Genomic DNA, 230686 nt, shown 5'->3' with positions numbered 1-230686 from the left:
ATCGCCCATTAAAATTTCAACGCCTACGGCATTTTGTTGGTTATAACGGCTTAATGAGTTGCTGTCTTCGGCAAATGAGTCGGTAACTGTTGCTACATCGCCTAACTTAATTTGCGTGCCTGATGCAGTGCTCAACAATACAATATTGGCAAAGTCGCGCTGCCAGTAAGCTTGGTCGGCGGCTTTCAAGCGTATAATTTTACTGCTATCGCGCAAACTAGTCGAAAGCGGGCTTGATGACTCATTATTAATGACCTCACTTACATCACTAATAGTTAAGCCATACGCTTGTAATTTACCTTCGTCGATTTCTATGGACATCATCGGGTCGAGCACACCCGATTGCGCTACGTCGCTAATGCCTGATTGCGCTAATAAATCGGCTTTAAGTTTTTCACCCAGGTTTTGTAATGTATGGCGATCGGCATCCCCAAAAAGTTGCAGCGTTAATGCATGATCTTGCCTACGGGCTTTATCAATAACAGGTTGCTCAGCATCTGCGGGAAAGTTATTAATAGCGTCAACTTGGTTTTTAACGTCAACAAGTAACTCATCGAGTGAGTAATCAGTACTTTTTTCAATGCTTACATGGCTGCCGCTAGCATCGGATGTAGAGGTAATACGTTTAATACCTAATACGGTTTCGAGCGCTTCTTCAATTTTTAACGCTATTCCTTCTTCGGCTTGCAATGCATCGCCACTGTCGTAAACCACCGATACCGAAATAGTATCTGGCTCTAAACTCGGAAATGCCTCTTTACGTAAAGTCGTAAGCGACATAATACCCATTACAATCACACTAACTAACAATAAGTTAGCGGCAACAGAGTTATTTGCAAACCAATTAATAATACCGTGCAGCGGGTTATTATTACTGGGTATTTGAGGTGGTTGATGAGGGCTCATTATTGTATCTCCTCAACTATTGGATTTACTTTCATGTCGTTTAAGTAACTAACAAGTGGGCGCGCCACCACTTTTAGATTTTTAGCACCATCTACTGGCGTAATATATACGTAATTCCCACGCTCAAATACTTTATTAGCGTGTGTGCTTACTAAGCTATTTTGATCATTGACGTACCAAATTAAGCCATCTTGAGATACCGCCGAAGCAGGCAGTTTTATTACGTTACTTAACTGCTTACCGGCAATTTCTACCGCTAAAAATGTGCCAGGCAGTAACGGCGTTGTTTGCTCAAACGGTTTATCTAAGGCAACAATTACGCTGCGTTGACGCGAGCTGTCATCAAGGTGTTGCTCAAAACGTGCAATATAACCGTTCCATTTAGTATTAGTGGTTACATCAGTTAAAATAACCTCGCCTGATTTATTATTTGCTAGGTTTTGCCACTGACTTAATGAAAGCGGTACCGTTATTTCTACTTTGTCAGTGCTGTTTAGCGTGGCAAGCGTATCGCCAATACTCACATAAGTACCTAAATCTATATCGCGCGATAAAATAACAGCGTCAAATGGTGCACTTAACTGGGTGTTATTTACATCACGCTGTGCGGTTTTAAGTGCATATTGTGCTTTATCGAGCGTAGCTTGCGCGGCTTCTAACTGCAGCGTTCTAAATACAAGCGGCGAGCTTGGCGCTTGTGTAACGCCTGAGCGATCCCATTCACGTTTTGCTTGATTACCTAAATCTTGTTCTTCTTGCAGTGCTAGTTTTGCATCAGCCAATGTCGCTTTTGCGCTAGCTAGAGCTTGTAAATATTCGGTGTCATCAATTTGTGCAAACACCTGCCCTTTAGTTATTAAGTTACCGGTCGCAAATTGCTCGCTCATACTGGTTACTTCGCCCTTAACTTGTGCTTTTAAGCTAAGTGACCAATGCGCTTTAGCTTCACCTTGGCCGCTAACATAAGCCTGATAAGTGCTCGGAGCTGCATTAATTACCGATACATTTGGGGCAATAGCTTTAATAGCGGCAGGTTGTGGACTATTTGCTTTTTCAGCCATTTTTTGACCGTTATACACAATAGCAAGCCCTATACAAACAATAGCAACAAGCGTTACAACAACCGGTGTTGGCGAAATTTTCATGACGATACTCCAAGGCCCAAAGCGAGGCCTAAATCTATGCGGTTAGTTAAAAGGGTGTAGTTTATTTGGCTAAGCTGGGCTTGCAGGTCGTATACTTTTTGTTGCACTGTTAGCAAATCTAAAATATCAACCAAACCTTGTTGATACTTACTTTGATAGTTACTAAAGCTGCGTTTAGCGCTAGCAAGTGCATTGCTAATTTGCAGTTGCTGCTCGGTTAATGATTGCTCCTGCCCGAGTGCATTTTCAACTTCGTTTACCGCACTTAGCAGCGTATCTTGGTACTGCCAAAACGCTTGCTCGGCATTTAATTTTGCAATATCAACTTGCGCACGCAGTGCTCCACCTTCAAATAAAGGGGCACTTAAACTGCCTAATAAACTCCACATTGGGCTGGTTAATAATGCTTGGCTTGGCGTGCTTGCTAAATCACTCAGTGATGCCGAAAGCGAAATACTAGGTAGTAGCTCTTTGTACGATACATCAACCAAGTAATGCTTTGCCTGAATGTTGTAATAGGCACTTTGTAAGTCAGGTCGGCGCGCTAAATCTTGCTCTGGTAATGTACTTAATGGCTCAATAACGTTTGGTAGTGTTAATGTATTTGGCAGGTTTTGAAGTTTATCAGTGCCTACAATTAGCATTAAAGCACGCTTTGCTTTTGCTATTTGCTCTTGATAGTCGGCAATGGTTGCGCGAGTAGATGCCGTGCTAGTACGGGCGGTATCAAGCGCTTCTAAATCACCTAACCCATATTGGTAGCGCTCTACAATACTTTGCTCATTATTTTGTAAAACAACTAAACGTTGCTTCTCTATATCGAGCAAATTTTGCTGCAAAATAATATTTAAATAAGTACGAATAACACTCGCTACTAATGTGTCTTTAGCGCCTTGATAGGTAGCTTGGTTACTGGCAATAGTCATATCTTGCGCGGCTACATTGTCAGCAATTTTTTGCCATATATCGGCTTCCCAGCTTATACCTACTGATGAGCTATATTGCGTGCCTTCGGTTTCACTGCGCTGCGCGTCAAATCCCGCATCTACACTAAACCACTGACTTGCAGCAGTTACATCACGCTGCGCATAAGCTAATTTTAATGCAACATGCACTTGATTAAACGATGGGTTATTAGTAACAGCTTGCTCAATAAGCGAATCAAGCCCTTCAATATCCACCAAATCGGTAATGTAATTTACTTGCTGTGCGTTATTTTGCGTGTACTGCCAGTTTGTATGTTGTTTTAGCGACTGCTCAGTACTATTACCTTGATAGCTTGGCTGACTACTACATGCAGCAAGCGTACAACTAAGTGCAAATAACAAACTGGTTGAGTGCTTTTTAAAATAAACCATTTAACTATGCCTAATTCGTACTATTACACATAGCTTATTAGGGCAAGGGTTAAGAGTGGGTTAAAAGGAGTTAACTTACTTTAGACAAATTAGTATTTGCCTCGCTTAGCCAAATTACGTAGCCTTTGGCAAAAATACTCATTCAAAACCCACATGCATAAATTAATTTTTACCCTTTTTTTAATACTCCCTACGTTATTGCAGGCTCAAGTCACTTTAAGCGATAAAACGCTTATTTATAGTGGTCAAATCAACAAACAAAATAACAATACAGCAGCTGAGCTGTTAAAAAACAATCCCACAATTAATACCTTTACTATTACCAGCGGCGGCGGAAACATAGCTTTAGGAATGGATTTAGCCGAGCTAATTTTGGCGCATAAATTAACCGTAAATATAAAGCAGTTTTGTTTTTCATCGTGTGCTAATTATGTGTTGCTTGCTGGGCACCCTACTACAATAGAACCTAATGCAATTATCGGTTGGCATGGCGATGCAGCCTCAGCAAAATGGTTAGACAGTGATATTGATGCCATGGTAAAGCATTTAGAAGAGCCGCAAAAAAGCCAAAAGTGGGAAGAATTACGTGCTCATTACGATGAGATAATTAATAAAGCAAGCCTGCGCGAAAAAGCCCTATACAAAAAATTAAACGTAAATCATGATTTACTCACTGTAGGGTTAAAACCCAATTTACGCAGCGCAGCTATAAAGCAACGTGCCCGTGGCTGGACTTATTCACCTAAAGTGCTTAACTATTTTGGAATTAGCAATATTAGCTATAATAATTGGCAACCTCGCTCAGCTAAAAACTTCCCCCTTCTTATTATTAACGATCTTAAATAATTAATTGGTACCCCTCCATTTAGTAACACTCTCTTATTTGCAATATAAACCCTGTTAAGAGCAGGGTTTTGCTTTTTAGGGACATTTTCAACCTCAATTGAATACTCAATATTTATAATACAAATACAGATTAAACTTTTAAATCTAATTGATATCAGTTATCATTCGCAACATCATTAACTTTTTATATTAACAACAATGAACAAGCTAATTAAGTTTACCCCAATATTATGCGCCCTTGCTTTAGCTGGCTGTGGTGGTGGCTCTGGCAACACAGCCCCGCAGTTTGCACAACCTAATTTAAGCTTTACTGTAAATGAAGACACTCCATTTACTGCTCAAGTAACAGCCACCGACGACGATACCCTTAGCTACACACTTGCTAATGCACCAAGTAACGGCACTATAGCAGTAGAAGCAAATGGTCAATTTACGTATACGCCTTTTAGTAATTATTATGGCGAAGATACCGCGACAATTAGCGCAAGCGATGGCAACTTAACAGCAAATGTTGTAGTACGTTTTAGCGTAGAAAATGTTAATGATGCACCACAGTTACTAACCACTAATGTGTTTGTTACCTCTTCAACCACCACACAAGGGATTATTACTACGCAAGATTTAGATGGTGACACCGTAACTATTAGCTTAATTACACCACCTAGTAATGGTGTAATGAGCATAAATAGCACCACGGGTGAATTTACCTATGAGGCACAAACTCTAAGCAGCATTGATGAGCAATTTGAAATTAGTTACACAGATGGCCTAATTAGCGAGCCATTAACTGCAATTATTTCGTTAAGCCCTTCTTATGTAACTAACGAAGACAAACTTAATTATTACTACAGTTCTAGACTATCTCATCTAAAACAAGCAGATGAACTAAGCGCAAATATTGCTGACGAACTGTCTCGTTACGATATATACGCAACCCAAGCTGCGGCCTATGCGCGTGCAGGATTTTTAGATACTGCTAACGACTATTTAGCACTTATAAACGAGCAAACGGCGCGTTCTTCGGCACTAAAAGATGTGGCGCAAGCACTTGATGAAATAGGCCAAACAGAGCAAGCAAACGATTACCGCGTCCAAGCGGTAGCGGCCTACAACCAATACTTAGCTGATAAAGGTTTCGATAACATTGCCTCATCAGACGCATCAGCACTTTACTCTTTAGTAAAAAGCTACCTAGACGCCGATCAAGTCTCGCAAGCAAGTAATTTGTTGAATACAATTTCGTTATACGCTGAGCAAGTACGCGAAGACGAATACACATCAAGCTATGGCTACTTTTTAAATAGCGTACGCTTATCAATAGATGATGCCCTACAAAGCTATGCACAAAGCCTAGATGAAAGCGATTTAACTCAAGCCAAATTACTTGCCAATAACTACGCGCAACTTGCGGTAAAAACGGGTTACAGACTTGTACGTAGCGGCGAATACGAAGGCCAACCATACGAGCAATACAAAACGTTGCACGGGGCTTGGGCTGCGCAATACCTTTATAGAGCTGGCGAATTTGAAACAGCGAAAGATTACACTAACCAAGTCCTTGCTATGTATGACTCTACCGGTTTTGATAGTAACTACGCCTACTCAGCGTCGCCATACAGCGCCGCTACATTAGATAACTACACTTACCCTATTCAATTTTTAGCGGGCTTAATTGAAGGCTTATACCAAAGCGACGAAAACCCAGCAATAACGCTGTCAGACAGCGAAACCGATATAAACAACGCGCAAGAGCAAGTATATGGCTTTAATATAGCTAACCGCCTACTTGCCGGTGAAGATATAACAAGTGCCGCAGCACAAGCTCGCAGCTTTTTTACTGAAAATGGCGATTACAACGAATTTTTTAGAGCACTTACCGAACTTGATAACGTCCCAGGCACAGGCCTAATTTTAAGTGAGGCCGGCAGAAACGACTTAGCACAGCAAGTATTTACCTATGCGGGCGACTTTTTAGCCTCTGATGAATACATTAGCAAAGAGTCATCAACCACGTTTTTAACGGGTTTTAAAGGCTGTAAGTCATTAGTAAGCTTAACAGCGCGAGTTGGTGGTGATACAGCAAGTGCGGCTAATAAATGTTTAACCATACTTAATACGCTTAACGATGGCGACATACGCACGCTAAGTAATAGCTCATCAATTACGGCGCATAATCAAGTAATAGTATCGCTAATTGAAGGCGGCTTAGCGGAGCAAGTAGCCGGTGTACACAATCAACTACTTAGCTATATTGCACTAGATGAAGATACCGAAGACAGATTTGAAGCCCGCCTAGAAACCTTAGGTTACTTAGTTAATGCAAACCAAACATCGCTTGCAAGCACCACTTTAAATGATGCAATTACAGAAATAACACCTGCGTTAAATGAGTTAACAAGCGATCAGCTAGAAACTATTTTAGCCGCTGTTAAAGCCGAAGTAATTGGTTTAGAAGAAGCTCAAACAGGTGAATTTTTACGTTATTCTATGCTTTCAAGTATGGGTTCAAACGCAGCGAACATTAGCGACTTTTCAGCAAATTATAGTAATGCAAAAACACAAGCTAGCATGCTTTTAAATACGCTTGAGCCTCTTATTTTGGGCTTTGCCGGTACAATTATTGCCGACAACATGGCAGACTTAGTTAACAGTTTTACGTTAATTAACAACATTAGCAAAGCACAAAGCTTAATTAGTAACGGGGTTAATGGCGAAGCCGATCAGCTTGAGCTTTACATAGGCATGACCAACTTAGTCGCCTCTCGCGATGACTTTAGAGGCATAGCGATAGCAAGCGTAGATACCGACCACGACGGCTTACCTAACTTCTTTTTACCTAACACCAGCGATGAAGACATAGCCTTAGCAGGATTAATTGCCGACCAAGATGCCGATAACGATGGCGTCATTGATAGCGAAGACACTACCCCACTAGGTATTTAAATAAGAGCCGTAATAAATGCAGACACCGACTACCCTCGCGTGTCTGCTTTTGCTTTCTCAGGGTGTATACGCCGCAGAGCAGCAACAGCAGACCGAACCAAAGCCACAGCCATGTAACGAACTTAAAGATGAGCAAAAAGAGCGCTGTGAAGCACTTGAGCATATTGAAGTAAAAGGCCAGTACATAGGCATAGAAGTACCCGAAGTTATTGGGCGTTCTTATTTAAACCGTGATTTTATAAACGCCACACCTAAAGGCAATGGCGATATAAATGAGCTAATTGCATTGCTCCCTGGCGTGCAGCTAAGTAACGAAGCGTACTCTATTGGTAGCTTAGCTGAGATCAGCGCGCCAGAAATATCAATCTCAGGGGCGCAGCCTTGGCAAACAGGGTTTTCGTTAGATGGGTTAAATTACAATAACCGCATAGACCCAGCAAGCAGCAGCCGATTAAGCTCTTCATCAGACGATGTGTCGGGTGGCGTACAAAGTATGAACGTGAGCTCCGATATAGTTGAATCAATCACAGTTTACGACCATAACATACCGGCTGAATTTGGTGGTTTTTCGGGTGGTATTGTTGATAGTAAAACCAAAAGCGTATTTGCAAACAACAGCTTTAGTTTTGGCGTGCGGGGGAATCAAAGTAGCTGGGGGAGTTATCATTTTATTGAGGCTGATCAAGACAGTTCACAGCAAAATGTTGACCAAAGTACTCTTGAAGAGCCTAAATACGAAAAAATTAGCTATAACCTGCGTGCTAATAAACAAATTAATGAGCGCCATGGATTAATGATGAGCGTTAATTACTTAACCAGCGACATCAGCGATTTATCGCTAGGGGAAGTAAAAACCCAAAGCAGAACAAACATAAATGCGATTGTGAAGTATGGCTACCGAAATAGCTGGGTAGATGCACTAGATTTAACACTAATGTATTCCCCCTACGAAGTTGATAACTTTATAACGGATGCCAAAGACAGTAACTTTCATTTAGAAGGCGGTGCTATTGGCGCCGTTGCGGCATTAACCGAGCATTTTGACTTTGCATCGTGGCACAGTAATCTTAATTTTAGTATGAGTGACAGCAGCCGAGAAGGCCCAGCTCACTTTTATAGCTGGCTACAAGCCAAAGGGAAAGATTGGGGGCAATACGCCGACCAAGGCGATGCGCAAACTCGTTACTCTCGCCAAGGGGGATATGGCGCCCTAGATAATACCCAATACACCACCAGCTGGAAAAACACCCTTGATTTTAAAACGCTGGAGTTTGCAGGCACTGAGCACCGCATTAAAGCCGGTATTGAACTTATTCGCCAAGAAGTAGAACGCGAACGCATACAAAATAGCTACAGCTACGACTCCCCTATTATATGGTCTAGCGCGAGTACGCCACTTAATTGCAGCGGTTACACACTTGATTGCCAAGCACTTCAAACCACTATTTCTATTGATGAGTTAGCAGCACAACTTGGTGGCGAAATTTATTTTAATAATCAATCGCACATTACTGCCTATACAAATAATGTAACCGCTACAGCGCAGTATTTTAATGGCCGTTTAGTCACCCCTGCCGAATACATTAACGTAACACTTAATCGTGCCTCGTTTTATGTAACCGATAGCATCACATTAGGGCAGCTAAACCTAAACTTAGGTATGCGCTACGAATATGATGACTTTTTAGCAAATCATAATATCGCGCCACGTATATCGCTGGGTTACGACGTATTTAACGACAACCGCACTATTATTAGTGCAGGCGTTAACCGCTATTACGACTCTGCCATTATTGGTTATAAAGTCAAAGAACAGCAGCGTTTTTCATATCGAGAATACCGCCCAATTGAAAACGGTTACCTGCAAGGGTGGCTACCTTCTAACTATACTGGCGCGTTTAAGTACCGCTTTGATGATGTAAACACCCCGTACGATGACGAACTCGCATTAGGTATTGCACATTCATTTGAAAAAGCAGGTAATGTATCGCTTAAATATGTCAAACGTAAAAAGCATCAGCAATTTTCTCAGGTTACCGATGAAGAAGCAGGTAGCGATGGCTATAAATATATTCGTATGACCAACGAAGGTGATGGTAGCTCAGAGCGCTATTCTATTTCGTGGAGCGCGCAGTTTGGTAGCCATTCATTATGGGCTAACGCCTCATACGCTGAAAACAAAGTCTCTAACGACGACTACAATGCCACTGCTGAAAATACCCCCCTTGACGAACTCGTTTACTACGAAAATGCAAGTGGCAGCGGCGAGCTTGTAACGCTTGGACAACTTGATCAAATTCGTACAAACTTTGGCACTCCGATTACCGGTGCGCTAGGTTGGAATGTTGATTGGAGCAATTCATTAAGCACAGGGCTTAACGTAACCTTCAGTGATAGCTACACCAGCGCAGTGAGTACCGGCGCAAGCGAAAGCATAGGCCTTGAACAGAGCTGTGCAAATTGTCCTGCAGAATCAACACTTGTTGATGTATACGAAGAACAAGAAATTCGTGCCAGAACCATGCTAGGCCTTAGCCTGCGCTATAGCCACAACCTAACAAAAACCCAGTCAGTTGAAATAAGAGCAGATATTTCTAACTTGTTGAATGCACGTACTTACACAGTAAACGAAGGCGCATCTGGTATTGAGCCTGGGCGTATGTTTTGGCTAGGAGTTAGCTATAACTATGATTAGGTTATTAAGCATTTTTTTTCTGTGCTCATTTAGCTTAAACGCCACACCAACAAGTAGCCACGATTTACGCTCACTGTATAGCAAAGGCCAAGCACACTGGCCTGCTATTCAAACCAGTGATGGCAGAAGTGTTGAGCCCATGTCGCTTTTGCCTGTAGCCTCGCCAAAACCTGAGCATGTTGCTTTAGGTGACAAGCTCTTTCATGATGTGCAGCTCTCGCGTAATAATACCGTTAGCTGCGCAACCTGCCATGAGCGCGACAAAGGCTTTCATGATGGCCGCACAACCGCAGTGGGTATTGATGGGAAAATAGGCACACGCAATACCCCTGCAATTTTTGGTATAGATCAGTGGCAAAGTTTTTTTTGGGATGGTCGCGCTAAAACAGCTGAGCAACAAGCACTTATGCCCATTAGCAACCCAATTGAAATGGACTTAGATCCACAAAAAGCTTTAATGCGGGTCAATAAAGATAAAAGCTATACGGCATTTAATAAAAGTGCTTTTAATTCAAATACGCTCTCTATGGCACAAATGGCAGAAGCCCTCGTTGCATTTGAGCGAACACTCATTGCACCTAATACTCGCTTTAAATCATTTATTAATGAGGTTCAGAGTAATCCAAAAAAAGCGCTGAGACGTTTATCCGATAATGAATTAAACGGATTACATTTATTTAGAACCAAAGCAAAATGTATGACTTGCCACAATGGCGCACTATTAAGTGACAACCAATTTCATGGCACTGGCCTTCATTACTACGGCCGTAGTTTTGAAGATAAAGGCCGGTTTAATTTTACAAATAATCCAAGTGATATAGGGTTATTTAGAACCCCTTCTCTACTTGGTTTAACTGAAACATTTCCTTGGATGCACAATGGGCTTTTTGATGACCTACTAGGCATAGTAAACATGTACAACCATGGTGGAGCAAGACCTAAGCCTAGGAAAAGCCAATTAAACGATCCACACTTTCCTAAAACGACGAAACTGTTAAAACCATTAAAACTCACCAAGCAAGAGCGTTTAGATCTTGTTGCATTTTTACGGATTTTATAAGTTTTGTAATTGCTCTATCAACCATTTATGAATAGGGCTTTTATTAGTACGCGGGTGCCATGCGGCTATTACTTTAAATGTAGGAGGCAGAGCTTCTATTTTTAGCTGTTTAACTTTGCTGTTTGGTAATAATCTTGATGGGTAAAACGCGAGCATATCGGTTGTATGTAAAATGTCGGGCACCGCAGAAAAACTTGGTACCGACATAACAATATTACGTTTTAGCCCTTGGCTTTCAAACCACTGATCGTGCGATCCGCGCAAATTTGCACGAGATGGCGACACCACTAGCTGTGGATACTTTGCAAATTGCGCCAAACTCAAAGGTTCAGTGTAAGTAGTGTTACCTATACCGGTAATACACAAATGCTGTTCTTCAAACAAAGTGATATAAGAAAGGTTGTCGGGTATAAATTCTGGAAAGCTTATCAGCAAATCAAGCTCGCCTGCCGTTATAAGTTGATTAACGTTATCTGATGCAAAGTCGCGCACAATCAGCTTTAAACCTGGCGCTTCGCGGCGAGTAATATTAAATAATTGCGGCAATAAGGCCTGCGTGGCGTAGTCGGTTGCGCTTATGGTAAACACACCTTTATAAGTTTGCGGGCTAAACTGCTCGGGCTCTAGTAACGACTCTAATTGCTTTAAAATATTATTAATAGGTGCCTTGAGCCCTTGCGCTTTAGGAGTAGCAACCATGTTATTGCCTTGGCGAATAAACAAGCGATCGTCAAATAAGTCTCGTAGTTTTCGTAGTTGCTCACTAATAGCTTGTTGCGTTAACCCCATTTTTTTGGCTACTTGTGAAAGATTTTGCAGTTCTAATAAGCTACTGAGTACTCTTAACTGTTTTATATCGAGCCGACTGATACCATTCATAATTGTATGCTGCACAAAAAAGTATTGTTTCAAATTGTATCTTTAAATCTCTATGCTGCCAATGTTGCTTAACCACTATTTAAGCCTTTGTTTGCTTTATAAGAGAATTTAAAATGAAATCAGAATTAGTTAATACCGCTCCTTTATTCTCATCAATTGAGCTTGGCCCTTTTACACTTAAAAACCGTATTGTGATGCCTCCTCTTACTCGCTCTCGCAGCACTCAGCCTGGCAATATTCCTAATAAATTAATGGCTGAGTATTACTCGCAGCGTGCATCGGCTGGTTTTATGGTTACCGAAGGCACACAAATAGAGCCTCGTGGGCAAGGTTACGCTTGGACCCCAGGTATTCACTCGCAAGCACAAATTGAAGGCTGGAAAAAAGTAACACAAGCAGTACACGCTAAAGGCGGTGTTATTTTTGCTCAGCTTTGGCATGTAGGGCGCGTATCGCACACCACGCTACAACCAAATTCAGGTAAACCGGTTGGCCCTTCAGATATTATTGCTGAAAACGTAAAAGTATTTATTGAAACCGCACCTGGTGAAGGCGTATTGGCTGACCCAAGTGAGCCCCGAGCATTAAGTACTACTGAGGTTGGCGAGCTAGTAAACATGTATGCGCAAGCTGCACGCAATGCTCTAGAAGCTGGCTTTGATGGTGTGGAGCTTCATTGTGCTAACGGGTATTTAGTTAATCAGTTTATTTCTGAGCATACTAATAACCGTGACGATCAATACGGTGGAACGCTTAGTAATCGCCTGCGATTTTTAAAAGAAATAGTTGAAGCGGTAAGTGACGTTGTAGGCGCAAACCGTTTAGGTGTTCGCTTTGCTCCTTTATTTGAAAGCACAGATGAAACACGAGTGTATTTAGGGCTTGTTGAATCAAACCCTCATCACACTTATATCCAAGCCGTTAAATTACTTGAGCAAGCGGGTATTGCTTACTTATCGATTGCTGAAGCTGATTGGGATAACGCTCCCGATTTACCACTAGAATTTTATAAAGCAGTACGAGCTGAATTTTCAGGTCGCATTATTTATGCAGGTAAATACACAGTAGAAAAAGCTGTACGTATTTTAGGTGAAGGTTACGGTGATTTATTTGCATTTGGTCGCCCATTTATAGCTAACCCTGATTTACCAGAGCGTATAGCAAATAATTGGACGTTTAACGAGGCCGATGCAGCCACTATGTATGGCGGCACCGAAGTAGGTTATAGCGATTATCCTTTTTATCAAAAGTAATTAACCTGCAAAGCCAAGGAAGGCTTAATTACTAATTTCATATCCATTTTTTGTGACACGACTAATCATTTTGATATATTAAAACGTTCCTAAAATCGTCAAAAACTAGAGATTATGTCAAGAACCGTCAGTAAAATGTAAAAAGCTGTAAGCATAACTCCGTTTGCTGTTGTATGTCAGTTAACATTCAGTTTGAGCCGCTAGTATTGAACCCAGTTATGTAAAAACATAAACGAGGCAATACTATGAAACTTACTTTTTTACTACCTGCCCTGCTCGCCATTGGCACAGTATCAGGCTCTGCGCTTGGAGCACAAAACGAGCGAGAGAATGATAAAAGCTTTAAACGTGACCACGAAAAACGTGTTGAATATAAACGCGATGAACGCCGCCATGAAAAAAGCAGCGTATTGAACATAAAAAAGAAAAACGAGAAGACCGTAAGCAAGAAAAACGTAAACTTGCTAAGTACAAACAGGAAAAGCGTGAACTACACCGCTACAACCAGCGAAAATATAACGACTTAACAAGCCATCACAATTCAGTCGCTTACAGACAAAATCGATTTATAAACCATTTACCACGCAATAGCGCATCAATCAGATTTAATGGTATTTCGTTTACGTTTAACGACGGCCTTTATTACCGTAAAGCTAAAAGAGGCTACCATGTTGTTAAACCACCTAGAGGCCTGCGTATAAATACGCTACCAAGAAATTACAGGCATTTTAAACACCATAATACGACTTACTACACTTATCAAAATGTGTACTACATTGCGGATAATGATGGTTATACGGTTGTTGATGAGCCATCAACTCGCCTTAATCAGGCAGTAAAAGTGGGTAATGTGAATGACTATAGCTTGGGCCAAACTTACGACTCACTGCCTCAGGCTGCACAGGCCGTAATCATTAACTCGCAGCAGTATTTTAAATACGGCGATATTTATTTTTTACCGCAAATAAGTGGTGACGACATAAAATACCTTGCCATTAAGCTAGGTTAAACTCGCTATAAATTAAAAGGCCTTACTGTAAATAGTAGGGTCTTTTTCATTCCCCTCCGTAGGTAGTAATTTACAGCAATAAAATCAATTCTCTCTAAACATTAACATGTCTTAGTATTTGTAAGCTTTTTTGTTAAACTAGCTCGCATATTAATAGTGAGAGTGTATTTATGTCGGGTGAGTTTCCACGTGCTGGTTTTTGGCGCCGTTTTGCGTCGTTGGTCTACGATACGTTAGCCATTATTGCGTTTGCGATGTTAACTGTAGTGCTGTATTTATTTGCAGTACAAGGGCTTATTTCTCTCGATGTAATTAGTTTAAATGGCGCAGAGGATGTATCTGCCTTTATTCAAAATTCAAATCTTCTTTCGGGTATTCGTACCGCTCTTTTAATTATTGTTAGCTTAGTATTTTTTGGCTACTTTTGGACTAAAAGCGGGCAAACCATTGGCATGCGTGCATGGCGTTTAAAAGTACAAACTCTTGAAGGTAATTTAATTAGCTGGCCGCAATCAATTATCCGCAGCGTTAGCGCTTTACTCGGTTTAGGTAATTTGGTGGTGTTAGTCGATTTTAAAAACAAAAAGGCACTACAAGATTACATCTCTAAAACAGAAGTTATTACACTTACTAAAGAAGAGAACAGGCGTATTTATAGTGAGCTTGATTAATACCAGCTTTCCAAAACTGGTAATTAAAAAGCAAAAAGGGTGACCAGTGGTCACCCTTTTTAATGCTTTGAATAGGTACTCTATACCCGTTTATTCATCAAATATGTCGCAAAGCCTATAAATATAATACTGGGTAATACCGCCCCTATAATGGCAGGTATTTGGTAAACCATAACTACAGGGCCAAATATTTCATTAGTTAAGTGAAACACGATCCCCGTTACAACACCCATAATAATACGTGCGCCCATAGTAACGGTACGCAGTGGGCCAAATATAAACGAGAGCGCCACCAGCAGCATTACCGCTACAGATACAGGCTGCATAAGCTTACGCCACAGAGCAAGCTCGTAGGTACTGGTGTCTTGTTCGTTTTGCTCTAAATAAGTTAAATACGACCAAAGCCCAGTAAATGAAAGTGACTCTGGTTTTACCGAAACAACCCCTAACTTTTCAGCAGTCAATTGTGAAGGGTAAAACTCTTCTGGTAGTTGCTCTGTTGTGGTTTTTTCGCTCGTAATAATAACCTTATTTACATCACGAAGTAGCCAGCCTTCTTTTCGGCTCAGTGCATCTTTTGCTTTAGTGATTTGGGTAAGCTCTAACGATTTGTCAAAGTGGTACATGTGTACCCCATTGAGCCTGCCGTTTTCGTCAACATCTTCAATATTAATAAAATTGCTGCCGTCTTTAGCCCATACACCTTTTTGTGTGTTAAATACATCGCCGCCATGTATTGCTTGGTTACGCATTTCTTTGGCGTGTAATTGCGCTTCAGGTGCACCCCATTCGCCAAGTGCCATCATGCATACAGCCATAAATATGGCCGTTTTCATCACAGAGCCAATTATTTGTAAGCGCGACATACCAGCCGCTTGCATCACTACCAGCTCACTGTTTGAGGCAAGTGCCCCCAACCCCGTTAAGCCACCAATTAGCGCAGCCATAGGGAAAAACACAACAAGATCACCAGGTATTGTATACAAAGTGTAAAGCATTGCGGTCATTAAATCGTAACTACCACGCCCTACCGACTTTAGCTGGTCGATAAACTTAATTAAGGTGCTAATACCAACAAGTACCAACAATGCAAAGCCGGTAGTTTGTAAAATACTGCGCCCTAAATACCAATCAAGTGTTTTCATCATGAGCCTAACTCCCGCTTAGTTACAACGGCTTTAAGCCAAGCGCCCAACGGTCGCCCTTTTATAATTAATAATCCACCTATAAACAAGGCACTTAGATGAATCCACCACAAGCCAATTGAAGGCGGAATTTTGCCATCTTCAACTGCAAATTTAGCGGCATTTAGTAAAATAAAATAGCCTAAGTACAAGCTTATAGCAGGCACTAGTTTTGCAAATTTACCTTGGCGAGGATTAACCACACTTAGCGGTACTGCCAGTAAAGTAAGTAGCGGAATTGATAACGGAATAGCGAGTCGCCACTGCCATTGAGCAATAGATTCTGGTGTATTAATGGCGAGTAATTGATTAGTAGGCACAGCCTCTAATTTACGGCGTTGGTGCTCTATTTCTTGTTCTCGTATTTGTACGCTGTAACCATCAAATTCTGTTAAGTTAAGTGCAGGCGTTGCGCCATCTGTTTCGTAACGTTTACCGTCTGTTAGTACGAGCTGTTGCTCACCATTTACGGCTTCAACCACAACACCTTGCTCTGCATATACTAAGCGCGCTAAGTTGCCTTTTTCGCTATCGGGTAACTGTGCAACAAATACCTTATTGAGCTCTTTGCCACCCTTTTCAATATTATGAATAAACACCACTGCTTTTTCGTTACCGGTTTCTTGGAACCGCCCAGCTCTGAGTGCAGATAACCCCGCATCGGCTTTGGCTTGCTCTTTTAATTGATACTCTTGCTCGCTTGCCCACGGAGCTATATACATAGTCAGTGCTGCGGCTAATATAGCAAGCCCTACACTTGATATAAGGGTTACGCGCACAACATACCATTCACTTACGCCACAGGCTTTAAGTACGGTCATTTCGCTATCGGCGTAAATACGGCTGTAGGCTAAAATAATGCCTAAAAATATACTCAGCGGAAGTATTAGCGAGGCTAGTTGTGGAAGTTTTAGTGCAATCATCGATAGCACTAATTTAGCAGGAATGCTGCCCTCAGAGGCATCACCTAAAATACCAACTAACTTTTGTGACAAAAATATTGTCATCAAAGTTAAAAATACGGCGACCTGCGATTTTAAAACCTCAGCGGTCAAATAACGGAAAATTAGCAATGCTCGCCCCTGTTAAACATGGAATTTCACTACGATAGTGAGAATTGAATAGTTAAATAGCTATTTTACCCAATTAATACCGGCAAATAGGCTATTATTATAAGCCATCAAAATTAATTATCCTACCTAAGTGCACGATATAATGTTGCATTAGTAGCCCTTAAGCATATAAAGTTCAATTACACAGTAAGAGTCTAGCAAAATCAGCTAAAATAAGAATTATCCTTACATAAGTTACGTAGATAAGACTAGAAAATACTTTTTTAGCCCCAACTTAGTAACTTAAACGACTCAAAACCAGGAGTAACAATGGAATTTAACGTAAAAAGTGGTAGCCCAGAAAAACAGCGCAGCGCATGTATTGTGGTTGGCGTTTACGAGCCACGTAGGTTATCCCCCATTGGTGAACAACTCGATAAAATTAGTGATGGTTATATCTCTAATTTACTTCGCCGTGGCGATTTAGAAGGTAAGCCAGGCCAAGTTTTATTATTGCATCATGTACCTAATGTATTAAGCGAGCGCATATTGCTTGTTGGTTGTGGTAAAGAGCGTGAGCTTGATGATAAGCAATATAAACAAATCATTTCTAAAACTATAAATACCTTAAACGAAACGGGCTCTATGGAAGCAGTCTGCTTTTTAACAGAGCAACACGTTAAAGGTCGCGACACCTACTGGAAAGTACGTCAGGCAGTTGAGACAACGCAAGACTGCCTATATACGTTTAACCAACTGAAAAGTAAAAAAGTAGACCCTCGTCGTCCACTTCGTAAAATGGTGTTTAACGTACCAACACGACGCGAACTAACTATTGGCGAAAGCGCTATTGAGCATGGTTTAGCCATTGCAGCAGGTAGTAAGCTATGTAAAGACGTAGCTAATATGCCACCAAATATTTGTAACCCTGTGTACTTAGGTGAACAAGCACAAGAGCTGGCAACTGATTTTGACAACATCACTGTTGATCTTATTGGCGAAAAGCAAATGGCAGAACTTGGTATGAATTCTTACCTAGCTGTTGGTCGAGGTAGTGATAACGAATCGATTATGTCGATTATTAACTACAAAGGCGCCGCTGACGACCAAGCCCCTATTGTACTTGTTGGTAAAGGTCTAACGTTTGATTCAGGCGGTATTTCATTAAAACCAGGCGAAGGCATGGACGAAATGAAATACGACATGGGCGGAGCAGCAGGCGTTATTGGCGCAATGCGTGCACTTGCACAAATGCAATTGCCGATTAACGTTATTGGTGTTTTAGCGGGTTGTGAAAACATGCCTGGCTCAAACGCGTATCGCCCGGGTGATATTTTAACAACAATGTCGGGGCAAACAGTTGAAGTGTTAAACACCGACGCTGAAGGTCGTTTAGTGTTGTGCGACGCACTAACGTACGTTGAACGTTTTAACCCGGATACTGTTATTGACGTAGCAACACTTACTGGCGCGTGTATTGTAGCCCTTGGCGCGCATGCGACTGGTTTACTATCAAACCATAACCCACTTGCACACGATTTATTAAAAGCGTCTGAGCAAAGTGGCGACCGTGCATGGCAGTTACCGTTATGGGATGACTATCAAGATCAGCTAGAAAGCCCATTTGCTGACTTTACAAACTTAGGTGGACGCTCTGCGGGTACTATTACTGCGGCATGTTTCTTATCTAAATTTACTAAAAAGTATAATTGGGCACATTTAGATGTTGCCGGTACAGCGTGGCGCAGTGGCGCTAAAAAAGGCGCAACGGGCCGTCCTGTTCCTATGCTTACTCAGTATTTATTAAACCGAGCGGGTGTAAGCGAAGCTACGCACGATTAATAATCTATTTAGCTATTTATAAGGCGCCATTTGGCGCCTTATTTATTTGTGTATTAATTGAAGCAAACCCCGTTATATGGCAAAATCTGCCTCTTAATTTGTGTATATCAATTTGGTATACATTCAATGTCATGGGAAACCCCGATACAATGAACATGAACGCTAAATTTTTCGTTCTAAAGCAACAAGATGAGTCTAAAGCGAAGGCTGACGATCATTTTGCATTGGCAGCTCAAATTGCAGCCGATCAGTATCGAAATGGGCAGCGTGTGTTTATTTGTGTTAACGATAACGAAGCAGCCTGTGCCATTGATGAAATAATTTGGGCATTCGATCCAGATAGTTTTGTGCCACATAATTTACAAGGTGAAGGCCCTAAAGGCGGCGCACCTGTAGAAATTGGTATTACGCCACCTGTTGGCAATCGTAAAGTTTTAATTAACTTGGCTACTCAGTTACCGGATTACATTCGTCGGTTTAACCAAGTTTTTGATTTTGTACCCGTAGAACCAGCTGCTAAGCAAGCAGCCCGCGAGCGTTTTAAAAAGCTACGCCAACTCGGTGCCAATCTCACCACGCAAGATATTAATAGCTAGCCAATTAGGCAAACTAACCAACTAATTTAAGTACTTATTTAAGGTTCTGTGTAATGGATAAAACCTACAATCCGCAAGATATTGAACAGTCTCTATATCAAGACTGGGAACAAAAAGGCTACTTTAAGCCATCTGGCCAAGGCGTACCATATTCAATTATGATCCCGCCGCCAAATGTCACTGGTAGCTTACACATGGGCCACGCCTTCCAAGATACAATAATGGATACCCTAACGCGTTTTAAACGTATGCAAGGTAACAACACATTATGGCAAGTAGGTACTGACCACGCAGGTATTGCAACGCAAATGTTGGTTGAGCGTAAACTGCATGCTGAGGAAGGCAAAACACGCCACGATTTAGGCCGCGAAGATTTTATTAATAAAATTTGGGAATGGAAAAAAGAATCTGGCGGCACTATCACTAAGCAACTTCGTCGCCTTGGCGCATCGGTTGATTGGGATCGTGAACGCTTTACCATGGACGATGGCCTATCTGAAGCCGTTAAAGAAGTGTTTGTACGCCTTCATAAAGAAAACCTAATTTACCGAGGCAAACGCCTAGTAAACTGGGATCCAAAATTACACACGGCTATTTCTGATCTTGAAGTTGAAAACAAAGACAAGCAAGGCCACATGTGGAACTTACGTTACCCACTGGCTGATGGCGTTACAACACAAGACGGAAAAGACTACATAGTAGTAGCAACAACACGTCCTGAAACCATGTTGGGTGACTCAGGTGTTGCAGTAAATCCTGATGACGAACGCTACACAGATTTAATCGGTAAAGAGATTTTATTACCCATCGTTAATCGTCGTATTAAAATTGTTGCTGACGAACACGCCGATAAAGATAAAGGCACGGGCTGTGTAAAAATAACCCCAGCGCACGACTTTAACGATAACGAAGTGGGCAAGCGTCATCAAATGCCTATGATCAACATTTTCGATAAAGACGCCGCTATTCTTACCCAAGGTGAAACATACACCTTTGACGGTAAAGAGCTTGAGTTTGATGCACCAATACCTGAGCGCTTGCACGGCCTTGATCGTTTTGCAGCACGTAAAGCAATTGTGGCAGAATTTGAAGAACTAGGTTTACTTGAAAAAATTGAAGACCATGGTTTAACGGTTCCTTACGGCGATCGCTCTGGTGTGGTAATTGAGCCACTGCTTACCGACCAATGGTATGTACGTGTTGCACCACTTGCTGAACCTGCAAAAGACGCTGTTAAAAACGGCGACATTCAATTTGTACCTAAGCAATACGAAAACATGTACTTCTCGTGGATGAACGACGTACAAGATTGGTGTATTTCACGCCAGCTTTGGTGGGGTCACCGCATTCCAGCTTGGTACGACAGTGAAGGCAATGTATTTGTTGGTCGCGACGAAGCCGAAGTTCGCCGTGAAAACAACATTGCAGATAACGTAACGCTAAGCCAAGACGAAGACGTACTTGATACATGGTTCTCATCAGCGCTTTGGACTTTCTCTACACAAGGTTGGCCAGAAAATACCGATGATTTAAAAACCTTCCACCCGTCTGACGTGCTGGTAACTGGTTTTGATATTATTTTCTTCTGGGTTGCGCGCATGATTATGATGACGCTGCACTTTGTAAAAGACGAAAATGGCAAACCACAAGTTCCGTTTAAAACCGTGTATGTAACTGGTTTAATACGTGACGATAATGGCGATAAAATGTCTAAGTCAAAAGGTAACGTACTTGACCCACTAGACATGATTGACGGCATTGAACTTGAAGACCTAGTACAAAAACGTACTGGTAACATGATGCAGCCAAAACTTGCCGCTAAAATCGAAAAAGATACGCGTAAAGTATTTGCAGGCGGTATTGAGGCACACGGCACCGACGCCCTTCGCTTTACACTTGCTGCAATGGCATCTACCGGTCGTGATATTAACTGGGACATGAACCGCCTTGAAGGTTACCGTAACTTCTGTAATAAATTATGGAACGCGAGCCGTTACGTATTAATGAATACAGAAGAGCAAGACTGTGGTTTTGCAAACGACGCACAAAAAGAGCTTTCATTAGCTGACCGCTGGATTTTAGGTCAATTTGAGTCAACAGTTAAAACATACACTGAGCACCTTGATAACTACCGCTTTGACTTAGCTGCTAACACGCTTTACGAATTCACTTGGAACCAGTTCTGTGATTGGTACTTAGAGCTAACTAAGCCGGTATTATTTAAAGGTAATGAAGCGCAGCAATGTGGTACACGTAATACACTTATTACCGTACTTGAAAGCTTACTGCGTTTAATGCACCCAATGATGCCGTACATCACTGAAACTATTTGGCAACGTGTTGCACCTCTTGCAGGCCTTGAAACAACAAACACCAGCATTATGGTTCAGCCGTTCCCTGTATATAATGAAGCAAGCGTTGATGCTAAAGCGATGGACGACTTAGAGTGGGTTAAACAATTCATTTTAGCTATTCGTAATATTCGTGGTGAAATGGATATTAGCCCAAGTAAACCGCTTAGCGTATTACTTGCTAATGCATCAAGCGACGACGTGCGCCGCATTGAAGAAAACAAATCATTTTTAGCATCACTTGCAAAAATTGAAGAGTTTACAATGCTTGAAAACAAAGACGGGGCACCTGCATGTGCGACTTCTTATGTTGGCAACCTTGAGATCATGATCCCAATGGCGGGCTTAATTGATGTAGAAGCCGAGCTTTCGCGTATTAATAAGCAACTCGAAAAAGCAGAAAAAGGCCTAGCACAAGTGCAAAACAAACTCGCTAACGAAAAGTTTGTTAATAACGCACCTGAAGCGGTACTTGCTAAAGAAAATGCAAAACTGGCTGAGTTTAGCGATGCTAAAACTAAGCTACTTGAGCAAAAAACTAAAATAGAAAGCTTATAAGCTTTCATAAAATGCCTATTAACACTATTTAATAGGCATTAAAAAAGCCGCTCACTTTAATTAAAGTGAGCGGCTTTTTTGTGCCCAGAGCCTAAGCTCTAAGCATTTATACAAATATTAGAATTTGTAGTTGTACTGAGCACCAATAAGTACTGCATTACCTTCTGACTCAAACTCAAATCCATCTTCTTTAAAGTTTTGAGTTTTACCGCGAATAATACTTACACCTAAATCAACATTTGATTGCTGGTCAATTGCGTAATTACCGCCAAATGAGAACCAAAAACGATCTGTATCTGGAATAGAGATAGATAAGTGATCTTGTGATACAGGTGATTCGTCGTAAGCAACACCTGCGCGTAACAATAAGTTTTCACTGTATTGATAATCAGAACCTATTGCGTAGCGCATAGAATCAGAAAAACTCTCATCTTTACTAAATCCAATAAATTTATCACCCGTCGGCGCAGTTACTTGCGCTTCTAATGATTCAAAACTGCTCCATCCTGTCCATAATACACTGTAATGTAGGCCTAGCTTATCATCTAACTGATGAGAACCAGAAAACTCTGCTATTGCAGGAAGCGTAATATCAACAGCTCCAGGATATTTCACCCCATTAGTACCACCTAAATTTGTTGGTAGAGCACTAGAGAAATCGCCATCAAATGTAATATCTGTTTCAGTACGGTAATTAAAACCAAAACGACTATTATCATCTAGCTGGTACATCAATCCCACATTTAAGCCGAAACCAGTATCATCACCTTTTAAATTTCTTGCTTCTGTTTGAGCTGGAAGAGGTAATGGAGTCTCACCTAAATGTCGAACAATTTCAGCTTCTGCATAAATCACATTCAAGCCAATACCATAGCTAAACTTTTCAGTAACTTTATAAGCAACGCTTGCATTTAAGTTAACAGTAAATATTTCTGTTTTACCCGCAATTTGACCTGCTGAGTAATCATCATCAAAGTCTGTTGATAAACCAAAGTTAGAAAATGCACCAAAACCAAGTGAGATTTTATCGCTGTAAGGCATAGTAAAGTAAGCTGCTGGTACCACTGCACTTGGTGCAATGCTATCGTCATCTAATGATGACTCATCAATACCTGCTGGGGCACTTTCACCTTCTAAGCTTACATCTGGAATTACGCCAATTGCTACAACGCTTAGTTGCTTCTCTTTAAATAAAGTCATTAGTGCAGGGTTACGTGCAACTACAGACGCGTCGTCTGCGATAGAAGCTTCACCAGCGTATGCACGGCCTAAACCCGATGCATTTTGCTCTGATAATTGAAACGCAGCTGCAAAGCTATCAGCTGAAACAAATGCAAGCGAAGCTGCAATAAGAGTTTTAGAAAATTTCATTGTTGAGTCCTTAACCAAACTGACTGTCTGGGTACTATGTGTGTTGTTATTAGGATTTAAAACGTGATTACACTACCTTAATTTTTTGTAAAAAACTCTATTAATACGTCAAAAGACAGTAAAAAACATGTTTTTTAACGACATTTTAACAACTATTTAAAACTCATCGGATGAGAAGTGTGGTATTAGAGCAAACACTCTAAATGTAATTAATTATCATTTAGATTGACTTGAAATTAGTAGCAACTTACACTCATTATAAAATCGCAATGGAAGTAAAACTGTGATCATTTTATTTATTATTACAGGGCTAATATTTTGTGGGGCGAGTGTGTTTTGCTTTTACAAAGCAAACTACTGTGCATGTACTCAAGCAGGACAATGCGATAACCCCGTAAACCATTATTGGCTAGGGGCAATGTTAAATGCGTTGATTTCTTTAGCGCTGTGTTGTTTTGCATTGCACGTAGAGCTAGGCACTTTGTTATGGTTAACACTGATGGGAAATTGCTTTTTGGGTGCGTTTATTTCTGCAAAACAAACTAAAAAAAGGCAATGCAGTAAGGCTAATTCAACAAATGCTCTTTTAGCAGGCGAGACAAATTAATCTGATAATCTAAGGGCTTAACACTTGATAGTATTTTAAGCTCTTGGGTGTGCTCACTTAAATCGATGTCTTTCGGTGTAACATGATGATTGTGCTTAGCATTATAAAATAGCTTAATTTTAGGTTTAATAGGATTTAATACGTTCCCTTCAAGCACTAAGGCTAAACGTTCATTCGTTAATTTTACAATAGTTCCTACCGGATGAACCCCTAAACACTTTATAAAACGCTGTACTAACTCACCATCAAACAATTGCTTATTGGCTAATAAGTACCGCAATGCGTTGATTGGTTCATCACCATCTTGATGCATTCTATCGGCAGTCATTGCATCGTACACATCTACAATTGCCATTATACGCGCTGGACGACTTAACTTCTCTGCCTGTAGGCCTCGCGGATAACCAGAGCCATCTAAGCGCTCATGATGATTCACTATCATATCAAGCATAAGGGGTGTTATACCCTTCTCGCCTTTAACTAAACCCAAACCTTGCGCTACATGCTTTTTAATCGCTAAGAGCTCATTATTAGTAACCTTAGTTGGCTTTGAAAATATACCCTGCGGTAATTTAGCTTGGCCTAAATCATGAAGTAACGCGCCCATGGCAAGCTCTTGCACAACAGCCATTTTGTACCCTAAGTATTTAGCAAATACAGCGGTAAAAATGGCGCAGTTGATCATATGCCGCCAGTTATAGCTGTGTTTATCTTTTATACGAGTAAGAATAGTCATGGCGTTGGCGTTACGAAAAACTGAGCTGACTATTTCGCTGGCTATTTCATCAAGCACTTTTATATTAACACTCAGGCCAGATGTTAAGTCACCGTATAACGACTGTAGCTTTCGGCCATGCTGATCGTAATTGACACTCGCTTTAGCAAATTCTTGTTCAATTGAGATTGCTATAGGTGTTTTTTCGGCTTTTTGCTGGCTATTAGATGTTTTAGGTTTGCTTTGAGGCTTATATTTGGCAGGAACTGGGGCATCACCTTTAGCAAAATCTATAAGCAGCTCAAGCACCCCTTCAGAGACTAAACGCTTAATAATAGATTTGTCGCGCACTAAGCCACTGGTCTTAATTTTTATGCTATTGATCCCTTCATGTTGCTTAGTAACGCTATCAACGTACATACCAGGAGTAAGCTCAGATACGGGCAAAGTAATTAGCATAAAGGCGGGATTTTTCTATTAAGGAATATGTACCTTAAATATCATTAATTAAGCCTAAAAGTCTAGTTTTTGAGTTGTAAGTAGTGATATATAACTACAAAGGATTACTTGCTGTATCACTCTTATTAGCTGTAGTGGGTAACCTTATTTTATGGATAATTAAAACCCTCTTCTATTTTCTTAATAACCTACAACCATTTAGCACTTAAAAGACTATTTGAGTATTATTTTTAAGCTTTTAAACAAACTTAATTAACCTAATTTGAACATAATGTGGTTTTTTCTCGGTCTAAATATACACAACAGCTATAAAAATTTAAGAGCATCAACGTATATGACAAAATTAAACCACCCCGTATCAAACCTAAGTGTGGCTGCAATAAACACAGCCTCGCCTTTGGGTCATATACTAAAAATAGCCGCTCCGCTGCTCGATAGCCTATTGGGCATCAATAAGCTACGTGATATATACCTCTGTAATAATTTATCGGGTTTAGATAAACAAGAGTTTAGTGAAAAGCTGTTAAATGTATTAGGTATTAATGTGCTTGGTGCACAAGATGTTATTAACAAAATACCAAAGCATGGTCCTTGCATAGTGGTATGTAATCACCCTTATGGCATGATTGAGGGCGTAATTATTGCAAATTTACTCACCCATTATCGTAGCGATACAAAAGTAATGGCTAACGTGGGTTTAAAAATATTTAAAGAAATTAAAGACTATTTTATTTTTGCTAACCCACTAAAACCAAAAGCAGCCATTAATACCAGCTCAATAAAACAGTGTTTTAGTCATGTTAAAATGATGGCTTACTTGTGGTTTTTCCTGCGGGAAGAGTGTCATTTTTTCAATCAGAAAAACAACGTGTAACTGACGGGCAATGGAATCGCTTAACCGCTCAACTAGCTTTAAAAACACAAGCTCCTTTATTGCCTGTATTTATTAGCGGTCAGAATAGCTCAACCTTTTATAACTTGGGGCGTGTTTACTACCGATTTAGATTATTAATGCTAATACGCGAATTACTTAAAATTCAAAAAAGCTCTATTAGCTTAAGCGCTGGTAATTTACTTACACCCAAATTATTAAATAAGTTTGAAAAAACTGACGACATAAACGCACTTGCGCGCTTGCTTTGCTATTTAAACGATGAACGCTTTGTAACACCTTGGCAAGAAGATGCCCAGTCAATGCAACTAAAAGCGATTATGCAGGATGTTGATAAAACAAAAATGAAAAATGAGCTTGCAAACTTGCCAAGCGAGCAGCATTTAGTCGACTTTAAAGGTTACTCAGTTTATTACGGCTACCAAGAGCAAATACCTAATTGCGTTACTGAAATAACACGCCTCAGAGAAATAACCTTTCGTACATTAAACGAAGGAAGCGGTGAGCCATGTGATACAGATAAGTTTGACGCAAGCTACATGCATTTATTTATTTTTGATCATAAAAATGAAGAGATCATTGTAGCTTATCGAATTGGACAAACTGATTTATTACAAAAAAATAGCGACGTGAGCGCCCTTTATTTATCGCAAATGTTTAATTTTGAACCCTCTTTTATTAATCAGCAACAGCCGTGCTTGGAAATGGGTCGCTCGTTTATAGTTCAAAAACATCAAGGCAGTTACCATGGCTTATTACTGCTATTTAAAGGGATCGGTGCGTTTATGGCGCAAAACCCACGTTATAGGACTTTATATGGCACGGTTTCATTAAGTAAGCTTTAAGACCCTCGTTCTGTCGCAATTATTGACCATGCTATGGTTAATAATAAACAAGGTGTTAGCGCAAATACGCCTTTTAATAATAAAATTCATCCAGAGTTTGAAGACTTCATTAGTGATCACACGTTAAACATAGATCATGTATCAACATTGGTTATGGGAATAGAAGAAGATAAAAAAGACATACCGATTTTATTAAAGCAATATCATAAGCTAGGCGCTCAATTTCATTGCATGGGCATTGATAGCAACTTTAATCACACCCCTGGATTACTTTTAAGTGTGCACCTACCAAGTGCGCCTGAAAAGCTACTTAGGCTCTACCTTGGTGATAAAAAGGATGATTATATAAATCACTCATAATTTTTACCTGCTGCTTAATATAGCAGGTAAAATACAGTTAACAAAAAAGTCGATGTAATTAATTACATCGACTTTTTTGTTTTTAATTATGTAATAGTTATGGCTATAAAAATATTTAGTTAAGCTGCAGCCACTTTTAAACAACCAATGCTACTAATGAGCTGAGACTGCTTATCAAAATAATTAAAGCGTATAGTGTTACCAACTTTAATATGACTAATACTGACCGTCATTGCATCTTCTCTTAGCATGTTTACGCCATATTGCCCTTGTTCGGCTTTACTGTAATGAAACGCTAAAAACTGCTCACTTTCAGGATGTCTTAAATCAATAAGTTGCTTAAATTGTTGTTTACGCTTTTGTGTCACCGTTTCAAGCTCAACACCTGATGACGTAGCAAGTGGTTCAACTTGGCAGTGGATCAACTGCTTTGCATCCCACCTAACAAAAACCACGTTATTGTTATTTATCGATAGTCCATCCGGAAAAATACACAACTTAAAAGGCGCGTAGCCCGATAAATCCATGTTTTGTAATTGGTACAATGCAGGGGCTTTATTGCTCAGTAAATGAGGGATTAACAGACCTCTACTATGCTTTACCGCAGTTATATCAAATACACTTTGGTAATCATTTAATAATGCGAGTGTTTGCCCAAAATGCGATACCCCAAGCCAAGTACCTCCTCCTTGCGGATCAATGGGGAAAATTGCATTGCCCTGGTGCTTACTTGGAGCGATTGCCGTTTCTCGTGTTTTTTGCTCATCGCGATTAAAAAATAGCTCGTAGCCATCATCAGTTAAAAAGTAGCTTAACGTGCACATTTTAATTTTGCATCGATTTTGGTTGTGCTGGCTGGCTATTTTCTCTTAAAAAAGTAGCTGTACTTGGTGCTAAACCAAAGCTTTGATCGAGCTGCGACTTTTGAGCAAAAGAAATTTGTGAAATCATCGCGTAATGGTGCACAGCGTGACTGCCTACAAAAATAAGCTCTCGCGCAAGTGATGTTGTTACTGTTTGTACATTTTTGCTTTTAATCGAAACTTCACTTGAAAGCGATAACGGTTTATTAAAATCATCTGGACTTAGCTGTTCAATCCACGTTGTTATTTCGGCAATTTTTTTTATTGCAGCAGTTGGAGAGTTTTCAATATCTCCTCCTCTTAAGCGGCAATCATAATCTACTTTTTGCGTCTAAAGCCGGTCATTAAAGATTGATAATGATCGATAATATGTCGCATATGAGCTCCTGCCGAGCTAATAAAGTTAGGAGTAATGACTTGGGAATAGTCCTCTTTAGTTACACCTTCAAGATAAGCGTGTCCTTGAGCTAGTATCTCTAATTGACTATTTAACATTGAATCGGTCTTCCTCATTTATCACTAAATCTTATATGTAAATAATTACAACATGATTTTTGGATGCTAATTTTGCATTGTATAAATAACTAGAAAGCTGTTTTTTAAAATTAACTTTCAAAGTTTTTGCAGTAAATGCACTTTTAAATATAAGAGTAATTAATAAGAAGCTAGGTAATATAAAGAGGATAATTGATACATATAAAAGCAAATGGCGCTCTCGGTAGGGATCGAACCTACAACTCAGCCTCCGGAGGGCCACGTGATATCCATTTCACCACGAGAGCACATTTGTTGCCGCCACACCAACTCGCGATATCAGTGCTTTAGCACTGGCAATGATAAAGAGATCTTTAAATAAATACCAGTAAGATCAGCTTATATGCTTATTAATTAAGCTGTTTTAAATAAAACACTTCACAAAGGCTTAAAAACACGCTATTTATTCTTATTAGATAAGAAACAGTAACGGTTTAGTAACATTAAAATTATGATTGTCGCTGTGAGGATTAGTTTAATACGAGGAAATAATAATGAGTTTAATGTCTACTGAGCAAACCGCTGAATTTTTAGGTGTAAAAGTTGAGCGTGTTAAGCGTCTTGCTCGCGAGAGTTTACTAATAGCTAAGTCAGAAGACGAAAACGGCGAGCCACAATTTGATGCGGCCGAAGTAACAAAGTACAAAGAGCTCGCTGAACGCTTTGGTGGTTTGTAACTTTTATAAAAAAGTATTAGTAACAAGTTTATTTAGCTGCGCACGTAACATTATAGATTTACTAGTTATGCTGCGCTCCTCATACCAAGCAATACATAACACCAAAAAAAACAGCTTATAGTAATTTAGCTTATCTATTGATGGGTAAAACGTGCTTGTTTTATCAACGCTATTTTTATAGTTGTTTAACAATGTACTTTCACTACTCTCATTAAGATTAAAGCTCACTGCAAGGGCTGCCAAATCAAAATATACATCGTTAGTTTGCGCGTACTCAAAATCAATTAAATACATGCCCGAAGCATTTACAATAATGTTATCTTTTACCAAGTCATTATGACAAAAGCCTTCATCAAATTGCATGGCTGCAACTACTTTGAGTGCCTGCTCTATTTGAGGTTTATATTGCGTATATACGCCGGTGCTTTGATAAAAATGCAGCTCTTTAGCTATATCCATTGGCGCAGTAGACACTTTGTAATTGTGCACTTGAGCAAGTTTATTAATAAAGCTAAGCGTTATATCCGATTGCGCTGTATTACCTTCAATATAATTAAATACCGCACGGCTATTCTTTTTATCGAGCCAAACAGGCGCAGGACATATATTAAGCTCACTTAAAAAACGCTGTGCTTCAAGCCCTATGGTTGGCCAATGGCTTTTATAACACTTTAATAAATACCCTTGTTGTTTGGTACGTATTAAAAAATTATCGTTACTAAAACCATTAAATAGTCGCTCGCTTGAAACAACGCTAGTAGGCTCTATAAACGCCCTACACATTTTTATTAGCTGGTTATACTCAATCATTAATTAAAGCTGTGCTAAAGGCTTAGCTTGGCTTTGTTCGTACTCTTCGTACCAGGTTTTAAAGCCCCACGCCGCCATAATGGTATAAAATATAAATAGTGCAAGCGTTGGGTAATAGCCTTTTTCATAATATAAATACATGGAAGCTGCATCTATTACAATCCAGTACAGCCAGTTTTCGAGGACTTTTTTAGCAACTAAGTAAGTAGTTACTACGGCAAAACACGTTGTAAAACTATCTAAATAAGCAAAATCGGCATGCGTATAGTTTTGCATAACGTAACCAATAGTTATTGCAGCTACGGTTGTTAAACTAATTAAAACAGCATGACGGTTCATCGACCACGAGGTAATATTTAGATTTTCAGCTTTGCCTTTTCGCCATACAACCCACCCAAATACAGCCATATACATATAATAAAAATTAAGTAACGACTCCATGAGCAATGCGCCATTCCAGTACATTATTGTATAAATGAGCGTGCTAAAAAATGCTGCTGGCCAACACCATAAGCTTTCTTTTATTGCCAATAATAAGTACGCCATCGACAACCCTACCGCAATGTATTCCCAATGCGACATTGCTGTAAAACCACTTAAGGTTTGTGTTAAAAAGTCCATATTATGCAGTTACCGTTTAGTTGTGCAGATTGTTATACCAATCTGCTTATATACGGGGTCTATTTAACGTTAAGAAAATTACACTAGAACTAGGCAAAAATTTTTGTATCTAGTTGTTCTAAATAAAAAATTTTTAACGACGTTATAGTGCAATTTAATTCATTAAATTGATCAAAGATTTATGCAGATTGGTATTATAGATTATTCAGGCGATAAGTCGCCAGAGAGAAACTTACATACAAAAATAGCTTTACCAAATTCTTCATATGAGCGCTTAATTTCGGTATTTAACACCTGCATTACTAAATCATAATCACCAAAAATTTGCGTTGATAGCGTATTAGTAATCACTTTTAAATCTTCGTATTCGTTTAAGCGGTCAATAAAGCCTTTAATAAACGGAATGTAATCTTGGTGAAGTGGATATTTACTGATCTCTACTGATAATTTCATTTTAAACTCTACTTTTTAATTATTTGATTTAAACAAATCATTCAATGCCAGTTCAATACAGTGTAAAATTATACTAACACTCAATTTAACTGAGCTTATTATGGCACGCAGAATAACGTATACATTTAAAAACCAACCGCGCGAAATTAACTTCGCAAAAGATAAATACCACGACATGTATCAAGCTATTGCTGCTGCCGAGGGTATTGATTTAACAAATTACTTAAACATGGTACGCCAAATAGAAATGACCTCAAAAGGGTCTGCTTCTGTTCGTAACTTTCGCGACCAAGAATTTGCCCGTATGGGCTTTAGCGACATTTACTTTATAAAAGAGTAATTATACCCAATTGGTGTACGCTAAAAACTAACTATGGCTGATACTCATAACTTACGCGTGGTGTAATATTACATAATAGCTCGTAAGGGATAGTATCAGCGCACAGTGCTATTTCTTCAACTGGAAGCTCAGGGCCCCACATAGTGACTCTGTCGCCAACTTTAATATTATGCTCATTAACCCCTATATCAACGCTGATCATGTCCATAGCTACGCTTCCTACAATACCATAACGCTGCTCACCAATTATTACCGGTGTCCCCTCTTTAGCATGCCGAGGATAACCATCGCCATAACCCATAGCTACAACAGCTAACTTGGTTGGTTTATCGCTTTTCCAACGACCACCATACCCAACAGCCTCATTAGCAGGCACATCTCGTACTGCAATTACGCGCGTAGTTAAGCGCATAACTGGTTTTAATTTGTGTTGCTGCCCAATACTATTTGCCATTGGCGATACACCATATAACATAAGCCCAGGACGTACCCAATCGCCATGACCGCTCGGCCAGGCAATAATACCAGCAGAATTTGATAAACAATGCGCTTGATCAATGCCATTCACTAAATTATCAAATAACGTAATTTGCTGAACCGTTTTAGCATTATCAACGTCATCAGCACACGAAAAGTGGGTCATTAAATTAACGGTATTTTTAGCGTTAGGTGTTTTTTGTAAGCGGTTATAAAACGCTTCAAACTGCTCTGGCGCAATACCTAATCGATGCATACCTGTATTTACTTTTAACCAGCATGTTATTGGTGCATCTAGCTTTGCTTTTTCAAGCGCCGCTAATTGGTACTCATCGTGAATAATAGTTTGAAAATTGTTGGCGAGCAGAATCGGTAAGTCGGCTTTGTTAAAAAAGCCTTCTAGTAAAACAATTGGCTTTGTTAAGCCCCCAGCTCGAAGGGCGAGCCCTTCATCTATACGTGCCACAGCAAATGCGTCAGCATTATTTAAATGCTGCGCAATCGTTACTAATCCATGCCCGTAAGCATTTGCTTTTAGCACCGCCATTACTTTGCTGTTAGGTGCAAAGCACTTAACTTGCGCTAAATTATGCGCAAGTGCCGTTAAGTTAATTTCAGCAGTGGCTAAGCGCATTAGTAATCGTCATCTACCGCTGGTCCCGCGTAATTATCAAAGCGAGAAAATTGACCTTGGAACGTTAAACGCACTTTACCAATTGGGCCGTTACGTTGTTTACCTATGATAATTTCAGCAATACCTTTATCGGTACTGTCTTCGTTGTAAACTTCGTCACGGTAAATAAACATAATTAAATCGGCATCCTGCTCTATCGACCCTGACTCACGTAAATCTGAGTTAATTGGGCGTTTATCGGCACGTTGCTCTAGCGTACGGTTTAGCTGCGAAAGCGCGACAACCGGACATTTTAGCTCTTTTGCTAGTGATTTAAGTGAACGCGAAATTTCAGCAATTTCAAGCGTTCGGTTATCAGCAAGGCTAGGTACGCGCATTAGCTGCAAGTAATCGACCATGATCATACTAATGCCGCCGTGGTCACGCGCAATACGACGCGCACGAGAGCGAACATCGGTAGGTGTTAAGCCCGAGGCATCATCCACATACATTTTGCCTTTTTCCATCAACAAGCCCATTGTTGATGAAAGTCGCGCCCAATCGTCATCATCTAACTGACCTGTACGTACCTTAGTTTGGTTAATACGGCCAAGAGACGCTAACATCCTCATCATAATTTGTTCTGAAGGCATCTCTAGCGAGTAAATTAGCACGGGTTTGTCTTGAGTCATTGCGGCATGTTCTGCAAGGTTCATCGCAAAGGTGGTTTTACCCATTGAAGGACGCGCTGCCACAATAATTAAGTCAGACGGCTGCAGGCCTGTCGTCATTTTATCAAGATCGGCATAACCTGTACTTACACCCGTTACACCATCTTGTGGCGATTGATAAAGCTCTTCTATTTTATCAACGGTTTTTTCGAGTATGTTATGAATACTTTGCGGGCCTTCCGTACTTTTTGTACGTTGCTCGGCAATTTTAAATACTTTGCTTTCGGCAAAGTCGAGTAAGTCGTGACTAGTACGCCCTTCGGTATTAAAACCCGCTTCGGCTATTTCATTTGCCACGCCAATCATTTCACGTACAACAGCACGCTCACGTACAATGTTTGCATAGGCATCAATGTTGGCTGCACTTGGCGTATTTTTAGCAATTTCGGCTAAGTAAGCAAAACCACCAATACCTGCAAGTTTATTATTTTTTTCTAAACTTTCAGAAATAGTGATTAAATCTATCGGATCGCCAATCTCAGCAAGTGCCGTCATCGCCTCAAAAATTAACTTGTGCGTGCGGGTATAAAAATCCTGTGATACAACAAGCTCAGCTACGCGGTCAAAAGCTTGGTTATCAAGCATTAAGCCACCTAAAACAGATTGTTCAGCTTCTATTGAATGGGGAGGAACTTTAAGAGTATCGACTTGCTTATCTGGTTTGGCCATAACTTCACAGTAGTAAAATTGAATGGCTCTATTCTATCGACTTGCAGGGGCTGTGCAAATAGAAAAGCAGGAAATCTTTCCTGCTTTTTGTAATCGTGATGGGGAATGAGTGTTATTTGGTACGAAGCTCTATTCGTCCACTTATGGTATCCATTTCGACATTTGCATTACCGCCATTAATACTAAACTCTAAATCACTGGCTGGGCCATATTTAGCTTTACTGACTTTGTCACTACTGACTTTGTTAATGATTTTACCATTAGCATGGGCTTTAATTTCAAACTTTGCTGATACACTTTGTGGGAAATAAAAGTCGGCATCACCACTTACTGATTCAAAACGTACATCACCGCCTTTTAAAAGCTCGTTAATCTGTACTTCTGCTTCGCCATTGACCGTATTAATACGTAGGTTTTTAATAGCCGATAGCGTAAATTCTATATCGCCATTTACGTTTTCAAGGCGTACATCATTAGCGCTTGAAGTTGATTTAATATCACCATTAACAGCGCTAAAACGCAACTCACCACTTGATTGCCTATCGTTAATTTCACCATTTACGGTTTCAAACTGAATATTCCCGTTTAAGTTCTCAGCGTTCACATCACCATTTACAGTGGTGAGCTTAATGTTGCCAGTAATATCATCTACCGTAATTTCGCCGTTAACCACATCAACTTCTGCGCCGTTTTTAAGCGCCTTTGCAGTCACCGATACATTAACGCCAGCAAACTCTAAACTACTGCTTTTAGGCATAAATATAGTTAGGTTTGAGCCGTCACCACTATTTCCCCAATTTGATTTACGGGGCATTTTTACAATAAACTGTGTTTTATCACCACTTGTTTTAAGCTCATAACCCTGTGCTTTATCATCAAGCTCGCCAGATACTTTAAATTCGTTTTTATCCCAGCCTGTAATATGTATATCACCGCGTTGGTTTTCAATAAAAATAGTGCCGCCACTTGGTACGTCTATTTGCTTATCTATTTTTTCACCCGCAAATGCCGCCAGTGGAAATAAGCTCAGTCCTAATAAAATCGCTTTCATATCGTACTCCTAAATGTGCTGCCAACGTGGCGCGTGCACCTTGTTAATTAAATCAAGTTGTTGTTGATATATTTGCGCTAACATTGTCAGTAGCGCTTGGTTTTGTGGTTCGTTTTCAAGAGCTTGCTTTATTGCTTGCTCAGCTTCTTCAAGTTCTTGTAGTTGCGTTTGCCAGTTAGTGGTTAATGCTTCTTTATTTTCGTATTCAACTAACAAACTATTTTTTTGAGCCGAAAAGTAATCACTTATAGCCACTACGGGCTGTGGTTCAGGTGCTATAACAAATATATTAACAGCAATTAAAGCAGCCACAGTACACGCTGCTATTGCCGTTAGTTTTGGCCAAATAATAGTGCTGTTTGGGTTCTGCTTATTATTAACAATTGCTCGCTCAATCCCCGCCCATAAATCTTTTTGTGGCGTAATTTCTTTATCAAGCGTGTTTAATGACTTATTTAAGTAGTCGTTAAAGTTTGGTTTACTCATTTTCATACCACTCTTGTAATAACTGCCTAGCACGATGATATTGTGACTTACTTGAACCAACAGCCAGACCTAATTGCTCCGCGATTTCCTCGTGCCTGTAACCTTCAATAGCAAATAATACAAATACCATACGTGCGCGCTCAGGAAGCCTTACTATTAACTTATCGAGGCCATTTAAGCCTTTGCAGTCGTTAGCTGATTGCTCATCCATACCGCTGTGTTCAATACTTACTACTTTTTGTAACCAGTTTTTTTGCTTGCGCAGGTAACTTATCGCTACATTACTGGCAACACTATATAGCCAAGTAGAAAACTGCGAACGCCCATCAAACAATGCTATTTTATGCCATACCTGTACAAATACCTCTTGGGCGGCGTCTTCGGCGTGTGCTTGGTCTGCTAATAAGCGTAAACATAAACCGTATACTCGTTTTATATGTAACTCATAAAGCGTTGTGTATGCGCCTTGATCACCCGATTTAACACGCTCAATGAGTGCAGCTTCGCACAAAGGCGTTGGTTCGGGTTTAACGTGTAACATCCGTGATGCCGCCTTTTAATTATTATTGTTGAGTTGCTATTTAAGTGTATTGATAAGTTAGACGTAATGACAGTTCGAAAAGGTTTAAAAGGAATGAAAAAATAATTGAATAAAAAGGGGCTTATGCGAGGTTGTATTAAATTGTGCCCTCAACTAATGAAGTTAGCCAAATTATAGGCACAAAAAAGCCGTGCTAATAGCACGGCTTTTTTAGCTTAATTAAAAATTAAGCTTCAGCGATTACGATTACTTTGATAGTAGCCGTTACGTCTGAGTGAACTGAAATTGATACGTCAAATTCACCAGTCTCACGGATAGTACCTAGAGGCAAACGAACTTCTGACTTAGCAACTTCAACACCAACAGCTGAGATAGCGTCAGCGATGTCACGAGTACCGATTGAACCGAATAACTTACCTTCGTCACCAGCTTTAGATACTAATGTAACTTCTGCTAATGCTTCTAGTTTTTCAGCGCGTGCTTGTGCAGCAACTAACTGTTCAGCGATTTTCGCTTCAAGTTCTGCACGACGAGCGTCAAACGTTTCAATGTTAGCTTTAGTCGCAGGAACTGCCTTACCTTGCGGGAAAAGGAAGTTACGTGCGAAACCAGATTTAACTACAACCTGTTCACCTAGGCTACCTAGGTTAGCGATCTTATCTAGTAGAATAACTTGCATGTTTCTACACCTTTTAAAAACTGTTAATCCGCTGCTTACTTATGTAAGTCAGTGTATGGAAGAAGGGCTAAGTAGCGAGCACGCTTAATAGCAGTTGCTAGCTGGCGCTGGTATTTAGCGCTAGTACCTGTGATACGGCTAGGTACGATTTTGCCACTTTCTGTAACATAGTTTCTAAGAGTAGCTAGATCTTTGTAATCGATTTGTTGTACGCCTTCCGCTTTAAAGCGGCAGAACTTACGACGTCTGAAATAACGTGCCATGAGATTAATTCCTCAAATAATTCTTTCTATATGCTGAGCATGCAAAACCAATTGGCTAAGGCCGTTACGACCTTCGTGGCGATTTAAAAAACCACTCACTTGCAATGCCTGCCCAACGTGCAAATGTTGAGTCTGTTGTTGCATTTGCTTTCCACTGGCAACTACCTGAAGCCTCACATAACTATTACGGTTAAGGTCTGCTTCGGTTTGCATCGATTTATGTTCTACAACAAAAATACAATGCGGGATGCCAGCAGGGCTTTGGCTAAACTTGGGAGTTTTACAAACTACCCCAGATATAACCAGCTGATTCATATATGGGCTAACCATTATAATAACTGCTGACTACATGCCATGCTAGGACTCAAAACAATTAAGCAGCTGGTGCTTCTTTCTTCTCTTCTCTTGCAAGAGGAGACGCTTCAGTTACAGCATTTTTAGTACGCATAACTAAGTTACGAAGCACTGCATCGTTGTAGCGGAAAGTAGTTTCTAGCTCGCTGATTACTTCAGTAGGTGCTTCAACGTTCATAAGAACATAATGAGCTTTATGAAGCTTGTTGATTGGGTAAGCCAGTTGACGGCGGCCCCAGTCTTCAAGACGGTGGATAGTACCACCAGCTTCAGTGATAGAACCAGTATAACGTTCGATCATACCAGTTACTTGCTCACTCTGATCAGGGTGAACCATGAATACGATTTCGTAATGACGCATGGATATTCCTTACGGTTAATAGAGCCTTCTACCGTTTCGGCCGGTCGGTTTAAGGCAAGGAATTAATAGTTTAAAAGCCGAAATGAGCGCGCATTTTACGCTTAGACGGATAATTAAGCAAGCAGGTTTTTTAAGCTTTTATAGATAAGAGTTCAAAGGCAATTATTGCGAGCTTCGCTCATCCCGTTAGCAAGCCGTAGGCCTAAAGGAAAAGCTAAACTCGCAGTTTAATATTTATCATATACGCCAAGCTTGCGCGCGTATAAAGCGCAGCTTTGAATTACTTAAGTCTAACACCTGCCTCAAAATATAAGTATTTACTCAAACTTAAAGCCGTGCAATTATTAAATGAGGATATTTATGAAGCTCTTACTATCGCTTGTATTAATACTTACTTTTAGTACACCATTTTTAAGCCACGCAAAAACCAATACAACCGACATAACCGTTGGTAAAAAAGTCATTCTGCAATCAAAAATACTTAACGAAGACAGACCCATTAAAATTTTCATACCTGACACTGTAAAAGACGAACAGCCGCTTTATGTTATTTATTTACTTGATGGTGTTGAGCACTTTCATACGGCGTCTGGTGTTATTAAATCCCTTGTTGATTACGAGCAGATACCTAATGCCATGCTCGTTGGTATTGATACAACTAACCGTGTTCGCGATTATTTACCAAAAGTAGAAGGTGAGCCTAAAACTGAGTTTCAAACCTTTGTTCAAAATAAATGGCCTGAAGCGGGGCAAACCGACAAGTTTTTAAAGTTTGTGTCTGATGAACTCATGCCTTATATAAACAGTAATTACTCAACTAACGGCTACAACACCTTAAATGGCCACTCTAATGCAGGTACTTTAGCGCTTTATACTTTAGTTAATCAGCCTGAGTTATTTAATAACTATATAGCTATAAGCCCAAACAGTTGGTGGAGTGATGAAGAATTAAAAAATAATATTATAAAATACACTAAAAATCCTAAAGGCGGTCAATCGTTATTTATTAGTGTAGCAAGTGAAGGGTCACGCTTTTATACAGGTGTATTAAATACTTTAGTAAATTTAGAACAACAAATGCCAACACAGCTAAAATGGGAATATAAGCATTACCCTGCCTTTAGTCATATGGGCACCATACTACCAGCCCTTAGCGATAGCCTAATTCACTTATTTGGCGACCTAATTTTTAACGTTACTGACGAGCACGGAAGATTTGCTGATGTATCGCTCATTACAGGTTACTACCAAGCACTGAGTGATAAGTACGGGTTTGAGCTTAAAATTCCACAAGATGTATATGTAGAATTTGCTCATAGCCAGCAAAAATTTGGTAACACAGCCAAAGCTATTACCACGCTTAAACACTTTACTACCCATTACCCAAATGCAGCCTATTCTCACATGCGTTTATCGCAAGGCTATACTGCAAATAAGCAGTTCAAAGAGGCCGTCACCAGTATGAAACACGCATTAGAACTTGCTAAGCAAAACTCGCGAGATCCAATGTTAATTGATGCGCTCAAGGATATGGTGAATGAAGCGCAAGAGAATTTGTAACTGATTTAACGCAAAGCACTTTTTAGCTAACGATAGTAATTACGAGCAACGCTCGTCGCGTCAGCAAGCTAAACGCCTACAGGTAAAATTAAGCTCAGTGTGAAACTTTGCATGTAGACGCCGAGCTTGCTCGCGTGAAAAGCGAAGCTTTTAATATATTTAAAACCACCATAAAACAAAAACCGATGTTTAAATTAAACATCAGTTTTTTAATCAAGCTCATCACTTTACTTTATGCGTTGGGTTTCGCTTCGCTCAACCCAACCTACTTATTTGCCTATCGCTTCTTTGGCGAACAGGTGTTTTATTGGGCCTAAATTATCAACTAATGATAGCCCTACTCCGCGGATAAGTTTTTTAACCGGGTTTGCACCTTCAAATAGCTCTTTTAACCCTTGCATCATGGCTATGTGCTTTTGTGCATCGAGCTTACGGGTACGTTCGTAATCGCGAAGTGTGCGCGTGCTTGCAAATTCTTTATTATTACTTGTTAAAAGCTCAATTAAATAAGCGGCGTCTTTTAGGCCTAGGTTCATCCCAAGCCCTGCAAGTGGATGGATTGTATGTGCAGCATCGCCAATGAGTACCACTTTGCCTGAAACCCATTGCTGAGCGTATCGCATTTTAAGTGGGAAAGCTGCGCGCGCACTTTGCACTTCACATAGCCCGCATTGGCCATCTATGGCTGCCATTACAGCTTTATTAAAGCTGCTGTCGTCCATTGCAAGCAGCTCATCGCAGTGGTTTGGGCTGGTAGACCATACTATTGAATGGGTATTTGCATCGCTCAGTGGTAAAAATGCCAGCGGCCCGGTTGGTAAAAACACTTGGCGTGCGGTATTCGCGTGCGGCTCTTTAGTTTTAACAGTCGCAACTAGCGCATGGTGATCGTAATCTTTAAAGCTAAGCGCCATATTAAATTGTTTACGTATAGCTGAGTTTGCCCCATCAGCGGCCACCAGCAGTTTTGCAATAATTGGCTCGCCGCTTTTAAGCGTTATAAATACATCTGATTCGCTTTGATGTATTTGCTGATACTGCGTATCAAACATTAGTGTTGCGCTGCTTTGTTGCTCTAGCTCTTTTATAAGCGCGTAGCGGATAATGTCGTTTTCAACAATGTGGCCTAAATGCTCAAGCTCAAGTTGTTCATTATTAAATGCTATTTTGCCAAAACTGGCGGCATCACGTACGTCCATATGCGTATAAGCGCACGCTCGCTGTGCGATAATTTCTGGCCATACATTTAATTGCTCAAGCAAGGTTTGACTTGCAATGCTTAGCGCACTTACGCGCAAACCATATTCGTCAGTTGGCAACACTTGTGTTGGTGCGCCGTCGAGTACAACGACGCTTATATCGGCTTTTGCCAATCCAAGTGCTAGTGTTAGCCCTACGCAGCCACCACCTACAATACAAACCTGTGCTTGCTTCATAAACGCCTACCTTGTTTAACTTGCCCCATTAACTGTTTGGCTAATGGCGCTTTTAATGCGGGAAATAAATCCATCGAAAACAACCCAATACTGCGCCCCAATGCGAGCACTCGCGATGAGTTTGAAAAAAGCCTAACAAGTGCATCGGTTAAGCTCGTTACGGTTTTTATATCATCACTGCGCCTTTTAGAATATTCACGTGTAAACGCATAGCGGCCTAAACCGTGTTGGCTGTTTGCTATTAAATTACTAAGTACTTGCACGTCGCGAAGGCCTAAATTAAAACCTTGTCCTGCAATAGGATGAATAGCATGTGCAGCATTACCAATGACCACTGTACGGTGCGCAGTCAAAGACTCGACTTGCCCGTAAACGAGCGGGTAACTCGTGCGCATGCCTACTTTAGTAAATTGACCACCGCGATAACCAAACGCACTTTGTAGGGCACTTATAAAGTCTTGTTCATTAAGTGCCATGTGCTGTTCAACCTGATCTTGGCTCATACACCACACCAACGAATAACGGTTATTGCTCATAGGTAATAACGCCATAGGCCCGCTTTGTGTAAAGCGCTCAAAGGCATGATTATTATGCCCACCAGCCACTTCTACATTAGCAATAATTGCGCCTTGTTCATAAGGCTGGGTATTAAAACCAAGCCCAAGTAAATTACGTGTGGGTGATTGTGCACCATCAGCAATAACCAATAGCGCTGCGTTTAATTGCTCGCCGCTTTGCAGGGTAAGTGTATTGCTATGCAATGTTTGCTCAATAGCAATTACGCTATCGGGGCAGTAAAGCGCAATGTTTGATTGCGTTAAACGCAGGTGGAGCGCTCGGCCAAAAGGGTTAACTTCTACTACGTAACCAAGTGAAGGCTTAGCAAATTCGTCGCAATTAATGCGCGCTTTGCCAAAGTGCCCTCTATCAGACACGCTCACTTTTTTGATTGCGGCGGTGTAAGGGGCATTTTGTTCAAATAAATTGAGGCTTTGTAAATACTCTACCGATTGCTGAGCAAGTGCAATGCTTCTGTCGTCAAAGCTTGGGTGGTAGTCGCCGGTAACTTGATTAGCTTCTACAACGGCAATATTTAACGCGGGATTAGTTTTAGCCACACTTAACGCGCAGCTTGCTCCCGCTAAGCCACCACCAATAACAACTACATCAAACTGCTTAGCCACTTTACTCTCCGAGCTTTATACGTTTTTAGCACTTTGCATAAGTGCTTCTATATCGCTAATTTTTTTAGGTACGCTTAGGGTCAAGTTTTCATGGCCGGTTTCGGTAACTAGCAAGTTATCTTCGATACGAATACCAATGCCTTTGTATTTTTGCGGTGCGCTTGAGTCTTCGCTGATATAAAGCCCAGGCTCTATGGTGAGTACCATACCCGGCTCAAATGCACGCTCAACGTTATTTACTTTGTAATCGCCAACATCATGTACATCTAAACCAAGCCAATGCCCAAGCCCGTGCATGTAATATTCTTTACATGCACCTTTTGCCATTAGCTCGTCAAAGTCGCCGGTTAAAATACCTAAATCAAGTAAACCTTGAGTCATTACTTCCATTGCTAGTTTATTAGCATGCGACATGTAACCACCTGGTTTTACTTCATCAAAGGCAACTTCTTGCGCTTTAAGTACAATATTATAAAGCGCGGCTTGCTCTTCGCTAAATTGTCCATTTACTGGAAAAGTACGGGTAATATCGGCGGCGTAACCTTGTAGCTCACAACCGGAGTCTATAAGTACCAGGTCGCCATTTTTTAATACATCGCTATTTTGCGTGTAATGTAAAATATTGGCGTTGTCGCCACTACCAACAATTGTGCCGTATGCAGGATGCGGCGCACCATTCATGGCATAATGATGATGCAGCTCAGCCTCTAGCTGAAATTCAGTAGCTCCGGGGTGTGAAAAACGCATAGCGCGCATATGCCCTCGCGCACTAATTTCACAGCCTTCTCGCATAACATTTACTTCGCTTGGCGATTTAAACAAACGCATTTCATGAATAAGGCCGCGTATTTCTTTTAAAGTACTCGGTGCTTTGAGGCCTTTTCGCGCACCACTTCTAAGTGTACCTAGTAACGTAAACACTTTGGTATCAAATGAAGGATAAGCACCTTGTGCAAAATAAATTGCATCTTTTTCAGTTAGTATAGTCAGTAGCTTATCGTTTAATTCACTTAGCGGGTAAGCTTCATCAAACAAGTAGTCGCTTTTAGCTTTATCAAAGCCGACTCTGCGGCCATGCCAAATTTCTGCAAGCTTGTCTTTATCTAGGCAAAATAAAGTACTAGGTGCATCGCTGTTGTTACATAGTACAAGTACAGCGTCGGGTTCGTTAAAGCCTGTTAAATAAAAAAAGTCGCTATCTTGTCTAAATGCATATTCGGTATCGCGGCTACGCGTCACTTCGCTCGCAGCGGGAATAATAGCAACGCTATTTTTATCCATTTGCGCAAGTAAACGCTCACGGCGTGCTTTAAATTCTGACTTTTGTACTTCAACCATTATCAACCAACCCGTTTAACTTTTTAAACTAATGAAGTGTTTTTTTAGTACTTTGCGTGTTTTGCTCTTTACCAAGCTCTGCAAAACAAAGTAGTGCTGATACGCGCACATATTCAATCACTTCGTGCAGCGCTTGGCTGTCTTCTTCGGTTTCTTCAAAAGTGGTATCTAGGCGAGTGATTTCGCTAAAGTCAGTAATAACCTCTTTAACATCGCTTGATAACTTACCGTAATCTTTTTGCTTTAAGCCAAAACCAAGCATAAAGCCTGCTACCCATGATACGAGGCCATTAGCCTGATCGATGAGTGTTTCGTCATCGTTTGGTAAAAATAAATCAAACTGAAATTCGTCATCATTAAAGCTCGCAACTACTTGCTTATAAATAGTGCCAAAAAACTGCTTTAAATCGTTACTAAATGATTCACCATCGTTAAACACATCGCTCAAAAGGCCTAAGTATTCTTTGTCGTCAATGGTTAAACCACACGCAAGTAAACCACTAATTACACCATGCGCTTCGGCAGGTGATACAAATATTTCGTTTTTTTCTAAAAGCAGTTGAGCTTTTTCGTAATCGGGTAAATCGTTCATAATCGAATCTTCGCTTTGCAAGTTAAGGCAATGCTACCACTCGATAAAAAGCAACTCCAATTAATTGTATGATCAAGCTCAAAAACCATGCGATAAAGTAAATGGCGAGTTAAAGGTGCGGGAAAACTAAGCGAACGGTTTAATTTTTTACGTTTGGGGTTTAAGGATTGGATTATGTCTTATATACTTAAATTGTTCCCTGGGGTACCGGAGCTTGGTTAAGTCCCTGAGCCGATAAATTTTATACCAGGATTTCTGTTCGTCTACTATTGTGCAAGCTCGGCATGTACCGAGAAGCCTACGGTAAACCGCAGATTTCCGCCCTGAAACCTTCTGGTTTCAGGACTGAAACCGGGTACCGTATCTTGGGGAACACCTTCTTATTTTAATACCCCCTCTTATTACTTATTCATTTTTTTGCTATACCTTCGTACATTATTTTTATAATTTTTGGCAAAAAAAAGCTGCAAGCAATTTCTTACTTACAGCTAAATTTTAAATGCTTACGCTTATTTACTTAAACCAACCTTGAAAGCGCTCCATCATCATGTAGTTTATTGGCACTAACAATAAAGTAATAAAGGTCGCAAAAATAATCCCAAACCCTAGACTTACCGCCATAGGTATTAAAAACTGCGCCTGAGTTGCTTTTTCAAATAATAACGGCATTAAGCCAATAAAGGTCGTTAAACTTGTTAGCATTACAGGGCGAAAACGCGATGCACCGGCAAGTTTAACTGCATCTAGTAATTTGCCGCCTTCACTGCGCTTTTTATTGATAAAATCAACTAGTACAAGGGAGTCATTTACTACCACCCCAGTTAGAGCGAGCATACCAAGCAAGCTCATAATGGTTAAATCCATGCCCATAATCCAATGCCCGACTACAGCACCTATCATGCCAAATGGAATTACACTCATTACTATAATTGGCTGTAAGTAAGATTTAAGCGGTATTGCTAATAGCGCATAAATTATGAAAAATACAAACACAAGCGCCCAAGCCAATGACCCAAACGACTCTCGCTGCTCTTTAGCCTCACCTTCTAGTTTATAATCTACTCCAGGGTATTGTTGCATTAACTCATCTAAATACTCCGTTAGGTCAGCCTGAAGTATGGTCATGTTGGTGTTATTTTTTTCGATATCCGCTGTTACATTTAAAGTACGGTAGCGGTCTATTCGGTTAATAGTTGACGGGCTTTGCCCTGCAGTAAGAGTTGCAACATGCAATAACGGCACCGAGCCACCAGTAGGTGTATTGATGAGTATATTTTGTAAATCGGCTACAGAGCGGCGCTCGTCTATGGGCAAGCGTACCATTACTCGTACATCATCACGCCCGCGCTGAATACGTTGGACTTGCGAGCCAAAGAACGAATTACGCACTTGACCTGCAACATTGACTCTATTTAATCCCAGCGCTAAGCCTTGCTGCGTAAGCTCTATTTGTAACTCTTCTTTACCATCAGACATGCTATCGGCAATATCAAATACCGTTGGGTAGGTCGATAAACGGGTTTTAATGTGATCAGCCACGTCTTGTAAAATAGTCAACGAAGTCCCGCTAAGCTGAACATCAATTGGGTCAGAACTTCGGCCAATTTCAGCTCTAAATGTTAAGCTTTCAGCACCTGGAATGACACCAATTAAATCGCGCCATTCGCTGGCAAGCTCTCTTGATCCTATGTCTGATTCACGCTTTTCAGCCGGTGTTATTTCAAAGCGTACAGAACCTGAATTAGATACACCACCGCGCCCACCTGTTGTGGCTAATATATTTAAAATAACGCTTTCACCTGTATCTGGGTCGCGGTATTTTTCTTGTAATTGCTGCGCCTTTTGCGACATATCAATTACGTATTTATTAGTGACTTCAAACGGCGTACCTGTTGGTAGTGTTAAGTTAACGCGGACTGTTTCGCTTGGTATACGCGGGAAAAATACAAACTTAGTCCAACCACTAGTGATCATGGTTAAAATTATTATAAACACACCAACAAACAAACTTACCGAAGCCAATTTATGGCGAAGTGCTAAATTTAAAGTTGGTTGGTAATATTTTAAAATCGCGTTTTCAAATCCATCTGCAAAACGCTGTTGAATAACATCAAACTTTGAAGGTTCGCCTTTTTCGTGGCGTAGTTTTATATATTTTAAATGTGCGGGTAGTACAAATTTAGATTCAATCAATGAAAACAATAATACCGGAATAACCACTACCGGTATTTGTGCAAACAAAGCACCGCGTGCCCCTTCAATAAAGGCCAAAGGTAGAAAGGCGGCAACGGTAGTTAATACACCAAATGTTACTGGTGTTGCAACTTCTTGAGTACCTAAAATTGCGGCCTGCTCCCCCGACTTAGCTGTTTTTAAATGGGTATAGACATTTTCGCCAGTAACTATGGCGTCATCAACAACAATCCCAAGTACTAATATAAAGCCAAATAAACTCATAATATTAAGGGTTACGCCAAATATAGGCATCGCTATAAACGCGCCCATAAACGATACCGGAATACCAATAAATACCCAAAATGCAATTGCAGGTCGTAAAAACAAAGTAAGTAAAGCAAGTACTAAAATACCGCCTTGTAGGGCATTGGTCGTTAGTGTGGCAATTCGACTTTTAACCAGCTCCGAATCATCATCCCAGTAACTTAGTTCAAATCCTTGTGGAAGGGAGCTTTGTTGCTCTTTTATGTAATTTTTAACTTCGTCAGCAACAGTAATCGCACTTTGTGGACCAATTCGATATACGTCGATAAATGCAGCCTGCTTACCATTAAAGCGAGTACGTACTGGGGTTTCTTCAAAATCGTCTTTAATTATTGCAATATCGCCTAAACGAATAATCGTGCCGTCAGCTTGGTTTTTAACAACAATATTGGCAAATTCATCTTTACGATATGCTTGCCCTTTAGAGCTTATAAGTACGTCCCCACCTTCAGTTTTTAAGTTACCAGCAGAAATATCAGAGCTTGAATTAGCAATGGCACTCGATATTTGTGCAAGGCTTAAATCGTACTGGCGAAGAACGTCTTGGCTTACTTCAATGGCAATTTCGTAATCACGAACACCACTTAGCTCTACCTGCGTCACATTTGGTAAACGTAAAATTTGATCGCGTACTGTTTCTGCGTATTCACGGGTTTCTTTTTCGCCGTAATCACTTGATACGGTAACCGCGATAACTTCGCGAATTCGTTCCGCAAGCGCGACTATTGGCTTTTCAGCATCCGCTGGAAAGGTATTAATTGCATCTACACGACTTTTAATATCAGCTAAAAGCTCACGCGGGTCGTAGCCCGTTTCAACTTCTATTGTTACAGAGCCTGAGCCTTCAGAAGAGCGGCTAAATATTTGCTTAATACCTTCTAAATCTTGTACGGCTTCTTCTATACGAATTGTTACGCCTTGCTCTACATCCTCTGGTGTTGAGCCGCGCAAACTTACGTTCACGCTTATCATGTCGGTTTCGAATGAAGGGAATACTTCAAGCGGTATTTTAGTCGATAAACTAAAAAGCCCCGACAGCAGCAACGTTACTAGCAATAAGTTAGCAGCAACATGGTTTTTGGCAAACCAAGCTATCATGGCTTATCTCCTTGCTTTGCTGGACGGCGTTTTTTTAACTCTTCAACACTAATACCAAGCTCTTTTGCTTTTTGTTCAAGTTGCTCAGCTGTAGGGCGCTTTCCTTTACCTTGCCCATTCGCTCCACGGCTTTTAGGTTGATCTGCGCTTTGTTCACCTAAAATACTTACTTGAGTTCCTGAACTTACTTGGCCAAGTGGAGTAATAACAAGTTTATCATTTGCGTTTAAACCGGTTTTTATCATCGCCTGAGTCGCATTTTGCCAAGCTAGTGTGATGTCTTTGCGCTTAAGTACGCCACCTTCAACAATGTAAACGTACGTTCCTTGATAAATTGTACTGTTAGGAATTATAAGTGCGTTAGATACTGTTCTGCCGGTAATTTGCGCTTTTATATACTGCCCAATTTTTATTGGGTACTGGTTATTTGCTGTTGCTTTATACGGGTCATTAATTTTAGCAACTACATAAAGCTGCTGTGCGCCTTCATCTATAGCACCTTCTGTGCGTGCTAATTGCCCTTGCCACGTTTGCTCACCTACTAAGTCAGAAGTAAATTTAACAATTGAACCCGCTTGGTTTTTAGCACCATCGCGATACTGCTCTGGTAAATTTACAAATGGGAGATCTTTATTTTTAATTGGTAGGCGAATCTCAACGCTATCGATTGCGTAAATGGTGGCTAGCTGTGTGTTGTTAGTAACAACTTGCCCTAAATCAACACTGCGGCTGAGTATACGCCCCGCATATGGCGCCGTTACTTTAGTGCGCTCTAAATCAAGCATCGCTTTTTCAAGTGCTGCCTGCGCCGATAAAACCTCAGCTTCAGCGGCTGCTAGTTGTGGCTCACGTAGTACTAAGCTGCTTGCCTGATTTGAGCCGCCAAGGCGCTTCCAATCGGTAATAGCTTGTTGCCCACGCGCCTTCTCTTCTAGCAAACCTTGCTCTGCGGTTAATAAATTGGCTTGAGCAGATTTAACTTCAGCCTGATGATCTCTGTCGTCTAGTTTTAAAAGTACATCGCCTTTTTCAAAAAAACCGCCTTCTCTAAAGTCATCACTTACTTCAATTATTTGTCCTGATGCCTGAGCCACTAACAAGCTTTGTGTACGTGGTTTTACAGTACCGTAGCTGTCTATCATCACTTGATAATTTTGTGGTTTTAGCTCAAGCGCAGCCACACTTATTGATGCCTTAGGAGGTGTCCCAAAGCGTTTAGCCTCAGGCGTGTTATTTTTAATAAACATAACAATTAAAATAGTGGCAACTATAACCACCGCTGGAATAATAATTTTTGCTGTTTTAGTTTTCATCGTTATTGCTCTTTAGTTCACTTGAGGGCTTTGCAAAATCACCACCAAGGGCAATGTGTAAGTTAATTCTATTGGCTATTAATTGGTTTTTAATATCGATTAAGGAGCTTTGCGCATCGAAAGAGCGATCTTGGGCATCAAGCACTGTCGTGTAAGTTACCAAGCCACTTTGATACTGCTCAAACGACAATTGCTCTGCAGCAAGTGCGTTTTCTTGCGCTTCAAGAGTACTGCTGTATTGCGCTTTAAGGGAGTGCTGCTGCGAAATTGCATTTTCAACATCACCAAATGCGTCATAAAGCGTTTGCAAATAAAGCTGCTCTTGCTTTTGAGTGTTAAGACGCGCTATTTCTTCGTTGGCTTTTAAGCGCCCACCTTCAAAAAGTGGCGCTGAAATACTACCTAACAAAGACCATGCAAGGCTTGATGGAGAAAACAAGTCGCTTACTCTGTCTGTACTATCACTTAATGAAGCTGTTAAATCTAAACTTGGAAAGCGTTGTTTGTGCGCATATGCCAATGATGCGTCGGCTGCTAAAAGCTCATACCAACTTGCACGTAGAGTAGGTTTTCGCGTTATAAGTTCAGAAGGTAATCCTAGAGGAATATCGGTATTAATAACAGGTAAGTCACTACTAGCAGTAATAGCGCCTTTTGGGTATTCACCAAGTAAACGCTCAAGTACACGTGCTGATGCCGATAAACTCGCTGTTTGAGTGGCAATGCGAGAGCGTTCATTATTAAGCTCATTACGCGCTAAATACACATCGAGCGCTTCGTTTATGCCTTGGCGATAGCCAGCTTCAATAATATCGAGATTTTGTTGTGAGTTGGCTTCGCGACGCTTAAATAAGTCCAGTAATTGCTGCGCCGTAACCACATCAAACCAACCTGTTACCACATCTGCAACGAGTTGCTGTTTAGCTTGCTCAAATCGTGCCTGCTGGGCTAAATAGTTAAGATTAGCTTCGCGCTTTGAATCCGAAAGCTTACCCCATAAATCAACCTCGTAAGTTAAGTTTAAACTAGCTGAGCTTGCGTTGGCGTAACTTACAGGGCGGTTGTCTTTACTACGGCTTGTACGTGTTGATAAATCGAGGCTTGGCCAAAGTGCAGCGCCCGAGACTATAAGTTGCTGCTTTTGAATTTCAACATCATAACTCGTTTGCAAAAGCTGTTGGTTGTTTTTAAGTGCTTGTTGTACAAATTTATTAAGCGTAGGATTTTGTAATTGTGTAAGCCATTGCTCTTGTATTTTTAATACTGAGCTTGATGCTTCTTGCTGCCATTGCTGAGGCATATTATTAGGGACTTGCATGCGCTGAGACGAGTTTAAATCACTCGCACAGCCGCTCAGCAGCATCACACTAATTGCCAGTAGGGTTGGCTTGCATTGCCAAATCATAATTAAACCTAAATTACTGCTATTTATGAACGTAATTCAAGCACTTTGGCAAATTTTGCTCAACTTACTTTACATAACATTACATAGCTAGCGATGAATTAACATAATAGCCAGTTATACGGTAAAAATGAGTAAATGATCAGCAATTTTTAATACTAAAATTAACTTTTTGTAATGTGTTTAAGAGATTAACTATACAAAAACAAAAAAGCCCCGCTATAAGCAAGGCTTTTAAATAAATGGTGCCGACTAACAAAGTCGAGCGGGTAACTTATACAGACTACAGATCACAAGTCAGTTGCTTCAAGTTACCTAAAATAAATGGTGCCGACTAACCGAGTCGAACGGTTGACCTACTGATTACAAGTCAGTTGCTCTACCAGCTGAGCTAAGTCGGCACACAAAACTGTGTGCTAAGGCACGTTCAATTTTAAAGATTGAGAACTTTTATAAAGCACTTAAAATAAAAAAACCTTGCATAAGCAAGGCTTTTCAATAAATGGTGCCTCGACGCGGAATCGAACCACGGACACGAGGATTTTCAATCCTCTGCTCTACCGACTGAGCTATCGAGGCACATAAACTGTGCTAGTTACCGATTAATAAAATTAACCTTTAACTTCATAAATGGTGCCGACTAACCGAGTCGACAGGTAATTTGAACAGACTACTGATTACAGTTTTTCTTTTCAAACTACTTTAAATAAATGGTGCCGACTAACCGAGTCGAACGGTTGACCTACTGATTACAAGTCAGTTGCTCTACCAGCTGAGCTAAGTCGGCACACAAAACTGTGTGCTAAGGCACGTTCAATTTTAAAGATTGAGAACTTAAAGTAAATGGTGCCTCGACGCGGAATCGAACCACGGACACGAGGATTTTCAATCCTCTGCTCTACCGACTGAGCTATCGAGGCACATAAACTGTGCTAATTAATTGTGATACTTTACAATTAACTTTATATAAATGGTGCCGACTAACCGAGTCGAACGGTTGACCTACTGATTACAAGTCAGTTGCTCTACCAGCTGAGCTAAGTCGGCACACAAAACTGTGTGCTAAGGCACGCGTAATAATGTTTAAACTGTTGATTAAACACCACTACTTTAATAAATGGTGCCTCGACCCGGAATCGAACCAGGGACACGAGGATTTTCAATCCTCTGCTCTACCAACTGAGCTATCGAGGCACTTAAACAGTGCTAATTAAAAATCTTAAAGTATTTTTAATGCAATTCCCACTCATCTCTACCGACTGAGCTATCTGGGCGTGCGGCGTATTAAACGAGTTTTGCCCTTACAAGTCAACTTTTTTTTTATTCTTTATAACTGTTTGAACGGTTTTCAGACAACTCAGTGTATTTTTTATTAATAACGTTCATTTTTACCACAAATCGAACTATAAATATAAATAAATCAGACTAAAACCGTAGTGAATTATTTTTTGTAAATGTTACGATTAGCTTAGATACGTACGATAGGGACTTATCGTAGTAAAATCACATCAATTGGAAACAATCAATGCAGAGTAAATTTTCATCGCCAGTCAAAGGCTTATTACCTCTTTTTTTAATCATAAATATTGCAGTAACAGCGCTTGCTATTATTGCCCACTCATTTTATTCACAAACTGAAGTTAAGACAGCCCAACCTGCATCATCTGTTAATATTGTAACGCTTGCCGATAGATTAGACTTACCTATGGTTGATGCATTAACTATGTATGGTCAAGGTAAAATAAGGCAGTTACTTGATTTAACGTCGTTATTAGATGATGACTTTGAATATACTCTATATCGCTTCAATCCAACATCAGGTACTCAATTGGTATATAGCAGTAGTAAACCTGCTATCGCTTCAATTAAAACTGAAAAGCATCTAGTAGAAGAAGGCATCCTACACCACTTACTGCTGTTAAACGATCAACCTATTGGCGAGCTTATTATTAAGCAAAACCTACCAACCGCTCCTTTAAGCGCTCAAAACTCTCAAGTTATTGCCTACATTATTGCTATAGCAAGCGTAGCTGCATTATTTATATTTACTTTAATGTTTAATATGTACATTAATAGTCGCTTACGAAAAAGTACTGACACTCTTACACAAGAGCTGCAGGCAATCACCGAAAATGCTAATTACAATAGTAGTGTTGATGAGCAGCTTGATATTGGTTTAGGTGTAGTGGCAAAAAACATTAACTTACTGCTACAAAAAGTACAGACTGCGATGAGTGAGAATGACGCCGCACAAAAAGAGCTTTATAAATTACAAAATGGCCTAGAAGCCGAAGTGCAAAATCGTACTATAGCGCTTGAGCAAGCCACATTAAAAGCAGAGCGAGCAAGCGAAACAAAAACGACCTTTTTAGCCACAATGAGCCACGAAATAAGAACACCGATGAATGGTGTTATAGGCACTATTGATTTACTGCGCCAGACAGAACTTGATGGCGCTCAACATCGTTTAAGTACAATTATTCGTGAATCAGCATTTTCGTTATTGAGCATTTTGGATGATATCTTAGATTTTTCTAAAATTGAGGCTGGAAAGCTAAATATTGACCCGATCCCATTTTCGGTAACCGATACCATTGAAGAAGTTGCTCGAGTGCTCTCATCAGTTGCTAAAAAACGTGAGCTTGATTTAGAACTAGCAATAGCACCAGATATTCCAGTCAATCTTACTGGTGATAGTGTGCGTGTACGTCAGGTGCTTTATAACCTATGTAGCAACGCAATTAAATTCACTAGCACTGATGAAAAAACCCAAGGCCATGTAAAAATATCAGCAGAGGTGGTTCATAATACGACTGATCACTTTACCTTACGCTTTTGCGTAACTGATAACGGTAAAGGCATGTCGCAGGCGCAACTTCGCGAAATATTTAATCCATTTATTCAAGCCGAAAACTCAATTACCCGAGAATATGGTGGCACCGGTTTAGGTCTTTCTATTTGTAAAAGCTTAACTGAGCTTATGCTAGGTACTATTCATGTAACTAGTCATACGGGAATTGGCAGTGAGTTTACAGTAGAGCTGCCCTTTAGCACATCGGGTAAAATTAAGTACGCACATAAAGGTGCATTAAATGGCAAGAAAATTGTTGTAGTTAGTAATCACCTAGAACGTGAAAAAACAATGTACCGTTATTTATCGTTCATGGGCGCTAAAATAATTTATGCACACACAGAAGAAGAAATTGAAGAGCACCAGCATTCACAAGATATTATTTGGGTGGCTGATGGCATAGACAATATGGATAAAACTAATGCGCTGCTAAGACGCTTATTTTATTCATTAGAGGATTATAACCAACAAGTTGTAGTACTAAGTAAGCTTGATGAAGCAGCTATAAATCATAAAAACATTTTTTATATTAATGCTTCTCCTCTATGTAAATCTAACTTTATGCTTTCTATATTGGTGGCTGCAGGGTTACATACACCTAAGCAAATTAAAAAAACCAAAACACTTAATAACTATTTAAATGTTGAGCAGGCACGTAATTCAAACAAATTGGTTTTACTTGTTGAAGATAACCTTCTAAACCAACAAGTCCTCACCAATCAACTACATATACTGGGCTTTGGCGTTGAAATAGCGAACAACGGTGAAGAAGGCCTAGATATGTGGAGAAAAGGTGATTACTCACTTATTTTAACCGACTTACACATGCCTAAAATGTCGGGTTACGATATGGTCGAAAAAATCCGTAATGAAGCAGAGCTATTAGAATCGATTGATGCACAACCTTACATTATTGCTGTAACAGCAAACGCACTTAAAGGCGAAAAAGAGCGCTGTTTAGCAGTAGGTATTAACGACTTCATTACCAAACCTATAGAGCTGAACGCGTTAGAAGAAACTCTAAAACGTTGGAGCGATAAACAAAGCCAAAACCCAAATGTAGTTATCCATCAAACTATGGCACTACCTATTGATATGGAAGCTGTTGCTAAATATGTAAACGGTGATGACGCTAAGCAAATTCGTTTTTTCAAAATGTATTTAGAACAAAGCCAAGGCTTAATTAAGAGTATTAATTCCGGCGTTATGGTTAACGATTTAAATGAGATTATTGAAGGGTGTCATCAATTAAAATCGATCTCCAAGACAATTGGTGCCCAAACGGTGGCAGAACTTTCAAGTGCATTTGAAGATAAATGTAAAGAAGGTGAACTCACAACCGATGAATTAATAGAGTTAAGAGATAAGCTGGAAATTGAATACTCTAAAGCTGCTCAATTTTTAAAGGAACAAATTAAAATATCTGAGCAAGAAGATGAGTTAAATGAATAAATAAACATAAAAAAGGGCTTAATAGCTAATGCCGTTCACTTAAGGTGAGCGGCTTTTTTATTTCTAGCGTACCGCTGTGGTCTTGGCTTGACTGCACGAGGAAAACCTCGATCCCTTCGAGGCTCTAGAATTAGGCTTTCTGCCATCGCATAAAAGTATTTTAATTGACGTGGTATGGCTCCAGGTGTTGAATAAGGTAATCCAACAAGCAACCTCATTATTTGAGCTAAACTACCATTGAAACTCAGTTGGTACGGTAAATAATCACCTTTTAATGTGTGGCACATTTTTACCATCTGATATCGCACCATATTATAAGTAAGCAACACTCCCCACAGCTCTTGCTTTACAAGCGCTGGTAAGCGACTTCTTAATGTTAATCGATTGCCCAGCATATATTGCTTTTGTTCCCGATAACCAAGCTCTATCTCCCAGCGGTGACTGTACAAATCACCTATATCGGCTGATAGATATCGCATCGGATCTGTCATAGATGTCATCACACTATATGATTTCCCCTTTATTTTTCGAGTCACTAACCTCGCGATTAAGGTGTTAGGCAGCGTTGGCCACATCTTTCTTGCTCTTGGGTTGCTGCTAAGTTGGACTAATTTATCATTACGCCCTAATGTTTGAATAACTTCATATTGCACATTTTTTTTCAGGGGGATTAGCCAATGGCGTTCACTGCCAGTTGTTTGCCATTTATGTAAAAGCCCTAAAGAATAGAAACCTTTGTCGAATAAAGTGAGACTGTTATCGGGTGTGGTTTCTATAAGCTTTTCAGCCAGCACCATTTCATTGACCTTGTAATCATCAAAAGCACTCCCCGTGATTAGGTGGCTGCTTAGCTCCATTTGACACACCATTCTGACCTGTGGGTATTGTGTATTAGTCGGTTTTGTAAAGGCTTCATTGTTTTGGGGTGAGTCATCCGTACGCCAAACGACACCATCGACACCAAGCAAGGTAAGCCCATTCCAATGAGGATGATTAGCGTCATTATTCCAATGCCTTTGGGTGCATTCAAATAAGGCTTTCATGGCGGCTTCACCTAGGTTTTTACGACGCTGAGTTAAAGCGCTTGGCGCAACAAATGGCTTACCATCGCGGTCAACAATGTCGAGCATATTAACGACATCGGCCATCGATTTGTCATTATAAATAACCATCCCGATCAACAACCAAGCCATCGATTCTAGGGTTAGTTTTCTTTTTCGTAGTGTAACGGTTTCGGTCAGTGCATAGGCTTCTTCGATAAGAGATAAAGGGAGTAAGTCTGCGAGTGTTTCAACGTCATTAGGTTTGATGTTGTTAATAATATCGAGAGCATTAGAAAGTTGCATAAAAAAATCCGAATTCTACAAAAGAATTCGGATTCTTACATACCTAGAAGATCGTTCAAGTGCTATTAACTAATTCTTAAATGATCGGCATTAGGGCTTAATAGCCCTTTTTTTATTTAAAACATTACTTTTCAGGCGGTCGATAACCTTCAATTTCTACATCTTTATTTTCAAACAAAAAACCAACCATTTGCTCTTCTAAAAATGTGCGGTGTTCTGGGTCCATCATATTTAAATGCTTTTCGTTAATAAGCATTGTTTGTTTATGTTGCCACTGAGCCCACGCTTCTTTAGAGATGTTATTAAAAATCTTTTCACCAATTTCACCAGGGTATAACTGAAAGCCAAGCCCTTCGGCTTCTTTTTGTAACTTTTGACAAAATACTGTACGTGCCATGATTGATTCTCTCTAACGCTAAATATGGGGCTATTCTATACTATTGCTGTAATTTGTTTAACCAACTTTTTAGTTGGTGCTGCTAGGCCAACCTCTATTGATTGATCAAGCGGATACCAGATTAATTGCTTATCGTTTACCACATCAGGAGTTTTCTTAACATTGAGCACATGCGGGTTAATCCTCAGCTCAAAATGTGAAAACACATGAATAAACGCTTCAAGCTCTACTAAACTAGCCTCTAGGCCTTGCTGAGCTAAAAATATTTGAAGCTCTTCGTACTCATTAAATTCAAAAAAGCCAAACAATCCGCCCCAAATACCGCTGTTAGGACGTTTTTCCATAAGCACTTTATCACCACACTGAATAATTAACTGATGACAACTCTTTTTAGGAACTGCTTTTTTAGGTTTTGAATGTGGAAACTCTTTTACTTTACCTGTATTAAAAGCACCACAGCCTGAGTTTAATGGGCAAGCCTCGCAATCAAACCGGCTGCGTGAGCAAACGCTAGACCCTAAATCCATCATAGCTTGATTAAACTCAGTAACATTATCTTTAGGCGTTAACTGCTCTGATAAATGCCAAAGCTGGTTTTCGACTTTTTTAACGCCGTACCAGCCCTCAATCATAAAATAGCGCGCTAAAACTCGCTTCACGTTCCCATCTAAAATAGGGTGATGCTGCCCAAGCGACAATGATAAAACAGCCCCTGCAGTAGAGCGCCCTATTCCAGGTAAATCCATTACTTCATCGAGTGTTTTCGGAAACTCACCTTGGTATTTGTCACGCACTATTTTAGCTGTTTTGTGTAAGTTACGCGCACGAGCGTAATACCCTAAGCCGGTCCAGTGATGCAGTACTAAATCTTCATCCGCATCAGCTAAAGCGATAATATCTGGAAAGCTTTGCATAAACTTTTCAAAGTATGGAATAACAGTAATAACTTGGGTTTGCTGCAACATCACTTCAGACACCCACACTTTATAAGGTGTTTTACCTAGCTGCCACGGGAGTGTTTTACGCCCATGAAGGTGATACCAATCAACAACTTGATTAGAAAACCAGTGTGACTGTTCTTTATTTAAATCCAACATTTTTAACTTTTACTGATGCCCAATGGCGGCTCAGTCTATTGCAGTTAACAAAAAGATCAAGCTATACGGGGTGTAAAACCAGCTAATACTTGTGATTGCGGCCTCGGTCAGGGATAATATGCAACCATTTTTAAACACATTGTTTTTGTCAGGCCAATAATATGAGTGAATCAAGCAACACTAACCTTGAGCAAGCTAAGCAAGAAGGTAAATACATCCGCACCATTCGCAGTTTTGTAAAACGCGAAGGTCGATTAACCAAAGGCCAAGCCGCTGCAATCGAAAAATGCTGGCCAACAATGGGCCTAGAGCATAAAAACGGTATGCTTGATTTAAGCGAAGTTTTTGGCAACAACAACGATGTAGTAGTAGAAATTGGTTTTGGTATGGGTAAGTCGCTTGTCGAAATGGCAACAAATGCCCCTCACCTAAACTTTATCGGTATTGAAGTACATCGCCCTGGCGTTGGTGCTTGTTTAATGGATGCCGATGAAGCAGGCATTACCAACTTACGTATTTTTGAACACGATGCAGTTGAAGTACTTGCAGATTGCATACCTAATGAAAGCTTAACAACACTACAACTATTTTTCCCTGACCCTTGGCATAAAAAGCGTCACCACAAACGCCGTATTGTACAAACTGAGTTTGTTGAAAAGCTAAGAGCCCAACTTAAAATGGGTGGCGTTTTTCATATGGCAACAGACTGGGAAAACTACGCAGAGCACATGCTCGAAGTAATGAATGTAGCTCCTGGTTTTAAAAACCAATCAGAAACAAATGATTATGTTCCACGTCCAGATTTACGCCCGCTTACTAAGTTTGAGCAGCGCGGACATCGCCTAGGTCATGGCGTGTGGGATTTAATGTTTGAGCGCACAGAATAATTAAATTTAATTATTCACTTTTACTTTTATAAAACTAAATATACTGTAAGGCAAAGCCATTTATGAGCGTACTAACCAACCCAAGTTTACTGTTACTTCGTAATAGCGAGGCACTAACGGGAAAATCTATCTTGGTGGTCAACTTTGTTCAAGATGGCTTTTTAACAGAGCTTAAAAGACTTAATCCGCAAAGCAAAGTAACTGCGTTTAGCTACAACCATGCTAACGGAGAGTTTGCTAAAAACACCAAAGATGTTGATGTTCATGTAAGCCACACAATACCTGGTAACGACTACGATTTAGTTATTCTTTACTACCCTAAATCAAAACCAGAGTTATTAATGGCACTTGATAATATTCGATCTGCTATTACTGATGATGCCGAACTATTAGTAGTAGGTGAAAACAAAAGTGGTGTTAAGTCAATTGAAAAGCAATTAGCTGGTAAGGCTGAGTTTAGTAACAAGATTGATTCAGCTAAGCACTGCGTTCTTTACTCATTTGCTGAAATTTCTAAGCATCCTCATTTTGATATTACGACCTACCATAAAAAGTTTGTTGTTAATGTTGCCGACACTGAATTTACAGCTATTAGTGTTCCAGGAGTGTTTAATCACGGTAGTTTAGATATAGGAACGAAGGTTCTACTTGAAAACGCACCGACAATTAAGCAAGGTAGGGTTCTCGACTTTGGTTGTGGCGCAGGTTTAATAGCAACCTTTTTGGGGCTTCATAATCCAGCACTTGAGTTTGTGTGTAGTGATGTAAGTGCGCTGGCAACTTACGCAACACAGCAAACCCTAAAGCTTAACAACATCAATGGCGAAGCGATATTAAGTGACGGCCTTAAAAGCATTAATGGCAAGTTTGATTTAATTATTAGCAATCCACCTTTTCATACTGGTATTGCAACCGACTACACAGTAGCAGAAACATTTTTAGCTAATGCAAAACAGCATTTAACTAAACTAGGGAAGCTAAATATTGTTGCTAACAGCTTTTTAAAATACCCCCCTATTTTAGAAACGCAATTTGAAAGCTATCAAACTGTATTTAAGAACAATAAATTTGCTGTATATAGTAGCTAATTTAAATTAGTAAAATGATTGAGCACAAACGTGCTCAAGCTAACTTTCGAATAAATATAAGAATTAATTTAGTTATTTTCCTTCATTTTTCCACGTCTTTGCTAAACTAAAATTCTAAATAATTAAAATTAACTCAGGCGATAATGAAATAATGCCTAAAAAAGTTCATCAAAGTAGCATTCGAAAAGCACTCATTAATTTGATCATGCTTATTACAGCTATTTGCTTATCATTATCTATTTCTATCTCTACGTATTTAAGCGTGAAAGAACAAAAGCAATTAATAGTTAATAAGCTTGTTATTCTTTCTGAAATTGTAGCTTTTGATGCTGGGCCATCGGTAATTGAAGATGATCGTAAAACAGAAGAAAAACGGCTCAAGTCATTTGAAAAGATCCCTCTTGTAAAAAACATACATATTTACTCAATAGAAAAAGCATCCCAAAAGCCTGTTTTCTTTATTAGCTTTAATGCTAAAAAAACACCTCCTGTGCCACTGAGAATAGACAGTGTAGAAGAGCTAAAAACACCACGAATTACGAGTGACCATATTGAGTTAACCCGCCCTATTTACGATAACGAAAAAATAGTAGGCTATGTTTATATGCGAGGAAGCCTCGAAAGTTTAGAGGTTTATATTGAGAGAAAAATATTAATAGACGTGCTATTAACATTATTGATTCTGGTGGTTGTTTACTTTATTGCTATTAAAGTTCAACGACGCATAGCTAAGCCAATAGAACAATTAAGCATGTTATTGCAAGATGTATCTAAAAATCATAACTACGATGCACGAGCTCCCGTAACTGATGTAAAAGAAATAAGTGCTCTTTCAAATAGTTTAAATATCATGCTTACGCGCACCAAAAAGCAACTTGAGCGCCACGAAAAAGATAAGCAAGAAATCAAACAATTGAACCTAAGCCTTGAAGAAAAAGTAAGTCAGCGAACAATCGCCCTTAGAGAAGCAAATCAAGAGCTTTTGTCAACTCTTGAGCGGATGCATCAATACCAAACACAAATTGTTGAAAACGAAAAAATGGCATCTTTAGGGCAAATGGTTGCAGGTGTTGCCCATGAAGTTAACACACCAATAGGGCTAGGTATTACAGGTTCTACGTTACTTAGAGATAAACTAGCAGACATACAGCAAAGCTTTGATGACAAAAAACTAACCTCAAGCCATCTAAAACGCTTTATAGATGAAGGTATTGAAAACTTAGATTTAATTTACCGCAACTTAAATCGTGCAGCTGACCTTATATCTAACTTTAAAAAGGTAGCGGTTATTCAAGATGACGGTGTAAATACCTATATTAATGTGCACAAATTAATAAGTGATGTTTTAACGTCGATTCAATCTGAATTATTGCCCAAAAAGCCTGTTGTAACTATCAACTGTCCGACCGACTTGGCTATTCATAGTAAGTCTGAACCTCTACAACAAGTTTTTCAGCAGTTACTTATGAACTCTGTAATTCATGGATTTATAGGTAAAGAAAACAATGAAATTCGCTTTGACGTAGAACTCGTCGGGAAAAAATTAACAATCGTTTATTCTGACAATGGTCAGGGCGTTGACAAAAACATTAAAAATAGAATTTTTGACCCATTTGTAACTTCAAAGCGCGGGCAAGGCGCAAGTGGCTTAGGCATGCACTTAGTTTATAACCTAGTAACACAAGCACTTGGCGGAAGAGTGATGTTTGATCTTGAAGAAAAACGCGGTGCTCGCTTTATAATTACTATTCCTTAAATAAAGATCATTAAAAAGTGCATATATTTAAAATTTATCCTTGAATTAGCATTTAATGACCTCATTAATGAGGCATGTGATAAGTGCGTAACATTATTTAATTGCTTTAAATAAATATTATCAAGCGATTTATGAACTTTTTTATCTTTGCTGTATCACATACATTGATGAAAGGTTAAAAAGTGATATAGTTTTGCTTTGAATTAGTCTGATTATTTTAAGTACCTTGTTTGATTGAATGATATGTCAATTATCAAAGGAAAATGGCTTCGACTTTATGATTCAAATAGCTACATCCATGTATATATCAATTAAACAGTAGTTTTTGCACTGCCCTTTTTAGTAGACTTTGGACACCCTACTGTTTTATTTTTATCCAATTTGTTTTTTCCTTGTTAACAAATGGGTATAATCCTATAATCTCTAGTAATCGGTTATAAATTAGTCACCGATTTTTTATAAATAATATATTCCAAAAGGTTAATTAATAATGCAAACGCCAGTCATTCTAATCGTAGAAGATGAAGACGTAACTCGACTGAACCTAGTTAGTTTATTTGAAGCTGAAGGGTACAAAGTTATTGAAGCCATTGATGGCGATGATATGCATGACAAGCTTACAAATAACGATGACGTTAATCTTGTAGTTATGGATATCAACCTTCCTGGTAAAAACGGTCTTATTTTAGCCCGTGAATTACGCCAAAAGCGTAAAGTAGGTCTTATATTCCTAACTGGTCGTGACAACGATGTTGACCGTATTTTAGGTCTTGAAATTGGCGCAGATGACTACGTTACTAAACCGTTCAACCCGCGTGAATTAACTATCAGAGCTCGCAACCTTATTACTCGTACTGCCTTAGGTGGTGAAGAGTCAGCACTAGAAACAAATGGTGTTATTACGTTTAATGGTTGGGAACTTGATGAAAACAGCCGTTGTCTTACTTCTCCAAATGGCGACGCTAAGCGTTTACCTAAAGGTGAGTACAGAGCACTTCGTTTAATGCTTGATTCTCCAGGTCGCATTTTCAGCCGTGAGCAATTAATTAAGCATATGACAGGCCGTGAGCTTCGCGCAAATGACCGTACTGTTGACGTTACTATTCGTCGCATTCGTAAGCATTTTGAAAGTGATAACTCAACGTCTGAGTTAATCAGCACCATCCATGGTGAAGGTTACCGTTTCATTGGTAAAATTGACGCTTAATTAGAGCTAATTAGTTTCACTCTAATTGCTGTAAAAATAAATGAAGGGCTTTTTGTCCTTCATTTATTTTATCTGCCAGAATATCTAACCACTGCTTTAACACCTCATCAGATTCATCAATCGCACCATGTTCCATTATTTTGGCATGAAGCTGCACATCATTAAGACCTACTGAGCCAGCCGCACCTTTGAGTTTATGCGCTACTGATTCATACTCTTCTCTATCACCAGTATTTAATGAAGTAAGTAACTCTTGCTGATATTGTGGACTTAGCTTTTCGAATAGCTGACTACTGCGTCTAAACACAACTAAGCCCATCGAATTGACAAAGTCTTCTATTGTTTCCATATCTAATAAGTGTGCATCAATGCCTTTAAGGGCTTCTTCACTTACTTTTAACAGCGGCTCTGTGCATTCACTTTGCTTAATTCCAAATAAATCAGCCAGCATTTTATCAAGCTTCACTGTGTTAATTGGTTTAGCAAGCGCCCCTTGTATTGATATGCCTTCAAGCTCTTCTTCAGCACTACGAACATTGGCCGTAAGTGCCACGATAGGTAATTTATCAAAGTGACTATCTGAGCGTATTTGCTTGGCAACTACGTCACCATTTATATCAGGCAATTGCATATCAAGTAATACTAAATCTAAGTCATCTTCAGTTTCGACAAACGAGAGTGCATCTTCACCGGTTTCAGCCCACAACACCTCATGCCCGCGTTGCTCTAATAAGTTTGTAGCAATTTCGGCGTTAAGAGGTACATCTTCTACTAGTAAAATATACAAACCACGACCAACATAACTTTGCTCTGTTGGTGCTACACATAGACTAAGCGGTATTTGAACTGTAAAGCAACTTCCTTCGCCCTCAGTACTATTTACTGTAATTATCCCTTTCATCGCACTTACAAGTGCCTTAGTTACAGCCAAACCAATACCGGAACCTATTGCGTTAGTCCCTTTTAAATCTGGCGCTTTGTAATACATATCAAATATATGAGCAAGCTGCTCTGGCGGAATACCTTGGCCGGTATCCGATACTTTCATAACTAACCATGGGCCTTCAACTCTGTTTTCTCGGCTACATTCAAGTGTTACCTTTCCTTGCTGTGTAAACTTAACGGCGTTATTAATTAAATTCCAAACAACTTGGCGTAAGCGAGTTGGGTCGAGCTGTGCGTAAATATCCAGCACCCCATTGCGCTTAATATCAAACTCTAGCTCTTTTTGCTCCGCGATTAAGCCCGCAAAGTTAACAACGTCATTTATAAAGTCTGACACATTAATAGAGTTAGTCACTATATCGAGCTGATCTCTATCTATTTTGTCTAAATCAATAATATCGTTAAAAATATTGCCGAGCGTTTCAGCGCTCGAAAATATAGTATTACCCCAACTACGCTGCTGTTTGTTTAAGTCAGTATCAAGCAGCATTCGTGTTAAACCAACAATACCATTGAGCGGTGTACGTAGTTCATGGCTTAATGTGGCAATAAACTTACCTTTGTCTTTATAGGCCGTTTCGAGCGCTTGAGCGGCCTCCTTACGACTTGTGATATCACGACCAAAACCCAGTAGACCAATGTAATCACCTTCATCATTTATAAAAGGTAATTTACGCAGCTCAAACCAACGCGTTTCGCCATTTACTTCATAACCGACATCAATGGTCAGTGCTTTATGGCTTTGCTCTACTTCTTTATCGGTTTTCAAAACTTCAGATAAAAAGTGACTAGGAAATATTTGCTCAACCGTTTTGCCAATTAGTTCGCTACTTGATTTGCCCATTACTTCTTCAAACATTTTATTACAACCAGCAAACACGCCATTGTTATCGCGGTAATAAAATAAGTCAGGAGATGAATCAACTATTGAGCGCTGCAGCATGCTTTGTTGAGCAAGTTCTTGTTGTGTTTTTTTACGCTCAGCAATTTCTCGTCGTAGTTCTTCGATAGCGCGGTGCTTGGCATGAAATGCCATTTTACGCTCATCAATTTCGATGTTTAGACGGTTAATGTTATCTTTTAGGGTTTGATTTAAAAGCTTTTCTTGTTTGGTGGCGCTATCTAAATAAGCATATGAGGCATCTAGTTGTCGAATTGAATTAAGCAACACACTTATAATTAAAGGAGAAACCACAGCCGTAAAAAATACAACGGCTAAAATATCAACCAGGTGTAATTCGCCTATCGCCACATAATAAAACATGCTCGATAAAATAAGAGATACAGTTAAAAATAAAGTGTAACAAATAGCAGCGGTTTTAAATTCACCAAATCGCGTTATTGAGCTGGAAAGTACCCGAGCCCAAGGGCTCAAAGAATAATCGGTCATACGTAATTTTATCTCTTAGCTGTGTACTTAATATAAAGAAGGCAATGCGTATGTATAAACATACCATTTTCCCAGATTTTAGCATTTTTCTCCTACCACTACTCACGTTGTGCGATAAAAACAGAATTTTTCATGTTTGATTTAGCTCATCTATTAAACTCATCATTTCAGCAATAAATTATTTAGTGTAAAATGCCCCGCTTTATTATCCCCAAAATACGAGTAGCGCACATGCAAACCAATATGCCAGATATAGCAGACACTGCACCCGCTTTACAAACAGGTAAATTAGACTGGGTTGGCATGGGCGAAATAGAACTGCCATTTATTTTTGAATCCCGAGACTTATCTCCAGTTACAGTAAACGCCAAAGCTCGTGCATTTGTAAATTTACATAAAGAAGATGCCAAAGGCATTCATATGTCACGTCTATTTTTGGCACTTGACCTGCTTTCAACCGAGCAGCAAGTCAATCCGCAAACAATAGCGCAGGCACTCGATACCTTTATAACTAGCCACGAAGGGTTGAGCGATAAAGCACAAATTGAATTTAAATTTGAATTACCGCTACGCCGTAAGTCACTATTAAGTGGCAAAGCGGGCTGGAAAAGCTACCCAGTTGTACTTACCAGTACAATTGAAAATAACGTTATTAGCTACGAGCTAACCGTAGATGTTACTTATTCTTCAACGTGCCCATGCTCTGCTGCACTTGCGCGCCAGCTTATACAAAACGCGTTTAACGAAAAGTTTAACCAAGAAACGTTGAGCCAAAAAGATGTGCACGAATGGCTAGGCACTACACAAGGTATTGTAGCGACTCCCCACTCGCAGCGCTCTATTGCCAACGTAAAAGTAAAGCTTGATAGCAACATTCAAGAATTTGACGTAGTTACGCTAATTAACACTCTTGAAGCTGAGCTTAAAACACCAGTACAAGCAGCAGTAAAACGTGAAGATGAGCAAGAATTTGCCCGTTTGAATGGTCAAAACCTTATGTTTTGTGAAGATGCAGCGCGTAAAATTAAAGCATTGCTAGAGGCAAACCATTACAGTGATTATTGGCTGCAAATAAACCACTATGAGTCACTGCATGCACACGATGCTGTAGCTATTGCAGTAAAAGGTATTAAAGGAGGCTACAAAGCTTAATCGCTGTGTAGCTATTGCTTGTAAACCAGCCGGTAATTATTTTATAACCCATACTTTTTAGGCACGTAAATTGCTTTGTTTGAGCAGTGTCAATTTGTTGTTATGGAGTTACCGTATGGAATTCGCTTTATTATTAATCCTAGTATTAGTTGTCGGGGCCTCTGTTGTTGCGTCAAAATTTAATGACGATGGCGGAAACCCGTATCCTTTTACTCGCAAGCAAACTGTTTTTACGCAGGTTGAAGGCGCTTTTTTAAATCTTCTAGAGCGTGCTGTTGGCGATCAATATAAAATTGTTAGTCGCGTTAAGTTAATCGACGTTATTGACTGTAAGCAAGGCCTTTCAGTAAAGTCTAAACGTGCTGCTTTAGCTAAAGCTAAAAATAAGCAACTCGACTTTGTATTAATCGATAAAGAAAAACTAACAATCATTGCTGCTGTTGACCTAGTTAACAATGCCAACAAAGATGGCCACAAAGCTCAACGCGACTGGTTTGTAAACGGTGCACTAGAGTCTGCGGGCATTCCACATATTCGTATGAAAGTTAAATCGGGCTACCGCCCTTCTGAAGTACGCGATGCAATTATGTTTAAACTTGGTAAGCCTGCAGCAACACAAACTCAGCGCCCTGTTCGTAACCGCTCACATAAGCCAGCGGTACTTTCACCTTCTCAGGCTAAAGCGCAAACCACCGCGTTAGCTGAAATTTAAAAAACGAATTAAATACTCTCCTAAAAAGTATTTAAAGCGAGCTCATAAACAAGCTCGCTTTTTTGTTTTTTATTGCTAACTTCACGTATAATCAAGTGATTCAAACTCAGGAATTAAACTTTATGAATGTTGGTATTATTGGCGCAATGGAGCCAGAAGTTAAAATTTTACGTGAAGCTATGCAAAACCCACAAATTTTAACTAAAGCAGGTTTCACTTTTTATACTGGCGAGTTGGCTGGTAACACGGTGACACTTGTTCAATCTGGTATTGGTAAAGTCGCATCAACTATTGCAACTACCTTACTGATCGATAACTTCAAACCTGATTGCATAATTAACACAGGCTCAGCCGGTGGATTCGATCCTTCTCTTAGTGTAGGCGATGTAGTAATTTCGTCAGAAGTACGTCACCACGATGTAGACGTAACTGCTTTTGGCTACGAAATTGGCCAAGTACCACAAATGCCGGCAGGCTTTGCAGCACACCCTAAATTAGTTGAAGCAGCACAGCAAACTATCGAACAAATCAGTGATGTTAAAACACTCGTTGGCTTAATTTGTACTGGTGACACATTTATGTGTGACCCTATACGCATTGATAAAGCACGTAGTGATTTTCCTACAATGCTTGCTGTTGAAATGGAAGGCGCTTCAATTGCACAAACGTGTTTTACGCTAAACACACCATTTGTTGTAATTCGCTCAATGTCTGATATTGCTGGTAAAGAGTCACCACAATCATTTGAAGAATACCTAGAAACAGCATCAATCAACTCATCTAAAATGGTTGTTGCACTTTTAGAAAAGCTTACAGCAGTATCTCTGTAAATGCTTAGCAATATTGTTCAAAATCACTTGGACTTTATTGCCTTTATACTAGCGCTCCTTGCTGAGCGCTTTATTCCCCTTATTAGCTGGTATCATCCTAATACGGCGTTAAATGCTGTTTTTAGTGCTATTGGCAAACGTATATACAAAAGCAAAGAACCTAAAAGCTATCAATATTTGGCAGCTATCCTCGCAAGCTCACTTATTTTAAGTGTTATTCTCATTATTGTAGTGTTACTACTCGAGTTTGCTTTTTATCCTGAATTACTCGCTGGCCTTATTTTATATTTATGCCTAGAAAGTAAGAGCATTGATAAAAAAGCACTTCGCATTGCAAAGCTAACTAAACAAAATCAAAAATCCACAGCACGCGAATTACTAAAACCACTGCTTGCCCGTGAAGTTAATAGACTTTCATCTGCTGGTATTATCAAAGCATTAATTGAGAGCTTAATACTGCGCACCGCTCGATACTATTTCGTAGTCATATTTATATTTTTAGCATTTGGTCCTATTGCTGCCCTTGCCTATCGGTTACTTACCTTAATACAACAAGCCTGGCGTAGTGATATCCCCCCAAATAGTTACTTTTTAAAACCGCTTAAAACACTCTTGTTTATTATTGAATATATTCCCATGCGCTTACTCGCTTTAACTATTGCAGCAAGTCGAGCAAGCAAACAAAGCATGCATTATATAAAGCATTATGGCAGGCATTTTTATCAAACAAATACAGGCTGGCTCTTAAGCACATGTTCTGCATCGCTTGGCGTGCAGCTGGGCGGACCAGCTGTTTATTTTGGAACTCGCTTTAATAAAATGCGTATTGGTACTGATAGACTACCTACACCCGAGGATGTACCTGTAATAATTAATAGGTTAAATCAGGCCCGTGTATTTTGGTTGTTAGTAATAGCCAGCATTGAAATATTAAAATTGATTTAAAGGGCTCAAAATACGAGCACAAAAAAAACCAGCCGAGGCTGGTTTTTTAGTTTTTAAACTGTGCTTAAGCTACAGTGATGTTTGCAAACTTACGTTTACCTACTTGGTAAATAGCCGTTGTGCCTTTTGCTATTTCAAGTTTGGTATCAGTGATTTTATCTTCACCGTTAAGTTTAACTGCACCTTGCTTAATCATACGCATTGCTTCTGATGTACTTACTACTAAATTTGCTTCTTTAAGCAAGTTAGCAATTAAAATAGTATCTTCTGCGATAGTGATTGTTAGCTCTGGGATTTCATCTGGTAACGCTTTTTTCTGAAAACGCTGAATAAAATCATCATGTGCACCTTGTGCATCAGCTTCACTATGAAAACGAGCAATTAGCTCTTTAGCTAGTTCAATTTTAATATCGCGCGGATTCGTACCTTGCTCAACACGTTCTTTTTGAGCTGCAATTTCTTCAATAGAAAGCGCACTTAATAAGTCGTAGTAACGCCACATTAGCACATCACTAATTGACATTATTTTGCCAAACATATCGTTAGGTGTATCAGTAATACCAATGTAGTTACCAAGCGACTTAGACATTTTTTGAACGCCGTCAGTACCTTCAAGTAATGGCATCATTAATACTGTTTGCGGCTTTTGACCTTCTACTTTTTGTAGCTCACGGCCCATTAACAAGTTAAAGCGCTGATCAGTACCACCTAGTTCAACATCTGACTCTAGTGCAACCGAATCCCAACCTTGTACCAGTGGATATAAAAACTCATGAATTGCAATTGGTTGGCCGCTTCCATAACGCTTTTTAAAGTCATCACGTTCAAGCATACGTGCTACGGTTTGGTTTGCAGCAAGTTTAATCATGCCTGCAGCGCCTAACTTTTCCATCCAAGTGGAGTTAAATGCAACAGTGGTTTTAGCAGGATCTAGAATTTTGAATACTTGTTCTTTATATGTTTCGGCATTGGCTAGTACGTCTTCACGAGTAAGTGGTTTACGCGTTACGTTTTTCCCCGTTGGGTCACCAATCATGCCGGTAAAGTCACCAATTAAGAAAATAACCTCATGACCTAAATCCTGAAAGGTTTTCATTTTATTAATTAGTACAGTGTGTCCTAAGTGTAAATCAGGCGCTGTAGGATCAAAGCCTGCTTTTATTTTTAGCTTCTTGCCCGACTTTAGTTTTTCAACTAGTTCGTCTTCAATTAATATTTCTTCTGCACCGCGTTTTATCTCTGCTAGAGCGGTTTGTAAATCCACTGTGTATTACTCCAAAATTCTGCCGACGAAGGGGCGACTAGTTACTTGCGTAGTCACGGTTTAATAAAGGTTTAAACCGAATAAATAGATGTAGCTAACATAACAAATTTCTACCTAATTAAAACAACTTTTTAAGTGATTCATGCAACTAAACTAAATCAATTGAGTCTTAGCTAGGTAGAGCGTTAAAAAAGGCTTTCTAAGCCCGATTTTAGCGTAGTTTAAGGTCAGTTTAAATCTACAAAACACTAGTATTCGTACATTATTAAGTATATCCTGCAATATTATGTATTTATTATCTTGACAGCAGAAAAAGGCACGTTATGGTTCACGTGGTTCACACGCTCCCCAAAAAACACAAATTGCTTATTCTAGGTTTGGTTTCTGCTATTGTTGGCTTAGCCTTTCTTCCTTCTGAAAAAGCCACTGCATCCAAAGACAATAGTGCAAATGCACTAGAAATTGGTAAGCGCTATGAGTTACAAGTTAAAGTTGATAACAACGAAAAATTAACTGAGCTAAATTCAGAGCAAGCAGCAGAAAAGTTACCAGAATACGACTTTGTCGATCATAAAGTTAAAAATGGCGACAATTTAGCAATTATCTTTAAGCGTGCTGGTTTTTCGGCTCAAACGCTTCATAAACTAATTAACACTAATGCGGAGACTCGCAAACTGACTAAAATTCACCCAGGTGAAATACTTAGTTTTGCGACAGCTGAAGATGGCTCCTTAGCTCAACTGCGCTATGTGATTTCAAAAACCGATACTTTATTTGTTACCTTAAACGAAGAAGGTAACTACGATACAGCTATTGATAGCAAAGAAATTGAAACGCTAACCAAAACCGCTGGCGGAGAAATATCTAACAATTTTTGGACTTCAGCAATTGCAGCAGGTTTAAGCGAACGCCAAATAATGAACTTTGCTGACATATTTGGTTGGGATGTTGATTTTGCAAACGACATTCGTAAAGGCGATGTTTTTGGCTTAATTTACGAGTCTCACTATGTTGATGGCGAGTTTATTGGTACTGGTAAAATTATTGCAGCTGAATTTGTAAACCAAGGTCAGCGCTTTGCAGCTATTCGCCATACTGACGGCAATTTTTATACGCCTGAAGGGCGTAGCATGAAAAAAGCATTTTTACGTGCGCCTGTAAGCTTTAAATATATTAGTTCGAGCTTTAATCCTCGCCGCTTACACCCTGTTACTGGGCAAGTTAGAGCCCACCGTGGTATCGACTTTGCTGCACGCACTGGCACACCTGTTGTTGCATCTGGTAACGGTAAAGTAATTAAAGCCGGTTACAGCAAGTACAACGGTAACTACGTATTTATTAGCCATGGCACGCAATATGTAACTAAGTACTTACACCTAAATAAGAAGCTAGTTAAAACGGGCCAAAAAGTTAAACAGGGCCAACAAATTGGTACTGTAGGTTCTACAGGTCGTGTTACTGGTGCACATTTACACTATGAATTTTTAGTAAATGGCGTTCACCGTAATCCTAAAACTGTAAAACTTCCTAAGTCAGAGCCATTACCTCGCTCAGAACTTGCCAAGTTTAAACCTATTGCTGATAACTTTATTGCCCAGCTTGAGCGCAATCGCGAGCTACAGTTAGCACTTAAATAAAGTTTATCAATAAACATTAAAAAAGCCTTTGCAGGTTTACCCTGCAAAGGCTTTTTTGTATACGCTATTAACCATTAGTACATCAGTACATAAATGAGCTGAATAACTAAAGACACCATCACTAATGGCCAAATATATTTACTGTATTTGGTTGCGCCGTTGAGCCCTATTTTACTTTGATACTTTTCAAGCAAGGGTATAAGTATCGCCAGCGCAACAAACAAACCAATTAAAATAACGAATATGTTCATATTAACGCCCTACTTATGGTAATTCGTGGCCTTTAGCGCTTACATAAAGTGCATACCAATGCTCACGAGTTAGCTCTACGTTTACAGCATCACAAGAGGCTTTAATCCGTTTAGCATTAGTTGTTCCAATAATTGGCTGAATAGATGCGGGATGGCGAAGCAACCATGCAAGTACAATTGCCTCAGCAGAGGTTTCATAAAGTGCAGCCAGCTTATTAACTAAAAGACTGGTGTTGATATCTGCCTGAGATGCGTTTGATAAATCACTACCACTGTACAAGCCTTGGCATAAACTACCCCAGCTTTGAATTTGGATTTCAAAATGGCGACAGTACTCAATACTACCTGGCGTAAAATTAAGATCTTTACCGTCACTGTTACCGGCATATACACCTTCATCAACAAACTGATGTTTTTGTAAACTAGCCTCAATTTGGTTAGCCACAATCGGCATATCAAGTGCATGTTGTAAAAAGTTCATTTGGTGCTGCTGCATATTAGACACTGCAAAATTGCGCACTTTACCGCTTTCTTTTAAGCAACTAAATATACGAGCAATCTCGTTAACTTCCATGAGTGGATCAGGACGATGCAGCATAAGTACGTCTAAATAGTCTGTATTTAATCGCTTCAAGGATGCTTCAACTGATTGCTCAATCCACTTTGATGAAAAATCATAGCGCTTTGGTCCTAAATCATCTTCAAAACGAATCCCACACTTAGATTGAATATACATATGCTCTCTAAGCTCTGGCCGCTCACTTAATGCTTTACCAAAAACCTGCTCTGCTTTACCAAAAGTATAAATATCAGCATGGTCAAAAAAATTAATACCACCTTCAATGGCGTTATCTATACATTCATGAGCTTGCTTAACATGTGCATCAGTGATTGCGTCTTTATTCCAACCGCCTCCCAGACCCATACATCCAAATACAAGTTTACTAACGTGAGGCAAGTGCTTTGCTAAAGGCGTGTGAAGCATGATAACTATCCTTAAAATGTTGAAGAGCTGTTACTGTAAACAAAAAGTGCTGAACAAGAAACCATTAAGAGGCGAAGAAATTAAGAACAAAAAAAAGCGCAGTAAACTGCGCTTAATGGTTAATCTATTTTAAATTACATTTTTAGCCAACAAGTGCTAATAAAATACCCGCAGCAACTGCACTACCAAGTACACCCGCTACGTTGGGTCCCATTGCATGCATAAGTAAAAAGTTATGTGGGTTACTTTCAAGGCCAACTTTATTAACTACTCGTGCCGCCATTGGCACAGCCGATACACCTGCCGCCCCAATTAATGGATTTATAGGCGTTTTAGATATTCGGTTAAGTCCTTTTGCCATAAATACGCCAGATGCCGTACCAATTGCAAAAGCCAGTGCGCCAAGCACTAAAATACCAATCGTCTCAACAGTTAAAAACTTATCTGCAGCAAGCTTTGAACCAACAGCTAAGCCTAAAAATATAGTTGTAACATTGATGATTTCGTTTTGAGCACTGTTACTTAATCTATCAACAACACCCGACTCCCGCATTAAGTTACCTAAACAAAACATACCTACAAGCGGTATAGCAGCCGGTAAAAACATTGCCGTTAAACTAAGTACCATAAGAGGAAAAATGATCTTTTCCTTTTTAGATACCTTACGTAATTCAGGCATCTTAATTTGGCGCTCTTCTGGTGTGGTTAGCGCACGCATAATTGGCGGCTGAATAATTGGCACAAGTGCCATGTATGAATATGCAGCTACTGCTATTGCGCCTAGTAAATCAGGTGCCAGTTTTGATGCTAAAAATATTGCTGTTGGCCCATCGGCACCACCTATAATGGCAATAGCCGATGCGTCCTGTAGAGTAAATTCAAAACCTGGCACATAGTTAAGTAATATAGCGCCAAACAATGTAGCAAAAATACCAAACTGTGCAGCCGCACCTAATAACAACATACGTGGGTTTGCAATAAGTGCGCTAAAGTCGGTCAGCGCCCCTACTCCCATAAATATCAACAGCGGAAAAATCCCCGTATCAATACCCACATAATAAACGTAGTACAAAAGCCCACCTGGGTCTGACAAACCTGCCACTGGTACATTTGTTAAAATTGCACCAAAACCAATAGGTAGTAATAATAGTGGTTCAAAGCCTTTAGCTATCGCTAAAAACAGTAATAAACACCCTACCGCAATCATTATTAACGATGGGATTGTAAAGTTAGCAATGCCTGTCGCATTCCAGAGGTTTAAAATACCTTCCATCCTCTATTTACTCCTAAGCTAATGCAATCATAGCGTCGCCGGTAGTTACAGCATCGCCTTCACTAACTAACACTTCAGCAATTGTTCCGGTATGCGTAGCGCGTATTTCAGTTTCCATTTTCATGGCTTCCATAATAATCACTACATCGCCTTCGTTAACAACTTGCCCAGCTTTTACTTTAATCTTAAAAATATTACCGGCTAGAGGCGCGTTAAGTGTTTCACCTGATGCAACCGAAGCAGATTGAGGAATGTGCTCAGAGTCTTTTAATGTTACTTCCTTAAGTTCACCACCTTGCGCTACGACTACGTCATAAACTTTACCATCTACTTTTACGCTGTATTGCTCAGCCTTCACTTTGTTACTATTTGAAGCTGATTTAGAAGGCGCTTTACTGCTTTTATCTTCAACAGAAGGTACTGGCTCAAATGCATCTGGGTTGTTGCGGTTTTTAATAAACTTCAAACCAACTTGTGGGAATAATGCATAAGTTAATACGTCATCAATTTGATCATCAGCAAGTGTTAAACCTTGCTCTTGTGCTTCTTTTAATAACTCAGCTTCAAGCGTTGCAAGCTCAGGTGCAATGTTATCAGCAGGGCGACAAGTAATAACTTCCGCTCCATCAAGTACGCGCTCTTGTAGCTCTTTATTCATTGGTGCTGGTGTTAAGCCATATTCACCTTTTAATACGCCAGCAGTTTCTTTAGTAATTGTTTTATAACGCTCACCCGTTAGCACATTAAGTACCGCTTGAGTGCCAACAATTTGCGACGTTGGTGTTACTAAAGGTAAAAAGCCAAGATCTTCACGTACACGTGGGATCTCAAGTAAAACCTCATTAAGCTTATCGGCTGCGCCTTGCTCTTTAAGTTGGTTTTCCATGTTTGTAAGCATGCCACCAGGTACTTGAGCTAATAAAATACGCCCATCAACCCCTTTTAAGCTACCTTCAAATGCCGCATATTTTTTACGTACATCTCTAAAGTAAGCAGCAATTTCTTCTAGGTGGTTTAAATCAAGCTCAGTATCACGCTCAGTCCCTTCAACTATCGATACAATAGTTTCAGTTGCAGAATGTCCATAAGTCATACTCATTGATGAAATAGCGGTATCGAGCATATCAATACCAGCATCAATTGCTTTTTGGTAAGTAGCAGTACTTAAACCTGTTGTAGCGTGGCACTGCATAGCAATTGGAATAGATACAGTTTCTTTAAGTGCTTTAATTAGTTTTTCAGCATCGTACGGCTTTAATAAACCCGCCATATCTTTAATACAAATTGAGTGACAACCCATATCTTCAAGCTGCTTTGCAAGAGTTAGCCACATATCAAGTGTATGAACTGGGCTAACTGTGTACGAAATAGTACCTTGAGCGTGAGCGCCTACTTTTACAGCCGCTTTAATAGCTGTTTCTAGATTGCGAACATCGTTCATTGCATCAAATATACGAAATACGTCAACGCCATTTTTATGTGCACGTTCTACAAATTTTTCAACTACGTCATCAGCGTAATGGCGGTAACCTAATAAGTTTTGACCGCGTAATAGCATTTGCTGTTTAGTATTAGGCATCGCTTTTTTAAGTGCACGAATACGCTCCCAAGGATCTTCGCCTAGATAACGAATACACGAGTCAAATGTAGCACCGCCCCACGATTCAATAGACCAATAACCCGCATCGTCTAATTTGCTAGCAATCGGTAGCATATCGTCTAGGCGCATACGCGTTGCTAATAATGATTGGTGAGCATCGCGTAATACCAATTCTGTTAATTTTAATTTAGCCATGTGTGTGCCCCTTATTTATTATTTGATTTGTACTGAGCAATGGCAGCACTAATAGCAGCGATGTGCTCATTAGGCACACCTTGAGATTTAAAAGATGGTGATTTAACTGGTGTCGCCACGTCAGGTTCGCTAAAGCGCGTCACCAAATTAGACATAAGCGTTACTGCACCAATTAATATCGACAGAAATACAAACACCCCAACCATGCCAGTAAGCATTAAGTTACCAGCCGTTGTGAGTAGAGCACCTATATCCATTTTTCTCCCCTTGAAACCCATATCGAAAATAAAAAATCGATTTAATTAAATATTTATTCACTGGATAATAACAAAACTAATCGCTTTGTCTACATCTTGTAAATTGGTAAAACCAATTAAACAATAAACAACATAACACTCAATTAATTTACATGCTATAACTCAGCAATCACGCGCTCTACAATACATACAAGAAATAACGACTATAGCTAATAGTTATATGGAAGTTGTTAATTAACTATCAAGCCAAGTAAAAATAAACACCAATTTTTAATATAAAATGCAAAGCCATAACCACTTGTTAATTGGTCTTACCAAATAAAGTCTGTTTAGTGAATATTTACCAGTTATTTGCAACAGTGTGAATAACTTACATAACAAAGCGTAAAAGTTACTAAGCAACTAATAACTAGAGTAACAGCAAAAAACCATAACCAATTGATATTTATAACAAATAAACTTTGGCATATAACTGGCATTAGTTATTATGAGCAAATTTGATAACCAAGGAGAAAACAATGTTACGCTGGACAATTACATTTTTAGTTATTGCTTTAATCGCTGCAGTGTTAGGTTTTGGTGGCATCGCAGGTGCCGCAGCTGGTATAGCAAAAATTATATTTTTTATCTTTTTAGTACTTTTAGTGATTTCATTAGTTTCAGGTGCACTACGTGGTAAATCACCCAGGTAGATAAAGCATTCAACTAACAAACACTAAAATTTAATTAATACTTACAAGGAATTACACTATGAACTCTACAACTTTAAAAGCAGCACTAATCGCAGTATTTGCAGGTTTTTTCATGATGGGTTGTGAAGACAACCATGCAGAAGATGCTGGCGAACGTATCGACGAAGCAGTAACTGATGTGCAAAACTCTGTTGAAGATGCATGTGAAAATGTTAAAGAAGGCGTGAACGCTGAAGAAACTAACTGTTAATTCTTCTTGTACCGCTAAAAAAAACGGCTTTCGAGCCGTTTTTTTGTGCCAGTAATAAAATCACTGACTATAAAGCTGCTCATTTAGCAGTTAGCTTGTTAAAATAAAAAAAACGATATTTAAAGCAAGGCAAAATGGCATTCACAACCACCTACACATTAGATAAACCCTACTTTTACGAGTGTTTTGATGAGTCACTCCCTTATAGTAAGCGTGCAAAACCTAAATACTTTTTACTTGTGTTGTTAGTTGCGCTTGGTTTATTTGGCATTTATGTTTTAGACGATCATTACTTAGGATCGTTTATGATCATGTTAGCGGTACTCGAGTGCGTCGCTTTTTACTATCGCAGACCATGGTGGGTAACCAGACAAATGCTCAGCAGAGCATCAGGCTCTGAGGTAACACTTACCTTTGATGAAGAAGGTATTAAATCTGCTAATCATTACAAAAGCTATCAATTAGAATGGCAAAATATAAGCGAAGTAATTGACACCCAGCAAGGTATTATTATTAAAAACAAAAGCGGCATGCAGTACATATCAAAACAAATACTTAGTCCTGAAACACTCGCTTTTATAAACAAAAAAGCCACTCAGTGAGTGGCTTTTAGTCTAGTTGAGTTAATTACTCAACTACGTATACGTGTTGATTAAGCATTGCCCGGATTAGGGTTCGACTTTTCAGCTTGTATGCGCATGTAAATCTCTTCACGATGCACTGATACGTCTTTTGGTGCATTAACACCGATTCGAACTTGATTTCCTTTAACACCTAGAACAGTAACTGTTACTTCGTCACCAATCATTAGGGTTTCACCTACTCTACGAGTTAGTATTAGCATTCTCTTGCTCCCATGTTCCAATAAAAATTATAAGATTCCGCTTAAACATACTAATGAAAATTAGACTGAAAAGTAAGTAAAAACTCGCAATCTATCCATTTTCTGTTAAAAATGCCTTGTGTAATGCACGAACAGCTAACTCTAAATACTTTTCATCTATTAAAACTGAAATTTTAATCTCTGAAGTCGAGACTAAAACCACATTAATATTTTCCTGCGCTAATGCATCAAAAAATAAACTAGCGACACCAGAATGTGATTTCATACCCATGCCAACAGCAGAAACTTTAGCTACTGCTTGCAATCCGCTTATATTTTGAGCACTGAGCTGAGCTTGATCTTCACTCAATAATTCAAGTGCTTGCAGATAATCATTCGAGTGCACAGTAAAAGCATAGTCTATTTTTTCAAAGTTATGATTAACTTGATTAATCATATCTATTTCGATGCCATTTTCGGCAAAAAGTTTCAATATTTTTGAAAGATATTGCGTGCCCGTTGGCACACCTTGTACCTTAATTAAACATTCGTCACGATTAAACGCAATCCCCGATACCACCTTGCTTGGCATATCGTTCTCCTCTAAACTTATTAATGTACCTTCATCGGGATTAAAGCTCGAAAGCACCCTAAGTGGCACATTATGTTTTCCTGCGGCTTCTACTGAGCGAATATGCAAAACTTTCGCCCCTAAACTTGCCAGCTCTAGCATTTCGGCAAAGGTAACTTGGCTCATTCTGCGCGCGTTAGGTTCAACACGAGGATCTGTAGTATATACGCCGTCAACGTCTGTATAGATCTGGCATTCGTCAGCTTTTATAGCCGCTGCTATTTCTACAGCCGATGTATCGGTGCCGCCGCGCCCAAGCGTTGTAATGTTGCCCTCAACATCACGCCCCTGAAACCCAGCAATAATAGCAATACGATTATGCTCAAGCTCATGCTTTAAACGCGTAGCAGCAACCTCTGCAATACGAGCTTTACCAAACATGTTATCGGTTAAAATATTGACTTGATCGGCTAATAGGCTCACAGCAGAGTGGCCACGTTTTATAATAGCCATAGCAAGTAGTGATACAGAAACCTGCTCTCCGGTGCTAATTAGTACATCTAGTTCACGGCTACTCGGGCGAGTATCAATTTGTTTGGCGAGATTAATTAAGCGGTTGGTTTCTCCCGACATAGCCGAGAGCACCACAACCACTTGATGTCCTTGTTGTCTGGTTTTTACAACAAGGTCGGCGACTGCTTCAATTCGCTCTATTGAGCCGACCGAAGTGCCACCGAATTTTTGAACAATAAGCGCCACTTAGGCTTAAGTACGCTCAGTTAACCAAGCTGTAACGCTATCTAGTGCAGCAGCAAGGTTTTGTGGCTCACTACCACCAGCTTGTGCCATATCTGGACGACCGCCACCTTTACCACCTACTTGGCCTGCCATGTGGTTAACTAACTCACCGGCTTTTACTTTGCCTGTTAAGTCTTTAGTAACACCAGCAATTAGGCTTACTTTGTCGCCACTGGCAACACCCAGTGCAATAACACCTGAGCCAATTTTGTTTTTAAGGTCATCAACCATACCGCGCAGTGCTTTAGATTCAGTACCTTCAACATTTGCTACAAGTAGCTTAACGCCGTTAATTTCAACAATCGAATCAAGTAAAGATGCACCCGCCGCACTTGCTAACTTATCGTTAAGCTGGGCAACTTGTTTTTCAAGCCCTTTCGACTTTTCAAGTAAGGCAGTTACTTTTTCAAGCACTGACGCATTGTCACCTTTTACAAGCGCTGCAACATCAGCTAATTGTTGCTCTTGCTCGCTTACATAAGCAATTGCCTCTGCACCTGTTACCGCTTCAATTCGACGAACACCAGCAGCAATACCGCTTTCAGATACAATTTTGAATAAACCAATGTCACCCGTACGCTCTACGTGTGTACCACCACAAAGCTCGATTGAGTAATCACCAATAGTCACAACGCGTACTTCGTCATCGTACTTTTCGCCAAACAGTGCCATTGCACCTTTGGCTTTAGCATCATCAATTGCCATTAGCTCAGTGTTAAGAGCAAAGTTACGACGAATTTCGTCATTCACTACGCGTTCAATTTCGCGCAGTTCTTGTTTGGTCACCGCTTCAAAATGTGAGAAGTCAAAACGCAGACGATCTGGCTGCACAAGTGAGCCTTTTTGCGATACGTGCTCGCCTAAAAGCTGACGCAGTGCTTCATGCAAAATATGCGTAGCGGTGTGGTTTTTCTTAATGCTATCGCGGCGTGCATCGTCAATAGTCGCATCCACTTTATCGTTAACACCAATACGTCCTTGAACTGTTCCATGATGAGCAAAAGCATTACCCAATTTAGTGGTATTCGTTACATTAAACTCACCACCGGCAACAGTAATTGTTCCGCTATCACCAATTTGGCCGCCTGATTCAGCGTAAAACGGAGTACGGTCTAAAACAATAATACCTTGTTGACCATCTTCAAGTAACGATACCGATTCGCCACCGGCAAAAATTTCTACCACAGTGCCACGGTAATGATTACTATCATAGCCTTTAAAATCAGTGTGCTTATCTGATTTTAATTGCTCATTATAATCTGCACCAAATTTGCCTGCTTGCTGTGCTGTTTTACGTTGCACTGCCATACATGCTTCAAAACCTTGATGGTCAATGGTCATTTGGCGCTCACGCGCTACATCGGCTGTTAAATCGGCAGGGAAACCATAGGTATCGTAAAGTTTAAATACTAAGTCACCTGGGATCACATCCCCGGTTAAATCACTCAAGCTTTCTTCTAAAATAGCTAAACCACGCTCAAGCGTTTTACCAAACTGCTCTTCTTCAATACGCAGTACTTTTTCAATAATTTCTTGTTGCTTAGCAAGTTCTGGGTACGCTTGACCCATTTGCTCAATAAGTGCAGCAACCAATTTATAGAAAAACGCGCCTTTAGCACCTAACTTATTACCGTGACGTACTGCACGACGAATAATACGACGCAATACATAACCACGGCCTTCATTTGAAGGCATAACCCCATCTGAAATTAAAAATGCACACGAACGAATATGATCGGCTACCACGCGAAGTGATTTATCATCCATATCTTGTGCATTGGTAACGCTTGCAGCGGCCGCAATTAAGCCTTGGAATAAGTCGATTTCGTAGTTTGAATGCACGCCCTGCAAAATAGCTGAAATACGCTCAAGGCCCATACCTGTATCAACAGATTGCTTAGGAAGTGGCTCCATAGTCCCGTCGCTTTGACGGTTGTATTGCATAAATACTAAGTTCCAAATTTCAATGAAACGGTCACCATCTTCTTCAGGTGTGCCCGGAGGACCGCCCCAAATATGCTCGCCGTGATCATAAAATATTTCAGAACATGGACCACAAGGACCGGTATCACCCATAGACCAAAAATTATCTGAAGTCGCAATACGAATAATGCGGTCTTCAGGTAAGCCTATATCGTTAGCCCAGTAGCCAAAGGCTTCTTCGTCATCATGGTAAATAGTTACTAACAGCTTTTCTTTTGGTAGTTTTACAACCTCAGTTAAAAACTCCCACGCAAATTTAATCGCGTCTTGCTTAAAGTAATCACCAAAGCTGAAATTACCTAACATTTCAAAAAATGTATGGTGGCGAGCAGTGTAGCCTACGTTTTCTAAATCGTTATGCTTACCGCCAGCACGTACACAGCGCTGCGAACTTGTCGCACGTGTATAAGGGCGGCTTTCTGCGCCTAAAAATACATCTTTAAATTGCACCATGCCGGCATTATTAAATAACAACGTGGCATCGTTACCCGGTATAAGCGAGCTAGAAGGTACTATTTGATGTTGCTTGCTGGCAAAAAAGTCTAAAAACTGTTGCCTAATTTGTGCGGTAGTCATGTGCTGCATTTGAAAGTCTCACCTGTATTTACTGTGCTTGCATTGCAAAATTAATTTCATCGTAGCTAAAACCCCGATACATTAAGTAGCGCACGCGCTTAGCTTTATCTTTGTAATCGAGATCTGGCGGTGTATTCGAATATTTTTTATTGTACGCATCCTGCGCAAGCTCAAACCAATCTATTTCAAGCTCTTCAACTACCATTTCAAGTAGCGAACGATCAATCCCTTTGCCCATAGCTTCGCTTTGTATTCGCTTAAGCCCGTGGCATTTAAATATGTGTTTTCTTACAAAGCCTTCACAGTATCGCTGCTCGTTAATAAAATTGTGCTTTTCGCACCAATCAAGCAGCGTTTCAATAAACTCTTCTGTCGCTTCTTTTTGCTGTAATTTGAGCGTTAACTCACGACGCGAATATTCTTGGCGCCCTAGTAACCAAAGTACATAGTTTTTTAGTTTTTGCTTTAATTTATCATCCATTAAGCGTCAAAACGTCCGCTTGTTTCACTGCTAAGTGGCTTAACATTAATGTCGTCACTTAATGGTACAACAGGCATAAAAATGGCTTGATAAGATACAAAAAAGCTAATGTAGCAAATCGGCATTAAAATCAACAGTGGTAAGAACGATAAGAACATCGAAAGCGCCATAAATAATGCGCAAATAAGGCCAAAAACGCCAAGTGGCAAAATGTTATGATAAAACACCATTAACGATTTTTTAAGCGCCGTTAAAATGCGTGTTTCTTTACTAAAATAAACAAGTGGCACAGCGTACGCAAATGCCGTTAAATAAATTAGCATTGCCATAAAAAATAAAATTACATTCGCGCCCGAAATACTCTCAAGCATTTGTTCTAGCGCCACGTTTGGATCAAGTCCTGGTTGGCTCATAACAGCCACTGCATCGGCAAATAAGCCATTAGCAAGTAACGCCATTAAAATACCCGCACCCATTTGGTAAAGTGCTAAGCGTAATAACCCTAAACGATTTCCTTTAGCCGTAAATGGCTTGAGAATATCGGCTAGCATAATTTTTCCGCCCTGTTGCTTACTAAGCACCGCTTGGTAAAACCCTGCGGTTAAAAATGGCGTAGCGAGTGCTGCTACTACTTGCAGCAGCGGTAAAAATAAAGACAGCAGCCCTACAATGCCAATAAATAAATGCATAAAAATAAAGGTTGCTGGCTGGGTTTTAAAAATAAGCCATCCGGCTTTTAACCACTTTAGCCCTGCATCGGCTTTAAAAATTCGTAATTGTGTAGACATACTTGCTCTTAATTTAAAACGAAACACGCCAAGTATAACTTGGCGTGAGGGGGGATTAATAGACGAAACGTAATTAAATGATTAAGGTTTTTTAATTTTCTTAATATCTAACATATGCGCGCCATGCTTAATTTTTGTTTCTAGGTACGATTTATTACCCGCAACACCCGCTTTTATGTGCGCATGTGTGCCCACAACCGAGTCAACATTAATACCGGCATCTTTTAATGCATTAAGCTTTTTAGGATTATTAGTCATTAATTTAACGTGACTTAAATTAAGCGCATTGAGCATTAATACCGCATCCGAAAAGTCACGCAAATCATCAGCAAAGCCTAAATGATTATTAGCTTCGTAGGTGTTCATACCTTGCGATTGCAATACGTAAGCGTCAATTTTGTTGTATAAACCAATGCCACGGCCTTCTTGGCGTAAATACAATAAAATACCGCCTTGCTCGTGCATCATTTCAATACATTCATTTAGCTGCTCACCACAATCACAACGAGATGAGTAAAATACATCGCCCGTTAGGCATTCTGAATGCATACGAATTAGCGGTACATCTTGCTCTGTATCGGCGTTGTTAAACACCATAGCAATATGTTCTTTACCATCTTTTAAATCAGTAAATGAGATTATTTCTGCAGGGATATCACTATTTCTGCCAACTTTAAGCTGGACTCTTGCTCTTACTTGCGCCACGACAAATCCAAATATTTAAATAACTACGACACGACAATAAAGTGATAGTATCACAAAATAGGATAAATACACCGTAGTACAAGACTGTTTATGGCAAATATATGGCGACGACAGGCGTTATTTTCAATGATTGTTAAGCAATAAATTAATACAAATAACCGCCAATATTATTTACGTTGATTTACCTTAATCAGTGACACCCGCAGGCACGTTTGGTATTTTGTATTTTAAACAACGATAGGGATTATTATGAAACGTCAGCAACTCGCTTTATTTATAGGTTTAAGTTTGTCTGCTTTAAGCGCAACAACTTTAAGCACTACAGCATTCGCCAGCCAAGCAAGCGATCCTCAAACGGTATTTAACCAAGCATACCAAAGCTATTTAGCAGCAGTTAAAGCAGACGAAAACGTACAACAAGCTGCCAAACTTGCTTACACATCAGGTAAAGCCGTTTACGGTAAAAGCGACGACAATACTGCTAACTTAGCTATTAACTACGCTAAAGCTATTAAAGGCTACGGCGATGAGCTATACGAACAACGTTTTGCACTTTATGATGAAGCACATACTATTTTAGCGGCTAATCACGGCAAACAATCAATAGAAACAGTTGATGCACTGCTCGGAAAAGCTAACTACACAACATCAGCTTACAAAGCAGCTAACTTTTTAGAAGAAGTAATAGGTATAGCTAAAACACAAAATAACCCTAAGTTTGTAGCCGACATGAAACTTGAAGCTGCAACGCTACTGGCTAAAAAGTTTAGTTCTAAAAAATATCGTGAGGCTAAAAACTACCTAGAAGAAGCCGACGAATACTACCAAGAAAACTTACCTGAAAACTCACTAGAGCGCATAAAAGCCGATTTTTTAATGGCCTCATTCGCAGAGGGTCGTAAAAGATACAACCAAGCGATTGAAAGGCTAAACCGTATAGTTACTGTATTCGATAGTAACTTAAACTTTGATCACAGTGCAGAGCTAACAGCTCATTCAAAGCTTGTAGGTCTGTACGAAAAACAAGGTAAAAGCGAAGAAGCAACTAAACATTGCCTAGCTATCGCTCAAATGGTGCCATGGAAAGAATCGCAAGAGCAAACGCCGCTTTACCGTGTTAATCCTAAATATCCAGTTAACAAAGCCAGATTTAGTACCGATGGTAGCGTTGTTATGGAGTTTGAGGTAGACGCAGCTGGCTTTGTAAAAAACCCAAAAGTACTTAGATCAGAAGGCGGCAGCGCATTTGAAAAATCAGCCAAAGCAGCGCTTGAGCAATGGCGTTACGCGCCAAAGTTTGAAAATGGCAAACCTGTTAGCGCTATTTCTCAGGTACAACTCGACTTTAAAATTAACCGCCACTAAAAGCGGCTCATTAAAAAAGGCGCTTTTAGCTGTCTCTTGATCACAAGTCTGACTCAAGAGATTTTGCTAAATCGTAGCCTTCCAGGATGGCTTGTAACTTAAGCCATCCTTTCCATAACACTTTCACAGATGCACGCCCTGTGCGCTTGGTATCTTTCCAGCCTCCTAACTTTGCCAGTTCCTGATACGCCCATGACATATTTGGAGCAGTTTCAGGCAATGGTGTTTTTATTCTCTTTAACCACAATAACTTCCATGCTTTGGGAGATAACAGTTGTTCACAACTTGGAGAATCAGGCTGCTCATTGGTGAACTTTAGTTGCAATATTCGCGTCGCAATAAAGCCATTAATCGTCACCAATCTTTCCATGTTATCTTGGCTTTGAAGGCGTAAACTTTCGATATCCGTACCATCACTTTTCCAGACTTTATGGTATTCCTCTACAAGCCAACGGTGCTCATAGTAGGTGATGATAGCTAAGGCGTCTTCTTTGCTGGTGACTGGTTCACTGGTTAATAGGTGCCAGCTTAAGCCGTTCTTAGCGTTTCCTCGCTCTGTACAGCCGACATAGTAAACTGGGAGGGAGTGTCCTTTCTTATTGTAAGGCGCTTTGAGTGTCACTGGCGCATAGGTGATATCCAGTGTTGCGCTTCGGGCTTTTCTTCCTCCTTTTTGTGCAATGTGGATGTGTTTGGTGCCTGCACTCATCAGCTCGCTTGCAAACGCATAGAGCTTATCCTCACCTTCTTCAATATGACGACTTTGCATCGAGCGTACGACGAATCGTTGCTGCTCGGTCAGTTTATACTGCAAGTATTCGTAGATGTCCGCTTCGCGGTCACACACCGATATCACGTTCGCCATTTGTCCTTGCAGCCGCTCTGCCATCGCTCGTGACGCTGACTCCCACTTGTAACTTTCTTTTTCTTCGTAAGAAGTCGTCGCGTGTTTTTCTCTTTTTCCAATCGTGTTGATATCACGACTCCAGCGAGACTGTTCAATTAATCCCACAACTTGCTTTGTGTCTGGCGCAAACAGTAATACGCTATGAGCTAACAAGCCTCGTTGTTTTGCTCCTCGTCCGACATGACCCAAATCATCTCGAATGGAGGAATGCTTATAAATTAGTGTGGTCGTGTCTTCTAATGCGAGCAATAAGTTATGACTTTTTGCTTGTTCAACCGTGGCTTTAAAGCCTGACTCTGCTATAGCCGTTGCGTCAATATTCTCGTTGCGAATAAAGCGGTAGGCACCTTCCATATCGGCGGGGGATTGAGTGATGTTCACAAGTGGTTTTCCTGGTTCATTTGCAAGCGTTGATGCTAACTTTACCAGACGCGCTGTTCTTCTTGGATCACCTAAGTCCGATTTACCGAATTGTTGTTTTGCCCAATGAGTATGTTCGTTAATCATAATGTGCCCTCAAACAAGATTTGAAGATCTGATCATGACATTGAGATTTAGTTCAAAAAAATCCCCGCTAATTTCTTAGCAGGGATTTGTGTATAAGAGACAGCTTTTAGCGCCTTTTTTAATACCAACTAATACAAATTCTACGTAGTTAAAATTCGTAACTTACGCTAATACCGCCATCGGCTCTTTTTTCATTGCTATCGCTTGCTTTACCGTAGCCCAAATCTAGCTCTAATCTAAAACCAGCGCTGTTCAATCCATTAAAGTTGTAGCTGTACGTAAGCCCTATGCCGTTTGTTGTTTCTTCATCAAAAATACCGCCAATTACACAACCTAGCGTATTAGCAAAGTCAGTTGCTACATCATTAGTTGAACTTTCGCACTCTTGGTCTGTATCTCTTGCACCAATAGCGCCCATAAGTACGCCAAAAGCATGTTTTTTATTATCGCTAACTGCTTGTTCAAAACCGGCAGAAAATCCATCATCAAGGCCTAGTTTATAATTTGCATACCAGCGTTGTGTGTCGTCGTTAGCCGATAAAGACACCTCAGGAATAACTAAGTAAGGATAACCACCCCCAATCGAAAAACTAACATCGTTAGCAAAAGTAGAACAAGAAGCAATAGATAAAGTGAGTAGTAAAACTTTTATTTTCATAAAGTTCCCTTTGAGCAAGTATAAAATGTACTTACTTTAGGGACGCTGTGCAATACGACTAAAAGCTCGTTAAATTTAGCTTTAGTAATAAAATAGGGATTAAATTTTAGCGAGTATTTTATCGCTAGCCGCTTCTATCAAATCGAGCACATTTTCAAAGCCATCATCGCCGCCGTAATAAGGATCGGGAATCGCGCTTTGGGCTTGCTCGCCATATTCTAAAAACAGCGCTAATTTGTACTGTAGATGCTCAGGGCACTGGGCTTTTAAATCAGCTAAGTTTTGCGTATCGGCCGCTAAAATTAAATCAAACTCAGTAAAGTCACTTGTACGCACTTTACGCGAATAAATACCTTTAAAGCTGTAACCGCGCTTCTCCCCTGCTGCCATTGAGCGACTATCAGGCGTTTTACCTTCGTGATAGCCAATAGTGCCCGCCGAATCAACGTTAACGTTTACACCTAGCTTTTTAGCGCGGGCTTTTAATACCGCCTCTGCGGTTGGCGAGCGGCAAATATTACCTAAACACACTATGAGTACTTTTTTCATTAAGGCTCCTCCAACTAATTTAAAAACCTAAGTTTTAAAACTGTTTTAAAATGCTTTCATCGTAATCTTCAACATTAAGCGTTACGTTATGTTGCACGGCAACAGATTCAAGCTCAGCTTGTTTAATGGCTAAATCGTCCATAGTGATTAGATTATCGTCTAGCTGCCACAATAACCGAGAGCCCGCGTAGCTATAATGAATCGCCAATAACGCATCAGCATTACCTTCACGGCCAGCGGCTTTTAACTTAGCCATTTTACGGGTTATTTTATTAAGTGCTTTTTTAAGCTCCCACACATAAACAACTTCAGTCATAAAGCTATGTGTACGGTATTTATTAAGTAACCACGCAAGCCCAACGCTTGTAATAGCAACGCCTATTAAGTTCCAATGAAAGTGGCTGCCACTTTCATCAGGAAATAAAGCAATCAGCGTTTGCGATATAGCCAAGCTGCCTACAGCCAAACCAATACCGCATCCTGCAATAACACGGTTTAAATGTTTACGATAACGCGCTTTTTTTATTTCAATGAGTTGCATAACAGCCTAAAAAGTTAATAAGTAAAAGAATGCGAATGGCTATTGTAACTAAACCCCACATTTTTTATAAAATTATTTCACCCCTTTTTGATTTGCCACCCGTTATAGCTTTGAAAACACTCTAATAGTAGTGGTCAATAAAATTTGGAGCGGCTTATGCACACACTTGAAGCACCTAACAACCCAGTATTTATTAAAACATCGACTGCGCAGCTGCTGGCTGTAATCTTGAAGTGCTAGTGCAAATAAAGCAGTCGCTGTTGAGTGATTTGAAAGGTAAACACGCGGTAGAAAGTAATATAAACACAGGTGATATGCTGGCTATGGCGCATAGCGGAAAAGGGCAGATTATTGCGCTTAAACATGCGGGTGCTGGGGTTAGGCAATGTGGGGTTTAGGTGGTTTGGTCCAGTTGAGGTTGGTGGTAATTTAGATAAATATTACCACCGAGAACACAGAGGCGCTTCGCGCTGCACAGAGATAGTTAACTATCGCCCATGTAATTTAATGGTGAGGAAAGCTCTATAAAATCACGATAGTGCTCTTTAGTAATTTTGTTATATGCATCTTTTATATAAATATACCTGAGCCACGATAGTGAAACTTGCTCGGAACCATCTCTTATATGAATAGTAAGGTCATCTTTTATATTTTCTAATTTTATTGGATTATCATTATTAGAAATAAAACCTTCATAAGGGTTTGTTTGTGAAAAGACTATATTGCAAAAAATTCCTCCAATAAATTTAGATACAGAAATAGAGTATGACTCTTGAGTTTTCAAACTTATTTCTTGAGGCAAGCATTCATGATAAAAATCATTAATAAAAAACTTTATTTTTGCTGAAGGATCTTCTTTCCATATTTCTTTTATTAAAAACTCGTGTAATCCCAATTCACGAGGCGGATTAATATCATCTGTAAATATCTTTTTAAATCGGCCACTTATTATCTCTTCATAAAGAGAATGATCTTTTTCATATATACAAAATAAAACAGCTAGCACGAGAACATCTACTTTTTTATCACTTTGTAAATGTACAATAATGGCCGTAATGCGCTCAGTAATTTGAATGGCTGTTCTTGCTGATACCTGAAACGCATCTAGAACAACTGAAATATTAGCTAAAGCTATCTCTGGTGTCTTTGTGTAGGGAAATATTTCAATATTTTTACTTTCTAAGTACGCAGATTCAAATTTAGTTGTATCACTATGTACTGATAAAAAATCCTTTAAAACAGGTCGTTTTAAGCTATAGCGGCTATTAAAAAAACGGCCTAGGTAAATCTTAGCATCAAAGCCTTCACCATAAACTGATTTGATTGTATGTTGAAGCTGTTCAGTATCTGTTGCTACAACAAACACGATACCTTTAACATCAAAAATATGTTTAATCGTCTCAAGCATTTCTACTGCATAACTTGGGCGGCAACGATCTAATTCATCAATAAAAATAAATATGGGTAACGACTTACCTTCCTGCTTCTCAAACTTACTGACCCAATCATCTAACTTAGACTTTATTACTTCAATGCTTTTGTTTTTAGCCTCATGATCTTTAATCAAGTTCTGCGCAAGCGCCTTTACTGCGGGCGAAAAGTCGCTGCTCGTCGGCTTATTAGAGTTTTGATTTTGGCCACTATCAATTTCTTCATCAGAAAATAGTAATGTGTGTAGTTCATCTAAATCGATACCAGATATCTTTTTAGTTAAACCTTGTGCAATAGCGGGTGCAACAGCCTTAAACATCGAAACGGCACTTTTAGGTATTGTTATATTAAACTTAGCCTGCAGTTGAAGCTGCTTTATAATACCTGCAATTACAGTTAAAAATGGGTCGTCTGAATAGTCTTGCTGCCATGCATCAATATATACAACAGGAAAATCTACTATTAATTCTCGTGACCAACGCTTAAGAAAATATGTTTTACCTGCCCCCCATTCAGCATTTAAGTTTAATACATAGTTTTTCTTTTGTTCATCAACAGGCCTGCTCTTGTCAAACCCCTCTTGAGCCAATAGCCTTGATAAGAACGTGGCGTAGCGAGCACGATCTAATTTATCTGCAGGGAAGTATTCACCCACTTTGCAATTAGTTGGCTTATCCCATTTAAAGTCTTTAACCTCAGTCATTTAATGTCCTTTTAAATAATGCTTTTTCACATAGTGTAATATCGAATTATCAACAGTTGTATTTATTTCGGGCTAACGCCCGACGCGCCAGCAAGCTAAGCTTGCCCACAATAAACACCACATATAACTAGCTTTGGGTGTGCTCATTGCATTGGCGATCCGTTGGGTTTCGTGTCACTCAACCCACCTACATACGCAATAAACGTGAGCCTAGCGCTAAATAAATCATTGTTAATGATTACTGCTTTAAAAGTCGCTTTTCTGGATTATTTAAATACTTTAAGCCAATGGTAACTATGCGTGTATGTACCATTGTTATAACGCGTATTTGCACATTACCAATAACAACAATAGCCCCTTTACTGACTTCTCCTGAAAGCTTTTGGTTAATTACTTCTTCCAAGCTTATGCCCTCTGGGGCGTCTATGTGCATGTGGTAAGAGTAAAATATATCACCTACCAACGTTACCCCTTTCACTTTAAGTTCGTTATGCGATAAGTGGCTATCTTGGTGGTTTGTTTTATCAGTTGCTGTAAAAACTAAATCAACAAAGGGTCTGTTATCTGGTTTTAAAACAACAAATAGGTGATCGTTTGGTTTTAACTTAGTTGAACCCCGTGGCGGTATGATTGACGGACCTCGTGTGATCATAGCAACAACTACACTTTCAGGAAGTGCAGCATGTGACAAGCTGCGCCCAGAAACCCGAGAAACGTCACTTAAAGTGTATTCTACAATTTCTATATCAATATCGTTTAGTGCTGTGATTTCGAGCGTTGCAGCAGCCAAATCAGGTGGCGGCTCTACTAAATTTAGTTTTTTAGCCATCCACGGCATTGTTGAGCCCTGTAACGTGGCTGAAATTAACACCACGAAAAAAACAACATTAAAAATAAGTTCAGCCCCTGAAAGGCCAAATAATAATGGGAATATAGCTAAAATAATGGGTACTGAGCCTCTAAGGCCAACCCAAGATACAAATAAGGTTTCGCGATTATTAAAGCCAAACAGTTTTAAAATAGGCGCTACCGCTAATGGGCGAGCAACAAAAATGAGTGCCAATGCAATAAGCAATCCTTCTAGCCATACATCAACCAACGACGAAGGGTTAATAAGAAGTCCTAATACAACAAACATGGTTATTTGCCCAAGCCATGCTAAGCCGTCATGAAACAGAAAAATACCGCGTTTATATACAAATTTACTGTTCCCTAAAATAACACCCGTTATAAATACAGCTAAAAATCCACTGCCGCCAAGCGTTGCAGAAAGGCCAAATGAAAGCAGTCCAAATGCGGTTACCATCACTAAATACAAACCCGATGCATTTAGTTTAATGCGATTAATAAACCAAACCGATATTTTACCAATTAAAAGACCACAAATAGCGCCAACACCCATTTGTTGAGCAAATAACTGTAGTAGACCCAGCCCTACTGGCATGTCATTAACGAGCATTTCGAGCAAACCAACCGTTAGAAAAATAGCCATTGGATCGTTCGAGGCACTTTCTATTTCAAGGGTAGATTTAAGCTTTTTGTTTAAGTGAATACCCGCACTTCGTAAAAGTGCAAACACGGCTGCGGCATCTGTAGAGCCAACAATGGCGCCCAGTAATACACCTTGTAATATGGGCAGGTCTAAAATATAAGTGGCCACAAGGCCTGTAATTACAGCGGTAAATAACACACCGATGGTTGCTAAAGCAGACGCGGGTTTCCACACTTGTTTAACTGAACTGGTGGGCGTTTGTAAGCCGCCATCAAATAGAATAATAGCAAGCGCGAGAGTACCCAGAGCATGTGCGGCCTCTGCGTTGTCGAATGAAATACCTGCAATACCATCTTCACCTGCGAGCATACCTACAAGTAAAAATAGCACCAGCACCGGTAAGCCAACGCGTGCAGATAACTTGCTCGAGATCACTCCAAGTAAAATTAAAATGGCACTAACGAGAATGATATTATCAATTACAAACATAGTGTGGGTTTACAGCCTTATATGAGTTAAAAAGTAAGAATTTATAGCTACCAAAAAGCCTAAAGCTCATGCTATACAATAACCTAAAAAATATAAATGCGGGTACTTAAGTCTATATTTAAATAGTTTATTTAATAGCTAGAGCGTCGTTAAGCTTGGTATTACTAGCCTCGGTCTTAATTTAAAAACAAAAAAGCCTGCAATAAGCAGGCTTATGACTATTTAAGCAATTGTATTTTACAAAACAATAATGCTTGTTACTAAGTACGCTAAAAACGTAAGGCCGCCACCAAATAAGGCATACGGTAGCTGCGTTTTAACGTGGGTGAGTAAGTCACACCCCGATGCAATAGCCGATACAGCGCTGGTGTCGGATATAGGCGAGCAGTGATCGCCAAATATACCACCACCTAAAATAGCACCTACCACAAGCGACGGTGGTAAACCTAGCGCTTGAATAAGTGGCACACCAATTGGGATTAATATAGCAAACGTGCCCCACGATGTACCCGTAGTAAACGACATAACTGCGCCGGTTAAAAACAGCACCGGTACTATTAAGTAAATAGGTAGGTAGTCGCCAACAAGCGATGCTACAAATACACCAGTACCCAACTCTTTTAAGCTTGCGCCAAGTGTAAGCGAAAGCAGTACAATGGCGACTAATGGCATTAATTCGCCCATACCTTTAAAACCGGTATCAACTAATTGGTGATGGGTAAATTTACGTGAGCCAATCATTAAAAAGTAAGCAACAACAATGGCTAAAACCGTTGCATATAATACCGATTTAGAACCGCTGCCCTCTGCTAATACACCATTACCGGTGTAGTACATAAAGCCAACCATGCTGGTAATAAGCGTAATAAGCGGGATTAACATGTAACGCGCTTTAGAGCCTTTTACTTCTTCTTTTAAGTCAGTTGTTTGAAGCTCTAGTTTTTGTTCGGCTTCTTTCATTGGGCCGTGCACTTTATCAAACGCGATGGTGTAAAAAACAATGGCAAGGGTAATTATGGCGTAAAAGTTATACCCAACGCTGCCCCACAACACCGATACAGCCGACTCACCTAGCTCGTAGTTACCTAACAAACCAAGTACAAATGCACCCCAGCCATTAAGTAGTATTAAAATACACACTGGCGCACTGGTGCTGTCAATAATGTACGCTAGGCGCGCTCGGCTCATTTTAAATTTGTCGAATAAGCCACGCGATAAAATACCTGAGGTGAGTACGCTCAAGTTAGATTCTATAAACACCGCAATGCCGGTAAACATGGTTAAAAAGCCCACTTGGCGCTTACTTTTTGCAATACCTTTGTTCATTAGCATATTAACAGTTGCTGCTACGCCGCCAGATTCGCGAATGTAGGCAAGCAAGGCACCAATTAAAATACTAAATATTAATATGCGTGTATTACCTGGCGAGCTGGCAACCGAAATAATACGTTCAATGGTATTTAAAAAAGTGTCAAACAAGCTATTACCTTCGCCCTGAAAGGCAAGTAAAAACTCAGAAGAAGCAACAGCAACAAGTAGCGCCATAATCACTTCTTTTCGCCAAAACACGATAGCAATCGCAATTAGCGGCGGTAAAATAGAATACCAATGCATAAAAAGTTAACCTTAATTATTAGCGAGCCACTCTCGCTTTGTACGCGTTTTATCGCTTATTTGTTAAGCCTAGCAGCATAAACTGACTTAGATTTGTAAACCGCTTAGCTTAATGGATTGCCTTACTCAAGTCACCTGTAAATAAATCACTTAGAGTAATGCTGTTAGTACGTTTTAACCTATACGATAGCTTATTGATTTAGTAGTGCTTCATAAATAAGCGACACAACCGATCCGTACTGTGCGGTTTCAAATTGTTTGCCTGTGAATTCGTAACGTTTTAGCGAGCCTTTAATGGCACTATGGCGAGCATTGGTAAGTAAAACAATAGCTAAGTCGTAAGCGGGATCAATTACGGTCACGGTCCCCGTCCAACCTGTGTGACCATAAGCTTGTGCGCTTGCATAAGGGCCAAAGTGCCAGCGCCTTGCTTGATTATTACCAGCAAGCCTAAAGCCAAGCCCGTAGGTCTCGTCGCTTGATTGCGGCGTTAAAAATTGCGCTAAGGCGCTTGCACTAAATAATTGTTGGTCGCCGTAGCCACCATTATTTAGTAATAGCTGGCAAAGCACCGCTAAGTCGTGAGAGTTACTAAATAATCCTGCATGCCCTGCTACGCCATCAAGTGAGTAGTAAGCGCGCTCATCATGCACTTGGCCTTGTAAAACACTGGTGCGAACATTATCAAACTTAATGCGCCCGTCTCGTGTGTTGCCGCTAAGCTCAGTGGCTGCAAATTGCTGCGGCTTAAAGCCTTTTTTAAGTGGATTAAATAACGTGTTAGTTAATTTTAGTGGTGCGTACACTTGCTGCTCTAGATATTCGTCAAGGGGCTGCCCAGTTATGCGCTCAATGAGTACGCCTAAAATCATGTAATCAATATCTGAGTAAACATGCTGCCCAGATGATTTACTACTAAAAGGGACGCTGGTAAGTAATAGCTGTTTGGTGGTTTTACTGTTTTGCGAATAAAACGCGTCGCCGTAGCTGCCATCTTTACGATGAAAGTCAAATACTGGCGGGTATCCGGCGCTGTGTGTGAGTAAGTCTTTTACTGTGCGCTTTGCTCGCCCTTCACCTTTATATTCGCTTAGGTAGCTTTGTACGGATTTATTAATATTTAATAACCCTTCGCTTACTAATTTCATAAGTGCAAAGTTTGTGGCAAATATTTTGGTGTTTGAGGCAAGATCAAACAAGGTATTAGTTTGCATGGGCTCTGGGCGAAGTAGCATTAAATCACTTTGCTGATATTGCTTTGCATCGCCATAGGCGGTTAACTTTATTAGCTCACCGTTTTTAACAACGGCCAATACAGCCCCAGGAAAACCTGCTTTAACATCGCGTTCAATTAATGTGTCTACTTCAGTAAAATCTATATGCTTTTTTGGTTCATCGCTTAAAGTAGGAAATGCAAAACGCAGCGTTAAACTCGCGCCAGCAGGGAGAATATTTTCAACTTTAAAGGTATTAACACCGTTGTGGGTATTTTTTGCCAAACTGTAATTGTATAAGGTGTTGGCGCTTAGTTGGTTAACGTCGAGCTTTTTATTATTAATGTAAATATCGGCGCTTTGTGCGTTGTGGTTTTGTATTAATAATTGCCCGCGCCCTTTGTAAGCTTTAAACGTTCCTCGGTTATTTACATAAAACCGGCTACTTGGATTTACCTCAGGAAACGTTACAACCACTTGTGCATTAGGCAGCTCTACAAGTTGGCTTTTTGTAAGTGGTAGCACCGAGCTAATAGGCTCAGGTGGTGTACTACAACCCACAATAATAAAGCTCAATGCCGCTATAAATGCTTGTTTGATATAACCACACCTTTGATATTTTACAGCAATAAACATGCTTAGCCCTTATTTATATAACAAGTAAGGCGCTCTTTGCGCTTTAAATTGCGCAAGCCCCGCCTGCCAGCTTTGTTTTATTTTCGCTTCTGATTGCCCTGCTTCAATAGCTAAGCGCAATTTATTAGTACCCGCTAGTTTATCCATAAAGTCAGCGCGCTCAAAAAACGAGATGTTGTTTTTACTAAGCTCCGCGTACGCATTTATCAAGTAAGTTAAATTTAAACCTGTGGTATTTGCTTGTCTTAAATCGAGCCCTTGTACGGTTTGGTTTTTAAATTTAGGGTTTAAAGCAGCGCCTTTAATTGCGCGCGGTGTAAAATTAAAATCACCTAATGCAACTGGCGAATAGCCAATTACTTGAAATGCAAAATCGGTGCCTCTACCAATGCTAATAGGCGTTGCTTCAAAAAAGCAAAGTGATGGGTAAAGCGCAATGGCTTGATCGTTAGGTAAGTTAGGGCTGGGTTTTACAGGCAAGCTGTAAGTACTTTTGCGAGTGTAATGATCAACAGGGATCACCGTTAATTTTAAATCGGCCGCTTTATTGATCCAGCCCTCGCCCTTGATCATTTTGGCAAGCTCGCCAACCGTCATGCCGTGTAAAACAGGAATTGAGTGCATGCCTACAAACGATTTAAATTCTGGCTCTAATATTGGCCCATCAACGTAGGCAATATTTGGGTTGGGCCTGTCGAGCACTAAAAATTCTATCCCCTGCTCTGCAGCGGCTTCCATCATGTAGTGCATAGAGCTTATGTAGGTATAAAAACGCACTCCCACATCTTGAATGTCAAAAATAATCACATCAACATCGGCTAAAGCAGCTTGGCTTGGTTTTTTATTTTTACCGTAAATAGAAATAAGTGGAATACCTGTTTTACCATCAACGGCATTTTTCACATGGGCGCCCGCATCGTGATCGCCACGAAAGCCATGCTCAGGTGCAAAAATTTTAGTTATATTAATATTTTTAGTCAGCAGCGCATCTACTAAGTGAGTTTGCCCCACCATTGATGTTTGATTAACGACTAGCCCTACACGTTTATTTTTTAACTGCGGTAAATATTTAGCATATTGTTGCGCACCTACTACAAGTGAGTTGTTAGCTTCGTTGGCTTGTGCGCTTGCAATAAAAATGGCGCTAAAAATAAAAAACAACGTAATAAATAGGGTTTTAAACATACTGCAATATCCTTTTAAACAAGGCGTTTAAAATAACATAGGTAATAATAAAGAGCAGCTTTAGAAAAGGGTTAAGTGGGCTTGAGTAGATATAGTGATTAGAAGCTGTCGCTTCTCACGCGAGCAAGCTCAGCGTCTACAACGGATGAATAAGCTCGGAGTTTAGATTTAAAGATTAGAGCTAGTTTTACTTGAAAATACCACCTCTCATTTTAAGCTTAAAGACCGTATTTAACCTTCTTAGAGCTAAACGCTTCTAGTTATTTAATTTCTTGGTCAATGAACCACTTAAAGATCTATTATACAAAGAGAAGCGAAAGAGAAGTAAATAAGAAGACATAAACTCGGGTTTATTATTTTAGCTTTATTACTACCTCTAAAAGCGCAGCGCCTCTTAACCTCTTTGTGAATAAATTACTTATTTCTGGCGTTGCAAACAAATAAAATCTTATAAATTATATTTTTGAGGGGGGAATAGAAGCTGTCGCTTCTCACGCGAGCAAGCTCTGCGGCTACAACGAATGAATAAGCTCGGAGTTTGGATTTAACGATTAGCACTGGTTTTACTTGTAGGCATACAGCTTGCTGACGCGACGAGCGAAGCTCGTAAATAAAGTATCAGTTATATCGGTGGTAAGTGATTAGAAGCTGGCGCTTCTCACGCGAGCAAGCTCAGCGTCTACAACGGATGAATAAGCTTGGAGTTTGGATTTAAGGATTAGCACTGGTTTTACTTGAAGGCGTACAGCTTGCTGACGCGACGAGCAACGATCGTATATAAAGTATCAGTTATATCGGTGGTAAGTAATTAGAAGCTGGCGCTTCTCACGCGAGCAAGCTCTGCGGCTACAGGAGTGGTAGTTTACATTTCACTTTATTTTAGGCACAAAAAAACCGACTTAATGTCGGCTTGTTTATGAAAGTGGTGGGCGCAGGAGGATTCGAACCTCCGACCGCTCGGTTCGTAGCCGAGTACTCTATCCAGCTGAGCTATGCACCCACTTTCATAGATTGCTTATTTAAACTCTAAGCAGAGCGTATTAATTCAGGAATAAAAAAAACCGATTTCCATCGGTTTATTTTTCTTACACTTAAAAGTGTATGAAAACATGAAAGTGGTGGGCGCAGGAGGATTCGAACCTCCGACCGCTCGGTTCGTAGCCGAGTACTCTATCCAGCTGAGCTATGCACCCACTTTCATTTTTACTATTACTTGTTTTTACTCTAAGTGAGAGTTTTACTTATTTATACTCTAAGTAGAGTTTATAAAGTGGTGGGCGCAGGAGGATTCGAACCTCCGACCGCTCGGTTCGTAGCCGAGTACTCTATCCAGCTGAGCTATGCACCCACTTTATAGTTTGCTTATTTAGACTCTAAGCGAGTTATTAAAGTATGGTGGGCGCAGGAGGATTCGAACCTCCGACCGCTCGGTTCGTAGCCGAGTACTCTATCCAGCTGAGCTATGCACCCATACTTTAAAATTTTACAAAAAACGCCATTAAAAGAAATGGTGGAGAGGGAGGGATTCGAACCCTCGATAGAGCTACAAACTCTATACTCCCTTAGCAGGGGAGCTCCTTCGGCCACTCGGACACCTCTCCGTCTTGTGGGGCGTATAATAAAGATTTCAGAAAATATGTCAAACACTTTTCTACCAAAAACGACTATATGGTTATAGATTGCACATATGCTTGGTTTAAAAGTGTAATTAGTTTGAAATTTAAGCGGGTTACGTATTTTTATTTGAAGGATTAACACCTAGCACGGGAACTAAGTCATCAGTTAACTGAGCCAAATACTGTTCTTGGTAACCTAATTGTTGAAATTCAGCGATACAAGCATGGTAGTAAGCGTTTCGTTCTTGCTCTGATGTGCATTCTTCTGATAAATCATCTACTCGTTTGTCTTTCATACTATTATTCTAAGTCCTTTAAGAATCTATATTTAACAGCTAAATACCAACAGTGTAAATTTCGTGCGTATTCTAGCTAAAACCTTTGTACAAACACAACATATGTTTAAAAAACAATCATACTAAAAAGTTATAGCACTGTTAGTTTTAATATTAAAAACTTCCAGTAACAATAAGTTAGTAAAGCTGAATTGCACATTAATCAGCACTAATAATTACCTTTAATTTTTAGTGTAGTACTTATTAATTAAAACACTAATTATAAGCAAAAAAAACGCCGCTATTAAGCTGTCTCTTATACACAAATCCCTGCTAAGAAATTAGCGGGGATTTTTTTGAACTAAATCTCAATGTCATGATCAGATCTTCAAATCTTGTTTGAGGGCACATTATGATTAACGAACATACTCATTGGGCAAAACAACAATTCGGTAAATCGGACTTAGGTGATCCAAGAAGAACAGCGCGTCTGGTAAAGTTAGCATCAACGCTTGCAAATGAACCAGGAAAACCACTTGTGAACATCACTCAATCCCCCGCCGATATGGAAGGTGCCTACCGCTTTATTCGCAACGAGAATATTGACGCAACGGCTATAGCAGAGTCAGGCTTTAAAGCCACGGTTGAACAAGCAAAAAGTCATAACTTATTGCTCGCATTAGAAGACACGACCACACTAATTTATAAGCATTCCTCCATTCGAGATGATTTGGGTCATGTCGGACGAGGAGCAAAACAACGAGGCTTGTTAGCTCATAGCGTATTACTGTTTGCGCCAGACACAAAGCAAGTTGTGGGATTAATTGAACAGTCTCGCTGGAGTCGTGATATCAACACGATTGGAAAAAGAGAAAAACACGCGACGACTTCTTACGAAGAAAAAGAAAGTTACAAGTGGGAGTCAGCGTCACGAGCGATGGCAGAGCGGCTGCAAGGACAAATGGCGAACGTGATATCGGTGTGTGACCGCGAAGCGGACATCTACGAATACTTGCAGTATAAACTGACCGAGCAGCAACGATTCGTCGTACGCTCGATGCAAAGTCGTCATATTGAAGAAGGTGAGGATAAGCTCTATGCGTTTGCAAGCGAGCTGATGAGTGCAGGCACCAAACACATCCACATTGCACAAAAAGGAGGAAGAAAAGCCCGAAGCGCAACACTGGATATCACCTATGCGCCAGTGACACTCAAAGCGCCTTACAATAAGAAAGGACACTCCCTCCCAGTTTACTATGTCGGCTGTACAGAGCGAGGAAACGCTAAGAACGGCTTAAGCTGGCACCTATTAACCAGTGAACCAGTCACCAGCAAAGAAGACGCCTTAGCTATCATCACCTACTATGAGCACCGTTGGCTTGTAGAGGAATACCATAAAGTCTGGAAAAGTGATGGTACGGATATCGAAAGTTTACGCCTTCAAAGCCAAGATAACATGGAAAGATTGGTGACGATTAATGGCTTTATTGCGACGCGAATATTGCAACTAAAGTTCACCAATGAGCAGCCTGATTCTCCAAGTTGTGAACAACTGTTATCTCCCAAAGCATGGAAGTTATTGTGGTTAAAGAGAATAAAAACACCATTGCCTGAAACTGCTCCAAATATGTCATGGGCGTATCAGGAACTGGCAAAGTTAGGAGGCTGGAAAGATACCAAGCGCACAGGGCGTGCATCTGTGAAAGTGTTATGGAAAGGATGGCTTAAGTTACAAGCCATCCTGGAAGGCTACGATTTAGCAAAATCTCTTGAGTCAGACTTGTGATCAAGAGACAGCTATTAAGCGGCGTTTATTAACTTACTTTGTTCTACTAAAGATTAGTCAGCTTGTGGACGCATATGCGGGAACAAAATAACGTCTTTAATTGTTGATGAATCAGTAAACAACATAACTAAACGGTCAATACCAATACCTTCACCAGCCGTTGGCGGTAAACCATACTCTAGTGCGCGTATGTAGTCTTCGTCGTAGTGCATTGCTTCATCATCGCCTGCGTCTTTCTCTTCAACTTGACGAGTAAAGCGCTCAGCTTGGTCCTGTGCATCGTTAAGCTCAGAGAAACCATTTGCAAGTTCACGACCGCCAACAAAAAACTCAAAACGGTCGGTAACAAATGGGTTTTCGTCGTTACGGCGTGCAAGTGGTGATACTTCCCACGGGTAACCAGTAATAAACGTAGGTTGAATAAGCATGTGCTCTGCTGTTTCTTCAAATATTTCACAAAGAAACTTACCTGGACCCCAAACACAGTTTTCAGGAATTTTAACGTGTACTTGTTTAGCGTACGCTTTTAACTCTTCAAAATGGTTTTCTGGGTCGTTAAATACCGCAGCATCAAACTCAGGGTTATATTTTAAGATAGCATCCGCCATACTTAAACGTGTAAACGGTTGGCCAAAGTCGTATTCAACTGAATCGATAACTTCGCCGTTTTCGTCCTTAGTTGTATTAACTACAATTGCACTACCTAGTACGTTTTCTGCAACAGTACGTAGCATGTCTTCGGTAATGTTCATCAGGTCGATGTAATCAGCGTATGCTTGGTAAAATTCAATCATTGTAAATTCTGGGTTGTGGCGTGTAGATAACCCTTCGTTACGGAAGTTACGGTTAATTTCAAATACACGATCAAAACCACCTACCACTAAGCGCTTTAAGTAAAGCTCTGGCGCTATACGTAGGTACATGTCGATATCAAGCGCGTTATGGTGAGTCACAAACGGACGCGCAGATGCACCACCAGGTATAACCTGTAGCATAGGTGTTTCTACTTCCATAAAGTCACGGTCTGCTAAAAAGCGACGAATACCTTCAACTACTTGTGAGCGAATGCGGAATGTTTCGCGCGTTGCTTCGTTAGTAATTAAGTCAACATAACGTTGGCGGTACTTTGTTTCTTGATCTGATAAGCCATGGAATTTTTCAGGTAACGGGCGAAGTGACTTAGTTAGTAATTGATACTCAGTCATTTCTACGTATAAATCGCCTTTACCCGATTTATTTAACGCGCCTTTAACACCTATAATATCGCCAGTGTCTAGCTGACCATATTTTTCTTTAAGGTCTTTTTGAACATCTTTAGATGCATACGCTTGTACGCGACCTTTCATGTCTTGAATTACAAAAAACGGTCCACGCTTTGCTAAAATACGTCCAGCAATAGACACAACTTCTTGTAGTTCAACTAATTCTTCTTTGCTCTTATCACCAAACTGGGCTTGCAAATCAGCCGTGTAATGCTCACGACGGAATTGGTTTGGATGACCGTTGGCTGGGCAATTTTCGCGTATCGCGTCTAACTTGCCACGACGCTCAGCGATTAACTTGTTTTCGTCTTGGATTTTATCAGTCATTTTTTAGCTCTTTATTAGCTTGGTGGTTATAGGCCAGATTTAAGGCTGGCTTCAATAAATTTATCTAAGTTACCGTCAAGTACCGATTGGGTATTGCGGTTTTCAACGCCTGTGCGTAAATCTTTAATACGTGCGTCATCAAGTACGTATGAACGTATTTGGCTACCCCAACCTATATCAGATTTAGCGTCTTCTTGCGTTTGTTTTTCAGCATTTTGCTGCTGTAGCTCAAGCTCAAATAATTTAGCTTTTAACTGCTTCATCGCTTGGGCTTTATTTTTATGCTGTGAACGCTCGTTTTGACACTGCACTACGGTATTTGTTGGTACGTGAGTAATACGAACCGCCGATTCGGTGGTATTAACGTGCTGACCACCCGCGCCTGATGCACGGTAAACGTCTATACGTAGATCTGACGGATTAATATCAATTTCAATATTATCGTCAATCTCTGGGTATACAAACGCAGAAGCAAATGAGGTATGACGACGACCACTTGAGTCAAACGGGCTTTTACGCACTAAACGGTGAACGCCTGTTTCTGTACGTAACCAACCGTAAGCGTATTCGCCAACAAAGCGAACTGTTGCGCCTTTAATACCGGCAACATCACCGTCGGTTGCTTCAACTAGCTCAACTTTAAAGCCTTTAGCCTCGCCCCAACGTAAATACATACGAAGTAGAATGTTACACCAGTCTTGTGCTTCAGTGCCGCCAGAACCCGATTGTAAATCAAGGTACGCATCGTTTGAGTCATGAGGACCTGAAAACATACGACGAAACTCTAAACCTTCTAACTGCTCGTTTAGATCGCTAAGTTCGCTTTGTGCTTCATCAAAGGTATCTTGATCTTCAGCTTCTACAGCAAGTTCAAGTAGACCTTCAACGTCGTCCGTACCGGCTACAAGGTTGTCGATTGTTTCAACAACAGCCTCTAATGCTGATTTTTCACGGCCAAGCGCTTGTGCGCGTTCAGGCTCATTCCATACGGCTGAATCTTCAAGTTCGGCGTTAACTTCTTCTAGGCGTTCTTGTTTAAGAGCGTAGTCAAAGGTACCCCCGAAGCAATTCAGTACGTTCGCGAATTTCCTTGATTTGGTTAATCACAGGATTCACTTCAAACATGTACATCACTCCAAAATGGCTAGGTAATTGCGCCCCTTTACATGGGATTTTCGCAACAAATTATCGTCAAATGATAAAAACGCCCGATTTTAACAAAAAACCGCGCGCTTTATTAGCCTTTTATGCATGATTTGTGCATATTTTTTAGTGCACTTTTTCAAGCTCTCTAACTATTAATTGCAGCGTAAATTTACCTCTAAACTCATTTATATCGAGTTGATAGGCTACTTTTACAAACTTCGCTTCTGTGTCGGGCCATTCTTTTACATCAATACCAAAGGCAATGGCATCAACTAATCGCCCTGATTGATGCTTTAATACAAGTTTTAAGTGCTTTTCGCCGACTATGCGCTGCTGTATTACTTCAAATGTGTGCTCAAACACCGGCTCAGGAAATTGCTGCCCCCACGGGCCCGATTGCTTTAATAGCTGAGCAAACTCCATCGTAAAGCAGTCGTTTGGCAGCTCACCGTCGGTAAATACAATACAGCGCTTACTTTCTTCACTCAGTTGCGCACTCACGGCAGCATCAAATGCCTTTTTAAAGTCGTTAAAGTGTTGCTCATTAATACTTAAACCAGCGGCCATTGCGTGGCCACCAAATTTATTAATTAAGTGTGGCTCAGCAGTATTAAGCCCTTCGAGTAAGTCGCGCATGTGCAACCCTTCTATAGAGCGGCACGAACCTTTTATTTCACCATTTTCGCCACCAGCAAATATAACGGTTGGTCGGTGGTACTTTTCTTTTAAGCGACCAGCCAAAATACCAATAACACCTTGGTGCCAATCGTCTTGAAACAAGCAGATTGCATCAGGGACGTTATCGTCGCTAAATGCGAGTCTATCAAGCACGGCTTGCGCCTCGGCTTGCATGCCTTGTTCTATTTCGCGCCTTGCAAAGTTTAAGCTATCGAGCTCGCTGGCAATACTACGTGCTTGGTTTATATCGGTGCTAAGTAAGCATGCTATACCCAAACTCATGTCGTCTAATCGCCCTGCAGCATTTAAACGCGGCGCAAGTGAAAAGCCAAAGTCGCTTGCGCTTAAGCGCGCAGCATTGCGGTTAGCCACTTCAATAAGCGCGGTAATGCCTGGGCGTGTTTTACCACTGCGAATACGTGCTAAACCTTGATGTACTAATGTGCGATTATTTGCGTCAAGTGCGACCACGTCAGCAACCGTACCAAGCGCTACAATGTCGAGCAAGTTAGCTAAATTAGGCGGCGGTTGCTGCTCAAAATAACCAAGGTCTCGCATTACGCTTCTCAGCGCTATTAATAAGTAAAAAGCAACGCCAACGCCTGCTATAGATTTAGACGGAAAATCACATTCATGTCTATTTGGATTTACTATTGCATCGGCATTTGGCAGCTGCTCACCTTGTAAGTGATGATCTGTTACGAGCACTTTAATACCAACCGCTTTTAAAATATCAATACCAGCAATACACGATATGCCATTATCTACGGTGATCACTAAATCAGGCTTTATTTGTACTATCTGCTCTGCAAGCGCGGGGCTTAAGCCATAACCTAAGCTAAACCGGTCCGGAATTAAGTAATCTAAATGCTTAAAACCAAACATCTCAAGGCCTTGCATTAAAGTGGCCGTACTCGTTGCGCCATCAGCATCAAAATCGCCGACTATTAATATTTGGCTTTGCGCCTTTAATGCCTCAATTAGTAAATCGCTGGCTTTGTCGATATCTTTAAACAATTTAAAGTCGTGAAGCGTAGCTACGCTGTTATTTAGCTCGTCGGCATTAAATACATTGCGGTTAGCATAAATTTGTTTAATTACAGGGTGTAAATTACTCGGTAGATGCGAGTCGTCAACGTTTTCACGCGCAATGATTAGTTTTTTCATGCAGAGTTTTAACTTATTGGGTCGTATTAAAAAGACAAAAAAAGGCCATTAAGGCCTTTTTATTAGCTATAAAACGTATTACGACGCTTTGTTAGCATCTAATGCTGCTTTTAGTGCTGCTGCTGGCTGGTAACCTGGGATCATAGTACCATCTTCTAAAATAATGGCAGGTGTGCCGCTAATACCAAAGCTTTGACCAAGCTGGTAATGCTCTGCAACCGGTGCGCTACAACCTGCAACTACTTTAGTGCTTGTGCCTGACTTAGCTTCTGTTAGTGCTTCTTGCTGATCGCGTGCACACCATACGTTCATTAAATCGGCGTAACCTGAACCTTGTAAGCCTCCACGTGGAAACGCAAGGTACTTAACGGTAATACCCGCATCAAGTAAATCGTCTAACTCGCGATGTAATTTACGACAGTAACCACAGCTAATGTCAGTAAATACGGTAATACTGTGTTTTTCGTTTGGTGCTTTGTACACAATCATCGAATCTTCGTATTCTTTAATGCCCTCAACACGCACGCCGTTTAATGCTTGCTCTGTTAAGTTGTTACGATTATTTAAATCAATTAACGTACCTTGCATTAAAAATTGACCATCTGGACTTGCGTAAAGCACGCCCTTATTAGTAATCAACTCTTTTAAACCCACTACTGGGCTTGGGTTAATTTGCTTTACAGTTACACCAAGCTCGGCAAATTTAGTAATAATAGGATCATTAGCATCTGGTGTTACAGCAACGCCATTTGCAAATGCACTAATACTTGTGCACAACATGGCACCCGCTAACATTAATTTTTTCATAACTTCTCTCTATCCTAAAAATACTTAATATATTGACCGGCTTAATAATATTTACTTTCAAACTTACGCTCGCGGATGATGCTCTGCGTGTACCGACTTTAACCGTTCATTGGCAACATGGGTATAAATTTGCGTCGTTGATAAATCGCTATGGCCCAACATCATTTGTACCACACGTAAATCTGCCCCATGATTTAATAGGTGCGTAGCAAAAGCATGGCGCATGGTATGGGGCGATAATGGAGACTCAACTGATGCCAAAATAGCATAGTGTTTAATTCTATGCCAAAAGGTTTGTCGCGTCATGCCTACTCCGCGCTTAGATGGGAACACAAAATCGGTGGCGTGTTTTATCATTTGTGCACGCCCACCATTTAAAAACTGCTCCAGCCAATACATGGCTTCTTCACCCAGTGGAACTAAGCGCTCTTTGTTACCCTTGCCTTTTACAAACACCACCGCTTGGCGCAAATTAATTTGCTCCATACGCAGCCCAACAAGCTCGCTTACACGCAAACCCGTTGCATAAAGTAGCTCTAGCATGGCTTTGTCGCGCAGTCCCATCGCTTCTTCTGTGTTGGGCGCATTTAATAATGCCTCAACTTCAGCTTCTGAGAGTGTTTTAGGTAACGACTGCCCTGCTTTTGGTTGAGCTATGTTTAGCATAGGCGAATCACTAATTATTTTTTCGCGCACAAAGTACTGATAAAAACGCTTTAGCGCACTAATGCTACGTGCTGTACTGCGTGGTTTTAGACCTAAATCAACTCGATGGGCTAAGTAGCTTTCTATGTCGAGCCCCGTTACCGTCATTAAATTTTCGCCCTTTAAAAATAGGCAAAACTTATCTAAATCACTGCGATAAGCGCTTAATGTATTTTCGCTTACGCCTTGTTCTAAGTACAGGCTATCTAAAAAGGTTTCTAGGTAGTCGCTATTACTGCTCATACTACTGTTATTTTCAAAAGAATCGTCAGATAGCGTTGTCACATTATGCTCTCATGCTTTGCTAAGGTATCAATTAAAAATACCTTACGGTAAACTTGAGCCTATCATATCAGGCAATTACACAGTGATAAATACGATGCAAATTGGTTTATTTTTTGGTTCTACTACGTGCTACACCGAAATGGCAGCAGAAAAGATTCGCGACATTATTGGTGCCGATATAGTTACCCTGCACAATATTAAAGACGAGCCACTAAAAAATGCAGAGCAGTACGACTTTATCATCTTTGGTATTTCAACATGGGATTTTGGTGAAATACAAGAAGACTGGGAGTCAAAGTGGGACGACATAGCCGACGTAAACCTAAATGGTAAAACCATTGCTTTATTTGGCATGGGCGATCAGCAAGGTTACGGGCAGTGGTTTCAAGATGCGCTAGGCATGCTACACGACGAAATAAATACGCAAACATTTACTCAACTTGGTTTTTGGCCAAACGACAGTAGTTACGAGTTTGAAGCTTCAAAAGCATTAACGCCTGATGGTAAACAGTTTGTAGGACTTGCGCTCGACGAAGACAGTCAATACGAGCTAAGCGACGACCGCATTGCAACATGGGTTGAACAGGTAATGACTGAATACGGCGAAACGCTTTAATTAATAAGCTAATAAATAAAAAGCAAAAAGCCCGCAACTAGTTTAGTTGCGGGCTTTTTAACTAGGGTCTGTTGATCTTTTAAGGTTAAATTTGCAGCAGTCTGTTTGGTATTTAGGCAAGGCAGAGCCTATGCAGTGTGGTTATTCCCCATAAATGGGCGATAACGTAGCATTAATGCCAAACAGGCGCTGCCCAAAGGGTTCTTCCTAGGGGCTACTTACTCTTTGTTGCTCGGTTTTTACTTAGCCCACTAGGTTACAAATCTCGCGCCGCGATTAAATAGCCCCCTAGTTTGAACAAATTTTAATCCGCAAAGTTCAACAGACCCTAATAATATGAGTAATTTATTGAAACGTCATAACATTGGTCGTTTGTGGGTAATATCCATCAGCCATCACAATGTACGGTAATAAATTACTTAACCATTTTTGTTGTACGCTTTGGCTGTAATTTAAGTAAAGCTTACCTTCGTGAATATAAAATGCTTCTGGGTCAATCCCTACAGCATTACCCTCATCAGCCATTGCATAAGCGCACCAGCCACCGTATTGCGGAGCATAACGCTTTGGGTTTTCTGCAAATGCCGTTTTGTTTTCTTCACTCGAAAAGTGCCAGTCGGCACCTAAATAACTAAACGTATATTTGTCGCTGCCTTTAACGGCTTTATTTTGGGTAAAATAAGCAACACTGTCGTACCCTTTAATAGCCGTGTTATTAAACCAACCCGTGTTTACAGCATCATCCTTTGCGTTTGCCGCACCGCTTATTAACAGTGTGCTAAGCATTATTAAAGCAACTATGTACTTAATCATATTTTACCCTTTTATTTACTCAAAATTTTATGCCAATTAAATATGGCAGGCTTAGTGAGTAAGAAAGGCAAAGTGCAAAAATGATTTCAGTTAATGCTTAATTATTTAACGTTTAGTAATTAAGTAAGTAGTAAAACTTACTCTACTCTTAGCCAATATTGGTTTCGGTAAAAAAAGCCAATGTAACCGCGCACTTCGAGCTTTTTACCTTCATCTTGCGGGGTTAATTGTAAGGTGTAGGTTTTACCATTTGTTGGATCGAGTATTTCTCCGTCTCCCCAGGTGCCATCATCTTGTGCTTTTACGTCTTTAATAATAGTCATGCCAAGAATAGGTTGGTCTTTTAATTCATCATCGCACTCGGTACATATATCGTTTTGTTTTGCAGGGTTAAGAATGGTTTCAACTTTGCCGCTTAATACACCATTGGTTTGGGTAATACGTACATACGACTTAGCTTGGTTTGTATCCTCATCAATGGTTTTCCAAAGGCCTACTGGGGTCATGGCTGCCAGTGCACTTTGGCTTGCAAAAATGGTGGCTGCTAACGTGCTAAGTAATGCTATTTTATTTAACTTTTTCATTGTGTTGTCTTTAAATCAAGTGACTAATGACTTAATCATAACAGGTGATTTATAAACACACTACCAAAGCGCCCCACCTAAAATAACAACAAACCTAAACTAATAATCATTAGTTTAGGTTTAAGGATCTGTAGCATAAAAAACAAAGCAACGTATTACCTTACTTTAAAAACAACATCCCCTATTTTTAGATTTGAATATTCAGGCTCAACTAAAGATAATTCGTTATTATCAATCATGCTTTTAAGGTATCTAATCTCTTCAGGATTTTCGACATTCATATACTTTGAGCGCCACTTACCCATGTCGAATAACCAGAAATATGCGGATATATTTTCATTACTTTCGTCAATCACTATAAAATCGAGTTCATCATCTTTGTTTAAATCCATGCCAATGAAATAGTAAGTATGTTCTTTTAAAGAGTTACGATCGTAAAAATGTTGTTCAGAAAATACTGCCTCTATTAAACCTTGAGGTATTAGCGCTTGTGATGGCCAAAATACACTGCGCTCAATAAAATCATCGACTGTGTGTTCAAGCGTTAAAGCAAACTCATTATTTACATACATCCTATCGATGATAGCGTATTGCTCTGGGTGACTCGTTTCAATTTTCTGTTTTAATAACTGCATAGCTAAATAACCTTGGCGACCTAAGCTGTGCTCAAAATAGTAATAGTCAAACTTTTCTATTGTTACTTTATCTGCATCTAAACGCGCTATTTGGCTGTTTGTAGATAAGCTTTGAAAATTTAATAAAGGGGAGTTAACAGCAAGCATACTAACGAGCACCACCCACCCCATCACAATATTTATTTTGCTAAGCGGCTCTAGCCAATTGTCTCGCTTTGTTATAATTCCAACAAGATAACTAAACGAAAAACACGCCAATAAAAACCAAATCAAAATGCCCCAACAACGATCTACTGTTAGCCCATGCTGCTCTACCCGTAAGTAAATTCCATAGGCAGAAATAACACTATAAACTGGAAGTAACGCAACGCTTATAAAAACGAGTCGGTGCAAGAGCATGTGATAAGGGCGAACTGATGAGTCATCTTTATAAACAGTGTTAACAAAAAACAACGTGAGCACCTGCAGCCACATTACTAATAAACTGCCACTTCCGGTCTCCCATAATTTATTGAGTCCGGTAAAAGGAAGTGTTGCTAAAAAACCGAGAGAAATAACTGATAAAACAGGCAATAAAAACTTAATTAAAGTTTGTAGTAAAAAAGCGATATTATCTTCAATGTTCAAAAGCTTTCTAAATATGACACTCGCAAAGGCAAATGCGAGCGTTAAGGTTGGGATCCAAAACCATTCATTTCTTAGTAGCTCAGAGAAAAATTCTATATCTAAAATATCAAATAAAGCCGCACCTAAATTTAGAATTCCCCAAAAAATAAGTACAAACAGCCAGCATTCTCCAAATATTATAAAATTACGCCAAGAGAGCTTAAATAAACGACTGTAACTAACATTTTCTGAGCTACCAAATTGTTGTATGTACATAAGGCCTTTAAAGCCAGCTATTAAACTAGTAAAAATAAAAACTGACATTAAAGTGTTATTACTTACGTACTCTTGAGGCTCTTGCTGAAAGCCAACATACGCCCCCAATAAAGATAACAACAAGGAAAAAGGAAGGATTAAAAGCAACGACGTTTTTATATTATTTTTATTAACGGTCATTAGCATTAATAAAGGAAAGCTCATAGAAAATGTAATAAGTGAGACTAACCATGTAGGGCTTGTTGCTGGCCACACATTATTTTCTATACTGCTATACAAAAGGGTAAGAGCAATAGCCTGTAATACGGCAAGTATAATTATAAAAGATTTTGGTAACTGACTATCCATATCTGTTCTCAACAATGGTTTTAGTCAGTTTGCGTTATTCGTTCCTATTTTACAATTGCTTCACATTTTCAAATAAAATGCTTTGCATAGGGCTATATAATCAGCAGTGTAGGTATTATCTAAGTTTCTAATACACAGGATTGATGATTCTATATCGCTTTTTACGTAGCTAAATGTCATTAAACTGCGGCTAATATCTTTGTTGGGCGTGGCTTTTACTTGGCAATGAGTATTTAAATAAAGCCCATTTTGAGTAGCAAGCTCAATAAATAATGCGCCTTCAACGCTTGGGAGTATTAAGCTAAAGCGGGAACCACTATGGCTTAAATGTTTAAACGCATTAATTAACTCTTCAAAACTTAGGCCGTCGGTATGGCGTGCGGTATTACGCGCAGCATTATCGCCTTTTAAACTGTGATTAAAATACGGTGGATTAGAGATAACAACATCAAATTTAACTTCACTACTAAAGCGTTGAATAGTTTGGTGCGTAATACTTATAGTTGGCCACGGGCTATTAGCTACATTTTGTAATGCTTGGGTATAGGCGCTTTCGTCAATTTCTACCGCAGTTATATCAAGCTCATTACTGCGCTGCTTACACATTAGTGCTAGTAAGCCGGTGCCGGTGCCTATATCAAGTAACGACTTTGCACCGCTTAAATTAGCCCATGCGCCAAGCAAAATGCCATCGGTAGAAACTTTCATTGCACAGTGGTCGTGTTCAACTTTAAATTGTTTAAATACAAAACCAGACATTTTTTCACCTTTTCATTCACCAAGCGCAGCATAGCGCGTATAATCAGGGTAATTGTCCCTTATTTTAGACACTCTATGCAATTTTCTGAATTTGATCTTGATAACAAGCTACTCGATGCCATTAATAAAATGGGCTACGAGACGCCAACCAGCATTCAACAACAAGCTATTCCTGAAGCACTACAGGGGCGCGATATTTTAGCATCTGCGCCTACTGGTACAGGTAAAACAGCGGCATTTTTAATTCCGGCTATTCAGTACTTACTGGATTTCCCACGTCGTGATCCTGGTTTTGCGCGCGTCCTCGTTATGACCCCGACTCGTGAGTTGGCTTATCAAATTCATGAACAATGTGAACTGCTAGCTAAACGCACACACCTAAAAATTGGTGTAGTAACAGGCGGTATTAACTACGGCACGCATAAAGAAATTTTCGAAAAAAATAACGATATTTTAATCGCCACACCAGGTCGATTAATGGAATACCTAGAAACCGAAAACTTTCATGCTGAACACGTAGAAATGCTTATTATCGATGAAGCAGATCGCATGTTAGATATGGGTTTCAAAAAAGAAATGAGCCGTATTTGTGACGAAGCTAAAAATCGTCGCCAATGTTTTTTATTCTCAGCAACACTCGAAGGTGACAGCGTAGAAAGGTTTGCTGAAAAAACATTAAACGACCCTGCACTGCTTGAAGCTGAATCGTCACGTAAAGAAAAAGCTAAAATTCACCAGTGGGTACATTTAGCCGATGACTATCATCATAAACTAGAGCTTTTAGTAAATACCTTAAATGGTCCAGATGTGACTAAAGCAATTGTGTTTGTTAAAACCCGTGAGCGTTTAGAAACACTGATTGGCGAGCTAACCAATAACGGCGTTAAAGCAGCTTGGTTACGCGGCGAAATGCCACAAGACAAACGTATGAAAGCCATGGAAAACTTCCACAGTGGCAAAACACGTATATTAATTGCGACCGATGTAGCCGCACGTGGTATTGACGTATCTGACATTAGCCACGTTATTAACTTTGATATGCCGCGCACTGCCGACGTATACGTACACCGTATTGGTCGTACTGGCCGTGCTGGTAAAAAAGGGATTGCAATATCATTAGTTGAAGCACACGACATTGGTATTTTGTATAAAGTAGAGCGCTACGTTGAACAAAAACTAAAACGCCGTGTAATTAAAGGTGTTGAGCCACAACATAAAGAAGCTAAGCCGCCGGCTAAAAAGCGTAAAGATCCAGTAAAAATGAAAGCTAAGAAAAAGGCTAAGGTTAAAAAGAAAAAGTAACCTAACATATTTTTATTCTAAGCCGACTTTTGTCGGCTTTTTTAATGCAAGCCTTACAGGCTCTGGTCTTTGTACCTGTTACATATGTAACCCAAGCATGTAACTCATACTCATTTAAATGTAATTTTTGCCCACCTTAATTCCCACTTAATAAAATTACCTTATATTTCATAGCGTTAATATTGGCACCGAAATTGTAACTACAAAGATAACCTAGCCGATGGAATTTCCATTTTGTGGCTGCACTATTCACCGTAATGTAAGGATTAAGTTATGAACCGCTTCAAGTTAACTATCGCTTTAGTATCATTTTGTTGTTTATTTTTATTAGCTTGCGCTACAAAGGTAAGTGCAGCAACCAACATGGCCGTAGTAAGCAGTGTAGCCACTCAACCTAACCTACAACAAACTATCACCAACACCCTACGAACTAACCCTAACCTAGCGTTAAGTGATATTCGTGTGCAGGTCAAAAATGGTGAAGTAGATTTATACGGTGAAGCACAAACTGGTTTTCAGCGCGCACTAGCTCAAAAGTTTTTAGAAAATATAGATGGGGTTAAAATCATTCGTAACAAAATTAGCGTTATTTAATACGCACCACAAAACCTATTTGTATAACTAATTCATAAGCGCGGCTTGTTATTCCAACACAAGCTGCGCTTTTTTATATTCTTTTTAAGGCAAGTTTTGCAGCTGTGAAAAAGATAAAATAAAGCCTAAGCAATACGATTATTCCTCCCTTTAAAACGATAGCTCACACTTATACTTATGAAGATAAATTTAGAATTGATGCTAGCGTGTTTGTCTTCGCTCTTTTAACCCTTAAGTTAACCCAATTGATACTGAAAAAGCTTACACACATTCTTTAGCCGACCTAACTGGCTTAAAAATGATGATTTATTTAGTTATTGAAATAGATGAGAACGTTATTTCAGAGTGTGCGGCAAGGCAGTAAAAAAATCGTTGGGTAAAACACTAATCTTACTTGTTAATACTCCCATGGCCAAACGCAACTAATTAGAATTGATATTCAATAAACACAAACTAGGTATTTAGACTTTTAGCTAATAATCCGTTTATAAAAAAAAGCGCAATTTTACTCTGTAAAAATGCGCTGTTGGTAAGTAACTATTTCCCAATGCTTTTGCCTAATGAGTTTTAACTAAATTACTCACTTTGGCTAGAGTCAGCACCGTCGCTACTGTCTTTATTGGATGACTGCTGGCTTATTTTATCGCTTATCATGGCATCAAGTTTTTCACCCCCTTTAATGCCAAAGTCGAGCGTACGAATTGGGAAAGGAATACTAATATCAGCTTCGTCTAATGCTTGCTTAACGGCAACAACACCTTTGTGGCGTACCGTCATAAAGTCAGGCTCGCCTGGGTATTTAATCCAAAACCACACCAGTAAGTTAATGCTACTGTCGCCAAAACCTTCAGCGTATACAGCGGTTTCGTCTTTGCGTATTACAAAGTCAAATTCGTTAATTTTTTCGACTATAACGTCTTTTGCTTTTTCTATGTCATCGCCGTACGAAATACCTACAGGTACTTCTATACGTCTTATACCTAGCGTGGTGTAATTTTTTAGTACATTTCTAAATAAGACTTTGTTTGGTACAAGTATTAGTTGCCCGTAAAAGCTCTCTATTAGCGTGTTACGTAGGTTTATAGAATGCACCGAACCAAACACATCATCGGTTTCTATGACATCACCTGTTTTAAATGGCTTACGTACACCCATTGCTATACCTGCAATTAGGTTTTCGGTCATGTCTTGAAACGCAAAACCAATGGCTAAACCCACAATACCCGCACCAGCAAGTAGCGAAGTAACGGTGCCTTTTAAGCCAACAAAATCGAGTGCAATAAATAAACCTATGCACAACACAATAACTTTAAATATTGACGCCATTAAATCGGCAATTTGCGTTGAGTCGAGAGAGCGGCGTAATACGTTTTTCATCAGCTTGCCAGCAAAGCGTGCCAATATTGAAAACACAATTGCGATCAGTATCGCAACTATAAAATTAGGGATATGACTTATTACAACATCAAACCACCCTCCGAGCTTTTCTTCTATTAGTTTTTCGGCTTCATCAATTGACGGAATGCTGATCATTTTATTTGCACCTATTTAATTAGTGTTCTCATTAATATTAGATGAGATAGCAAATATAACGCCAACATCAAAAAAGCCATGCAATGCATGGCTTTTAAATTTTTTATTTAAGCTTATAAACCTAATTTTGTTCGTCGCGCATAAATACCGGCTCAAGCTCTTTAACTGTTGCCTCTGGGCTAAAGTAGTAACCCGCCACAGTAAACTCTTTAAGCTGACTTAATTGCGTTACTTTATTTTCGATAATGTAGCGCGCCATCATGCCGCGTGCTTTTTTAGCGTAAAAGCTAATTACCTTGTATTGACCGTTTTTACAGTCTTTAAAGTGTGGGGTAATAATTTGTGCATTTAATGCTTTTTTATCTACCGCTTTAAAGTATTCGTTTGAAGCAAGGTTAACGAGGTATTGTGCGTCTTGTGCTTTTAATACTTCGTTTAGTTTGTTCGCTATTACGCTGCCCCAAAACTCGTATAAGTTTTTGCCACGCGAGTTTTCAAGCTTGGTGCCCATTTCAAGACGGTAAGCTTGCATTAAATCAAGTGGTTTTAATAAACCGTATAAACCCGAAAGTATACGTAAATGGTTTTGTGCGTAATCAAGCTCGCTAGCTTTAAGCGTGCTTGCATCTAAACCGCCGTATACATCGCCATTAAAGGCAAGCACTGCTTGTTTAGCGTTACTTTGAGTAAACGGCTGCGCCCACTCGCTAAAGCGTGCTGCGTTAAGCCCAGATAGCTTATCGCTAATTTTCATTAAACTGCCAATTTGCGCTGGTGTTAGTTCACGGCATACTTTCATGAGCTCTTCGCTGTGCTCTAGTAATTCAGGCTGAGTGAACTTGTCTGTTGCGGGTGGCGTTTCGTAATCAAGATTTTTTGCAGGTGAAATAACAGTGATCATAGTTAGCTATTGACTTGTAATTTATTTAGTGTCAATTTCAACATTAAATGAAACGAAAAGCACGTTTTGTTTAAATAAATCCTCTCTTAATAACCCATGCATTGCCGTTTTTCTATTGATAAGGACATAAGACCTATCAAGCATTGTCACACTGTTGCAGTATGGATTGTATATATTAAGAGTGATTAGATTTTTCTTTTAACTTGCTTGGAATGAGGAAAGCAAATGACTTCAGCTCTACAAAGGCTAAAACAACATTCATCTATCGTAGCCGACACTGGTGATATTGAAGCTATTAAAAAGCATCAACCAGAAGATGCAACTACAAACCCGTCGCTTTTATTAAAAGCGAGCGAGATTGAAGCATATAAGCCTTACCTAGATAAAGCTTGGAGCTATGCAAAAGAAACCGAGCAAGAGCCTGCTAAACAACTTGAACTAGCATGTGATTACTTTGCTGTATTACTTGGTAAAGAAATTAGCGAAATTGTACCTGGTTATATTTCAACTGAAGTAGATGCACGCCTTTCGTTTAATACGCAAGCGACTATTGATAAAGCACATACTCTACTTAGCCTTTACGAAAAAGAAGGTGTAAGCAAAGACAAAATTTTAATCAAAGTAGCGTCTACGTGGGAAGGTATTAAAGCCGCTGAGCAACTAGAAAAAGAAGGTACTAAATGTAACCTTACTTTATTATTTAGCGATGCCCAAGCTCGCGCATGTGCCGATGCAAACGTATTTCTAATTTCGCCATTTGTAGGGCGTATTTTAGATTGGCACGTTGCTAACGGTATGGAAAAACCAACCGATCCGCTACAAGATCCAGGTGTTCAGTCTGTACGCAGCATTTTTGAATTTTACAAACGCCATGACTACAAAACAGTTGTGATGGGTGCAAGTTTCCGTAATACAGGCGAAATTATTGCTCTTACTGGTTGCGACAAGCTAACTATTAGCCCTAATCTTTTAGAAGATTTAGGTAACCTTGAAGGCGCACAGGAATACTTGCTAGAAACAGATATTCCTAAAGAGCCAAAACCAGAGCCACTTACAGAAGCGCAGTTCCGTTGGTTACATAACCAAGATGCTATGGCTACTGAAAAACTGGCTGAAGGTATTCGCTCTTTTGCTGATGCACAAGAACAACTAGAAGCGCGTTTTAAAGCAATGTAATTTGCTATAATCGTGTTTTAAAAACGTCGCAATAGCGGCGTTTTTTTATGCCTAAAATAGGCTACTTCTCTATTTAGCCTTCATATAATCTTCGTATAAACCTTCATCAATTAATCACACTTATGTAACATAACTGTCACTTTTTTATTCTATTTTAACTAGGCCTGTGGTATAGGTATTCTTGAGGTCAATAAAATCAATAGGAGAAGTTCATGGATAGCCTAAACGATATATTAGAGATATTAGAAGGACCAGATACAACAAGGAAAACCTCTCAGAAAAATAAAAAAAGAAAATGGCGTGAAATAGAAGCAATAAAAGATAAACAGCGCCTACGTAAAGAACTACAAGAACTAGACTACTTTACAGACAGTATTGCAATTGATGAGCTCGATTTTTAATTCAATACGCCCCAACTAAACAAAAAGGCTTCCACTATATGGAAGCCTTTTTTAATGCACTAAAGATAGCTGCATGAGATAAATTTATTATTCAGAGCTCGGGTTATTTACACCTGCCAGTTAATCGGTTTTTCACTTTGGGCTTGTAATAGCTCATTCGTTTGTGAGAAATGCTGACAGCCAAAAAAGCCTCTATGCGCCGAAAGCGGCGATGGGTGCGGCCCTTTTAAAACATGATGGCGAGTGCTATCTATGCCTTTACCTTTTTTTTGTGCATGTGCACCCCATAAAATAAATACCACACCTTCGCAGTGCTTATTAATATGCGCAATTACATTATCGGTAAATTGCTCCCATCCTAAATGTTTGTGAGAATGCGCTTGACCTTGCTCAACGGTCAATACTGTATTGAGTAAAAACACGCCCTGATCTGCCCAGCTTTGCAGGTAACCATGCTCAGGAATAATAAATCCGCTGATATCGACAGCTAACTCTTTGTACATATTTTTAAGCGACGGTGGCAACTTTTTTACATCAGGCAATACCGAAAAACACAAGCCATGCGCTTGCCCTTCTCCGTGGTATGGGTCTTGTCCTAAAATTACAACGCGGATGTCATTTAGTGCGGTGGCATCAAAAGCACTAAATACTTGAGCTTCAGGCGGATAAACAGCAACACCTTCATTGCGGCGATTAGCCACATACTCTAACGTTTGCTGCATGTAAGGTTGTTGTAATTCACTTTCTAAAAATGTAGCCCAATTGCTCATTGTGTACTCTTAATCTGTTTACGTGATGCGTCTATTTTATCACACATATCCGCGAGCCCATCTAGCATGCGCGGAGTAAAACGATGTAATAAATCGGCATTTACGCTAATAAATTGATCATTTTTAACAGCGGGCACTTCTGGCCATTTTTGCCAATTAACAACCGGCTGTGGTGTTTTTGATTTTTCATCAGGGATAATAATAACTTGTGGCTTAGTAACAATGACATTTTCGATACTAATTTGCGGGTAATCTGTAACGCTCTGTGCAAATACATTGCTTACATGGCATGTTTCAATCAGTTGGCTTATCCACGTATTTTTACTTACTGTCATCATGGGCTCAGCCCATAACTGATAAAACCCGGTAATATTTTTTTTATCTTGCTGGCTTTTAACAATACCATTTAGCTTATGTTTAAATGCGCTTGCCGCTTGCTGGCTTTGCTTAATGTTCCCTGTAAATTCACCAAAAGTAAGTAACTCGTCGGCTACACCAGCGATTGTGGTGGGATTACTCAAATACACTTTTATACCCAGACGCTCTATTTGGGCTAAATCTTCGCTTTGATTTCCGCTTTTCCACGCAATAACTAAGTCGGGTTTAAGCGCCAATACTTTTTCAAGCGAGATGCCGTAATAACCCCCTATGCGCTCAATACTTTGGGCTTCACTTGGGTAGTCGGCGTAATCAACTGTGCCCACAATATTATCGCCCGCCCCTATGGCAAATAGGTTTTCGACTATATGTGGTGCAAGCGCGATTATTCGCAGTTTTTTAGAATCATTAACCTGCTCTGCAAGTGCACTGCCCGATACACTAAAAAGCAGTAGCCCAATAAAAAACGCTTTAAACATTAGTAATCAAACCCTTCGAGCGCTTTTATGCCTGAGTCGAATGCGTGTTTTACATTACGCACTTCGCTTACTGTGTCGGCAAGGTCTGTTAAGGTACGATGCGCTGCACGCCCTGTAATAATAACTGACTGCATTGGTGGGCGGTTATTAAGCGCTGTTACCACTTCATCTAAATCAACGTAGCCGTAGGTCACCATATACGTAAGCTCATCGAGTAATACTAAATCAATACTGCTATCTGCAAGCATGCGTTTTGACTCTTGCCATGTTGCTTGGGCGGCTGCAGTATCGGCTTCTTTATTTTGCGTATCCCAGGTAAAACCGGTGTTCATTACAACAAACTCAACGCCTGCACCTTGTAATAAATTACGCTCGCCACACTCCCACGTACCTTTAATATATTGGCAAACAGCTGCTTTTTTACCATGCCCTACGCAACGTGCTACAACGCCAAAGCCCGAGGTTGATTTACCTTTACCGTTACCGGTGATTACCTGAAAAATACCTTTTACATCTTGTGCGGCGGCAACACGTGCATCCACTTGTTCTTTTACTTTTTGTTGGCGCTGCTTATGCTTATCGTTGTTTTGTTCAGTCATTATTGTGCCCTTCATAAATCGAGATAATTTGCTGTATGTTTAAATGCGTTTCGCACATGGTTGCTAATCGTTCTAACTGCTGCTCGCGATGAGTGGCAATACTAATTGGGTTAATTGAGGCGCTTGGTTTTACCCATTTTAAAATTTGCGATGTAGCATCGGCTTCATCAAACAAGCCATGTAAATAAGTGCCCGCAATGGCGTTATCATCGCTAATAAAGCCATCAAACGTAAAGCCATGTGGGTGGCTTTCATCAAAGGTTAAAAATGGCTTATTAAGCGCTGCACCTTGGCTAATCCCTGCATGTATTTCGTAACCACTACAGGGTGTTTGTTGGTTATTTAAAAGCAGTGTAGCGGTTATTTTAGTTAATACTTTTTGTGCTTTCAGCGTGGTTTCAAAATCGCACAGGGCGAGTCCATTTACTTGTTTTAATGATGACTCAATACCCTCGGGATCGTTGATTGTATTGCCTAGCATTTGCATGCCGCCACAAATACCAAGTACTTTACCACCATAGCGTAAGTGGCGTTTAATTTGAGTGTCCCAGCCTTCATTTTTCAAAAAATTTAAATCGCCTAGCACATTTTTACTGCCAGGGAGAATTATCAGATCAACGTTTGGGATCGTTTGCGTATGGCGCACATAATTTATATTAATGTTTGGGTGCAAACGCAGTGCATCAAAATCGGTGTGGTTACTAATGTGGGGAACAAGTAGCACTGCAATATTAATTGTGGCGTTGGTTACGTTATTATCAATTGCGACGGCGTCCTCGGCATCAAGCGCAAGGTCGTGCAAATAAGGCAATACGCCAAGCACGGGTTTGTTTGTGTATTCTTCAAGCCAATCTAGCCCGCCTTGCAGCAAACCTATATCGCCTCTAAAGCGGTTTATAACAAAGCCTTTTACGCGCGCTTGTTCTGACTCGCTTAGCAAAGCAAGCGTACCTACCAAGTGTGCAAATACGCCGCCTTTATCAATATCAGCAATTATAATTACTGGGCAATCTACCTCTTCGGCGTAGCCCATATTGGCAATATCGTTTTCACGCAGGTTTATTTCAGCAGGGCTCCCAGCCCCTTCAACAAGGAGTAAATCAAAACGTTTAGCTAAACGGTTATGTGAGGTTATTACTGCATCCATCGCCACTTTTTTATAGTCGTGATATTTGCCCGCTTCCATATTGCTAATGGCTCTTCCGTGAATAATCACTTGTGCGCCCGTATCGCTATTAGGTTTAAGTAAAATAGGATTAAAGTCTATTTCTGGCTCTATTTTAGCTGCTATTGCTTGCAAAGCTTGCGCACGACCAATTTCGCCGCCATCTTTTGTTACTGCGCTATTAAGTGCCATATTTTGTGGTTTAAAAGGCGCAACCTTTACCCCTCGCTTAGCAAATACTCTGCAAAGGGCTGCAACTAGGGTACTTTTACCTGCGTCGGAAGTAGTGCCTTGCACCATTAAGGTTTTCATGGAATTACACCCTTCGCTTTCTAAAAAACAATAAACTCAAAAAGAACACGCTACCAATAGCAGCGGTTATAACACCTACGGGCAATTCTTGGTTTTTTAGCAATGAGCGCGAAAGTACATCAACCCACACCATAAATGTACCGCCCACTAAGCTGGTTACTAGCAATCCCGCGATGGTGCCTTGGGAGATAAAAAAGCGCACAATGTGCGGTACCATTAATCCTACAAACCCAATACCACCACACATAGCCACCAACACAGCGGTAATTAATGAGCTCAAAACCAGCATAAGTACTCTAAAACGCTGGACCCTAACACCTAATGTAATTGCGCTTTCATCGCCCAGTAACATAGCATTGAGCTGCCTTCTAAAGCTCAGCATTACAAACGTACACAATGTAATTACCAATAAAGGCAACCAAAGCGTTGCCCACTGCGCACGTGCAAAGCTGCCCAGTGTCCAAAATAAAATAGCGGCTACCGCCTGAGGGTCGCTCCAATAAAGCAACAAGCTGGTAAATGCACTAAATAAAAACGACAGAGCAACGCCAGCTAATAACATTGATTCTACCTGTGCACTTTGCTGCCTACCTGCAATAAGAATTAATAAACTCATAGCGAGTAAGCTACCTAATAACGCTGCTGCCGATAACATAAAACCTGCGCTAATGCCTGCTAATGCCATAAGTAACACCACCCCAAATGAGGCGCCCGACGATATACCAAATAAGTAAGGGTCGGCTAGGGGGTTGCGCGTTACCGTTTGTAAAATAAGCCCCGCAATTGCTAAGCCAGAGCCTGCTAAAAAGGCGAGTAATGTGCGTGGCATTCTTAGTTCAAAAATAATACGCGTATTAAAAGACGCCTCATTTGAGAGTAAAAAACTATTAAATACATCTTGAAGTGAGGTCTCTGCTGCACCAAAACTAAGTGCTGCAAATAAGCTAAATAAAGCAGCTGCAGCACTGATGAATAGCGCAAGTGAGTGGCGAGTATTAACTGCGCTCATATTATTCGTAACCATAAAAGTAAGTGATATGAGGGATGCTATTTCCCGACTTCGATATTTGCGGGTGATTATTTACTTGGGCGCAGACACCAAAAACGTCGCCTAGCATGTTTTCGGTTAATACCTCACTTGGCGTGCCTGAATGCGTAATTTCACCATTTTTAATAACCACTAGTTCATCGCACATTGCAGAAGCTAAGTTTAAATCGTGAAACGATGCAAACACCGTTACACCCAACGATTTAGCAAGCTCCATTACCTGTATTTGGTATTTAACATCTAAATGGCTAGTTGGTTCGTCCATTATTAACAACTGAGGTTGCTGGACTATGGCGCGGGCTATCAAGGCACGTTGCTTTTCACCACCCGAAAGTGACTCAAAGCTTTGATCGCTATGATCTGCCAACCCTACAGTGTTGATAGCTTGGGTAATTTTTTGTTTATCAATGTTAGTTACCGAGCTAAATAGCGATTTATGAGGCGTTAGCCCAAGCGCAATAACATCAAATACGCTTAAGTTAAATTGCGACGGGGTTTCTTGCAAAACAACCGCTACTTTTTTTGCGTACTCATCGCTTTTTAGCTGCCAAATATCGGTGTTGTTAAACTCTACAACGCCATCACTGGGTTTATTAAAACGATATAAACAACGCAATAAGCTCGATTTACCTGCGCCATTAGGTCCAATTAAACCAACAAATTTACCTGTGGTTATTTTAAGGTTTATTTTTTTGAGGATCGTTTTATTGCCAATACCCCACGATACGTTTTTAACGTTTAGTAATGGTATATTTAATGGCGTTTGAGTGTGCAATAGTCAGTCCTAGACGGGATTAAACTCACTAAAAATGCGATAAAAATACTAATGCACTACAAGAAAAAATGAGTAAACCCGCTCGTTAAAAGAATTCATACCAATTGTATTAAATTAGTGATTTATTATAGCGACAAATAAATAGCTTAATAACAAGGCGGAAATTATGACATATACTTTTTCTATATAAATAATTTTTAACGAAGTTAGTAAGTTATATAATTCGCTAGAAAGATCATGTTTTTAATAAAATTGGTATTATACCATTTGTATCTGACTTAAAGCTTTGCGCTAATTACAGTTGCGGGAACAGTCGAGGACTCGCACCTCATTCCAAATGAAGCTCTATTATGGGCGGCTAAGTAAATAATTTAAAGCAAAAAAAACCGCACTCAAAAGAGCGCGATTAAAAGGGAGTGTTTTAACTAATTTAGCGAATAGTTAAAACTTGTATTCCATACCTAAGCCTACGTAGTCTTGGTCAACGTTGTTGTCCATATCGAAGCTTGAGTAAAAGCCAAATACTTTAATGTTTTTATTTAATTTGTGATCAAGACCAACTGATATTGCTGACTTATCGTCGCTGTCGTCAAAGTCCATGTCTTGGTATTGTACTTTAAATGTGTTGTTACCCATGCTGTAAGCCGCATTTAATAGATAACCATCCGCTTCTGCGCTGCCGTCAACTTTTTCTTGTGTTTGGTACATTGCACCTAACTTAAAGTTTTCAACTTTACCTTGGATTGATGCGCGTACTACATCGTAGCCATTTACTTCACTATCGGCTGCGATAGAGGCATATACTGCGCTCTTTTTAAGTGCCACGTCACCGTAAGTAACCGCCATTGAGTAACCGTTATCAGCGTCTACATCATCTTCAGCTACAAAAGTAGCAAGTACTTTAAAACCTTCGTATGAGTTTGATGAATAACTAACAGTATTCCCTAAACGGTTTTCACCTTTAAATACATTTTTAATATCGCCTTCAAGGTCGTTAAACAAGTCTAACTTACCTTGAGATTGTTTAAGCGCAGTATCGTTACGACCAATAACCACTTGGCCAAACGCACCTTTTAAACCAACGTATTGGTTACGCGCAGAAATATTGTCGTCGTTATCGCCTTTTGAATCAGCATCAGACACATCAACTTGAAACTCAAACTTATATACCGCTTCTAAACTATCATTTATTTTTTCAGAACCTTTAACACCAAGACGAGATGCATTACTTTTTATCTCAGTAAAAGACCCTTCGCCGTCATCAGATGATTGCACTGTTACATTCGCTTTACCGTAAATGTCTACATCGGCAAGTGCATTAAAAGATAAACCACTTAATAGTGCTAAGCATAAGCTCGATTTTACAAATTTCATGTTATTTCCTTGGATAATCACAAAAGACTAATTTTTAAAACTGCTGCATTTTGTCACCACTAAATGACAGTAATATTACAATGGAAATATTAATGTCTTTTTTTATTAATAAAAATGCATTAAATTTGAAATCAAAATAACATGAAAGCCTAATAAACGGCCGAACTTACTTACTTTTCTTTAATGACAAGCTTGGGGTCATTTGCGATAGTAAATTAACTAAGGTTTCTATTAACTCTTTTTGCTCGTTGTCTCTGTGATACGCTATAAACACGTCTCGCGAGGTATTTTCTACATCTTTAACATGAAACAGTTCACCTTTTTCTAAATGCCCTTCTACCAATACTTGAGGTATAAATGCACTGCCGCCACATTGCAGTATTAAATCAAGTGCAATACGTCCTGTGCTGGTTCTAAAATAAGGCGGTGTTTTACCGGTAAACTGACGCGCATGCCAAAGTGAGAAAGTAGTTCCCCAATCAACATATACATACTGATTATCAAAAAAGTTTTCGTTCGTTGCAGTGTCGTATCCGCTTACGGGAATGATTGGCAACTCACAGATTCGCTCTACCACTAGCTCGTCTACTTTTGGTGGATCAAACAATATTGCCAAATCAAGCGTGCGTTCTAATAACAGCCGAGTGCTTTCTTGTTGTGCTTTAACTTCTGCGACTAATGACACGCCCGGCATCGCCGATACAATATTTGTTATACCAAACTGTAAAAAAGCATCCCAAATATTAGGCGTTCCTGCTAAGCTAATTTGCTTATGCATATTATCGGCAAGCGCAACATCCACTTTGGCGCGTTGCATGCCCGTAATAATCATTTGTGCATGGGGTAATAAGCGCTCGCCAGGTGCTGTAAGTTGAATGTTATTACGCTGGCGAATAAACAAATTAACACCAAGCCCTTGCTCTAATTGGCGAATTCTAAAGCTCACTGCAGACTGCGTAATATAAAGGTTTTCGGCCGCTTTACCAAAGTGACGCGTACGCACTACCTCAACGAATGTTTTTAATAAATCGATATCCAATTTTTTATCCTCACGATAAAAATAATTTGTTTAATAAATTGCCAAACTTGCATCATACTCCAGCTAATTACTAAGGTATGAGGATAAAGCTATGAGCAATAACATTTCATTACTACGCCAAGCATTTGTTAGCCAACGTCAATTTTATGATGATCAAAACTTTCCACGAGGCTTTAGCCGCAGCGGAAACTTCACCTTATTAGAAGCCAGCATACTTGAACAACACGGAGTTGTTTTAAAAGGCTTATACAGTAAAACAATTGAGCCGCAAAACGAACACCAAGAACAGTTTGTAGCAGTCGTAACTGGCTCACAAGAACCTACCAACCCAATCGAACGAGCTTGGGTAAAATACTTAAAACTAACGACCTGCAAAACTAAGTTTCATACTTTATTTGGACGCTCAAAAATGTCGAGCCCGGCACCGATTAGCCAAGAGTATTATTCAGAAGCGGATAATCTGTAAGTACTTAAGTTATTTGCTTTTTTGCGTTTTAACAGTTACAACTTGTATAAGCAAATATTTTTGCAAAATATATATAGGGTTGTTCCGTGACGCGAAAAATACTAATAGTTGAAGATACACCTGCCATGGCGCGAGTGCAAAAGCACATCGCGCTTAAGGCTGGTTATGAAGTTGATATAGCTGAGTCATTAGCGCAAACAAAAGAGCTTATAAGTAAAAATAGCTATTTTTGCGCTGTAGTTGACTTCATATTACCTGATGCCCCATCTGGTGAAGCTGTACCTTGTACTATTAATGCAGACATTCCAACTATTGTAATGACGGGCAATATTGATAAAAAAACTCGCGACACTGTAGAAAAATACCCAATCATCGATTACATCATTAAAGAAAATAAACAAGCTTATCAGTACCTCGAAAAACAGTTACAGCGCCTGCCTCGTAACGAAAATGTAAAAGTACTCGTTGTTGACGACTCTAAATCGACCCGACGATACATTTGTAGTTTATTAGTGCGCCATAAGTATCAAATTATTGAAGCGCAAGACGGACAAGAAGCGTTAAACCTCCTTGAAGCTTCACCTGATATTTCAGTTATTATTACTGATAATGAAATGCCCAACATGAATGGCGATGAACTATGTAGCGAGATTCGCCGCTTATATAGCAATGATGAAAAGGCTATTATTGGTATTTCGGGTTCTGACTCTGTAGGGCTTTCTAGCTTATTTTTAAAAAATGGCGCAAACGATTATTTGCATAAACCTTTTAATAGCGAAGAGTTTTACTGCAGGCTTAGTCAAAACGTCGATATGTTAGAACTTATAGCCACCATAAGGCGACAAGCCAACACGGATTATTTAACTAATTTACCAAATCGTCGTTACTTTTTTGAAGAAGCTGAAAAATCATTAAAGCAAATAAAACATACTAAAGGTGACGGTGCTTTAGCTATGCTTGATATTGATCACTTTAAATCAATTAACGATACATACGGGCACGATGTTGGCGACGAAGTATTAAAAGGGCTCTCTATTTGCTTCAGTAAATACTTTAAAAAGCACTTAGTAGCGCGCTTAGGTGGTGAAGAGTTTGCAGTTTATTTTATAGATGTAGATAAACAAGAAGCCCTTAAACGCCTTGAAGGCTTTAGGTATTTTATAGAAATGAATAGCCAAGAGTTTAGTAAAGCTAAAATAAAATTCACCATTTCTATTGGCTTTGCAAACGGGCCTGTTTATCAAATTGATGAACTTTTAAAACAGGCCGACTTAAAGCTTTACGACGCTAAAGAATCTGGTCGTAATAAAGTAGTTAGTTAACCATTTTATTAGTTAATTATACTTCTGCGGCTGTAATAGCCGCCCTTTTACGTTTGCGTGATTGATGGTAAGAGTCCCAACTAAAAATAGCCAGTGCACTCCAAATACATGCAAATGTTACTACACGCTCTGCATCAAACACTTCACCATAAAACACCACAGCTAGTATAAACATTAAGCTTGGCCCAATGTATTGAAAAAAGCCAAGTGTAGTATATTGCAAACGCTTAGCGGCGCCGGTAAAACAAAGCAGTGGTAATGTAGTTACAATACCTGCACTAATCAGTAGTACATTAGTATGCCAATCGTTAGCTGCTAAGCTTGAAGTCGGTGTTGGCACCATTAACCACCAATAAATAAGTGCGACAGGCAGTAATATAAGTGCTTCGAGTAAAATGCCAGGTAAGGCTTCAACGGGTAGTTTTTTACGTAATAAGCCATAAAGTGCAAATGATATAGCCAGTGAAAAGGCAACTACCGGAAACGAGCCAAAACTAATTAGCTGCAGCACTACACCGCTAAAGGCAAGGGCTACTGCTACGCCTTGGAACTTACGCAGGCGTTCGCCTAAAAAAAGCATACCCAGTAATACATTTAAAAGAGGATTTATGTAATAGCCCAAGCTTGCATCAAGCATGTGGTTATTATTTATAGCCCATATAAATAAACCCCAATTAAACCCAAGCAGTGCAGAGGTTATAACAAGCATAAGCAAAAGCTTAGGTTGAACGATAATGCGTTTAATTTTACCCCAATACCGTAAAACACTTACTACCAATACTAAAAACACAACCGACCAAATAACCCGATGCATTAAAATTTCAAAAGCAGAAACATGCTGAATCAACTTAAAGTATATTGGCGCAAGGCCCCACATTAGAAAAGCAAGACAAGCAAAAATAGCACCTTTACGCTGCTCAGTATCAATCGACATAATAAACACTTAGTGATTTAAAAGGCCGCTAGTTTACTTGCCATACGCGTTTTATCCAACTAAATACGTACCGGTTCCAAAAGCAATTTGAACAGACTGTTCGTTATGTAATTCCATTCTGCATACACATACTTTATTACCTGAACGAATAAGTGTTGCGCTGGCAGTAAAGCTCTCTCCTTTACCAGGGCGCAAATAATCAGTACGTAAGTCGATAGTCCCAAGCGTGGCTAATTTTGTTTGCACACTTGTGATATCTAAATCGGTGAGTTTATCAATTACACTTGCTGCAGCGAGCATACCGCCTACATTATCAAGTACGGCTGAAATAACACCACCATGGAGTATTTTTTGCGCAGGATTACCAATTAGTACATCCTGCCACGGGAACGTAATTTTGGCCTGTTCAGGGCTTAACGACTCAACCGATATTTGTAAAAACTGGTTAAACGGCATGCCATTTACAAATAACGCGCCCACTTGTTCAATTAACATTTCTTTATTCATTATTATTCTCTATGTCAAAACAGGTAAGATGAGTAAAACATACATAGTGTAAAACTACGAGACTCCACTTAAATAATTTATCAAGTAACTCAGCTAAAGACATCTCACTAAAAAACCACTAAAATACCCGCCAATGAATACATCAACTCCACCTTCTAGCACCCTTGTGCGTAAACCCGAAACTGTCCTCAAACAAGTGTTTGGCTACAGTGAATTTCGCGACGGTCAAAAAGCAGTTATTGATGCTGCTATTAACGGCCAAGACTCGCTTGTATTGCTTCCTACTGGCGGCGGAAAATCGGTGTGCTACCAAATCCCTGCTTTAGTACTCGAAGGCGTAACTATTGTTATATCTCCGCTTATATCGCTAATGCAAGATCAGGTAACGCAACTGCAAGCTCTTGGGGTAAAAGCCGCTTACGTTAATAACAGCTTAGCACGAGAAGAACAGCAATTGGTGTATCAACAGCTTCATCAGGGGCAAATTAAGCTCTTATATGTGGCGCCTGAAAAAGTATTACAACGCGAATTTTTAGAGCGCTTATCGCATTTAAATGTGAGTTTATTTGCCATTGACGAAGCGCACTGTGTGTCGCATTGGGGCCATGACTTTAGACCTCACTACTTTCGCTTAAACGAATTAAAGCAACGTTTTGCACATGTCCCAATGATGGCATTAACCGCCACCGCTGATAAAGCCACACGGTTTGATATAGTTGAGCAATTAAAACTACAACAGCCTTATATTCATACTGGCAGCTTTGATCGCCCCAATATTCGTTACACCATAGAAGAAAAATTTAAACCTATGGTGCAATTGCTTCGCTACCTAAAGGAGCAAAAAAGCCAAAGCGGTATTATTTATTGCACCAGCCGTAAACGCGTAGACGACATTGCTGAAAAGCTTGCAGATGCTGGACTAAACGCTGCAGCTTATCATGCTGGTATGAGTAACGAGCAACGGCAATTTGTACAAACCGGGTTTGCCCGTGACGATATACAAATAGTGGTCGCAACCGTTGCTTTTGGCATGGGCATAAACAAGCCTAATGTGCGTTTTGTACTGCATTACGATATTCCAAAAAGTATAGAGTCGTACTATCAAGAAACTGGTCGAGCTGGGCGAGATGGACTTGCCGCAGAAGCTATAATGTATTTTGACCCAGCTGATATAGGTCGCGTAAGGCGCTTTTTTGAAGACATAGACGACGAACAACGCCGCCGCGTAGAAGAACAACGCTTTAACGCAATGGCAAGCTTTGCCGAAGCGCAAACATGTCGTCGTCAAATATTACTTAACTATTTTAGTGAATATCAACGCGAACCTTGTGGCAACTGCGATATTTGCTTAAATCCGCCAAAAAGCTTTGATGGTACGTTAGTCGCCCAGCAAGCACTTTCGTGTGTGTACAGAGCGGGACAACGTTTTGGACTTGGTTATATTGTTGAATTACTTCGCGGTGCAAACACGAGCCGCATCCGCGATAATAATCATCATGAGTTAAGTACTTACGGCATAGGTAAAGATAAAAGCAGTGAGTTTTGGCTCAGTATTTTACGCCAACTTATTCATCAAGGCTTACTTAGCCAAGATATAACACAAGGTGCGTCACTTAGATTAACAGAAGCCGCGCGTGTAATTTTAAAAGGTGAATACGCACTGCAATTAGCCGAGCCACGCCTGCAAGCCAAACACGTTTATCAAGATAAGTTAGCGCAATTTAATTACGACAAAAAACTCTTTGCTCGCCTGCGCGCACTTCGTAAAGAACTTGCTGATGCCGACGATGTGCCACCTTACGTGGTATTTAATGATAAAACGTTAGCCGAAATGGCGCAGCTTATGCCAACAAACGACAGTGAATTTTTAAAGGTCTCTGGTGTTGGTTTTACTAAGTTAAATAAGTACGGCGGCGAATTTTTAACGGCAATTCGACATTACCTAGCTACTAATTAAGAGCATTATGACCCAAATAGAATATGACCATACACACAAATGTATTTTGATTAATCCCATTGAGCTACCAAACGATGAAGACTTTGAGCTGTGGAGTACATTATTTTTACACTCAGACGAAGTAACACTCAATGAGTACTCTGCAGGCGCCGATCGCCACCAAGTTCGCTTTACCTATAATCATCAAACCTTTAATTTAAACTATGAGCATTACAGCCAAAGCATCTGGATTAATGCCGAAGGTCATGAAGCTGAGCACTTATTAGCCGCTTTAGCATTTTATTTAAGCTAGCTTTTAATGCCTAGCGCATAGGTCGCTGTAAACCAGCTGGTTATTAACAAAAGTGAATATGAGTAACAATTAATTAATTTCAAAATCCATACCTTTTACTTACATTATAATAACAATGATGTAAGCTGATATTACGATAGTCATTTGCTACGTAGCAGTAAGAGGTTTAATGGTGAGCAAGAAATGGATAGCACAATGTTGTATTAGTTTAACGGTTTTAAGCTTTTATGTGCCTAATACGTTCGCACAACAATCTTCAATGAAAACTGATAACTGCCTTGTAGAACAGACAGATTTAAGCACAAATAAAAACCTACGCCGAGAAGTTCAAGACAAAACAACCCTCACGCACAGTAATAGTAACGCTAAAATAGCCTCAATAAAGCTCAAGCAACTTAATGTATTTAATACTGAGCTTGAAGAGGAAAATAATGCTTTATTCCGTTTTGCTAATCGCGCTCACATTCAAACAGAGCCCGATGTCATTAATAACCTTTTATTATTCTCCCCAGGTGACAAGTACGACGCTAAAAAGCTCGCAGAATCTGAGCGTTTACTTCGTAAAGAAAGCTACTTATATGATGCACAAATTAGTGCTACCGAAAACTGCGACGGCGACGTTAATGTAGAAGTGGTTACCCGTGATTTATGGACACTTTTACCTGAAGTGAACTTTAGTCGAAGCGGTGGAGAAAACAAATCGAGTATAGGCTTTAGAGAATCTAACCTGCTTGGGTGGGGTAAGCGCCTTTCTTTTTCGCGCACCACTGACAGCGATCGCAGCGGTTACTTATTTGTTTACGACGATCCTAATATTTTATCTACTCGCTACCGAGGCCGTTTAGAATACGCCGATAACAGCGACGGCAAGCGCCATTTGCTTGAGCTAACCTATCCATTTTACGCAATTGACACCCCCTTTAGTTACGGTATTTTAAGCTATTCTGAGCAGAGCGAAGAGTCACTATATAAACGCGGCGAAGAGTTTAGCGAATTTGATCAAACTACCGATTTAAACCGTGTATTTATAGGACACTCTAAAGCGCTTAATAATAATTGGACCCAGCGACTAACGTTAGGCTATACCGATGAGCAACATACCTTTGAAGCTATAGACACTACATTTGCACCACTTGCCGATGACAGAAGCTTAAGTTATCCCTTTATAAGCGGCCATTGGTTTGAAGATAACTACATAAAAGTACGCAATTTTGACAGTATATCTCGCACTGAGGATTTAAATTTAGGTTGGAATATTAAAAGCTTAATTGGCTATTCAGATGAGTCCTTAAGTAATGACGACAGCCGCGCGGTGTATTCTTTTAACTTTAAAAAAGCCCACTTTACTAACGATAATACCTTATGGCGTTTTAGTGCTGATATTGATGGCTATTGGAATAAAGAACAGAAAAAACTCGAAAACTTTATGGCCACCAGCCAAGTACAATATTATTTAAATACCAGTGAAGACCAATCTTGGTATGTTAAAGCCCGCGTGCAATACGCCAAAAACCTGACTGCTGATCAACAGCTTACTTTAGGTGGCGAAACAGGCCTGCGTGGTTACCCGATGGATTATCAACATGGCGATCGCAGCTTTTTAGTAAATCTAGAAAAGCGCTATTACTGGGAGTACGATTTACTACAACTATTTAAAGTGGGTGGCGCAGCTTTTGTAGATGTAGGCAGAGCATGGTTTAACGATGAAGATAACGGTGAAAATGCACATGTATTGAAAAATGTAGGCGTTGGTCTGCGTTTGGCACCGAGTCGCGCAAACTCAGGAACCATGATCCACATTGATATTGCCGCCCCTGTTGATAGCTACGACGATGTAGACTCAGTCCAGTGGCTAGTAAGCGTTAAAAACACTTTTTAAATAATACAAACACGTTAAACTAATACCAATTGCATTAAATTGTTATGAAAGTTCAGGACCTAATGTGGAAATAATAGAAGTTTTAGAATTGTTTGCATCACAATATAAGTTGGTTGTAACTATAATCGCTATTTTGGTTTTCCCTCTTCTATTAAAAATAACCAAAAAACTACTCGAAAAAGCGATTAAAGGCAAAGTAGATTTGCACCGAAAATACCGTGCAGAGCTTTTACTAAAAATTATACTCGCCTTTGTAGTACTGTGTTTGGTTTTAGTATTTTGGGGTATAGAGCTGCGTGGTTTATTGGTTTTAGGCTCTTCTTTATTTGCCATGTTAGGGGTAGCACTTTTTGCCGCTTGGTCATTATTGAGTAACCTCACCGCATTTTTACTGATGTTTATTCAAAACGATTGCCGCGTTGGTTATTGGGTACGAATTATTGATGGTGCGAATCATGTTGAAGGGCGCATTGTTGAAATGGGCTTAATGAATGTAGTACTTGAACATATTGATGGGCACCGTGTAATTTACCCTAACAATTTATTTGTGACCCGTCCTGTCATGGTTTTAAATAAAGAACCAAAGCCAACTAAAACCCCTGTTATAAAGCGTATTATTGGTCCTAAAAAAACATAGTTTAAAAAATTATATTCACAAAAAAGCCGCAGTAGTCAAAATACCTACTGCGGCTTTTTAATGCTTAACTAACCACAATTAAGACTAGGGCGTGTTGATCTTTGATGGTTGAATTTGCAGCAGTATGTTTGGTTTTTAGACAAGGCAGAGCCTATGAAGTGTGGTTACTCCCCATAAATAGGCGATAACGCAGCATAAATGCCAAACATGCGCTGCCCTTCGGGTTCTGCCTAGGGGCGATAAACTCTTTGTTACTCGGTTTTTACTTAGCCCACTAGGTTACAAACCTCGCGCCGCGATTTAATCTTCCTTGGATTGAACAAATTTCAATCCGCAAAGTTAAACACGCCCTAGCTATTAGTTATTTAGTTCAGCTGTTTTAAGCTCGTCATCTAAATCATTTATCTCATCAATAAAGTTCTCTAATTGCTGCTCTACTAAACTATTGTCATTTGCAAAGTAAGCAAGGTGGAATACCGCATCACCTTCATTTACCAATGGCATCGTTTGCTGACCAATAACAATACCGCCTTTAGGCGCTAAAAGCTCAAGCTCAGAATCCCCTAATGGGCTACTAATATAAGCAAGTACTTGCCCTTTAGTCACATGCTCACCTAGTGATACTTGTGCACGCACAATGCCATCAACCTCTGCACGTATCCAACTAGTCGAACCTGCAATAATAGGGTCTGGTAACTTTTTAGGGCGCTTGCCACGGATCATTTTTAAATGGCGCATAACATAATCAACGCCCTGCACACCTGCCGCAATAGCGATAGGGTCAAAGCGTAGCGCTTCGCCTGCTTCATAAGTAATAACAGGTATACCTAAATTTGCGGCTTCACTGCGTAATGAACCATTACGAAGGGATGCATTTATAACCGCCGGCGTACCAAATGCTTTAGCCATTTCAGCGGTTGCTTCATCTTCTAAATTAGCGCGAATTTGCGGTAAATTAGTACGATGAATAGCGCCAGTATGCAAATCAATAATATGAGTACAATGTACTGCCACTTGATTAAAAAACATATAAGCCATACGCCCAGCTAATGAACCACGTTCAGAACCTGGGAAACTGCGATTCATATCGCGTCTATCTGGTAAATAACGCGATTTGTGAATAAAGCCAAACACATTCACAATAGGCACAGCGATTATTGTTCCGCGCAGTTGGCTTGGATCTATTTTAGCAAGTAACTGACGCACAACTTCTACACCATTTAGCTCATCACCATGAATAGCCGCACACACCATAAGCACAGGACCTTCCATTACACCGTTAACCACTTCAATAGGAATATTAAGTGGTGAATGGGTGTAAAGCTTAGCTGCTTCTAAGGCAAGCGTTTTACGCTCGCCTACGCCTACATTTTCTCCTAATAAGGAAAAAGGACGGTTAATTTTAACCTTTGCCACGTGTTGCTGTTCCTTTACTTGAGGCATTTTTTTCGATGAAATCAATTACCATACCTGCAATATCTTTACCTGTTGCTATTTCAATCCCCTCTAAACCCGGTGATGAGTTAACTTCCATCACAAGTGGCCCACGAGATGAGCGAAGTAAATCAACTCCCGCTACATTTAAGCCCATTGATTTAGCCGCTGCTACTGCCGTTTTACGTTCCTCTGGAGTAATGCGAACTAATGTAGCGCTCCCACCACGGTGAAGGTTAGAGCGGAACTCACCTTCTTGTGCTTGGCGCTTCATTGCTGCGATTACTTTGTCGCCTAGTACAAAACAACGTATGTCTGCACCACCCGCTTCTTTAATATATTCTTGAACCATAATATTGGCTTTTAAGCCCATAAACGCTTCAATAACACTTTCAGCTGCTTTGCGTGTTTCAGCAAGTACAACACCAATGCCTTGTGTGCCTTCAAGTAATTTAATTACAACAGGTGCACCGCCTACCATTTCTAGTAAGTCTTTTACGTCATCGGGTTTGCTGGCAAAACCTGTTACTGGCATACCAACGCCTTTGCGCGAAAGTAACTGAAGTGAACGTAATTTATCGCGCGAACGAGAAATAGCGACTGATTCGTTTACAGGATAAACACCCATCATTTCAAACTGACGAAGTACCGAACAGCCATAAAATGTAACCGATGCACCAATACGCGGGACAATTGCGTCAAATTCTTTTAAGTTTTCACCGCGATAGTGAATTTCTGGTTGCTCAGAGTTGATATTCATATAACAACGCAATGCATCAATCACTTTAACTTCGTGGCCGCGTGCTTCTGCTGCCTCAATTAAGCGACGTGTTGAATATAGCTTTCTGTTACGAGATAAAATACCGATTTTCATAGTTAAACCTTACGACCTAATAGTTGAGATAAAGCCGGGTCAACGACTATACGATTTTCCATGGCTGTACGCCCTAATAACATTCTAAACTTCATTGTTGCACGGCTTGTTAAAGTAAGCTCGATAGGCCAGCTATGCTCGCCTGCATGTAATGTAGTTTCTATAAAGTAGCGTAGCTCTTTTTGCCCACTTGAGCTGGTTACGTACTTCATTTTTTTAACTTTTGCATTGCAAGTGACTTGCGTTTGCTCATCATCTTGCAGTGGTTGGGCCGTAAATTTAACCCATTTTTCTGAGTCAACTTCGTATTCTTCAATGTTAATTGCATGAATACATGAAGTGCGAGCGCCAGTATCAATTTTTGCTTTTATCTCGTTAATACCAAGCTCAGGTAAACTTAACCACTCACGCCAACCAACTGTGATCTTTGCTGTCATAAATGTGCCCTTAATAAAAAAGTGACTTATACGCTACAGGTCAAAAAACACCAACGAAATAAATTTATCTAGTCGATTAGTAAATTAAATTGATCTTTTTAAGCAACTGGTCACACAATGCACGCCTTGCTAAGCCGTACTTTAATGCCACTTTGCTCAACACAGAGGCTCTGCATATATTTTGCTATTTAAGCTTAACTTATTAAAAGTAAAGGTAAGCCTGTAAGCAACTAAGTAGATACACTATAGTTAACAGTATTAAAAATACACTATTATGAGAACTAATTATGATTAATGGTTTACTACATGCACTTGTACTTGATGGACAAGGCGGCGCTCGTCCTATTGGAAGCACTAATGAGCTAAATAGCTGGCAACCAAGCCAAGGTAAACTTTGGGTGCACATGGATTATAGCCAAAGTGAGGCAGTTGAATGGCTCAAGGCACAGCCTCATTTAAACGATTACGAACTAGAGTCTTTAATTGCTGACGAAACACGCCCACGTATTACGGCTACAACTAACGGGCACATGTTATTTTTACGTGGTGTAAATTTAAATCCTGCACAAAGCCCTGAAGACATGGTTTCAATTCGTTTATTTATTAGCGAAGACATTCTTATTACTACCCGTAAGCGCCGTTTATTATCGGTGCAAGATACGCTTGCGTGTTTAAATGAAAATAAAGGCCCATGCAATATTTCTGAATTAGTGTGCTCTATTACACAAAAATTAACCTCACGTATGCAAAGCGTTATTGACTCACTAGATGAAACACTCGACGAGTTTGAAGAAGAAATAGATGAACCAAGTAAAAAGTTTGACAACCAGGGCTTATCACAATTGCGACGCCAAACTATTGCCTTAAAACGTTATTTAAAACCGCAAAAAGAAGCCCTTAGTTCAATGGTAAATAACCACTACCTATGGTTATTAGATGACGATAAAGCAAAACTTAATGAAACCACCAACTTATTAATTCGTTATCTTGAAGAGCTAGATAGTTCGATTGAGCGTGCGCAAATTATTCAGCAAACAATCACTAACCAAGTTTCTGAGCAGTTAAACCAGCGAATGTATGTTATGTCTGTAGTGGCAGCACTTTTTTTACCGCTGGGCTTTTTAACGGGGCTTTTAGGTGTAAACGTAGGAGGCATTCCTGGTACAGAGAGCCCTTATGCGTTTAGTGCTTTTGTCATATTTTTAATTGTGCTTACTGGCGGTATTGGTGTGTATTTTAAAAATAAAAAATGGTTATAAATTAAAGCAATTTTAGTATGGCCACTCAATTGAGTGGCCATGATTGAGTAGCTAATTAGTTAGTTTCTCGGGTATAACTAACATTTGTCATCGTTACTTTAGATTCTGTAATCCCTAAATCTTCAAAGCACTCTTTGAAAGAATCCGAATTACCCGATTCCCCACACTCATCCAATGTATCAGGGTCTTGTGATTGTAGGTAATTACCAAATTTAAAGTATGACTCTGAGTCATCTTCTACAGGTATACCAAATGAGCGACCTAGTGCGCTAACATCAACATCGCCATAATTATTTTCAACACGTAGAGTAAACGAGCCACCACTAGTAATAGTACCAAGGGCAAATTTTTCTTCGTTACCGCTTGTATTTCGCAGACGAACATAAACGTCAAAAATGCCATTTCCAGCTACACTGTCATCAAATCCAGATTCATCTGTATCTGAAACATACACTTTAGAAATTGTCCCGGTATCGCTAGCATGGTGCTGAGAGATAATTGTTTTACCACCATCTGACATTTCAACTTTTACAGTTGCCTCAAAAACCTCATAGGTTTCGGTCATTGCAACACGTGCACTTTCTTTAACTTTATATTCATGACGCCAGCCATTCCCGTTTGGAGTGATATGACGCGCTTCTAAAGGAACAAACTCCAAAGTATCGCTATTTACTAATGGATGAGGATCATTACCTTCAAGATCAAAAATACTACCGTTGGTGATGTTACTCGCTATACCAGAGCCACTACCCGTATCACCGCCGCCAGTATCACCACCTGTGTCTCCACCGCCAGAAGAACTACCCTTAGTTAACGAAAAGTCATCAAAACGAACATCGCTTGAACTCTTATCATGCTTAGCAAATACTTGTAGTGAACCAGTGTTAGCCGTGGTGAAAGTTTTAGATACTTTTGTCCATGAAGAAACATTGAATTTCTCACTTTTAAACAAACCATTAAGATCATTGATCCCGATTTGCCCCTTACCGAGTACATAGGCACTTAACATGTACTGAGTATTTCGATCTACATCTACATTTTGATAAACACGCCCTGGGCTACCTTGTATTTTCAGTGATTTAGAGCCTTTATACGAATCTGAAGATAGCGCTGCAGGCTCTGTTTCATTCCAATTACTCCAGCCACCTTCAAAACCTGAATTTTCAATCGAGGCAGCGTGCGCAAAAGAAGTACTTGCAGCAACTGCAGAGCAAATAAGTAACTTTTTAAATTTAACCATTATTTTTATTCCTTTAAACCTGAATAATAAGCAACCTTACAGCTTAGCTTGGCGATAAAAACCAAACCTAGATCGCATCATGTAAACAGACTTTTAAACCCAAAAAAATTGGTAACAACAAAAAAAGAATTTTAAAAGAAAAAACCTTTAAATTGGCATTACCAAAACCATCACCTAACCGGCAAAACAAGGCTATATTTTTTATTACCAATATGTAAACAAGTTAATTGTTACCATGAAAACTATAAAACCTCTAAAGGGATATCTTTAAAATACAAAAAAACATTTTAAAAACAACACTTTAAAAACGTATTGATTTCTATTTACACTATGTAATAAATTTTAAATTTAAGAAAATAGTAATACCTAAAATAAAAACCACTATTACCAATATTTAACGCAAAACTTAATACCTTATGAATAAACACCGTTATTTCCTGATAAAATTGTTACCAAAACAGACTGGTAATACCTGTTAAATTTAATTTAACTTTAGTTATAAAGATAAATTTGCATGACTAAAATTTAAAAATACGCGCTTATATAATTTAAAATTTCAAAATATTAGTACAAATAAATAATTAAAAGTAAATTTTATATGTGAGATTAACCTTTCAAATTAATAGGTGATGATGAAATTGAAATGCTAAACAGGTACTAATTTTGAGATTTCTTTGGAGTGAGTAACACTTTGTTGTCTATATGGATACAGGTGAGGGGCGTGAGCAGAACGCGGAAGCTGCGCTCGGTTAACTTATTCTTACATGGATGTAAGCAAGTTTGAATCATGTAAAATTAGCACTCCCTAATTCGAGACACAAAAAAGCGAGTACTTTTACAATACTCGCTTTCAAATTAATAAATCTAAACCCTAGTTAGCTGCATTACTCTTGAAAGTAAGTGCCCCAACCGTCGTACTCAACTTCGCATTCTACGGCTAGTTGCGCTAGCTTATCAACGTCTTCCATAATTACGTCTACGTCTAGCTCAGCTTCTACTACTATGTCGAAGCTCCAAATTTTGCTGCCGTCTTCAAGCTCAAGCTCTGCTGGCTCTTCAACATCGTAGCCTAGTTTAAAAGCAGCCAACGCTGCTTGCTCTAGCTTAGGGAAGTCTTCACATACAAAATGGTGTTCTACTTCATAAAGTATTTCAGGATCTGATCCATCTTCAAGTAGTGAACTTACGATGTCTTCACTTATTTCACGCCAGTTTTCCATTATTTATCTCTCACTTGAGCATCTAATTCAGTTATTTTAGCAGCCATAATGCTATGCACGCTTTTAGCATGCTCACGCGCGCTAGTGTTTTTATCAAGCGATATAGGCGCTAACATTTCGATGTGAATTGTACCATTATCCCAACGATTTAGCTTAATGGTTTTATGTGTTGTATTCATACATACTGGAATCATGGGTACATCTGCGCTCATTGCGGTGTGAAACGCGCCAGTTTTAAACGGCAATAAACCTCTTCCGTAACTTCGTGTACCTTCAGGAAACATCCATACAGATAAGCCATTCTTCTTAATTTTTTCGGCTGCTTTTGAAATAGTTCCCGCCGCTTTGGAACGATTAGATCTGTCTATTAATATATTACCCGACAACCAGTAAAGCTGACCAAAAAACGGAATCCACTTTAAGCTTTTTTTACCTAAACTTACGCAATTTTTTGGCACCATTGCTGGCACTGTAAATAAGTCGTAGCTATTTTGATGATTAGCAACATAAACCGCAGGACCTGGATCAACGGCATCTTTATGACGTGTTAAAACTAACTTAACGCCAATCATTTTAGCCATTGAGCCAAACCAACCCGCTATTATATGTACATTATTAGGATGAAATGGTCTTACAATCGAAAGTAACAAACCAAAAATACAACTGAATAATATAAACAGCAGCATAATAAAAACGCGTATGACAGCTAGCAAATGGGCTTCTCCAAAAATCAATTATGATTATTATAGCGTTATTTTGTGACACAAACGAGTCAATAGCGCACAAGTGTACGCTGAAATATTTAAGCTGCTTGTTTTAATATTGCTTTAAAATGGTTTTAAAACAAAAACGGCCTGCAAATGCAGACCGTTTTTATTTGTACAAAAGAAGTCATTCGCTACTCTTCGCTAACAACTTCTTTTGGTTCATCATCTTGAGGTGTTAACTCAACAACTACTTCGTCAACACGCTGTAAGCCACGTGGTAGTTTATTACCCCTACGCCCTCGCTCACCATGATAATGCTCTAAATCACTTGGTTTAAGTGTTAGTTTACGCTTACCAGCATGAAGCGTAACACTGCTTCCTAGTGGCACAACAGCAAGCACTTTTACAAACTCTTCACGGGCTTGTACTTTAGCACCCGGTATAGAAATGATTTTATTACCTTTACCCTTACCTAATTTTGGTAAGTCACGTAGCGGGAATAAAAGCATTCGGCCTTCGTTAGAAATAGCCATACAGTAATCACTAGCAACATCGTTCACCCTAATAGGAGAAAGTAATATTCCACCCTTAGGGACACTTACCAGCGCTTTACCATTTTTATTTTTACTCACTAAGTCTTTAAAGTCAGTAATAAAGCCGTAACCTGCATCTGACGCCATAAGCAATACTTGCTCGTCTTCACTCATTACCACGTGCTCAAAATTAGCACCTGGTGTTAAGTTAAAACGACCTGTCATTGGTTCACCTTGGCTACGCGCCGAAGGCAGACTGTGCGCATCGGTTGCAAATGCCCGCCCTGCTGAATCTAAAAATACAGCAGGTTGATTGCTCTTACCCCGAGCCGAGGCTCTAAAGCCATCACCTGAACGGTAATTTAAGCCTTGTACATCTAAATCATGACCTTTACCAACGCGTGCCCAGCCTTTATCAGATAGCACAACAGTGACTGACTCTGATGGAATTAAATCTTTTTCGTTAAGTGCTTTCGCTTCTGAGCGCTCAATCACTGGCGAGCGACGATCGTCACCGTACATTTCAGCGGCTTCTTGAATTTCTTTTTTAAGCAGTGTCGACATACGACGTTCTGAGCCCAAAATTTGCGCTAATTTATCACGCTCTTTGGCTAGTTCATCTTGCTCACCGCGAATTTTAAACTCTTCAAGTTTTGCTAAATGACGAAGTTTTAATTCTAAAATAGCTTCTGCTTGCGTATCAGTTAAATCAAAGCGCTCCATTAATACAGGCTTTGGTTTGTCTTCGCTGCGGATGATTTCAATCACTTCATCGATATTTAAAAAGGCGGCTAATAAACCTTCTAAAATATGCAAACGTGCTAATACTTTATCTAAACGATACTGCAAACGACGACGCACTGTTTCGCGTCTAAATGTTAGCCACTCACTTAAAATACAGCGCAAGTCTTTAACTTGCGGGCGACCATCTAGGCCTAGCATGTTTAAGTTTACGCGGTAATTTTTTTCAAGATCGGTGGTTGCAAATAAGTGCGCCATTAATGGCTCAGCTTTAATGCGGTTTGAGCGCGGAATAATTACAATACGCGTTGGATTTTCGTGATCTGACTCGTCACGTAAATCAGCAATCATAGGTAATTTTTTAGCGTTCATTTGCGCTGCAATTTGCTCAAGTACTTTACCACCTGAACATTGATGCGGCAGCGCTGTAATAACAATATCGCCATGCTCTTCGGTGTAAACCGCACGCATTTTGATAGACCCACGACCGGTTTTATATATTTTATGAATATCGGCTTTTGGGGTAATTATTTCAGCATCTGTTGGGTAATCTGGTGCATGTACAAGCTCAAGTAATTCTTCAAGCTCTGTTTTTGGTTTATCAAGTAATAAACAACATGCGCTAGCCACTTCACGTACGTTATGTGGCGGAATATCTGTTGCCATACCTACGGCGATACCCGTTATACCATTGAGTAAAATATGCGGTAAACGAGAAGGCAATACTACAGGTTCATCCATGGTGCCATCAAAGTTTGGTGTCCAATCAACAGTGCCTTGGCCAAGCTCTTTGAGCAGTACTTCTGAAAACTTAGATAAACGCGCTTCGGTATAACGCATTGCTGCAAACGATTTAGGGTCATCTGCCGCACCCCAGTTTCCTTGTCCATCTACCAAAGGGTAGCGATAAGAAAACGGCTGCGCCATTAATACCATCGCTTCGTAACAGGCACTGTCGCCGTGTGGATGGTACTTACCGAGTACGTCACCCACTGTACGGGCTGATTTTTTGTACTTAGCGTTAGCCGACAAGCCCAATTCGCTCATCGCATAAATAATACGACGCTGCACTGGTTTTAAGCCATCACCTACATGCGGTAGGGCACGATCCATGATTACGTACATGGAATAATTTAAATAGGCGTCTTCGGTAAAACGCCCCATTGTTTGTTGCTCAATTCCTTGCATTAGCAAGGTATCTGTATCACTCATTAAAGCTTACCTAGTTTTTCTTATAGCTTACACGGTAGATTACATTGGCGTAATCATCGCTTACTAACAGACTGCCGTCACCTAATTCTGCAAATGCAACAGGGCGTCCAAATGTTGTTTCGTCTTTCATAAAGCCAGTAATAAATGGCGTATATTTAGTTACGCGACCTACTTCGATTGTTGCAAGGCCTACTTTATAGCCTGACTTTTTAGAACGGTTCCATGAGCCATGTTCAGCAACAAATAATTGTTGCTTATAACTTGCTGGAAATTGCTTACCGTTATAAAAATGAATACCTAGTGGCGCTACGTGCGCTGGAAGTGCAAGTGCTGGCGATGTGTAATCGGCAATGTTTTTACCTTCCCCAAACTCAGGGTCAATAATTGCGCCGGCATGAACATACGGAAAACCAAAATGCTCACCTTCTTGCGTTGCACGGTTTAACTCATCAGGCGGAATATCATCGCCCATCATGTCGCGACCGTTATCACTAAACCATAAAGCTTGAGTAGCAGGATGAAAATCAAAACCCACTGTGTTTCTAACGCCCTTGGCTATTGTTTTTATTTGTTTTGTTTCTACATTAAGCGCAAAAATACGGCCAAAACGTTCATCTTCAGCACAAATATTACACGGTACACCCACCGGAATGATTAGCTCACCCGTTGGTGCAAAACGCAGAAATTTCCAACCATGATGACGCTCGCTCGGTAGCTTGTTATAGACCACATCAAACTTTGGATCTTTTAATTGGGTATCAATGTTTTTAAAGCGAATAATACGATGTACTTCGCCTACATATAAATCGCCATCTTTAAGTGCTATGCCAGAGGGCATATTAAGGCCTTTAGCCACAACAATTTTTTTATCTGCTACACCATCGCTATTATGATCAATAAGTGCATATACGTTGCCCGCTTTACGAGAACCTACATACACAATCCCTTTTTTTGAAACGGCTATTTGACGTGCATTTTCTACATCATTTGCAAATAAGCTTATTTCAAATCCCGGTGCTACGGTGAGCTTATCGAGTATATTTTTAGCCATTACAGGAGCGGTAGTCAGCCCAAGTAACAGCAAACTTCCTAGTAGTTTTTTCATTCGCCTCTCCTAGTGTTAAGCACAGGTAATTAAACGAGTGCCTTGTTACCATGATCTTCTAACCATTGACGACGATCAGGCGATCGTTTCTTAGCAAGCAGCATATCCATCATTTCCATGGTCTCTACTTCTTCATCAAGCGTAAGCTGCACTAAACGTCGGGTATTTGGATCCATCGTAGTTTCACGAAGTTGTAACGGGTTCATTTCACCCAGACCTTTGAATCGTTGTACGTTTACTTTACCGCGTTTTTTCTCGGCTTCTATACGCGCCAAAATAGCGGTTTTTTCTTCTTCATCAAGTGCGTAATAAACTTCTTTACCAATATCTATTCTAAATAATGGCGGCATTGCTACATACACATGCCCTGTTTTTACTAACTCTGGAAAATGACGAACAAACAGTGCACATAATAACGTCGCGATGTGTAGTCCATCCGAGTCAGCATCGGCCAATATACAAATTTTATTGTAGCGCAGTCCCGACATATCCGTTGACTCGGGATCAATACCCAATGCCACTGAAATATCGTGCACTTCTTGTGATGCGAGTATTTGGCCTGACTCAACTTCCCAAGTATTTAAAATTTTACCACGTAGCGGCATAATTGCCTGAAATTCACGGTCTCGCGCTTGTTTAGCAGAGCCACCAGCAGAATCACCTTCCACTAAAAATAATTCGGTACGGTCGTTATCGGCCGCGCTACAATCTGTTAGTTTACCCGGTAAGGCAGGACCGGCAGTAACACGTTTACGCACTACTTTTTTAGCTGCACGCAAGCGAGTTTGCGCATTTGAAATACATAACTCAGCTAATAATTCTGCTGTATCTGTATGTTCATTTAACCATAAACTAAACGAGTCTTTTACAACCCCCGATACAAACGCAGAACATGAGCGTGATGATAGTTTTTCTTTTGTTTGACCGGCAAATTGAGGGTCTTGCATTTTAACCGACAATACGTAACTACAACGCTCCCAAATATCATCTGGTGTTAGCTTTACGCCACGAGGTAGTAAATTTCTAAACTCACAAAATTCACGCATTGCTTCAAGCAAGCCTTGGCGCAGACCATTTACATGTGTACCACCTTGCGCGGTAGGAATTAAGTTTACGTAGCTTTCCGCTATTGATTCGCCACCTTCAGGTAGCCATACAACAGCCCAATCAGCGCCTTCAATTGAGCTTTTAAATTCACCTACAAATGGGTCTTGCGGTAATGTTTCAAACCCTTTAACGGCTTCAATTAGGTAATCTTTTAAGCCAGTTTCGTAAAACCATTCTTTGGTTTCTTTCGTTTGCTTATTAACAAACTTAATACGCAGTCCTGGGCATAAAACCGCTTTGGCTTTTAATAAATGATTAAGCTTGGTAATTGAGTAGTTTGGTGAATCAAAGTAGCTAACATCAGCCCAAAAACGAACGGTGGTACCTGTATTGCGCTTACCAACAGTACCAATTACGCTCAAGTCTTCTACTTTGTCGCCGTTTTCAAAGGCCATTCTAAATTGTTGAGCGTCGCGCCTTACCGTTACTTCTACACGTGTAGATAACGCATTTACTACAGAAATACCTACACCGTGTAAACCACCCGAAAATTGGTAGTTTTTATTAGAAAACTTACCACCGGCGTGTAACTTAGTGAAGATTAGTTCAACCCCTGGGATACCTTCCTCTGGGTGAATATCAATAGGCATACCACGTCCGTCATCGCTCACTTCGAGCGAGTTATCTTCGTGGAGTATTACGTCGATACGAGTGGCATGACCCGCCATAGCTTCATCGACACTGTTATCGATAACCTCTTGGCCTAAATGGTTTGGGCGTACGGTATCGGTGTACATCCCTGGGCGTCGTTTTACCGGATCTAATCCATTAAGTACTTCAATGGCTTCGGCGTTATAATTTTGATCACTCATAGTTTTTGTCTTTATATCCGCTAAGGCTCTAATACGTTTACTAGTTTTATTGTTATATGCGCTAAAGCGTTAATATAGTAACTAACCTCAGTTCAGGCTAACTAGTTTTACGTGATTTTAAGAAAATCTACAATACTTGCAAAGGTGCGTTCAAATTTAACGTAGCTATGATCGCCACCAAACTCTATCAATTGCTTGCATTGCGAATAATATTTTACTGCGTGTTGAAAGTTCAACACTTCATCGCCTGTTTGCTGTAATAAATACAGTAACTCAGGATGTGCTAATTTATCTACAGTGAGTAATTTCAGCGCCTCAATATGACTGTTATTTAAATCGTAATGATAATCTTGATACGGATTATAATTAGGCCCAAGTAACGACTGTAATAAATTATAGGGTGCGACCGCGGGATTAATAACCACTGCAGGAATTTGATAACGCTGCGATAAATACGTGGCAAAAAAACCACCTAACGAGCTACCTAATAAAACGGTATCTGGCGTTAGCAATTGTTCAAGCTCAATTATAGCTTGTAGGGGCTCGTGGTTTAAGTTCGGTACACAATAATCAACGTCATAGTTTGCCATAAGCTCACCAAAGCGCACAGCTTTATATGATTTTTGTGAACTATTAAAGCCGTGAATATAAATTACGCGCTTAGCCATACCACTTCCGTTTTTACTTCAACTTTATCTTTTGTACTCTTTAGATTTAGCATTCTGTAAGCAGGCCCCGCATTTTTTTGCTCCCACTTTGGAGTGTATTTTACAAACTGTACTGAACTGGCAGGACTTGCATATATAGGCAAGCCTCTAAAATTTTGTTCATAGTCGTTGTGTACATGACCATGAAAAAGCGCAGATACATTATTACTATTAACTAAAATATTTAAAAGCTGTGGACCATTTTCTAATAAGTGCTTATCAAGATAGCCATTTATTGGCAGTGGATTATGATGACAAAAGATAACTTTACTATTATTCGAGTTGACTAAAGTATCAGTTATTTCATCTAAATGCGCGCCAGTAACCCATCCTGCGGGCGTGGGCCCTTTAGAATTAATAAGAAGCAGCTCAACCCCGTTAGCAATAATATGTTTAGCCGAATTTATTTGCCCGCCACTTATTCGGCTAAGCATTGCTAGTTCATCATGATTACCTGGCACCCAAAATACAGGGCAAGTGATGTCACTGGCATTTATAAGTTCACTAAATAATAAGTACGATTCAAAGCTATGATCTTGTGTTAAATCACCACCAAAAATTACGCAATCTACTGGCTGCTCAGCGATGTGTGCCAAAGCTTGTTCAAAATGAGCTGCAGTATTTGCATTAAAATATTCACCATTTTTATCTGCAAATAAATGGCTGTCGGTAATATGCGCAATGCACAAAGATGATTTATCAAATGTATATGTATCATCAAACCAAGCCATTATTTACATCCCAATTTAATGTTGCTTGCCCGTGCTCTACACAGGCCACTAACCAGTCGTATAAAAAAGCATTAAGTTGATACTTTTCATCTTTTTGATGCATTTTAGGATTGGGGTATCCGTACGATGGTTTTATGCGTTGATGATAATCGTGATGAATTATTTCAGCTACTTTCGCATCATGATACAAGCGAGCCGTTAAATACAGCGGCGCTATCCCTTTAACCATTCCTGTTAGCTGCTTAATTGAAATATCCATAGTGTATTTTGCGCTGCCATCAATTTTTGTAGCAAATTCACTGTTGCCAAGTTTTACTTCACGAATGCTTCCTATATTGCGCTCGCTCGGTAACAACTTTAATAGTCGCACATAGTTATGCTCACAAAGTGTTAAATACTTTGGGAGGTTTTGAATATATCGATTTGTTGCTAATTGTGCTGTCAAAGTTCCGCCATAATATTAGTAAGAGTTTATGCCCATTTACTTGCCATTTTTTCGCGATTTAGCGCAAGCCACTGCATACAAATAACCGTTGCCGCATTATCTATTTCACCGTTATTGAGGCGCATTAGCGCATCATCAACCGATAAAATATGAGTTTTTATATCCTCTCCTTCAGTTTCAAGACCATATACACCTGATTCTACTTGGCTTAAATCAGCACGTGCTAAATATAAGTGTAAGCGCTCAGTTGTTCCACCTGGGCTTGATAGGTATGAGAGCATAAATTCAAGCTCGGTTAATTCAAGCCCTGCTTCTTCATACGCTTCTTTTTTTACAACAGATTCGTAATCCGTACTGCCGTCTGTCATTCCGGCTATACATTCTAGTAGCCACGGCGAATGCTTACTTTTAATAGCGCCAATACGTATTTGCTCAATCAAAAGAACAGTATCTGATATTGGGTCGTAAGGCAGTACTGCAATGGCATCGCCACGTTCTAATATTTCGCGGCTAATTACTTTAGATTTTCCACCTGCGAAAAGAGCATGTTCAAACTGGTATAAATCAACCTGAAAAAAACCTTTATAAAGGTTTTTAATTGGCTTTAAATCCACATCTTTATGTGTAAATTGAACGAGCTTTTTATCAACCATGTACTTACTTCCTACTTATCTAAAGTTTTAAAATGCGTTAATATATTCTGTTACACTTGAACATACTGTTTTACTAATTATTTTTTTTGTTATGCAGTAAAACAGGTTAACATGCTTTTAGTACAAAAATTGTCTAAGGACCGAACCCCACATGAAAAAGAACATTCTTGCGGCGCTAGTTAGTTTATCATGCGCACTAGGTGCAACAGCAGTGAAAGCTGAAGATTTACTACAAGTTTTTGAAATAGCGACAGCTAACGATCCTACTGTTTTAAAAGCCAAAGCCCAAGCTGATGCACAGTCTTACCAAAGCGATTTGGCGATGAGTGCACTACTACCTCAAATTGGTTTAACCATGGGTTATACAAAAAGCGATGCAACGTCGTACCAAAGCGTTGGCGACTTATCTAACCAAGTTAAAGTTGAAAGTGACACAGACCAATTCTCTCGTGGTGTAAGTTTAAGCCAAACATTATTTGATTTAGGTGCCTGGAATACGTTAGATATTGCCGACAAGCAAGCACTTCAAGCAAGCGGCCTATACGATGCAGCTAAACAAAACTTAATTGTACGCGTTGCTGAGGGTTATTTTAACGTATTAAGTGCCAGCGATAACCTTGAATTTGTTGAAGCTGAAAAACGTGCAATTGAACGTCAGCTTGAGCAAACAAAACAACGTTATGCGGTAGGCTTAACAGCAATTACAGACGTACACGAAGCTCAAGCTCAGTTTGATAACTCGGTAGCTCAAGAAATTATTGCAGGTAATGCTGTAGAAACAGCACGCGAGCAGCTTCGTGAGATTACAGGTAAATACCACGAAAAATTAGATTTTTTAAATACAGATACTTTCTCAACAACTAAACCAACTAAGCGCTCAAGCGACTTTGTTAAAGTAGCTGAAGATAAAAACATAAATCTACAAGTGTCTAAAGTAACGGTTGATATTGCAAAAGATCAAATTGAATTAGCAAAAGCAGGCCATTATCCAAAACTAACTCTAAGTGCAAATTATGGTGACTCTCTTACAGACACTCAAATAAATGGCGCTAATTTTGATGATCAACCACGTTCAGACTCAAGCTCTGTTGGGCTTAACTTTAGCGTGCCTTTGTATTCAGGTGGTGCAACAGTTGCTGCAACAAACCAAGCCCGTGCGTTTTACGTATCAGCGAGCCAAGATTATGAAACAAATTACCGCGCAGTCACTCGCACAGTAATTACATCTTATAATCAAGTTGTTTCAGATATTGCGACTTATAAAGCGCTAGAGCAAGCGGTTGTTTCAGCTCAAAGTGCCCTTAAAGCAACTGAAGCTGGTTTTGAAGTAGGTACTCGTACCATTGTTGACGTACTCGTGAGTACGCAAAATTTATACGATGCAAAACGTAACCTTGCTGATGTGCGTTACCGTTATGTGTTATCTACCCTTCGCTTAAAACAAGCAGCGGGTACACTAACAAGTGAAGATTTAGTTGCTATAAACCAAGGTTTAAAATCAGCTTAACTTTTACAGCTAAACATAATATAAATTTATTCAAAGCCAGCATTTAGCTGGCTTTTTGTATTTCACAGCGCTTAGCGTTAAACTATCGTTTTTATTCTCAGAGAGATTTTTGTGGTCACTTCTTCTCCTTTTAAAGCATCTTTTTTAGGCCCTCGATACTGGTTAACGTGGGTTGGCGTTTTATTTTTATATTTGATTTCTTGGTTGCCACAAAAACTACAGTTGGCGATGGGAAAACAGCTTGGTCGCTTAGTTCATAAATTTATGAAACGCCGTCGCCATATTGCAGAAGTTAACATTAAATTATGTTTTCCTGATATGAGCGCAGCAGATCAAAAAGATCTTGTACTAAAAAATATGGAAAATACCGGCATTGCTATGGTTGAGACTGGTATGGCCTGGTGGTGGCCGCAGTGGCGAGTTGAAAGTGTATATGGTTCAATCAAAGGTCTAGAACACTTTGAGCGTGTACAAGCATCTGGTAAAGGTATTTTATTACTTGTCCCCCATATCTTGCATCTTGAAATGGCTAGTCGTGTGATGGGATTGAAATGCCAAGGCTTAGGCTTTTATCGCCCTCACAACAACGCACTAATGGAATACTTTACAACTAATGGCCGTCTTCGTTCTAACGAATACTTAATTGGCCGAAAAGATGTAAAAGGTTTGCTTAAATCATTAAAAAATAAAAAAGTATGCTATTACTTACCCGATCAAGATTACGGCCGTAACCGCTGTGAATTTGTCCCATTTTACGCAGTTCCCGACACTGCAACGACAACAGGTACTCTTATGTTTGCTGGCAGTAAAAACTGCGAAACTATGAGTTTAATCTCGCGCCGTGACGAAAATGGTAAGTACCATTTAGAGGTAGTACCTGAGCTTGAAAACTTCCCAAGTGGTGATGACAAGGCTGATGTAACACGGGTTAATCAACGCGTAGAGCTATGTATAAATGCAGCTCCAGAGCAATACATGTGGCTGCACCGTCGCTTTAAAACTCGACCGGATAAAAATACGCCTTCTTTTTACAAAAAGTAATGGTATAACAATAATAGGAACAAATAAGGTGGGTAATAATCATGTGGTTTTGGATTAGACATATATCATTTGCAGCCGTGCTAATAGCACTCGCCGTATACTTTTTAGTGGGTGATGGTTCTGTATTTGATATTAAAAAATCTAAAAATGCAGCCGCCGAAGGATTATCACGCTTTTACTCCTCCATTCGTAACCAAGTAAAAAGTAATAAAGAACGAGATCAATTTGTTTTAAAACTTAAAACACCAGAACAAACCTTGGATAGAGTATTGGCTGAACGTGCGCGAACAGTAGATCCAATGCCTACAAATTGGACTGGAGAGGTTGAACCTAGGCGCTTTGAAAATGGCACAACTCTTAAAGATGTACTTAATCAATATGCTAAAAACGAGGGGATTGAGCTTTACTGGTACTTAAGTAAAGATTACGTAGTTAAAGATCATTTTAGAGTAGACAGTAACTTTACTTCAGCACTGTACCAAATTGGACGCGCTATAAATGATGATTTTGAGCATGAGGTTTATACTTACTTTTGCTATAAACAAAGAGCAGCGGTTATTACCGAGTTACCATCAGAATTTGTACGTACAAACTGTTTAAAACTAAAGGTTTAAGGGTTTAAGGGTTTACACGTACATAGACCCAAGCAAGCGCTTGGGTTTTCAATTCAATTCAATTCAATTCAATTCAATTCAATTCAAAAATACTATTCCAAATATTAGTTACGTTAGTAATATCTTGTAAAAACGTTTCTCGCGGGATCAATTTGCCTTTTTGCTCCAAGCTCAACACGTGATAACACGAGCGATAATCAATATACGCTTTTATCAACTGCTGCTTTTGCTCTTTAGTAATACAACCTATATTTGCCGCATCCGTTAATATCCTTACGTTATCTGAGTAAACTGTAAGCTGTTCAAACTCGTTTGCGTGTTTAAGTACTAAATATTGCGTAATAAACTCAATATCAGCCATACCACCAACATCTTGTTTTAAATCAAATTGCTCAGTATTTCCTTTCGCTAAATGGTCGCGCATTTTTTCGCGCATTTTTATTACATCTGCTTTTAAGACTGTATGATCGCGCTGTTGGCAAAGTATATTTTTACGAATTTGTGAAAAACGATCTATGAGATCGTTTTGCCCCAAAATCAACCGTGCCCGCACAAGTGCTTGATGTTCCCACGTCCATGCTTGAGTTTGCTGATAGTGATTAAAGCTCTCTAGATTGATAGCCAGTAAACCTGATGCACCTTCAGGGCGTAATCGCGTATCAAGCTCATACAAAATCCCCGATGCAGTACGAGTATTAAATAAATGCATTAAGCGCTGAGCGAGTTTTAAATAAAACTGGCGAGAATCTATCGGTTTTTCACCATTGGTTTGGCTTGAGCCATCATGATTATGCACAAACACCAAATCTAAATCTGAGTCATACCCCACTTCCAAGCCGCCCGTTTTACCATATGCAATAACAGCAAAGCCTTTGTTTTCATCATCAGTGCCAGGTGGCATACCAAAACGCTTAACAGTGTTATGCCATGCAATATTAACGGCTTGGTCAACAATCACCTCTGCCAGTACGGTTAAATGATCGCTTACTTTCATTACGTCAAGAACACCGGTTGCATCGGCGGCAGCAATTCGTAATTGATGAGTTTGCTTAAATTGCCTAAGCGACTCCATTTGCAGTTCTAAATCGTCATGCTCTATTCGTAAAAAATACTGTCTTATTTCATCTTTATACGCTGTGAGCGGGGTCGGCTTATAAAGAACTGCGGGGTCTATTAGTTCATCAAGTAATATGGGGTAGCGAGAAATATGCTCCCCTATCCATTTGCTATGACAACACAGTAAAACAAGTTGCTTTAATGCACCTTGGTTTTCGTAAAGCAATTCTAAATAGGCAGTACGCGAAATTATCTTATTAAAAATTTGGCAAACCATTGTGAAAGCTGCTTCACCGGCATTAAAGTCATTTAATTGATTTAGTAAAACAGGCATTAACTTATCAAGAGTGTCACGCCCTCGGTTACCTATATTTACCTTAGACAGCCTTAATTTAAAATCGTTAAGGGGTGCTTGCCATTCATCTCTGGCCTCTTTTAAAAAGCTCACATCACCATGATCCCAAGCACTAATAAATGCGCCTTCACAGGTATCAAGTGGCACGGTTTCCTCGCCAATCACAAGTGCAAACTCACCGTTAACTTGTTTCATCACCTTTTCTATAGTGTTTAAAGTGGCAGAAAAATCAGCTTGTTCTAATAATAAATTTAAGCGCTGCTGATTCAATTCATCATCAGGGAGTGTTTGCGTTTGCTGATCGTCAAATATTTGAAGGTACTGCTCAACTTTACGTAAATAAAGGTAATTGCGCCTCAGCTCGCTTGCTTCTTGCTCATCTATAACTTGGTTAAGTGCCAACTCATTTAATGCTTTGAGTAAAGATTGGGTTTGTAAATTAGCCTCTCGCCCACCTCTTACCATTTGCAGGGCTTGCACTATAAATTCAACTTCACGAATACCACCAGCGCCTAGTTTTATATTATTAGTTAAGCGTTTACGGCGAACCTCTTGTGCAATCATTAACTTCATTTTACGCAAGGATTCAATCACCGAAAAATCAATATACCGGCGGTAAACAAACGGCTTTAAAAGCTTAATAAATTCATCCCAATACTTATTAGGAGTGCCAATTAAGCGCCCTTTTAACATGGCGTAGCGTTCCCAGTCGCGCCCTTGTTCTTGGTAGTAATCTTCAATGGCATTAAAGCTCATAACCAAAGGGCCGCTTTCGCCAAACGGGCGTAGGCGCATATCAACTCTAAATACTTGCCCATCACCGGTGGCTTGGTTAAGTGCTGCAATCAGTTTTTGTGCAACTTTGGTATAAAACACTTGGGCCTCAAGGCTTCTGCGGCCACCTTGGGTTTTTGTGCTGCGCGGATACGCAAAAATAAGATCAATATCAGAGGAATAATTTAGCTCCTGTCCGCCAAGCTTCCCCATCCCCAATACCATTAGCGGCATTGCTTGGTTTTGCTCATCAAGCGGTTCACCATTTACTTTTGCCACCTGTGCATGCGCCCATTGGTTGGCGCTATTAATTAGCATGTCAGCCAGTTGGCTTATATAATTAATACTATCGGCAATGGGGTTATTACAGCATAAATCTAAAAAGGCGACTTTAAGCCAGTACTTTTCACGATATTGACGAAGTACTTTATGGCACTGTGCTTCATCAAGGTCAGCTAAATTCAGGTTTTTAAAAGGAGAATCTATTACTCTATTTTGTATTTCGTCTTTGCATAATAGCCAGGTATTTAAATCAGGTTGTGACTCTAAACTGCGCCAAGCAAAGTCGCTTAATGCTAATAACCTTACAACTTCACTTTGTTTACTTTGCTGCGGGTATAACTGTTCAAAGCGCATCAAGCCAAGTTTTTGTAATTGAATAGGAAGTTGCTTTACGTTACTCATCAATCCTCTCTTTTATATCATCAATAACCGTACTAGAATGATTAAAACCTAGAAAGGTTAACTTAATTAGGATCACCATGTCATATTTGTCTTTATCTAACACTAGTTTTATTGCGATTGCCATTAGTTTTGCGGTTATTTGCATAACTATTTTTTGTTTACGAGTTGTCACTCAAATCAAAGCAAAACAAGCGCTTAAAGATGAGTTAGCGCAACACGACAACTTTGCCATGGGTATTAGTTTTGCATCTGAAATATCGGTTGTTATAGCCACTATAGCCTTTTTATTTGACGAAATAAGCGTAAGCACTGCACAGTCAAACCCGTTAAAAGTGTTAATTATTATTGTTCTCTTATTCACTTTTATAAAAGTGGGCCATTTAATTCACAGAAAATGGATACTCCACAGATTTAATGAAGAAGCTGCCATACTAAAACAAAATGTATGTGCTGCATTGGTAGACTCAGGAATGTTAATCGCTAACTGTATTATTGCTCTGGGCTTGTACACGTGGACGCACACGCAAGGGTTTAGCAACTTACTTATTGCTTGCGTTAGCTTTTTTACACTTCAGGGGATGTTTGCACTTGATAGTAAAATACGAGAATATCGTTTTGCCAAAGCAAACCAAGGCGCTTCGCTACAAAGTAACTTCAACTTAGAAAACACCTCTATAGGTATAAGATATGCTGGAAAATCAATCGGTTTAGCATTATCTGTGTACGCTGGTTTATCTAGCGCAGCATTTCAAAACGGTAAAATGGTTGAAAACATATTTACACTTGTAATGCATTGCGGTGTAATGTGGATACTACTTTACGGCTTAACGTATGTGATAAAAGTTATCTCTTTACCAAATATTGATACGGCTCTTGAAATAGACCATCAAGATAATATTGGGGTAGCATGCATAGAATTTGCTGTTTTTTGTGCTATTGGTTATTTACTTATTAGTATGTTTTCTCTTTAGACCTTTTTTACTGAAAATACAGCAATTAAAACGTCTGCATTTAAGTAATAATGGTAATTACTTAGATGCAACAAGGTCCTAGCTCTATGCCGCCTGAAATAACGAACTATTTGTTAATTGACATAGACAACGAATTTAGCCGCGCATTTGCCGAATACTATGTAAATAGTAATGGCATAACAAAAGCGAGTACACTTATTGCTGCAGGGAGTAATACCCGCCAATTAGTAAAAATGATGTTTGACGAGCTTATTAAAGACTATAGTTATTGCGATCTTGAAAACGAAATAAGCGTTTCTGAGTTAATTAATTATTTAAAAGATCATCACGATTTACACGGAGTCCTTTTCAATAGCACCGATTATTTACTCGCAAGTGATAAGCAGCGCTTTATTTATAACTCCTTACATGAAGAACGCTTTTTAATAAATCTTGATGATACAGGCTATACACTAAGCCGGGTTACCGACGAGACGTTAACGGAACCTTCGCAAAATCATCACGATATAGCACACACCCCACAAGATTTAATAGATCTCGCCGAACAACTTAATAAAAATAAATAATTGCGCACAGCCCCCAGCTTACTTACCATAGCAATATATATTTTACGCTATGTAGTAAGTGACGCCCTATGCGAGTTCCTCATATTTATCAAACATCGAGTATTGCCCTAAACACCCCTGTAACTTTAGATGACGATGCTGCAGGGCATATTGGCAGAGTGCTGCGCATGAAAGTAGGCGAGCATGTATCTATTTTTAATGGCGAAGGTGGCGAATACCTTAGTGAAATAATTGAGGTAACAAAAAAAACAGTCGTCGTAATGCCATTAGAACTTAACCCTCACGATGTAGAATCTCCACTTAAAATTCATTTAGGTCAGTGTGTATCCCGTGGTGATAAAATGGATTTTACAATTCAAAAGTCAGTTGAACTAGGTATTACCGAAATCACCCCTATTTTTAGTCAACGCTGTGGTGTGAAACTAATGGGCGATCGTCTTGAGAAAAAACACCAACAATGGCAAAAAATTGCAATTGCTGCGGCTGAGCAGTCAGGGCGTAATTTTGTGCCAATTATTCACCCACCTATAGATTTAAAACAATGGCTTGCACAACAAACCGATGCAATTAAGCTCACTCTTCACCCTCGTGCTGAGCACAGCATTAAAACTATTACGGTACCTAAAGATGGCGTACGCTTTTTAGTAGGCCCCGAAGGTGGCTTTACCGACGATGAAATGGCACTAACCAAACAACTAGAGTTTGTAGATATTCGCTTAGGCCCGCGCGTTTTAAGAACGGAAACAGCCGCTTTAACGGTCTTAAGTGCATTACAACTTCAATTTGGCGATTTAGCTAATTGAAATAACTAAAAGCACCCTCATATAAACAGTAACATTTATAGTAAGGCACAGCGCATGGCAATTAAGTTAGGTATTATTTCAGATCCTATTAGTGGATTTAACATCAAAAAAGACACCGGTTTTGCAATGATGATGCAAGCGCAAGAACGTGGCTACGAAATTTATTATATGGAGATGGACGATTTATCTCTTCGTAAAGGCAAGTCGTACGCTACAGCGTCTAAAGCGCAAGTGTTTAATAATGCAGAAAAATGGTATGAGCTTGAAGAAAAAGCCACTATAGCCCTTGCCGATCTTGACGTAATTTTAATGCGTAAAGACCCTCCTTTTGATACTGAATACATTTACGCGACGTATATTTTAGAGCGTGCTGAACAAGAAGGTACGTTAATAATTAACAAGCCACAAAGCCTTCGCGATGCTAACGAAAAGCTGTTTACAGCATGGTTTAGCGAGCATACGCCAGACACACTTGTTACACGTAGCCAAAAACAAATTCGTGAATTTTTAGCACAGCATAAAGACATTATTTTAAAGCCGCTTGATGGCATGGGTGGCGCATCTATCTTCCGCCTTAGAGAAGACGATGCCAACATTGGTGTAATTTGTGAAACGCTAACCGAGCACGGTAGCCGCTTTGCTATGGTGCAAAATTACATCCCAGAGATCAAACAAGGCGACAAGCGCGTATTGGTTATTGATGGCGAGGTTATTCCGTATTGTTTAGCGCGTATTCCACAAAATGGTGAGACACGCGGTAATTTAGCTGTTGGCGGTCGAGGCGAAGCGCGCCCACTTAGTGAATCTGATTTAAAAATTGCGCAAGCAGTTGCGCCAACGCTTAAAGAAAAAGGCTTAATATTTGTAGGTTTAGATATTATTGGCGATAAATTAACTGAAATTAACGTAACTGCACCAACGTGCGTACGCGAAATTGAAGCTGCTTATGATATTTCTATCACAGGTATTTTGTTCGATGCCATTGAAAGAAAGTTAGCTAAATAGGCACCTACCTGTCGTTATTAAAAAGTGCTTTCGTATTATAAATCTTAATATAATTGTTGATTATTAATTTTTAAACCGTATGAAAGTGCTTTTTTAGTTTTAAAAACAAAGGTATGTGCCATACTCAAAGTTCATTAACTAAAAAGGGTGAAATCTATGCAGTCATTAGAAAATCATTTTTTAATCGCGATGCCGTCGATGCAAGACCCTTTTTTTAAACGTGCTGTTACCTATATTTGTGAGCACAACGAAGATGGGGCTATGGGCTTGGTAATAAACCAACCTATTGATGTTACTGTTGGCGAACTTTTAGATAAAATAGAAATTGATAACGACAAAACTCAAAACGCAGCAAAAGTAACTGTGTTTGCAGGTGGACCCGTTAAAACTGACCGTGGTTTTGTACTGCACTCTCCCCAATCGGGTTATTCAGCAAGTCAAAAACTCAGTAGCGATATTATGATCACTACCTCAAAAGACGTTTTAGCAAACTTAACCACTGCACAAGCACCTGATCAATTTATTATTACACTTGGTTATTCAGGATGGGAGCAAGGACAACTCGAACAAGAGTTACTTGATAACAGCTGGTTGATCATAGAAGCCGATCCGAAGATCATTTTTGATACCCCCGTTGAAAAACGATGGGAAAAAGCAGTTTCAATGTTGGGCTTTGATATTAGCCAACTTAGCCCTGAAGCTGGTCACGCATAATAGTAACTTAACCTTAGCAAACTTAAACAAGATACACATGACAAAAAAATCGCTTAAGCCGCAAGGCGAACGCACTGTAATGGGCTTTGACTTTGGCACCAAAAGCATTGGTATTGCTATTGGGCAAGAGCTAACCGGCAGCGCGTCTAGCCTTAAGGCTGTAAAAGCACAAGATGGTATTCCTAATTGGGACCATATCGCCGTACAAGTAGCCGAGTGGCAGCCTGACTTAATGGTTGTTGGTTTACCACTAAATATGGATGGAACATCACAAGAGGTTACCTTTAAAGCAAAAAAGTTTGCCAACAGATTGCATAATCATTATGGCATTCCTGTGCAAACACAGGATGAGCGGTTAACAACAGCGGACGCTAAAGCGCGACTTTTTGAAAGTGGCGGCTATAAAAACTTAGGCAAAGGTAACGTAGATAATATGTCTGCGGTTATTATTTTAGAAAGCTTTTTTGAATCTAGTTACGGTGAATAAGCCTGCTATATAATACCAATCTGCTTATATATGGGGTCTATTTAACGTTAAGAAAATTACGCTAGAACTAGGCAAAAGTTTTTATATCTAGTTGTTCTAAATAAAAAATTTTTAACGACGTTATAGTGCAATTTTATTCGTTAAATTGATCAAAGATTTATGCAGGTTGGTATAAACAACCCTTTATACAAATAAAAAAAGCGCCAATTGGCGCTTTTTTATTGATTACTTTTAAATTATTGATCCCTATTTTTATCATCAAGGCCATCAATAGTAACACCCTGTAAAAAGCCTGCGCCTTGTTGTTCGTTATTACGCAGTTTAATCATCAAGCGTAAATCATTTGGCGAATCAGCATGATGAAGTGCATCGGCGTAGTTGATTCGTTGCTGCTTATACAACTCAAATAACGCTTGGTCAAAGGTTTGCATGCCCATTTCTTTCGACTTAGCCATTGCCTCTTTAATTCCGCCAATATCACCGTTTTTAATCAGTTCAGCAACCATTGGTGAGTTAAGCAATATTTCAATAGCTGCAACACGGCTTTCACCATCAGCAGTCGGTACTAATTGCTGAGCTACAATTGCACGTAAGTTAAGTGCTAAGTCGTACTTAAGCTTATCGTGTTTTTCTTTTGGAACTAAATGCATAATACGGTCAATCGCTTGGTTCGCATTATTAGCATGCAGTGTTGCAACACACAGGTGCCCGGTTTCAGCAAAGCTTAGGGCGTATTCCATGGTTTCTTGCGAGCGAATTTCACCAATCAAAATAACATCTGGAGCTTGGCGTAATGAGCTTTTAAGTGCCGACTCAAAGCTTTCTGTATCAAGCCCTACTTCGCGCTGAGTAATAATACTTTTACGATGCTCATGAACAAACTCAATCGGATCTTCAATGGTCAGTATATGACCTCGTTGGTTACGGTTTCGATAACCAATAAGTGCAGCTAGTGAGGTCGACTTACCCGTACCTGTACCACCTACAAACAAGACAAGACCGCGTTTAGACATAATTACATCTGTCAGCGTAGATGGCAGACCTAAATCACTTACATCAGGAATTTGCGTCACAATACGGCGAATAACCATACCCGCTCTATCGCGCTGCCAAAAAGCAGAAATACGAAAACGCCCTTCGTCGGTAGCAATCGCAAAGTTACATTCTTTCGTTGTATGAAACTCTGCTTTTTGCTTTTCGCTCATTGCAGATTCAACTAACTCAAGCGATTGCTCATCTGTAAGCCTATCGTCACTGAGGGCTGTTAGCTCGCCGTTTATTTTTGCACTTACAGGTAGCTGACTCGATACAAATAAGTCAGAACCTTTTTTCTCAATCATGATGAGTAAAAAGTCGTTTAAAGATAAAGCCATAATAGTTTCTTACCCACCAAATTGTGTTTTGTCTTGTGCTTTTTCTTTCGCTGCCGTATTTGTAACAATACCGTGATTAACTAAATTAGTTAAACACTGATCCATTGTTTGCATGCCCACAGACGCACCGGTTTGAATAGACGAATACATTTGTGCAATTTTATCTTCACGAATTAAGTTACGAATAGCAGGAACTGCAATCATAATTTCGTGTGCTGCAACTCGCCCACCACCAATTTTTTTAAGCAGCGTTTGTGAAATTACCGCACGTAAAGATTCAGATAACATTGAGCGCACCATAGCTTTTTCTTCACCTGGGAATACATCAATAATACGGTCAATAGTTTTTGGTGCAGATGTTGTATGTAGCGTGCCAAACACTAAGTGACCCGTTTCGGCAGCAGTCATTGCAAGACGAATTGTTTCTAAATCTCGTAACTCACCCACAAGTATTACATCAGGGTCTTCACGCAATGCACTACGTAGCGCGTTTGAAAAGCTATGTGTATCGCGGTGAACTTCACGTTGGTTAATTAAACTTAATTTATTATCGTGAACAAACTCGATTGGATCTTCTATTGTTAGAATATGGTGATGTTTATTTTGATTTATATAATCGACCATAGCGGCAAGTGTTGTTGATTTACCAGAACCCGTTGGCCCTGTTACTAACACGAGCCCACGTGGGGTATCAGAGATTGTTTTAAAAATATCTGGCGCACCTAAATCATCAAGCGTTAACACTTCACTTGGTATGGTACGAAATACCGCAGCAGGCCCGCGATTAGAGTTAAACGCATTCACACGAAAACGTGCTAAATTAGGCACTTCAAACGAAAAATCCACTTCGAGGTTTTGTTCGTAGTCCTTGCGTTGATTATCGTTCATAATATCGTAAACCAGACTGTTTACGTCTTTGTCTGCAAGGGCTGGTATATTAATGCGGCGAACATCACCGTCTACGCGTATCATAGGTGAAACACCCGACGATAAATGTAAATCGGATGCTTTGTGTTGCACACTAAACGCTAATAATTCGGTAATATCCATTTATGACTCCACAACTAACTGATAAATATATGGTTATAATAGCAGAACGACTCACATCCGCCTACGCTAGAATTGCAGACGCGGCAAAAAACACACAGCGAAACACTAACGAAGTTACTCTACTAGCAGTGTCTAAAACTAAACCAAGCGAAGATATTATTGCAGCTTATGAGCATGGTCAGCGCGAATTTGGTGAATCTTATGTTCAAGAGGCTATAGATAAAATAGCTCAACTACAGTCATATAGCGACATCATTTGGCATTTCATTGGCCCTATTCAATCAAATAAAAGTGCACTAGTAGCTGCTAACTTTGATTGGGTGCAAAGTGTTGATCGCATAAAAATAGCAAAGCGATTAGATTCCCAGCGCCCAGACGATAAACCACCTCTTAATATACTTATTCAAGTAAATATAAGTAATGAGGAAGCAAAGTCAGGTTGCCGCCGTGATGAAATAGATGAACTTGCCGATTATATTAACCAATGTGAGCACTTAACACTTCGAGGTTTAATGGCAATTCCCGCTAAAAGCGACAAACTGGATACGCAAATTCAATCTTTTGAGCAATTACAAACTTGCTTTGATAAACTAAAGACCCAATATCCTCAAGTAGATACTTTGTCGATGGGTATGAGTAACGATGTTGAAGCTGCCATTAGCGCAGGCTCAACCATGGTAAGGATCGGCACAGACATTTTTGGAACACGAACTTAAAAGGTGATAACAGATTTATGTCAGATAAAAAAATCGCATTTATAGGCACAGGTAATATGAGCTACGCCATTATTGGTGGCATGGTAAAAAACGGCTTTAACGCAAGTAACATAATTGCGACTAACCGCAACCAAGAAAAGCTTGAAAAGGTAGCATTTGATTTCAAGGTGCAAACCACCAGTGACAATAACGAAGCCCTGCGCGATGCTGATGTAATTGTTTTGTCTGTTAAACCACAAATGATGGGCGATTTATGTAAATCGTTTCAAGAGTCAGGCGTAGACTTTAGCGATAAACTGTTTATTTCTGTTGCTGCGGGCTTAACTGTAAAACGTTTGCGTGAAATGCTAGGCCAAGACGTTAAAATGGTACGTTGCATGCCAAACACGCCATCTTTATTAGGTCGCGGAGTATCAGGTTTATATGGTGCGGGCGAAACACCAAGCGAACACGAATTTGTACAACAAGTTTTTGAATGTACAGGCATTGTTGTATGGGTGGAAAAAGAGTCACAAATTAACGATATTATTGCTGTAACCGGCTCATCACCTGCTTACTTTTTCTTATTTATGGAAGCCATAGAAGAAAAAGCTAAAGCGCTGGGCTTTAACGATGAAGACGCTCGTCGCCTGGTACAACAAACAGCCCTTGGCGCTGCCGAAATGGCACTTAGCCAGCCTGATATTAGTATTTCGCAACTACGTTCAAACGTAACATCTAAAGGCGGCACTACTCACGCAGCTGTTGAGCACTTAAAAGATGAAGGCTTAACTAAAACCGTTGGCGATGCAATGGATGCGTGTATTGCGCGTGCAGAGCAAATGGAAAAAGAACTTTAAAACCACTTTTTATTGAAGGTTACACTATGAATGCCATGCAATTTTTAATCAGTACCCTGTTTGATTTGTTTTTAATGGTGGTATTACTGCGCTTTTGGCTGCAGTGGGCAAAAGCCGACTTTTACAATCCAATGAGCCAGTTTGTGGTTAAAGCCACGTCGTTTGCGGTAAAACCACTGCGTAAAATCATTCCGGGGTTTGGCGGACTTGATCTAGCATCTCTGTTGCTGGCATTTATAGTGGCTGTAGCCAAAATTAGTACTTTAATGCTTGTTATATATAATGCGTGGGCAATACAGCCTGTGCTTATTCAAGCACTTATAACGGTACTAAAAGAAGGCCTTAATTTAGTATTTTGGGTACTTATTATTCGCGCTATTTTAAGTTGGGTTAGCCAAGGCTATAACCCTATAGAAGCGGTTTTCCACCAGCTTACTGAACCAATGCTAAAACCAATTCGTAAAATATTGCCATCAATGGGTGGCTTAGATTTATCAGTTTTAGTGCTTATTATTGGTATTCAGTTTTTGCAAATGCTGCTTATGGATTTTTTAGTCTAATATGGATTTTTTAATTAGAGGCCCAAAGGCCTCTTTTTTATATGTTTCTAGGAGTTAATAATGAACCGTTTAATTAAGTTTTGTTTTATTGCTTGTTTAGCATTTGCATTTAACGCGCAAAGCGAAGAAATGCAGGGCGCACAATACAAGGAGCTTGGCCCTTGGCAAGTCCATTACATCGCCTTTCCTTCTACTTTTATTCAGCCAAAAATAGCAAAAGCATACAACCTTGAGCGCAGTGGCTACAAAGGGGTTGTAAACATTTCTATATTAAAAAATGATGCCGATAAAACAGCACAAACGGCAAAGCTTACAGGCACAGCTAAAAACCTACTTGGCAACAAACAAACGCTTACTTTTAAAGAAGTAAAAGAAGGTGAGTCAATTTATTACCTTGCCCAAGTTGATTACACCAACGAAGAGATTTTACGCTTTGAAATTGAAATACAGCAAAATAATCAATTTCAAAAATTACAGTTTCAGCAAAAATTTTACGTAGATTAATAACATGACCAAAACTTTAGTACTTGCTACAGGTAATCCTGGCAAAGTAAAAGAGCTCGCTAACATGCTAAGCTCTTTGAATATTAATGTAGTTCCACAGAGCGATTTTAACGTAGGTGAAGTTGCCGAAACCGGCACTACCTTTGTTGAAAATGCCATTATTAAAGCGCGCCATGCCGCTAAAATTACCGGCATGCCAGCTATTGCCGATGACTCAGGTTTGGAAGTTGATGGCTTAAATGGTGCGCCCGGTGTGTATTCAGCCCGCTTTGCAGGCACAGGTGCTAGCGATCAAGATAACATCGATAAGTTACTCGTTGATTTAGGTGATAACCCTATTCGCAGTGCACGCTTTTGGTGTGTACTGGTGTTAATGCGCCACGCAGACGACCCTACTCCGCTTATTTGTAGTGCTAGTTGGGAGGGCGAAATTACGCTCACTCAAAATGGCAACGGTGGATTTGGTTACGATCCTGTGTTTTTTGTAGCAGAGAAAAATTGTACGAGTGCTGAGCTTACAAAAGAGCAAAAAAATGCAGTGAGTCATCGCGGACAAGCGCTGCAAAAATTATTACTAGAACTACAGCAAAAAGGCGGCCTGTGAACCTTCCACCACTGAGCTTATATGTGCACGTGCCTTGGTGCGTGCAAAAATGCCCGTACTGCGATTTTAATAGCCACGGACAAAAAGGTGAAATACCTGAAGCTGAATATGTTCAACACTTAATTGATGACTTAAAAGCAGATTTGCACTTAGTGCAAGGACGTAAAATTCACAGCATTTTTATTGGTGGCGGCACGCCAAGCCTATTAACTGGTGCAGCTTATACCCGATTATTAAATGAAGTCGACAACCTAATTGGGCTTGAAGAACACTGCGAAATTACCCTTGAAGCCAACCCTGGTACAGTAGAAACAGGTCGCTTTAAAGATTACGTAAAAGCAGGCATTAACCGTATTTCTATCGGTGTGCAAAGCATGCAAAACGACAAGTTAAAAGCACTTGGTCGGATTCATGGCAGCGACGAGGCAAACTATGCTGCGCAACAAGCTAAAGAAGCCGGTTTAAATAGCTTTAATCTTGATTTAATGCATGGCTTACCTGGGCAAACCCTTGATGATGCTCTGAGTGATTTAAAACAAATAATAGCGCTCGATCCACCGCATATATCTTGGTATCAACTAACTATTGAACCCAATACTCAGTTTGCTTCAAAGCCCCCTACCTTGCCACAAGATGAAACACTGTGGGACATTCAAGAACAAGGGGTTGAGTTACTCGCGCAAGCAGGTTACGTGCAATACGAAATATCGGGCTATGCAAAACCGGGCTATCAATGCCAACATAACTTAAATTATTGGCGTTTTGGCGATTATCTCGGTATTGGTTGCGGCGCACATGGTAAGGTTACTGATGCAAATACAGGGCTTATAACGCGTACCGAAAAGGTTAAACATCCTCGCGGCTATATGGATTTAATTAAACCGTATATGTATAAAAGCTGGCATGTAGAGCAAGACGATTTAGCGTTTGAATTTTTTATGAATCGCTTTCGCCTTGTTGAGTCTTGCCCAATTAATGATTTTAATAAACTAACAACACTGCCGCTGCAAAGTCAGCAAAGTGCATTAAACCAAGCAATAAATAAAGGTTTATTGACTCAAACAGACAGCCATTGGCAGGTAACCTTAAAAGGTCATCGCTTTTTAAATGACCTGCTAGAATTGTTTGTGTAGCGCTAAGGCACTGCACAACAATATAAAACTAATAAATATAAATCACCCTAATGGGTTTCTAACAACAAAAGGGAAAACAATGCGTAAACTCACTTTTATTGCGGCCGCAGTAAGCGTTGCACTACTTGCTGGTTGCCAGCAAACAACACAACAATCTACTTCAGCCCCTATTGCACAAGCAGTTCAATCACAACAAAGTGAAATAGACAAAGCCAATGCATTTTTTGAAGATACATTTAACCGCGATGTAATGAGCAGCCCTGTATATCAAACATACATGGGGATTAAGCAAGATTACGATAAATGGGACGATGGCAGCGAAGAAAGAAAGCTTAAAGATTTAGCACAAACAAAAGCAGACTTAGTTACATTAAAAGCAATTAATCGTGATTTATTAGATGATGCAACAAAAGTTAGCTACGACTTAAAAAAACAGGATCTTGAAAGCTCAATTGCTGACTTTAAATGGCGCTACCATAATTACCCTGTGAACCAAATGTTTGGTACGCATTCTATGATCCCTGCGTTTTTAATTAATCAGCACTCAATTAGTAATGTAAAAGAAGCTAAAGACTACATTTCACGCCTAAATGGTGTAACTGGTGTTATTGATCAGCTTATCGTTGATTTAACTGTACGTGCAGAAAAAGGCATCATAGCCCCTAAATTTGTATTCCCGCATGTTATTGATTCAAGCAAAAACATTATTCACGGTGCACCGTTTGAAAAAGGCGATGATTCTACATTGCTTGCTGACTTTAAACGAAAAGTAACAGCGCTTGAAATTGGCCAAGGCGAAAAAGACTCGTTAATCAGCGATGCATCAGATGCATTAGAATCGGCTGTTAAACCATCTTACTCTAAGCTAATTAATTACCTAGCGCAGCTTGAGAAACGTGCTGATGATCGCGATGGCGCATGGAAATTACCAGATGGCGAAGCGTTTTATAACAACGCACTTAAGCGCACTACAACAACAGATTTAACGGCTAAAGAAATTCATGCAATTGGTTTATCTGAAGTGACACGTATTCATGATGAAATGCGTGAAATTAAAGATAAAGTAGGCTTTAAAGGCGACTTAAAAGCGTTTATGCAGTTTATGAAAACTGACAAACAATTTTACTACCCTAATGATGCACAAGGTAAGCAACGCTACCTTGATGAAGCCACTGGACTTATTGATACAATGAAAACACGCTTAGATGAGTTATTCATTGTTAAACCAAAAGCTGATTTAAAAGTAAAAGCAGTTGAAGCATTCCGTGAAAAAGCAGCGGGCAAAGCATTTTACCAACAGCCAGCTCCAGATGGTTCACGCCCAGGTATTTACTACGCGAACCTCTATGACATGGAAGCTATGCCAACATATCAAATGGAAGCACTTGCTTACCACGAAGGTATTCCGGGTCACCACATGCAAATCGCTATTTCGCAAGAGCTAGAAGGCGTTCCTAAGTTCCGTAAATTTGGTGGTTACACAGCATATATTGAAGGTTGGGGTTTATACTCAGAGTTCATTCCTAAAGAAATGGGCATGTACTCAGACCCTTACTCAGATTTTGGTCGTCTTTCAATGGAGCTATGGCGCGCATGTCGTCTAGTGGTTGATACGGGTATTCACGCGATGAAGTGGACTCGTCAAGAAGGTATTGATTACTACGTAAATAACACGCCTAATGCAACATCTGACGGTGTTAAAATGGTTGAGCGTCACATTGTAATGCCTTCACAAGCAACGGCTTATAAAGTGGGTATGCTTAAGATTTTAGAGCTTCGTGAAGACGCTAAAAAGCAACTGGGTGATAAGTTTGATATTCGCCAGTTCCACGACGTAGTACTTAAAAATGGTCCTGTACCACTAAATGTACTAGAGAACTTTGTTAATGAATGGGTAGCAAGCAAAAAAGCTTAAAACCAATTTAAACAATTGCTTTAAATATGAAAGGTCGCATTTGCGGCCTTTTTTGTTTTATAGTAGTAAAAAAGATTTTTGGAAATAATAATGGATTTAAGCATACAACTACTTAATGCGCGTATTTCAAAGCAACAGTTAAATGAGCTCGATAACGACTTTAAGCAGTTAAGCCCTGCTCAGCAAACTTTGCAGCTTAACCATTTATATGACAGCGCCCAACGGTTGAGTGTTAAGTATGACTTTATGCAAAACATAGCAATCCGTATATTAAGTACTAATACAGCACCTTCTCCATTTATTAATCAACTCACTAATATTGACGCATTGAGCTTTTTTACCCCAGCGCTCAAACTCAATAAAGGCTTTTTAGTACAAGATACACAAGGAAATAACGTACTGCACAATGTGTTTAAGCATGCCGATGCGACAAAGCTGCCATTTAACTATGTGCGCTCTTTGATGTTGTTTGAATCAAATGATGAGTTAGCTAAAGCGCTGGCGCAGCCCAACTCTCATGGCTTAACACCGGTTGCCTGCTACATAGCCTATGCAAATAAACCTAGCACACCGGTAAAGCATGAATTTTCAGCTTTGTTAGCATTAATGGAAATAGAGCAAAAACAAAATCCTAACGCTAAACAGCAGCTTGCCAACGTAATAAAAGAGCAAAAAGTTAACGAGACCACAATTTTACTGAGCGCCGCTTACTTGCAACGCTCAACGGCGCAAGTTGCTCACTTAATCAAGGCGCTTTAATTCACTCACAACTTCTGTACGCACACTGTCTATGGCATGTGTAATAGATTGTGCAGCACTTTGGTGATCAACCATATTTGGCCAATTTGTTTGCCAGACCTTTTGTAAGTCTTTTGTTTTTAAATGTACTTTATCAACGGCTAAGTAGCTTAAGTCATGAATTAAGTTAACTTTAACCCAGCCTTTTCTGGGGCTGCCATCTATTTTGTTATTATCGTAATGTGCCGCAAATACAATAAGCTCAAGCTCGGCTAGTTCTTGTAAGATTTGAAAGCTAGCAATGCGTGTATTGTTGTTATCTTCACTTGCCTCCATCCGCAATGCATTATAACTAAAGCCTATAAACGCAAATACTACGCTCGCTATAGCAGTGAAAAAATACGAACGGGGCGCCAGTACAAACTGGCCATATTTAGACTCTGACATATTATTTCCTAGGGCCTGTTTATCTTTCGAGGTTAAATTTGCAGCAGTATGTTTGGTATTTAGGCAAGGCAGAGCCTATGCAGTGTGGTTATTTCCCATAAATAGGCGGTAACGTGGAATAAATGCCAAACATGCGCTGCCGAAGGGTTCTGCCTAGGGGCAATTTACTCTTTGTTGCCTACATGGATGTCATAGGTAGGTACTTAAGAAAAACATTAAGTACAGCCTTAAAAATTTGGCTCTACCCCATACTGAAATACTCCTGTTTTTCGATCGCGTTTGGGGTGTGCCCTAGCTGCATTTTTCCTCAGAAAGTCAAATGCTCCATTAACTGCATTTAACAATCCTTTCCTATGCTTCCTAATAATCGCTGTTAATATGGCAATCCACCAAACACCCGTTGTTTTTGCTACTGTCATTGTAGACATTTCAGTTTTAAATATCTTTTCAATACAGCCAGTTAAAAATCTTTTAAGCGTGGTTACTATTAAACTTACATAAATTAGCGCCTCTTGTAAGGTTGCGTTTGATGTTTGAAAGCCGCGTAAATTATTATAAGACTTACACTCCTTAAAAAGTAATTCAACCTGCCAGCGTAACCTATATAATTTGCCTATTTCAGTCGCTGTAAATTCATCAATAGATAAATTAGTGACTAAAAATGTATATTGTTTTTCTTTTTTTGACCAATACCCAACGACTCTTGTTAGCTTGTTTTTTATGCTAACATTCATATCAATAAGATCATTTTTAGGTAATTCGGGAAGCAATTCACATAACTTTGGGGAATGACTTCCTGTTAATTCCTGTCCATTTTGCTTAAAAGCATTATGTACTCTGACTGCTTTTAATCCCTTCGCTCTTAATACGTAAAATCCTCCTGCTTTATCTAATTCATGAATATAACTACCTGAATAATATCCTCTATCAGCAAGTAACAACTGTCCTTTCAACTCTTTAAATGTTGGAAGTTCTTCACGTTCAGAGTAACTGTCTGGTGTTATACCTGCTTTTTCAAAGCAACCTTGCGTTAAATTTAAAGTAGCATGCAATTCAATGGCTGCTGGACACGTATTTGAAAATCGCCCAGGAAAAACATCTTTTAAAGAACGATGAAGCATAATAGAGCTACCGTCCTGAATTAAAATATTCTCAAACTTGAACAAATCTTTTTTAGTGTACTTAAGCGCATCATTTATCCAACAATTAAAAACTCTATTTGTTACCTCTCGCATTAGTTCAGCTAGTTCAGGTTTAACTAACTGGTTATGAAAAGGCTTATACTTAATAGACTGCCCTGTTAGCTGGTTATAAACTCTTAATATTTCGGATAAATAGATCGTTTTTTTATCCCCAAGCGCAGCAACAAGACTAACAACCATATGAAATGCGGTAATATTTCTTTCTCTTTTAGTAAATGCTACTTGTTTACCAAGTCGGTTCAGTTTTTTTTCACTTAGGATACTTTTTAACTTATTAATAAAAATGTTAGCATTCATTTGAAGCTCTTTTCTTGATTCTGTGGTTTGTGTGGTAACAACCATTTGATCATGAATTGAGCTTCAACTCAATTTCTTAAGATCTTACCTATGACATGGATGTAGGTAAGGGGCGTGAGCAGGACGCGGAAGCTTAGCTCGGTTTTTACTTAGCCCGCTAGGTTACAAACCTCACGCCGCGATTAAATCGCACCTAAATTGAACAAATTTTAATTCTGAAAGGTCAACAGGCCCTAGTCATTTAAGTAATATTCAACACTGGTTACCACTCTTATATTTTTTATTTGCGGTGTGTTTGAATCTCGATTACTGATACTAAATTGCCCTTGGCGAGCTGTTTTTATTTTGCCTAATTTTGAATTAGAGTCTTTAGCAAATTTATTAGCGACTTCACGCGCTTTTTCAGTTGCTTCTTGCACCATCGCAGGCTTTACATCATTGAGGCCAGTAAAGATGTATTCAACTTTTGTTTCGTAGCTATCTTGCACTATTGCGATATCTTGTTTAGCAAGCTGGCTTACTTTACTCAGCGCGTTTTGCACTTTATCTGGCGCAGCAGAATAAACAATAATATTTGAGCGCACTATGTATCTAAATTGTTGATTTTCATTACTGTATTCACGTGCTTGCTTATCAATAACTGACTGGCTACCTATTGTTATTTCATCGTTGTCAAAACCATGGAGTTTTAAAAAAGCAGTTACCGCATCATTTTTTTTCTCAACTCGGCTTACTAATTTTTCAAGGTTATTGTCGGCATCACTAAATTGCAGAGGCCAAATTACCGTATCGGCTATTACTTCTCGCTCGGCCAATCCCTTAACCTGCACAGTACGTTCCATCCCTTTCACACTCAAAGCGGTACTTTTTAAAATAAACCCTAAGCTAATTAAGCCTATACTTAAACAAATAGCCGCTATAACAATGTAAAAACCGGGGTTTTTATTCACAATAATCTCCTTGATTGATATCAATAATAAGCATCGAGACGCTCGAAATAACACAGTAAACAGGGTACATTGAAACTATAAATAACGCAAAATTTAATCAGCCTAGGAAAAACCATGAGCCTTAAGCGTATAACCCAATTTTTTAACCCAAGCTCAGTGGCCGTTATTGGCGCCTCTAACATATCAACTCGGGCTGGTTTTGTGGTTATGCGCAACTTACTTCAAGGTGGCTTTAAAGGGCCGATAATGCCTGTTACTCCAAGCCATAGCGCAGTACATGGCGTACTTGCTTACCCTTCTATTGCTGACTTACCAAAAGTACCTGACCTTGCTGTTATTTGTACTAACAAAAACACCTTAATTGATATTATTGAGCAGCTTGGAGAGCTTGGCTGTAAAACAGCTATTGTTATTGCCGATGGGCTGTCTGGGGAGCAAAAAAGCGCGCTTAAAGCATGCGCTCAAGCCAAGCAAGTTACTTTGCTTGGACCCAACTGTTTAGGCTTGCTGATCCCTCATATTGGGTTAAATGCGAGCTTTTCACATACCGTGGCAAGCCCAGGTAAAATAGCATTTGTATCGCAATCAGCAGCAGTATGTTCAACCATTTTAGATTGGGCTAAAAACAAAGAAATTGGCTTTTCATATTTTGTATCAGTAGGCGATTGCCTTGATATAAACTTCAATGAGCTACTCGACTTTTTAGGTCGTGATGCTAAAACAAAAGCTATTTTACTCTACATAGATAACATTGAAGATATTCGTGGCTTTATATCAGCAGCAAGAGCCGCGGCCTTTAGTAAACCTGTAATTGCGATTAAAACAGGTAAAACAACTGCCGGCGCACTTGCAGCCGAAATTCACACCGGTGGAAAGCAAAGCTCTGACGCTGTTTACGATGCGTTATTTCAACGAGCGGGTATGCTGCGTGTAAATGATTTACGAGAGCTATTTGCAGCGACACAAACACTCGCCATGCACCCCAAATTATTAAAAGTAGAACAACTGACAATTTTAACTAATGGTGGCGGCCCGGGTGTTATGGCTGTTGATGAGCTAATTCAAAGCTCCGGTAAATTAGCAGAACTAAGCATTGAAACCCGAAATGCGCTAAATAAAGTCATTCCGCAATCAGAAACCACCTCAAACCCTGTGGATATTTTTGGCGACTCAGCACCTGCGCGTTATAAGCAAGCATTAGAAATTTTACTGCACGCAAAAGAAGTTAAAAACTTACTGATTATCCATACTCCCTCAGCGCTTGCGCCCAGCGAAGACTACGCCAACATTATTGTAGAAACCTTACAAACATTACCTAAAATGGCGCGCCCTTACGTTATAACTAACTTTATGGGTGAGGACGCATCTTACGCCGCCAGAAAAGTGTGCTCAAACAACGCAATACCCACTTATAGAACACCAGAGGGTGCTGTAGGCGCGTTTATGCACTTGGTAACGTATCGTCGTAACCAAAAGCATTTAACGCAAACACCCGAGTCGAACACTGATGACGCTAAAATAAATAAGGTGGCAGCTAGAACCCTTATTAATGAGTTTTTAGATGATGGACAAAGCTACTTACCTACTCATCAAGCAAGCCAAGTATTGAACCACTATGGTATTAAATGCATTCAAACTGAGGTCGCTTACACCCCAACAGAAGCCAAAGAGCAAGCCATAGAGCTTGGTTTTCCAGTCGCATTAAAACTGATTAGTCCAAGTATTGCCTCAAAGTCTGAAGTAGGTGGGGTGGTGCTTAATTTAAACGACGCCAACGAGGTTGAACAAACTGCTTTTGCAATGCTTATCCGTATTAAAAATACGTATCCGGATGCTGTTATTGAAGGGTTTTCATTACAAAAAATGGCGCCGCGAGCAGGCGCAAATGAGCTGAGAATTGCGATTAAAACAGAGCCTAACTTTGGCCCGGTTATATTATTGGGTGAAGCAGGTACCGGGCTTGAATATGCACAAGCCGCCGTTGCTCTGCCTCCACTGAATATGAACTTAGCAAAATATTTAATTGCCGCAGCGCACGATAAAGGCGTATTAAAGGAGCGCATACTCCCCGAAAAAGTTGATAAGTATCGTTTATGTGCACTGCTAACGCGTATTTCTCAGTTAGTTATTGATCAACCCGATATAAGCTCAATGGAACTAAATCCTATACTTGCCAGCAATGGGCAGTTTTTAGTGCTCGATGCCACTATGACACTTAACCGCTATCAAGCTCAGAGCAATCGTAAGCGCTTATCTATTCGTCCCTACCCTATTGAACTTGTTGAAGTGGTAACGCTTAAAAACAACACTCAAGCTACGCTCAGACCGATAAAACCAGAAGATGAACAAGCTCATAAAGTATTTGACGAGTCACTTAACAAAGAAGACAGATATAAACGCTTTTTTGGCGAGCTTCCACAGTTTAACCACGATCAACTCGCTAAAATGACGCAAATTGATTACGACCGTGAAATGGCGTTTATTGTTTGCCAACGCTTTGAAGGTAAAACCCGAACACTGGGTGTGTCTCGCGTTATTATGGACCCCGATAACTTACATGCTGAGTTTGCCATTGTAGTGCGATCAGACTGCCAAGGTTTAGGGCTTGGTCGCATACTAATGAGCGCAGCAATTAACCACTGCAAACGCCAAGGTGTAGAGTCGGTTGAAGGTATTACTCTGCCAGAAAACACAGGTATGATTGAGCTTGCCAGAAAGCTGGGGTTTAAAATTAGTCGCGACTTTGAAGAAGGCAGTATTAATATGGTGCTTAAACTTAAATAATGAATAATCCGCAAACTTTTAGACAAAAAATGGCTTGCCTATTTGAAGGCACAGGAGAGTATCACCGTGCTGGGCATATTTTGGATATTATGCTTATTAGCTTAATTATGGCTAACGTTATAGCCATTGTTATTGAGTCTATTCCCAGTGTGGCGCTTAAATATTATGACGAATTTTTAGTTTTAGAAATTGTCTCTGTCGCTATTTTTGCTGTTGAATACTTAGCCAGACTTTGGGCCTGTATAGATAAAACACAATATGTAGCAATGGAAGGCTCAAACAGTAAACGCAGATTAAAATATTTTTTATCGCCACTGGCACTTATTGATTTAATTGCGATTTTACCTAGCTTAATGATGTTTTTATTCCCGCTCGATTTACGTTTTTTACGCGTACTTAGGTTATTAAGAGTATTTAAACTCACTCGTTACTCCCGTGCAATGCAGTTATTGTTACAAGCATTTATGGATGAAGGTAGCTCACTCCTAGCGGCATTTTTTATTATGGCCGTCGTGCTTATTTTAGCTTCATGCGGAATTTATTTAATTGAGCACGATATTCAACCCGATAAATTTGGCTCTATTCCTGCGGCAATGTGGTGGGCAATGGCAACGCTGACGACCGTTGGTTATGGCGATGTAGTACCTATAACGCCATTGGGTAAGTTTTTCGGCGGTGTTATCACACTACTGAGCATGGGAATGGTTGCAATACCTACAGGGTTATTGGCATCTAGTTTTTCAGAACAGATACGTAAACGCCGTCAGTTTTTTGAAGACGCTGTGCACGAGTCAATTCAAGGGGGCACACTTAATGACACTCAACAAATACACCTAGAAGAGCTACGTCATAAGTTAGGCTTGAGTAAGCTAGAAGCTAATAAGGCCATTAAAACGCAGTTAAATGAGCATAACAGCCATATGTTTTGCAGACACTGCGGTAAAAGGCCCTAAATCCGTGCGACTATTCTCAATTGAATATATCACTCCAATCGCGATTAATAAGCGCGAGTACGTCGGTATTAGGTACCGGTTTACTAAATAAATACCCTTGGAAATGCTTGCACCCTCTCGCCTTTAAAAAAGCAAGTTGATGCGAGCTTTCTACGCCTTCAGCTACACACTCTTTGCCTAAACTATCTGCAAGCGCGAGTGTTGATTGGATAATGGCCTCATCATCAGAGTCTATGCCTATGTCTTGTACAAAGCTTCTATCTATTTTGAGTACATCAATAGGAAAACGTTTTAAATAAGTAAGGGATGCGTAACCCGTGCCAAAATCATCCATGTACAATCTACAACCCAACTTTTTAAGTTGTTCCATGCTGTGCAGAGCTTGGTGAGAGTCGCGCATAAGTACAGACTCTGTTATTTCAAAAACAATAGCCTCAGATGATACACCTGAATTATTTAACGCTTTTTTAATTTCAGGTACGAGTTCTTTAAACTCAAAATCTAGTGCTGATAAGTTAATAGATAAATACAGGTTAGGTGAGGCTTTTCGCCACTCTTTTAACTCCAATAAAGCGCGCGCAAAAGTCTGCAGCATAATTTTTGTAATTAAGCCTATCCCCTCTGCAGCCAGCGAAAACTCTTGAGTTTGTACTAGTTTATTTTCGGGCCAACGAAGAAGTACTTCAAAGCCTTCTGTTTTTTGACTTTTAGCATTTATAATAGGCTGATAGTAATTGCAAAATTTTTCTTCTCGATACGCTCTAGTAAGCTGAGATTCAAGATGTAGTGCTCTTTGAACATGCTGATTCATCTCTTGCTTATAAAACTGGTAGCGCCCTTCTAAAGAGTCTTTTGCATGATATAACGCTATGCTCGCAGCTTTTAAAAGAGCAGGGCCTTGCTCTGCGTCATCTGGCGATATCGACACACCAATACTTAAATTAACGTTTACAACTTGGCCATTAATCGCAATATTTTGATTCACGCAATCCATCAACTTAGTACATATTATAAGTACTTGCTCTATCTGATGAATATCTTCTACTAGCACAACAAACTCATCGCCACCAAATCGCGCAACACTATCCGATGGTCGCAAAGAGCACTTTAAGCGCTCAGCAACTTCTTTAATTAGCTCATCAGCCGCTTCGTGCCCTAATGAGTCATTAAAGTATTTAAAACGTTTAATATTGATATGTAACAAAGCCACTTTGCATCCATGCAGTTTTGCTTGTTCAAGGGCGTGTTCAACGCGGTCATTAAATAATGTACGATTTGGCAGCCCAGTTAAGGCATCGTAGTTGGCCAATAAGTGCAGCTCATTTTCAGCTGATTTTTGTGCGTTTATATCGGTTAAAATAATGACATAACTATTAAGGCGCTGCTCGTTATCGGCCACTGCACTTATTTTCACAAGTACATGACGCGATTCACCATTAGCTAAAACCACACTGTCTTCGCACGAAAAATGCTCCCCAACAGATAGCTTTTGCATAATGCGTAAATAATCAAAACGATTGCTGCGCGATATACCTAAATTTAAAGTCCGGCTAGATAACGACTCAGCGGAGAAGTTAAAGGCGGTTTGCAGTGATTTATTAGAAGCCCGAATATTTAAGTTTTTATCGAGTATAAACACCCAATCACGTGTTTGCTCAAATGCTGCCGTAAATAGTAAAGCGTGTTCTTCAAACACCATCTCACGGGTCATATTTGTATAAGTACCCGCTACTTTTTGTGGAGTTTTATCATCCCACTCAACTACTTTTCCAAAGTCCTTATACCAGCGCCAATAGCCTTTTGCATGGCGCAGGCGGTAGGTACAATTAAAGTAACCTTTATCGGTAGATAAAAACTCAAGCCACTCTAAGCGAAATAGCTGTTTGTCCTGCGGATGAATTTTAGATAAATATTCATCAAGGCTTACGGTTTCATTTTCGTAGCCTAACTCACTCGCTAAGCGAGGTTGGTAAATACTTGGATTGCTTGATTCCCAATCCCAAACACCCGATTCGCTGCCTTCAAGCGCTAGCTTTAGACGGGCTTCGCTTTCTTTACTTTCTTTATTTGCTGCCAATAAAATACGTTGAATTTTATTACGGCGCATAACCCACATAGCAACAAAACCAATAAACAGCATGGCGTAAAGCACCATAAAATAAGGTGCACGCCAAAGCGGATACTTTACTTTTATTTTTAAAATAGCAGGCGAGGTATATTCGCCAGTCAGGGGGTCTTTAGCCCAAACTTTTAATTGGTAATTACCTGGATTCAATTTTGGAAACAATACGCGGTTGTTATTTCGAGTATAACTTTTTTGTCCGTTATCGAGTTGATACTCATAAATAATGCGTTCTTGATTACTAAATGCCATGGCAGAAAATGCCACTTCAAGCCCAATATCATCATGATTTAACACAACTTCGTTGAGCGGCTGTTTTAAATCAAGCGATAGATCTCGTGACATTAAATCAACTCGCGTAATATTTACGTGATCAATAAGTGACTGGTAATTTTGGTTTTCCATTGGGTGAAAATAAGTAAAACCTTTTAAGCTACCGTACGCAATATGGCCATCTTTAAGCTGTGCCATGGCGTTACTATTAAACTCAGCAGAGAGTAGCCCTTCAGATGTAGAAAATTGTTGAAAATGAAGTGTTTCTGGGTTTAATCGCCAAATGCCTTTATGGCTACTCATCCAGATCATGCCATCATCATCTAGCACCATATCGTAAAGCAATGTGCCTAATTTATTCTTCTCTAGATCGATTGTATGTACTAATTGATAAGTAGACGCGTCAAGGCCTATCAAGCCAAAATTAGAAAGTGATATCCACAATATATTGTTGTTATCAATTAAATAAGAAAGCACGCTAATGGCTACGTTTTCGTGCTGCTTTGGCACTTTGTAAATCATTTTAAGTGCTAAATCACTTGGGTTTACTTGATATAAAATTCCAGCATTAAAAAATAGTGGCGAGTCTGGCTTATTGCTCAACGCGGGTAAAAAGCCATGAGCTAAAAAGGGTTCAAACTGGTCGAGCTGGCCACCCAGACGCGTTATTACTTGAGAATCTATATTGTATATAAATACCCCATGATCTGAGTGCACAAAGTATAGATCTCCATTTGGCATTAGTGTAACGCCATGCACTCTACCAGTAATCAACTCTTGATCAGCAGGGTTATGCACTTTAGGTTCGCTAACTTGATGCGTTACAGGGTCAAAAATAAATAAACCACGGTTTGTATAAAGCCATAAATTATCTTTATAGGGCATTATTTCATATACGGTAAACTCAGTGTTGAGTAAGTCGACTTTGTAGTCTTTTAAATAAGCTTTACCAATATTTGTTTTTAAATCAACCTCGGTAATACCGTTATGCGTTGCAAGCCAAAGCTTATCTTTATATTCGGTAATCCCCCAGATAGAGTGATGTGATAAACCATCCCCCCCGAGCAAAGTGCCATCGACATTATTAAAATGATAGCTGTCGTGAGATAAGTAAAACGCTCCATCAGTCTTAGTCGCAACCCATGTACCACCCGATTTATCTTTAGCCATATCAATAATACTGGTATCGGCAAGTGTGTACTTACTTTTGGCTATTCGAGTATTTTTAATCATCTCTTTTGTGTTTAAATCAAATTTAAACAAGCCTTTGTCGGTAGCTAAATCTATTGTTCCGTGTTCGTTTACTATGCTCCAAACATTTAAGTCACTTAGTAATACTTTACTTTTAAAAGGTAAATCTGGGCGTTCAAACATTTTTGATAAGTTACTAATATCAACTTCGTATAAGCCTTGTACCGCCCCTACTAACAACTGTTTATTTTCACCTAATGCGAACGACTTAACATTATTTTGGTAAATATGTTCAGCTTCACCTTTTAAGTGCTGTAGGGGTCTAACTTGCTCTGTTGCAATATCAAATACGTATGCACCATGGCTTGTACCTATAAATATATAACCATTGTAGGCAAACAGCTTTCTCACAAGGGTATTTTTATATTTAGCAGGCAGCTCAAAAATAGTTGTTATTTTTCCGGTTGCTATATCAAGCTTTGCAAAATCGCGGCCTCGCCCAATCCAAAGTGTTTTTTTATCAACGGCCACCATACTAAAAACAGACTGATTGATAATTTCTTCTTCACTGGTAGGTTTTTCTAGAAATTGCTGATATGAATCTGTTACGGGGTCGTATCTAAATAGGCCTGCAAGTAAAGAGGCTATCCAAATATGCCCTTGAGGGTCTTGGTAAATACGATCGATGATCGCCTCTTCTAACTCACCATTAGGGCCGTTTATTGGAATAACTTGATAGCCATCATAACGATTAAGCCCAGCCTCTGTCGAAAGCCAAAGGTAACCGTTAGTGTCTATAAGCATTGTATTAACGTAGCTTTGCGATAAGCCTTCGCTTGGAGATAAACGTTTTACTTGTGCCCCTACTTGGCAACTTAGAATAGTTATTAAAACTACAAAGCAACTAATGATCCCATTAACGCATTTACTCATGCTTATTCCATATTATTATTTATTATTATGGGTACTCTAGAGCGACTATATTTCGATGTTTGTAAGTATCAAAAAGTACTTGTAAAGCAAGAGTATATGTTAACACCTGGTTAAAACCAATAGCACAATATAAATCAGCTACGTTTTCATATGCGAAGGTCTTTATCTCTCTATTTTGCGACTTTAAGAGTGTTGAAAGCAATTGTTTTGCAATCCCTTTACCGCGATGTTCCAGCGCAACAAACATGGTAGATAAAAATAAAAACTCTGTTTTATCTTGTAACCTACATGCTGCCACTATTTCATTATTATAGTAAGTTACCCATACCTTATCTTGTTTATTAGCACGCCCTCTTACGCTGTGCTTTTTGTAAAATTTATTCACAAGTGGGGTTTTTAGTTCATTTAACACTTCAACTTTATACATTTTTATATCGATATTTAGCTAAGCATTAGCGCTAAATACTGTTCAAATTTTTGTTTCAAAACCATTTGCTCTGCCACTGGGCGGCTGTGGATTGTGTTGTAAACTTGCTCTCTCGTTTTTTTATTACGCTTAATTTGATACGCCCAAAAAGACGCTTCATAATCTAACTGAATTTGATATTTTTCTTCACGTGGTAATAGACATAAATTAAAACTCACAATACTTCCTCATTCGTTTTTAAGATTATTTGATTCCCCCTCTAAACTGGGCAAGAGGTAATCTACTTGTTATTATACGCGTCTTATTTTATTTATTTCTGTAGTAATTGGAACCGATAATGAACAGACGTTTTAGTATCTTGTTATTATTGGTAAATTTATTTTTTATTGCACCTTGTTTTAGCCATCAATACAACCTTACTTTTAACCGTCCGCAAAGCACACCTCAAGCTGATTATGCCTTAGAGCTTTTAAAATTAGCATACGCAGATATAGGTTTTAAAATAAATATAATCGATTTTAACCATCAAAATGCTTTGCTCGCTGCAAATAATGGCGTACTTGATGGGCAGTTAGGGAGAGACGCAAGCATTGAAGAAAATTACGAAAACTTAATTAGAGTTGATTATGAGCTATTTAAGTTTGACTTAGTATTATATAAAAACTGTTTGCCTAGCCGTTTAGAGCAGCTCGATAGTGTCGCAATTATTGGCGGTTACCCTGTGCAAGAACATTATTTAGCAAACACACAGTTTGCAGGAAATATTATTAAAGTTAAAAGCATTAATACCCAACTCAATTTGCTTGCTCAGCAGAAAGTACAAGGGGCTTTAATGATTAACTTTATAATGCAAAACAATGACCTCCCGTCACCTCAAGGCTGTTTTGTAAAAGAAGTGTTGAGTACTCATCCGCTTTATCATTATTTAAATAAGCGTAATGAAAACTTAGTAGAAAAGCTTAAAATGTCATTAATTAACTTAACTAACAATGGCACTGTGTACGCACTAAGAGCCAAATATGGATTGAGCTTTTAAAAGTCGAACCCTTGCTGCTGCGCCTGCGTGCTTGGCACTGCATTTTGCTGTTTTTTTTGTAGATAGCGCTTGTAGCGCTGCTGGCACAAACTAAGCACCTTCTTTTTTTGGTCGTTCGATAAGGTATTCCACGAAAAGCGTTCATCCCGACTACGATAACACCCTTTGCAATACCCTCTGTTATTAACTAAGCAAATACTTTTGCAAGGGCTTGGAATATCAAATATTTCAATTTGTTGCATGTATAAGTACCGCCCAGTTGAAGAGGAGGTATTAGTATAGCGTTATTTTTGAGCAAAAAAAAAGCAGCAATTTAATTGCTGCTTAGTTTTGTTGAGCTGGGATTATTAATGCTCACAGCTATTGGTATTTATCTCTGTTTTGCGGTGAAATGGCTTAGCGTACATGGCCAGCACTAAAGGTTTTAACTCTTCTGGTACACAGGCTAAACGCTTCTCAAACGTCGCTGTATCTGGAGAGTCTATTACCGCCTCTTTACAGCCACCAGCAATGTAATTACCTGGATGCAAATAAAACGAATCTACAATTTGCCTATCAATTGTTTTAGCCAACTCTTCAGCACTATCACATTTAGATTCGATTGGTTGTCCAAATGCTAAATGCACATGCCCTTTAGCTGAACTAAAACCTTCAACAATACTGGCAATATCTTCACCCGCTGACTTAATATATTCACCATGATGCTGTTTATGATAAAGCTCTTTAGCCTTAGCAATTGCACACGGTTCATATTGATAAGAAATAGAAACAGGCACTATTTTTAACTCTTTAATATAATCGCCAAATTCTTTCTTTTGTTTACGTCCATTTAATTGCAACATTTTTAAAAGGGCAGGATCTGTTTGATCAAAACCGTCTTTTGCACGCCCTTCTTTTTGTGCAATCCAAATAGAATTTCCACCGATTAAAGAGTCATAGATATATGACGATAACTGGGTTAATGCTTTTAACATTTCTTTTGGTGCTTTAGCAGAGCGCTTAACAATGAAGCTTTTATTTAAACGCATAAGCTCCGTAATGTAAGGTATTTGCAATAAATTATCGCCAATAGCAATACGCACTGTTTTCATTTTATGCTGATATAAACCCCAATTAACTAATGCAGGATCAAGCACTATGTCTCTGTGGTTTGAAATAAATAAATAAGCCTGATTAGCGTCTAACTGATCTAGCCCAGAAAAGGTAACTTTTGATGTGGTGCGCTTCACTAGTTTATCTAAGTATTGCGCCACTTCATTTTGCACATCTTCAACGGTGCTTACTTTGCCCCATTTTTTGCGTAACTGACTTCTTACCATTGGACGCGCAATAAAAGGCACTGCCGATAAAAAGCGCGGTAAATTATACTTTGCTATTACATCAATAAACGCATCATCGTTAATCAAACGTGTAAGCGACGCCGCAACTTCGTCGTCGTTGTATGGGCGTATATCTGCGTATTTATCTTCTAATTCACTCATTACTACATCTACAATGTTAAAAAACGGTACGCTAAAGCGCACCGTTTATGTCTATATCCGATTATAACTCAGCCAATCTAAAATGCGAAATAACCAAAAAAACGATTTTTTATTTTAGCAACTTGCTTTAAAGCCGAGTTTAATTACCTTCTATGACCATGAGCTTGCTTAAAAGTGCAAAAAACTGATCAGTTGATCAAAATACCATGTTCTTAATCAACTAGTGGGCAGACCACTAATACTAAACCCTTTAATTACATGCCCTCTAATCATTTGGTAGTAATACCATTAACAAAGCCTTTTTTTCGTAGTACCTTAAGCCCATATTTTAGATTTTTGATGGATCGTAAGCCTCTTTTTTACGATTTTAACTCTTTCAGATCCACTTATTTTAGGGCTCATAATGAACATTACTATTCTTGATAACGCAACGTTAGCTAAAACATCTCTTTCGTGTATAGAACAACTTGGTAAATTAACGACTTATGAACTTACCAGCCCAGAGCAAGTTATTGAGCATTGCCAAGGCGCTGATGTATTAATCACTAATAAAGCAGTTTTGAATCGCGATACAATTAGTCAGCTAACACAGCTGAAATTAATTTGCGTAAGTGCAACCGGTACTAATAATGTTGATTTAGAAGCCGCTAAAGAATTTGGTATTGCCGTCACTAATGTAGCTGGCTACTCAACACCTTCTGTTGTTCAACATACATTTTCTTTAATTACTAACTTACTGGGTAACACCCACCGCTATCAGGCAGATTGCCAGCAGGGCGCGTGGCAAAAAAGTGAAATGTTTTGCATACTCGATTACAGCTTTAACGACTTACAGGGTAAAACATTTGCCATTATAGGCGGCGGTACACTAGGCAAAGGCGTTGCTAAAGTGGCTGAGGCATTTGGCGCTAATGTCATTGTTGCAGAGCGTAAAGGGGTTAAATGTCGTGATGGTCGTACGCCTTTTGAAGACGTCATTAAAACAGCCGATATAATCAGCATACACTGCCCGCTTACAGATGAAACACGTGATTTAATTGCACTTAATGAGCTTAAAATGATGAAGCCAAGCGCTATAATTATTAATACGGCACGTGGTGGTATTATTAACGAAGCCGACTTAGCAACAGCGCTTGAGCAAAACCTAATTGCCGGTGCGGGCGTTGATGTACTCACTAAAGAACCTGCTGAAGCTTCAAACCCACTTGCTAGTTACACAGGCAATAACTTATTGCTTACTCCACATATTGCATGGGCAAGTACTGAATCTATTGTGCGTCTAATTAATGAAGTAAGTTTAAATATTGCTGCATTTACTAAAGGTGAATCACGCAACCGCTTGGTTTAATCATTTTATTGTAGTAATCAAATAAGCTAAAAAATGGCTGTTTTTACTAATATATTTAATATTTTATTAGATAAAAACAGCTTAACTCACTTAACAAACTGATTCATAACAACTTATCAATATGGTCTACTCTTTGCTTTAATACAGTTAATAACCAATTAAAAATCTTATTAAGGTAAATAAAAATGAAAAAATCACTTTTAGCAGCCGCTTTAATCGCTCCATTTTTAACAGGCTGTGTTATTGCCGTATCAGATGGCGAAGCTGAGACTCATTGGGCAGGGAAAAACTCATCAAGCTGGCAAGCACAGCATAAAAATAATCGTGAAGTTATATCGGAGCTAAAAATGGATAGCAGCTACCAGTCTGTTTTAACGCAATTAAAAACGCCTAATTTCACTGAGCTATTAAAAAAAGATGACGATGTATACCATGTACTTTTTTATGTAACGCATAGCAAGCATTCAGATTCAAAAACAACAAAAGATGAATGTACGCCACTTGTATTTAAAAATGATAAGTTAGTGGGCATTGGTGAAACCGCTTTAGGTATGATCACGCAGTAACCAATAAAAAGTAGTTCGATACAAAAACGCCAATATATAAATATTGGCGTTTTTTGTATATTAAGTTTTTAGCGTGCGACTATTCTATCTCGCCCTGCATCTTTAGCGGCATATAAGCCTAAATCGGCCTCTTCTAACAATGCTTGCTCAGCATACTCCTTACCACTTTGTGTAGTGGCAATACCTATACTTATAGTGATGTGGTCTGCATTTAATGAAGCTTTATGTTCTATATTCAAAGCATTTACAGCATTGCGTAATTTATTAGCAAACTCCATTGCCTCATGCTTATCAATTCCTGGTAGCACAGCAGCAAATTCTTCTCCGCCATAACGAGCAATAAAGTCACTGCCACGTTCACATTGAGCTGCAAGTGCTTGCGCAACATTCTTTAAACACTCATCGCCAGCACGGTGTCCGTAGCAATCGTTGTAACGTTTAAAGTGGTCTATATCCATAAGTAACACCGATAGCGGTGTTCCACTTCGCTTGCTGCGGCGCCATTCTCGAGATAAGTTTTCATCAAGGTAGCGTCTATTTGGTATTTCAGTTAAGCCATCTATCGAAGCTAGCATTTCTAGCAAATCATTTTTTTGCTTTATGAGGAGTTGGTTGCGCACTCTAACGCGAACAATAGAAGGACTAAATGGCTTGGTTATGTAGTCCATTGCACCGAGCTCTAAGCCCTTTGCTTCATCATCATGGCTACGATTGGCTGATATAAATATAATAGGAATAGACTGAGTTATTGGGTTTTCTTTAAGCTCCACAAGTACTTGATAGCCGTCAATTCCAGGCATAATTACATCAAGGATTATTAAATCAACTTGCGCTGTTTTTACAAAGGTCAGTGCTTTTTCGCCACTTTCAACTAAGAACACGTCATGTTCTGCTTTGAGTGTTTTTTCAAGTACTAATCTATTGATTGGATCATCATCCACAATAAGTACTTTAGCTCTTTTCGACATCCCTAACCCCTAGCCCTTTTATAAAAACAATTACCTGTTCTAGCTGTATGATAAGCTCTTGTAGTGTAATCTCAATAGGCTTATTAGTTGTTTTAAGCGTTCTTTCACACAATAAAGCACAATGTGATAATCGTCTAAAACCTAAATTACCTGCTACACCCTTGATACTATGCACTAAACGTACCAAATCATCCTTATTGGTTGTTTCTTCTAGTTGCGATAACTGGGTTTCACACAAGCTAGCAAACTTATCAATCATTGTATTAAGTAGCTTTTCATCCATACTAAACTGCGTTAAAGCAAATGATTTTTCAAAAAAGCTTGGTTTAACTAAGTTTAAATCAGCAATTGCATCAATAAGTACTTTAGCAACAACCGGTTTAGTTAAATGTTTATTCATGCCGCACTTTAAAGAACGTTCAACATCAGCAGGTTCACAATGAGCCGTTAAAGCAAAAATAGGCAGTTGTTTTGCGTCAAACTGTTGACGAATCAAAGCGGTTGCTTGACAACCATCTATTTTCGGCATTTGCACATCCATCAATATTAAGTCAGGCTTCAAAACTTGCAATAATTCCATACCAATTGATGCGCTTAAAGCCGTAACAACATTTACGTTTGCTTGGCGCAGAACACTGCTAATTATTTCTAAGTTAAGCTGATTATCATCAATGGCTAATACAAGTAGACCCGATATATCAGCTTTACTTTCAGTTGCACTGTGTACTGCGGCACTTGTATTAACTATAGGCTTTTGCTGAGAGTTCAAACTAAATAGCCTTTGCCCTAATGCCGATGCTTTAACGTGATGCGCAGCTAAGTGCTCGCTTGTCGGTAAATTAAGTGTGTGCTGATGATTAATAATAATTACCGATGTTTCTTTAGCTGATAACGAATCATTAATCGCTTCAACATTTAAAAGTGCAGGTAAGTCAGCTGCATCAATTATTATTTTTTGAGTATTAGAGAGCTTAATTGGGTATTTTAGTACCTCATCTAAATTAATATTAGCAAGTTCGTTATATGCATTTGTCACCTGCTTAAGCTCTTTACTTTGATCAGATAAAATAGCCAATGTATTAGTCGGTAACACTGTGTTTTTAGTGGTATCAACTAAAAAGCGAATACTGAAATAAAATTCGCTGCCGTGGCCTTTTTTACTCTTTAAAGCAATCTCCCCACCCATTAACGATACTGCATGTTTAACAATAGCTAAACCTAGCCCAACCCCTTGGTGTATGCGGGTTGAAGATTCATCACCTTGAGTAAAAGCGTCGAATAAGCGACTTTGATCGGCTTCATCTATACCCATGCCAGTATCAATTACTTTAAAGCAAATATGCTGTTGCTCTAGGCTATCGCTTTCAATAAGTTCCATTTTTAAAGTAATGGAACCTGTTTTTGTAAACTTAACGGCATTAGTTAATAAGTTACCTAATATTTGCTGCAAACGTATACTGTCGCATATCAAATCAGGTGCTATTAGCGGGTCAATATCAATAAAAAATTCAATACCTTTTCCTTCGCACAATGGAGCCGTTAAGCTTTCACAAATATCTACCAGCTCAACCATGCTAAAAGATGCTTGTTTTAAATCGGTTTGCGAACCTTCAATACGTGCAAAATCAAGCATTCTATTAAGCATTAATAACAAGCTTTGTGCTGCATGCTTAGCTTGATCCGTTTGTTGTAATTGCTTTTGCGTTAAGCCTTGCTCAATTAACATATCAAGCAACCCTAAAACAGCGTTCAAAGGGGTACGTATTTCATGACTTAAATTGGCTATAAAGCGGCTTTTAGCTAAGGTTGCTCGTTCAGCATCTAGTTTTGATTTAGTTAAGGCACTTACATCCTGAATGTGTATAACATAATAAGCTGGATCGCGGTTTTCATCCCAGACAAGCGATACACTTAGTTGCAACCAGCTTGTTAAACCTCCTTGAGCAAGCGTTAAATGGTATACGCGTTTTTTGTCATCTAGCAATTGCGCTAAAGTGCTTTTTATTTGCTGCCATTGGGAGTCATCAAATAATGCTTTCAACTGCTCCCCAACTAGTACTGGCTGATCAGAAAACTGCTTTCTTGCTGCTTTATTAACTTGTAATATTGTGTGTTCAAGCGAGAGTAAAACCACGCAGTTAGCCGCAAATTCAATTGCACTTCTAAATTTAGATTCAGATGATTTTAAGGCCAATAATGTTTGTTGCTGCTCGGTAATATCGCGGCCAATACCCATGGTTCCTAACAGGTGTTGGTGCTCGTTATAAAAAGGTGCAATAGTAAGTTGATACGATTTTGTATCGGTTTCTATTCGCTGTTCAACACTATTTCTATTTTGTAATACTTGTTTTTCAAGCGCATTTATTTGCTGATCATTGTCACCTAAATCATCTACATATTTACCAACTAATGCAGTTTGATCTTTACCGATATACGCCTCAAATGCTTTATTGCATCCTAAGAATGAACCATCAATACTTTTAAAGTAAATAAGGTCTGGCACACTGTTAAGCATAGTGTTGAGCAAAGCTAAGTGGCGCTCTTTCGCTTCGTAACTGCGGCTTAGTTTTTCTGATTGCAGCTGAACTTGGTCGTCCAGAGCTTTATTTGCACTTTTTAATGAATCAACTAACTGTTTGTTTTTAGTAAATACCCGCTTCACTTTAGAAAACCAAGGTTGCCAGCTCAGTGGTACTTTGTAATTTAGCTGCTCTTGGGGTTGTGTACCGTTACTCTCAAGGTATGACATTAAGTGAGTCATCGGCTTTATAAAAATGCGCTGACTTAACCAAAAAAACACGCCAAACATAATACTTAAAAATAGCGTTAAAAAAGTAAACTCTAGTAATATCTCATACTTAATTGAGCTTATTAATTGGGGTTTGTGCTCGTAAAATGCGGCGTGAATAGGTAACTCATCCATAGGCTGCATAAAATAATTACTATCACTAGTTAATACTGTTTTTTGACTCTGATGATCGGCCAAGTCTGGCCAATAATTTTTTAACGCAGTCGCTTGCTCTATTATCTGTTTAGAGCTGGCGATAATTTGATGCGATTGGTTCATAAAAACGTATTCACCACTGTTCGGTGACACCTTTTTTAACCATCCAGAAATTGCTTGAACATCATAAATTAAAATAATGTACTCGGCTGAGCCTGTGCTTCGTTGTCGACCAATAGCAAAATACGAATTGTCATTCACTTTAACAATAGGACTTGAAGTAAGTTTGTTTTGCGAAAATTTTGGCTTAAATTTTCCATTTAGAATTTCAGTAAGCATTAAACTTTGGCTTTTGTTGTGCCTGCTTACATAAGCAAAACCATTATCATCAACATACGCTACAGCAGATAACGACTGCATCAACGCAAGCGTTGTATTAAACGAAGGCCCTAATGTAATAGCCTGCTGCCACTGCATTAATGCCTTAGCTGATAACGCAAACTCACCTTTACCTACAATTTCCGTACTTTGATCAATAAAATGACGATAATAGTAACCATCATATTGATTTATGCCTTCGAGCAAATCTTGGTTTATTTTGGGATAAGTCGCTTGCTCGTATAAGTTAAACATGGTGGTAAGTAGATTACTCACCGAGTCCATCCCGTGAGTAACCTGTGCTGAAATATTTGTAAAATCAGCTTGGCGTTTTTCAACCGTCCGCTCAAGCTTTATATTATATAAGTGCAAGCACAGTAAAAAAGCGACAATCAATGGCACTAACAGCGCAATAAATAATGAACGATAATAATGCTTCAGAGGTAAAAAAATCAATGTACTGCCTGCCATTTGGCTCGAAAATCAATCGATAGACTATCGAGCCAATTTGTTAAGCGCAAGTTATAAATTTTCTTCTGCAAATGATGCTAAGCGGCTACGTACAACACCGTTGAGATTTATTGTTGCGCTGCCTTCAAAGTTTTTAAAGCGCTCTACTATGTAGGTTAAGCCTGATGTTACTGGCGTTAAATAATTACTATCTATTTGCGCCAAGTTACCTGTACAAATTAATTTAGTACCTTCGCCGCAGCGAGTAATAATCGTTTTAAGTTGAGATGCCGTTAAATTTTGGCTCTCATCTAAAATCACCCCCGAATTGATATAATACTATCATACCCTCAATAAACTTGAACAAAAAAGTTTTTACACACATACTCTAGCTAAGAATCAAAGGTGAACGAAAATGATACTTCGAAATACAACAAAAACTAAAATAATTAAAACATCAGTCAACTTTGGAAAAGGAATGTCTTTTCACCTCGATAAATCAGGGCAACCTATTAAGACTGAAAAAGGCATCAGAACTCACTCATATAGGCACGATAAAATAGAACCTAATTTTCCAGTGCTATATCACCCGACTCGCTTCACCGAATGCCAAGAAATGAACTTATTTTTAATGCACCGCTTTGAAGGTCATTTCAGTCTCAAAAAGAATCAAATAGACAATGAGGCTTTTAGTGACGCTTATCATGCCAGCCAACCGGGAAAGCCATTAGATGTTAAGTCTGTTCGCAGTATAGCTAAGCACTTAAAAGCTTTCTTAGATTGGTTGGATAAAGATGATGCATCCTATTTTGAAGTAATAGCTGCACCACTTTCAAAACAATCTGTAGATGATGATATTTCTAGGTTACCTGTGTGGAGATATCACAAACATTTATGTGAAAGAGTCGAAACCAAAGATAAGTCTAAACGCATAAGCTTTAACAGCGCTCAAGAACGAATTAGAGCTGTTAAAGCATTCTATATATGGAGCCATAAGCGCGGAGCTATAGATAGCCTCCCCTTCTCACTTGAATACAAACAGGTACGTATTAAATCGAAAGCTAAATCAGGTGTCAGTTCGTTGTTTCAATTACCTACCAGCAACAATCGTTCTGGGGGCTTATGGAAATGGGTCAGTAATTTGAGCATTCCAAATACATTGAAACAAAAAGAAGACTCACCAGACAAAGGTCTACAACCATATTCTCCAAAAGAACTTAAACAGTTACTGGAGACGAATACAGCTCAAAAAGAGACTTATAAACTTTATTTGCAGTGTGCCTTGTTAGGTGGACTTCGATCTTTTGAAATTTCGGCCATCGACCAGAAAGACCTCTTTAACCCTGATGAAAAAGAAAACGAGAAACGTATTCCAAAATTGAACATTGTACGAAAAGGACATAAGCCAGTGAGATTAACAATAGCGCGAGTTCTAATGAAGCTTTTGTACAATCACACTTTGACAATTCAAAATATGAAGCGACGTACCAAACATGAGACTAATCATGGTATGGACAATAGCGAACATCCGCTTCCTTTGTTTATGAATAGTTCAGGATCGCGGATAAGCGAAGATACACCGGGGAATACTATTTCCATAGTTAGAAAAGAACAAAGGAAGCAGGGATTAGAAATACTATTACGCACATTCCATGACTTACGCGCTACCTTTGCTACTTATGTCGCTAAATACCTAATTGACAAAGGTGAATCAGAAAGTTCCATCCGACAAACACTAATGACTTTGATGAGTCACGAAAGCTTTAAAACAACCAAACGTTACATCGACTTTGCCAAAAGTGTATCAGTGGATGCATACGGAGCGATGTCAGAGTGGGTAAAAGATATCTACGGTGATGTTAACGAATTGCTTATGCGTGAGGCTGAAGATGCTACAGCAAGTTAAAACGCGGAAGTCCAATCGTATTCCTGCTAGATTTAAACCTCATTCAATTGTTCTAGCCGAACAGTTAGACGTTTTATTTAACAGGGCATATGACAAAGAAAGCAATATTAGCACAGGTGACGACACTGCTATTTCAATGAGTCGCTTGCGGAATGCTTGTGTCAGTTTACAGCACATTCTTCCTCTAGCCCTTAATAAGGTTAGTGCAGATACTGCGACATCAATTCAAACTTCGGGATTAAATGCTCTATCAGACTTTGAAATTTGGCAAGAACTGGAATACTTTTGCATTAATGAAATAAATGATGTCAAGCTACCTAGTTATGCTACTCGTATAGAAGAAGCTTTAGAAAACATAGCTAAGTTTCATTTTTATGATAACGCTATCAACGCTCCTTTTAGGCTAGTAAATGGGGCTACTTCAATCGACATAACTAAATTATTCGAACTTGAATTCCATCAAGTAAAAGAGACTCGTAAATTACTAAAAAAATATCTGGACTATCTCGTCCTTCCAGAATTAAGCCTCAAAGATTCTTCTATTAGAGACAACATCCTCAAAACTGCGACTGCTATTATAAATATTTGTCTACATGATACTTTTAAGAATACTGAACGCGTCAAACTGCCATTATTGGCAACATTAAAGGATAGGGAATTCGTTTCATCATTTATATGCAATCACAACTTCCGTACTTTTTTAAAATTTATACTACCCGATGTGTGGGGTAAAGCTAGAGTCAATCAATTTAAAACTGAAGCCGAAGTGATAGGGTATGCACAAAGCATATCATCCAAATTTGGCAATGAAGTTGATGCTTTTTTGAAAAATCAGATAGCAAGCGCTTCGGAAGCTAATACAACAAGAGTTAGATCCTCAACTTTATCATTTCCAAGGTGGTTGAATAGTGCTGGTAGCGTAGCATCACCAATAATTAAGCTGCTTAGTGAGCGTGGAATTCAAGGGTTTGCAGAAAATGGCCTTCAGGGATTTAAATACCTTTATAAGCATTACCAAGAAGAAACTCAAAATAACCAGCAGTTTTTACTGCTACTAAACGCTGCATTGGACCTTTACCACTTTGTTACGGGTGAAAAAATCGCAAAGGAAAGTTTATTACCCTACTCATTGGGCTATTACCTTAAAGAAAGTGACACTACCGAATGGCAGAAGCATGAGTGGGTATATGACAATGCCTATAAATTTTATCAAAACCTAGTCGAATACCATAAAGTTTTTACAAAGCGAATTGATGGCGAGAGCATAGGCATCGTCACTCTCAAAGGTTACATAGGTAGTATGGCTAGAGCATTGAAAGAAAATGCATCATCATTAACAGATGAACAAATGAAGCTTATTGCCAATCATGGGGTTCATGCTTTTGTTGAAAATAACTGTGAGATACTAAAGGCTATAAGAGAGGCAATTCAACTAAAATCAAAACAAGGCGATTTGTCGGTTTTTGTTGGTAATCAATATCAGAGCGCTATCGACAAATTACTATCGTTTTATGGTCTAGATACTATTAAAAGCTTTCCGGTCAACACCGAATTAACTGCACAACATCAAGAGCAACTCTCTCAGAATCAAGATAAGCTCTACTCATATAGAGAAGTAGTAGAATTAGCATATTACATAGAAAAAGGGCTTTCTGAGACCTTACTCACAATTAAAGACAAAGTTACACTTTATGCAGCAAAAGTCATATTGAAAACTGGTTGGAATTCAACTCCTACGCTAGAGCTTGATACTGACGACTTATTTTTCTTTAACACGCCATTACATTCAAGTAAAACTCCTGCTCTTCGTTTATTTAAACGCCGAGCTAATTATCAAACACAATGGCATAAATTTGAAATTAAAGCCGAAGATCTAGAAAAAGAAGGCGTCTTATACGGCGACGTTGTCGAACCAGTAATATTTGATATTAAGGCTGCGACTAAACTTACGTCTATTTACCGCCCTTCTATTGAGAACCTATCAAAAAGAATTTTTGTTTTTCCCAAAGTAAATAGTATTGGAGAAGTAAAGATTCAATTATTAACAGCATCACGTTTCAAGACCACTATAGATAGGATATTGACTGAGCTTGGGTGTGATATCGTATTTAATTCGCAAAAGATCAGAAAATCAGGGCTTAACTACATTTACCGAAAAGTTGCCAAAGAATTTAAGTGGTATCAAAAAGCTGGCAAGCACTCTTATGAAACGTTCTTGCGTCATTATTTAATGCAAGATAACAAAGATGTTGCAATGACAATCAACAGAGCGACAAAAACAATGGCAGACTATTTTGTTCGCGATGTTACCGACAAAGTAATCATTTTGCAGACTCCACCAGAAGACGGTAAAAAAGTCCCGAATGGCACATGCATTAACTCAAAAGATAAATCCGCAGTAGTGGCATTCGAATCACAAAACAGGAAATTATTAGACCAGCGAGATACAAACGAGCATGCATGTGCCGACTTTAACGCATGCTTGTGGTGTCCGTTCTATCGCTGTGTTGCTGACGCATTGCATGTTTGGAAACTTTTGTCATACCGGGATTTTGTTGTTGCTGATATGGAAAACTCAGCCGCAACATTTGACTCTATAACAGAGCAACTGGAAAACATAGAGCAGTTGAAAAATAGGGTTAACGAAATATTAGCTGATATTGCCAAGCTTAATGCTCAAGCTGTGACTGATGGAAAAGAACTATTGAGAACAGAGGGTATTCATCCTCATTGGAAAAACACAGGTTTGCTATGACCAAAGAGATAACTAAAACAAAACTACTTGATATCGCTGTTGTAAAAACACATACAGGTCAAATCACTATAAAACCTTTGGTTCAGGTGTTAGAAGATTTTAAAGTTGATGATACTAGCGCTTTTAATTCGATTGCTTTGTGGGAAAACAGAGCATTGAATATTGCTAAACATGGCACTATTCACTTTGGCGATGACACTTGGATAAGCTATGAAGAAACGCAAAGAAATGTGAATTTTAAAGGTGTTGATGAATTAGCATATCAAATTCGAATTTATTCACTAATTAAACTCACACATGGTGATGTTGTAGGCGGTAAACCTCTAAAAATCTCTACACTTCAAAATGATGTAACGTATCTAAATTTATTTGCAGCCTTCTTAAGACAAAGAGGTTATCACTCATTTCATGAGTTGGAGTTCAAATCTGACTTAGTTATTAGGAATCTCATAAAAGACTATTTATATGAAGTCAGGAAAATAGCTATTTACAGACAATCACACTCATTTACTAAACTATTTGACGTGCAGCGCAGCTTTCGTCTTTTTGGCCCTAAGGTGTGTAGTGTTTTTATTGATGTACTTAACCAACTAAACGAGTTACACCATCCGAGACCAGTCACTTATTCGCACCCTGTCATTCCTACTAAAGTAATGAAAAAAATTCTGAAGTTTGCAGAAAAAATAGTTGAAAACTCTAAGGATAAGATAGAACGATGGCTAGAATTAAATGCACGCTTAATAGATAGTTTAAATGAAGGCTCCGTTGAACCACCGCCCAAAATTAGTACAGGTGAGCTAATAGCAAAACATGTAAGAAACTTACCCGATGAAGTGGAATTCATTCAATTATCCGAAGAATTAGAAGATTTAAAATTAGCCACATACATTAATATCTTGGCCTATACAGGCATGAGATATAACGAAGTACTTACATGCAAGGTTGGCTGTGCCAATTACAAAGATGATATTTATTACATTACGGCAATCATGACCAAAACCGACAACAGTAAGGTTGAGATGGAATGGTTTTCAAACGCTGAAGTACATGAGTGTGTTGGTATTTACGAAAAATATGTGTTCGGTATGCAAGAAAGGGCAAAAGCTGTACTTTCTTCATGCAGAGCCAATATAACAAGTAGTCAAGCACACAACTTGAAAGAAGGGTTAGAAAGAAACCGTCTTTTCGGGGTTTCACATAGTAGCTGTAGTGTTAGTTTTAGCGATGCTGGGCGATTCACAAAATTTGAGGTTAAAAACAGTGAAAACATTGAGCTTTTTGACTTAACTCTAGACGATGATGATATAGCAGAGCTTGAACGCCTTGAATCTAACTACAAAGAAGTTAGAGGAGAGAATAGAGGTGTCCCATACGAAGAAGGCGATACGTTTAGATTAACCGCTCACATGTTTCGACATACGTTGGCCTACTTTGTCATTGCCAATAAATTAGGTGAGCTTGATGATATTAGATATCAATTTAAACATTTAACCAGCCTAATGACGTTTGTTTATACTCGAAGAGCATTTTTGGCCTCAACAACTTTAATTAAAACTACTGAAGAGTTTAATGAGATTTTAATTGACCGTGTTGCAGAAGAGTTAATAGATGAAGCCGAGTCACAATCACTTAAAGGTGGTGCTGGTGAGCAAATTAATAAAACATCTAAAGATCTGATAATAGGTATTACTGATAGTCAAAGTAAAGATTCGACTGTGATTAAGCAGATCCATTTCAGTTCAATTGAAGAACTGAAAAAATTTCTCGTCAAAAATATTAAAAACATACGTGGCTTGCCTACGGGGTACTGCACTGCGGGAGAAGCTTGCAAGATAAAAGGAGCAGGAATCCCTAGTGGCTGTGTGTATTGTGGTAGTAAAATCATTACCAAACGCCACAAGGTCAATTGGCAAGTGATAAAAAAAGATGCGACCCAGAAACTAGAGGCATATGCAGCATCAACCACAGAAGAGCAAGAAGATTACGAGCTATTTGCTATTCACTGGAAAAATAATATAGCAGCAGCTGACTATGTATTAGATGAAGGCAAAGCGCATACAAACCAAGGAGAACAAGCATGAGTAGCGCATATGATGATATAAAACGTGCTTTTGAAGAGATGAAATCTGATGGCAGCAAGATAACCAAAAATGCAGTAGCAACGAGAGCTAAAAGAAATATTGCGAATCTATCTAAAGAAGAAGAAAAATGGGTAAAGTTACGAGAAAGTATTGAAAAAGCTCAATTAACTTGGGAAGAAAAAAATAAAGATAATTTAATAAAACAACTCAGAACAAAGGTAGCCGAACTAAAAAGCAAGCTTGCTAAAGAAAAGCAAAAAAATAATATCGGCACTAAGGAAATCGATAATAAAGATACAAAGTTATTAGTGTTGTTGAGTGAAATGTACGCAGAAATAGATAAGCTCAAACTGATTAATGCCGATTTACAAAATCAACTTCAGCATTCAGGGCAACATACAGAAATAAGAGTGGATACGTCTACTGGTGAAATTATTGAATTAGTTTCAACGAAACAATAGATTAGATGTAGTAGCTCATATCTCAACTTACAGTTTTGTTGATTAGGCTTAGACTTCACCTGACAGGCAGCAAGAGCGAACAAGAGACGGTCAGAGTGATCTGGATATGTGAACTTAATTCTACAAAGAGGACGCTTAGCGACCCCGTTCATGCAATAAAATTGAGTTTAGGCAATCCGCATTAATTGTATAATGATATTTCTGCTTCTAAAGAGTATGTTTATGAGAACCATTGGAAAACTGGCAAAAGATTTAGATATCAATGTTGAAACAATCCGTTTCTATGAGCGCCAAGGTCTGATAGAGCAACCTTTAAAACCAGAGTCTGGTTACAGAATGTATGGCGATGCCCTTACCAGTCAACTCAAATTTATTCTGAAAGCTAAAGCATTAGGGTTTACGCTGAAAGAAATTGAATCGCTTATGTCACTAAGTGACAGTTGCGCTGATATTGAGTCGATGGGGTTGCAAAAACTTAATCTCATTCGTAATAAAATTGCTGATTTACAGCGATTAGAGAAAGTAATTCAAGATATGACAGATTCTTGCAAGGCCAATCAAGACCCTCAATCCTGCCCGGTAATAAATTCACTTAAATAGCTATTGACCCCGTACTTATGTACGGAGTTTATACTACCTTAAAAATTGAGGTAGATAGTTATGATCAATAAAATTCTAGATAAAGTAGGTTCTGGTGGCGTTTGGCTAGCCGCCCTTAGCTGCACAGCATGTTTTCCTGCACTCGGCTCATTGGCATCTGCTCTTGGGTTAGGTTTTCTTTCACATTTTGAAGGGATAGCGGTGAACACCTTATTGCCATTATTTGCTTCACTAGCGTTGTTAGTTAATTTCTATAATTGGTATCAACATCGAGATTCATTGAGAGGCGTTTTAAGTGTCATTGGCCCAATTGCAGTATTGCTGACCCTTTATCCTTTATGGCAATACGACTGGAGCACTTACTTATTTTACTTTGGGATCATTTGGATGGTCGTAATGTCTATTTTAGATATTGTTAAGCCCATTAAGGAACCAGTATGCAAGGTATAGAACTAGAATCTAAAATCACTTGCCCTGAATGTGGATTTAGCAAAGTTGAAACCATGCCTACAAACGCTTGCCAATGGTATTACGAATGCGAAAGCTGTAAAGCACTACTTAAACCGTTAAAAGGTGATTGTTGCGTTTATTGCTCTTATGGAACAGTTAAGTGTCCTCCTATTCAAGAAGGCAATGCATGTTGCTCAGGTAAGTAGCCTAGTATTCGGTGGTTCTGTGTCAACCAAGTAATATCTTAAATGCGATTGCGATTAACACTAAACCACCAAATAGTTCAGCTTTAGATTCCAGCCATACGCCACTTCTTTCGCCGATATTCACACCAATCCAGCTAAAGGCAAACGTCGTGACGCCTATTATCAAGCAAGCTACGGCTATATCTACCTCAAGCAATGTGATTGCATAACCTGCCGCCATTGCATCAATACTGGTGGCAATAGCAAGAACAAATAGCACACGATGAGTAACATTAGCAATATCTTCTTCAATTCCTTCAGATTGGGACTCATAAATCATTTTGCCACCGATAAATACTAGCAAAATAAAAGCTATCCAAGGTGCATAATCTTCAATCCAAGATGATAAACCTTTACCGCTGTAATAGCCTAAAAGAGGCATAAAGCCTTGGAAAAAACCAAAATAAGCAGCGGCTTTAATAAAGAGCTTTTCAGCATTTACTACTTTTTTAGAACCTAAGCCTATGGATACTGCAAACGCGTCCATACTGAGTGCTATAGCTAATACAAATACTTCAAACAAACCGATTAAACCTGAATAAAATTGTTATAAGATTACGTGACGTATAATTAGTTACTTGATTGATGTTAAACACCTAAGATTTACTGACAATTTTTCTATTATCAAAGCCTTATTTTTACACCAAATTTCAGCCAGATATTCAGTAACAGTGCCAACACTTGAAGGAAACAGAATATTCCCCGCCACTTTGGCGAAAGGTCCATCAGTTTCGAGTAGAACTCTATCTTGAGGTATCCACGATATTACTTTTTTAGCTCTGGCTGAAGTTAGCATGGCTGGCCCAATAGAGAAGAAACAGCCTAGCTCGACGGCTTCTAGAACTTGCTTCTTAGTACCTAAAAACCAATGAAGAATAGAAGTACCAGCATTGGGATGTAACTTAAGTTGTTCAAGAACTTCACCAGTCGCGTTAAGACTATGGATAGTTAGTATTTTGTCATCAAAGCCTTCACATTTTTTTAGAATATGCGTGAAAACCTCTAATTGATCATCAAAGTAATCAGCGTAACCTTTTGAGCCATCCAGTCCAATTTCTCCAATATATCTAGTTCTATCAACTAGCTTATCGAATAGTGCTAATTCATTTTTTCTTAGATGAGCAAGTTGAGGGTGAAGCCCCAAGGCCGTCTTACAGTGTTTTATGCCACTTGTTAACTGGACAGTACCTTCAAAAGCTGAAGGCACCGTAGTTACTGATAGCACGTAATAATTACTGCTTTTTATGTCGTTCAATACCTCTTGATGATCTGGATATAAATCAACGTGGCAATGAAGATCCATCATGACGATTTATCCGCTTGGAGAAATAATTCAACCTCTGCCAATCCTCGCTTAATAGTTGATTCTAATTTTTCTCGTATATCTTTTTCTTGTGGTATTGGCCCTGAACTTCGAAGCCAAGAACGATAGTTATCGGATTGTTTCAATCTAATAATGGCAGTTTGAACCGCTTGGAGATCATCGCGAGTATCTTTTTCTTTGATAAGATCTCTCAACCGCTTTGTCTTGTATGGCGCATCTTGTGTAAAACCAGCATGAAAAACTGACGCTCTTCGAATAAGGCAAGGTACACAATGCCCACACTGTTTATGTTCTCTGTGCCAATGACTGCATGAAACACTTAGGGGAACTGCTTTTCTAATTGCGTCTTGATCAACACATTCCGCTAACATTTCACCTTTAGTTTTGAATTGATAGGGGTTTACAAATTTGACATGAAACCCAGTGTCTCTAAGCAAAGATTCAAGCCTGCTTAGAAAATTAGGATGAGTAGTTCTAGTGCTATGGCTACCAATCCGTCTTCTGGTAAGCGGCGGATTTATAGAAATATAGCCATTCTCTGGGACGACAATAGTTTCAATACTGCTATCGCAATTAGCATTTCTTAAGGCTGATATACCAAGTACCGCCATAGCTAGGAAGTTAAAGCTTCTTCCCCTCATACTAATGTCAGTTTTACCTTCTAAGTGCTTAATAATATGGGGAGACATTGAATAGGACAATTCGCCGAATGGCGGGGATAATAATTGCTTAATGTCTTCTTGCTTAGCGCCATCACCACGATAAGCGTGACTAACCAAGAGAGGCTTTAAATCTGATTCTCCGTTCAAAATATCAATTGCACCAACTGCGCTATCAAGACCACCAGAAAAAAGGCAAACAGAGTTGAGTCCAATTAATGATTTTGCTTTTGCTTTCGCTTGCTCACTTGTTTTAGGAGTCGGCATCGGCATAGTTGTTTTTTCAAAAGTAAACAGCCATTGATCGCCTGTAAGAAAGTTGAGCAAAGAACTCAGTTCAGGTTCTACAAAATTCCACATATCCTCATCAGTTACAGGAACATGCAAATGCATTTTTCTAGCCCATGCATTTTCTGCATTATCCCTTAATTCAAATGTATCAGCAGCGGTAACGGCGGTAGCAATTGTTATCAGATCTATTGAATCAGCATCTACATTCAATCCTAAATCACGAACTGTTTGTAGTAGTTGTTTTGACACCAAGCTGTGCTTAGTGATGTCATTTTGATGCGTATGAAACATTTGGACAGGATGACAATCATCAGAAAAGTCAGGCAAGTTAGCAGGGTCATGGTTAAAGTAAAAATTAGTCATTAAAGCTCTCCCATTCATCAACCGTCATAGCAATAGCATCGGCTTGAATTTTAGTAATATTTTCTTTGCTAATAGTACTGGGGTTGCCATTAGTTACTTTGTCTAACTGCTCTTGTGTAATCACTTTTATTAGTTCCCTTAATTCAACTTCCATTTGATGATGCTTGCTTGCTGGCTCAACATGAAACCAAGCTCTGCCCATGCCTTCAACCACATCCTGAAAAATAAGGTCTGTTAAATAACAGCCTATGGCTTCTTGGATAACTTCGTCAGTAAAACTGTTTGGGTCAAATTCTTCTGTATCGGGGAGTGCTTCTTCTAGTGCGTAATCCAACGCAACTCTTACAGCATCCGAATCGGCATTATCAGGCGCTAAATGGCTAGCAATTTTGTCGATTGCTTGATCAGTCGATAGCCCAGTTAGATCACCTAATGATAAGCTTTGATTATTAACCGTTACGGTGTCGCCACGCATGACACCAAGCAATCCAGAACCAGCAGTTATGCCGCTTGATAGTCTCCTGCTTGTGCTTTTACCTCCGCCAGAGCCTTTTCTAGAGTAACTTTTTAATGAACGCCTTAGATCTGAGGTTGAGCCACCTGTTTGCGCATATTTACCAAATGCTCTTCTGGCACTGGCAAACCTATTTGGAGGCGGTGTTGCTGTAGGTGAACCACCGATTTCTTGTTGAACCTTGTCATTGTCAATATCATTGCTATTGTCATTCTGATCATCAGCTTGATTATTATCAGAGCCAGCTTGCTCATCCCCATCAGTACCTGATGCAGGTTCTATTGTGACAGGATCTCCTTGCTCTGCCCAAGATGGAATAAGTGGACTCTTATTATTTGGTCCTGTTGACGATGCGGACGTACCCATATTACTTAGTTCCCTCTAGTTCTTTTAAAATTGGATTAAGCCATCTTTGGCGGGGCAAGCTTTTTAAAAATGTAAGAAGACTTAAGCTACATTTATCATCCTGCTTGGCAAGTAACACAGCCCCATAAATGCCTGTTGGTCTTTCGGTCCAATCACCAATCAACTTAAAGTTTTCAATCAAACCATCCATGACTGACATGTATTCTTCCTTCGGAGTTGTGGTAATCGCAGTAGAGTTAACGCCACTGACCCTTACCTTTTGCTTCATTAATTCTTCTACGAGTTTTTGAGCGGCTCCAGACATTACCGAATTAACAGCCCCCATTGGAATGCTTTCTCTGCTCAGATATGCCGCTGGTGTCAAATCCATTTCAGTGAACATGGGAGGTAATTTCGACCATTTATCAATAAAAGCTAGGTCGAGTTTCCACTCTTCAGGTAAATTAATTTCGTCAAATTCGACTTCTGAATTTTCAAGATCCGCTAATACTTTTGGATATCCGTTTTCCTTATCAATTAATTCATAAAGCTTGTTGGTAGCCTGAGTGCCTAAGCACCTCTCAAAAATTACCAGCTTAGTGATAGTTTTTTCATCAAGCTGCATTCCTCTGCGATGAGCGGTTTTCTTTCTCATCTTAACCTGATTGAGTAATCGCTTAACTATGCGAGGGTTGCCGTTAATGTTTGTGGATTCAGCTAATAGTGGAGCTAACTGTTCAGCAACCACAAATTTACTTCTGAGTTCGGAATGCTTTTCAATCTCGTGATCTTGAAGTAGCTCGTCAACGGTAATTTGTGGTTGTTTCCACGACAGCCTTAATGACTCTTCAAGGGCACATCTTATCGTTTCTAATTGCGCATCGGTAACGCCGTGATCTTGAGCAGTAAGCATCATTAAATATGCCCTTATCTCCAGAACGCCGGGTCTTGGTACATGCACAGGAATTTGAATAAGCTTGTCTAAATAATCAGTTTGATGTCGTTGAGATGCACCTTTGTGATACTCAGGCACTGCCAAGCGGATCATGTCCTCATCGGCGGCAATAACAAATGCAGTATTGGGTAAAAATAGAAATAACCTGATCGCCTCAAGGGTCGAAATAGCATTAAATGGAGAGCAGCGATCTAAATTATCGACATAGACAATAAGTGGCTTATCAAACTCCTTTAACAGATCAGAATATGCTTTTCGGAATTCTTTAATTTCTTTAGGAGGTGAAAATGATTTATTATCTTTGATCAAACCTTTGTTTTTCTTCGCGACATCCTTAGCGCCATCGACAGCACCTTTTACATCATCAACATCCAGTTCACCATCGTCACCACCACTGAATAGTCCCATGATCTTCTGTATACCACCCATAGTTGGTATACCAGCTAATGCTGCACCACCATCCATTAGCAATCCCATCAGTCTGATCTTATCTATTCGTCCAGCAAACTCTTTTGCTTTTGCACTGAGATTTTTATCGTCTGCTGCTTTTTTAACTAAAGTAGATGCAATTGTTTCTAGTAACGCCGCTTTAGCGTCATCATACCCTTGGAAAGTCCATGCATCGAAATGTACTTGGATATATTCTTGTTCATCACTTTCCAGAGAAGCCTTAGTAAGTTCAAGAATCGTCGATTTTCCAGCGCCCCAATCACCAAAAACGCCTATACTAATAGGCATTAACTCCTTTTCTGTTATAAGATCTTTTATTGACTCAGCCGTTTCATTAAAATTTAAGAAATCAATTTTTGATTCTTTATCAGACCACATAACGTCTCCTTTTATTTATTATTTCTTTTGTTCCATTCTTTCAATAATTCGGTGAACCGTGGGGCGGCTAACAGAATATTTCTTCGCTAATGCAGAGATCGATTCACCATTTAATTTATCTTTATATAATTCTTTCGCTTGTTTGTCTGATAAAGCAGGCAATCTGCCCATGTGTTTGCCTTTAGCTTTAGCCTCTTCACGACCTTCTGTGGTTCTGGCTTTTATAAGATCCCGCTCAAGTTGAGCGAATATGTGGCTACGCATAATGTTTGAGATTATTTCTCATCAAGCCAGATTGGGTGAGTACTAGGAAATCTTCGTCAGATTTGAGCCTGAAGCAGTCGTAAACGATGGTACAAAATTACTTCAGCTAAAATTCACTTTGATACGAAACCGGACATTAGGCTTAGCGTATCTCATGACAAGTGTTCCAACAATATAGTCGTTGCTCTTACTTTTAAATTTAAATCTTGTTTTAGATCCTCTGTACAATTAGTAACACACCAACGCGACTTTAATGTGGAATTAGGATCATCGGTTAATTTATTCTATCTAGATAGCTCTTCTATTTTTTATCTTTGATAAACATCGGTATAAAACGGGCAGTCCAAATAATGTTAGCAGTGTTTGCTGTCACTACCCCCCAACAATTATTTTCTTGGAATAGCTATTTGAGTTACTTCCCAATCTTTTCAAATTAAATAACTTTTTATTTGACTCTATAGCCACTATAGATTTTATACTTATTTTAATATTGTTTCGGAATGTTAAATATGTCAGAAAAATGTAGTGGTCAGTGTCAATCATCTCCTACCAACGAAGACGTAAAAATTGATACACAATTAGATAACTATAGTGGCGCGTTTGTCAGTACATATAAAGTGCCTCAAATGGACTGTCCTTCAGAAGAGAGATTGATCAGATTAGCACTTGACTCAATTCAGCCTTCAGTTGGATTGCAGTTTGATATTCCTAATCGCTTAGTCAAAGTTTTTCATGATGAAAATTTAGATGAGATAACAAAAAAGTTACAACAACTTAAACTCGGTGCAGAGTTAGAGTCAACTAAACAAAGTTGCAGTACAGAAGCTGCAAAAGCAAAAGACTTAGCCCAAAAAAATGAGATGAAAGAAGCATCAACCCTAAAATGGTTGTTAGCCATTAATGGAGTCATGTTTTTTATAGAAGTAATTGCTGGGATTATTGCACAGTCTGCTGGCCTAATTGCAGACTCATTAGATATGTTTGCTGATGCTGCTGTGTATGGTTTAGCTATTTATGCCGTAGGTAAAAGTATTAGCATGAAACTTAGAGCAGCACATATATCTGGTGTGCTTCAAGTTATTCTAGCGCTAGGTGCTTTGAGCGAAGTCGTAAGACGCTTTGTTTACGGTAGTGAACCGATCTCTTCTTTAATGATGATATTTGGTGGAATAGCACTAATCGCTAACGTTGCTTGTCTGTTTTTGATATTTGGCAACAAAGAAGACGGCGCTCATATGAAAGCGAGTTGGATTTTTTCCGCAAATGACGTTATCGCAAACGTTGGTGTAATTTTAGCTGGCTTATTAGTTACAGCAACAAGCAGTCGTTATCCAGATTTAGTGATTGGTTTGATAATTGCTCTTGTCGTTTTAAACGGTGCTCGCCGCATCTTACAGCTAAAGTATTAAGCAGAGAAATGAAAATAATGCACTCATCGTATATCAAATCAAATATATCATACGTGATAATGATTTTAATCGCGGTGCAGTCTGTGTTTTTTTCGCTAGAAGAGCTTGAAATAAACTTAAGTGAAAGTTCTTTTAGTTCATCACTAACTAAGTCTATTACCCCGCTAAAAGCTCCAGAAGACTCCAATATGCTTGAGGTGAATAATAGCAACTCTTCAATTGATAATTGTAATTTTTGTTGCTGTTGTCACTTATTTTTAAATGCTGATTCTTCCTGTAACATTTTCCAAGCAATAGAATATTTCCTTACCTACGCCTTAGTTTCTCCTGAGCTAAAAGGCTATATCTCGGTGCCATTCCGCCCACCTAAATACGCCTAAATTTTATAGAAAATTATGAAAGGTCAAATGTTAATGACCGAAAAAAACATATAAATTTATAGGAAAGTATACATGGCACTTAATACCTGTGTGCATCGCAAGATAGCAATTTTGAGGTGTGTAACACCTCGGCTTAAATATATCGCGTTTCTCGCGTTGTCACTTTTTACATTTAATGTTTATGCCTTTGAAAAGCAGTTAAATCTTCAAGAGGCAATTCAGTGGACGCTTAAACAAAATCCTGAACTCAAAATATTTGATTTCAAACAAACCGCATTAACAGGACAAGAACAAACAGCAAGTTTAAATCCTGCTTATGAACTAGAAGTTGAAGCTGAGAACTTTGCAGGCTCAGGTGAATTTAATGCATTCGACAGTGCTGAATTAACAGTCGCTCTATCTTCGGTTATCGAAATGGGAGATAAACGCTCAGCGCGGATTGGACTTGTTTCAAAATCAAGAGCACTACTCAATGCTGAGAAAGAAGTCTCTGCGCTTAATTTAATGGCTCAAGTCACTGAGAAGTACGTGGAAGTACTTGCAGCCCAACAAAGAGTTATATTGGCAGAAAATGCTTTGAGCTTAGCACAAGAAACGTTAGAGATTGTATCTCAGCGTAACCGCGCAGGTGCTACTCCTGAGGCTGAAGTGAAACGCTCAAAAGCAGTTATTGCTCAGGCTAACCTCACCCTTCAATCTGAACAAAAGCGCTTGGAATATTTGAAGCTCTCATTAGCAGCCTACTGGGGGGAAAACTCTGTAACCTTCTCTGAAGTACAAGGGGATCTTTTTCAGTTTGGCAATGATAGTGACTTTAACAGCCTTTTTGCGAAGTTAGAGAAGAACCCTGCTATTCAAATCTATGCAAGTGAACAGCGACTAAAAGAGGCTGAAATACAGTTAGCTAAAACAGAGTCAACGGCCAATATCAAATGGTCTGTTGGTGTTAGGCGCTCTCAAGAAGCCAATGATACGGCACTGGTCGCTGGCTTTAGCTTACCTTTGTTTGCTGAAAAGCGAAATTCTGGTGCAATCGCTAGTGCGCTAGCAGAGCGTGACCAAGTTGCCATAGAGAAAGAGGCGACTAAGTTGAGGTTTAGAAATCACTTACTACGAGCATACTCCAATAGAAAACAAGCCATATTAACAGCTAATTCATTAAAGCAGTCGGTTATCCCAATGCTTGAAGATGCACTGGAAGATACTCAAGACGCCTATCAAAAAGGTCGATATGGATATCTTGATTATGTATCGGCTAGACAAGAGCTGTTAAATGCTCGGCGAACCCTCATTGATGCGGCATCTGCTGCCCTAATTTATGGCGCAGAGATAGAAAAACTAACAAACGAAGCGCTGTCACTCTAAAAAAAGCATCACTTTAAGCTTAATAACAATTTATTGATTCAGTTATTAACTGAATCGTTTAGGAATTAAAAATGAAAAACTATTTACTCGCACTATTGATTTTTATTGGGTATTTGTCACCCATTCAAAGTGTTTTCGCTAGTGAAGATGAACATGAAGGCGAAGAAGGCATAAGCAAAATCGACAATAACATGGCAAAAAAGGTTGGTGTTGAAACAGCCTATTTAGCTTCAAAAACGTTGAACCAAACTATCCCTGTATACGGCTCTACGACGATAGGCGCTGAACAATTATTTCAAGTTGGCGCTAGATATAACGGCGTTATAAAGACAATAAACTCCACTGTTGGTGATACGGTAAAAAAAGGCGATCTATTAGCCGTTATTGAATCTAATGAGAGCTTAAATACTTATAAAATAACATCGCCTGTTTCTGGGACTGTTTTACAGCGAAATGGAAATATTGGCGGTATCACGCAAAACACTAGCTTGTTTGAAATCGTCAATTTTGACACCTTGTGGGCTGAATTTAAGGTGTTTACCAGCCAATATAATCAAATTAAAGTCGGTCAACCTGTTGATATTGAGCATGGTGAACAGGCATTCAACTCAACCATCACCAATATAATTCCAGCTAAAGATCAGTCTTATGTTTTAGCACGTGTACGTTTAAACAACACTGAGTTAAAGCTAACGTCAGGTCAATTATTAAAAGGCAACGTCAAAATAAATCAATTCAAGGTGGATTTAGCCGTTGAGAAAGTTGCTATCCAAGAACTGGGGGGACAATTAGGTGTATTTGTTAAAGAAGATGAAGAGTACGAATTTGCACCGCTTGTATTAGGACGTTCAGATAAGAACTATATCGAGGTTATTGGTGGCCTCAGTAAAGACACTGAATATGTAAACAAAAACAGTTATCTGATAAAAGCAGATATATTGAAATCTGAAGTAGAAGACGACGATTAGGAGACGCAATATGATTGAATCAATTTTGCGTCTTGCAATAAATAGGCGCTACTTAGTATTAAGCTTGCTGATGGTAATCATCGGCGTTGGTATGTGGAGTTATCAAAAACTTCCCATTGATGCTGTTCCAGATATAACAAACGTGCAGGTACAAATAAACACTTCTGCCCCCGGTTATTCACCTTTGGAAGCGGAACAAAGGGTGACCTTTCCTGTAGAAACAGCCTTAGCCGGATTGCCAAAGCTGTCTCACACCCGCTCCCTGTCAAGATATGGATTATCTCAAGTAACCGTTATCTTTGAAGAGGGAACCGATATTTATTTTGCTCGCAACTTAATCAATGCAAGATTAGCTGCGATAAAAGGCGTTATTCCCTCTGGCTTAGAGCCAGAAATGGGTCCTATTTCGACAGGGCTTGGCGAAATATTTATGTATACCGTACAAGCTTCTCCTGATGCTAAAATGCCTAATGGAGAGCCTTATACCGCTATTGCCTTAAGAGAAATACAAGACTGGATCATTAAACCGCAATTGGCTCAAGTTAAAGGCGTCATTGAGGTCAACAGTATCGGCGGCTACAACAAGCAATATCACATAACACCGAAACCTGAAAAATTACTTTTTTATCGTGTGAGCTTTGAAGAAATATCTGATGCATTACGTAAAAATAATGATAACCGTGGCGCGGGTTATATCGAGCAAAACGGACAGCAAGTTTTAGTACGCTCCATTGGGCAACTAGCGACAATAGATGAGATCCTCAATGTCATCATCAAAAAGAACGATGGTATTCCTGTAAAAATAAGTGATGTTGCCAATGTTGCTATAGGCAAAGAACTTAGAACAGGGGCTGCTACTCGTAATGGCATTGAGACAGTGCTTGGTACAACCATGATGCTGATTGGTGAGAATTCTCGCACCGTTGCTTTAGAAGTGGAACATAAGCTCAGCGAAATACAAAAATCTCTGCCAAAGGGCATTACCGCAGAGCCTGTTTACGACAGAACAACGTTAGTAGATAAAGCGATTGCAACCGTTACCAAAAACCTCGTTGAAGGTGCGCTTTTAGTTATTGTTGTGTTATTTATTCTACTTGGAAATTTACGTGCAGCTCTCATTACCGCTGCTGTTATCCCTATTTCCATGTTAATGACAATCACAGGTATGGTGCAAGCAGGAGTATCTGCCAATTTAATGAGTCTCGGCGCATTGGACTTTGGCTTGATAGTGGACGGGGCTGTCATCATCGTTGAAAACTCTGTCCGTAGGTTAGCACAGGCCCAACACAACGGTCATAGGCAAGACTTAAGAGAACGCCTAAATACCGTTTTTGAAGCCACTTCAGAAGTGATACGTCCAAGCTTGTTTGGTGTGGCAATTATCACTGTTGTTTACATCCCCATTTTCACGCTAACTGGCGTTGAAGGGAAAATGTTCCACCCTATGGCGGCAACTGTCGTTATGGCGTTAATTTCCGCAATGATCCTTTCAGTTACACTGGTTCCTGCTGCTGTAGCTGTTTTTATGAAAGGTAAAATCAGCGAAAAAGAAAGTGTTGTTATTCGTTCAACCAAGTCTATTTATGAACCATTGCTAAAAATGGCGTTGAAATTTCGTTGGGTTATCGTTTCATTTTCGACGCTCTTAATGGGGTATAGCCTTTGGTTAGCAACAACGCTGGGTAGTGAATTTGTTCCACAGCTAAATGAAGGGGATATAACAGTCCAAGCGCTAAGAATACCTTCTACCGGCCTAGAGCAATCAGTAGAAATGCAAGAAGTACTTGAGCAACGTATTAAAGCGTTTCCTGAAGTTGATAAAGTATTCTCGCGCATCGGCACACCAGAAGTAGCAACTGATCCAATGCCACCGAGTATTGCTGATATCTTTGTTATTTTAAAACCACGTAAAGAATGGGCCGAACCTTCAAAGCCAAAGAGTGAATTAGTTGAAGAAATGGAAGAAGTACTGAAAAACATTCCGGGCAACAACTATGAATTCACTCAGCCTATTCAAATGCGTTTCAATGAATTGATTTCTGGCGTTAGAGCTGATGTGGGCATCAAAGTATTTGGCGATGACTTAGATCGATTATTACTTACCGCAAAAGATATTCTAAATATTGTGAAAACCGTGGACGGTGCTGCTGATGCCCGAATGGAACAGGTCACAGGTGTTCCATCTTTATCAGTAATTCCTAAACGAGAAGCGCTTGGTCGATACGGTTTGAGCGTTTCAGAACTGCAAGACTGGGTTGCTACTGCAATTGGTGGAGAATCTGCGGGGATCATTTATGAAGGTGACAGACGATTTGAGTTAGTTGTTCGCCTACCAGAGCAAACAAGAACAGATATCAATGGCTTGAAGCACCTGCCGCTTCCACTTGAGGGTGGTAACTATGTGCCACTTGAAGAAGTTGCAGAGCTTAAATCAGAGTCTTTACCTGCTCAAATTAGCCGTGAGAACGGAAAAAGAAGAGTTGTGGTTACCGTCAATGTTCGTGGCAGAGATTTAGGCGGCTTTGTAAAAGAAGTGAAAGCTAAAATTAATCAGGAAGGAGAAATCCCAGCAGGATACTGGCTTGATTATGGTGGAACGTTTGAACAACTAGAGTCAGCGAGTAAAAGATTAAGCTTAGTTGTACCGATCACATTAGTTGTAATCTTAGGTATTTTGGTTATCGCATTTGGTTCATTAAAAGATGCATTAATCATTTTCAGTGGCGTGCCTTTAGCATTAACTGGGGGCGTATTTTCACTTTATTTAAGAGACATGCCCTTATCAATTTCGGCAGGTGTCGGCTTCATAGCATTGTCAGGTGTCGCCGTATTAAATGGCTTGGTTATGTTGGCTTTTATTCGAGATCTTTGGCATGAAAAAGGCGACCTTTACGTAGCGATCATTGAAGGTGCCATCATTCGTTTAAGACCTATTTTAATGACGGCACTGGTTGCTAGTTTAGGTTTTATTCCAATGGCGCTAAACACTGGAATTGGTGCAGAAGTACAACGACCACTAGCAACAGTCGTTATCGGCGGTATTGTATCTTCTACCATTTTAACTTTGTTTGTATTACCTGTTTTATATCAATGGGCGCATGGCTCTGAGAGTAACAAACAGTAATCTGACGAAATTTAAAGCCCAAAAAGCAGCTTAATTAATAGGTTATGCCTAATTAAGCTGCTTTTTATATTGTATGCCCAACATTTTATTGATAAAGCTTACTGCGCTTCATCCCGACAATTTTCATTTAAAAACTCAAACTCTATCGTTGTATGCGATAAATGATAGGAAGATAATTTAGCTGCAACTTCTTGTTTAAGCCTAATTAATTCTTTAACGTCAAAGTTGTCACTCAGCTCAAGGTGCGCTGTTAAAACGTGACTTTCACCATCTAGTGACCAAAAGTGCATGTGGTGGATACCATTAACTTCAGGAAATTCCATTAGTGATAGTTTAATACGCTTTTGAGTCTCTTTATCGGGTGCAGCTTGAAGAAATAAAACGAGTGTTGATTTCAGGTTTTTGAAAACATTAAACAAGATGAACAGCGTGAACCCTATTGATAAAAGGGGATCTAATATCGGCAGTTCAGCGAACAACAGTACGATAGAGACTATAAGAACGGCAACCCATCCAAGTACATCTTCAAGAAGGTGCCATGTCAGCACTTTCTCATTTAATGTTTCACCCGCTTTTAATTTTAATACCGCATATCCGTTAACGGCAACGCCGAGTATCGCTAGCCCTAACATCCCCTCGACTACAGGCATTTCAGGATTGGACAGCCTTGGAATTGCTTCAAATAAAATCCAAATTGAGCCAATGATTAAAACAATACTGTTTATCAATGCGCCAAAGAGAGTAAGTCTACGATAACCATAACTAAACTTATCTGATGCTTCTTTATCTGAAAAACGACTTAAAATCCACGCAAAACCTATTGAAAGACTATCACCAAGATCGTGAACTGCATCTGCCATTATCGCAGTACTGTTAGTGAGCCAACCACCTATAAATTCGATAATAGTAAATGTCACATTCAGAAAAAATGCCCAACCAATACGATCATCTTTAGAATGCTGATGACTGTGACTATGGTTGTGCATTTTGTACCTCCAGTGCTTTTGTATTTCTAATTTTTGATACATTCATATTAATCAAATGGCGAATCACACCTTGATACATCCAACGTTTTACTCCCGACAAATTAGTACCCTTTTCAAGATAAAACTCATCAGGGGAATCATAAAGCCCAAAGTCGTCATGAATACCTTCTTTTTGAATATAGGTATCTTGGCCGCACCAATTTGTGTTTGGTGAAGAGAAACACTTTGTTGCAACACCATAGACACAAAAGTCATCTTTTGCTTGGCTAAATTTCTGCTGTAGTGAGCTTAAGTATTGCTCATCCAATATAAAGCCCTCTAAGTTTATCCAGCGTCCATCGAAATAAACTTCTACCCAACTATGAATGATGTATTTAGGTGCTAACCAAAATACATAGCTAGGTATAGCCCCTTTTTGTAATTGCTGATCAATGGTAAAACCATGGAAACGACACTGGATACCTAGTCCACGCAATAGCGCCATTAACAGATTACCCTTAGTATTACATTGCCCATAACCATCTGCTAGTACATCGCTTGCTGCTATATCATCACTCTTGTTATAGCCAAACATTATTTCATCTTTCACAAATTGGTATGCTGCTCCAATTTTGTTGAAATCGTCTAAGCTTTGCCATCCTCGCTGATCGATCAGGGATTGGATATCTTTGTGTTCAAAATTAACGATATTCGTATTGTTTAAATATTTCTCGGTCATTTTTTATATATCCTTTTCGTTGCATACTTATACTACAGACTCTATAGTAACTATAGAATCAAATGTCTGGGGGAAATTGATGAAAATAGGCGAATTGTCTAAAAAATCGGGCTGTTCTATACAAACAATTAGATATTATGAAAGAGAAGGATTACTGTTAAATCCAAACCGTTCAGAAGGTAATTTCAGGCTGTATGATAGTAAAGCACTTAAACAATTGGAGTTCGTAAAACATTGTCGCAGCCTAGATATATCACTCAATGATATTAAACGTCTTATCGAATTAAAAAATAAGCCAGAAGAAAGCTGCTCTAGCGTTAATGCATTAATTGATCAGCAACTTGCACTAGTGAATAAACGCATGAAAGAATTAAGGGCGCTTAAAGCTGAATTACAACAGATGGCTAGTGCTTGTGGTTCGAACAATACTATTGAAGCATGCGGGATCATTAAGTCACTAGATAGTTAACTCTGTTAGAGGCATACGGGCAGAATATAGAACATTAATCGACTACTGCATGTCCTAAATGTGGACAGATAAAAACGGAAGAAATGCTGACAAATTCATGTCAGCGGTATCACAAGTATGAGTCACACAAGGTTTTGCCAAACTATTGAATGGTGACTGGTGTGTTTACTTCTCATATGGAACAGCAAAATTCCGCCAATTCTAGAACGACAAAATTAGTTGCAGCCGTTAATGCACTAGAGTGTTTAAATTGAAGTTTATTATTGACTCTTCAACGTCTGCTTTACACTCTGAATTTTCGTTAATAACTCAAAAGCTAACTTCCGCTTTTGGCTAAGTGAAGTCATAAGGTATTCATTGATGCTAATGTCCGCAATGTCGGAGGAGCTGCCGTTAGCAAATAGCATCAAATTATCGTAATATAACTGATTGAGTCTCAGATATTATGATTAAAAAATCATACTTTCATAAAAAGAGAGATTGGCGGCATCCCTTTAAAACCTTTCAGTCTAAAATGAGATCAATCTCAATCATTATGCACAGTCACAAATACTCCACATAGGTTGATCATGGCAGTGGCAAACGGATTATCATTTTTGGTATTGAGAGAGCCGTCGATAATATTCAAACAAGCACCTTTCTTATGGATGCTTTCAATTGCCTCAAGAATAGATTTTAACGACCGTCCCAAACGGTCGAGGCGAGTAACAATAACTTCATCACCTTCCCTGATAAAGTCGATGAGTTCCTAAAGCTTTTCTTCATTTCGAATCGAAGCACCAGACTGTTTGCCTTGGAATATTTTTTCACAGCCCTGAGCGTCCAACTTGGACAGTTGAACATTTAAATCTTGTTCTTTAGTTGAAACTCTTGCAAAACCAACTTTCATATATACGAAACCTGTAACTTTCGCACACCTTAACAATTAAATGAACGAAAGTATATTAAATAAATTTCGTACATGAACGTAATAAAAAATAGAAATTCGTACACTACGGATAGAAAATGAATGACAATTCTAACTATAAAGTGACTTAATTATTTCACACGCTTCACTTGTACACGAGCTTGCCATTTGTTGAAGCTCAGCTTGTAGTGCTTTGAGTTCTCCCATTAGATTGTTAACTAAAGCCAATTTAGCCTGTGTCTATCATAAGTTCAAAACTTAAACTTTAGATATAAGCTGAAATTGAGTCAATCGTATTACAAATACTCTTATTGATACTGGCTCATTACTTGCACTTTTTCGAGAACATGACCACATGTAGAGAATAATAGGCTAACAGTGGGAAATATTTACACTATCAATGTAAGGATTACTTATGAAATACTCAAGATTTGCTGCAATGATCATCACCTCAACCATTGCTATGTTTGTCATGATGTATCTCAACACTTACGCAGTATCACATATATGGTTTAGTGAAACGCGTATCTATATGGCGTTGTATATGGGAGCAGGTATGGCAATGATCATGCTGGCCTTTATGCTTGGCATGTACAGTAACAAGAAGCTCAACATGGCTATTTTTCTATTGGCGACAATACTGTTTGCCATATGTCTTTATCTTGTTCGCTCTCAAAGCACAATTTCTGACACTGCTTACATGAAAGCGATGATTCCTCATCACTCCATTGCTATTCTTACTAGTGAGCATTCAACTTTGGAGGATGTACGCGTGCGTGAATTGGCAAATGGTATTATTAAAGCCCAACGAAAAGAAATAAAAGAAATGGAATGGCTGATTAAAGATATTTCTGAAAATGGAAAGGTCAGCTCACAAGCTCAGGCTGAGCAACGACCGCTCCCAAAGTTTGAAGGCACACTGAACAAAGGAGACTAAGATGACTAAGACAGCTACCCTGTACAGAATGGTCACTGACGAACATATCTGCCCCTATGGTTTAAGGTCGAAAGATTTGCTGGAGAGGCAAGGGTATGATGTAGAAGATCATAAGCTCACGTCAAGACAACAAGCTGATGACTTCAAAGCTAAGCATGATGTCAAAACTACGCCACAAACCTTTATTGAAGGAAAGCGTGTCGGAGGATACGATGACTTAAGAGAGTATTTTGGTAAAGATGAAGCAGGTCAAACTGGCACAACCTACACGCCCGTTGTAGCCATTTTCTCGATAGCTGCACTTCTTGCTGTCGCATCTCAACATTTTGCTTCCGGCTCATTTATCTCCATCAGAACACTGATGCTATTTATAGCTTTTTCAATGACGCTCTTAGCGGTGCAAAAACTGAAAGACCTATACAGTTTCACAAATTCGTTTATTACTTATGATTTACTAGCGATGAGATGGATAAGATATGGTTATATTTATCCCTTCATTGAAGCATATGCAGGTATTGGTATGGTTGCCCAACTACAGCCTCTCGCAGTGGCACCATTTTCATTGTTTATCGGCACAGTTGGAGCAATTTCAGTTTTCAAAGCCGTTTACATCGACAAACGCCAGTTAAAGTGTGCCTGTGTAGGCGGCGATAGCAGTGTGCCACTTGGATTTGTATCGCTATCTGAAAACTTATTTATGATCGCGGGAGCATTGATTATGCTGCTGATGTAAAGGTATAGCTCTATTCGGCGGCCCCTTAACTGTTAAGATTAGACCTAGGATGCCAGCCCACACCTTTCTAATTCATATGTAACATTTTTTCTGTCGTACTGGCATCAAGATAACCAGAACTGAGCAAACAATCTCAAAGGTTGTACAAAATAACACTAAAGTTTTTTCATTAAGTTTTATTGTTATGCTCTTGTGGTGGCTTTCGCCACCACTTTATTAGTTTTCAAGTTCCACCATATCTTTCGCTGCAATGTCACCAGACACTAGCTTTACAGTTGCGAAATGATCATTCACAATTTTAGTAATTTGTACCGTTCCTACCTTTTCGATAGTGTAGGGATCTTCACCTTCACTCAATACTATTCTTTCATGGAATCTAATAACACTGTATTTTTGCCCAACCTCTGCGCCATGCTTAGCACCAATACAGATTAGAGTTCGATTATCAGAACTTTCTACTACCTGACCTCTCATCATGTATTTATGATAAGAAGTGGTATTGGAACAACCCACTAAATATAAACCGAATGTAAGCAATAAAAGAGCTTTTATATAGGGTGTTTTCATCACTGTTACCTCATTTGACTAACTAATTATCTATACACTTTTTTATGAATTCATTTGTTTTTCCGGCCAGCCCCCGAAGGTGCTTGATGACAACTCCAAGGCTTATGAACAGAGTTATCTTTGATGTTCTGATCAACAAATTTATAGTAACTTTCTTTAGTATGTGTCCACCAATCATCATGAACATCTGCGCCATACTTACGGATTACCTCCTCAATCCCATCAAGGCTTACGTTTGCGGCATCATAGGCAAGGTGTATTTCACCTTCTTTGATGTTGTAACTAACTTCATCTATACCAAAAAGCTGATCTATTTCTTTTACTAACTCGTCACAGCTTTCTTCTGTGACATTGCTAAGCTTTAGGTTTCGAACAACTAAATTTTGCTCTTTAACGCCAACTCTATGATTTAAATCGCTCATAATTTTTCTCCTAATGTTTGTGTGAATGCTGTTGATTGCTATCTTTCATTTCTTCCATTTTACGGTTCATCTGCGGCATCATGTTCCCCATCATTTCTAAATGATGTTCAGCCATCTTGATTTGTTGATGCATTGGCATTTCTTCCATGTTTTTGTGCATGGATTGCATCATCTTCATCATTGAACGGTGATGTTCAACCATCATCTGCTGTTGCTTTTCAGGATCTTTTTCAGTTTTAATGGCATGGACTTCCTTTTTCATTTCCATCATCTTTTTGTGCATTTCTCCCATGTTCTCATGTGGTATTGCCATGCCTTGATGCATATCAGCTTTGTTCGCACCTTCATGCTTATGCTCATTGTTTTGGGCAAATGAGCTAGTGGTTATCAGTAGTGAACTAATAAATAAAATTGATTTAGTTAACGTTTTCATGATTTTTACCTTCTACACTTTTATTAAAATTTGGGATCCAACTTGGTGTCGATTCCATATACCTGTGGTACTCCGAACCAAACTCAGCAATCGCTTGTGCTTCTTCGCGTTTCGCTAGCTTGACGTAAACAACGACTAAGATCGGAAACATCGCAAGTGTTGGGATTGTCGGCCACTGCAATAAAAAGCCGAACATGATTAGAATGAAAGCTACATACTGTGGGTGGCGACACCTTGCATACCATCCAGTTGTAGCCAATTGATGATGTTTTTGCGCGTGATGCAATACATTCCATGCTGAAGACAACATAAAGAAACCTGCAACAATTAACACCATACTCACTATATGAAATGGGTCCCAATGGGCATCACCTTGAAATCCAAAGAAAGTATGTAATAAATGCCCATTTTCATGCGCAAAGAAATTTACTTCTGGATAGGTCTCCGTCAGCCACCCCGACAGAAAATAGATAGTTAAAGGAAAGCCATACATTTCAGTAAATAGGGCAACAATAAAGGCAGAGAACGCGCTTAGACTTCTCCAATCAGTTGATGTTTTTGGTTTGACAAAACTAAAGGCAAAAAAGATAAAAATTGCTGAGTTCAGTATCACCATTGACCATAAGCCATAATCATATGTTTCATTCATCACTGCTCTCCTTTTTATGTGATTCCTTACGTGCCTTTTCTAACCCTTGTATGTAGCCATCGCGATAGGCTGCATTTTTATCCGTGAGTTCTTGAAAGCTCTCTTCCTTTTTTTCATCAGGCGCATGTGAATGATCGTGACCATGTTTACCATGACTGCCATGCATAAATACGTGCATCAAGGGGCATAGCAATAAAATCAAGTAGGGAAGAAATTGCAGCATATGTTGACCATGCTCAAGCACTAAGAAGTAGGTCACTGCGGCAATAAGTGCCAGTGCAGCCCAGCCTGTAGGTGTTGACCAAAAATTAGGGTGTTGATTTTTCATATTGCCCTCCTAAACGACTTTTAAGACACCGCGATACATTTGCATCTGACAGTGAAACTCATGCTCTCCCGGTGATAAGTTCAATAGGGTAATTTGAGTAATTTCATTTAATTTAAGCTGTTCGCTTATATCCAATGAAGGAATAAGCATTGTTTCAGCGCAGGGGGATTGATCTTTGCGCATAAACTTCAGAGTGACAGGTTGGCTAGCAGACACCTGAATTGAGGATGGGGAATACACACCATCCCTCACTTCAATGAGTACTTCATTACCTTGAACGATTGTTTTATTGGGTTTATATAGCCAAAACCACCAAACAATCAGCGCGATTAACATTAAGCCTAATAAGTTAATAACCATCATTGTGATTCTCCTTAATGCTCTTTTGCTTTAAAAAAGCGAAGTCGATTTGCATTTGACACTACAGTCAATGACGAAAACGCCATTGCAGCACCTGCAATTACAGGGCTAAGCAGAATGCCAAAGAAGGGATATAGAACCCCCGCAGCAAAAGGAATCCCGGCTACGTTATAGACAAACGCGCCAAACAAGTTTTGTTTGATATTTCGTAAAGTAGCTTTGCTTACCGCTATGGCATCAGCAAGGCCATGAAGTGAACCACGCATTAGGGTAATGTCAGCACTTTCGATAGCTACATCAGTCCCTGTGCCTATGGCGAAGCCAACATCGGCTAACGCTAGCGCAGGAGCATCGTTGATGCCATCTCCTGTCATACCAACAATTTCGCCGCCTTCTTGTAGCTCTTTCACCTTGTTGGCTTTATCTTCTGGCAGCACTTCAGCAAGAAACTCACTAATACCCACTTTTTTAGCTACGGCGGCAGCGGTTTCCTTGTTATCACCCGTTAACATGATGACGCGTATACCATTAGCCTGAAGCCGTTTGATAGCAGAGATTGAGTCTGACTTGATAGGATCTGCAACAGCAATGATTGCTGCAAGTTCACCATCTACAGCAAAGTACATAGGTGTTTTGGCTTCTTTGGCTAAAGACTGTGCTTGTTCAACAAAGCCTGTGAGGTCTATGCCTTTTAACTTCATTAGTTTATCGTTTCCGAAAAGCAGGGCTTTGTTGTTGCAGCTTGCTTCTACACCAAAACCCGTAATGGCGTTAAAGGCTTCAATTTTTAGTAACTCAATATCCTGATCTAACGCACTTTCAACAATCGCTTGCGCTAAAGGATGCTCTGAGCCGCTTTCTAAACTTGCTGCAAGCTGTAGTACGTCTTTTTCGTCAGTAGCTTTTGCTAAAATAATATCGGTTACCTTAGGTGCCCCTTCAGTAATAGTGCCCGTTTTATCTAAAATCATGGCAGTGATTTTAGAGGCGGTTTGCAGTGCCTCACCGTTGCGAATAAGCACTCCGGCTTCTGCTGCTTTTCCTACTCCCACCATGACAGACATGGGTGTTGCCAAGCCTAAAGCACACGGGCAGGCAATAATAAGCACAGTAGTTGCTGAAACGATGGCAAAAGCAATGGCTGGCTCAGGTCCAAAGTTAAGCCATGCTAGCGCACTTAACACAGAGGTGATCATCACGACAGGTACGAAAAAAGCTGAAATAACATCGGCCAAACGGCCAATCGGCGGTTTCGAATTTTGTGCTCGTTTCACCATATTGATGATCTGTGCAAGCGCCGTGTCTTTACCAACGCGTGTGGCTCTAAATAAAATCATGCCTGATTTGTTCAAAGTACCTGCGACAACCTCATCTTCTTCAGCTTTTTCAGCAGGCATAGGTTCGCCTGTCAGCATGGACTCATCAATAGAGGTGTGTCCTTCCAATACCACGCCATCGACGGGAATTTTTTCACCCGGTTTTACCTTCACAATATCGTTAAATAAAACCTGCTCAATACCTATCTGAACTTCTTTGTTGTCACGAACCACGGTTGCTGTTTTGGCTTGCAAGCCGATAAGACGTTTAATGGCCTCAGAGGTTTTACCTCTGGCTTTGATTTCTAATGCTAAACCTAAATCAATTAAGCCAATGATCATGGCGGTAGCTTCAAAATAAACATGCCGTGCCATCAATGGAACAGCGTCAGGTGCAAACACGACAACCATCGAATACAACCAAGCCGTGCCTGTTCCTAAAGCAATTAGGGTGTCCATATTGGCTGAATGATTTTTGAAGCTCTTCCATGCTCCTACATAGAAATGCTTGCCTGAAAAATACATAACACCAAAAGTTAAAATGCCTACAACCAACCAAGAAATTCGTTCAAGGTTTGTTTCAACCGTCATTTCTCCAACTACAATGCTGTAGATCATCAAAGGAACGCCGAGTGAAAGGGCAATAAACGTATCGCGCATTAGCTTTTTGTAATATGCAAAATCCGCAGCCTCTTTCTCATCAAGCGCATCTGTTGCTGAGCTATCATCAATTGGCTTCGCGTTATACCCCACTGACTCAACAGCTTTGATCAACTCTTTTGTTTTAGCTGTCCCATAAACTGTTACTGTCCTATCAGCAAAATTCATTTCCGCACTGACGACTCCAAGAGTTGCCTTCAACGCCCCTTCAATTTTGCCTACACAGCTAGCACACCCAGCACCTTCAATGATAAGCTGTTGGTTATGTGATACTTTCTCCAACGTATTCTCCTTACTTTTACACGAAGAGGATTGAGCTTTTGCCTGACAGCAACAGCCTGATTCAGTTTTTATATTTGTGTTAGTAGCCACCCTTTTTCCTCCTATGCTTTTTTAATTTGCTCAAAGTTTTCGATGAGATGACAAACCATGTTTGCAGTCGGTGCTTTGTCTTCCATTTCTTCCCATCGAGAAAGCGCAGAAGACATTTTTCCTCGAAGTGCCAACATTGCTTGAAACTGCTTTTCTGTTTCTTCAAGCCGCTCTTTGATCAGGCTTCTGACTAATGGGCACGCACTTTTACCATCTTCAGATTCATTAATAATTTCCTTGATATCTGCAACGGAAAAACCAAGGTTTCTGGCACTTAAAATGAATTTAAGTCTCGATACTTCTTTATTCGAGTATGACTTGTAGCCGTTCACTAACTTAGCAGGTTTTAACAATCCTAATCTGGTGTAATAGCGCACCGTATCAGCAGTCGTTCCAAGGCTTTTTGCCAGCTCCGCAACTTTCATATTCACTCCTCAGTTTTTTAGCTAAGTTTGTACTCTCATCTTCAGCTTAGACCTGTGTCTAAGACACAGGTCAAGTACTAATTCTAGTGAATAAGCTAAAAACTAATTTTTTGGTAAAAGAGAAATCTCGGTCAAAATCGACAGCATTAAGTACTGTAAATAGCAATAGTTTGAGCATGTTCATCATGCCTCCAAAAAATATTGTGCTAATTGTTCAAAACGGTTGGTAATTTAAACCAATCAGTAAATCGTTTTATTTTTGATGGGACTGGCGAAAAAAAGGCGCACTGATCCCGTGATTAGCCAATAATTGGTGGACGATAAAGTAAGAGATGGATACCAGATTTTGGTAGGGGTATACGCTGTAGAATTAGCTCAGAATGAATATTGCAAATACCTTCGTCTTGCGCTTCCACAAGATAGGCATTTAAATGAAAGCTTGTACAAAAACCGCCTTCACAACAAACACAATCACCAGCTTTACATTTTTCACAGTCTTCATCACCATGACGGTTTTTAGAATCTTGCGAATTTTCAGTGTGATAGTGACTATTGTCATTCATTGATTGATGATGCATATTTTTGCTTGGTTGTATAATATGCGTGTCGGAAGATCCATTTTGATGTTCTTCACAATTCATTGGTTTAGCAATAGCAAAGCCATGCTGCGTAAGCAACAGAGTAATTACCACTATTTTAAACCACTTGAAAAGTCCAAACATTTTAATTCCTTATTTATCACCTACAATATTAGCCACTTTATAAAAATAATTTTATGATCTTGATCAACCTTTGAACTAAAACCTAAACTTTTTACTTTTTACTTTTTACTTTTTACTTTTTACTTTTTACTTTTTTAAACAGCTTTAACTTCACAAGTATAAAAGGGGTGTCTAATTTATACTCATGAGATTGAAGCCAAGCATGAGCACCATTAAAAGAAATAAAAACCCTACGCTCATAACTAGGTATTGAGTAATGGATCATTTTTCCAATTGTTCAGCTTTAAGCGCAGTACTTTGCAACAATCGGTTCTATCCCGGGCACATCCAATTCCCGTTCATCAAAAGTGATAAAATGGCCTATTGTACGTCTTTCAATGGCGATGTTTTTTGCCTTGACTCTTTAACCTTAACCATTCGCCAACTTTACTTCTTAGCTGATATTCCACCTTGATAGGTATACACCAGACTGGCACCGATTGAAAACAAGAAGTAGCTTACTATTACTGCTCTTAGTTCTTTCCAAAAAAACTATTAGCTAGGCCTTTCCTAACATAACTAAAATGGTTTAAATCCCAAAAAACGAAAGCTACCATCAATATAGTTGCGGTAGCTCTCATCAAGTCAATATAGTATTTCTTCATATCAGAGCCAGAACTTGATACCTGCAACAAAAGCAGTATCACGAGTACTTTGCCCATTTAACTTCGCAAAGTCGGCTGTATTACCAAATTTATTTGTCCACTCAACGCCAACATAGGGAGCAAACTGGCGGGTAAACTCATAACGAACCCGAAAACCAATAGCACTGCTAGACAAGCCACTACCAAGGTTATTTTGGACGTCATCCTTACCGTAAAGCGTCAACTCTGCTCGTGGTTGAACAATTAACTTTTGAGTAAGTAATAGCTCATACTCAGCTTCGATCGAAAATGCACTATTACCTTGCTCTCCTAAATACGCAGTCATATCAATTTCAAACCAGTAGGGGGCTAGACCTTGTAAACCAAAAGCTAGCCATTTGCGGTTTTCACCTTCGTTATTGTAATCAAGTCGAATACCGACTTGTGTATCCCAATAAGCAGATATTGCGTGGCCCCATAGAAAATCTGTTTGGTTCTCCTCTAAATTACCTTCGCTAAAATCTCCTTCAGTTTTGATGACTAATCTATCAAAAGTAGTGCCATACCATGCCTGAAAGTCAAAAACACCTGCGTTTGTTTGCTCATTATATTCAAGACGATCCCCTAGTAGCGCGTAAAATGAATGCTCATCTGCCAAAGTCAGTCGTTTGTCGCTACTGAGTGCATAAGGACCTTCAGTCAAAGTTGTACCTGCTGCATAAGCATGGGGGTCTCTAGCATCTTTAGGTGCATCTCCACCTTGTGCTTGCATTTTAGAATCACCCATCTCAGTCATCTCATCTTTTGCAGATACAGATACACTTATAAGGGGCAAACCTATTAATAATAGTCTTAACGTATTGGTTAGTATTAATTTTTTCATGATACAACTACCTCTCTAAACATACCTGCATCCATGTGGAATAATAAATGGCAATGCCATGCCCAGCGACCTACGTCATGAGGTGTTGTTAAAAAACTAATTCTTTGCGCTGGTTGTACAGGGATAGTATGGCGACGAACCTGTACATCACCTTTTTCATTCTCCAAATCGCTCCACATACCATGCAGGTGCATGGGATGTGTCATCATTGTATCGTTTTGTAAAATAACTCTTAAACGTTGATTATGCTTCATGTGAACTGGCGTGCTTTTTCCAAATTCCAAGCCATCAAATGACCAGCTATAACGCTCCATGTTTCCAGTTAAATGTAATTCAATTTCAGCCTCTGGCTCTTGCTGGTTTGTAATTCCCTCAAGAGAATGTAAATCTGCAAGTGTTAAAACACGGCGTCCATTTTTACGTAAACCTATACCGGGATCATCAAGGTTTGTTCTAGGCATATCAACACGCATATCAACAGAAGCTCCATACTCTGTTTTTGCATGACGCACTTTAGTGCTAGCAACAGCTAATGGGTTTTTAGTCATTCCATGTTTACTATGATCCATTGCCATCGCTCCATGACCCATTGCACTATGATCCATTTTATTAGAATTCATGCCCGACATGTCTGCCATACCTGCCATCGCGGAATGCTCACCACCTTGGGCCATATTCCCCATCATATCTGTCATCGTTAACCATTCAACGGGATCTAGAGCAGGTACTGGTGCATCAATATTAGGTGCCATTGATAAAGTACCTTTAGCATAACCTGAGCGATCCATGCTTTGTGCAAAAATCGTATATGCATCATTTTTTGGCTCGACAAGTACATCATAAGTTTCACCGGGACCAAATCTAAATTCATCTACTGTCACAGGTTCAACATTTTGTCCATCAGCTTGTACAACTGTTAACTTCAGCTCAGGTATTCTTACATCAAAAAACGTATTGCTAGAACCGTTAATAAATCTAAGCCTAACCTTTTCGCCAGCTTTAAACATTCCACGCCAGTTTGTCAAAGGCGCACAACCATTCATTAAAAAAGTCATTGCAGATGCTGATAAGTCTGCAAGATCTGTAGGGTTCATTCTCATTTTATTCCACATTTCCCGGCGTTGTAGCGCATTTGAAACGCTGCTATTTGAAATGTCATCAAAAAACTCTGGAACAGTAGGTTGATTAAAGTTAAATACATCGCTCTGTACTTTTAACTTGCGGAACAAATCCATTGGGTCATCATCAGTCCAATCAGACAATTGGATAACATGCTCATTGTCAGCACTAATAATATCCTTTTCTCTTGGCTCAATAATTAATGCGCCGTACATACCTGTCATTTCTTGAAAGCCACTGTGTGAGTGATACCAATATGTGCCGCTTTGTTGCAGCTTAAATTTATAAACAAAGGTTTCACCCGGCATTATACCTTTAAAGCTAATACCCGGTACGCCATCCATTTGATACGGAAGAATGATCCCATGCCAATGAATTGAACTCGGCACTGATAATTTATTAGTTACCCTGATAGTAACGTCATCACCTTCTCTGAGGCGCAAGGTAGGAGCTGGTATTGAGCCATTGATTGTTGTAGCCATTCTTACAACACCTGTGAAGTTTACGGGTGACTCATCTATCACCAGATCTATTATTTCTCCACTTAGTTCGGGCACAGTACCTGTTATTGTTCCAGCCACTAAAGATGAAGCAGCATGAAGAATGCTTGGAAAAGCAGCTAATATACCGCCAGCAGCTAAACCTTGTACAAAGCGTCTACGTGGCGTAGAAACTTGATGTAATGGACTTTTAATTCTCATTTTGTACTCCGTTATTTAACCAATAAATTAATGTGACCAATGAATGTGCTTAATCTTCCATTCACCATTTTGTTTTTCCAGCACCATCGTTTCCATGCCTTGATAATCGCGTTCAACACCTTTATGAGTACCTGTAGTTTGACTACGCGACGCAGAGATAGCGGTATTTCCAAGTATCGTCACTTGATGTTCAAGTGTGTCGCTCTTCATCGCTGCTAAATACTTCATATCCGACAACATATGATGATGAGCATATTCATCAGCGCTCCTTTCAACGCGGCCTCCCTCGAAAATGGTGACATCATCCGCTAACTGCGCTCTAGCCTGTTTTTGATTGCCAGTTTCAAGTGCTTGATGAAATGCCAAAACAACTTTTGCGGCAGGGGTATCTATACCTTTAAACAAACCTTTGTCTTTGTTCTTATCACCATGAGCGTTTGCTGCGAAACTAAACGTCATTAATAAAACGAGTAATATATTTATTGTTTTCATTTTCATTCTCTCTTTTAGGTTTTAATTTGCAGGGCCAACAACACTAGTAAGCCCAGCCGTTACAGATAAAATGGCAAAAGCTACTAGCATTTCTATCGAGATAGATTTAGATAAAGCCTCTCTGCCTTGACTATTTTTAAGTTGTGGAACGAGTATTAGTTTATGTTTAGCAGCAAGTGCCAAAATAGACACTACAAGGGCCAATTTAAACAACAGTGTTTGTCCGTAACTTGAGCTTATTAGTGCATCAAGACTTCCGATCAATTGAATCACGAGCCAGAGGCCTGCTACCAACAATAGGCTCACTGTAAAACTTGCTTGTTTGCCAAAGCTTTCCATCAGCAAATGAAGTTCTGCATAACTTAGCTGATGGCAAGCCTGTTTTAGTGGCAATAACGCCCCAAACCACCATGCCATAACGAGCACATGCAAAATAAGCAAGCCTTTTTCAATTGTGCCTAACTCAGAAATATGACCCAGTAACGTGAATGAGTATGCAAGGATTAATAAACTCAACATTAAAGCGCTTTGTTTTAAGTACGAGTTCACAGCGAGTTTGAACCTTAAAGCTAAAGCGATTATTGCGGTAACTAGCCCAAGCGCTCGAAGCAAAGCTCCAGTGCCTACAGAGGAGTCCCACATAATAGCCAATATATCAACGTCTATCGCCCCCTGAATTCCCTCTTCTGCCATTGCACCAGTACTGGCAAAGAACCAAGTAATATTAGCGATCAAAGCCATAACTATATAAGTTCTTGTCCACGTTAAATTCGCTATTACAGCATTAGTATGAGATTCATTATTCTCAAATATTTGCCTGAAAAATGTATAACCAGCAATACAGGCAAAGCCGACGTAAAATACAATTTTTGACAGTACAATGACTGTATTCCAGATATACATTTCCATATCAATCACACCGCCTATTTTAGTGAACCATAAAGCCGAAGCTATGTTTCATTTTATGACCATCGTTACCTAAGAAGGTTACATCCACAGCATAGTTTGCAGGAGCTAATTTAGGTAGTTTCCATGTAAATTTGCTAGTAGCGACTTTAGAAGGCTCGAATCCAAATTTAAATTCTTCGCCTTGTTTATTGGCCAATGAAACTTTTACAACCCGTACCTCTTTGGTGAACACCAAAGTTAACTCTTCTGGAGGATTCATTAGCATTGCATTATCAGCAGGCACACTTTTTTCAAGATGCACATGCGCAAATACCGCACTACTAAAAACGACACTGATTACGGTTAAAAATTTAATTAGTTTTTTCATATTTACCTCTATTTATTTAATGGATTAACGACTAAATTTATCTTTGAAAATTTGATTACTTGGAATCCCAGCATCTGTAATTATTTTTTCCACTTCACTCATCATTGCTTCTGGACCGCACAAGTAAAACTCAGCCAAAAGCAGTTCTGATTTTTGGTTCATATACGGCAGAAGTACTTTTTGAACATAGCCTGAGTGCCCTTGCCATTCTTCTGAAGGATTAGAAAGAGTAGGAATATAAGAGAAGTTTTTATGCTTCTCACTCAGTGACTTCAATTCATTATGGTATAGCAAGTCATCTTCAGTTCGCGCACCATAGATAAGAGTCAAACCACTTTTATCTTTATGCTTTTTCAACTGTTCAAAAATAATAGACCTCAGTGGTGCAAGTCCTGAACCCGCACCAATAAACACGCGACTAACTTTTTTATTTGAAGTGGCATAAAAATCAGAAAAAGGGCCTTTTGCAGTTATCGTTTCACCTACTTGGAGTGAACCTAAATAACTTGAACCTATTCCTGCTTTAAAACCATTCTTTGCGGTCTGCCAACGGATATTAAACATTAACTCATCAGACTCCTCGTCAAAGTTAACTAATGAGTAGTGGCGAGTTACACCGTTATGAGAAAATTTTCCATGATAGTAGCTATCCCAGTATTTTTCATAGCACTCTGGCATATCATCTGGACGTAAGCTATTCATCCCTGCTGGCACATCAAATTGCATATATGCACCAGCTTTAAATGCCAACTGTTTGCCTGATTTCAGCTTAAATTTCACTTCCTTGATAAAAGGAGTAATGAAATTAGTCGCAACCACAACTAGCTCATGATTTTCAATATTGCGATCAGTATTAACTTCAATCGAACTAATTTCAGAGAACCTATGCTGACATCCAAGCCGATAACCTTCCTTAAGTTGCTCCTGAGATAAATGTTCCTGTTCAGATAGTGTGATAGGTAATTTAGTTGAACTTAAGAACACGCATTTGCCACAAGTACCGCCACCACCGCAACCTGAAGGAAGGTATACATGTGAACTAGCTAGCCCTTCTAGTACAGTTGAGCGACCAACTGCTGAGATGTCAGTAATAGTATTTTCATTGGAAAACGTCACTGCCACTTTTTGCCTGTTAGTGCCCCAACCTAGCTTCAGTAAACCACTTCGATACTGTTGTATCAGCCAAGTAACACCAGTAATTGAAAGGAATAGCGTTGCAAAAGCAAATGCAATGATCAACCAATGGTTAAATCCTCCAGAATTGCCATAGTCCATAAAGTGAAGCTTCATCATCAGATCTTTCAATCTGAAATCATCATTGGCATGGCGAAGTACTTGACCTGTAATACTATCTAAATAAATAGTTGTATTGTTCTCATCCTCAACGGCAACTTGCCACATAGGATTTTGCTGCCTTACGTGATCAGAAAACGGAGGTTGAGATAACACTGGAGTAGTTAACTTACCCTGTCCTGAGTAGGAGTTTTTTGCCAAAGTTAGTACTTGTTCTTCAGACAAATTAAATGGCTTTCCTGTTACAGCATCAAATAGCTTTGAGTGGCGTTCTTGATAGCTATGCTGCCCCTTATCGAACACAAAATGATAGTAAGGCTGATGTAAAACCCATATAAGGTTTACTTCCTGCGGAGCATTACTAGTAATGTCTTTAATAGGGAATAGGTCAAAGCCTGTAATGCTACCTTCATGATGAGAATGAACTCTAAGTTCATTACCACTGGCTTTACTGTGATCCATCAAATTGAAGTAAAGGCCCGTTCCCAACCAAATAAGCAGTTGTAAACCAACAAATAAAGAAAGCCACTTGTGTATCGTTGTATTTAACTTAAATAGTCGCATCAAATGACTCCCTTTTTATTTGGGGAAAGCACTCGGTAATAAGTCAATACTGCGCCAGTAATTGCTCCCATTAGACCTAGAGTTGCGACCAAGAACAAAAACCAGTTAGATACGTTTTCTCCATCATAGTAATCCATAATGTGGAACCGCCACATCCAATCAAACAATCGCCAGTAATCATGACGCTTGGCAACAAGTGATCCTGTTTGTTGACTTATATAAAATGTCGGTGTGGAGAATTGCTCAAACGTCACTCTCCAAACAGGTAAATGCCTTGGGGACAACTCAGCAGGCAAGTTTGTCGCTGACTTAATCAACCTTACGCTGTCGATTTGATGATTCAGCGCATAATGGTATTGTGCGATTTCTTTAGCCTTGATTTCATCTACAAGTGCCTGAACAGCTCCAGTTTTAGCATCTATTGCTACTTTTCCATTTTCTCCATTAATAAAAGAATACAAAGGACGGCCCATACTTTGAGTAAGTGTAACTTGGCTAGCTTTAGGATAATCCGCAGCTAGCTTTACAATGGAGTAATCCATACTTGCTAAATCTATTTTGGCTTCCTCACTCTTAGCCAAGGTTTCGCCGTGTATATAGTGAATATCCATAGTCACCATATACACGCCTGTAATAGACCAGAAGAGGAATTGTATTCCGACAAATGCCATTAGCCATTTGTGATATTTTCTAGCCGTGCTAAGCATTACTTTTTAGCTCCGCCTTAGAAAGCTCCTTGTTAAAGGCGTTTAATTCTGGCTTTTTAACGATTGAGTAAATTACTGGGAGCACAATAAGAGTGAGTAGCACAGCACTTGTCATTCCGCCTACCATAGGTGCAGCAATACGACTCATAATCTCCGAACCTGTTCCTGTACCATATAAAATGGGCATCAAGCCGATAATGATTGTTGCAACTGTCATCATTACTGGACGAACTCGTAAGCCTGCACCGTGCAATAATGCATCTTGATATGCATCATCAGAGATAGGTTCAGCTCGCTCTTCAGCTTTTTCCTTAAGCTCAGCAAGTGCCTGATTGAGATAGACCAACATTATCACACCAATCTCAACCGCTACCCCAGCTAGAGCAATAAAGCCCACGCCAACAGCCACAGAGAAGTTAAACCCTTCCAGATACATCAACCATAAGCCACCAATCATCGCCATCGGCAAGGTAACGATAATGATAGCCACCTCACTAAACGCTCTGAAGTTTAAGTAAAGTAGAATAACAATAATGGCGAGTGTTAAAGGCAATACATAGGTGAGCTTTTCTTTCGCTCTTTCCATATATTCGTATTGCCCAGCCCAAGTAATTGAATAACCTGCTGGTAGTTTTAGATTATTAGCCAAGTGTATTTTTGCACTTTCAACATAAGTACCTACGTCAACACCGTCTATATCGATAAACGTCCAGCCATTTAAACGAGCATTTTCACTCTTAATTCCCGGCGGACCGTTCTCAACTCGAATATCTGCGACATCACCTAGTGCAATGCGTTGACCACTTGGTGTTACAACAGGTAATCGTGATAGCTGCTCAGGAGAGTCTCGATAGTCTTGCGGATAGCGTAAGTTAACAGGGTAACGCTCTTGACCTTCTACCGTTTGGGTAACGTTCATACCACCAATAGCTGTAGAAACCACTTGTTGAACATCTTCGATGTTTAACCCAAAGCGACTTGCCTTATCGCGTGAAATATCAACCTTGATATATCGTCCACCTGCAACTCGCTCTGAGTAAACTGATGCTGTGCCTGTAACTTCGGGTAAAATTTGCTCTATTTGTTGGCCGATTTCCTGAATCACATCAAGCTCTGGTCCGGCGACTTTAATACCCACAGGCGTTTTTATGCCTGTTGCTAACATGTCGATTCGGGTCTTGATTGGCATAACCCAAGCATTCGTTAAGCCCGG

207 protein-coding genes, 12 tRNA genes, 1 other RNA gene, 4 pseudogenes and 1 riboswitch (2 of these 225 cut by a window edge) are annotated in these 230686 nt (G+C 39.5%); of the genes and pseudogenes, 83 read left to right on the top strand and 141 right to left on the bottom strand.

The window, feature by feature from the left end; genetic code table 11:
* The 3 genes in view from ABX891_RS05130 to ABX891_RS05120 are tightly spaced (each overlapping or abutting the next) and all read right to left on the bottom strand, a layout consistent with a single transcriptional unit that may run on beyond the window.
* Positions 1 to 906: the 5' end (the start) of an efflux RND transporter permease subunit gene (locus ABX891_RS05130; protein WP_354629023.1), read on the bottom strand. The gene continues 2283 nt to the left of window position 1, outside the view; 906 of the gene's 3189 nt are visible here — the first part of the coding sequence; the start codon lies at positions 904 to 906; the stop codon falls past the left edge of the window.
* Positions 906 to 2051 (bottom strand): efflux RND transporter periplasmic adaptor subunit, encoded by a 1146-nt coding sequence (locus ABX891_RS05125; protein ID WP_354629022.1) that lies wholly within the window; start codon positions 2049 to 2051, stop codon positions 906 to 908. The genes ABX891_RS05130 and ABX891_RS05125 overlap by 1 nt, the downstream gene beginning before the upstream one ends.
* Complete coding sequence (locus tag ABX891_RS05120) at positions 2048 to 3409, bottom strand: TolC family protein (protein ID WP_354629021.1); 1362 nt, start codon at positions 3407 to 3409, stop codon at positions 2048 to 2050. The genes ABX891_RS05125 and ABX891_RS05120 overlap by 4 nt, the downstream gene beginning before the upstream one ends.
* A gap of 153 nt (positions 3410 to 3562) precedes the next feature.
* Here ABX891_RS05120 and ABX891_RS05115 point away from each other — a divergent pair, with 153 nt between their 5' ends.
* From ABX891_RS05115 to ABX891_RS05100, 4 genes are all read left to right on the top strand, one after another.
* Positions 3563 to 4255, top strand: coding sequence for a hypothetical protein (locus ABX891_RS05115; protein WP_354629020.1), 693 nt, complete (start codon positions 3563 to 3565; stop codon positions 4253 to 4255).
* 198 nt (positions 4256 to 4453) lie between these two features.
* The gene (locus ABX891_RS05110) at positions 4454 to 7198 is read left to right on the top strand and encodes a cadherin-like domain-containing protein (RefSeq protein ID WP_354629019.1); all 2745 of its coding nucleotides are present in this window, start codon (positions 4454 to 4456) and stop codon (positions 7196 to 7198) included.
* A gap of 16 nt (positions 7199 to 7214) precedes the next feature.
* Positions 7215 to 9893: a TonB-dependent receptor gene (locus ABX891_RS05105; RefSeq protein WP_354629018.1), complete on the top strand. Its 2679-nt coding sequence runs from the start codon at positions 7215 to 7217 to the stop codon at positions 9891 to 9893.
* Entirely contained in the window at positions 9886 to 10953 is a 1068-nt protein-coding gene (locus ABX891_RS05100; RefSeq protein WP_024605820.1) for a cytochrome-c peroxidase, read from the top strand. Before ABX891_RS05105 ends, ABX891_RS05100 begins: the two co-directional genes overlap by 8 nt.
* Here ABX891_RS05100 and ABX891_RS05095 read toward each other — a convergent pair.
* Positions 10948 to 11865, bottom strand: a complete 918-nt coding sequence (locus tag ABX891_RS05095) for a LysR family transcriptional regulator (protein WP_206013204.1) — start codon at positions 11863 to 11865, stop codon at positions 10948 to 10950. The genes ABX891_RS05100 and ABX891_RS05095 overlap by 6 nt on opposite strands.
* 80 nt (positions 11866 to 11945) lie before the next feature.
* On the opposite strand from ABX891_RS05095, the gene ABX891_RS05090 reads away from it, so the two are divergent.
* The 3 genes and pseudogenes from ABX891_RS05090 (at position 11946) to ABX891_RS05080 (ending at position 14765) form a co-directional block, all read left to right on the top strand.
* A complete protein-coding gene (locus ABX891_RS05090) occupies positions 11946 to 13085 on the top strand; it encodes an alkene reductase (protein WP_165743301.1) in 1140 nt (379 codons plus the stop codon).
* A gap of 245 nt (positions 13086 to 13330) precedes the next feature.
* Positions 13331 to 14094: pseudogene (locus ABX891_RS05085) on the top strand (DUF6515 family protein).
* 170 nt (positions 14095 to 14264) lie between these two features.
* Positions 14265 to 14765: an RDD family protein gene (locus ABX891_RS05080; RefSeq protein WP_165743304.1), complete on the top strand. Its 501-nt coding sequence runs from the start codon at positions 14265 to 14267 to the stop codon at positions 14763 to 14765.
* Between the two features lie 80 nt (positions 14766 to 14845).
* On the opposite strand, the gene lptG is transcribed toward ABX891_RS05080, so the two are convergent.
* Both lptG and lptF read right to left on the bottom strand, forming a co-directional pair.
* Positions 14846 to 15913, bottom strand: a complete 1068-nt coding sequence (gene lptG, locus ABX891_RS05075; RefSeq protein WP_024603537.1) for an LPS export ABC transporter permease LptG — start codon at positions 15911 to 15913, stop codon at positions 14846 to 14848.
* Positions 15910 to 17022, bottom strand: a complete 1113-nt coding sequence (lptF, locus tag ABX891_RS05070; protein ID WP_138489600.1) for an LPS export ABC transporter permease LptF — start codon at positions 17020 to 17022, stop codon at positions 15910 to 15912. Before lptF ends, lptG begins: the two co-directional genes overlap by 4 nt.
* Before the next feature lie 309 nt (positions 17023 to 17331).
* Here lptF and pepA point away from each other — a divergent pair, with 309 nt between their 5' ends.
* From pepA to ABX891_RS05055, 3 genes are all read left to right on the top strand, one after another.
* Entirely contained in the window at positions 17332 to 18843 is a 1512-nt protein-coding gene (pepA, locus tag ABX891_RS05065) for a leucyl aminopeptidase (protein ID WP_039490278.1), read from the top strand.
* Between the two features lie 149 nt (positions 18844 to 18992).
* Entirely contained in the window at positions 18993 to 19439 is a 447-nt protein-coding gene (locus tag ABX891_RS05060; protein ID WP_002962020.1) for a DNA polymerase III subunit chi, read from the top strand.
* Positions 19440 to 19492: 53 nt separating this feature from the next.
* Positions 19493 to 22348, top strand: coding sequence for a valine--tRNA ligase (locus ABX891_RS05055; protein ID WP_309167529.1), 2856 nt, complete (start codon positions 19493 to 19495; stop codon positions 22346 to 22348).
* 117 nt (positions 22349 to 22465) lie between these two features.
* On the opposite strand, the gene ABX891_RS05050 is transcribed toward ABX891_RS05055, so the two are convergent.
* On the bottom strand, positions 22466 to 23719 hold the full coding sequence (locus tag ABX891_RS05050; protein WP_309167531.1) for an outer membrane protein transport protein: 1254 nt from the start codon (positions 23717 to 23719) through the stop codon (positions 22466 to 22468).
* A gap of 283 nt (positions 23720 to 24002) precedes the next feature.
* Here ABX891_RS05050 and ABX891_RS05045 point away from each other — a divergent pair, with 283 nt between their 5' ends.
* Positions 24003 to 24326, top strand: coding sequence for a hypothetical protein (locus tag ABX891_RS05045; RefSeq protein ID WP_165725768.1), 324 nt, complete (start codon positions 24003 to 24005; stop codon positions 24324 to 24326).
* Here ABX891_RS05045 and ABX891_RS05040 read toward each other — a convergent pair.
* A complete protein-coding gene (locus tag ABX891_RS05040) occupies positions 24286 to 25500 on the bottom strand; it encodes a cyclic di-GMP phosphodiesterase (RefSeq protein WP_165743318.1) in 1215 nt (404 codons plus the stop codon). The genes ABX891_RS05045 and ABX891_RS05040 overlap by 41 nt on opposite strands.
* 334 nt (positions 25501 to 25834) lie before the next feature.
* On the opposite strand from ABX891_RS05040, the gene ABX891_RS05035 reads away from it, so the two are divergent.
* From ABX891_RS05035 to ABX891_RS05025, 3 genes are read left to right on the top strand one after another with little or no spacing between them, the layout of a single operon-like run.
* Positions 25835 to 26374 carry a lysophospholipid acyltransferase family protein gene (locus ABX891_RS05035; RefSeq protein ID WP_241764469.1) on the top strand — a complete coding sequence of 180 codons (540 nt, stop codon included), beginning with the start codon at positions 25835 to 25837 and terminating at the stop codon, positions 26372 to 26374.
* The gene (locus tag ABX891_RS05030) at positions 26341 to 27237 is read left to right on the top strand and encodes a bifunctional lysophospholipid acyltransferase family protein/GNAT family N-acetyltransferase (RefSeq protein WP_354629016.1); all 897 of its coding nucleotides are present in this window, start codon (positions 26341 to 26343) and stop codon (positions 27235 to 27237) included. The genes ABX891_RS05035 and ABX891_RS05030 overlap by 34 nt, the downstream gene beginning before the upstream one ends.
* A 33-nt stretch (positions 27238 to 27270) precedes the next feature.
* Positions 27271 to 27597, top strand: coding sequence for a hypothetical protein (locus ABX891_RS05025; RefSeq protein WP_354629015.1), 327 nt, complete (start codon positions 27271 to 27273; stop codon positions 27595 to 27597).
* 119 nt (positions 27598 to 27716) lie between these two features.
* Here ABX891_RS05025 and ABX891_RS05020 read toward each other — a convergent pair whose 3' ends face one another.
* The 3 genes from ABX891_RS05020 to ABX891_RS05010 form a co-directional block, all read right to left on the bottom strand.
* Positions 27717 to 28421, bottom strand: coding sequence for an NRDE family protein (locus ABX891_RS05020; RefSeq protein WP_002963038.1), 705 nt, complete (start codon positions 28419 to 28421; stop codon positions 27717 to 27719).
* 1 nt (position 28422) lies between these two features.
* Positions 28423 to 28563, bottom strand: a complete 141-nt coding sequence (locus ABX891_RS05015) for a hypothetical protein (protein ID WP_259365577.1) — start codon at positions 28561 to 28563, stop codon at positions 28423 to 28425.
* Positions 28564 to 29167: 604 nt separating this feature from the next.
* Positions 29168 to 29242, bottom strand: a tRNA-Arg gene (locus ABX891_RS05010).
* Between the two features lie 246 nt (positions 29243 to 29488).
* Here ABX891_RS05010 and ABX891_RS05005 point away from each other — a divergent pair.
* Positions 29489 to 29671, top strand: coding sequence for a hypothetical protein (locus ABX891_RS05005; protein WP_024604886.1), 183 nt, complete (start codon positions 29489 to 29491; stop codon positions 29669 to 29671).
* Between the two features lie 3 nt (positions 29672 to 29674).
* Here the strand turns inward: ABX891_RS05005 and ABX891_RS05000 are convergent, their stop codons facing one another.
* The 3 genes from ABX891_RS05000 to ABX891_RS04990 form a co-directional block, all read right to left on the bottom strand.
* Complete coding sequence (locus tag ABX891_RS05000; RefSeq protein WP_354629014.1) at positions 29675 to 30481, bottom strand: phosphotransferase; 807 nt, start codon at positions 30479 to 30481, stop codon at positions 29675 to 29677.
* A 3-nt stretch (positions 30482 to 30484) separates the two neighbouring features.
* A complete protein-coding gene (pnuC, locus tag ABX891_RS04995; protein ID WP_341603033.1) occupies positions 30485 to 31102 on the bottom strand; it encodes a nicotinamide riboside transporter PnuC in 618 nt (205 codons plus the stop codon).
* A 201-nt stretch (positions 31103 to 31303) separates the two neighbouring features.
* A complete protein-coding gene (locus tag ABX891_RS04990) occupies positions 31304 to 31555 on the bottom strand; it encodes a hypothetical protein (protein ID WP_008135690.1) in 252 nt (83 codons plus the stop codon).
* A 100-nt stretch (positions 31556 to 31655) separates the two neighbouring features.
* On the opposite strand from ABX891_RS04990, the gene ABX891_RS04985 reads away from it, so the two are divergent.
* Positions 31656 to 31895 carry a DUF2960 domain-containing protein gene (locus ABX891_RS04985; protein WP_002963045.1) on the top strand — a complete coding sequence of 80 codons (240 nt, stop codon included), beginning with the start codon at positions 31656 to 31658 and terminating at the stop codon, positions 31893 to 31895.
* A 31-nt stretch (positions 31896 to 31926) separates the two neighbouring features.
* Here ABX891_RS04985 and alr read toward each other — a convergent pair whose 3' ends face one another.
* From alr to rpsF, 9 genes are all read right to left on the bottom strand, one after another.
* Complete coding sequence (gene alr, locus ABX891_RS04980; protein WP_354629013.1) at positions 31927 to 33006, bottom strand: alanine racemase; 1080 nt, start codon at positions 33004 to 33006, stop codon at positions 31927 to 31929.
* Complete coding sequence (dnaB, locus tag ABX891_RS04975) at positions 33006 to 34385, bottom strand: replicative DNA helicase (RefSeq protein ID WP_002963050.1); 1380 nt, start codon at positions 34383 to 34385, stop codon at positions 33006 to 33008. Before dnaB ends, alr begins: the two co-directional genes overlap by 1 nt.
* Positions 34386 to 34497: 112 nt before the next feature.
* Complete coding sequence (locus ABX891_RS04970; protein ID WP_182753930.1) at positions 34498 to 35436, bottom strand: DUF4097 family beta strand repeat-containing protein; 939 nt, start codon at positions 35434 to 35436, stop codon at positions 34498 to 34500.
* Positions 35437 to 35445: 9 nt separating this feature from the next.
* Complete coding sequence (locus ABX891_RS04965; protein WP_024596807.1) at positions 35446 to 35928, bottom strand: hypothetical protein; 483 nt, start codon at positions 35926 to 35928, stop codon at positions 35446 to 35448.
* Positions 35915 to 36463, bottom strand: coding sequence for an RNA polymerase sigma factor (locus ABX891_RS04960; protein ID WP_354629012.1), 549 nt, complete (start codon positions 36461 to 36463; stop codon positions 35915 to 35917). Before ABX891_RS04960 ends, ABX891_RS04965 begins: the two co-directional genes overlap by 14 nt.
* A gap of 226 nt (positions 36464 to 36689) precedes the next feature.
* Entirely contained in the window at positions 36690 to 37142 is a 453-nt protein-coding gene (gene rplI / locus ABX891_RS04955) for a 50S ribosomal protein L9 (protein WP_002962755.1), read from the bottom strand.
* A gap of 35 nt (positions 37143 to 37177) precedes the next feature.
* Positions 37178 to 37405: a 30S ribosomal protein S18 gene (rpsR, locus tag ABX891_RS04950; RefSeq protein WP_002962753.1), complete on the bottom strand. Its 228-nt coding sequence runs from the start codon at positions 37403 to 37405 to the stop codon at positions 37178 to 37180.
* Between the two features lie 12 nt (positions 37406 to 37417).
* Positions 37418 to 37735: a primosomal replication protein N gene (gene priB, locus ABX891_RS04945; protein ID WP_004588456.1), complete on the bottom strand. Its 318-nt coding sequence runs from the start codon at positions 37733 to 37735 to the stop codon at positions 37418 to 37420.
* 43 nt (positions 37736 to 37778) lie between these two features.
* The gene (gene rpsF, locus ABX891_RS04940; RefSeq protein WP_002962750.1) at positions 37779 to 38120 is read right to left on the bottom strand and encodes a 30S ribosomal protein S6; all 342 of its coding nucleotides are present in this window, start codon (positions 38118 to 38120) and stop codon (positions 37779 to 37781) included.
* A 360-nt stretch (positions 38121 to 38480) separates the two neighbouring features.
* Here rpsF and ABX891_RS04935 point away from each other — a divergent pair, with 360 nt between their 5' ends.
* Entirely contained in the window at positions 38481 to 39680 is a 1200-nt protein-coding gene (locus ABX891_RS04935) for an alpha/beta hydrolase-fold protein (protein WP_354629011.1), read from the top strand.
* A gap of 269 nt (positions 39681 to 39949) precedes the next feature.
* Here ABX891_RS04935 and ABX891_RS04930 read toward each other — a convergent pair whose 3' ends face one another.
* From ABX891_RS04930 to ABX891_RS04915, 4 genes are read right to left on the bottom strand one after another with little or no spacing between them, the layout of a single operon-like run.
* Positions 39950 to 41116: an FAD-dependent monooxygenase gene (locus ABX891_RS04930; RefSeq protein ID WP_354629010.1), complete on the bottom strand. Its 1167-nt coding sequence runs from the start codon at positions 41114 to 41116 to the stop codon at positions 39950 to 39952.
* Positions 41113 to 42300: a 2-octaprenyl-6-methoxyphenyl hydroxylase gene (gene ubiH / locus ABX891_RS04925; protein WP_354629009.1), complete on the bottom strand. Its 1188-nt coding sequence runs from the start codon at positions 42298 to 42300 to the stop codon at positions 41113 to 41115. The genes ABX891_RS04930 and ubiH overlap by 4 nt, the downstream gene beginning before the upstream one ends.
* 15 nt (positions 42301 to 42315) lie before the next feature.
* Complete coding sequence (pepP, locus tag ABX891_RS04920; protein ID WP_354629008.1) at positions 42316 to 43638, bottom strand: Xaa-Pro aminopeptidase; 1323 nt, start codon at positions 43636 to 43638, stop codon at positions 42316 to 42318.
* Between the two features lie 28 nt (positions 43639 to 43666).
* On the bottom strand, positions 43667 to 44230 hold the full coding sequence (locus ABX891_RS04915; protein ID WP_002962745.1) for a UPF0149 family protein: 564 nt from the start codon (positions 44228 to 44230) through the stop codon (positions 43667 to 43669).
* A 193-nt stretch (positions 44231 to 44423) separates the two neighbouring features.
* Here ABX891_RS04915 and ssrS point away from each other — a divergent pair.
* Positions 44424 to 44606: non-coding RNA, 6S RNA (gene ssrS, locus ABX891_RS04910), on the top strand.
* A 137-nt stretch (positions 44607 to 44743) separates the two neighbouring features.
* Here the strand turns inward: ssrS and ABX891_RS04905 are convergent.
* From ABX891_RS04905 to ABX891_RS04865, 9 genes are all read right to left on the bottom strand, one after another.
* On the bottom strand, positions 44744 to 47827 hold the full coding sequence (locus tag ABX891_RS04905) for an efflux RND transporter permease subunit (protein WP_354629007.1): 3084 nt from the start codon (positions 47825 to 47827) through the stop codon (positions 44744 to 44746).
* Positions 47824 to 49140, bottom strand: a complete 1317-nt coding sequence (locus ABX891_RS04900) for an efflux RND transporter periplasmic adaptor subunit (protein ID WP_007378385.1) — start codon at positions 49138 to 49140, stop codon at positions 47824 to 47826. Before ABX891_RS04900 ends, ABX891_RS04905 begins: the two co-directional genes overlap by 4 nt.
* Positions 49130 to 50545, bottom strand: coding sequence for a TolC family protein (locus ABX891_RS04895; protein WP_354629006.1), 1416 nt, complete (start codon positions 50543 to 50545; stop codon positions 49130 to 49132). Before ABX891_RS04895 ends, ABX891_RS04900 begins: the two co-directional genes overlap by 11 nt.
* Before the next feature lie 322 nt (positions 50546 to 50867).
* Positions 50868 to 50943, bottom strand: a tRNA-Thr gene (locus ABX891_RS04890).
* 102 nt (positions 50944 to 51045) lie between these two features.
* Positions 51046 to 51121: transfer RNA gene (locus tag ABX891_RS04885), tRNA-Phe, on the bottom strand.
* A gap of 132 nt (positions 51122 to 51253) precedes the next feature.
* Positions 51254 to 51329 (bottom strand) — tRNA-Thr (locus ABX891_RS04880).
* Positions 51330 to 51386: 57 nt separating this feature from the next.
* Positions 51387 to 51462, bottom strand: a tRNA-Phe gene (locus ABX891_RS04875).
* A 51-nt stretch (positions 51463 to 51513) separates the two neighbouring features.
* Positions 51514 to 51589 (bottom strand) — tRNA-Thr (locus ABX891_RS04870).
* A gap of 71 nt (positions 51590 to 51660) precedes the next feature.
* Positions 51661 to 51736, bottom strand: a tRNA-Phe gene (locus tag ABX891_RS04865).
* 331 nt (positions 51737 to 52067) lie between these two features.
* On the opposite strand from ABX891_RS04865, the gene ABX891_RS04860 reads away from it, so the two are divergent.
* Positions 52068 to 54845, top strand: coding sequence for a hybrid sensor histidine kinase/response regulator (locus ABX891_RS04860; RefSeq protein ID WP_354629005.1), 2778 nt, complete (start codon positions 52068 to 52070; stop codon positions 54843 to 54845).
* 35 nt (positions 54846 to 54880) lie between these two features.
* On the opposite strand, the gene ABX891_RS04855 is transcribed toward ABX891_RS04860, so the two are convergent.
* The 3 genes from ABX891_RS04855 to mutY all read right to left on the bottom strand — a co-directional run bounded on the left by ABX891_RS04855 (position 54881) and on the right by mutY (position 57685).
* Complete coding sequence (locus tag ABX891_RS04855; protein WP_309167426.1) at positions 54881 to 56191, bottom strand: IS4 family transposase; 1311 nt, start codon at positions 56189 to 56191, stop codon at positions 54881 to 54883.
* Positions 56192 to 56315: 124 nt separating this feature from the next.
* The gene (locus tag ABX891_RS04850; RefSeq protein WP_002962543.1) at positions 56316 to 56588 is read right to left on the bottom strand and encodes an oxidative damage protection protein; all 273 of its coding nucleotides are present in this window, start codon (positions 56586 to 56588) and stop codon (positions 56316 to 56318) included.
* Between the two features lie 35 nt (positions 56589 to 56623).
* Complete coding sequence (gene mutY, locus ABX891_RS04845; RefSeq protein WP_354629004.1) at positions 56624 to 57685, bottom strand: A/G-specific adenine glycosylase; 1062 nt, start codon at positions 57683 to 57685, stop codon at positions 56624 to 56626.
* A 161-nt stretch (positions 57686 to 57846) separates the two neighbouring features.
* Here mutY and trmB point away from each other — a divergent pair, with 161 nt between their 5' ends.
* The 4 genes from trmB (at position 57847) to arcA (ending at position 62623) form a co-directional block, all read left to right on the top strand.
* Positions 57847 to 58572, top strand: a complete 726-nt coding sequence (gene trmB, locus ABX891_RS04840) for a tRNA (guanosine(46)-N7)-methyltransferase TrmB (RefSeq protein WP_007582957.1) — start codon at positions 57847 to 57849, stop codon at positions 58570 to 58572.
* A gap of 62 nt (positions 58573 to 58634) precedes the next feature.
* Positions 58635 to 59660, top strand: a complete 1026-nt coding sequence (locus tag ABX891_RS04835; RefSeq protein ID WP_354629003.1) for a methyltransferase — start codon at positions 58635 to 58637, stop codon at positions 59658 to 59660.
* 151 nt (positions 59661 to 59811) lie between these two features.
* The gene (locus tag ABX891_RS04830) at positions 59812 to 61416 is read left to right on the top strand and encodes a sensor histidine kinase (protein WP_354629002.1); all 1605 of its coding nucleotides are present in this window, start codon (positions 59812 to 59814) and stop codon (positions 61414 to 61416) included.
* A 490-nt stretch (positions 61417 to 61906) separates the two neighbouring features.
* Positions 61907 to 62623 (top strand): two-component system response regulator ArcA, encoded by a 717-nt coding sequence (arcA, locus tag ABX891_RS04825; RefSeq protein WP_002962549.1) that lies wholly within the window; start codon positions 61907 to 61909, stop codon positions 62621 to 62623.
* 16 nt (positions 62624 to 62639) lie between these two features.
* Here arcA and arcB read toward each other — a convergent pair whose 3' ends face one another.
* Complete coding sequence (gene arcB / locus ABX891_RS04820; RefSeq protein WP_165744108.1) at positions 62640 to 64958, bottom strand: aerobic respiration two-component sensor histidine kinase ArcB; 2319 nt, start codon at positions 64956 to 64958, stop codon at positions 62640 to 62642.
* 231 nt (positions 64959 to 65189) lie between these two features.
* On the opposite strand from arcB, the gene folE2 reads away from it, so the two are divergent.
* The 4 genes from folE2 (at position 65190) to ABX891_RS04800 (ending at position 68597) form a co-directional block, all read left to right on the top strand.
* Complete coding sequence (folE2, locus tag ABX891_RS04815; protein ID WP_024605360.1) at positions 65190 to 66110, top strand: GTP cyclohydrolase FolE2; 921 nt, start codon at positions 65190 to 65192, stop codon at positions 66108 to 66110.
* A 115-nt stretch (positions 66111 to 66225) separates the two neighbouring features.
* Entirely contained in the window at positions 66226 to 66822 is a 597-nt protein-coding gene (locus ABX891_RS04810) for a DUF2726 domain-containing protein (RefSeq protein WP_002962552.1), read from the top strand.
* A 122-nt stretch (positions 66823 to 66944) separates the two neighbouring features.
* Positions 66945 to 67652 carry a 5'-methylthioadenosine/S-adenosylhomocysteine nucleosidase gene (gene mtnN / locus ABX891_RS04805; protein WP_024597687.1) on the top strand — a complete coding sequence of 236 codons (708 nt, stop codon included), beginning with the start codon at positions 66945 to 66947 and terminating at the stop codon, positions 67650 to 67652.
* The gene (locus ABX891_RS04800) at positions 67653 to 68597 is read left to right on the top strand and encodes a cobalamin biosynthesis protein CobD/CbiB (RefSeq protein WP_024604113.1); all 945 of its coding nucleotides are present in this window, start codon (positions 67653 to 67655) and stop codon (positions 68595 to 68597) included.
* A 64-nt stretch (positions 68598 to 68661) separates the two neighbouring features.
* Here the strand turns inward: ABX891_RS04800 and tyrS are convergent, their stop codons facing one another.
* Complete coding sequence (gene tyrS / locus ABX891_RS04795; protein WP_354629001.1) at positions 68662 to 69861, bottom strand: tyrosine--tRNA ligase; 1200 nt, start codon at positions 69859 to 69861, stop codon at positions 68662 to 68664.
* Between the two features lie 323 nt (positions 69862 to 70184).
* On the opposite strand from tyrS, the gene ABX891_RS04790 reads away from it, so the two are divergent.
* Positions 70185 to 71498 (top strand): peptidoglycan DD-metalloendopeptidase family protein, encoded by a 1314-nt coding sequence (locus ABX891_RS04790; protein WP_024597684.1) that lies wholly within the window; start codon positions 70185 to 70187, stop codon positions 71496 to 71498.
* Positions 71499 to 71572: 74 nt separating this feature from the next.
* On the opposite strand, the gene ABX891_RS04785 is transcribed toward ABX891_RS04790, so the two are convergent.
* The 5 genes from ABX891_RS04785 to ABX891_RS04765 all read right to left on the bottom strand — a co-directional run bounded on the left by ABX891_RS04785 (position 71573) and on the right by ABX891_RS04765 (position 76059).
* Positions 71573 to 71749 carry a hypothetical protein gene (locus ABX891_RS04785; protein WP_007583822.1) on the bottom strand — a complete coding sequence of 59 codons (177 nt, stop codon included), beginning with the start codon at positions 71747 to 71749 and terminating at the stop codon, positions 71573 to 71575.
* Positions 71750 to 71762: 13 nt separating this feature from the next.
* The gene (locus ABX891_RS04780) at positions 71763 to 72734 is read right to left on the bottom strand and encodes an aldo/keto reductase (RefSeq protein WP_024604017.1); all 972 of its coding nucleotides are present in this window, start codon (positions 72732 to 72734) and stop codon (positions 71763 to 71765) included.
* A 142-nt stretch (positions 72735 to 72876) separates the two neighbouring features.
* Complete coding sequence (locus tag ABX891_RS04775) at positions 72877 to 74007, bottom strand: sodium ion-translocating decarboxylase subunit beta (RefSeq protein ID WP_008134608.1); 1131 nt, start codon at positions 74005 to 74007, stop codon at positions 72877 to 72879.
* A gap of 13 nt (positions 74008 to 74020) precedes the next feature.
* Positions 74021 to 75802 (bottom strand): sodium-extruding oxaloacetate decarboxylase subunit alpha, encoded by a 1782-nt coding sequence (gene oadA / locus ABX891_RS04770; protein WP_149593969.1) that lies wholly within the window; start codon positions 75800 to 75802, stop codon positions 74021 to 74023.
* 11 nt (positions 75803 to 75813) lie between these two features.
* The gene (locus tag ABX891_RS04765; RefSeq protein WP_002961940.1) at positions 75814 to 76059 is read right to left on the bottom strand and encodes an OadG family protein; all 246 of its coding nucleotides are present in this window, start codon (positions 76057 to 76059) and stop codon (positions 75814 to 75816) included.
* Between the two features lie 518 nt (positions 76060 to 76577).
* On the opposite strand from ABX891_RS04765, the gene ABX891_RS04760 reads away from it, so the two are divergent.
* The 3 genes from ABX891_RS04760 (at position 76578) to ABX891_RS04750 (ending at position 77603) form a co-directional block, all read left to right on the top strand.
* Positions 76578 to 76751 (top strand): DUF1328 domain-containing protein, encoded by a 174-nt coding sequence (locus tag ABX891_RS04760; RefSeq protein WP_002961939.1) that lies wholly within the window; start codon positions 76578 to 76580, stop codon positions 76749 to 76751.
* A 58-nt stretch (positions 76752 to 76809) separates the two neighbouring features.
* A complete protein-coding gene (locus ABX891_RS04755) occupies positions 76810 to 77001 on the top strand; it encodes a hypothetical protein (protein ID WP_002961938.1) in 192 nt (63 codons plus the stop codon).
* Between the two features lie 134 nt (positions 77002 to 77135).
* Positions 77136 to 77603 (top strand): YcxB family protein, encoded by a 468-nt coding sequence (locus ABX891_RS04750; RefSeq protein ID WP_165744115.1) that lies wholly within the window; start codon positions 77136 to 77138, stop codon positions 77601 to 77603.
* 50 nt (positions 77604 to 77653) lie between these two features.
* Here the strand turns inward: ABX891_RS04750 and csrA are convergent, their stop codons facing one another.
* The 6 genes from csrA to ABX891_RS04720 form a co-directional block, all read right to left on the bottom strand.
* Positions 77654 to 77845, bottom strand: coding sequence for a carbon storage regulator CsrA (csrA, locus tag ABX891_RS04745; RefSeq protein WP_004587515.1), 192 nt, complete (start codon positions 77843 to 77845; stop codon positions 77654 to 77656).
* 91 nt (positions 77846 to 77936) lie between these two features.
* On the bottom strand, positions 77937 to 79154 hold the full coding sequence (locus ABX891_RS04740; RefSeq protein WP_354629000.1) for an aspartate kinase: 1218 nt from the start codon (positions 79152 to 79154) through the stop codon (positions 77937 to 77939).
* 6 nt (positions 79155 to 79160) lie between these two features.
* A complete protein-coding gene (gene alaS / locus ABX891_RS04735; RefSeq protein ID WP_354628999.1) occupies positions 79161 to 81761 on the bottom strand; it encodes an alanine--tRNA ligase in 2601 nt (866 codons plus the stop codon).
* 19 nt (positions 81762 to 81780) lie between these two features.
* Complete coding sequence (locus ABX891_RS04730; protein ID WP_002961933.1) at positions 81781 to 82233, bottom strand: regulatory protein RecX; 453 nt, start codon at positions 82231 to 82233, stop codon at positions 81781 to 81783.
* A complete protein-coding gene (locus ABX891_RS04725) occupies positions 82233 to 83021 on the bottom strand; it encodes a BPSS1780 family membrane protein (protein WP_024595741.1) in 789 nt (262 codons plus the stop codon). The genes ABX891_RS04730 and ABX891_RS04725 overlap by 1 nt, the downstream gene beginning before the upstream one ends.
* An 81-nt stretch (positions 83022 to 83102) precedes the next feature.
* A complete protein-coding gene (locus tag ABX891_RS04720) occupies positions 83103 to 83726 on the bottom strand; it encodes a GTP cyclohydrolase II (RefSeq protein WP_002961931.1) in 624 nt (207 codons plus the stop codon).
* Positions 83727 to 83975: 249 nt separating this feature from the next.
* Here ABX891_RS04720 and ABX891_RS04715 point away from each other — a divergent pair, with 249 nt between their 5' ends.
* Positions 83976 to 85091 (top strand): TonB family protein, encoded by a 1116-nt coding sequence (locus ABX891_RS04715; RefSeq protein WP_354628998.1) that lies wholly within the window; start codon positions 83976 to 83978, stop codon positions 85089 to 85091.
* 40 nt (positions 85092 to 85131) lie between these two features.
* Here the strand turns inward: ABX891_RS04715 and ABX891_RS04710 are convergent, their stop codons facing one another.
* The 4 genes from ABX891_RS04710 to ABX891_RS04695 all read right to left on the bottom strand — a co-directional run bounded on the left by ABX891_RS04710 (position 85132) and on the right by ABX891_RS04695 (position 88253).
* Entirely contained in the window at positions 85132 to 86505 is a 1374-nt protein-coding gene (locus ABX891_RS04710; protein ID WP_024598303.1) for an IS4 family transposase, read from the bottom strand.
* 148 nt (positions 86506 to 86653) lie between these two features.
* Positions 86654 to 87163: a hypothetical protein gene (locus ABX891_RS04705; RefSeq protein WP_354628997.1), complete on the bottom strand. Its 510-nt coding sequence runs from the start codon at positions 87161 to 87163 to the stop codon at positions 86654 to 86656.
* A gap of 99 nt (positions 87164 to 87262) precedes the next feature.
* Positions 87263 to 87712 carry a low molecular weight protein-tyrosine-phosphatase gene (locus ABX891_RS04700; RefSeq protein WP_039488358.1) on the bottom strand — a complete coding sequence of 150 codons (450 nt, stop codon included), beginning with the start codon at positions 87710 to 87712 and terminating at the stop codon, positions 87263 to 87265.
* A gap of 34 nt (positions 87713 to 87746) precedes the next feature.
* Positions 87747 to 88253 (bottom strand): DUF3087 domain-containing protein, encoded by a 507-nt coding sequence (locus ABX891_RS04695; RefSeq protein ID WP_354628996.1) that lies wholly within the window; start codon positions 88251 to 88253, stop codon positions 87747 to 87749.
* Between the two features lie 203 nt (positions 88254 to 88456).
* On the opposite strand from ABX891_RS04695, the pseudogene ABX891_RS04690 reads away from it, so the two are divergent.
* A pseudogene (locus ABX891_RS04690) lies at positions 88457 to 88651 on the top strand (hypothetical protein); the annotation flags it as partial.
* 86 nt (positions 88652 to 88737) lie between these two features.
* Here the strand turns inward: ABX891_RS04690 and ABX891_RS04685 are convergent.
* From ABX891_RS04685 to ABX891_RS04635, 11 genes are all read right to left on the bottom strand, one after another.
* Positions 88738 to 90387 (bottom strand): KAP family P-loop NTPase fold protein, encoded by a 1650-nt coding sequence (locus tag ABX891_RS04685; RefSeq protein WP_354628994.1) that lies wholly within the window; start codon positions 90385 to 90387, stop codon positions 88738 to 88740.
* A 238-nt stretch (positions 90388 to 90625) separates the two neighbouring features.
* On the bottom strand, positions 90626 to 92368 hold the full coding sequence (locus ABX891_RS04680) for a potassium/proton antiporter (protein ID WP_354628993.1): 1743 nt from the start codon (positions 92366 to 92368) through the stop codon (positions 90626 to 90628).
* Positions 92369 to 92605: 237 nt separating this feature from the next.
* Entirely contained in the window at positions 92606 to 93982 is a 1377-nt protein-coding gene (locus ABX891_RS04675) for a Na+/H+ antiporter NhaC family protein (protein WP_182720541.1), read from the bottom strand.
* A 191-nt stretch (positions 93983 to 94173) separates the two neighbouring features.
* Positions 94174 to 95832: a penicillin binding protein PBP4B gene (gene pbp4b / locus ABX891_RS04670; RefSeq protein WP_354628992.1), complete on the bottom strand. Its 1659-nt coding sequence runs from the start codon at positions 95830 to 95832 to the stop codon at positions 94174 to 94176.
* Positions 95833 to 95841: 9 nt separating this feature from the next.
* Positions 95842 to 97017 (bottom strand): exo-beta-N-acetylmuramidase NamZ family protein, encoded by a 1176-nt coding sequence (locus tag ABX891_RS04665; RefSeq protein WP_354628991.1) that lies wholly within the window; start codon positions 97015 to 97017, stop codon positions 95842 to 95844.
* Between the two features lie 923 nt (positions 97018 to 97940).
* Positions 97941 to 98017, bottom strand: a tRNA-Arg gene (locus ABX891_RS04660).
* 116 nt (positions 98018 to 98133) lie between these two features.
* Positions 98134 to 98210, bottom strand: a tRNA-Arg gene (locus ABX891_RS04655).
* 78 nt (positions 98211 to 98288) lie between these two features.
* Positions 98289 to 98365 (bottom strand) — tRNA-Arg (locus tag ABX891_RS04650).
* Positions 98366 to 98410: 45 nt separating this feature from the next.
* Positions 98411 to 98487 (bottom strand) — tRNA-Arg (locus ABX891_RS04645).
* Positions 98488 to 98525: 38 nt separating this feature from the next.
* Positions 98526 to 98618: transfer RNA gene (locus ABX891_RS04640), tRNA-Ser, on the bottom strand.
* Between the two features lie 128 nt (positions 98619 to 98746).
* Positions 98747 to 98929: a hypothetical protein gene (locus tag ABX891_RS04635; RefSeq protein ID WP_354628990.1), complete on the bottom strand. Its 183-nt coding sequence runs from the start codon at positions 98927 to 98929 to the stop codon at positions 98747 to 98749.
* A 391-nt stretch (positions 98930 to 99320) separates the two neighbouring features.
* On the opposite strand from ABX891_RS04635, the gene ABX891_RS04630 reads away from it, so the two are divergent.
* Positions 99321 to 100694, top strand: a complete 1374-nt coding sequence (locus tag ABX891_RS04630; protein WP_024598303.1) for an IS4 family transposase — start codon at positions 99321 to 99323, stop codon at positions 100692 to 100694.
* A gap of 53 nt (positions 100695 to 100747) precedes the next feature.
* Here the strand turns inward: ABX891_RS04630 and lysS are convergent, their stop codons facing one another.
* From lysS to xerD, 5 genes are all read right to left on the bottom strand, one after another.
* Positions 100748 to 102283 carry a lysine--tRNA ligase gene (lysS, locus tag ABX891_RS04625; RefSeq protein WP_002961420.1) on the bottom strand — a complete coding sequence of 512 codons (1536 nt, stop codon included), beginning with the start codon at positions 102281 to 102283 and terminating at the stop codon, positions 100748 to 100750.
* Between the two features lie 26 nt (positions 102284 to 102309).
* Positions 102310 to 103408 (bottom strand): peptide chain release factor 2 gene (gene prfB / locus ABX891_RS04620; protein ID WP_100218355.1). Its coding sequence is split into 2 segments (ribosomal slippage): positions 102310 to 103332 and positions 103334 to 103408, totalling 1098 coding nucleotides; the frame shifts between segments, so codons are not numbered across the junction.
* A gap of 144 nt (positions 103409 to 103552) precedes the next feature.
* Complete coding sequence (gene recJ, locus ABX891_RS04615) at positions 103553 to 105274, bottom strand: single-stranded-DNA-specific exonuclease RecJ (protein WP_354628989.1); 1722 nt, start codon at positions 105272 to 105274, stop codon at positions 103553 to 103555.
* A gap of 78 nt (positions 105275 to 105352) precedes the next feature.
* Positions 105353 to 106081, bottom strand: coding sequence for a bifunctional protein-disulfide isomerase/oxidoreductase DsbC (dsbC, locus tag ABX891_RS04610; protein WP_354628988.1), 729 nt, complete (start codon positions 106079 to 106081; stop codon positions 105353 to 105355).
* Between the two features lie 63 nt (positions 106082 to 106144).
* Positions 106145 to 107071 (bottom strand): site-specific tyrosine recombinase XerD, encoded by a 927-nt coding sequence (xerD, locus tag ABX891_RS04605; protein ID WP_354628987.1) that lies wholly within the window; start codon positions 107069 to 107071, stop codon positions 106145 to 106147.
* A 94-nt stretch (positions 107072 to 107165) separates the two neighbouring features.
* Here xerD and fldB point away from each other — a divergent pair, with 94 nt between their 5' ends.
* Complete coding sequence (gene fldB / locus ABX891_RS04600; protein ID WP_007583764.1) at positions 107166 to 107687, top strand: flavodoxin FldB; 522 nt, start codon at positions 107166 to 107168, stop codon at positions 107685 to 107687.
* A gap of 345 nt (positions 107688 to 108032) precedes the next feature.
* Here the strand turns inward: fldB and ABX891_RS04595 are convergent, their stop codons facing one another.
* The 4 genes from ABX891_RS04595 to ABX891_RS04580 form a co-directional block, all read right to left on the bottom strand.
* Entirely contained in the window at positions 108033 to 108500 is a 468-nt protein-coding gene (locus ABX891_RS04595; protein WP_182671498.1) for a YHS domain-containing (seleno)protein, read from the bottom strand.
* Positions 108501 to 108637: 137 nt separating this feature from the next.
* Positions 108638 to 109084: a DUF2147 domain-containing protein gene (locus tag ABX891_RS04590; RefSeq protein WP_354628986.1), complete on the bottom strand. Its 447-nt coding sequence runs from the start codon at positions 109082 to 109084 to the stop codon at positions 108638 to 108640.
* 155 nt (positions 109085 to 109239) lie between these two features.
* Positions 109240 to 110949 (bottom strand): DUF4153 domain-containing protein, encoded by a 1710-nt coding sequence (locus tag ABX891_RS04585; protein WP_354628985.1) that lies wholly within the window; start codon positions 110947 to 110949, stop codon positions 109240 to 109242.
* Positions 110950 to 111009: 60 nt separating this feature from the next.
* Positions 111010 to 111708: a tRNA1(Val) (adenine(37)-N6)-methyltransferase gene (locus tag ABX891_RS04580; RefSeq protein WP_354628984.1), complete on the bottom strand. Its 699-nt coding sequence runs from the start codon at positions 111706 to 111708 to the stop codon at positions 111010 to 111012.
* A 75-nt stretch (positions 111709 to 111783) separates the two neighbouring features.
* Here ABX891_RS04580 and srmB point away from each other — a divergent pair, with 75 nt between their 5' ends.
* Together srmB and ABX891_RS04570 are read left to right on the top strand one after the other, a co-directional pair.
* A complete protein-coding gene (gene srmB, locus ABX891_RS04575; protein ID WP_002961405.1) occupies positions 111784 to 113010 on the top strand; it encodes an ATP-dependent RNA helicase SrmB in 1227 nt (408 codons plus the stop codon).
* A gap of 273 nt (positions 113011 to 113283) precedes the next feature.
* Complete coding sequence (locus ABX891_RS04570; RefSeq protein WP_002961403.1) at positions 113284 to 113604, top strand: BON domain-containing protein; 321 nt, start codon at positions 113284 to 113286, stop codon at positions 113602 to 113604.
* Positions 113605 to 114180: 576 nt separating this feature from the next.
* Here ABX891_RS04570 and ABX891_RS04565 read toward each other — a convergent pair.
* Entirely contained in the window at positions 114181 to 115137 is a 957-nt protein-coding gene (locus ABX891_RS04565) for a mechanosensitive ion channel family protein (RefSeq protein ID WP_354628983.1), read from the bottom strand.
* A 121-nt stretch (positions 115138 to 115258) separates the two neighbouring features.
* The gene (yaaA, locus tag ABX891_RS04560) at positions 115259 to 116038 is read right to left on the bottom strand and encodes a peroxide stress protein YaaA (protein WP_039488339.1); all 780 of its coding nucleotides are present in this window, start codon (positions 116036 to 116038) and stop codon (positions 115259 to 115261) included.
* Between the two features lie 225 nt (positions 116039 to 116263).
* On the opposite strand from yaaA, the gene tal reads away from it, so the two are divergent.
* Both tal and ABX891_RS04550 read left to right on the top strand, forming a co-directional pair.
* Positions 116264 to 117214 carry a transaldolase gene (tal, locus tag ABX891_RS04555; RefSeq protein WP_002961397.1) on the top strand — a complete coding sequence of 317 codons (951 nt, stop codon included), beginning with the start codon at positions 116264 to 116266 and terminating at the stop codon, positions 117212 to 117214.
* A gap of 212 nt (positions 117215 to 117426) precedes the next feature.
* Entirely contained in the window at positions 117427 to 117615 is a 189-nt protein-coding gene (locus ABX891_RS04550; RefSeq protein WP_002961395.1) for a DUF3545 family protein, read from the top strand.
* Between the two features lie 107 nt (positions 117616 to 117722).
* On the opposite strand, the gene ung is transcribed toward ABX891_RS04550, so the two are convergent.
* From ung to ABX891_RS04510, 8 genes are all read right to left on the bottom strand, one after another.
* Entirely contained in the window at positions 117723 to 118385 is a 663-nt protein-coding gene (ung, locus tag ABX891_RS04545) for a uracil-DNA glycosylase (RefSeq protein WP_354628982.1), read from the bottom strand.
* Complete coding sequence (locus ABX891_RS04540; protein ID WP_354628981.1) at positions 118382 to 119242, bottom strand: cobalamin-binding protein; 861 nt, start codon at positions 119240 to 119242, stop codon at positions 118382 to 118384. Before ABX891_RS04540 ends, ung begins: the two co-directional genes overlap by 4 nt.
* The gene (gene cobO, locus ABX891_RS04535) at positions 119242 to 119841 is read right to left on the bottom strand and encodes a cob(I)yrinic acid a,c-diamide adenosyltransferase (RefSeq protein WP_007376484.1); all 600 of its coding nucleotides are present in this window, start codon (positions 119839 to 119841) and stop codon (positions 119242 to 119244) included. Before cobO ends, ABX891_RS04540 begins: the two co-directional genes overlap by 1 nt.
* Positions 119834 to 121318 carry a cobyric acid synthase gene (locus tag ABX891_RS04530; RefSeq protein ID WP_354628980.1) on the bottom strand — a complete coding sequence of 495 codons (1485 nt, stop codon included), beginning with the start codon at positions 121316 to 121318 and terminating at the stop codon, positions 119834 to 119836. The genes cobO and ABX891_RS04530 overlap by 8 nt, the downstream gene beginning before the upstream one ends.
* 4 nt (positions 121319 to 121322) lie before the next feature.
* Positions 121323 to 122327 carry a FecCD family ABC transporter permease gene (locus ABX891_RS04525; protein WP_200219505.1) on the bottom strand — a complete coding sequence of 335 codons (1005 nt, stop codon included), beginning with the start codon at positions 122325 to 122327 and terminating at the stop codon, positions 121323 to 121325.
* A gap of 1 nt (position 122328) precedes the next feature.
* On the bottom strand, positions 122329 to 123141 hold the full coding sequence (locus tag ABX891_RS04520) for an ABC transporter ATP-binding protein (protein ID WP_354628979.1): 813 nt from the start codon (positions 123139 to 123141) through the stop codon (positions 122329 to 122331).
* A gap of 247 nt (positions 123142 to 123388) precedes the next feature.
* A riboswitch (cobalamin riboswitch) is annotated at positions 123389 to 123540 on the bottom strand.
* A gap of 42 nt (positions 123541 to 123582) precedes the next feature.
* The gene (locus tag ABX891_RS04515; RefSeq protein WP_002961381.1) at positions 123583 to 124515 is read right to left on the bottom strand and encodes a porin; all 933 of its coding nucleotides are present in this window, start codon (positions 124513 to 124515) and stop codon (positions 123583 to 123585) included.
* 166 nt (positions 124516 to 124681) lie between these two features.
* Positions 124682 to 125554: a LysR family transcriptional regulator gene (locus ABX891_RS04510; RefSeq protein WP_024596245.1), complete on the bottom strand. Its 873-nt coding sequence runs from the start codon at positions 125552 to 125554 to the stop codon at positions 124682 to 124684.
* A gap of 91 nt (positions 125555 to 125645) precedes the next feature.
* Between ABX891_RS04510 and ABX891_RS04505 the strand changes: the two genes are divergently transcribed.
* Positions 125646 to 126020 carry a MaoP family protein gene (locus ABX891_RS04505; protein WP_024596244.1) on the top strand — a complete coding sequence of 125 codons (375 nt, stop codon included), beginning with the start codon at positions 125646 to 125648 and terminating at the stop codon, positions 126018 to 126020.
* A gap of 86 nt (positions 126021 to 126106) precedes the next feature.
* Positions 126107 to 127342 carry a response regulator gene (locus ABX891_RS04500; RefSeq protein WP_039488333.1) on the top strand — a complete coding sequence of 412 codons (1236 nt, stop codon included), beginning with the start codon at positions 126107 to 126109 and terminating at the stop codon, positions 127340 to 127342.
* 16 nt (positions 127343 to 127358) lie between these two features.
* Here ABX891_RS04500 and rarD read toward each other — a convergent pair whose 3' ends face one another.
* Positions 127359 to 128276, bottom strand: coding sequence for an EamA family transporter RarD (gene rarD / locus ABX891_RS04495; protein WP_354628978.1), 918 nt, complete (start codon positions 128274 to 128276; stop codon positions 127359 to 127361).
* A gap of 51 nt (positions 128277 to 128327) precedes the next feature.
* Entirely contained in the window at positions 128328 to 128783 is a 456-nt protein-coding gene (locus tag ABX891_RS04490) for a thioesterase family protein (protein ID WP_024596241.1), read from the bottom strand.
* A gap of 133 nt (positions 128784 to 128916) precedes the next feature.
* Between ABX891_RS04490 and recQ the strand changes: the two genes are divergently transcribed.
* The 4 genes from recQ (at position 128917) to ABX891_RS04470 (ending at position 133548) form a co-directional block, all read left to right on the top strand.
* Complete coding sequence (gene recQ / locus ABX891_RS04485; protein ID WP_024603604.1) at positions 128917 to 130740, top strand: DNA helicase RecQ; 1824 nt, start codon at positions 128917 to 128919, stop codon at positions 130738 to 130740.
* A gap of 7 nt (positions 130741 to 130747) precedes the next feature.
* Positions 130748 to 131032: a DUF3630 family protein gene (locus ABX891_RS04480; RefSeq protein WP_002961372.1), complete on the top strand. Its 285-nt coding sequence runs from the start codon at positions 130748 to 130750 to the stop codon at positions 131030 to 131032.
* Positions 131033 to 131201: 169 nt separating this feature from the next.
* On the top strand, positions 131202 to 132911 hold the full coding sequence (locus ABX891_RS04475) for a BamA/TamA family outer membrane protein (protein ID WP_354628977.1): 1710 nt from the start codon (positions 131202 to 131204) through the stop codon (positions 132909 to 132911).
* 64 nt (positions 132912 to 132975) lie between these two features.
* Entirely contained in the window at positions 132976 to 133548 is a 573-nt protein-coding gene (locus tag ABX891_RS04470; RefSeq protein WP_138489650.1) for a mechanosensitive ion channel domain-containing protein, read from the top strand.
* Positions 133549 to 133905: 357 nt separating this feature from the next.
* Here the strand turns inward: ABX891_RS04470 and ABX891_RS04465 are convergent, their stop codons facing one another.
* From ABX891_RS04465 to ABX891_RS04455, 3 genes are read right to left on the bottom strand one after another with little or no spacing between them, the layout of a single operon-like run.
* Complete coding sequence (locus ABX891_RS04465) at positions 133906 to 134964, bottom strand: succinylglutamate desuccinylase/aspartoacylase family protein (RefSeq protein ID WP_002961978.1); 1059 nt, start codon at positions 134962 to 134964, stop codon at positions 133906 to 133908.
* The gene (gene rimK / locus ABX891_RS04460; protein ID WP_002961977.1) at positions 134951 to 135856 is read right to left on the bottom strand and encodes a 30S ribosomal protein S6--L-glutamate ligase; all 906 of its coding nucleotides are present in this window, start codon (positions 135854 to 135856) and stop codon (positions 134951 to 134953) included. Before rimK ends, ABX891_RS04465 begins: the two co-directional genes overlap by 14 nt.
* A gap of 2 nt (positions 135857 to 135858) precedes the next feature.
* Positions 135859 to 136293, bottom strand: coding sequence for an ATP-dependent zinc protease family protein (locus ABX891_RS04455; RefSeq protein ID WP_002961974.1), 435 nt, complete (start codon positions 136291 to 136293; stop codon positions 135859 to 135861).
* A gap of 287 nt (positions 136294 to 136580) precedes the next feature.
* Here ABX891_RS04455 and ABX891_RS04450 point away from each other — a divergent pair, with 287 nt between their 5' ends.
* Positions 136581 to 137552 carry a zinc transporter ZntB gene (locus tag ABX891_RS04450; RefSeq protein ID WP_024605062.1) on the top strand — a complete coding sequence of 324 codons (972 nt, stop codon included), beginning with the start codon at positions 136581 to 136583 and terminating at the stop codon, positions 137550 to 137552.
* A 55-nt stretch (positions 137553 to 137607) separates the two neighbouring features.
* Here the strand turns inward: ABX891_RS04450 and ABX891_RS04445 are convergent, their stop codons facing one another.
* The 10 genes from ABX891_RS04445 to ABX891_RS04400 form a co-directional block, all read right to left on the bottom strand.
* Positions 137608 to 138792 (bottom strand): polysaccharide lyase family 7 protein, encoded by a 1185-nt coding sequence (locus ABX891_RS04445; RefSeq protein WP_290192893.1) that lies wholly within the window; start codon positions 138790 to 138792, stop codon positions 137608 to 137610.
* A gap of 884 nt (positions 138793 to 139676) precedes the next feature.
* Positions 139677 to 140012, bottom strand: a complete 336-nt coding sequence (gene rraB, locus ABX891_RS04440; protein WP_007376503.1) for a ribonuclease E inhibitor RraB — start codon at positions 140010 to 140012, stop codon at positions 139677 to 139679.
* Positions 140012 to 140725, bottom strand: a complete 714-nt coding sequence (locus tag ABX891_RS04435; protein WP_024596234.1) for a 1-acylglycerol-3-phosphate O-acyltransferase — start codon at positions 140723 to 140725, stop codon at positions 140012 to 140014. Before ABX891_RS04435 ends, rraB begins: the two co-directional genes overlap by 1 nt.
* A 185-nt stretch (positions 140726 to 140910) precedes the next feature.
* Positions 140911 to 143205 (bottom strand): DNA topoisomerase IV subunit A, encoded by a 2295-nt coding sequence (gene parC / locus ABX891_RS04430; protein ID WP_182196778.1) that lies wholly within the window; start codon positions 143203 to 143205, stop codon positions 140911 to 140913.
* Positions 143206 to 143215: 10 nt separating this feature from the next.
* A complete protein-coding gene (locus ABX891_RS04425) occupies positions 143216 to 144310 on the bottom strand; it encodes a PQQ-dependent sugar dehydrogenase (protein ID WP_354628976.1) in 1095 nt (364 codons plus the stop codon).
* 29 nt (positions 144311 to 144339) lie between these two features.
* Positions 144340 to 146229, bottom strand: coding sequence for a DNA topoisomerase IV subunit B (gene parE / locus ABX891_RS04420; RefSeq protein ID WP_354628975.1), 1890 nt, complete (start codon positions 146227 to 146229; stop codon positions 144340 to 144342).
* A 107-nt stretch (positions 146230 to 146336) separates the two neighbouring features.
* Positions 146337 to 146897, bottom strand: coding sequence for a YqiA/YcfP family alpha/beta fold hydrolase (locus ABX891_RS04415; protein ID WP_165743893.1), 561 nt, complete (start codon positions 146895 to 146897; stop codon positions 146337 to 146339).
* The gene (locus tag ABX891_RS04410; RefSeq protein WP_354628974.1) at positions 146882 to 147667 is read right to left on the bottom strand and encodes a metallophosphoesterase family protein; all 786 of its coding nucleotides are present in this window, start codon (positions 147665 to 147667) and stop codon (positions 146882 to 146884) included. Before ABX891_RS04410 ends, ABX891_RS04415 begins: the two co-directional genes overlap by 16 nt.
* Positions 147654 to 148112, bottom strand: coding sequence for a DUF1249 domain-containing protein (locus ABX891_RS04405; RefSeq protein WP_024596230.1), 459 nt, complete (start codon positions 148110 to 148112; stop codon positions 147654 to 147656). The genes ABX891_RS04410 and ABX891_RS04405 overlap by 14 nt, the downstream gene beginning before the upstream one ends.
* Before the next feature lie 26 nt (positions 148113 to 148138).
* Positions 148139 to 148765, bottom strand: a complete 627-nt coding sequence (locus tag ABX891_RS04400; RefSeq protein ID WP_024596229.1) for an NUDIX hydrolase — start codon at positions 148763 to 148765, stop codon at positions 148139 to 148141.
* A 151-nt stretch (positions 148766 to 148916) separates the two neighbouring features.
* Here ABX891_RS04400 and tolC point away from each other — a divergent pair, with 151 nt between their 5' ends.
* The 3 genes from tolC (at position 148917) to ABX891_RS04385 (ending at position 151927) form a co-directional block, all read left to right on the top strand.
* The gene (gene tolC / locus ABX891_RS04395) at positions 148917 to 150272 is read left to right on the top strand and encodes an outer membrane channel protein TolC (RefSeq protein WP_024605069.1); all 1356 of its coding nucleotides are present in this window, start codon (positions 148917 to 148919) and stop codon (positions 150270 to 150272) included.
* A gap of 111 nt (positions 150273 to 150383) precedes the next feature.
* Positions 150384 to 151313 (top strand): LpxL/LpxP family Kdo(2)-lipid IV(A) lauroyl/palmitoleoyl acyltransferase, encoded by a 930-nt coding sequence (gene lpxL / locus ABX891_RS04390; RefSeq protein WP_024605070.1) that lies wholly within the window; start codon positions 150384 to 150386, stop codon positions 151311 to 151313.
* A 41-nt stretch (positions 151314 to 151354) separates the two neighbouring features.
* Complete coding sequence (locus ABX891_RS04385; protein WP_182196785.1) at positions 151355 to 151927, top strand: toxin co-regulated pilus biosynthesis Q family protein; 573 nt, start codon at positions 151355 to 151357, stop codon at positions 151925 to 151927.
* Between the two features lie 73 nt (positions 151928 to 152000).
* Here the strand turns inward: ABX891_RS04385 and glnE are convergent, their stop codons facing one another.
* Positions 152001 to 154796, bottom strand: coding sequence for a bifunctional [glutamate--ammonia ligase]-adenylyl-L-tyrosine phosphorylase/[glutamate--ammonia-ligase] adenylyltransferase (gene glnE, locus ABX891_RS04380; RefSeq protein WP_182196788.1), 2796 nt, complete (start codon positions 154794 to 154796; stop codon positions 152001 to 152003).
* A 77-nt stretch (positions 154797 to 154873) separates the two neighbouring features.
* On the opposite strand from glnE, the gene ABX891_RS04375 reads away from it, so the two are divergent.
* The 6 genes from ABX891_RS04375 (at position 154874) to ruvX (ending at position 159342) form a co-directional block, all read left to right on the top strand.
* Positions 154874 to 155767: a DUF350 domain-containing protein gene (locus tag ABX891_RS04375; RefSeq protein WP_182196812.1), complete on the top strand. Its 894-nt coding sequence runs from the start codon at positions 154874 to 154876 to the stop codon at positions 155765 to 155767.
* Positions 155768 to 155832: 65 nt separating this feature from the next.
* The gene (locus ABX891_RS04370) at positions 155833 to 156333 is read left to right on the top strand and encodes a hypothetical protein (RefSeq protein ID WP_082007357.1); all 501 of its coding nucleotides are present in this window, start codon (positions 155833 to 155835) and stop codon (positions 156331 to 156333) included.
* Between the two features lie 68 nt (positions 156334 to 156401).
* Entirely contained in the window at positions 156402 to 157136 is a 735-nt protein-coding gene (gene rsmE, locus ABX891_RS04365) for a 16S rRNA (uracil(1498)-N(3))-methyltransferase (protein WP_002961950.1), read from the top strand.
* Between the two features lie 54 nt (positions 157137 to 157190).
* Positions 157191 to 158141, top strand: coding sequence for a glutathione synthase (gene gshB, locus ABX891_RS04360; protein WP_354628973.1), 951 nt, complete (start codon positions 157191 to 157193; stop codon positions 158139 to 158141).
* A gap of 156 nt (positions 158142 to 158297) precedes the next feature.
* On the top strand, positions 158298 to 158855 hold the full coding sequence (locus ABX891_RS04355; protein ID WP_149593913.1) for a YqgE/AlgH family protein: 558 nt from the start codon (positions 158298 to 158300) through the stop codon (positions 158853 to 158855).
* A 37-nt stretch (positions 158856 to 158892) separates the two neighbouring features.
* On the top strand, positions 158893 to 159342 hold the full coding sequence (gene ruvX / locus ABX891_RS04350; RefSeq protein ID WP_002961947.1) for a Holliday junction resolvase RuvX: 450 nt from the start codon (positions 158893 to 158895) through the stop codon (positions 159340 to 159342).
* A gap of 236 nt (positions 159343 to 159578) precedes the next feature.
* Here the strand turns inward: ruvX and ABX891_RS04345 are convergent, their stop codons facing one another.
* Positions 159579 to 160715 carry a PilT/PilU family type 4a pilus ATPase gene (locus ABX891_RS04345; RefSeq protein ID WP_354628972.1) on the bottom strand — a complete coding sequence of 379 codons (1137 nt, stop codon included), beginning with the start codon at positions 160713 to 160715 and terminating at the stop codon, positions 159579 to 159581.
* A 9-nt stretch (positions 160716 to 160724) separates the two neighbouring features.
* Positions 160725 to 161765: a type IV pilus twitching motility protein PilT gene (locus ABX891_RS04340; protein ID WP_024596218.1), complete on the bottom strand. Its 1041-nt coding sequence runs from the start codon at positions 161763 to 161765 to the stop codon at positions 160725 to 160727.
* Between the two features lie 2 nt (positions 161766 to 161767).
* Here ABX891_RS04340 and ABX891_RS04335 point away from each other — a divergent pair, with 2 nt between their 5' ends.
* The 8 genes from ABX891_RS04335 (at position 161768) to ABX891_RS04300 (ending at position 168795) form a co-directional block, all read left to right on the top strand.
* On the top strand, positions 161768 to 162481 hold the full coding sequence (locus ABX891_RS04335) for a YggS family pyridoxal phosphate-dependent enzyme (RefSeq protein ID WP_354628971.1): 714 nt from the start codon (positions 161768 to 161770) through the stop codon (positions 162479 to 162481).
* A 17-nt stretch (positions 162482 to 162498) separates the two neighbouring features.
* Positions 162499 to 163320: a pyrroline-5-carboxylate reductase gene (gene proC, locus ABX891_RS04330; protein WP_039488316.1), complete on the top strand. Its 822-nt coding sequence runs from the start codon at positions 162499 to 162501 to the stop codon at positions 163318 to 163320.
* A gap of 26 nt (positions 163321 to 163346) precedes the next feature.
* Positions 163347 to 163880, top strand: a complete 534-nt coding sequence (locus tag ABX891_RS04325) for a YggT family protein (protein ID WP_002962568.1) — start codon at positions 163347 to 163349, stop codon at positions 163878 to 163880.
* Between the two features lie 60 nt (positions 163881 to 163940).
* The gene (locus tag ABX891_RS04320; RefSeq protein WP_165723835.1) at positions 163941 to 164384 is read left to right on the top strand and encodes a DUF4426 domain-containing protein; all 444 of its coding nucleotides are present in this window, start codon (positions 163941 to 163943) and stop codon (positions 164382 to 164384) included.
* Positions 164385 to 164388: 4 nt separating this feature from the next.
* Positions 164389 to 164988 carry an XTP/dITP diphosphatase gene (locus ABX891_RS04315; protein ID WP_354628970.1) on the top strand — a complete coding sequence of 200 codons (600 nt, stop codon included), beginning with the start codon at positions 164389 to 164391 and terminating at the stop codon, positions 164986 to 164988.
* Complete coding sequence (hemW, locus tag ABX891_RS04310; RefSeq protein ID WP_309167652.1) at positions 164985 to 166121, top strand: radical SAM family heme chaperone HemW; 1137 nt, start codon at positions 164985 to 164987, stop codon at positions 166119 to 166121. The genes ABX891_RS04315 and hemW overlap by 4 nt, the downstream gene beginning before the upstream one ends.
* 79 nt (positions 166122 to 166200) lie before the next feature.
* On the top strand, positions 166201 to 168036 hold the full coding sequence (locus tag ABX891_RS04305) for a DUF885 domain-containing protein (RefSeq protein WP_354628969.1): 1836 nt from the start codon (positions 166201 to 166203) through the stop codon (positions 168034 to 168036).
* Positions 168037 to 168126: 90 nt separating this feature from the next.
* Positions 168127 to 168795 (top strand): hypothetical protein, encoded by a 669-nt coding sequence (locus tag ABX891_RS04300; RefSeq protein WP_197099097.1) that lies wholly within the window; start codon positions 168127 to 168129, stop codon positions 168793 to 168795.
* On the opposite strand, the gene ABX891_RS04295 is transcribed toward ABX891_RS04300, so the two are convergent.
* The 3 genes from ABX891_RS04295 to ABX891_RS04285 form a co-directional block, all read right to left on the bottom strand.
* Positions 168778 to 169221 carry a hypothetical protein gene (locus tag ABX891_RS04295; RefSeq protein ID WP_197099098.1) on the bottom strand — a complete coding sequence of 148 codons (444 nt, stop codon included), beginning with the start codon at positions 169219 to 169221 and terminating at the stop codon, positions 168778 to 168780. The two genes, ABX891_RS04300 and ABX891_RS04295, sit on opposite strands and share 18 nt — an antisense overlap.
* A gap of 227 nt (positions 169222 to 169448) precedes the next feature.
* Positions 169449 to 170720, bottom strand: a complete 1272-nt coding sequence (locus ABX891_RS04290; RefSeq protein WP_309167444.1) for an IS4 family transposase — start codon at positions 170718 to 170720, stop codon at positions 169449 to 169451.
* A 233-nt stretch (positions 170721 to 170953) separates the two neighbouring features.
* Positions 170954 to 171670 (bottom strand): SIMPL domain-containing protein, encoded by a 717-nt coding sequence (locus ABX891_RS04285; RefSeq protein WP_165744511.1) that lies wholly within the window; start codon positions 171668 to 171670, stop codon positions 170954 to 170956.
* A 114-nt stretch (positions 171671 to 171784) separates the two neighbouring features.
* Here ABX891_RS04285 and ABX891_RS04280 point away from each other — a divergent pair, with 114 nt between their 5' ends.
* Positions 171785 to 174454, top strand: coding sequence for a bifunctional acetate--CoA ligase family protein/GNAT family N-acetyltransferase (locus tag ABX891_RS04280; RefSeq protein WP_354628968.1), 2670 nt, complete (start codon positions 171785 to 171787; stop codon positions 174452 to 174454).
* Positions 174454 to 175407 (top strand): ion transporter, encoded by a 954-nt coding sequence (locus ABX891_RS04275; protein WP_354628967.1) that lies wholly within the window; start codon positions 174454 to 174456, stop codon positions 175405 to 175407. The genes ABX891_RS04280 and ABX891_RS04275 overlap by 1 nt, the downstream gene beginning before the upstream one ends.
* A gap of 16 nt (positions 175408 to 175423) precedes the next feature.
* Here the strand turns inward: ABX891_RS04275 and ABX891_RS04270 are convergent, their stop codons facing one another.
* The 3 genes from ABX891_RS04270 to ABX891_RS04260 are packed head-to-tail and all read right to left on the bottom strand — an operon-like array spanning position 175424 to position 180571.
* A complete protein-coding gene (locus tag ABX891_RS04270; protein WP_354628966.1) occupies positions 175424 to 179926 on the bottom strand; it encodes an EAL domain-containing protein in 4503 nt (1500 codons plus the stop codon).
* Positions 179927 to 179951: 25 nt separating this feature from the next.
* Complete coding sequence (locus ABX891_RS04265; RefSeq protein ID WP_024596205.1) at positions 179952 to 180353, bottom strand: GNAT family N-acetyltransferase; 402 nt, start codon at positions 180351 to 180353, stop codon at positions 179952 to 179954.
* A gap of 14 nt (positions 180354 to 180367) precedes the next feature.
* Positions 180368 to 180571 (bottom strand): DUF3283 family protein, encoded by a 204-nt coding sequence (locus ABX891_RS04260; RefSeq protein WP_024596204.1) that lies wholly within the window; start codon positions 180569 to 180571, stop codon positions 180368 to 180370.
* Between the two features lie 119 nt (positions 180572 to 180690).
* On the opposite strand from ABX891_RS04260, the gene ABX891_RS04255 reads away from it, so the two are divergent.
* A complete protein-coding gene (locus tag ABX891_RS04255) occupies positions 180691 to 181389 on the top strand; it encodes a transporter substrate-binding domain-containing protein (protein WP_341601899.1) in 699 nt (232 codons plus the stop codon).
* Here ABX891_RS04255 and ABX891_RS04250 read toward each other — a convergent pair.
* On the bottom strand, positions 181386 to 181631 hold the full coding sequence (locus ABX891_RS04250) for a DUF1289 domain-containing protein (RefSeq protein ID WP_008170756.1): 246 nt from the start codon (positions 181629 to 181631) through the stop codon (positions 181386 to 181388). The genes ABX891_RS04255 and ABX891_RS04250 overlap by 4 nt on opposite strands.
* Positions 181632 to 181736: 105 nt before the next feature.
* Positions 181737 to 182870, bottom strand: a complete 1134-nt coding sequence (locus tag ABX891_RS04245; RefSeq protein WP_290193223.1) for a 1-acyl-sn-glycerol-3-phosphate acyltransferase — start codon at positions 182868 to 182870, stop codon at positions 181737 to 181739.
* Between the two features lie 403 nt (positions 182871 to 183273).
* On the opposite strand from ABX891_RS04245, the gene ABX891_RS04240 reads away from it, so the two are divergent.
* Both ABX891_RS04240 and ABX891_RS04235 read left to right on the top strand, forming a co-directional pair.
* Complete coding sequence (locus ABX891_RS04240) at positions 183274 to 184218, top strand: D-2-hydroxyacid dehydrogenase (protein ID WP_354628965.1); 945 nt, start codon at positions 183274 to 183276, stop codon at positions 184216 to 184218.
* 185 nt (positions 184219 to 184403) lie between these two features.
* Positions 184404 to 184784 (top strand): DUF3192 domain-containing protein, encoded by a 381-nt coding sequence (locus ABX891_RS04235; RefSeq protein ID WP_354628964.1) that lies wholly within the window; start codon positions 184404 to 184406, stop codon positions 184782 to 184784.
* A 68-nt stretch (positions 184785 to 184852) separates the two neighbouring features.
* On the opposite strand, the gene ABX891_RS04230 is transcribed toward ABX891_RS04235, so the two are convergent.
* The 3 genes and pseudogenes from ABX891_RS04230 to ABX891_RS04220 all read right to left on the bottom strand — a co-directional run.
* A complete protein-coding gene (locus ABX891_RS04230) occupies positions 184853 to 185752 on the bottom strand; it encodes a diguanylate cyclase (protein WP_354628963.1) in 900 nt (299 codons plus the stop codon).
* Complete coding sequence (locus tag ABX891_RS04225) at positions 185736 to 189545, bottom strand: PAS domain-containing hybrid sensor histidine kinase/response regulator (protein ID WP_354628962.1); 3810 nt, start codon at positions 189543 to 189545, stop codon at positions 185736 to 185738. Before ABX891_RS04225 ends, ABX891_RS04230 begins: the two co-directional genes overlap by 17 nt.
* Positions 189546 to 189596: 51 nt before the next feature.
* Positions 189597 to 189854: pseudogene (locus ABX891_RS04220) on the bottom strand (PhoH family protein); the annotation flags it as partial.
* Positions 189855 to 189939: 85 nt separating this feature from the next.
* Here ABX891_RS04220 and ABX891_RS04215 point away from each other — a divergent pair.
* From ABX891_RS04215 to ABX891_RS04185, 7 genes are all read left to right on the top strand, one after another.
* Positions 189940 to 191430, top strand: coding sequence for a tyrosine-type recombinase/integrase (locus ABX891_RS04215; protein WP_008113382.1), 1491 nt, complete (start codon positions 189940 to 189942; stop codon positions 191428 to 191430).
* Entirely contained in the window at positions 191414 to 194185 is a 2772-nt protein-coding gene (locus ABX891_RS04210; RefSeq protein ID WP_013465872.1) for a hypothetical protein, read from the top strand. The genes ABX891_RS04215 and ABX891_RS04210 overlap by 17 nt, the downstream gene beginning before the upstream one ends.
* Positions 194182 to 196266 carry a site-specific integrase gene (locus tag ABX891_RS04205; protein ID WP_008113384.1) on the top strand — a complete coding sequence of 695 codons (2085 nt, stop codon included), beginning with the start codon at positions 194182 to 194184 and terminating at the stop codon, positions 196264 to 196266. The genes ABX891_RS04210 and ABX891_RS04205 overlap by 4 nt, the downstream gene beginning before the upstream one ends.
* Positions 196263 to 196727 (top strand): hypothetical protein, encoded by a 465-nt coding sequence (locus ABX891_RS04200; RefSeq protein ID WP_008113385.1) that lies wholly within the window; start codon positions 196263 to 196265, stop codon positions 196725 to 196727. The genes ABX891_RS04205 and ABX891_RS04200 overlap by 4 nt, the downstream gene beginning before the upstream one ends.
* 222 nt (positions 196728 to 196949) lie before the next feature.
* Positions 196950 to 197327, top strand: coding sequence for a MerR family transcriptional regulator (locus ABX891_RS04195; RefSeq protein ID WP_008464133.1), 378 nt, complete (start codon positions 196950 to 196952; stop codon positions 197325 to 197327).
* Positions 197328 to 197387: 60 nt separating this feature from the next.
* Entirely contained in the window at positions 197388 to 197777 is a 390-nt protein-coding gene (merC, locus tag ABX891_RS04190) for an organomercurial transporter MerC (RefSeq protein ID WP_008109712.1), read from the top strand.
* The gene (locus tag ABX891_RS04185; protein ID WP_008109710.1) at positions 197765 to 197983 is read left to right on the top strand and encodes a GDCCVxC domain-containing (seleno)protein; all 219 of its coding nucleotides are present in this window, start codon (positions 197765 to 197767) and stop codon (positions 197981 to 197983) included. The genes merC and ABX891_RS04185 overlap by 13 nt, the downstream gene beginning before the upstream one ends.
* Before the next feature lie 22 nt (positions 197984 to 198005).
* On the opposite strand, the gene ABX891_RS04180 is transcribed toward ABX891_RS04185, so the two are convergent.
* Genes ABX891_RS04180 through ABX891_RS04155 form a run of 6 tightly spaced genes read right to left on the bottom strand, consistent with a single transcriptional unit; the run spans position 198006 to position 203565 of the window.
* On the bottom strand, positions 198006 to 198545 hold the full coding sequence (locus ABX891_RS04180) for a manganese efflux pump MntP (protein WP_008109708.1): 540 nt from the start codon (positions 198543 to 198545) through the stop codon (positions 198006 to 198008).
* A gap of 51 nt (positions 198546 to 198596) precedes the next feature.
* The gene (gene qatD / locus ABX891_RS04175; protein WP_128583154.1) at positions 198597 to 199328 is read right to left on the bottom strand and encodes a Qat anti-phage system TatD family nuclease QatD; all 732 of its coding nucleotides are present in this window, start codon (positions 199326 to 199328) and stop codon (positions 198597 to 198599) included.
* Positions 199325 to 200659 (bottom strand): Qat anti-phage system QueC-like protein QatC, encoded by a 1335-nt coding sequence (qatC, locus tag ABX891_RS04170; RefSeq protein ID WP_008109704.1) that lies wholly within the window; start codon positions 200657 to 200659, stop codon positions 199325 to 199327. The genes qatD and qatC overlap by 4 nt, the downstream gene beginning before the upstream one ends.
* The gene (locus ABX891_RS04165; RefSeq protein ID WP_008109702.1) at positions 200652 to 201539 is read right to left on the bottom strand and encodes a Qat anti-phage system associated protein QatB; all 888 of its coding nucleotides are present in this window, start codon (positions 201537 to 201539) and stop codon (positions 200652 to 200654) included. The genes qatC and ABX891_RS04165 overlap by 8 nt, the downstream gene beginning before the upstream one ends.
* Before the next feature lies 1 nt (position 201540).
* Positions 201541 to 203301 (bottom strand): KAP family P-loop NTPase fold protein, encoded by a 1761-nt coding sequence (locus tag ABX891_RS04160; protein WP_024596196.1) that lies wholly within the window; start codon positions 203299 to 203301, stop codon positions 201541 to 201543.
* Positions 203302 to 203319: 18 nt separating this feature from the next.
* Positions 203320 to 203565, bottom strand: coding sequence for a helix-turn-helix domain-containing protein (locus ABX891_RS04155; protein WP_016899212.1), 246 nt, complete (start codon positions 203563 to 203565; stop codon positions 203320 to 203322).
* A 509-nt stretch (positions 203566 to 204074) separates the two neighbouring features.
* Between ABX891_RS04155 and ABX891_RS04150 the strand changes: the two genes are divergently transcribed.
* The 5 genes from ABX891_RS04150 to ABX891_RS04130 all read left to right on the top strand — a co-directional run bounded on the left by ABX891_RS04150 (position 204075) and on the right by ABX891_RS04130 (position 210811).
* Complete coding sequence (locus ABX891_RS04150; protein ID WP_013465880.1) at positions 204075 to 204974, top strand: cation efflux transmembrane domain-containing protein; 900 nt, start codon at positions 204075 to 204077, stop codon at positions 204972 to 204974.
* Positions 204975 to 204982: 8 nt separating this feature from the next.
* Positions 204983 to 205354 carry a hypothetical protein gene (locus ABX891_RS04145; RefSeq protein ID WP_016899211.1) on the top strand — a complete coding sequence of 124 codons (372 nt, stop codon included), beginning with the start codon at positions 204983 to 204985 and terminating at the stop codon, positions 205352 to 205354.
* 72 nt (positions 205355 to 205426) lie between these two features.
* Entirely contained in the window at positions 205427 to 206719 is a 1293-nt protein-coding gene (locus tag ABX891_RS04140; protein ID WP_013465882.1) for a TolC family protein, read from the top strand.
* Between the two features lie 71 nt (positions 206720 to 206790).
* Complete coding sequence (locus ABX891_RS04135) at positions 206791 to 207687, top strand: efflux RND transporter periplasmic adaptor subunit (protein ID WP_058155246.1); 897 nt, start codon at positions 206791 to 206793, stop codon at positions 207685 to 207687.
* A 10-nt stretch (positions 207688 to 207697) separates the two neighbouring features.
* On the top strand, positions 207698 to 210811 hold the full coding sequence (locus ABX891_RS04130; protein ID WP_058155247.1) for an efflux RND transporter permease subunit: 3114 nt from the start codon (positions 207698 to 207700) through the stop codon (positions 210809 to 210811).
* A 98-nt stretch (positions 210812 to 210909) separates the two neighbouring features.
* On the opposite strand, the gene ABX891_RS04125 is transcribed toward ABX891_RS04130, so the two are convergent.
* Positions 210910 to 211797, bottom strand: a complete 888-nt coding sequence (locus ABX891_RS04125; protein ID WP_008464143.1) for a cation diffusion facilitator family transporter — start codon at positions 211795 to 211797, stop codon at positions 210910 to 210912.
* Complete coding sequence (locus ABX891_RS04120; RefSeq protein WP_008464145.1) at positions 211784 to 212515, bottom strand: transglutaminase-like domain-containing protein; 732 nt, start codon at positions 212513 to 212515, stop codon at positions 211784 to 211786. The genes ABX891_RS04125 and ABX891_RS04120 overlap by 14 nt, the downstream gene beginning before the upstream one ends.
* Positions 212516 to 212594: 79 nt before the next feature.
* Between ABX891_RS04120 and cadR the strand changes: the two genes are divergently transcribed.
* Positions 212595 to 212984 (top strand): Cd(II)/Pb(II)-responsive transcriptional regulator, encoded by a 390-nt coding sequence (gene cadR / locus ABX891_RS04115; protein WP_008109677.1) that lies wholly within the window; start codon positions 212595 to 212597, stop codon positions 212982 to 212984.
* Between the two features lie 526 nt (positions 212985 to 213510).
* Here cadR and ABX891_RS04110 read toward each other — a convergent pair.
* A pseudogene (locus ABX891_RS04110) lies at positions 213511 to 213873 on the bottom strand (recombinase family protein).
* A 433-nt stretch (positions 213874 to 214306) separates the two neighbouring features.
* Between ABX891_RS04110 and ABX891_RS04105 the strand changes: the two are divergent.
* Together ABX891_RS04105 and ABX891_RS04100 are read left to right on the top strand one after the other, a co-directional pair.
* Positions 214307 to 214828 carry a DUF305 domain-containing protein gene (locus ABX891_RS04105; protein WP_008109672.1) on the top strand — a complete coding sequence of 174 codons (522 nt, stop codon included), beginning with the start codon at positions 214307 to 214309 and terminating at the stop codon, positions 214826 to 214828.
* Position 214829: 1 nt separating this feature from the next.
* A complete protein-coding gene (locus ABX891_RS04100; protein ID WP_008109669.1) occupies positions 214830 to 215561 on the top strand; it encodes a MauE/DoxX family redox-associated membrane protein in 732 nt (243 codons plus the stop codon).
* A 216-nt stretch (positions 215562 to 215777) separates the two neighbouring features.
* On the opposite strand, the gene ABX891_RS04095 is transcribed toward ABX891_RS04100, so the two are convergent.
* From ABX891_RS04095 to ABX891_RS04015, 17 genes are all read right to left on the bottom strand, one after another.
* Positions 215778 to 216128, bottom strand: coding sequence for a hypothetical protein (locus tag ABX891_RS04095; protein WP_248534681.1), 351 nt, complete (start codon positions 216126 to 216128; stop codon positions 215778 to 215780).
* 50 nt (positions 216129 to 216178) lie between these two features.
* Complete coding sequence (locus ABX891_RS04090; protein ID WP_008467865.1) at positions 216179 to 216550, bottom strand: hypothetical protein; 372 nt, start codon at positions 216548 to 216550, stop codon at positions 216179 to 216181.
* Between the two features lie 10 nt (positions 216551 to 216560).
* Entirely contained in the window at positions 216561 to 216983 is a 423-nt protein-coding gene (locus tag ABX891_RS04085) for a hypothetical protein (protein WP_008467863.1), read from the bottom strand.
* On the bottom strand, positions 216967 to 217632 hold the full coding sequence (locus ABX891_RS04080; protein ID WP_008467861.1) for a methyltransferase family protein: 666 nt from the start codon (positions 217630 to 217632) through the stop codon (positions 216967 to 216969). The genes ABX891_RS04085 and ABX891_RS04080 overlap by 17 nt, the downstream gene beginning before the upstream one ends.
* Positions 217625 to 217960: a DUF2933 domain-containing protein gene (locus ABX891_RS04075; RefSeq protein WP_008467859.1), complete on the bottom strand. Its 336-nt coding sequence runs from the start codon at positions 217958 to 217960 to the stop codon at positions 217625 to 217627. The genes ABX891_RS04080 and ABX891_RS04075 overlap by 8 nt, the downstream gene beginning before the upstream one ends.
* Before the next feature lie 9 nt (positions 217961 to 217969).
* Complete coding sequence (locus ABX891_RS04070) at positions 217970 to 218323, bottom strand: cupredoxin domain-containing protein (RefSeq protein WP_004589267.1); 354 nt, start codon at positions 218321 to 218323, stop codon at positions 217970 to 217972.
* A gap of 11 nt (positions 218324 to 218334) precedes the next feature.
* Positions 218335 to 220578, bottom strand: coding sequence for a heavy metal translocating P-type ATPase (locus tag ABX891_RS04065; RefSeq protein ID WP_008467856.1), 2244 nt, complete (start codon positions 220576 to 220578; stop codon positions 218335 to 218337).
* Positions 220579 to 220679: 101 nt separating this feature from the next.
* A complete protein-coding gene (locus tag ABX891_RS04060; RefSeq protein ID WP_335677606.1) occupies positions 220680 to 221093 on the bottom strand; it encodes a MerR family transcriptional regulator in 414 nt (137 codons plus the stop codon).
* A gap of 299 nt (positions 221094 to 221392) precedes the next feature.
* Complete coding sequence (locus ABX891_RS04055) at positions 221393 to 221815, bottom strand: hypothetical protein (protein WP_010558026.1); 423 nt, start codon at positions 221813 to 221815, stop codon at positions 221393 to 221395.
* 645 nt (positions 221816 to 222460) lie between these two features.
* A complete protein-coding gene (locus ABX891_RS04050) occupies positions 222461 to 223321 on the bottom strand; it encodes a copper resistance protein B (protein WP_004589262.1) in 861 nt (286 codons plus the stop codon).
* Positions 223318 to 225141 carry a copper resistance system multicopper oxidase gene (locus ABX891_RS04045; protein ID WP_354628961.1) on the bottom strand — a complete coding sequence of 608 codons (1824 nt, stop codon included), beginning with the start codon at positions 225139 to 225141 and terminating at the stop codon, positions 223318 to 223320. The genes ABX891_RS04050 and ABX891_RS04045 overlap by 4 nt, the downstream gene beginning before the upstream one ends.
* A 27-nt stretch (positions 225142 to 225168) precedes the next feature.
* Complete coding sequence (locus tag ABX891_RS04040; RefSeq protein ID WP_008467847.1) at positions 225169 to 225639, bottom strand: YybH family protein; 471 nt, start codon at positions 225637 to 225639, stop codon at positions 225169 to 225171.
* Between the two features lie 15 nt (positions 225640 to 225654).
* Complete coding sequence (locus ABX891_RS04035) at positions 225655 to 226542, bottom strand: CopD family protein (protein WP_354628960.1); 888 nt, start codon at positions 226540 to 226542, stop codon at positions 225655 to 225657.
* Positions 226543 to 226561: 19 nt separating this feature from the next.
* Positions 226562 to 226909 (bottom strand): copper resistance CopC family protein, encoded by a 348-nt coding sequence (locus ABX891_RS04030; RefSeq protein WP_010558032.1) that lies wholly within the window; start codon positions 226907 to 226909, stop codon positions 226562 to 226564.
* 24 nt (positions 226910 to 226933) lie between these two features.
* Positions 226934 to 228766: a 2Fe-2S iron-sulfur cluster-binding protein gene (locus tag ABX891_RS04025; protein WP_024596190.1), complete on the bottom strand. Its 1833-nt coding sequence runs from the start codon at positions 228764 to 228766 to the stop codon at positions 226934 to 226936.
* On the bottom strand, positions 228766 to 229386 hold the full coding sequence (locus tag ABX891_RS04020) for a PepSY domain-containing protein (protein ID WP_223230573.1): 621 nt from the start codon (positions 229384 to 229386) through the stop codon (positions 228766 to 228768). The genes ABX891_RS04025 and ABX891_RS04020 overlap by 1 nt, the downstream gene beginning before the upstream one ends.
* 79 nt (positions 229387 to 229465) lie before the next feature.
* A protein-coding gene (locus ABX891_RS04015) for an efflux RND transporter permease subunit (RefSeq protein WP_004589255.1) crosses the window boundary here: on the bottom strand, positions 229466 to 230686 show its final stretch. 1944 nt of this gene lie beyond the right edge of the window; 1221 of the gene's 3165 nt are visible here — the last part of the coding sequence; its start codon lies off the right edge, out of view; the stop codon is at positions 229466 to 229468.

Origin of the sequence: Pseudoalteromonas sp. NCIMB 1079 (assembly GCF_040567695.1) — a bacterium.
Lineage (GTDB): Bacteria > Pseudomonadota > Gammaproteobacteria > Enterobacterales > Alteromonadaceae > Pseudoalteromonas > Pseudoalteromonas distincta.
The sequence above is the reverse complement of the archived record's forward strand: the minus strand, read 5'-3'. Positions and strand labels throughout refer to the sequence as shown.

What these genes read in the sequence shown, in the direction of transcription:
- ABX891_RS04035 (WP_354628960.1), bottom strand. Translation starts at nt 226,542, where the DNA reads ATGGAAATGTATATCTGGAATACAGTCATTGTACTGTCAAAAATTGTA.
- ABX891_RS04195 (WP_008464133.1), top strand. Translation starts at nt 196,950, where the DNA reads ATGAGAACCATTGGAAAACTGGCAAAAGATTTAGATATCAATGTTGAA.
- ABX891_RS04415 (WP_165743893.1), bottom strand. Translation starts at nt 146,897, where the DNA reads ATGGCTAAGCGCGTAATTTATATTCACGGCTTTAATAGTTCACAAAAA.
- ABX891_RS04040 (WP_008467847.1), bottom strand. Translation starts at nt 225,639, where the DNA reads ATGAAAATGAAAACAATAAATATATTACTCGTTTTATTAATGACGTTT.
- lptG (WP_024603537.1), bottom strand. Translation starts at nt 15,913, where the DNA reads ATGATGAAAACACTTGATTGGTATTTAGGGCGCAGTATTTTACAAACT.
- ABX891_RS04675 (WP_182720541.1), bottom strand. Translation starts at nt 93,982, where the DNA reads ATGCATTGGTATTCTATTTTACCGCCGCTAATTGCGATTGCTATCGTG.
- ABX891_RS04585 (WP_354628985.1), bottom strand. Translation starts at nt 110,949, where the DNA reads ATGGATAGTCAGTTACCAAAATCTTTTATAATTATACTTGCCGTATTA.
- mtnN (WP_024597687.1), top strand. Translation starts at nt 66,945, where the DNA reads ATGAATGTTGGTATTATTGGCGCAATGGAGCCAGAAGTTAAAATTTTA.
- pepP (WP_354629008.1), bottom strand. Translation starts at nt 43,638, where the DNA reads ATGGTTGAAGTACAAAAGTCAGAATTTAAAGCACGCCGTGAGCGTTTA.
- tal (WP_002961397.1), top strand. Translation starts at nt 116,264, where the DNA reads ATGACTTCAGCTCTACAAAGGCTAAAACAACATTCATCTATCGTAGCC.
- pnuC (WP_341603033.1), bottom strand. Translation starts at nt 31,102, where the DNA reads ATGGACTTTTTAACACAAACCTTAAGTGGTTTTACAGCAATGTCGCAT.
- ABX891_RS05105 (WP_354629018.1), top strand. Translation starts at nt 7,215, where the DNA reads ATGCAGACACCGACTACCCTCGCGTGTCTGCTTTTGCTTTCTCAGGGT.
- ABX891_RS04245 (WP_290193223.1), bottom strand. Translation starts at nt 182,870, where the DNA reads ATGAGTGAATTAGAAGATAAATACGCAGATATACGCCCATACAACGAC.
- parC (WP_182196778.1), bottom strand. Translation starts at nt 143,205, where the DNA reads ATGAGTGATACAGATACCTTGCTAATGCAAGGAATTGAGCAACAAACA.
- ABX891_RS04280 (WP_354628968.1), top strand. Translation starts at nt 171,785, where the DNA reads ATGAGCCTTAAGCGTATAACCCAATTTTTTAACCCAAGCTCAGTGGCC.
- pbp4b (WP_354628992.1), bottom strand. Translation starts at nt 95,832, where the DNA reads ATGTTTATTGCTGTAAAATATCAAAGGTGTGGTTATATCAAACAAGCA.
- cobO (WP_007376484.1), bottom strand. Translation starts at nt 119,841, where the DNA reads ATGACTGAACAAAACAACGATAAGCATAAGCAGCGCCAACAAAAAGTA.
- ABX891_RS04265 (WP_024596205.1), bottom strand. Translation starts at nt 180,353, where the DNA reads ATGTATAAAGTTGAAGTGTTAAATGAACTAAAAACCCCACTTGTGAAT.
- ABX891_RS04085 (WP_008467863.1), bottom strand. Translation starts at nt 216,983, where the DNA reads ATGAAAACGTTAACTAAATCAATTTTATTTATTAGTTCACTACTGATA.
- ABX891_RS04345 (WP_354628972.1), bottom strand. Translation starts at nt 160,715, where the DNA reads ATGGCTTTATCTTTAAACGACTTTTTACTCATCATGATTGAGAAAAAA.
- ABX891_RS04050 (WP_004589262.1), bottom strand. Translation starts at nt 223,321, where the DNA reads ATGAAAAAATTAATACTAACCAATACGTTAAGACTATTATTAATAGGT.
- ABX891_RS04475 (WP_354628977.1), top strand. Translation starts at nt 131,202, where the DNA reads ATGGTGAGCAAGAAATGGATAGCACAATGTTGTATTAGTTTAACGGTT.
- ABX891_RS04290 (WP_309167444.1), bottom strand. Translation starts at nt 170,720, where the DNA reads ATGAATGCTAACATTTTTATTAATAAGTTAAAAAGTATCCTAAGTGAA.
- ABX891_RS04090 (WP_008467865.1), bottom strand. Translation starts at nt 216,550, where the DNA reads ATGAGCGATTTAAATCATAGAGTTGGCGTTAAAGAGCAAAATTTAGTT.
- ABX891_RS04080 (WP_008467861.1), bottom strand. Translation starts at nt 217,632, where the DNA reads ATGAATGAAACATATGATTATGGCTTATGGTCAATGGTGATACTGAAC.
- gshB (WP_354628973.1), top strand. Translation starts at nt 157,191, where the DNA reads ATGGCAATTAAGTTAGGTATTATTTCAGATCCTATTAGTGGATTTAAC.
- rplI (WP_002962755.1), bottom strand. Translation starts at nt 37,142, where the DNA reads ATGCAAGTTATTCTACTAGATAAGATCGCTAACCTAGGTAGCCTAGGT.
- ABX891_RS04680 (WP_354628993.1), bottom strand. Translation starts at nt 92,368, where the DNA reads ATGTTTGTAATTGATAATATCATTCTCGTTAGTGCCATTTTAATTTTA.
- ABX891_RS04375 (WP_182196812.1), top strand. Translation starts at nt 154,874, where the DNA reads ATGTCATATTTGTCTTTATCTAACACTAGTTTTATTGCGATTGCCATT.
- ABX891_RS04580 (WP_354628984.1), bottom strand. Translation starts at nt 111,708, where the DNA reads ATGTCTGGTTTTGTATTTAAACAATTTAAAGTTGAACACGACCACTGT.
- ABX891_RS04095 (WP_248534681.1), bottom strand. Translation starts at nt 216,128, where the DNA reads ATGAAAACACCCTATATAAAAGCTCTTTTATTGCTTACATTCGGTTTA.
- ABX891_RS04445 (WP_290192893.1), bottom strand. Translation starts at nt 138,792, where the DNA reads ATGGTTAAATTTAAAAAGTTACTTATTTGCTCTGCAGTTGCTGCAAGT.
- ABX891_RS04915 (WP_002962745.1), bottom strand. Translation starts at nt 44,230, where the DNA reads ATGAACGATTTACCCGATTACGAAAAAGCTCAACTGCTTTTAGAAAAA.
- ABX891_RS04075 (WP_008467859.1), bottom strand. Translation starts at nt 217,960, where the DNA reads ATGAAAAATCAACACCCTAATTTTTGGTCAACACCTACAGGCTGGGCT.
- ABX891_RS04160 (WP_024596196.1), bottom strand. Translation starts at nt 203,301, where the DNA reads ATGTGGTCTGATAAAGAATCAAAAATTGATTTCTTAAATTTTAATGAA.
- ABX891_RS04800 (WP_024604113.1), top strand. Translation starts at nt 67,653, where the DNA reads ATGCTTAGCAATATTGTTCAAAATCACTTGGACTTTATTGCCTTTATA.
- glnE (WP_182196788.1), bottom strand. Translation starts at nt 154,796, where the DNA reads ATGAGTAACGTAAAGCAACTTCCTATTCAATTACAAAAACTTGGCTTG.
- ABX891_RS04905 (WP_354629007.1), bottom strand. Translation starts at nt 47,827, where the DNA reads ATGATAGCTTGGTTTGCCAAAAACCATGTTGCTGCTAACTTATTGCTA.
- ABX891_RS05125 (WP_354629022.1), bottom strand. Translation starts at nt 2,051, where the DNA reads ATGAAAATTTCGCCAACACCGGTTGTTGTAACGCTTGTTGCTATTGTT.
- rimK (WP_002961977.1), bottom strand. Translation starts at nt 135,856, where the DNA reads ATGAAAATCGGTATTTTATCTCGTAACAGAAAGCTATATTCAACACGT.
- rpsF (WP_002962750.1), bottom strand. Translation starts at nt 38,120, where the DNA reads ATGCGTCATTACGAAATCGTATTCATGGTTCACCCTGATCAGAGTGAG.
- ABX891_RS05100 (WP_024605820.1), top strand. Translation starts at nt 9,886, where the DNA reads ATGATTAGGTTATTAAGCATTTTTTTTCTGTGCTCATTTAGCTTAAAC.
- ruvX (WP_002961947.1), top strand. Translation starts at nt 158,893, where the DNA reads ATGACAAAAAAATCGCTTAAGCCGCAAGGCGAACGCACTGTAATGGGC.
- ABX891_RS04100 (WP_008109669.1), top strand. Translation starts at nt 214,830, where the DNA reads ATGACTAAGACAGCTACCCTGTACAGAATGGTCACTGACGAACATATC.
- ABX891_RS05020 (WP_002963038.1), bottom strand. Translation starts at nt 28,421, where the DNA reads ATGTGCACGTTAAGCTACTTTTTAACTGATGATGGCTACGAGCTATTT.
- ABX891_RS04985 (WP_002963045.1), top strand. Translation starts at nt 31,656, where the DNA reads ATGGCACGCAGAATAACGTATACATTTAAAAACCAACCGCGCGAAATT.
- ABX891_RS04970 (WP_182753930.1), bottom strand. Translation starts at nt 35,436, where the DNA reads ATGAAAGCGATTTTATTAGGACTGAGCTTATTTCCACTGGCGGCATTT.
- ABX891_RS04780 (WP_024604017.1), bottom strand. Translation starts at nt 72,734, where the DNA reads ATGCTTCACACGCCTTTAGCAAAGCACTTGCCTCACGTTAGTAAACTT.
- ABX891_RS04060 (WP_335677606.1), bottom strand. Translation starts at nt 221,093, where the DNA reads ATGAAAGTTGCGGAGCTGGCAAAAAGCCTTGGAACGACTGCTGATACG.
- tolC (WP_024605069.1), top strand. Translation starts at nt 148,917, where the DNA reads ATGAAAAAGAACATTCTTGCGGCGCTAGTTAGTTTATCATGCGCACTA.
- ABX891_RS04635 (WP_354628990.1), bottom strand. Translation starts at nt 98,929, where the DNA reads ATGAAAGACAAACGAGTAGATGATTTATCAGAAGAATGCACATCAGAG.
- ABX891_RS04135 (WP_058155246.1), top strand. Translation starts at nt 206,791, where the DNA reads ATGAAAAACTATTTACTCGCACTATTGATTTTTATTGGGTATTTGTCA.
- ABX891_RS04145 (WP_016899211.1), top strand. Translation starts at nt 204,983, where the DNA reads ATGAAAATAATGCACTCATCGTATATCAAATCAAATATATCATACGTG.
- ABX891_RS04335 (WP_354628971.1), top strand. Translation starts at nt 161,768, where the DNA reads ATGACTCCACAACTAACTGATAAATATATGGTTATAATAGCAGAACGA.
- ABX891_RS04760 (WP_002961939.1), top strand. Translation starts at nt 76,578, where the DNA reads ATGTTACGCTGGACAATTACATTTTTAGTTATTGCTTTAATCGCTGCA.
- ABX891_RS04835 (WP_354629003.1), top strand. Translation starts at nt 58,635, where the DNA reads ATGAGCGTACTAACCAACCCAAGTTTACTGTTACTTCGTAATAGCGAG.
- ABX891_RS04705 (WP_354628997.1), bottom strand. Translation starts at nt 87,163, where the DNA reads ATGAAAATAAAAGTTTTACTACTCACTTTATCTATTGCTTCTTGTTCT.
- ABX891_RS04305 (WP_354628969.1), top strand. Translation starts at nt 166,201, where the DNA reads ATGCGTAAACTCACTTTTATTGCGGCCGCAGTAAGCGTTGCACTACTT.
- ABX891_RS05000 (WP_354629014.1), bottom strand. Translation starts at nt 30,481, where the DNA reads ATGATTGAGTATAACCAGCTAATAAAAATGTGTAGGGCGTTTATAGAG.
- ABX891_RS05035 (WP_241764469.1), top strand. Translation starts at nt 25,835, where the DNA reads ATGACAAAATTAAACCACCCCGTATCAAACCTAAGTGTGGCTGCAATA.
- ABX891_RS04230 (WP_354628963.1), bottom strand. Translation starts at nt 185,752, where the DNA reads ATGTCGAAAAGAGCTAAAGTACTTATTGTGGATGATGATCCAATCAAT.
- ABX891_RS04120 (WP_008464145.1), bottom strand. Translation starts at nt 212,515, where the DNA reads ATGACCGAGAAATATTTAAACAATACGAATATCGTTAATTTTGAACAC.
- ABX891_RS05005 (WP_024604886.1), top strand. Translation starts at nt 29,489, where the DNA reads ATGAGTTTAATGTCTACTGAGCAAACCGCTGAATTTTTAGGTGTAAAA.
- ABX891_RS04790 (WP_024597684.1), top strand. Translation starts at nt 70,185, where the DNA reads ATGGTTCACGTGGTTCACACGCTCCCCAAAAAACACAAATTGCTTATT.
- ABX891_RS04240 (WP_354628965.1), top strand. Translation starts at nt 183,274, where the DNA reads ATGAACATTACTATTCTTGATAACGCAACGTTAGCTAAAACATCTCTT.
- ABX891_RS05115 (WP_354629020.1), top strand. Translation starts at nt 3,563, where the DNA reads ATGCATAAATTAATTTTTACCCTTTTTTTAATACTCCCTACGTTATTG.
- ABX891_RS04320 (WP_165723835.1), top strand. Translation starts at nt 163,941, where the DNA reads ATGAACCGTTTAATTAAGTTTTGTTTTATTGCTTGTTTAGCATTTGCA.
- ABX891_RS04755 (WP_002961938.1), top strand. Translation starts at nt 76,810, where the DNA reads ATGAACTCTACAACTTTAAAAGCAGCACTAATCGCAGTATTTGCAGGT.
- ABX891_RS04490 (WP_024596241.1), bottom strand. Translation starts at nt 128,783, where the DNA reads ATGAATAAAGAAATGTTAATTGAACAAGTGGGCGCGTTATTTGTAAAT.
- ABX891_RS04070 (WP_004589267.1), bottom strand. Translation starts at nt 218,323, where the DNA reads ATGATGGTTATTAACTTATTAGGCTTAATGTTAATCGCGCTGATTGTT.
- ABX891_RS04960 (WP_354629012.1), bottom strand. Translation starts at nt 36,463, where the DNA reads ATGTTACACGTTAAACCCGAACCAACGCCTTTGTGCGAAGCTGCACTC.
- ABX891_RS04665 (WP_354628991.1), bottom strand. Translation starts at nt 97,017, where the DNA reads ATGTTTAAAACCCTATTTATTACGTTGTTTTTTATTTTTAGCGCCATT.
- ABX891_RS04055 (WP_010558026.1), bottom strand. Translation starts at nt 221,815, where the DNA reads ATGTTTGGACTTTTCAAGTGGTTTAAAATAGTGGTAATTACTCTGTTG.
- ABX891_RS04270 (WP_354628966.1), bottom strand. Translation starts at nt 179,926, where the DNA reads ATGAGTAAATGCGTTAATGGGATCATTAGTTGCTTTGTAGTTTTAATA.
- ABX891_RS04715 (WP_354628998.1), top strand. Translation starts at nt 83,976, where the DNA reads ATGAAACGTCAGCAACTCGCTTTATTTATAGGTTTAAGTTTGTCTGCT.
- ABX891_RS04155 (WP_016899212.1), bottom strand. Translation starts at nt 203,565, where the DNA reads ATGCGTAGCCACATATTCGCTCAACTTGAGCGGGATCTTATAAAAGCC.
- ABX891_RS04410 (WP_354628974.1), bottom strand. Translation starts at nt 147,667, where the DNA reads ATGGCTTGGTTTGATGATACATATACATTTGATAAATCATCTTTGTGC.
- ABX891_RS04685 (WP_354628994.1), bottom strand. Translation starts at nt 90,387, where the DNA reads ATGACTGAGGTTAAAGACTTTAAATGGGATAAGCCAACTAATTGCAAA.
- ABX891_RS04030 (WP_010558032.1), bottom strand. Translation starts at nt 226,909, where the DNA reads ATGAAAAAACTAATTAAATTTTTAACCGTAATCAGTGTCGTTTTTAGT.
- ABX891_RS04810 (WP_002962552.1), top strand. Translation starts at nt 66,226, where the DNA reads ATGGAATTCGCTTTATTATTAATCCTAGTATTAGTTGTCGGGGCCTCT.
- alr (WP_354629013.1), bottom strand. Translation starts at nt 33,006, where the DNA reads ATGCGCTTAGCCACTGCTGAAATTAACTTAACGGCACTTGCGCATAAT.
- qatD (WP_128583154.1), bottom strand. Translation starts at nt 199,328, where the DNA reads ATGATGGATCTTCATTGCCACGTTGATTTATATCCAGATCATCAAGAG.
- ABX891_RS04045 (WP_354628961.1), bottom strand. Translation starts at nt 225,141, where the DNA reads ATGAGAATTAAAAGTCCATTACATCAAGTTTCTACGCCACGTAGACGC.
- ABX891_RS04340 (WP_024596218.1), bottom strand. Translation starts at nt 161,765, where the DNA reads ATGGATATTACCGAATTATTAGCGTTTAGTGTGCAACACAAAGCATCC.
- ABX891_RS04830 (WP_354629002.1), top strand. Translation starts at nt 59,812, where the DNA reads ATGCCTAAAAAAGTTCATCAAAGTAGCATTCGAAAAGCACTCATTAAT.
- ABX891_RS05060 (WP_002962020.1), top strand. Translation starts at nt 18,993, where the DNA reads ATGAACATGAACGCTAAATTTTTCGTTCTAAAGCAACAAGATGAGTCT.
- ABX891_RS04140 (WP_013465882.1), top strand. Translation starts at nt 205,427, where the DNA reads ATGGCACTTAATACCTGTGTGCATCGCAAGATAGCAATTTTGAGGTGT.
- ABX891_RS05055 (WP_309167529.1), top strand. Translation starts at nt 19,493, where the DNA reads ATGGATAAAACCTACAATCCGCAAGATATTGAACAGTCTCTATATCAA.
- rarD (WP_354628978.1), bottom strand. Translation starts at nt 128,276, where the DNA reads ATGTCGATTGATACTGAGCAGCGTAAAGGTGCTATTTTTGCTTGTCTT.
- ABX891_RS04965 (WP_024596807.1), bottom strand. Translation starts at nt 35,928, where the DNA reads ATGAAAATGAGTAAACCAAACTTTAACGACTACTTAAATAAGTCATTA.
- ABX891_RS05120 (WP_354629021.1), bottom strand. Translation starts at nt 3,409, where the DNA reads ATGGTTTATTTTAAAAAGCACTCAACCAGTTTGTTATTTGCACTTAGT.
- ABX891_RS04570 (WP_002961403.1), top strand. Translation starts at nt 113,284, where the DNA reads ATGAACCGCTTCAAGTTAACTATCGCTTTAGTATCATTTTGTTGTTTA.
- merC (WP_008109712.1), top strand. Translation starts at nt 197,388, where the DNA reads ATGATCAATAAAATTCTAGATAAAGTAGGTTCTGGTGGCGTTTGGCTA.
- ABX891_RS04315 (WP_354628970.1), top strand. Translation starts at nt 164,389, where the DNA reads ATGACCAAAACTTTAGTACTTGCTACAGGTAATCCTGGCAAAGTAAAA.
- ABX891_RS04370 (WP_082007357.1), top strand. Translation starts at nt 155,833, where the DNA reads ATGCAACAAGGTCCTAGCTCTATGCCGCCTGAAATAACGAACTATTTG.
- ABX891_RS04225 (WP_354628962.1), bottom strand. Translation starts at nt 189,545, where the DNA reads ATGGCAGGCAGTACATTGATTTTTTTACCTCTGAAGCATTATTATCGT.
- ABX891_RS04275 (WP_354628967.1), top strand. Translation starts at nt 174,454, where the DNA reads ATGAATAATCCGCAAACTTTTAGACAAAAAATGGCTTGCCTATTTGAA.
- ABX891_RS04215 (WP_008113382.1), top strand. Translation starts at nt 189,940, where the DNA reads ATGATACTTCGAAATACAACAAAAACTAAAATAATTAAAACATCAGTC.
- parE (WP_354628975.1), bottom strand. Translation starts at nt 146,229, where the DNA reads ATGAGTGATCAAAATTATAACGCCGAAGCCATTGAAGTACTTAATGGA.
- ABX891_RS04185 (WP_008109710.1), top strand. Translation starts at nt 197,765, where the DNA reads ATGCAAGGTATAGAACTAGAATCTAAAATCACTTGCCCTGAATGTGGA.
- ABX891_RS04025 (WP_024596190.1), bottom strand. Translation starts at nt 228,766, where the DNA reads ATGCGACTATTTAAGTTAAATACAACGATACACAAGTGGCTTTCTTTA.
- ABX891_RS04205 (WP_008113384.1), top strand. Translation starts at nt 194,182, where the DNA reads ATGACCAAAGAGATAACTAAAACAAAACTACTTGATATCGCTGTTGTA.
- ABX891_RS04860 (WP_354629005.1), top strand. Translation starts at nt 52,068, where the DNA reads ATGCAGAGTAAATTTTCATCGCCAGTCAAAGGCTTATTACCTCTTTTT.
- ABX891_RS04450 (WP_024605062.1), top strand. Translation starts at nt 136,581, where the DNA reads ATGATTAATGGTTTACTACATGCACTTGTACTTGATGGACAAGGCGGC.
- ABX891_RS04525 (WP_200219505.1), bottom strand. Translation starts at nt 122,327, where the DNA reads ATGAGCGCAGTTAATACTCGCCACTCACTTGCGCTATTCATCAGTGCT.
- ABX891_RS04595 (WP_182671498.1), bottom strand. Translation starts at nt 108,500, where the DNA reads ATGATTAAGTACATAGTTGCTTTAATAATGCTTAGCACACTGTTAATA.
- ABX891_RS04130 (WP_058155247.1), top strand. Translation starts at nt 207,698, where the DNA reads ATGATTGAATCAATTTTGCGTCTTGCAATAAATAGGCGCTACTTAGTA.
- ABX891_RS04125 (WP_008464143.1), bottom strand. Translation starts at nt 211,797, where the DNA reads ATGCACAACCATAGTCACAGTCATCAGCATTCTAAAGATGATCGTATT.
- dsbC (WP_354628988.1), bottom strand. Translation starts at nt 106,081, where the DNA reads ATGAAAAAATTAATGTTAGCGGGTGCCATGTTGTGCACAAGTATTAGT.
- ABX891_RS04400 (WP_024596229.1), bottom strand. Translation starts at nt 148,765, where the DNA reads ATGGTTGATAAAAAGCTCGTTCAATTTACACATAAAGATGTGGATTTA.
- ABX891_RS04355 (WP_149593913.1), top strand. Translation starts at nt 158,298, where the DNA reads ATGCAGTCATTAGAAAATCATTTTTTAATCGCGATGCCGTCGATGCAA.
- mutY (WP_354629004.1), bottom strand. Translation starts at nt 57,685, where the DNA reads ATGTTGGATTTAAATAAAGAACAGTCACACTGGTTTTCTAATCAAGTT.
- ABX891_RS04105 (WP_008109672.1), top strand. Translation starts at nt 214,307, where the DNA reads ATGAAATACTCAAGATTTGCTGCAATGATCATCACCTCAACCATTGCT.
- ABX891_RS05110 (WP_354629019.1), top strand. Translation starts at nt 4,454, where the DNA reads ATGAACAAGCTAATTAAGTTTACCCCAATATTATGCGCCCTTGCTTTA.
- ABX891_RS04700 (WP_039488358.1), bottom strand. Translation starts at nt 87,712, where the DNA reads ATGAAAAAAGTACTCATAGTGTGTTTAGGTAATATTTGCCGCTCGCCA.
- ABX891_RS05080 (WP_165743304.1), top strand. Translation starts at nt 14,265, where the DNA reads ATGTCGGGTGAGTTTCCACGTGCTGGTTTTTGGCGCCGTTTTGCGTCG.
- ABX891_RS04530 (WP_354628980.1), bottom strand. Translation starts at nt 121,318, where the DNA reads ATGAAAACCTTAATGGTGCAAGGCACTACTTCCGACGCAGGTAAAAGT.
- ABX891_RS04505 (WP_024596244.1), top strand. Translation starts at nt 125,646, where the DNA reads ATGAGCAATAACATTTCATTACTACGCCAAGCATTTGTTAGCCAACGT.
- ABX891_RS04540 (WP_354628981.1), bottom strand. Translation starts at nt 119,242, where the DNA reads ATGTTTAAAGCGTTTTTTATTGGGCTACTGCTTTTTAGTGTATCGGGC.
- oadA (WP_149593969.1), bottom strand. Translation starts at nt 75,802, where the DNA reads ATGGCTAAATTAAAATTAACAGAATTGGTATTACGCGATGCTCACCAA.
- ABX891_RS04855 (WP_309167426.1), bottom strand. Translation starts at nt 56,191, where the DNA reads ATGCAACTTTCTAATGCTCTCGATATTATTAACAACATCAAACCTAAT.
- ABX891_RS04150 (WP_013465880.1), top strand. Translation starts at nt 204,075, where the DNA reads ATGTCAGAAAAATGTAGTGGTCAGTGTCAATCATCTCCTACCAACGAA.
- ABX891_RS04165 (WP_008109702.1), bottom strand. Translation starts at nt 201,539, where the DNA reads ATGGGTACGTCCGCATCGTCAACAGGACCAAATAATAAGAGTCCACTT.
- ABX891_RS04895 (WP_354629006.1), bottom strand. Translation starts at nt 50,545, where the DNA reads ATGATTTGGCAATGCAAGCCAACCCTACTGGCAATTAGTGTGATGCTG.
- ABX891_RS04480 (WP_002961372.1), top strand. Translation starts at nt 130,748, where the DNA reads ATGACCCAAATAGAATATGACCATACACACAAATGTATTTTGATTAAT.
- ABX891_RS04235 (WP_354628964.1), top strand. Translation starts at nt 184,404, where the DNA reads ATGAAAAAATCACTTTTAGCAGCCGCTTTAATCGCTCCATTTTTAACA.
- ABX891_RS04750 (WP_165744115.1), top strand. Translation starts at nt 77,136, where the DNA reads ATGGCATTCACAACCACCTACACATTAGATAAACCCTACTTTTACGAG.
- fldB (WP_007583764.1), top strand. Translation starts at nt 107,166, where the DNA reads ATGCAAATTGGTTTATTTTTTGGTTCTACTACGTGCTACACCGAAATG.
- qatC (WP_008109704.1), bottom strand. Translation starts at nt 200,659, where the DNA reads ATGACTAATTTTTACTTTAACCATGACCCTGCTAACTTGCCTGACTTT.
- ABX891_RS04930 (WP_354629010.1), bottom strand. Translation starts at nt 41,116, where the DNA reads ATGAAGCAAGCACAGGTTTGTATTGTAGGTGGTGGCTGCGTAGGGCTA.
- pepA (WP_039490278.1), top strand. Translation starts at nt 17,332, where the DNA reads ATGGAATTTAACGTAAAAAGTGGTAGCCCAGAAAAACAGCGCAGCGCA.
- ABX891_RS04710 (WP_024598303.1), bottom strand. Translation starts at nt 86,505, where the DNA reads ATGATTAACGAACATACTCATTGGGCAAAACAACAATTCGGTAAATCG.
- ABX891_RS04725 (WP_024595741.1), bottom strand. Translation starts at nt 83,021, where the DNA reads ATGTCTACACAATTACGAATTTTTAAAGCCGATGCAGGGCTAAAGTGG.
- ABX891_RS04935 (WP_354629011.1), top strand. Translation starts at nt 38,481, where the DNA reads ATGAAGCTCTTACTATCGCTTGTATTAATACTTACTTTTAGTACACCA.
- ABX891_RS04850 (WP_002962543.1), bottom strand. Translation starts at nt 56,588, where the DNA reads ATGGCACGTACAGTATTTTGTCAAAAGTTACAAAAAGAAGCCGAAGGG.
- ABX891_RS04210 (WP_013465872.1), top strand. Translation starts at nt 191,414, where the DNA reads ATGCTACAGCAAGTTAAAACGCGGAAGTCCAATCGTATTCCTGCTAGA.
- ABX891_RS04020 (WP_223230573.1), bottom strand. Translation starts at nt 229,386, where the DNA reads ATGGTGACTATGGATATTCACTATATACACGGCGAAACCTTGGCTAAG.
- ABX891_RS04250 (WP_008170756.1), bottom strand. Translation starts at nt 181,631, where the DNA reads ATGCAACAAATTGAAATATTTGATATTCCAAGCCCTTGCAAAAGTATT.
- ABX891_RS05090 (WP_165743301.1), top strand. Translation starts at nt 11,946, where the DNA reads ATGAAATCAGAATTAGTTAATACCGCTCCTTTATTCTCATCAATTGAG.
- ABX891_RS05040 (WP_165743318.1), bottom strand. Translation starts at nt 25,500, where the DNA reads ATGCTAATTACTTTGCCCGTATCTGAGCTTACTCCTGGTATGTACGTT.
- ABX891_RS04785 (WP_007583822.1), bottom strand. Translation starts at nt 71,749, where the DNA reads ATGAACATATTCGTTATTTTAATTGGTTTGTTTGTTGCGCTGGCGATA.
- ABX891_RS04630 (WP_024598303.1), top strand. Translation starts at nt 99,321, where the DNA reads ATGATTAACGAACATACTCATTGGGCAAAACAACAATTCGGTAAATCG.
- ABX891_RS04385 (WP_182196785.1), top strand. Translation starts at nt 151,355, where the DNA reads ATGTGGTTTTGGATTAGACATATATCATTTGCAGCCGTGCTAATAGCA.
- ABX891_RS04325 (WP_002962568.1), top strand. Translation starts at nt 163,347, where the DNA reads ATGAATGCCATGCAATTTTTAATCAGTACCCTGTTTGATTTGTTTTTA.
- cadR (WP_008109677.1), top strand. Translation starts at nt 212,595, where the DNA reads ATGAAAATAGGCGAATTGTCTAAAAAATCGGGCTGTTCTATACAAACA.
- arcB (WP_165744108.1), bottom strand. Translation starts at nt 64,958, where the DNA reads ATGACCGATTATTCTTTGAGCCCTTGGGCTCGGGTACTTTCCAGCTCA.
- ABX891_RS04775 (WP_008134608.1), bottom strand. Translation starts at nt 74,007, where the DNA reads ATGGAAGGTATTTTAAACCTCTGGAATGCGACAGGCATTGCTAACTTT.
- ABX891_RS04990 (WP_008135690.1), bottom strand. Translation starts at nt 31,555, where the DNA reads ATGAAATTATCAGTAGAGATCAGTAAATATCCACTTCACCAAGATTAC.
- alaS (WP_354628999.1), bottom strand. Translation starts at nt 81,761, where the DNA reads ATGCAGCACATGACTACCGCACAAATTAGGCAACAGTTTTTAGACTTT.
- srmB (WP_002961405.1), top strand. Translation starts at nt 111,784, where the DNA reads ATGCAATTTTCTGAATTTGATCTTGATAACAAGCTACTCGATGCCATT.
- ABX891_RS05025 (WP_354629015.1), top strand. Translation starts at nt 27,271, where the DNA reads ATGGTTAATAATAAACAAGGTGTTAGCGCAAATACGCCTTTTAATAAT.
- ABX891_RS04255 (WP_341601899.1), top strand. Translation starts at nt 180,691, where the DNA reads ATGAACAGACGTTTTAGTATCTTGTTATTATTGGTAAATTTATTTTTT.
- yaaA (WP_039488339.1), bottom strand. Translation starts at nt 116,038, where the DNA reads ATGATCACTGTTATTTCACCTGCAAAAAATCTTGATTACGAAACGCCA.
- ABX891_RS04730 (WP_002961933.1), bottom strand. Translation starts at nt 82,233, where the DNA reads ATGGATGATAAATTAAAGCAAAAACTAAAAAACTATGTACTTTGGTTA.
- folE2 (WP_024605360.1), top strand. Translation starts at nt 65,190, where the DNA reads ATGCAAACCAATATGCCAGATATAGCAGACACTGCACCCGCTTTACAA.
- recQ (WP_024603604.1), top strand. Translation starts at nt 128,917, where the DNA reads ATGAATACATCAACTCCACCTTCTAGCACCCTTGTGCGTAAACCCGAA.
- ABX891_RS04590 (WP_354628986.1), bottom strand. Translation starts at nt 109,084, where the DNA reads ATGAAAAAGTTAAATAAAATAGCATTACTTAGCACGTTAGCAGCCACC.
- ABX891_RS04765 (WP_002961940.1), bottom strand. Translation starts at nt 76,059, where the DNA reads ATGGATATAGGTGCTCTACTCACAACGGCTGGTAACTTAATGCTTACT.
- ABX891_RS04425 (WP_354628976.1), bottom strand. Translation starts at nt 144,310, where the DNA reads ATGAAAAAACTACTAGGAAGTTTGCTGTTACTTGGGCTGACTACCGCT.
- csrA (WP_004587515.1), bottom strand. Translation starts at nt 77,845, where the DNA reads ATGCTAATACTAACTCGTAGAGTAGGTGAAACCCTAATGATTGGTGAC.
- rsmE (WP_002961950.1), top strand. Translation starts at nt 156,402, where the DNA reads ATGCGAGTTCCTCATATTTATCAAACATCGAGTATTGCCCTAAACACC.
- ABX891_RS04695 (WP_354628996.1), bottom strand. Translation starts at nt 88,253, where the DNA reads ATGCAACTCATTGAAATAAAAAAAGCGCGTTATCGTAAACATTTAAAC.
- ABX891_RS05050 (WP_309167531.1), bottom strand. Translation starts at nt 23,719, where the DNA reads ATGAAATTTTCTAAAACTCTTATTGCAGCTTCGCTTGCATTTGTTTCA.
- proC (WP_039488316.1), top strand. Translation starts at nt 162,499, where the DNA reads ATGTCAGATAAAAAAATCGCATTTATAGGCACAGGTAATATGAGCTAC.
- ABX891_RS04455 (WP_002961974.1), bottom strand. Translation starts at nt 136,293, where the DNA reads ATGACAGCAAAGATCACAGTTGGTTGGCGTGAGTGGTTAAGTTTACCT.
- dnaB (WP_002963050.1), bottom strand. Translation starts at nt 34,385, where the DNA reads ATGGCCAAACCAGATAAGCAAGTCGATACTCTTAAAGTTCCTCCCCAT.
- ABX891_RS04550 (WP_002961395.1), top strand. Translation starts at nt 117,427, where the DNA reads ATGGATAGCCTAAACGATATATTAGAGATATTAGAAGGACCAGATACA.
- ABX891_RS04565 (WP_354628983.1), bottom strand. Translation starts at nt 115,137, where the DNA reads ATGATCAGCATTCCGTCAATTGATGAAGCCGAAAAACTAATAGAAGAA.
- arcA (WP_002962549.1), top strand. Translation starts at nt 61,907, where the DNA reads ATGCAAACGCCAGTCATTCTAATCGTAGAAGATGAAGACGTAACTCGA.
- ung (WP_354628982.1), bottom strand. Translation starts at nt 118,385, where the DNA reads ATGAGCAATTGGGCTACATTTTTAGAAAGTGAATTACAACAACCTTAC.
- ABX891_RS04295 (WP_197099098.1), bottom strand. Translation starts at nt 169,221, where the DNA reads ATGTCAGAGTCTAAATATGGCCAGTTTGTACTGGCGCCCCGTTCGTAT.
- rpsR (WP_002962753.1), bottom strand. Translation starts at nt 37,405, where the DNA reads ATGGCACGTTATTTCAGACGTCGTAAGTTCTGCCGCTTTAAAGCGGAA.
- recJ (WP_354628989.1), bottom strand. Translation starts at nt 105,274, where the DNA reads ATGAAAAAACTAATCATTGCGCGTGAAAACGTTGACGACTCGCATCTA.
- ABX891_RS04200 (WP_008113385.1), top strand. Translation starts at nt 196,263, where the DNA reads ATGAGTAGCGCATATGATGATATAAAACGTGCTTTTGAAGAGATGAAA.
- ABX891_RS04900 (WP_007378385.1), bottom strand. Translation starts at nt 49,140, where the DNA reads ATGAAAACTAAAACAGCAAAAATTATTATTCCAGCGGTGGTTATAGTT.
- ABX891_RS04300 (WP_197099097.1), top strand. Translation starts at nt 168,127, where the DNA reads ATGGATTTAAGCATACAACTACTTAATGCGCGTATTTCAAAGCAACAG.
- lysS (WP_002961420.1), bottom strand. Translation starts at nt 102,283, where the DNA reads ATGACTGATAAAATCCAAGACGAAAACAAGTTAATCGCTGAGCGTCGT.
- ABX891_RS04515 (WP_002961381.1), bottom strand. Translation starts at nt 124,515, where the DNA reads ATGAAATTTGTAAAATCGAGCTTATGCTTAGCACTATTAAGTGGTTTA.
- trmB (WP_007582957.1), top strand. Translation starts at nt 57,847, where the DNA reads ATGAGTGAATCAAGCAACACTAACCTTGAGCAAGCTAAGCAAGAAGGT.
- priB (WP_004588456.1), bottom strand. Translation starts at nt 37,735, where the DNA reads ATGGTTAGCCCATATATGAATCAGCTGGTTATATCTGGGGTAGTTTGT.
- rraB (WP_007376503.1), bottom strand. Translation starts at nt 140,012, where the DNA reads ATGGAAAACTGGCGTGAAATAAGTGAAGACATCGTAAGTTCACTACTT.